Origin of the sequence: Klebsiella sp. HN106, from assembly GCF_051209435.1 — a bacterium.
Lineage (GTDB): Bacteria > Pseudomonadota > Gammaproteobacteria > Enterobacterales > Enterobacteriaceae > Klebsiella > Klebsiella oxytoca.
On record NZ_JBLURD010000001.1, the window covers coordinates 459,958 to 685,206 of the forward strand.

The 225,249-nt window shown below is 55.4% G+C and carries 225 protein-coding genes and 4 pseudogenes (2 of these 229 cut by a window edge); 115 read left to right on the forward strand and 114 right to left on the reverse strand.

Annotated elements, in window-relative coordinates; all coding sequences use genetic code 11:
- On the forward strand, positions 1-384 hold the 3' end of the coding sequence (locus ACSIPU_RS02090) for a leucyl aminopeptidase family protein (RefSeq protein ID WP_016807430.1). 1,074 nt of this gene lie to the left of the window's left edge; the window shows 384 of its 1,458 coding nt (coding positions 1,075-1,458); its start codon lies beyond the left edge, outside the window; its stop codon occupies positions 382-384.
- 289 nt (positions 385-673) lie between these two features.
- On the opposite strand, the gene ACSIPU_RS02095 is transcribed toward ACSIPU_RS02090, so the two are convergent.
- Complete coding sequence (locus ACSIPU_RS02095; RefSeq protein WP_142471991.1) at positions 674-1,873, reverse strand: MFS transporter; 1,200 nt, start codon at positions 1,871-1,873, stop codon at positions 674-676.
- Positions 1,874-1,981: 108 nt separating this feature from the next.
- Between ACSIPU_RS02095 and ACSIPU_RS02100 the strand changes: the two genes are divergently transcribed.
- Positions 1,982-2,938: an AraC family transcriptional regulator gene (locus ACSIPU_RS02100; protein WP_004113210.1), complete on the forward strand. Its 957-nt coding sequence runs from the start codon at positions 1,982-1,984 to the stop codon at positions 2,936-2,938.
- Here the strand turns inward: ACSIPU_RS02100 and ACSIPU_RS02105 are convergent.
- From ACSIPU_RS02105 to ACSIPU_RS02135, 7 genes and pseudogenes are all read right to left on the reverse strand, one after another.
- On the reverse strand, positions 2,935-3,723 hold the full coding sequence (locus ACSIPU_RS02105) for a pyrroline-5-carboxylate reductase family protein (protein WP_016807429.1): 789 nt from the start codon (positions 3,721-3,723) through the stop codon (positions 2,935-2,937). The genes ACSIPU_RS02100 and ACSIPU_RS02105 overlap by 4 nt on opposite strands.
- Positions 3,724-3,735: 12 nt before the next feature.
- Positions 3,736-4,165 (reverse strand): annotated as a pseudogene (locus ACSIPU_RS02110) (VOC family protein).
- The gene (locus ACSIPU_RS02115) at positions 4,153-4,692 is read right to left on the reverse strand and encodes an L-2-amino-thiazoline-4-carboxylic acid hydrolase (protein ID WP_016807427.1); all 540 of its coding nucleotides are present in this window, start codon (positions 4,690-4,692) and stop codon (positions 4,153-4,155) included. The pseudogene ACSIPU_RS02110 and the gene ACSIPU_RS02115 overlap by 13 nt, the downstream one beginning before the upstream one ends.
- A gap of 4 nt (positions 4,693-4,696) precedes the next feature.
- Positions 4,697-5,539 (reverse strand): transporter substrate-binding domain-containing protein, encoded by an 843-nt coding sequence (locus ACSIPU_RS02120; RefSeq protein ID WP_004102261.1) that lies wholly within the window; start codon positions 5,537-5,539, stop codon positions 4,697-4,699.
- Positions 5,529-6,281 carry an amino acid ABC transporter permease gene (locus ACSIPU_RS02125; RefSeq protein WP_004102262.1) on the reverse strand — a complete coding sequence of 251 codons (753 nt, stop codon included), beginning with the start codon at positions 6,279-6,281 and terminating at the stop codon, positions 5,529-5,531. Before ACSIPU_RS02125 ends, ACSIPU_RS02120 begins: the two co-directional genes overlap by 11 nt.
- A 9-nt stretch (positions 6,282-6,290) precedes the next feature.
- Entirely contained in the window at positions 6,291-6,989 is a 699-nt protein-coding gene (locus ACSIPU_RS02130) for an amino acid ABC transporter permease (RefSeq protein ID WP_004102263.1), read from the reverse strand.
- Between the two features lie 8 nt (positions 6,990-6,997).
- Positions 6,998-7,738 (reverse strand): amino acid ABC transporter ATP-binding protein, encoded by a 741-nt coding sequence (locus ACSIPU_RS02135; protein WP_004102264.1) that lies wholly within the window; start codon positions 7,736-7,738, stop codon positions 6,998-7,000.
- Between the two features lie 333 nt (positions 7,739-8,071).
- Here ACSIPU_RS02135 and ACSIPU_RS02140 point away from each other — a divergent pair, with 333 nt between their 5' ends.
- Together ACSIPU_RS02140 and ACSIPU_RS02145 are read left to right on the forward strand one after the other, a co-directional pair.
- Positions 8,072-8,281, forward strand: a complete 210-nt coding sequence (locus tag ACSIPU_RS02140; protein ID WP_004102265.1) for a YdgH/BhsA/McbA-like domain containing protein — start codon at positions 8,072-8,074, stop codon at positions 8,279-8,281.
- 71 nt (positions 8,282-8,352) lie between these two features.
- Complete coding sequence (locus ACSIPU_RS02145) at positions 8,353-8,541, forward strand: hypothetical protein (RefSeq protein ID WP_004102266.1); 189 nt, start codon at positions 8,353-8,355, stop codon at positions 8,539-8,541.
- A 41-nt stretch (positions 8,542-8,582) separates the two neighbouring features.
- On the opposite strand, the gene ACSIPU_RS02150 is transcribed toward ACSIPU_RS02145, so the two are convergent.
- Positions 8,583-8,858, reverse strand: a complete 276-nt coding sequence (locus tag ACSIPU_RS02150; protein ID WP_004102267.1) for a VF530 family protein — start codon at positions 8,856-8,858, stop codon at positions 8,583-8,585.
- A 271-nt stretch (positions 8,859-9,129) separates the two neighbouring features.
- On the opposite strand from ACSIPU_RS02150, the gene ACSIPU_RS02155 reads away from it, so the two are divergent.
- From ACSIPU_RS02155 to ACSIPU_RS02170, 4 genes are read left to right on the forward strand one after another with little or no spacing between them, the layout of a single operon-like run.
- A complete protein-coding gene (locus tag ACSIPU_RS02155; RefSeq protein ID WP_016807426.1) occupies positions 9,130-10,158 on the forward strand; it encodes an isopenicillin N synthase family dioxygenase in 1,029 nt (342 codons plus the stop codon).
- 29 nt (positions 10,159-10,187) lie between these two features.
- A complete protein-coding gene (locus ACSIPU_RS02160; RefSeq protein ID WP_004134110.1) occupies positions 10,188-10,994 on the forward strand; it encodes a MetQ/NlpA family ABC transporter substrate-binding protein in 807 nt (268 codons plus the stop codon).
- The gene (locus ACSIPU_RS02165; RefSeq protein WP_073971820.1) at positions 10,991-11,782 is read left to right on the forward strand and encodes a methionine ABC transporter ATP-binding protein; all 792 of its coding nucleotides are present in this window, start codon (positions 10,991-10,993) and stop codon (positions 11,780-11,782) included. The genes ACSIPU_RS02160 and ACSIPU_RS02165 overlap by 4 nt, the downstream gene beginning before the upstream one ends.
- On the forward strand, positions 11,779-12,438 hold the full coding sequence (locus ACSIPU_RS02170) for a methionine ABC transporter permease (RefSeq protein WP_163561152.1): 660 nt from the start codon (positions 11,779-11,781) through the stop codon (positions 12,436-12,438). The genes ACSIPU_RS02165 and ACSIPU_RS02170 overlap by 4 nt, the downstream gene beginning before the upstream one ends.
- Before the next feature lie 31 nt (positions 12,439-12,469).
- Here the strand turns inward: ACSIPU_RS02170 and ACSIPU_RS02175 are convergent, their stop codons facing one another.
- Positions 12,470-13,516: an NAD(P)H-dependent flavin oxidoreductase gene (locus ACSIPU_RS02175; protein ID WP_023321010.1), complete on the reverse strand. Its 1,047-nt coding sequence runs from the start codon at positions 13,514-13,516 to the stop codon at positions 12,470-12,472.
- Positions 13,517-13,607: 91 nt separating this feature from the next.
- Here ACSIPU_RS02175 and ACSIPU_RS02180 point away from each other — a divergent pair, with 91 nt between their 5' ends.
- Positions 13,608-14,444 carry a LysR family transcriptional regulator gene (locus ACSIPU_RS02180; protein ID WP_023321011.1) on the forward strand — a complete coding sequence of 279 codons (837 nt, stop codon included), beginning with the start codon at positions 13,608-13,610 and terminating at the stop codon, positions 14,442-14,444.
- Here the strand turns inward: ACSIPU_RS02180 and ACSIPU_RS02185 are convergent.
- The 7 genes from ACSIPU_RS02185 to ACSIPU_RS02215 form a co-directional block, all read right to left on the reverse strand.
- The gene (locus tag ACSIPU_RS02185; protein WP_023321012.1) at positions 14,427-15,614 is read right to left on the reverse strand and encodes a YbfB/YjiJ family MFS transporter; all 1,188 of its coding nucleotides are present in this window, start codon (positions 15,612-15,614) and stop codon (positions 14,427-14,429) included. The two genes, ACSIPU_RS02180 and ACSIPU_RS02185, sit on opposite strands and share 18 nt — an antisense overlap.
- A 208-nt stretch (positions 15,615-15,822) precedes the next feature.
- Positions 15,823-16,443, reverse strand: a complete 621-nt coding sequence (locus tag ACSIPU_RS02190) for a LysE family translocator (RefSeq protein ID WP_004113232.1) — start codon at positions 16,441-16,443, stop codon at positions 15,823-15,825.
- Positions 16,444-16,558: 115 nt separating this feature from the next.
- The gene (locus tag ACSIPU_RS02195; protein WP_004113233.1) at positions 16,559-17,080 is read right to left on the reverse strand and encodes a hypothetical protein; all 522 of its coding nucleotides are present in this window, start codon (positions 17,078-17,080) and stop codon (positions 16,559-16,561) included.
- Between the two features lie 22 nt (positions 17,081-17,102).
- Positions 17,103-18,155 carry a fimbrial protein gene (locus ACSIPU_RS02200; protein ID WP_023321013.1) on the reverse strand — a complete coding sequence of 351 codons (1,053 nt, stop codon included), beginning with the start codon at positions 18,153-18,155 and terminating at the stop codon, positions 17,103-17,105.
- 20 nt (positions 18,156-18,175) lie between these two features.
- On the reverse strand, positions 18,176-20,668 hold the full coding sequence (locus ACSIPU_RS02205) for a fimbria/pilus outer membrane usher protein (RefSeq protein WP_023321014.1): 2,493 nt from the start codon (positions 20,666-20,668) through the stop codon (positions 18,176-18,178).
- A 35-nt stretch (positions 20,669-20,703) separates the two neighbouring features.
- On the reverse strand, positions 20,704-21,417 hold the full coding sequence (locus tag ACSIPU_RS02210) for a fimbrial biogenesis chaperone (protein ID WP_023321015.1): 714 nt from the start codon (positions 21,415-21,417) through the stop codon (positions 20,704-20,706).
- Positions 21,418-21,472: 55 nt separating this feature from the next.
- The gene (locus tag ACSIPU_RS02215; protein ID WP_004102280.1) at positions 21,473-22,024 is read right to left on the reverse strand and encodes a fimbrial protein; all 552 of its coding nucleotides are present in this window, start codon (positions 22,022-22,024) and stop codon (positions 21,473-21,475) included.
- 714 nt (positions 22,025-22,738) lie between these two features.
- On the opposite strand from ACSIPU_RS02215, the gene ACSIPU_RS02220 reads away from it, so the two are divergent.
- Complete coding sequence (locus ACSIPU_RS02220) at positions 22,739-23,128, forward strand: VOC family protein (protein ID WP_004102281.1); 390 nt, start codon at positions 22,739-22,741, stop codon at positions 23,126-23,128.
- A gap of 3 nt (positions 23,129-23,131) precedes the next feature.
- Here the strand turns inward: ACSIPU_RS02220 and ACSIPU_RS02225 are convergent, their stop codons facing one another.
- Positions 23,132-23,350: a DUF7661 family protein gene (locus ACSIPU_RS02225; protein WP_049128603.1), complete on the reverse strand. Its 219-nt coding sequence runs from the start codon at positions 23,348-23,350 to the stop codon at positions 23,132-23,134.
- A gap of 57 nt (positions 23,351-23,407) precedes the next feature.
- Entirely contained in the window at positions 23,408-23,854 is a 447-nt protein-coding gene (locus ACSIPU_RS02230; protein WP_004102284.1) for a glyoxalase/bleomycin resistance/dioxygenase family protein, read from the reverse strand.
- A gap of 195 nt (positions 23,855-24,049) precedes the next feature.
- On the opposite strand from ACSIPU_RS02230, the gene ACSIPU_RS02235 reads away from it, so the two are divergent.
- Both ACSIPU_RS02235 and ACSIPU_RS02240 read left to right on the forward strand, forming a co-directional pair.
- On the forward strand, positions 24,050-25,240 hold the full coding sequence (locus ACSIPU_RS02235; protein ID WP_004102286.1) for an MFS transporter: 1,191 nt from the start codon (positions 24,050-24,052) through the stop codon (positions 25,238-25,240).
- A 193-nt stretch (positions 25,241-25,433) separates the two neighbouring features.
- Positions 25,434-25,724 carry a hypothetical protein gene (locus ACSIPU_RS02240; RefSeq protein ID WP_026055937.1) on the forward strand — a complete coding sequence of 97 codons (291 nt, stop codon included), beginning with the start codon at positions 25,434-25,436 and terminating at the stop codon, positions 25,722-25,724.
- A 35-nt stretch (positions 25,725-25,759) separates the two neighbouring features.
- Here the strand turns inward: ACSIPU_RS02240 and ACSIPU_RS02245 are convergent, their stop codons facing one another.
- The 6 genes from ACSIPU_RS02245 to ACSIPU_RS02270 form a co-directional block, all read right to left on the reverse strand.
- Positions 25,760-28,873 carry an efflux RND transporter permease subunit gene (locus tag ACSIPU_RS02245; protein ID WP_196557545.1) on the reverse strand — a complete coding sequence of 1,038 codons (3,114 nt, stop codon included), beginning with the start codon at positions 28,871-28,873 and terminating at the stop codon, positions 25,760-25,762.
- Positions 28,870-30,339 carry an efflux RND transporter periplasmic adaptor subunit gene (locus tag ACSIPU_RS02250; RefSeq protein WP_196557543.1) on the reverse strand — a complete coding sequence of 490 codons (1,470 nt, stop codon included), beginning with the start codon at positions 30,337-30,339 and terminating at the stop codon, positions 28,870-28,872. The genes ACSIPU_RS02245 and ACSIPU_RS02250 overlap by 4 nt, the downstream gene beginning before the upstream one ends.
- Positions 30,339-31,586, reverse strand: a complete 1,248-nt coding sequence (locus tag ACSIPU_RS02255) for a TolC family protein (protein WP_004102293.1) — start codon at positions 31,584-31,586, stop codon at positions 30,339-30,341. The genes ACSIPU_RS02250 and ACSIPU_RS02255 overlap by 1 nt, the downstream gene beginning before the upstream one ends.
- 13 nt (positions 31,587-31,599) lie before the next feature.
- Positions 31,600-31,968, reverse strand: a complete 369-nt coding sequence (locus tag ACSIPU_RS02260) for a copper-binding protein (RefSeq protein ID WP_023321019.1) — start codon at positions 31,966-31,968, stop codon at positions 31,600-31,602.
- Between the two features lie 73 nt (positions 31,969-32,041).
- Complete coding sequence (locus ACSIPU_RS02265) at positions 32,042-32,461, reverse strand: hypothetical protein (RefSeq protein ID WP_004102297.1); 420 nt, start codon at positions 32,459-32,461, stop codon at positions 32,042-32,044.
- 234 nt (positions 32,462-32,695) lie between these two features.
- Positions 32,696-33,502, reverse strand: a complete 807-nt coding sequence (locus ACSIPU_RS02270) for an MBL fold metallo-hydrolase (protein ID WP_016808762.1) — start codon at positions 33,500-33,502, stop codon at positions 32,696-32,698.
- A 183-nt stretch (positions 33,503-33,685) separates the two neighbouring features.
- Between ACSIPU_RS02270 and tam the strand changes: the two genes are divergently transcribed.
- The gene (gene tam, locus ACSIPU_RS02275) at positions 33,686-34,438 is read left to right on the forward strand and encodes a trans-aconitate 2-methyltransferase (RefSeq protein WP_004102301.1); all 753 of its coding nucleotides are present in this window, start codon (positions 33,686-33,688) and stop codon (positions 34,436-34,438) included.
- A 249-nt stretch (positions 34,439-34,687) separates the two neighbouring features.
- Here tam and ACSIPU_RS02280 read toward each other — a convergent pair whose 3' ends face one another.
- The 7 genes from ACSIPU_RS02280 to sad form a co-directional block, all read right to left on the reverse strand.
- Positions 34,688-35,128, reverse strand: coding sequence for a GNAT family N-acetyltransferase (locus tag ACSIPU_RS02280; RefSeq protein WP_004102305.1), 441 nt, complete (start codon positions 35,126-35,128; stop codon positions 34,688-34,690).
- 325 nt (positions 35,129-35,453) lie between these two features.
- Positions 35,454-36,905 (reverse strand): tagaturonate reductase, encoded by a 1,452-nt coding sequence (locus tag ACSIPU_RS02285; protein WP_004102307.1) that lies wholly within the window; start codon positions 36,903-36,905, stop codon positions 35,454-35,456.
- 292 nt (positions 36,906-37,197) lie between these two features.
- Entirely contained in the window at positions 37,198-37,725 is a 528-nt protein-coding gene (locus ACSIPU_RS02290; protein WP_004102310.1) for a GNAT family N-acetyltransferase, read from the reverse strand.
- 91 nt (positions 37,726-37,816) lie between these two features.
- On the reverse strand, positions 37,817-39,229 hold the full coding sequence (locus tag ACSIPU_RS02295; RefSeq protein WP_004102312.1) for a GGDEF domain-containing protein: 1,413 nt from the start codon (positions 39,227-39,229) through the stop codon (positions 37,817-37,819).
- A 107-nt stretch (positions 39,230-39,336) separates the two neighbouring features.
- Entirely contained in the window at positions 39,337-39,711 is a 375-nt protein-coding gene (locus ACSIPU_RS02300) for a DUF4186 domain-containing protein (protein WP_004102313.1), read from the reverse strand.
- Entirely contained in the window at positions 39,711-40,637 is a 927-nt protein-coding gene (gene glsB / locus ACSIPU_RS02305) for a glutaminase B (RefSeq protein WP_004102315.1), read from the reverse strand. The genes ACSIPU_RS02300 and glsB overlap by 1 nt, the downstream gene beginning before the upstream one ends.
- Positions 40,638-40,838: 201 nt before the next feature.
- Positions 40,839-42,224, reverse strand: coding sequence for a succinate-semialdehyde dehydrogenase (sad, locus tag ACSIPU_RS02310; protein WP_004102316.1), 1,386 nt, complete (start codon positions 42,222-42,224; stop codon positions 40,839-40,841).
- A 105-nt stretch (positions 42,225-42,329) separates the two neighbouring features.
- Between sad and ptrR the strand changes: the two genes are divergently transcribed.
- Positions 42,330-43,208: a putrescine utilization regulator PtrR gene (ptrR, locus tag ACSIPU_RS02315; protein WP_004102317.1), complete on the forward strand. Its 879-nt coding sequence runs from the start codon at positions 42,330-42,332 to the stop codon at positions 43,206-43,208.
- On the opposite strand, the gene ACSIPU_RS02320 is transcribed toward ptrR, so the two are convergent.
- Positions 43,162-43,644, reverse strand: a complete 483-nt coding sequence (locus ACSIPU_RS02320) for a GNAT family N-acetyltransferase (protein ID WP_004102318.1) — start codon at positions 43,642-43,644, stop codon at positions 43,162-43,164. The genes ptrR and ACSIPU_RS02320 overlap by 47 nt on opposite strands.
- 144 nt (positions 43,645-43,788) lie before the next feature.
- On the opposite strand from ACSIPU_RS02320, the gene ACSIPU_RS02325 reads away from it, so the two are divergent.
- Positions 43,789-44,733, forward strand: coding sequence for an L-lactate dehydrogenase (locus tag ACSIPU_RS02325; protein WP_004102319.1), 945 nt, complete (start codon positions 43,789-43,791; stop codon positions 44,731-44,733).
- A 13-nt stretch (positions 44,734-44,746) separates the two neighbouring features.
- Here ACSIPU_RS02325 and ACSIPU_RS02330 read toward each other — a convergent pair whose 3' ends face one another.
- Genes ACSIPU_RS02330 through dtnK form a run of 3 tightly spaced genes read right to left on the reverse strand, consistent with a single transcriptional unit; the run spans position 44,747 to position 47,727 of the window.
- The gene (locus ACSIPU_RS02330) at positions 44,747-45,508 is read right to left on the reverse strand and encodes a DeoR/GlpR family DNA-binding transcription regulator (protein ID WP_004102327.1); all 762 of its coding nucleotides are present in this window, start codon (positions 45,506-45,508) and stop codon (positions 44,747-44,749) included.
- 1 nt (position 45,509) lies between these two features.
- The gene (locus ACSIPU_RS02335) at positions 45,510-46,496 is read right to left on the reverse strand and encodes a D-threonate 4-phosphate dehydrogenase (protein WP_004102329.1); all 987 of its coding nucleotides are present in this window, start codon (positions 46,494-46,496) and stop codon (positions 45,510-45,512) included.
- Positions 46,489-47,727, reverse strand: coding sequence for a D-threonate kinase (gene dtnK, locus ACSIPU_RS02340; RefSeq protein ID WP_004102331.1), 1,239 nt, complete (start codon positions 47,725-47,727; stop codon positions 46,489-46,491). Before dtnK ends, ACSIPU_RS02335 begins: the two co-directional genes overlap by 8 nt.
- A 176-nt stretch (positions 47,728-47,903) precedes the next feature.
- On the opposite strand from dtnK, the gene ACSIPU_RS02345 reads away from it, so the two are divergent.
- The 6 genes from ACSIPU_RS02345 (at position 47,904) to ACSIPU_RS02370 (ending at position 53,795) form a co-directional block, all read left to right on the forward strand.
- Complete coding sequence (locus ACSIPU_RS02345) at positions 47,904-49,049, forward strand: iron-containing alcohol dehydrogenase (RefSeq protein ID WP_004102333.1); 1,146 nt, start codon at positions 47,904-47,906, stop codon at positions 49,047-49,049.
- 18 nt (positions 49,050-49,067) lie between these two features.
- Entirely contained in the window at positions 49,068-49,952 is an 885-nt protein-coding gene (locus tag ACSIPU_RS02350; protein ID WP_004102335.1) for a dihydrodipicolinate synthase family protein, read from the forward strand.
- Positions 49,953-50,064: 112 nt separating this feature from the next.
- Positions 50,065-50,826: a TerC family protein gene (locus tag ACSIPU_RS02355; RefSeq protein ID WP_004113287.1), complete on the forward strand. Its 762-nt coding sequence runs from the start codon at positions 50,065-50,067 to the stop codon at positions 50,824-50,826.
- Positions 50,827-50,855: 29 nt separating this feature from the next.
- On the forward strand, positions 50,856-52,028 hold the full coding sequence (locus ACSIPU_RS02360) for a sialidase family protein (RefSeq protein WP_004102339.1): 1,173 nt from the start codon (positions 50,856-50,858) through the stop codon (positions 52,026-52,028).
- Positions 52,025-52,495, forward strand: coding sequence for a YhcH/YjgK/YiaL family protein (locus tag ACSIPU_RS02365; RefSeq protein ID WP_004102341.1), 471 nt, complete (start codon positions 52,025-52,027; stop codon positions 52,493-52,495). The genes ACSIPU_RS02360 and ACSIPU_RS02365 overlap by 4 nt, the downstream gene beginning before the upstream one ends.
- Positions 52,496-52,514: 19 nt before the next feature.
- Positions 52,515-53,795, forward strand: a complete 1,281-nt coding sequence (locus tag ACSIPU_RS02370) for an SLC13 family permease (RefSeq protein ID WP_004113290.1) — start codon at positions 52,515-52,517, stop codon at positions 53,793-53,795.
- Positions 53,796-53,920: 125 nt separating this feature from the next.
- Here ACSIPU_RS02370 and ACSIPU_RS02375 read toward each other — a convergent pair whose 3' ends face one another.
- Together ACSIPU_RS02375 and ACSIPU_RS02380 are read right to left on the reverse strand one after the other, a co-directional pair.
- Positions 53,921-54,736: a PhzF family phenazine biosynthesis protein gene (locus ACSIPU_RS02375; RefSeq protein WP_024274231.1), complete on the reverse strand. Its 816-nt coding sequence runs from the start codon at positions 54,734-54,736 to the stop codon at positions 53,921-53,923.
- A gap of 9 nt (positions 54,737-54,745) precedes the next feature.
- A complete protein-coding gene (locus ACSIPU_RS02380) occupies positions 54,746-55,537 on the reverse strand; it encodes a PhzF family phenazine biosynthesis protein (RefSeq protein WP_004102346.1) in 792 nt (263 codons plus the stop codon).
- A 205-nt stretch (positions 55,538-55,742) separates the two neighbouring features.
- Here ACSIPU_RS02380 and ACSIPU_RS02385 point away from each other — a divergent pair, with 205 nt between their 5' ends.
- Positions 55,743-56,942, forward strand: coding sequence for a sugar transporter (locus ACSIPU_RS02385; RefSeq protein WP_023321061.1), 1,200 nt, complete (start codon positions 55,743-55,745; stop codon positions 56,940-56,942).
- A gap of 72 nt (positions 56,943-57,014) precedes the next feature.
- Here the strand turns inward: ACSIPU_RS02385 and ACSIPU_RS02390 are convergent, their stop codons facing one another.
- Positions 57,015-57,683: a MarC family NAAT transporter gene (locus ACSIPU_RS02390; RefSeq protein ID WP_004102348.1), complete on the reverse strand. Its 669-nt coding sequence runs from the start codon at positions 57,681-57,683 to the stop codon at positions 57,015-57,017.
- Positions 57,684-57,943: 260 nt separating this feature from the next.
- On the opposite strand from ACSIPU_RS02390, the gene marR reads away from it, so the two are divergent.
- The 3 genes from marR to marB are packed head-to-tail and all read left to right on the forward strand — an operon-like array spanning position 57,944 to position 59,026.
- Entirely contained in the window at positions 57,944-58,378 is a 435-nt protein-coding gene (gene marR / locus ACSIPU_RS02395; RefSeq protein WP_004102349.1) for a multiple antibiotic resistance transcriptional regulator MarR, read from the forward strand.
- Positions 58,379-58,395: 17 nt separating this feature from the next.
- On the forward strand, positions 58,396-58,776 hold the full coding sequence (gene marA, locus ACSIPU_RS02400) for an MDR efflux pump AcrAB transcriptional activator MarA (RefSeq protein WP_004102351.1): 381 nt from the start codon (positions 58,396-58,398) through the stop codon (positions 58,774-58,776).
- A 31-nt stretch (positions 58,777-58,807) separates the two neighbouring features.
- Complete coding sequence (marB, locus tag ACSIPU_RS02405; RefSeq protein ID WP_004102353.1) at positions 58,808-59,026, forward strand: multiple antibiotic resistance protein MarB; 219 nt, start codon at positions 58,808-58,810, stop codon at positions 59,024-59,026.
- A gap of 32 nt (positions 59,027-59,058) precedes the next feature.
- On the opposite strand, the gene eamA is transcribed toward marB, so the two are convergent.
- Complete coding sequence (eamA, locus tag ACSIPU_RS02410; RefSeq protein ID WP_024274232.1) at positions 59,059-59,958, reverse strand: O-acetylserine/cysteine exporter; 900 nt, start codon at positions 59,956-59,958, stop codon at positions 59,059-59,061.
- A gap of 193 nt (positions 59,959-60,151) precedes the next feature.
- On the opposite strand from eamA, the gene ydeE reads away from it, so the two are divergent.
- Together ydeE and ACSIPU_RS02420 are read left to right on the forward strand one after the other, a co-directional pair.
- Positions 60,152-61,345, forward strand: a complete 1,194-nt coding sequence (gene ydeE / locus ACSIPU_RS02415) for an efflux MFS transporter YdeE (protein WP_024274233.1) — start codon at positions 60,152-60,154, stop codon at positions 61,343-61,345.
- Positions 61,346-61,463: 118 nt separating this feature from the next.
- Positions 61,464-61,934, forward strand: coding sequence for a helix-turn-helix domain-containing protein (locus ACSIPU_RS02420; protein ID WP_023321063.1), 471 nt, complete (start codon positions 61,464-61,466; stop codon positions 61,932-61,934).
- A 139-nt stretch (positions 61,935-62,073) separates the two neighbouring features.
- Here ACSIPU_RS02420 and urtE read toward each other — a convergent pair whose 3' ends face one another.
- From urtE to ACSIPU_RS02455, 7 genes are all read right to left on the reverse strand, one after another.
- Positions 62,074-62,772, reverse strand: coding sequence for an urea ABC transporter ATP-binding subunit UrtE (gene urtE, locus ACSIPU_RS02425; RefSeq protein WP_004102361.1), 699 nt, complete (start codon positions 62,770-62,772; stop codon positions 62,074-62,076).
- Positions 62,773-62,781: 9 nt separating this feature from the next.
- Complete coding sequence (urtD, locus tag ACSIPU_RS02430) at positions 62,782-63,579, reverse strand: urea ABC transporter ATP-binding protein UrtD (RefSeq protein ID WP_024274234.1); 798 nt, start codon at positions 63,577-63,579, stop codon at positions 62,782-62,784.
- The gene (gene urtC / locus ACSIPU_RS02435) at positions 63,579-64,652 is read right to left on the reverse strand and encodes an urea ABC transporter permease subunit UrtC (protein WP_004102363.1); all 1,074 of its coding nucleotides are present in this window, start codon (positions 64,650-64,652) and stop codon (positions 63,579-63,581) included. Before urtC ends, urtD begins: the two co-directional genes overlap by 1 nt.
- Positions 64,652-66,226 (reverse strand): urea ABC transporter permease subunit UrtB, encoded by a 1,575-nt coding sequence (gene urtB / locus ACSIPU_RS02440; RefSeq protein WP_435321554.1) that lies wholly within the window; start codon positions 66,224-66,226, stop codon positions 64,652-64,654. Before urtB ends, urtC begins: the two co-directional genes overlap by 1 nt.
- A gap of 81 nt (positions 66,227-66,307) precedes the next feature.
- Positions 66,308-67,579, reverse strand: a complete 1,272-nt coding sequence (gene urtA / locus ACSIPU_RS02445) for an urea ABC transporter substrate-binding protein (protein WP_004102365.1) — start codon at positions 67,577-67,579, stop codon at positions 66,308-66,310.
- Positions 67,580-67,754: 175 nt separating this feature from the next.
- Positions 67,755-68,858 carry a cobalamin-independent methionine synthase II family protein gene (locus ACSIPU_RS02450; RefSeq protein WP_024274235.1) on the reverse strand — a complete coding sequence of 368 codons (1,104 nt, stop codon included), beginning with the start codon at positions 68,856-68,858 and terminating at the stop codon, positions 67,755-67,757.
- A 149-nt stretch (positions 68,859-69,007) separates the two neighbouring features.
- Positions 69,008-69,400: a rhodanese-like domain-containing protein gene (locus ACSIPU_RS02455; protein ID WP_004102369.1), complete on the reverse strand. Its 393-nt coding sequence runs from the start codon at positions 69,398-69,400 to the stop codon at positions 69,008-69,010.
- Positions 69,401-69,467: 67 nt separating this feature from the next.
- Here ACSIPU_RS02455 and ftrA point away from each other — a divergent pair, with 67 nt between their 5' ends.
- Positions 69,468-70,478, forward strand: a complete 1,011-nt coding sequence (gene ftrA, locus ACSIPU_RS02460; protein ID WP_017145801.1) for a transcriptional regulator FtrA — start codon at positions 69,468-69,470, stop codon at positions 70,476-70,478.
- 339 nt (positions 70,479-70,817) lie between these two features.
- Here the strand turns inward: ftrA and ACSIPU_RS02465 are convergent, their stop codons facing one another.
- Positions 70,818-70,943, reverse strand: coding sequence for a hypothetical protein (locus ACSIPU_RS02465; protein ID WP_004102372.1), 126 nt, complete (start codon positions 70,941-70,943; stop codon positions 70,818-70,820).
- Positions 70,944-71,185: 242 nt separating this feature from the next.
- Between ACSIPU_RS02465 and ACSIPU_RS02470 the strand changes: the two genes are divergently transcribed.
- The 3 genes from ACSIPU_RS02470 (at position 71,186) to ACSIPU_RS02480 (ending at position 72,491) form a co-directional block, all read left to right on the forward strand.
- Complete coding sequence (locus tag ACSIPU_RS02470) at positions 71,186-71,320, forward strand: hypothetical protein (RefSeq protein ID WP_254925826.1); 135 nt, start codon at positions 71,186-71,188, stop codon at positions 71,318-71,320.
- Positions 71,321-71,511: 191 nt separating this feature from the next.
- Complete coding sequence (gene mgtS, locus ACSIPU_RS02475) at positions 71,512-71,607, forward strand: protein MgtS (protein ID WP_004102377.1); 96 nt, start codon at positions 71,512-71,514, stop codon at positions 71,605-71,607.
- Between the two features lie 605 nt (positions 71,608-72,212).
- The gene (locus ACSIPU_RS02480) at positions 72,213-72,491 is read left to right on the forward strand and encodes a hypothetical protein (protein WP_024274236.1); all 279 of its coding nucleotides are present in this window, start codon (positions 72,213-72,215) and stop codon (positions 72,489-72,491) included.
- A gap of 235 nt (positions 72,492-72,726) precedes the next feature.
- Here the strand turns inward: ACSIPU_RS02480 and ACSIPU_RS02485 are convergent, their stop codons facing one another.
- The 5 genes from ACSIPU_RS02485 to ACSIPU_RS02505 form a co-directional block, all read right to left on the reverse strand.
- Entirely contained in the window at positions 72,727-73,758 is a 1,032-nt protein-coding gene (locus ACSIPU_RS02485; RefSeq protein WP_017145799.1) for a methionine synthase, read from the reverse strand.
- 27 nt (positions 73,759-73,785) lie between these two features.
- Entirely contained in the window at positions 73,786-74,763 is a 978-nt protein-coding gene (locus ACSIPU_RS02490; RefSeq protein ID WP_049095209.1) for a DUF1852 domain-containing protein, read from the reverse strand.
- 320 nt (positions 74,764-75,083) lie between these two features.
- Positions 75,084-76,313 (reverse strand): diguanylate phosphodiesterase, encoded by a 1,230-nt coding sequence (locus tag ACSIPU_RS02495; protein ID WP_032728323.1) that lies wholly within the window; start codon positions 76,311-76,313, stop codon positions 75,084-75,086.
- Positions 76,314-76,614: 301 nt separating this feature from the next.
- Positions 76,615-77,073, reverse strand: coding sequence for a GNAT family N-acetyltransferase (locus ACSIPU_RS02500; RefSeq protein WP_049095210.1), 459 nt, complete (start codon positions 77,071-77,073; stop codon positions 76,615-76,617).
- Between the two features lie 389 nt (positions 77,074-77,462).
- Positions 77,463-78,533 (reverse strand): LacI family DNA-binding transcriptional regulator, encoded by a 1,071-nt coding sequence (locus tag ACSIPU_RS02505; RefSeq protein ID WP_049095211.1) that lies wholly within the window; start codon positions 78,531-78,533, stop codon positions 77,463-77,465.
- A gap of 207 nt (positions 78,534-78,740) precedes the next feature.
- Here ACSIPU_RS02505 and ACSIPU_RS02510 point away from each other — a divergent pair, with 207 nt between their 5' ends.
- Positions 78,741-81,848, forward strand: coding sequence for a beta-galactosidase (locus tag ACSIPU_RS02510; RefSeq protein WP_049095212.1), 3,108 nt, complete (start codon positions 78,741-78,743; stop codon positions 81,846-81,848).
- A gap of 55 nt (positions 81,849-81,903) precedes the next feature.
- Positions 81,904-83,154 (forward strand): MFS transporter, encoded by a 1,251-nt coding sequence (locus tag ACSIPU_RS02515; protein ID WP_004113311.1) that lies wholly within the window; start codon positions 81,904-81,906, stop codon positions 83,152-83,154.
- 73 nt (positions 83,155-83,227) lie between these two features.
- Here ACSIPU_RS02515 and ACSIPU_RS02520 read toward each other — a convergent pair whose 3' ends face one another.
- The 3 genes from ACSIPU_RS02520 to ACSIPU_RS02530 form a co-directional block, all read right to left on the reverse strand.
- On the reverse strand, positions 83,228-84,316 hold the full coding sequence (locus ACSIPU_RS02520) for an AAA family ATPase (protein ID WP_024274239.1): 1,089 nt from the start codon (positions 84,314-84,316) through the stop codon (positions 83,228-83,230).
- Positions 84,317-84,418: 102 nt separating this feature from the next.
- Entirely contained in the window at positions 84,419-84,679 is a 261-nt protein-coding gene (locus ACSIPU_RS02525; protein WP_024274240.1) for a hypothetical protein, read from the reverse strand.
- Positions 84,680-84,707: 28 nt separating this feature from the next.
- Entirely contained in the window at positions 84,708-84,962 is a 255-nt protein-coding gene (locus tag ACSIPU_RS02530) for a hypothetical protein (protein WP_004102396.1), read from the reverse strand.
- A 275-nt stretch (positions 84,963-85,237) separates the two neighbouring features.
- On the opposite strand from ACSIPU_RS02530, the gene ACSIPU_RS02535 reads away from it, so the two are divergent.
- Positions 85,238-85,564 carry a hypothetical protein gene (locus ACSIPU_RS02535; RefSeq protein WP_004102397.1) on the forward strand — a complete coding sequence of 109 codons (327 nt, stop codon included), beginning with the start codon at positions 85,238-85,240 and terminating at the stop codon, positions 85,562-85,564.
- 108 nt (positions 85,565-85,672) lie between these two features.
- A complete protein-coding gene (locus tag ACSIPU_RS02540; protein WP_004102398.1) occupies positions 85,673-85,945 on the forward strand; it encodes a DUF883 family protein in 273 nt (90 codons plus the stop codon).
- A gap of 233 nt (positions 85,946-86,178) precedes the next feature.
- On the opposite strand, the gene ACSIPU_RS02545 is transcribed toward ACSIPU_RS02540, so the two are convergent.
- Positions 86,179-86,490 (reverse strand): hypothetical protein, encoded by a 312-nt coding sequence (locus ACSIPU_RS02545; RefSeq protein ID WP_004102400.1) that lies wholly within the window; start codon positions 86,488-86,490, stop codon positions 86,179-86,181.
- Between the two features lie 208 nt (positions 86,491-86,698).
- Between ACSIPU_RS02545 and ACSIPU_RS02550 the strand changes: the two genes are divergently transcribed.
- The gene (locus ACSIPU_RS02550; protein WP_004102402.1) at positions 86,699-87,238 is read left to right on the forward strand and encodes a DUF2058 domain-containing protein; all 540 of its coding nucleotides are present in this window, start codon (positions 86,699-86,701) and stop codon (positions 87,236-87,238) included.
- A 109-nt stretch (positions 87,239-87,347) separates the two neighbouring features.
- Positions 87,348-87,830, forward strand: a complete 483-nt coding sequence (locus tag ACSIPU_RS02555; RefSeq protein ID WP_004102404.1) for a cold-shock protein — start codon at positions 87,348-87,350, stop codon at positions 87,828-87,830.
- Between the two features lie 226 nt (positions 87,831-88,056).
- Here the strand turns inward: ACSIPU_RS02555 and ACSIPU_RS02560 are convergent, their stop codons facing one another.
- Both ACSIPU_RS02560 and ACSIPU_RS02565 read right to left on the reverse strand, forming a co-directional pair.
- Entirely contained in the window at positions 88,057-88,509 is a 453-nt protein-coding gene (locus tag ACSIPU_RS02560) for a hypothetical protein (protein ID WP_004102406.1), read from the reverse strand.
- Entirely contained in the window at positions 88,506-89,066 is a 561-nt protein-coding gene (locus tag ACSIPU_RS02565) for a UDP-N-acetylglucosamine acyltransferase (protein ID WP_004102408.1), read from the reverse strand. Before ACSIPU_RS02565 ends, ACSIPU_RS02560 begins: the two co-directional genes overlap by 4 nt.
- 405 nt (positions 89,067-89,471) lie before the next feature.
- Between ACSIPU_RS02565 and ACSIPU_RS02570 the strand changes: the two genes are divergently transcribed.
- On the forward strand, positions 89,472-90,143 hold the full coding sequence (locus ACSIPU_RS02570; RefSeq protein WP_004102410.1) for an SOS response-associated peptidase: 672 nt from the start codon (positions 89,472-89,474) through the stop codon (positions 90,141-90,143).
- Between the two features lie 176 nt (positions 90,144-90,319).
- Positions 90,320-90,931, forward strand: coding sequence for a hypothetical protein (locus tag ACSIPU_RS02575; protein WP_004102413.1), 612 nt, complete (start codon positions 90,320-90,322; stop codon positions 90,929-90,931).
- 94 nt (positions 90,932-91,025) lie between these two features.
- Here the strand turns inward: ACSIPU_RS02575 and ACSIPU_RS02580 are convergent, their stop codons facing one another.
- The 4 genes and pseudogenes from ACSIPU_RS02580 to ACSIPU_RS02595 form a co-directional block, all read right to left on the reverse strand.
- Positions 91,026-92,294, reverse strand: a complete 1,269-nt coding sequence (locus ACSIPU_RS02580) for a Y-family DNA polymerase (protein ID WP_016808795.1) — start codon at positions 92,292-92,294, stop codon at positions 91,026-91,028.
- A 1-nt stretch (position 92,295) separates the two neighbouring features.
- Entirely contained in the window at positions 92,296-92,715 is a 420-nt protein-coding gene (locus ACSIPU_RS02585; RefSeq protein ID WP_004102417.1) for a translesion error-prone DNA polymerase V autoproteolytic subunit, read from the reverse strand.
- 938 nt (positions 92,716-93,653) lie between these two features.
- A pseudogene (locus ACSIPU_RS02590) lies at positions 93,654-93,847 on the reverse strand (hypothetical protein); the annotation flags it as partial.
- Positions 93,848-94,019: 172 nt separating this feature from the next.
- A complete protein-coding gene (locus ACSIPU_RS02595) occupies positions 94,020-94,469 on the reverse strand; it encodes a DUF4354 family protein (protein WP_224226883.1) in 450 nt (149 codons plus the stop codon).
- A gap of 482 nt (positions 94,470-94,951) precedes the next feature.
- Between ACSIPU_RS02595 and ACSIPU_RS02600 the strand changes: the two genes are divergently transcribed.
- Positions 94,952-95,311: a hypothetical protein gene (locus ACSIPU_RS02600; RefSeq protein WP_004102425.1), complete on the forward strand. Its 360-nt coding sequence runs from the start codon at positions 94,952-94,954 to the stop codon at positions 95,309-95,311.
- Between the two features lie 355 nt (positions 95,312-95,666).
- Here the strand turns inward: ACSIPU_RS02600 and ACSIPU_RS02605 are convergent, their stop codons facing one another.
- The 4 genes and pseudogenes from ACSIPU_RS02605 to ACSIPU_RS02620 form a co-directional block, all read right to left on the reverse strand.
- Positions 95,667-96,020, reverse strand: coding sequence for a nuclear transport factor 2 family protein (locus ACSIPU_RS02605; protein WP_064370137.1), 354 nt, complete (start codon positions 96,018-96,020; stop codon positions 95,667-95,669).
- 419 nt (positions 96,021-96,439) lie between these two features.
- Positions 96,440-96,719: pseudogene (locus ACSIPU_RS02610) on the reverse strand (SAM-dependent methyltransferase); the annotation flags it as partial.
- A 362-nt stretch (positions 96,720-97,081) separates the two neighbouring features.
- A complete protein-coding gene (locus ACSIPU_RS02615; protein ID WP_004102429.1) occupies positions 97,082-97,717 on the reverse strand; it encodes a DUF421 domain-containing protein in 636 nt (211 codons plus the stop codon).
- Positions 97,718-97,726: 9 nt separating this feature from the next.
- Positions 97,727-98,173: a DUF3290 domain-containing protein gene (locus ACSIPU_RS02620; protein ID WP_004102431.1), complete on the reverse strand. Its 447-nt coding sequence runs from the start codon at positions 98,171-98,173 to the stop codon at positions 97,727-97,729.
- A gap of 462 nt (positions 98,174-98,635) precedes the next feature.
- On the opposite strand from ACSIPU_RS02620, the pseudogene ACSIPU_RS02625 reads away from it, so the two are divergent.
- Positions 98,636-98,827 (forward strand): annotated as a pseudogene (locus ACSIPU_RS02625) (colicin-like pore-forming protein); the annotation flags it as partial.
- Between the two features lie 274 nt (positions 98,828-99,101).
- Here ACSIPU_RS02625 and dcp read toward each other — a convergent pair.
- Entirely contained in the window at positions 99,102-101,144 is a 2,043-nt protein-coding gene (gene dcp, locus ACSIPU_RS02630) for a peptidyl-dipeptidase Dcp (protein WP_047719793.1), read from the reverse strand.
- 48 nt (positions 101,145-101,192) lie between these two features.
- Here dcp and ACSIPU_RS02635 point away from each other — a divergent pair, with 48 nt between their 5' ends.
- The 3 genes from ACSIPU_RS02635 to ACSIPU_RS02645 all read left to right on the forward strand — a co-directional run bounded on the left by ACSIPU_RS02635 (position 101,193) and on the right by ACSIPU_RS02645 (position 102,842).
- The gene (locus ACSIPU_RS02635) at positions 101,193-101,315 is read left to right on the forward strand and encodes a hypothetical protein (protein ID WP_257787382.1); all 123 of its coding nucleotides are present in this window, start codon (positions 101,193-101,195) and stop codon (positions 101,313-101,315) included.
- A gap of 1 nt (position 101,316) precedes the next feature.
- On the forward strand, positions 101,317-102,066 hold the full coding sequence (gene ydfG / locus ACSIPU_RS02640; RefSeq protein ID WP_047719792.1) for a bifunctional NADP-dependent 3-hydroxy acid dehydrogenase/3-hydroxypropionate dehydrogenase YdfG: 750 nt from the start codon (positions 101,317-101,319) through the stop codon (positions 102,064-102,066).
- An 89-nt stretch (positions 102,067-102,155) separates the two neighbouring features.
- Positions 102,156-102,842, forward strand: a complete 687-nt coding sequence (locus ACSIPU_RS02645) for a GntR family transcriptional regulator (protein ID WP_004102435.1) — start codon at positions 102,156-102,158, stop codon at positions 102,840-102,842.
- 51 nt (positions 102,843-102,893) lie between these two features.
- Here ACSIPU_RS02645 and ACSIPU_RS02650 read toward each other — a convergent pair whose 3' ends face one another.
- From ACSIPU_RS02650 to ACSIPU_RS02675, 6 genes are all read right to left on the reverse strand, one after another.
- A complete protein-coding gene (locus tag ACSIPU_RS02650) occupies positions 102,894-103,325 on the reverse strand; it encodes a universal stress protein (protein WP_004102436.1) in 432 nt (143 codons plus the stop codon).
- A 268-nt stretch (positions 103,326-103,593) separates the two neighbouring features.
- Positions 103,594-105,057, reverse strand: coding sequence for a mannitol dehydrogenase family protein (locus ACSIPU_RS02655; RefSeq protein ID WP_004102437.1), 1,464 nt, complete (start codon positions 105,055-105,057; stop codon positions 103,594-103,596).
- Between the two features lie 234 nt (positions 105,058-105,291).
- Positions 105,292-106,668: an MFS transporter gene (locus ACSIPU_RS02660; protein ID WP_004102438.1), complete on the reverse strand. Its 1,377-nt coding sequence runs from the start codon at positions 106,666-106,668 to the stop codon at positions 105,292-105,294.
- Between the two features lie 43 nt (positions 106,669-106,711).
- On the reverse strand, positions 106,712-107,731 hold the full coding sequence (locus ACSIPU_RS02665; protein ID WP_016808800.1) for a Zn-dependent oxidoreductase: 1,020 nt from the start codon (positions 107,729-107,731) through the stop codon (positions 106,712-106,714).
- A 15-nt stretch (positions 107,732-107,746) separates the two neighbouring features.
- The gene (rspA, locus tag ACSIPU_RS02670; protein WP_004113339.1) at positions 107,747-108,961 is read right to left on the reverse strand and encodes a starvation-sensing protein RspA; all 1,215 of its coding nucleotides are present in this window, start codon (positions 108,959-108,961) and stop codon (positions 107,747-107,749) included.
- Between the two features lie 210 nt (positions 108,962-109,171).
- Complete coding sequence (locus tag ACSIPU_RS02675; RefSeq protein ID WP_004102445.1) at positions 109,172-109,498, reverse strand: YnfA family protein; 327 nt, start codon at positions 109,496-109,498, stop codon at positions 109,172-109,174.
- A gap of 136 nt (positions 109,499-109,634) precedes the next feature.
- Between ACSIPU_RS02675 and ACSIPU_RS02680 the strand changes: the two genes are divergently transcribed.
- Positions 109,635-109,976 (forward strand): DUF1283 family protein, encoded by a 342-nt coding sequence (locus tag ACSIPU_RS02680; protein ID WP_004102447.1) that lies wholly within the window; start codon positions 109,635-109,637, stop codon positions 109,974-109,976.
- A 60-nt stretch (positions 109,977-110,036) separates the two neighbouring features.
- Positions 110,037-110,597 (forward strand): spermidine N1-acetyltransferase, encoded by a 561-nt coding sequence (gene speG, locus ACSIPU_RS02685; RefSeq protein WP_004102449.1) that lies wholly within the window; start codon positions 110,037-110,039, stop codon positions 110,595-110,597.
- On the opposite strand, the gene ACSIPU_RS02690 is transcribed toward speG, so the two are convergent.
- Complete coding sequence (locus tag ACSIPU_RS02690; protein WP_004102453.1) at positions 110,591-111,301, reverse strand: YnfC family lipoprotein; 711 nt, start codon at positions 111,299-111,301, stop codon at positions 110,591-110,593. The genes speG and ACSIPU_RS02690 overlap by 7 nt on opposite strands.
- Before the next feature lie 102 nt (positions 111,302-111,403).
- On the opposite strand from ACSIPU_RS02690, the gene ACSIPU_RS02695 reads away from it, so the two are divergent.
- The 6 genes from ACSIPU_RS02695 to clcB all read left to right on the forward strand — a co-directional run bounded on the left by ACSIPU_RS02695 (position 111,404) and on the right by clcB (position 117,811).
- Positions 111,404-111,655 carry a DUF1161 domain-containing protein gene (locus ACSIPU_RS02695; protein WP_004102460.1) on the forward strand — a complete coding sequence of 84 codons (252 nt, stop codon included), beginning with the start codon at positions 111,404-111,406 and terminating at the stop codon, positions 111,653-111,655.
- A gap of 148 nt (positions 111,656-111,803) precedes the next feature.
- On the forward strand, positions 111,804-114,239 hold the full coding sequence (gene ynfE / locus ACSIPU_RS02700; RefSeq protein WP_435321565.1) for a selenate/tellurate reductase subunit YnfE: 2,436 nt from the start codon (positions 111,804-111,806) through the stop codon (positions 114,237-114,239).
- 10 nt (positions 114,240-114,249) lie between these two features.
- Entirely contained in the window at positions 114,250-114,867 is a 618-nt protein-coding gene (locus ACSIPU_RS02705) for a DMSO/selenate family reductase complex B subunit (protein ID WP_004102463.1), read from the forward strand.
- Position 114,868: 1 nt separating this feature from the next.
- Entirely contained in the window at positions 114,869-115,726 is an 858-nt protein-coding gene (locus ACSIPU_RS02710; RefSeq protein WP_004113347.1) for a DmsC/YnfH family molybdoenzyme membrane anchor subunit, read from the forward strand.
- 39 nt (positions 115,727-115,765) lie between these two features.
- On the forward strand, positions 115,766-116,374 hold the full coding sequence (gene dmsD, locus ACSIPU_RS02715; protein ID WP_049095544.1) for a Tat proofreading chaperone DmsD: 609 nt from the start codon (positions 115,766-115,768) through the stop codon (positions 116,372-116,374).
- A 141-nt stretch (positions 116,375-116,515) separates the two neighbouring features.
- Positions 116,516-117,811: a voltage-gated ClC-type chloride channel ClcB gene (gene clcB, locus ACSIPU_RS02720; RefSeq protein WP_049101156.1), complete on the forward strand. Its 1,296-nt coding sequence runs from the start codon at positions 116,516-116,518 to the stop codon at positions 117,809-117,811.
- On the opposite strand, the gene bioD is transcribed toward clcB, so the two are convergent.
- The 3 genes from bioD to ACSIPU_RS02735 all read right to left on the reverse strand — a co-directional run bounded on the left by bioD (position 117,764) and on the right by ACSIPU_RS02735 (position 120,834).
- Positions 117,764-118,459: a dethiobiotin synthase gene (gene bioD / locus ACSIPU_RS02725; protein WP_004102470.1), complete on the reverse strand. Its 696-nt coding sequence runs from the start codon at positions 118,457-118,459 to the stop codon at positions 117,764-117,766. The genes clcB and bioD overlap by 48 nt on opposite strands.
- 127 nt (positions 118,460-118,586) lie before the next feature.
- Positions 118,587-119,807 (reverse strand): sugar metabolism global transcriptional regulator Mlc, encoded by a 1,221-nt coding sequence (gene mlc / locus ACSIPU_RS02730; RefSeq protein ID WP_004102473.1) that lies wholly within the window; start codon positions 119,805-119,807, stop codon positions 118,587-118,589.
- A 133-nt stretch (positions 119,808-119,940) separates the two neighbouring features.
- Positions 119,941-120,834 carry a LysR family transcriptional regulator gene (locus ACSIPU_RS02735; RefSeq protein ID WP_004102475.1) on the reverse strand — a complete coding sequence of 298 codons (894 nt, stop codon included), beginning with the start codon at positions 120,832-120,834 and terminating at the stop codon, positions 119,941-119,943.
- A 116-nt stretch (positions 120,835-120,950) separates the two neighbouring features.
- Between ACSIPU_RS02735 and ACSIPU_RS02740 the strand changes: the two genes are divergently transcribed.
- On the forward strand, positions 120,951-122,201 hold the full coding sequence (locus ACSIPU_RS02740) for an MFS transporter (RefSeq protein WP_004102477.1): 1,251 nt from the start codon (positions 120,951-120,953) through the stop codon (positions 122,199-122,201).
- Positions 122,202-122,236: 35 nt separating this feature from the next.
- On the opposite strand, the gene ACSIPU_RS02745 is transcribed toward ACSIPU_RS02740, so the two are convergent.
- Positions 122,237-122,329 carry a KPN_01571 family protein gene (locus ACSIPU_RS02745; RefSeq protein WP_004102479.1) on the reverse strand — a complete coding sequence of 31 codons (93 nt, stop codon included), beginning with the start codon at positions 122,327-122,329 and terminating at the stop codon, positions 122,237-122,239.
- 336 nt (positions 122,330-122,665) lie between these two features.
- Between ACSIPU_RS02745 and ACSIPU_RS02750 the strand changes: the two genes are divergently transcribed.
- Positions 122,666-124,153 carry a carboxypeptidase M32 gene (locus tag ACSIPU_RS02750; RefSeq protein WP_049593064.1) on the forward strand — a complete coding sequence of 496 codons (1,488 nt, stop codon included), beginning with the start codon at positions 122,666-122,668 and terminating at the stop codon, positions 124,151-124,153.
- A gap of 173 nt (positions 124,154-124,326) precedes the next feature.
- Positions 124,327-124,695 (forward strand): acid resistance repetitive basic protein Asr, encoded by a 369-nt coding sequence (gene asr, locus ACSIPU_RS02755; protein ID WP_023329776.1) that lies wholly within the window; start codon positions 124,327-124,329, stop codon positions 124,693-124,695.
- Positions 124,696-124,841: 146 nt separating this feature from the next.
- On the opposite strand, the gene ACSIPU_RS02760 is transcribed toward asr, so the two are convergent.
- Entirely contained in the window at positions 124,842-125,450 is a 609-nt protein-coding gene (locus tag ACSIPU_RS02760) for a LysE family translocator (protein WP_049593063.1), read from the reverse strand.
- Positions 125,451-125,567: 117 nt separating this feature from the next.
- Here ACSIPU_RS02760 and ACSIPU_RS02765 point away from each other — a divergent pair, with 117 nt between their 5' ends.
- A complete protein-coding gene (locus ACSIPU_RS02765; RefSeq protein WP_049593062.1) occupies positions 125,568-126,506 on the forward strand; it encodes a LysR substrate-binding domain-containing protein in 939 nt (312 codons plus the stop codon).
- A gap of 562 nt (positions 126,507-127,068) precedes the next feature.
- Positions 127,069-127,881, forward strand: coding sequence for a trypsin-like serine peptidase (locus ACSIPU_RS02770; protein WP_004102503.1), 813 nt, complete (start codon positions 127,069-127,071; stop codon positions 127,879-127,881).
- A 4-nt stretch (positions 127,882-127,885) separates the two neighbouring features.
- On the opposite strand, the gene ACSIPU_RS02775 is transcribed toward ACSIPU_RS02770, so the two are convergent.
- The 3 genes from ACSIPU_RS02775 to mdtJ all read right to left on the reverse strand — a co-directional run bounded on the left by ACSIPU_RS02775 (position 127,886) and on the right by mdtJ (position 130,827).
- Complete coding sequence (locus ACSIPU_RS02775; protein ID WP_049593061.1) at positions 127,886-130,042, reverse strand: putative bifunctional diguanylate cyclase/phosphodiesterase; 2,157 nt, start codon at positions 130,040-130,042, stop codon at positions 127,886-127,888.
- 106 nt (positions 130,043-130,148) lie between these two features.
- Positions 130,149-130,478, reverse strand: coding sequence for a multidrug/spermidine efflux SMR transporter subunit MdtI (gene mdtI / locus ACSIPU_RS02780; protein WP_004102507.1), 330 nt, complete (start codon positions 130,476-130,478; stop codon positions 130,149-130,151).
- On the reverse strand, positions 130,465-130,827 hold the full coding sequence (mdtJ, locus tag ACSIPU_RS02785) for a multidrug/spermidine efflux SMR transporter subunit MdtJ (protein WP_004102515.1): 363 nt from the start codon (positions 130,825-130,827) through the stop codon (positions 130,465-130,467). Before mdtJ ends, mdtI begins: the two co-directional genes overlap by 14 nt.
- A gap of 30 nt (positions 130,828-130,857) precedes the next feature.
- Here mdtJ and ACSIPU_RS02790 point away from each other — a divergent pair, with 30 nt between their 5' ends.
- From ACSIPU_RS02790 to mdcH, 10 genes are all read left to right on the forward strand, one after another.
- Positions 130,858-131,181 (forward strand): hypothetical protein, encoded by a 324-nt coding sequence (locus tag ACSIPU_RS02790; RefSeq protein ID WP_004102516.1) that lies wholly within the window; start codon positions 130,858-130,860, stop codon positions 131,179-131,181.
- Between the two features lie 171 nt (positions 131,182-131,352).
- Complete coding sequence (locus tag ACSIPU_RS02795) at positions 131,353-132,387, forward strand: AI-2E family transporter (protein ID WP_004102517.1); 1,035 nt, start codon at positions 131,353-131,355, stop codon at positions 132,385-132,387.
- A gap of 459 nt (positions 132,388-132,846) precedes the next feature.
- The gene (gene mdcA / locus ACSIPU_RS02800; RefSeq protein WP_004102518.1) at positions 132,847-134,502 is read left to right on the forward strand and encodes a malonate decarboxylase subunit alpha; all 1,656 of its coding nucleotides are present in this window, start codon (positions 132,847-132,849) and stop codon (positions 134,500-134,502) included.
- Entirely contained in the window at positions 134,502-135,344 is an 843-nt protein-coding gene (locus tag ACSIPU_RS02805; RefSeq protein WP_023321087.1) for a triphosphoribosyl-dephospho-CoA synthase, read from the forward strand. The genes mdcA and ACSIPU_RS02805 overlap by 1 nt, the downstream gene beginning before the upstream one ends.
- 17 nt (positions 135,345-135,361) lie before the next feature.
- Positions 135,362-135,661 carry a malonate decarboxylase acyl carrier protein gene (gene mdcC, locus ACSIPU_RS02810; RefSeq protein ID WP_004102520.1) on the forward strand — a complete coding sequence of 100 codons (300 nt, stop codon included), beginning with the start codon at positions 135,362-135,364 and terminating at the stop codon, positions 135,659-135,661.
- Positions 135,654-136,487, forward strand: coding sequence for a biotin-independent malonate decarboxylase subunit beta (locus tag ACSIPU_RS02815; RefSeq protein ID WP_004102522.1), 834 nt, complete (start codon positions 135,654-135,656; stop codon positions 136,485-136,487). The genes mdcC and ACSIPU_RS02815 overlap by 8 nt, the downstream gene beginning before the upstream one ends.
- Positions 136,487-137,287, forward strand: a complete 801-nt coding sequence (gene mdcE / locus ACSIPU_RS02820; protein ID WP_004102523.1) for a biotin-independent malonate decarboxylase subunit gamma — start codon at positions 136,487-136,489, stop codon at positions 137,285-137,287. The genes ACSIPU_RS02815 and mdcE overlap by 1 nt, the downstream gene beginning before the upstream one ends.
- A 128-nt stretch (positions 137,288-137,415) precedes the next feature.
- A complete protein-coding gene (locus ACSIPU_RS02825; RefSeq protein WP_004113372.1) occupies positions 137,416-138,375 on the forward strand; it encodes an AEC family transporter in 960 nt (319 codons plus the stop codon).
- Positions 138,376-138,377: 2 nt separating this feature from the next.
- Entirely contained in the window at positions 138,378-138,998 is a 621-nt protein-coding gene (locus tag ACSIPU_RS02830; RefSeq protein ID WP_023321089.1) for a malonate decarboxylase holo-ACP synthase, read from the forward strand.
- Positions 138,995-139,897, forward strand: a complete 903-nt coding sequence (mdcH, locus tag ACSIPU_RS02835; protein ID WP_064370116.1) for a malonate decarboxylase subunit epsilon — start codon at positions 138,995-138,997, stop codon at positions 139,895-139,897. The genes ACSIPU_RS02830 and mdcH overlap by 4 nt, the downstream gene beginning before the upstream one ends.
- On the opposite strand, the gene ACSIPU_RS02840 is transcribed toward mdcH, so the two are convergent.
- The 3 genes from ACSIPU_RS02840 to ACSIPU_RS02850 all read right to left on the reverse strand — a co-directional run bounded on the left by ACSIPU_RS02840 (position 139,887) and on the right by ACSIPU_RS02850 (position 143,887).
- Positions 139,887-140,813, reverse strand: a complete 927-nt coding sequence (locus tag ACSIPU_RS02840; RefSeq protein WP_004102531.1) for a LysR family transcriptional regulator — start codon at positions 140,811-140,813, stop codon at positions 139,887-139,889. The genes mdcH and ACSIPU_RS02840 overlap by 11 nt on opposite strands.
- A gap of 213 nt (positions 140,814-141,026) precedes the next feature.
- Positions 141,027-142,682 (reverse strand): malate dehydrogenase (quinone), encoded by a 1,656-nt coding sequence (gene mqo / locus ACSIPU_RS02845; RefSeq protein ID WP_016807963.1) that lies wholly within the window; start codon positions 142,680-142,682, stop codon positions 141,027-141,029.
- A 299-nt stretch (positions 142,683-142,981) separates the two neighbouring features.
- Positions 142,982-143,887 (reverse strand): N-acetylmuramic acid 6-phosphate etherase, encoded by a 906-nt coding sequence (locus ACSIPU_RS02850; RefSeq protein ID WP_196557528.1) that lies wholly within the window; start codon positions 143,885-143,887, stop codon positions 142,982-142,984.
- A gap of 377 nt (positions 143,888-144,264) precedes the next feature.
- On the opposite strand from ACSIPU_RS02850, the gene ACSIPU_RS02855 reads away from it, so the two are divergent.
- Together ACSIPU_RS02855 and dcuR are read left to right on the forward strand one after the other, a co-directional pair.
- The gene (locus tag ACSIPU_RS02855; protein WP_016807964.1) at positions 144,265-145,884 is read left to right on the forward strand and encodes a sensor histidine kinase; all 1,620 of its coding nucleotides are present in this window, start codon (positions 144,265-144,267) and stop codon (positions 145,882-145,884) included.
- Positions 145,881-146,600 carry a two-component system response regulator DcuR gene (dcuR, locus tag ACSIPU_RS02860; RefSeq protein WP_016807965.1) on the forward strand — a complete coding sequence of 240 codons (720 nt, stop codon included), beginning with the start codon at positions 145,881-145,883 and terminating at the stop codon, positions 146,598-146,600. The genes ACSIPU_RS02855 and dcuR overlap by 4 nt, the downstream gene beginning before the upstream one ends.
- Here dcuR and ACSIPU_RS02865 read toward each other — a convergent pair.
- The gene (locus ACSIPU_RS02865) at positions 146,581-147,531 is read right to left on the reverse strand and encodes an FAD:protein FMN transferase (protein ID WP_004102540.1); all 951 of its coding nucleotides are present in this window, start codon (positions 147,529-147,531) and stop codon (positions 146,581-146,583) included. The genes dcuR and ACSIPU_RS02865 overlap by 20 nt on opposite strands.
- 65 nt (positions 147,532-147,596) lie before the next feature.
- Positions 147,597-150,374, reverse strand: a complete 2,778-nt coding sequence (locus tag ACSIPU_RS02870) for a flavocytochrome c (protein ID WP_049591900.1) — start codon at positions 150,372-150,374, stop codon at positions 147,597-147,599.
- Positions 150,375-151,001: 627 nt separating this feature from the next.
- Between ACSIPU_RS02870 and ACSIPU_RS02875 the strand changes: the two genes are divergently transcribed.
- Complete coding sequence (locus ACSIPU_RS02875; RefSeq protein WP_004102542.1) at positions 151,002-152,507, forward strand: anion permease; 1,506 nt, start codon at positions 151,002-151,004, stop codon at positions 152,505-152,507.
- Between the two features lie 52 nt (positions 152,508-152,559).
- Positions 152,560-154,215 (forward strand): class I fumarate hydratase FumA, encoded by a 1,656-nt coding sequence (fumA, locus tag ACSIPU_RS02880; protein ID WP_435321572.1) that lies wholly within the window; start codon positions 152,560-152,562, stop codon positions 154,213-154,215.
- Positions 154,216-154,298: 83 nt separating this feature from the next.
- Here the strand turns inward: fumA (ACSIPU_RS02880) and pcaC are convergent, their stop codons facing one another.
- The 6 genes from pcaC to ACSIPU_RS02910 are packed head-to-tail and all read right to left on the reverse strand — an operon-like array spanning position 154,299 to position 159,360.
- Positions 154,299-154,682 (reverse strand): 4-carboxymuconolactone decarboxylase, encoded by a 384-nt coding sequence (gene pcaC / locus ACSIPU_RS02885; RefSeq protein WP_004102546.1) that lies wholly within the window; start codon positions 154,680-154,682, stop codon positions 154,299-154,301.
- Positions 154,672-155,442 carry a 3-oxoadipate enol-lactonase gene (pcaD, locus tag ACSIPU_RS02890; protein ID WP_004102547.1) on the reverse strand — a complete coding sequence of 257 codons (771 nt, stop codon included), beginning with the start codon at positions 155,440-155,442 and terminating at the stop codon, positions 154,672-154,674. Before pcaD ends, pcaC begins: the two co-directional genes overlap by 11 nt.
- Positions 155,432-156,784, reverse strand: a complete 1,353-nt coding sequence (locus tag ACSIPU_RS02895) for a 3-carboxy-cis,cis-muconate cycloisomerase (RefSeq protein ID WP_024274259.1) — start codon at positions 156,782-156,784, stop codon at positions 155,432-155,434. Before ACSIPU_RS02895 ends, pcaD begins: the two co-directional genes overlap by 11 nt.
- A 9-nt stretch (positions 156,785-156,793) precedes the next feature.
- Entirely contained in the window at positions 156,794-157,996 is a 1,203-nt protein-coding gene (pcaF, locus tag ACSIPU_RS02900) for a 3-oxoadipyl-CoA thiolase (RefSeq protein ID WP_004102552.1), read from the reverse strand.
- Positions 157,997-158,006: 10 nt separating this feature from the next.
- The gene (locus tag ACSIPU_RS02905; RefSeq protein ID WP_004102554.1) at positions 158,007-158,663 is read right to left on the reverse strand and encodes a 3-oxoacid CoA-transferase subunit B; all 657 of its coding nucleotides are present in this window, start codon (positions 158,661-158,663) and stop codon (positions 158,007-158,009) included.
- Positions 158,664-158,673: 10 nt separating this feature from the next.
- Positions 158,674-159,360: a 3-oxoacid CoA-transferase subunit A gene (locus tag ACSIPU_RS02910; RefSeq protein ID WP_196557526.1), complete on the reverse strand. Its 687-nt coding sequence runs from the start codon at positions 159,358-159,360 to the stop codon at positions 158,674-158,676.
- A 167-nt stretch (positions 159,361-159,527) separates the two neighbouring features.
- On the opposite strand from ACSIPU_RS02910, the gene ACSIPU_RS02915 reads away from it, so the two are divergent.
- Positions 159,528-160,334, forward strand: a complete 807-nt coding sequence (locus ACSIPU_RS02915; protein ID WP_004102558.1) for an IclR family transcriptional regulator domain-containing protein — start codon at positions 159,528-159,530, stop codon at positions 160,332-160,334.
- On the opposite strand, the gene smrA is transcribed toward ACSIPU_RS02915, so the two are convergent.
- Together smrA and ACSIPU_RS02925 are read right to left on the reverse strand one after the other, a co-directional pair.
- Positions 160,331-160,894 (reverse strand): DNA endonuclease SmrA, encoded by a 564-nt coding sequence (gene smrA / locus ACSIPU_RS02920; protein ID WP_024274261.1) that lies wholly within the window; start codon positions 160,892-160,894, stop codon positions 160,331-160,333. The two genes, ACSIPU_RS02915 and smrA, sit on opposite strands and share 4 nt — an antisense overlap.
- A gap of 102 nt (positions 160,895-160,996) precedes the next feature.
- On the reverse strand, positions 160,997-161,905 hold the full coding sequence (locus ACSIPU_RS02925; protein WP_196557525.1) for a LysR family transcriptional regulator: 909 nt from the start codon (positions 161,903-161,905) through the stop codon (positions 160,997-160,999).
- A 166-nt stretch (positions 161,906-162,071) separates the two neighbouring features.
- Here ACSIPU_RS02925 and ACSIPU_RS02930 point away from each other — a divergent pair, with 166 nt between their 5' ends.
- From ACSIPU_RS02930 to uspE, 6 genes are all read left to right on the forward strand, one after another.
- Positions 162,072-163,382, forward strand: a complete 1,311-nt coding sequence (locus tag ACSIPU_RS02930; protein WP_017145762.1) for a M20 family metallo-hydrolase — start codon at positions 162,072-162,074, stop codon at positions 163,380-163,382.
- On the forward strand, positions 163,382-164,827 hold the full coding sequence (locus ACSIPU_RS02935) for a M20 family metallopeptidase (RefSeq protein WP_004102564.1): 1,446 nt from the start codon (positions 163,382-163,384) through the stop codon (positions 164,825-164,827). Before ACSIPU_RS02930 ends, ACSIPU_RS02935 begins: the two co-directional genes overlap by 1 nt.
- A 112-nt stretch (positions 164,828-164,939) precedes the next feature.
- Positions 164,940-166,466, forward strand: a complete 1,527-nt coding sequence (abgT, locus tag ACSIPU_RS02940) for a p-aminobenzoyl-glutamate transporter (protein WP_016810122.1) — start codon at positions 164,940-164,942, stop codon at positions 166,464-166,466.
- 462 nt (positions 166,467-166,928) lie between these two features.
- The gene (ogt, locus tag ACSIPU_RS02945) at positions 166,929-167,444 is read left to right on the forward strand and encodes a methylated-DNA--[protein]-cysteine S-methyltransferase (RefSeq protein ID WP_004113396.1); all 516 of its coding nucleotides are present in this window, start codon (positions 166,929-166,931) and stop codon (positions 167,442-167,444) included.
- A 193-nt stretch (positions 167,445-167,637) separates the two neighbouring features.
- Positions 167,638-168,390, forward strand: a complete 753-nt coding sequence (fnr, locus tag ACSIPU_RS02950; protein WP_004102577.1) for a fumarate/nitrate reduction transcriptional regulator Fnr — start codon at positions 167,638-167,640, stop codon at positions 168,388-168,390.
- A 138-nt stretch (positions 168,391-168,528) separates the two neighbouring features.
- Positions 168,529-169,479 (forward strand): universal stress protein UspE, encoded by a 951-nt coding sequence (gene uspE, locus ACSIPU_RS02955; RefSeq protein WP_004102579.1) that lies wholly within the window; start codon positions 168,529-168,531, stop codon positions 169,477-169,479.
- 127 nt (positions 169,480-169,606) lie between these two features.
- On the opposite strand, the gene ACSIPU_RS02960 is transcribed toward uspE, so the two are convergent.
- From ACSIPU_RS02960 to pntA, 3 genes are all read right to left on the reverse strand, one after another.
- Positions 169,607-169,795: a YdiH family protein gene (locus tag ACSIPU_RS02960; protein ID WP_004102581.1), complete on the reverse strand. Its 189-nt coding sequence runs from the start codon at positions 169,793-169,795 to the stop codon at positions 169,607-169,609.
- A gap of 145 nt (positions 169,796-169,940) precedes the next feature.
- On the reverse strand, positions 169,941-171,329 hold the full coding sequence (pntB, locus tag ACSIPU_RS02965) for a Re/Si-specific NAD(P)(+) transhydrogenase subunit beta (protein WP_004102583.1): 1,389 nt from the start codon (positions 171,327-171,329) through the stop codon (positions 169,941-169,943).
- Between the two features lie 10 nt (positions 171,330-171,339).
- Positions 171,340-172,869 carry a Re/Si-specific NAD(P)(+) transhydrogenase subunit alpha gene (gene pntA, locus ACSIPU_RS02970; RefSeq protein WP_004102585.1) on the reverse strand — a complete coding sequence of 510 codons (1,530 nt, stop codon included), beginning with the start codon at positions 172,867-172,869 and terminating at the stop codon, positions 171,340-171,342.
- Between the two features lie 522 nt (positions 172,870-173,391).
- On the opposite strand from pntA, the gene ydgH reads away from it, so the two are divergent.
- From ydgH to folM, 3 genes are all read left to right on the forward strand, one after another.
- Positions 173,392-174,342 (forward strand): DUF1471 family protein YdgH, encoded by a 951-nt coding sequence (gene ydgH, locus ACSIPU_RS02975; protein ID WP_004102587.1) that lies wholly within the window; start codon positions 173,392-173,394, stop codon positions 174,340-174,342.
- Between the two features lie 179 nt (positions 174,343-174,521).
- Complete coding sequence (locus ACSIPU_RS02980; protein ID WP_016810120.1) at positions 174,522-175,904, forward strand: amino acid permease; 1,383 nt, start codon at positions 174,522-174,524, stop codon at positions 175,902-175,904.
- Positions 175,905-175,940: 36 nt separating this feature from the next.
- On the forward strand, positions 175,941-176,666 hold the full coding sequence (gene folM / locus ACSIPU_RS02985) for a dihydromonapterin reductase (RefSeq protein ID WP_016810119.1): 726 nt from the start codon (positions 175,941-175,943) through the stop codon (positions 176,664-176,666).
- On the opposite strand, the gene ACSIPU_RS02990 is transcribed toward folM, so the two are convergent.
- Positions 176,663-176,998: a GlpM family protein gene (locus ACSIPU_RS02990; RefSeq protein WP_004102593.1), complete on the reverse strand. Its 336-nt coding sequence runs from the start codon at positions 176,996-176,998 to the stop codon at positions 176,663-176,665. The two genes, folM and ACSIPU_RS02990, sit on opposite strands and share 4 nt — an antisense overlap.
- 1,031 nt (positions 176,999-178,029) lie before the next feature.
- On the opposite strand from ACSIPU_RS02990, the gene iraM reads away from it, so the two are divergent.
- From iraM to tus, 4 genes are all read left to right on the forward strand, one after another.
- Positions 178,030-178,377, forward strand: a complete 348-nt coding sequence (iraM, locus tag ACSIPU_RS02995) for an anti-adapter protein IraM (protein WP_004102595.1) — start codon at positions 178,030-178,032, stop codon at positions 178,375-178,377.
- A 310-nt stretch (positions 178,378-178,687) separates the two neighbouring features.
- Positions 178,688-179,407 carry a two-component system response regulator RstA gene (gene rstA, locus ACSIPU_RS03000; protein WP_004102597.1) on the forward strand — a complete coding sequence of 240 codons (720 nt, stop codon included), beginning with the start codon at positions 178,688-178,690 and terminating at the stop codon, positions 179,405-179,407.
- Positions 179,408-179,422: 15 nt separating this feature from the next.
- The gene (gene rstB / locus ACSIPU_RS03005; protein WP_004102599.1) at positions 179,423-180,724 is read left to right on the forward strand and encodes a two-component system sensor histidine kinase RstB; all 1,302 of its coding nucleotides are present in this window, start codon (positions 179,423-179,425) and stop codon (positions 180,722-180,724) included.
- A gap of 76 nt (positions 180,725-180,800) precedes the next feature.
- Positions 180,801-181,733, forward strand: a complete 933-nt coding sequence (tus, locus tag ACSIPU_RS03010; protein WP_004113404.1) for a DNA replication terminus site-binding protein — start codon at positions 180,801-180,803, stop codon at positions 181,731-181,733.
- Here the strand turns inward: tus and fumC are convergent.
- Together fumC and fumA (ACSIPU_RS03020) are read right to left on the reverse strand one after the other, a co-directional pair.
- Positions 181,723-183,123 (reverse strand): class II fumarate hydratase, encoded by a 1,401-nt coding sequence (gene fumC, locus ACSIPU_RS03015; RefSeq protein WP_004102603.1) that lies wholly within the window; start codon positions 183,121-183,123, stop codon positions 181,723-181,725. The two genes, tus and fumC, sit on opposite strands and share 11 nt — an antisense overlap.
- A 141-nt stretch (positions 183,124-183,264) precedes the next feature.
- Positions 183,265-184,911 (reverse strand): class I fumarate hydratase FumA, encoded by a 1,647-nt coding sequence (gene fumA / locus ACSIPU_RS03020; protein ID WP_196557524.1) that lies wholly within the window; start codon positions 184,909-184,911, stop codon positions 183,265-183,267.
- 197 nt (positions 184,912-185,108) lie between these two features.
- Here fumA (ACSIPU_RS03020) and manA point away from each other — a divergent pair, with 197 nt between their 5' ends.
- Together manA and ACSIPU_RS03030 are read left to right on the forward strand one after the other, a co-directional pair.
- Entirely contained in the window at positions 185,109-186,287 is a 1,179-nt protein-coding gene (gene manA / locus ACSIPU_RS03025; RefSeq protein WP_023321105.1) for a mannose-6-phosphate isomerase, read from the forward strand.
- A 98-nt stretch (positions 186,288-186,385) separates the two neighbouring features.
- Positions 186,386-187,933 carry a YdgA family protein gene (locus tag ACSIPU_RS03030; RefSeq protein WP_004102609.1) on the forward strand — a complete coding sequence of 516 codons (1,548 nt, stop codon included), beginning with the start codon at positions 186,386-186,388 and terminating at the stop codon, positions 187,931-187,933.
- A gap of 25 nt (positions 187,934-187,958) precedes the next feature.
- On the opposite strand, the gene ACSIPU_RS03035 is transcribed toward ACSIPU_RS03030, so the two are convergent.
- Positions 187,959-188,987, reverse strand: coding sequence for a Mal regulon transcriptional regulator MalI (locus ACSIPU_RS03035; protein WP_004102611.1), 1,029 nt, complete (start codon positions 188,985-188,987; stop codon positions 187,959-187,961).
- Positions 188,988-189,161: 174 nt separating this feature from the next.
- On the opposite strand from ACSIPU_RS03035, the gene malX reads away from it, so the two are divergent.
- The 5 genes from malX (at position 189,162) to yedF (ending at position 194,132) form a co-directional block, all read left to right on the forward strand.
- On the forward strand, positions 189,162-190,754 hold the full coding sequence (gene malX, locus ACSIPU_RS03040; RefSeq protein WP_016810114.1) for a maltose/glucose-specific PTS transporter subunit IIBC: 1,593 nt from the start codon (positions 189,162-189,164) through the stop codon (positions 190,752-190,754).
- A gap of 47 nt (positions 190,755-190,801) precedes the next feature.
- Complete coding sequence (locus ACSIPU_RS03045) at positions 190,802-191,974, forward strand: MalY/PatB family protein (RefSeq protein WP_196557523.1); 1,173 nt, start codon at positions 190,802-190,804, stop codon at positions 191,972-191,974.
- A 324-nt stretch (positions 191,975-192,298) separates the two neighbouring features.
- Positions 192,299-192,502: a putative selenium delivery protein YdfZ gene (ydfZ, locus tag ACSIPU_RS03050; protein ID WP_004102617.1), complete on the forward strand. Its 204-nt coding sequence runs from the start codon at positions 192,299-192,301 to the stop codon at positions 192,500-192,502.
- A 188-nt stretch (positions 192,503-192,690) separates the two neighbouring features.
- Positions 192,691-193,902, forward strand: a complete 1,212-nt coding sequence (gene yedE, locus ACSIPU_RS03055; RefSeq protein WP_004102618.1) for a selenium metabolism membrane protein YedE/FdhT — start codon at positions 192,691-192,693, stop codon at positions 193,900-193,902.
- Positions 193,899-194,132 (forward strand): sulfurtransferase-like selenium metabolism protein YedF, encoded by a 234-nt coding sequence (yedF, locus tag ACSIPU_RS03060; protein ID WP_004102619.1) that lies wholly within the window; start codon positions 193,899-193,901, stop codon positions 194,130-194,132. The genes yedE and yedF overlap by 4 nt, the downstream gene beginning before the upstream one ends.
- Before the next feature lie 82 nt (positions 194,133-194,214).
- On the opposite strand, the gene metQ is transcribed toward yedF, so the two are convergent.
- The gene (metQ, locus tag ACSIPU_RS03065; protein ID WP_004102620.1) at positions 194,215-195,030 is read right to left on the reverse strand and encodes a methionine ABC transporter substrate-binding lipoprotein MetQ; all 816 of its coding nucleotides are present in this window, start codon (positions 195,028-195,030) and stop codon (positions 194,215-194,217) included.
- 272 nt (positions 195,031-195,302) lie between these two features.
- Between metQ and add the strand changes: the two genes are divergently transcribed.
- A complete protein-coding gene (add, locus tag ACSIPU_RS03070; protein WP_004102621.1) occupies positions 195,303-196,304 on the forward strand; it encodes an adenosine deaminase in 1,002 nt (333 codons plus the stop codon).
- 62 nt (positions 196,305-196,366) lie between these two features.
- Here add and ACSIPU_RS03075 read toward each other — a convergent pair whose 3' ends face one another.
- The gene (locus ACSIPU_RS03075) at positions 196,367-197,407 is read right to left on the reverse strand and encodes an oxidoreductase (RefSeq protein ID WP_004113414.1); all 1,041 of its coding nucleotides are present in this window, start codon (positions 197,405-197,407) and stop codon (positions 196,367-196,369) included.
- 184 nt (positions 197,408-197,591) lie between these two features.
- Here ACSIPU_RS03075 and blr point away from each other — a divergent pair, with 184 nt between their 5' ends.
- From blr to gstA, 13 genes are all read left to right on the forward strand, one after another.
- Positions 197,592-197,741, forward strand: a complete 150-nt coding sequence (blr, locus tag ACSIPU_RS03080) for a division septum protein Blr (RefSeq protein WP_017145752.1) — start codon at positions 197,592-197,594, stop codon at positions 197,739-197,741.
- Between the two features lie 103 nt (positions 197,742-197,844).
- A complete protein-coding gene (locus ACSIPU_RS03085; protein ID WP_142447520.1) occupies positions 197,845-199,215 on the forward strand; it encodes a GH1 family beta-glucosidase in 1,371 nt (456 codons plus the stop codon).
- A gap of 220 nt (positions 199,216-199,435) precedes the next feature.
- The gene (gene ydgT, locus ACSIPU_RS03090) at positions 199,436-199,651 is read left to right on the forward strand and encodes a transcription modulator YdgT (RefSeq protein WP_004102628.1); all 216 of its coding nucleotides are present in this window, start codon (positions 199,436-199,438) and stop codon (positions 199,649-199,651) included.
- Positions 199,652-199,731: 80 nt separating this feature from the next.
- Positions 199,732-200,172 carry a DUF2569 domain-containing protein gene (locus tag ACSIPU_RS03095; protein WP_004102630.1) on the forward strand — a complete coding sequence of 147 codons (441 nt, stop codon included), beginning with the start codon at positions 199,732-199,734 and terminating at the stop codon, positions 200,170-200,172.
- A gap of 77 nt (positions 200,173-200,249) precedes the next feature.
- A complete protein-coding gene (rsxA, locus tag ACSIPU_RS03100) occupies positions 200,250-200,831 on the forward strand; it encodes an electron transport complex subunit RsxA (protein WP_004102633.1) in 582 nt (193 codons plus the stop codon).
- Positions 200,831-201,409: an electron transport complex subunit RsxB gene (rsxB, locus tag ACSIPU_RS03105; RefSeq protein WP_004102635.1), complete on the forward strand. Its 579-nt coding sequence runs from the start codon at positions 200,831-200,833 to the stop codon at positions 201,407-201,409. Before rsxA ends, rsxB begins: the two co-directional genes overlap by 1 nt.
- Positions 201,402-203,603, forward strand: coding sequence for an electron transport complex subunit RsxC (gene rsxC / locus ACSIPU_RS03110; RefSeq protein WP_142471961.1), 2,202 nt, complete (start codon positions 201,402-201,404; stop codon positions 203,601-203,603). Before rsxB ends, rsxC begins: the two co-directional genes overlap by 8 nt.
- Positions 203,604-204,656 (forward strand): electron transport complex subunit RsxD, encoded by a 1,053-nt coding sequence (gene rsxD, locus ACSIPU_RS03115; RefSeq protein WP_023321115.1) that lies wholly within the window; start codon positions 203,604-203,606, stop codon positions 204,654-204,656.
- A gap of 10 nt (positions 204,657-204,666) precedes the next feature.
- On the forward strand, positions 204,667-205,287 hold the full coding sequence (gene rsxG, locus ACSIPU_RS03120; RefSeq protein WP_024274266.1) for an electron transport complex subunit RsxG: 621 nt from the start codon (positions 204,667-204,669) through the stop codon (positions 205,285-205,287).
- Between the two features lie 3 nt (positions 205,288-205,290).
- The gene (locus ACSIPU_RS03125) at positions 205,291-205,989 is read left to right on the forward strand and encodes an electron transport complex subunit E (RefSeq protein ID WP_004113426.1); all 699 of its coding nucleotides are present in this window, start codon (positions 205,291-205,293) and stop codon (positions 205,987-205,989) included.
- A gap of 1 nt (position 205,990) precedes the next feature.
- Positions 205,991-206,626, forward strand: a complete 636-nt coding sequence (gene nth / locus ACSIPU_RS03130) for an endonuclease III (protein ID WP_004102645.1) — start codon at positions 205,991-205,993, stop codon at positions 206,624-206,626.
- Positions 206,627-207,222: 596 nt separating this feature from the next.
- Positions 207,223-208,728, forward strand: a complete 1,506-nt coding sequence (gene dtpA / locus ACSIPU_RS03135; RefSeq protein ID WP_024274267.1) for a dipeptide/tripeptide permease DtpA — start codon at positions 207,223-207,225, stop codon at positions 208,726-208,728.
- Positions 208,729-208,835: 107 nt separating this feature from the next.
- A complete protein-coding gene (gene gstA / locus ACSIPU_RS03140; RefSeq protein WP_023321116.1) occupies positions 208,836-209,441 on the forward strand; it encodes a glutathione transferase GstA in 606 nt (201 codons plus the stop codon).
- Positions 209,442-209,483: 42 nt separating this feature from the next.
- On the opposite strand, the gene pdxY is transcribed toward gstA, so the two are convergent.
- The 5 genes from pdxY to anmK all read right to left on the reverse strand — a co-directional run bounded on the left by pdxY (position 209,484) and on the right by anmK (position 214,382).
- Complete coding sequence (gene pdxY / locus ACSIPU_RS03145; RefSeq protein ID WP_023321117.1) at positions 209,484-210,344, reverse strand: pyridoxal kinase PdxY; 861 nt, start codon at positions 210,342-210,344, stop codon at positions 209,484-209,486.
- 61 nt (positions 210,345-210,405) lie between these two features.
- Positions 210,406-211,680 (reverse strand): tyrosine--tRNA ligase, encoded by a 1,275-nt coding sequence (tyrS, locus tag ACSIPU_RS03150; RefSeq protein ID WP_004102653.1) that lies wholly within the window; start codon positions 211,678-211,680, stop codon positions 210,406-210,408.
- Between the two features lie 447 nt (positions 211,681-212,127).
- A complete protein-coding gene (gene pdxH, locus ACSIPU_RS03155) occupies positions 212,128-212,784 on the reverse strand; it encodes a pyridoxamine 5'-phosphate oxidase (RefSeq protein WP_024274268.1) in 657 nt (218 codons plus the stop codon).
- 57 nt (positions 212,785-212,841) lie between these two features.
- The gene (gene mliC, locus ACSIPU_RS03160) at positions 212,842-213,165 is read right to left on the reverse strand and encodes a C-type lysozyme inhibitor (RefSeq protein WP_024274269.1); all 324 of its coding nucleotides are present in this window, start codon (positions 213,163-213,165) and stop codon (positions 212,842-212,844) included.
- A gap of 92 nt (positions 213,166-213,257) precedes the next feature.
- On the reverse strand, positions 213,258-214,382 hold the full coding sequence (gene anmK / locus ACSIPU_RS03165) for an anhydro-N-acetylmuramic acid kinase (protein WP_196557522.1): 1,125 nt from the start codon (positions 214,380-214,382) through the stop codon (positions 213,258-213,260).
- Positions 214,383-214,651: 269 nt separating this feature from the next.
- On the opposite strand from anmK, the gene slyB reads away from it, so the two are divergent.
- Together slyB and ACSIPU_RS03175 are read left to right on the forward strand one after the other, a co-directional pair.
- The gene (slyB, locus tag ACSIPU_RS03170) at positions 214,652-215,119 is read left to right on the forward strand and encodes an outer membrane lipoprotein SlyB (RefSeq protein ID WP_004102663.1); all 468 of its coding nucleotides are present in this window, start codon (positions 214,652-214,654) and stop codon (positions 215,117-215,119) included.
- Positions 215,120-215,348: 229 nt separating this feature from the next.
- Positions 215,349-216,701, forward strand: a complete 1,353-nt coding sequence (locus ACSIPU_RS03175) for a sensor domain-containing diguanylate cyclase (RefSeq protein WP_004102665.1) — start codon at positions 215,349-215,351, stop codon at positions 216,699-216,701.
- A gap of 41 nt (positions 216,702-216,742) precedes the next feature.
- On the opposite strand, the gene slyA is transcribed toward ACSIPU_RS03175, so the two are convergent.
- Positions 216,743-217,183, reverse strand: coding sequence for a transcriptional regulator SlyA (gene slyA, locus ACSIPU_RS03180; RefSeq protein WP_016810099.1), 441 nt, complete (start codon positions 217,181-217,183; stop codon positions 216,743-216,745).
- 171 nt (positions 217,184-217,354) lie between these two features.
- Between slyA and ACSIPU_RS03185 the strand changes: the two genes are divergently transcribed.
- Genes ACSIPU_RS03185 through ACSIPU_RS03195 form a run of 3 tightly spaced genes read left to right on the forward strand, consistent with a single transcriptional unit; the run spans position 217,355 to position 220,522 of the window.
- Complete coding sequence (locus ACSIPU_RS03185; protein ID WP_004102668.1) at positions 217,355-217,591, forward strand: DUF1656 domain-containing protein; 237 nt, start codon at positions 217,355-217,357, stop codon at positions 217,589-217,591.
- Positions 217,592-217,601: 10 nt separating this feature from the next.
- Positions 217,602-218,498: an efflux RND transporter periplasmic adaptor subunit gene (locus ACSIPU_RS03190; RefSeq protein ID WP_004113442.1), complete on the forward strand. Its 897-nt coding sequence runs from the start codon at positions 217,602-217,604 to the stop codon at positions 218,496-218,498.
- A complete protein-coding gene (locus tag ACSIPU_RS03195; protein WP_004102672.1) occupies positions 218,498-220,522 on the forward strand; it encodes an FUSC family protein in 2,025 nt (674 codons plus the stop codon). Before ACSIPU_RS03190 ends, ACSIPU_RS03195 begins: the two co-directional genes overlap by 1 nt.
- Here the strand turns inward: ACSIPU_RS03195 and sodC are convergent.
- The 3 genes from sodC to ACSIPU_RS03210 are packed head-to-tail and all read right to left on the reverse strand — an operon-like array spanning position 220,515 to position 222,301.
- Complete coding sequence (gene sodC, locus ACSIPU_RS03200; protein ID WP_004102674.1) at positions 220,515-221,036, reverse strand: superoxide dismutase [Cu-Zn] SodC; 522 nt, start codon at positions 221,034-221,036, stop codon at positions 220,515-220,517. The genes ACSIPU_RS03195 and sodC overlap by 8 nt on opposite strands.
- Before the next feature lie 59 nt (positions 221,037-221,095).
- The gene (locus tag ACSIPU_RS03205; RefSeq protein ID WP_024274270.1) at positions 221,096-221,992 is read right to left on the reverse strand and encodes an aldo/keto reductase; all 897 of its coding nucleotides are present in this window, start codon (positions 221,990-221,992) and stop codon (positions 221,096-221,098) included.
- Between the two features lie 48 nt (positions 221,993-222,040).
- Positions 222,041-222,301, reverse strand: a complete 261-nt coding sequence (locus ACSIPU_RS03210) for a DUF1289 domain-containing protein (RefSeq protein WP_153675721.1) — start codon at positions 222,299-222,301, stop codon at positions 222,041-222,043.
- A 121-nt stretch (positions 222,302-222,422) separates the two neighbouring features.
- Here ACSIPU_RS03210 and ACSIPU_RS03215 point away from each other — a divergent pair, with 121 nt between their 5' ends.
- From ACSIPU_RS03215 to rnt, 4 genes are all read left to right on the forward strand, one after another.
- Positions 222,423-223,022 (forward strand): TetR/AcrR family transcriptional regulator, encoded by a 600-nt coding sequence (locus ACSIPU_RS03215; RefSeq protein ID WP_024274271.1) that lies wholly within the window; start codon positions 222,423-222,425, stop codon positions 223,020-223,022.
- A 53-nt stretch (positions 223,023-223,075) separates the two neighbouring features.
- A complete protein-coding gene (locus ACSIPU_RS03220) occupies positions 223,076-224,173 on the forward strand; it encodes an alkene reductase (protein ID WP_047719778.1) in 1,098 nt (365 codons plus the stop codon).
- A gap of 79 nt (positions 224,174-224,252) precedes the next feature.
- The gene (gene gloA / locus ACSIPU_RS03225) at positions 224,253-224,660 is read left to right on the forward strand and encodes a lactoylglutathione lyase (RefSeq protein ID WP_004102689.1); all 408 of its coding nucleotides are present in this window, start codon (positions 224,253-224,255) and stop codon (positions 224,658-224,660) included.
- A gap of 106 nt (positions 224,661-224,766) precedes the next feature.
- Positions 224,767-225,249, forward strand: partial view of a ribonuclease T gene (rnt, locus tag ACSIPU_RS03230; protein WP_004102691.1) — the 5' portion only. It continues 162 nt past the right edge of the window; 483 of the gene's 645 nt are visible here — the first part of the coding sequence; its start codon is at positions 224,767-224,769; its stop codon lies beyond the right edge, outside the window.

Sequence of the window (225,249 nt, forward strand, 5' to 3'; positions counted from 1 at the left end):
ATTGCGACTCTCACCGGCGCGGTGGTCAAGGCGCTGGGCTATGATTTGAGCGGTTTGATGACCCAAAGCGACACGTTACGAGCGGCGTTGACCGAGGCGGGGTTAAAGAGCGGAGATGAGGTCTGGTCACTGCCGCTGGATAGCAGGCTGAAGAAACAGACCGCAAGCGCAATCGCCGACCTGTGCAACACGCCGGGCAATAACGCAGCGATCAGCGCTTCGGCTGCCTGGCTTTTGCAGCATTTCTGTCCGCCGGAGATCCCGTGGGCCCATCTGGACGTCAGCGGTACAGCGCTGTGGCGAGAAGGGGGTAAAAGCGTCGCTTCCGGTCGGCCTGTTCCGCTGCTGGTGCAGCATCTGCTCGACGATATCGGAGAGAGTTAACCCCTCCCCGGAGGCGATGCTGCGCATCTGTCCGGGCCACGCGTCCTCAGCAGTCAGCGATCCTGTAGCCTGGCTAAGCGCAGCGCGAGCCGGGAAGAAGCCGCAGCAATACCACGTCTCCGCGTATTCCCCGGGTTGCGGGTTACCAGCAGCCTGCGGGCCGGTAGCCCGGGCAGGCGCTTTGCGCCGCCCCCGGGAAAAGAGCGCAGAGTGGCAGAATTTCCCGGAGGCGATGCTGCGCATCTGCCCGGGCTGCAAAATCCGCAGGCTCCCTGGCCCGGGAAAGGCCCTACTCCTCGCTCGCCACCGGTTTTACTCTCACCGCAAACAGCACAATCACCATCGCGCTGACCAACAACAAACCGCTGCCAACAAAAACCCCGCTGGCGCCGTTAAGATCGAACACCGCCCCGCCGCCGGCGGCACCGGCGCTAATCGCCAGCTGGATAGAAGCCACCAGCAGACCCCCCGCGCTTTCCGCCTCATCCGGCACCGTGGTGGCAAGCCAGGTCGACCAGCCCACCGGCACCAGGCCAAAGGCGAAGCCCCACATTGCCACCAGCAGACCGTCCAGCAGCGCGAAGTGGCCGAACGTCACCATCATCAGCGCCAGCACGCTCATCGCCAGCGGTACCAGCGCCAGCGTCATGCGCAGGCTTCTGGCCAACAGATGTCCGGCAATCGACGTGCCGATAAAGTTCGCCACGCCAAAACCGAGCAGGATCAGGGAAACCCCTTCGACGCTGGCCTGCGCCACGGTTTCGAGGAACGGACGCAGATAGGTAAAGAAGGCGAAGTGGCCGCTAAAAATCAGGATTGTCGCCAGCATTCCGCCAACCATGCCCGGACGGCGCAGCACTTTGACCAGGGTGACAAAGCTGCCCGCGCTCTCCGGCCGCATGGAAGGCAGAACCCACAGCTGCCAGAGCAGCGCAACCACGCTCGGCAGCGCACAGATAAGAAATACGTTGCGCCAGCCGATCAGCGCGCCGAAATAGCTGCCCAGCGGCGCGGCAACCACCGTCGCTATGGAAACGGCGGAAAAGATAATCGCCAGCGCTTTCGGCACCATCGCCGCCGGAACCAGACGCATGGTGGTCGCGGTCGACATCGACCAGAAGCCGCCGATGGCGATCCCCAGCAGCAAGCGTCCCAGCAGCAAAAACTCCAGCGAACCGGCGAAGGCCACCATCATGCTGGAGATAATTTGCAAAACGGAGAAGAACATCAGCACCCAGCGGCGGTCAATATTTCGCGTCGCGGTGGTGATCAGCAGCCCGGTAACTAACGCTACCAGCGCCGTCGCGGTCACCGCCTGCCCCGCCATGCCTTCGCTAACGCCCAGGCTTGCCGCCATCGGCGTCAACAAACTGGCAGGAAGAAACTCGGCGACAATCAGGCCAAATACTCCCAGCGCCAGCGCATAGACGGCGCGCCACGCGGGCCTGGCGTTGGCCAGGCTCTCTTCAGCTGCAATGCAGGAACTCATAAACATCTCTCCAGAACAATTAACATTTCGTTAAGGTTAGGCGGTTCTGTTCGGACGATCTATGATACATACTCTGTGATTATTGATAATTCGTCCGGGAATGATGTTATGACTCAGCACGCCCTCGATCTCACCAGCGAACTTCTGCGCGGCATGCGCCTTTCCGGCGTCAACTACCGCCGCATCGAAACCTCGCGCCCTTTTGGCGTCGAATTCGGCTTCGTACCTGGTAAAGCGCAGTTCCACTTTATCAGCCGGGGACCGGTACTGCTGCGCATGGTCAGCGGCCAGCGCCTGATGCTGCAGAGCGGCGATGCGCTGTTTATTCCTAACGGCGATGGTCACGTGCTGCTCTCCGATGACCAGGCAACGGTGGTTAACGTGTCCAGACTGCCCAGCGAACCGGTTTGCGACTCGGTAAGCTGCGTCAAAAACGCCTGCGACGACGCGAAAAGCGACAGCGCCATTATCTTCAGCGCCTGTATGGACTTTGAGCTGGGCGGCATGCAGCCGTTAGTCAAAGCGATGCCCGAAGTGATGCGGGTCAGCAGCCTGCTGACCAGCCGTCCGGAGATCCCGCCGATGCTGGCAGCCATGGAACGCGAAAGCCTCACTCGACAGGCGGGCTACGCCGGTATTCTGGCGCGGCTGGCCGATGTGGTCGCCGCGCTGATTGTCCGCGGCTGGGTGGAGTGCGGCTGCGGCAACGCCACCGGCTGGGTACAGGTGCTGCGCGATCCTAAACTGGCTAAAGCCATTTACGTTATGCATCAGCAGCCGGGCATTAACTGGAAAGTCGAGGATCTGGCCCGCGAAGCGGGAATTTCGCGTTCGGTATTTGCTGAACGCTTCCTCTCCGCCACCGGCACCACGCCCGCCCGCTATCTTACCGAGCTGCGTATGCGCCTCGCGGTGCAGTACATTTCCCATGAGGGTCAGGCGCTGGAAAAAGTGGCCTTCAGGCTGGGGTACAGTTCTCATGCCGCCTTCAGCCGCGCCTTTAAACGCATTATCGGAAAGGCGCCGGGCGCGCTGCGCGATCTGTCGCGGGAAGAAGGATTTTAGCACTGTCCCAGTTCACGGGTGCGCCTGACCGCCGCCTGTACGCTGCGCTGAAGCCCCGCGGCAAAATCGCTGTTGTTCAGCTCATACAGACCGTGGATCCCGACACCCGCCGGGGAATTGTTGATATCCAGAAGCTGGCGCGGATGCTTCTGGCTTTGGCGCAGCATCTCGACCGCGCCGAGCAGGTTTTCCAGCACCACCTCCGTTGCCTGGGGTCGGGGCAGTCCCGCCAGTACGCCGGCATCGGTAAGGGACTCAATAAAGTAGTAAATATAGTTAGGTCCCGCGACGCCAAAGCCGGTAAAGATATCGATCAACCGCTCAGGCAGATACAGCACCTTGCCAAAGCCGCGCAGAAACGGCTCGATCTCAGCCGCGCTGGCGTGGGCGTTTAAGGTCACACCGCTATAGCCAAATCCGGTATCGGTCAGGGTATTGGGGATCGCCCTGGCAATCGGCGTTGCCGCACCAAACAGGGAGGCCAGCTTTTCCAGGGTCACCCCCGCGATCAGAGATACCACCGTTGTCGAGCCGTTTAGCTGCGCACGCACGCGGTTCGCCACCCCCGCCAGATCGTCCTGCGGACGGATCCCCAGCACCAGCAAAGAGGCCTCGTTTACACCACCGTCGCCCGACAGCCGATAACGGGCGCGCAGAGCCTCGACTCGCGTGCTGTCGATATCCTCGAGCGAGATCGCGTCCGCCCGCAGCGCACCGTGGCTTAATGACGCGCGAATAATCGCCTCCGCCATCTGTCCGGCGCCAATAAAATGGATCCTGGCCATGAGTATTACTCCTTATTCAAAAAGATATTCGCCGTTGCCAACGCGAAAGCGTCGGCCTTTGAGCGCCGGGTCGGCAACGCGAAACCCCAGTTCAGTCAGTTGATTCGCCGCGCCCTGGAGGAAAAGTAACTCTCGACCGCCCACCGCCAGCCCCTGCGAATGGAGCGCAGCGCCACCCGATACAGCGCTTCATTATCCGGCACCAATCGTGACGCATCCCGGGAGAGTAAAAACGTCTCCGCGGCGGAAAGTAGCTCTGTATCATCGGCAATCGTCAGAAATTCGATCCAGGTCAGACCGAAATAGCTCAACACATTTCAGGTCCCCAACCCGGGTGGCGCCCACCGGCCACCGCGTTGAGCTTTTGCCCGCATAACACCTGAACCGCCGCTTCCGGCTGATTAACAAACTGGACCGCGTGGTCCCACGTTAAGGTTGCCATTCGCCCTCCCGCTCCTCTGCCTGATAAAAACGCAGCCGACAGGCGGCATCGCCGCGAGCCAGCGCGGTCTGCACCTCTAAATGCAGCCCCGGAAACGCGTCGGTTAGCGCACGATCGCCTTCCATGCAGATATCGCACAGCGTCTCAATTTCGCTGGCGCCTCGCCCCTGCTGCCGCCAGCAGTTGACATAGGGACAGTAGTGAAACAGGACGATAAATTCGGCCCGGCTGGCGCTAACGGGCTCCATCTCATAAACCTGAGATTCCAGACCGCGGGAAAACAGCCCGGCAAACTCCTGCAAATCTTTTCGATCGCGCATTTGCGCGCGCAGCTTATGCCCGATATCGCGGCCATAGTGGCGTATTGCTTCACGGACAGAATCATCCGCGATATCGCGCTGTCGGCTTTCGTCCAACAGGTAACCGATCGTTGCCGCGCGTTTTTCAGTAATGGCGCGCAGCGCCAGGGTCACCTCATCGTTTAAGGTGGCGGCGTTATGCGCCGGTTCCGAGCTTATTTGCGTCATGCGCTTATTCCCAGTCGGTATTCACTTTCACGTCGCTGGCGCCCGGCAGGGCATATACATCTTCGGCGTACCATTTCCGCGAGAGGTCAGCGAGCGTGCCGTCCTTTTTCAGGGCAACCAGCTGCGCGTCAATCGCTTTGATTAGCTGCGGATCGGTATTTTTTTTATACAAATAGACGTTAGGAAACAGGCCGACGGAATCCGAAGCTTTCAGATTAAGATTTAGCGCCTTATTTAACGCCAGCAGCGCGCCAATAGGATAAATCGCCGCATCGTATTCCCCGGAGGCTACCGCTTTAAAGATATCGGCGGCAGACTGCTCGCCGTTGGGCTGCAGATTAATTTGTTGGCCTGGATGTTTTTTATTGTAGTTTTCAATCACCGTATAACGGGCGTCGGAGGTATGAATCGGCACCAGTTTTTTCTTACCGCTGGCGAGATCGCCAAGGTTATGAATATCGTTCTCATCGTTACGTACAATCAGGCGTAAATCGCTGATCCCGGTCGGCTCGCCGGAGTGGTCGTATTTTTCCGCCCGCTCTTTGGTGAGATAAAAGTGATCCGCCGCGAGGGTATAGGCGCCGGTCGATAGGCCGACGATCATCGCATCGCGAGAGACCGCATTAAAATGAAACGTATAGTCCGTTAACCGCTGGTCCAGCACCTTTAACAGGTCGCCATCGTAGCCTGTAATATTGTTGTTATCGTCAACAAAGCTAAAGGGAAAACCGTTAGCATTGACGACAACCTCAACCGTTTTCGCGTTTGGGCTTTTTTCAACCGCCTGCGCGGCGTCCATTCCCATTGCCAACACCAGCGCACTCACCAGTAAAATTTTATTTTTCAAAATACCTTCCCCAAAATGATAACCGTGGAACACTCTTTTCTGCGTTGCCTTGCCAGCGGACGCTCAGAAATCTTTCTGCCCTGCGCAATGCTCTGGCAATCGCCAGGCACAGCACGATATAAATCACCAGCACGACGCAGTAGGCTTCGACAAAATGAAACCCGCGCGCGGCGGCGATATTGGCTTTCGCCATCAGATCAACAACGGTGATGGTGTAAACCAGCGAAGTGTCTTTAATCAGATCGATCAGCACGCTGGTAAAGTTCGGCAGCGCGGATACCGCCGCCTGTGGAAAAATAATGCGTCGGAACTGCGTGAACCCGCTCAGCCCGATTGACCATGCAGCCTCGCGCTGCCCCTTATCAACCGCGTTCCATCCCGCGCGAAAGGTTTCGGCGAAATACGCGCTGAAGATCAGCGATAACGCGGTGACCGCCGCCGCCAGCGGCGAAAGTTTATAGCGGTACATCGTGTCCTGCGGGCCGCCGAACAGCCCGGCGGCAATCCACGGCCAGACGTAAAAAAAGAAATACAGCATCACCAGGACCGGGACCGAACGGCCAAAGGAGAGGAAAACCTTCGCCAGCCATTGAACGCCGGGTACCTGACGAATAATCGTCCACGCCAGCGCTGCGCCCAGCAAAGTGGAAAACAGTAAGGATAATAACGTTATCGTCAGGGTGACCGGCAGCGCGCTTAAAATAAACGTAAAATTGTCCCGAATGAACGCCAGGCTAAACATGTTAATTTATCACTCCAGCAGGAACTGATATTTCTTTTCAATACGAGTGGTAAAATAGAGAATAATACTATTTAGCACCCAGTAGACGATAATAACGCTAATAAATGCCGCGACTTGTTTAGCCCCGTAGCTATTTTGCGAAATCTTTTGTGCACGGCCAAAAACATCCACAATACCAATAATATTGACCAGCGAGGTCATTTTCACAAGATTAATTAAAAGATTGCCAAAGACGGGAATAGCAATAATAAGCCCCTGCGGGAAAATAATCCGTCGTATTCCCTGATGCCAGGGAATATTCAGGCTGATAATGGCCTCTTTCTGGCCGCTATCCACCGCGCGCCACGCTGAACGCATCATTTCTGCAAAGTAGGGACTGATGCTGACCGAGATAGACAGCACCGCAAAGGTGGTATCGCTAATCCACAGCGGCGGCAGCGCCAGCGCGGTCAAAATTAATTTGCCGCCGAAGAAAAACAGCAGGATCAGCAGCGCCAGAGGCGCGCCGCGCAGAATGTCGGTATACCCCTTTGCCGCCGCGCTGAGCGGCTTAAAGCGGCTAAACTGCAGCAGCACAATCAGCAGCGCGATCGTCAAACCAAGCAGCAGCGACGCCAGCGTTATGCCGAGAGTCACGGGTAAATTTTCCAGCAGTTTCGGCACTATTCCGGCGATATCCTGCCAGCTAAACAGCGGGTTATTGTTCATCATCAGCCTCAGGCATGATAGTGCAGTTGCGCAAGAAACGCCCGGGTTCGGCCCTGCTGCGCTGCGCCAAATATCTGTTCCGCCGGGCCCTGTTCAACGATTTCACCGTTTTCCATAAATACCACCCTGGAAGCGACCTGACGGGCGAACGCCATTTCGTGGGTCACGATGATCATCGTCTGTCCCGCGGCGGCAATGGTCTGAATAAGCTCCAGCACTTCACCGACTTTTTCCGGATCCAGCGCGGAGGTCGGCTCATCCAGCAGCAGAACGGCGGGGTTAATCGCCAGCGCCCGCGCAATACCGATACGCTGCTTTTGGCCGCCGGAGAGACTGTGCGGATAGTGGTCTTTTTTATGCAGTAACCCCACCTGCTTTAAGAGTCGTTCAGCAATAGCCAGCGCCTCCTGCCGCGGGCGCTTTTTAGCGTATATCAGGCCTTCGGTAATATTTTGCAGTGCGGTGAGATTATGAAAAAGATTCCACGATTGAAAAACCATAGCGGTTTTTGAGCGTAGTTTTTCAATCTCCTTTTTTCCCGCTTTTGCGCAATCCAGCGCCACGTCATCTATTCTTATTTGCCCGCTATCGGCAGGCTCTAAGAAATTAAGTGTACGTAATAGCGTGGTTTTCCCTGAGCCGCTGGGGCCAATAATGCAAATAATCTCGCCGGAATGAATGCTGAGGGATACCTCTTTTAGCACTCTTTCACCGGAGAAGCTTTTACTGATCTTATTGAGCGTTATCATAATGAGATATTCGTGAATAATGATTATTTGCCGCACACCGGCAATTATTGCTGTACAAAAACTATATTGCCGCCGTTCAGATGATAGCAAACAAGAAAATCATCTATCGAAAGTCAAAAAATAACTTTTTATATATTTGTTATGACAATGAGGCTGGATTGTAATCAAACTTTATTAGCAAAACAGGATAGCGTTAACCGATAATTTTTATTCAGATTTATTGAACAATGAGAACAAATTGTTTCGATTTTAATCATCTCGTCGCCGTCCTATCATTTATCACATCGGGGCAATAACGCTCCAACACTGACAAAACGCTTAAGGAATACGACCATGAAATCCATCAAAACTTTCGTTGCAGTTGCCGCACTCTCTATGATCTCTTTCGGTACTTTTGCGCAGAGCATTAGCGCCAGCGCTTCCACACTGGACCGCGCAGAAGCCAAAATTGCCGCTCAGGCCGCAGAGCAAGGCGCGTCTTACAAAATCACCAGCGCTCAATTCAATAACCGCGTGCATATGACCGCTGAGCTGACGAAATAAAATTTGAAACATTGCCGGGCCGCCGGAAAACACAGGCGACAGCGACAACACGATGAAATGAGGAACAAAATATGAAAAATATCGGCGTAGTCACCGCACTGCTGTTAGCCGCTACCCTTTCGTCCGGCGCGATGGCCGCAAAGAATAGCTTTGCGCGCCCGGAGGCAGGTTCAAATATCGATACGTCTGTGCAGCAGAATCATATTGATGTCAGCCATGCCTTTGATAAAGAGAGCCTGACCGCAGGCAATCTTCAGTAAAACACAGCACAGGGCGCGCGCGGAATTATCCGCTGCGCGCCTTACTTTTTCTGCCAGTGTGCCCACGGATTATCCGCCGGCGCTTCCGCTTTTGCCGTATCGGTATCGGACAGCGAATCGATATACAGCGCTTCCACTTCTTTGCGCGCCCACGGCGTACGGCGTAAAAACTTCAGACTCGATTTAATGCTCGGATCGCTTTTAAAGCAGTTAATGTTGATGCGTTTCGCCAGTTCGGCCCAGCCATATTGCGCGACCAGCGCGTTTAACAGCGCCTCCAGCGTGATGCCGTGCAGAGGATCGTTTGGATGCTGCATTGCGTCTTGTTACCTGATTTAAAAATTTTGCTCACCATACTGTCTCCCGACGCTATACGCAACCTGCCTTATCGCCCCTTATCCAGAATTCGCAAAAGCACAGAACCCTCCACGGTCATAAATTAGAAAAGAACGTTATTGGTTGAATATTTTCGCTTAAGGCAAGCTGGCCTCAACCACCCGACTGAGGAATCGATCATGCGCTGTTGTTGTCCCCGAACCCTGAACCTGAATCGACGAAAACACCTGAATACCGCCTTCGGAGAAGACAATGAACGCGACAACCTTACCGATACTGGATCTTGCCCGCTACGCGGACCCCGCTGAAAAAGCGGCGTTTCTCGCCGACCTGCGCCACGCCGCCCGCGATATCGGCTTCTTTTATCTGATCAACCACGGCGTTGATGAGTCGCTGCAGCAGGCTGTGCAGCAGCAATCCCGCGCCTTTTTTGCCCTGCCCGACGATCAAAAGCAGAGGGTGGCAATGATTCACTCTCCGCATTTTCGCGGCTACAACCGCGCCGCTTCTGAATTAACCCGCGGTCAACCCGACTGGCGCGAGCAGTTCGATATCGGCGCCGAGCGCCCGGCCCTGCAGCTTAGCGAACGCGCTCCGCGCTGGCAGCGTCTGCAGGGGCCGAATCTCTGGCCAGAGGCGTTGCCCTCGCTCAAACCCACATTACTGACCTGGCAACGGGAAATGACCCAGGTTGGGATCACCCTGCTGCGCGCCTTCGCCGAAGCGCTGCGCCTGCCGCAGGATGCCTTCGATGGCCTGTATGGTGATAAGCCCAATGAACATATCAAGCTGATCCGCTATCCCGGCCAGCAGGAGACCCAGAGCGCCCAGGGCGTTGGCGCGCATAAGGACTCCGGCTTTCTCAGCTTCCTGCTGCAGGATGAGCAGAAAGGATTGCAGGTCGAAGTCTCTCCTGACCGCTGGATTGACGCGACCCCGCTGGCGGGCAGCTTTGTGGTGAATATCGGCGAGCTGCTGGAGCTGGCGACCAACGGCTATCTGCGGGCAACGGTGCACCGGGTCGTTTCGCCGCCCGCCGACCAGCAGCGGCTGTCGATCGCTTTCTTCCTCGGTGCCCAGCTGGATGCCGTGGTCCCCGTCTACACCCTGCCCGATGAGCTGGCCCGCGAAGCCCTCGGACCGGATAGCGACCCGCAAAACCCGCTGCTGCGCGAGGTGGGCTGGAATTACCTGAAAGGGCGTCTGCGCTCGCATCCTGATGTCGCCGAGCGCTACTACCAGGATGTTTTTCGCGAACGCGCCGAGCAATTGATCGTTTAAACATAACAACAAACACAAGGAATAAGATGATGAAATATGCCGCATTTAAACTGGCAGGGGTTGCACTGTCTCTCTCTCTGGCCTGGACTTCCGCTCAGGCCGCCGCGCTGCGCGTCGCCGCCGACCCGGTGCCGCACGCCGAAATTCTTAATTATATTAAAAAAATCGATCCCAGCCTCGACCTGAAAATCGTCGAACTCACCAGCGGCGTAAACGCCAACGAGCTGTTGGCTAACGGCGACGTCGACGCCAACTACTTCCAGCACGTCCCCTATCTGAAAGATCAGGAAAAAGCGCTGGGCAAAACCTTCGCCGTCGCGGCGACCGTCCATATTGAGCCGCTGGGGATCTATTCGCGCAAGCATAAAGATTTTAAATCGCTGCCCGAGAACGCCACCGTGGCGGTACCGAATAACACCACTAACCTGAGCCGCGCGCTATTCCTGCTGCAAAATCAGGGTTTGATTAAGCTGGCGGCAAAATTCACCGACCCGGCGACCACCCTGGCAACGCCGAAAGATATCGTGGAAAACCCGAAGCACCTGAAAATCCTTGAGATTGAATCCCCGCAGATCCCGCGGTCGCTGGATGATGTTGATCTGGCGGTGATAAACGGCAACTACGCGCTGGAAGCCGGGCTGGTGCCGGCGAAAGACGCGCTGGGTCTGGAGAGCGCCACCAACAACCCGTACGCTAATATTCTGGTGACAACGCCGGCGCTGGCGAACGATCCGCGCATCAAGGCGCTGGCCAAAGACCTCACCTCGCCGCAGGTCGCTGAATTTATTCGTAAGCAGTATAACGGCTCGGTGATCCCGGTTGCCCCTCAGTCATGATTGAGATTGTCGGGCTGAGTAAAACCTATGCCGGAACAGGCCGACCGGCGCTAAACGATGTCTCTCTGCATGTGCCGGGCGGTGCCGTTTACGGCATCCTTGGCCGCAGCGGTGCGGGCAAAAGTACGCTGATACGCTGCCTGAATTTGCTGGAGCGGCCCACGGCGGGCCGCATTATTGTGAACGGGAATGATATTACCCGGATGGATAAAAGCGCGCTGCGCGAATACCGGCTGCGCACCGGCATGATCTTCCAGCACTTTAATTTACTTCACGCCCGCAGCGTCGCTGATAACGTCGCGGTGCCGCTGGAGATAGCCAAAGTGCCGAAAGCGGCCCGCCAGGCTCGCGTGGCGGAACTGCTGGAGCTGGTCGGGCTGTCGGATAAAGCCGCCGCCTTCCCGTCTCAGCTTTCCGGCGGGCAAAAGCAGCGCGTGGGGATCGCCCGCGCGCTGGCCGCACGGCCGGATGTGCTGCTGTGCGATGAGGCCACCAGCGCCCTTGACCCCGAGACCACGGCCTCGGTGCTCAACCTGCTGGCGGACATCAATCAGAAGCTGAACCTCACCATCGTGCTGATCACCCACGAGCTGGAAGTGGTGAAAACCCTCTGCGACCACGCGGCGCTGCTGGAGCACGGTGAGATTATTGAAAGCGGCAGAATTGCCGATTTGCTGGTGGCGCCATGGTCGCGGCTAAGGCAGTCGCTGCTGCACGACCCGCAGGCGGAGCGGGACTTCCTCGCTCGCCACGGTTTACACGGGAGGCCCTTATGCGGAGTAGCATGAGTTGGGAAGATCTCTGGCCGCTGTTGTTTCAGGGCACGCTGGATACCGTTTATATGGTTAGCCTGGCAGCGCTGTTTACCGTGCTGCTCGGGCTGCCAACCGGCGTGCTGCTGTTTATTTCACGGCGTCAGGGTCTGGCGCCAATGCCGAAGCTCAACGCCATCCTCGGCGCAATCATCAACTTTGGTCGTTCGCTGCCGTTTATCGTGCTGCTGATCGCGCTGATTCCGTTCACCCGGTTGATTATCGGCACCACCCTCGGCAGTACCGCCGCGGTGGTTCCGGTCACCATTGGCGCCTTTCCGTTCTTTGCGCGGCTGACTGAAAATGCGCTGGATGAAGTGGACTACGGGCGTATCGAGGCGATTTTATCGATGGGCGGCAATATCTGGCACGTCATCTTTAAATCGCTGCTGCCGGAAGCGCTGCCGACCCTGCTGGCAGGCATCACGCTGACCATCGTCATGCTGATCGGCTTCTCTTCGATGGCGGGCGTGATTGGCGGCGGCGGACTGGGCGATCTGGCTATCCGTTACGGCTATCAGCGCTTTAATAACGAGGTGATGGTCGGCACGGTGCTCATTCTGGTCGCGCTGGTACAGGGGGTGCAGATGGCCGGCGACCGTCTGGTTCGCGGCCTCGCCCACCGCCGTTAACGATGAGCGGATGGCCGCGCGCCATCCGCGATTAAAACCCGCTTTCGCTCACCAGCTTTCGTATCAGCTCCGCTGCCGGCAGCTCGCGAATCAGGCTAACGCCCTGTCCGGCCCAGTGGGCGCCGAATTGACGATTTCCCTGCGCTTTTGCCGCCGATGCCAGCGCTTTACCGGCATCATAAGCTACGGGATAAGCCGGAACGAGATGCGGATCGTTTATTTCACGCCAGCCGTTAACCAGACATCTTGCCGGACGTCCGGAGATCGCCGAGGTTAAAACCGTCAGCCCGTCAGGCGCGCCTTTGATGGCCTCACGATAGCCGGCATCCGTGGACGATTCCGGGCAGAGCAGAAACGCCGTTCCCAGCTGCGCGCCGTCTGCGCCCAGGTTCATTACGCAGTTGATTCCTGCGCCGTCCATGATGCCGCCTGCCGCAATAATCGGTAGATCAGTATGCCGTCTCATCGCCTGAATCAGGGTAAAGGTGCTCATCTGTCCGTCTGGCCCCAGGGGGTCAAAGATGCCGCGATGGCCGCCAGCCTCGTAGCCCTGGGCAACCACTATATCGACTCCCTGCGCCTCGGCCAGCAGCGCCTCTGCCACGCTGGTCGCACTCGCCAGGGTAACGATACCCTTATCCCGCAGTCGGCGAAGCGTTTCACGATCCGGCACGCCAAAATGGAAGCTCACCGCCGCCGGGGCAAGATCGAGCAGCAGCTCGGCCATTCGCGGCTGCTGATTAAAACTGAGGTAGATTTCCGCCAGCGTCTCCGGCGGATGGCTGGCGAAGCGGGCAAATTCCGGGCGCAGCCGAGCCAGCCACCCGGCTTCACGCTGCCGATCCCTTACCGCTGGTGCGTGGCAAAACAGGTTGACGTTAAACGGACGGCTGGTTAAGCGACGGGTCTGGTTAATCAGCGCCTCAGCCTGCTCTATGGTTGACGACCCCAGCCCCAGCGAGCCGAGCGCGCCGGCGCCGCTGACCGCTGCCACCAGTTCCGGCGTCGACACGCCAGCCATCGGCGCCTGAATAATGGGATAATCAATAGCAAGCTGCTGCGTCAGCCGGTTTTTCATGGTTTGCCCTGTTAAATTTGTGCATTCGGGCCATTAAAATCTCGTTTAGAGATGATAAGATCAACATTATTTTCAATTTAAGAATAAAAATATGAACCACACCACATTAGAGATTTTTAAAACGGTGGCGGAAGAGCGCAGCGTGACTCGCGCGGCAAAACTGTTGGGACGAGCGCAGTCCAATATCACCACCCGCATTCACCAGCTGGAAGAGGAGCTGGGCGTTGAGCTGTTTGCTCGCGGCAATAAAAGGATGCTTCTGTCCCCCGCCGGCGAGCATTTTTTGGGCTACGCGCTGAGAATCCTCAGCCTGGCCGAGGAGGCCAGACAGGCGCTGCACCCGGCGACGCCGGGCGGTAATCTGCGCATGGGGGCGATGGACGCCACCGCCGCAAGCCGCCTGCCGCAGCTGCTTCCCCGCTTTCATGCTCAGTGCCCGGAGGTCAAACTGACCCTTAAGACCCAGCCAACCCGGCAACTTGCTCAACAAGTCCTGGACGCCGAGCTCGATTGCGCGCTGGTGAGTCTGCCGCAGGGAGCGCCTCCGCCTGACGATCTGGAATTTGTCCCGATCTTTCAAGAACAGCTGGTGCTGGTGCTTCAGGCTCACTCGCAACCTTTTCGTTTTGCCGCCTTTGCGGAGGGTTGTACCTACCGGGCGATGGGGGAAGCGTTTCTGGCGCAATCAGAGGAGGCGGAGATCGAGATCCAGGATGTCGGCTCCTACCACGCGATGCTCGCCTGCGTTGCCTCCGGCGGCTATGCCGGCATCGTGCCGCAGAGCGTGCTTGAGACTCTGACGCTGCCCGAAGCCAGCCAGCTGCAACCGGTTGGCCAGGCGATCACCCAGCTTATCTGGCGCAAAGGCTACGCCTCCCCGGCCCTTGAGAAGATACGCCAACTCCTTGAATCAGCCTCCGACCTTTGAGGCTCGCCGCGCCCCCGCTGCCACCAGCGCAGCGGCAGCCAGCAGCGCTATAGCCGCCGCGCTGAGCGAAGGATTAAACGACCCGCTGCGGTCATACAGCGCCCCAGCAACCAGCGGGCCGACAATTTGCCCGATGCCGTAGGTTGCGGTCATAGCGGCAATCATATTGAACGAAACCAGATGATTCAGCCGCCGCCCCTGGGACAGCGCGATGGTCACGGTGCCCAAAAAGGTGCACCCCACCAGCAGCGCGCTCAATATGCAAAACGGCAACGTATGGCTCCACGCCGGAAGGATCACGCCAACGGCCTGTATCAGCAAATTAAGGGTAAACGCGCGGCGGTAGCCGAGCCTGAGGACCAGCCGATGCCAGAGAAAACAGGAGGGGACGGCGGCAAGACCGAAGATGGCCCAGATCTGCACCGGATCGATAGCGTTCAGCGAACCGCTGAGAAACAGCGGGAGATAGGTGGCGGTAATAATGTAGCCGAAGCCGGCCAGGCCATAAATCAGCAGCAGTTTCCATGCCTCGCGCACCGGCCCCTCGGCCTGCTCATGCTGTGCGGTTGCTGCGGGTTGATAAGCGATAAGGTAGTCTGCGGGGCTCAGCAATAGACGCAGCGCGAGGATAAAAAGCACGCCGGCGCTTAGCGCGCACATCAGCCAGATCTGCTGGCTGGAGAGCGCCAGCGCCTTCCCCAGGGAGATAAATTCCGCCGACAAAAATATGCCCATTCCGACGCCCGAAAAAAGCACCGGCGCACCGTTTGGGTGCTTCATATGCTGGAGCAGCCAGAGTGAGGCGGCAATCAGCGTCACCGCGCTTAATAATCCGGCAATACCGCGAACCGCGATAATCGCCAGCGGAGAAACTAAAACCGCCAGTAAAGCCAGGCACAGTAGCGTCAATAGCGCGGAAAGCAGGCTCAGCCATCTGGCGTCCGTGGGTCTGGCTTTCGCCAGCAGCAGCGCCCCCGCCAGATAACCGGCATAGTTTGCCGAAGCGGCGAGATTACCTTCGCGTAGCGTCAGTACCTGTTCATTAAGCATCAGCGGCAGGATCCCGGTATAGGCAAACCGGCCATAGCCCATACCGACGATCAGTACCACCGATCCGGCCAGCGCCAGCAGAAAGGCCTTCCACTCCGGCCTGAGTTGAAAAACGTTCACCCACTCCCCTCCATTATTATTCTCAAAAAAAGAATAAATTTTAATATTATTCTCTTTTCATTATGATTGCGGTTAACCCGACGCGCAAGCAACGCCACGCGACAGCGCGCGGCCTCCAGGAGAAGAAATTTACGGCAAAGGTCGGTGGATGCTTCGGTGAGCAACGAAATGTGGGTGCGAGAAGCTGGGCATCCCTGCCCGGCAAGATTTAGCGGTGGCTAAAAGCCAGCCTGGCAGCAAACAGCACAAAGAGGCCGCCGGTCGCGCGATCCATCCACCGAATGAACAGCGGCGTTTTTAATAGCCGAGCGGCAGAGCGGCTGGTCACAATCAGCGTTAATGACCAGATTGTGCCGATCGCCACATGAATGGCGACCAGCAGGAACGTCCAGGCGATGGGCGAGTGCCCTGCCGGAATAAACTGCGGCAGGAAAGAGACGTAAAAGATCCCCATTTTCGGATTGAGCACATTCCCCATCATCCCTTTTACAAACCAGTTACTTGCCGGGGCCGCCGCCCTGTCCTGATGAACCAAATGACGACGCGGCTTGAGAATTAACTGAATGCCCAGCCAGCATAAATAGACGGCCCCGCACCATTTGAGCAGGTCATACGCCAGTTCTGATGCAGCCAGCAGCGCCCCAAGACCGAAGGCGACCGCAGCTCCCCAGATAAAACATCCCGTATCAATACCCAACGCCGCCTGAAAGGCTTTTTTTCCGCCTTCAACGGTCGCGGTTCGTAAAATTAGCGCGGTATCCAGGCCTGGGGTAAGGGTGAGCAGCAGGGCAGCAAAAGAGTAAGCAAACAGGGAATCTGCAACGGACATTTTCTCTCTCCGAAAGCGAAGATTCTAGATAAAACATATTCCAGTGGCAAGCGAAGAATCCCCAATCCTGACGTGCAGTTTTTCAACCATGACGGTAGTCATAGATTAATTTTTGCTAATCCGCGCTTACGTTAAAAAAATGGGGTCGGCGCCTGCTCATATAGGTAATCCACCAGAGAAACCAACGCCGATTTGGAATACTCATCTTTTGCGTAAAAGTATAAACTTTTCGCCGCAGATTCTTTTCATTAATGTTAAGTTCATTTGCAGCCATTCGATAATTGCTTGTTTTACATAACATACTGAAAATTCTTCGCTCATCTTCTTTTAAATTATTAAGAAAGTAGCAAAATTCACACCTGTCTTGAGAGCGATACTCTCGATATAAATTAAGTTTCTTAATGATAGTTGCCAGAGAATCCTTAAGGCTAATATGGCGTTTGAGAAACATATTTTCCGCCGGAGGCGAGACGCCTACAACGATATATTTGCGGGTTAAATGGCAATAGCATTCTGACTGCAAATGCATCGCTGGCAGATAGATAAAAGATCTACCGCGATAATATTTATCAAGTTCTCGTTCCAAAGCTTTAAGGCCGTTCAGCGCCAGCGGACTCACTTCCCTTTCTTGCTGCATAATACTTTCCTGAAAAATGCTTTTATTTATACTGAACGGTATACAGAAGTTTACTGTTCGCCTGCCCGGCACTAACATTGCTATCAGTCTGGATATAACGAGCATAGAGCGGAATGTTAATCGTATTGGCTCCGGCTTTATTTTCCCCAGTCCATGCCAGAGAGGACCATGCCTGTTCCGACCGGGTACGGGATATCTGTACGCCAAGACCGGTGGCGCCACCGCTGTCCAGCGCCATGATGCCTCGCGAGCTGTCAACAAAACCATTAACGGACTCCAGAGATACGGAATAATAATTATCAGGTCTGGTGGTCGTAGTGATATTGCCCGTTATATAAGAATCCGCAACATTGTTGTAAGCATTGCGAAAAGTCGCATCACAGGTCAGTACAATACTGGCATCCACCCACGGCGTCGTTGAGTTACCGGTGAAATCGCCGGTGGTATATTCTCCCAACCAGATATCTTTATCCTGAGCACTACAGCTGGGTACAACATAACTTATAGTGCCTCTGAAAGCCATTTTAGTAATTTGCACCGCGCTGCTGTTGAATACACCGCTGCTGGATTCTGTTGCGTAGAAACTCACCACCGGCAGCGTCGAGGCATCTAAGACGCCGCTAATCGTAGAGTTATTTAACTTAATTAGGTTCATGTTAACTTCAGGCACCAGGACAATATCTGCGCCAGTTGAGCCTACCTCCATGCCGCTTGAATTACTACGAGTATAATATACCCCCAGGCCGTTAATATTAGTTTTATACACCGGCGAACCATTAACAAATACGCCGGTAGTACCGGAGGTATTTTCTATTTTATGGACCCAGTAAATCGTGCCCGTAGCGCAACGTACCGCTGCGGCATCAAAATATTTCCGCACACTCAATAAAACATTATTGTTATGTACATTAGGAGAGATCCGATTAATTGGCAACGAATACGTTTGCAGCGCAGCAGGTGCTGGCGTACTGGTTATAGTGCAGGCCGCTTGAGCATTGGGGGTGACAAAAAATAAGACGACCAGCCCCGAGAACACCCCAGCCGGGAGGCTATTTTTTTTGATAATTTTGCACATAATCACTTATTCCCTTTAGGCTATTCACAACGTAGAGAGAGCTGTTCCAGTGTCTCCGCTTGTCCGTTGCTCAGAACATAAGCCAGGCGGCAAGATTGTTCGCCAGCACGAACCGTTAACACCCCGCGGACCTGCTCGACCCGCGCGTAGATTTGCCCGCCCTGGCCTACATAACCCACCGTACGTCCCGAAGCGTCATGAACTTCCGTTCCGAAAGGCAGTGGATGGGCGGCACCTGTCACGGTAATTAATAGCGGATATCCCTGACGGGCCTGATAGCTGATCTTCACTACCGCGCCATCACGCGGGGCAACTCTTTGCGATGTGTTATCCAGCTCTACGCCCCGAGTTGTTCCTTTCGGGTCAAGATGGATATCGTTCAGCTGATACGGACTGAGATACGGCACCGCTGCATAGCCCCATTTGTCAACCTGGATACCGCTATAGCCATTGACGCCAGCGCCCTCAGCGCCTTTAGCCTCTACCAGTGCGAAAGTGTCTCCCTGAAAGGGGCTCAGCGTCAGACCGCCGCTGTGGCCTATCACGGTCCCGCTTACGCCGCCCGAAACGCTGCGGTAGTGTCGACCGCTGCCGAACGCCGCATTCAGCGAAGCGAAATTCGCCAGGTACTGCGCGCTCGCCGCCGCGCTGCTGCCGTTACCCTGACTGCTCGTCGTGCCAGACAGGCCGTAGCTGAAGCGGCTATCTTCGCCAAAAGAGCCATTTATACCGGTTCGCAGACTCTGCTCACCGTGACGAGTATGGTCATAGCTAAGGCGCCCCGTTACGGCCTGTCGGCTACTGCCTGGCGTGAAACTGAGATTCACGGAAAGCGTGTCCTGGGAACGTCCGTAGGCGCTCCAGCTGCGTCCGGCGTTAACCCCGTAGCTGAATCGGCCATAATTGTTGCTGTAGCCAAACTGATACTGCTTGTCTACACCTTTGGCGTTCCAGTAGTTCTGCACCGATGAACTCAGGTAAAACTGCCCCCACCCACCCGGCAATCCCTGGCTTGCCGTAAGCGTATAGCGGCTTTTATTACGCCGTATACTATCGGCATGGTTCCCCAGGGTAATCGCTTCACGCGTCTGCATGGCGGTCAAATAGTCCATATATCCGCTGGTCGAAAACCGGTAGGCGGCCAGGGAAAAATGACTGGCCGTTTCGGTGATATTTTTGCTATAGCTGAGCCGGTAGCTCTCGCCACTGCGTATTTCGTCATCCTGGCCCCGCTTACCCAATTCCGTACGAGCGAGGGTGGCATCTGCGCTCACTGCACCTATGGGGGTCGCAATGCCGATACCGCCCTGACCCGCCCGGTAACGCTCGCTGGCCTGCATTCCGCCGTAAACCGTTAGCCAGTTGGTCACGCCCTGCTGCCAGGTCATCTGCCAGAGTGAAGGGTCGGCGGGCAACGAACGATAGTTCAGTTCACCTATTGAGAGTTCATAACGGGACTGGCCCGGACGTAATAGCTGCGTAACGGAAGCGAATGGCACCTGAAAATGCTGTTTGCTGCCGTCAGCTTCGTAAACGGTGACGTCAAGATCCCCGCCATAGCCGGTAGGATAAAGATCATCAATGACAAACGCCCCCGGACTGACGGTTGTTTCATAAATCAGGTTACCGCTTTGGCGGACAGCAATCCGAGCGCTCGTACGGGCAATGCCGCGAATTTCCGGCGCGTAGCCGCGACGGGAGAGCGGCTCCATGCGCTCATCGCTCTCCAGCTTTAGTCCGCTTAGAGGCAGCGTGTCAAAAAGCTGCCCCGAGGTGTTGATCTGGCCGACAGAAATCCGGCCCTTTAAAGCAGGGAGATCCCGCTGAATATAGGTATTCTGTGTTTGATAATGGCCGCCAGCGTGATTATCCCGGCTCCAGTTGCCGTTATGGCGCAGGTACCAGCTACCAATGTTGATGCCGCCGTTGAGACTGGCATAAAGGCTGTCATGGTTATAGCCGTTGTTCTCACTGCTATATGCGCTAAGGTTGTAGCCCAATAGCGCGGCGGGAATACCGCTATCCCACAATGCGGGCGGTACCGCGTCGCGCGCGCTGCGCTGTTCCCAGACCTGCGGCACCTGAATATTGAGCGTTTGCGCATTACTGTCAGTCATTACCGTCGCCCCAGGAATCAGCGCCGTCAGGTCTGTACAGACATCAGCAGCGCTGGCCCAGGCGCTATCGGGCAGCATCTCGTGGCGAAGCGGAAGCTGCGTAATCAGCTCAGGCGTCAGGCAGGGCGTGGTACCATGTCCTTCTGCGACGTAACGGACATCCTGATTCACTATCGGCTTTTCGTTAAACCATATCCGCAGCCGATGCGTTCCCTCAGACAGGCTCGCGCCATGGCTAAAACGCGATAAATCCGGTGCTGGACCGGTGCCCAGTCTCAGGAATGAAGGATCAAAATGAATCTCAGCGTTTTCTTTAGCCCTGACGTTTAGCGCAAGGGCAGATAATACGGAAACGGACAGCAGCGCCGCTTTACCGGGGAGTGCGATTCCCTGCATGATGACTTCTCCAGGACAGACAGATAGCGAGTGGACTACTTAACGGTAAAATTCTGCGAACGAATGGCGCCGTAATCATCAATCCATTCAGCCTGTACCTGGCTTCCTCGTGAGGCCTTCACGTGGGGAAAAACACGATCGCTGAACGGGTCCACCATATCCACATCCGCAGTTTTTCCTGCCACGGTGAGGGTGGTGAGGGAAATAAAATAGGGCGTTGGATTGATGGCTTTCAGCCCCTGTTCCGTGGCGGCCCAGCTCAGCGCCTGAGGCGCTCTCGCTGCGCCCTCTTTCAGCGAAGCGGGACGCCAGAAGAATTTAATTCGTGAACGCACCGCCAGCTGCAGATAGTTTTCATTTTTGATCTCGCTACCGGGGCGCCCGGGGATTTCCAGCACGTTGAGCCAGTACAGGGATTCACGATCCTGCGGCAGCGCTGAGGTTGTCAGGCTGCTAATGCGCAAGGCCTGGGCCTTGCCAGAGTCAAGACGATTGATCGGCGGCGTCAGAATAAAGGGGGTGGTGATAGTATCAGGTGTAGCCTCACTATCGCCGGTATCCAGCCAGCTTTGCACCAATACCGGACGCTGCCCATTATTACTAACCTGAACGGTAATTTCTTTTTCATCGCCGGGATAGATAACCCGTGTACCATTAATTACCACGCCAGCCTGAACCGGAAAAGTACACAGCGCACTCATCAGACAACTCAGCGCAGCAGGCAAGAAAATAGTTTTCCTTACATCCATGTGATGTCTCCAGAAATTAATTGGGAAGAGAAAGTGTTCTCTCCCCGCAGAAGCATTACTTATAGATGAGGCTATAGGTCACCTGGGAAGCGACAGTACCGGCTACGACGGCGCCTTCAGCGTAATACTCAACATAGTACGGAAGTGAAGCAGTACCGGAAGATATATCAACATAACCAATAGCTGCGGAATCAAATTGTGCAGCATCGCCAACATTAATAACGCTATTGTTCTGACCATCGCGTAATTGTAGAGAAACATTCTCTGCACCGGACGTCTCTGTATTTATCAGACGTCCGGTCGCGTTATTTACTGTATTACCACCTTCAAAGAAGGCTTTCGCCTGAGTTAATGCACCGGTACAACCGCTCAATTCAAGACTGAAACGAGTTTTACCATTTGTTTTAGTCGCGCCATCAAGTGTATTCGCGCTGACGGTTGGCAGCACTACGGCCGCGTTTGCGCCTGCACCACCGATGTTGACATCACAGGTGGCACCGGTAATCAGGCCGCTGAAACTCACGGTACCGGTCTCAGCCGCCATAACGCTGCCAGACATTAATGCAGAAGAAATTGCAGCGGAAAGAATTACGCGTTTAATGTTCATAAATAAACTCCATTTATTAATAATGTGGGGTATTAATAGGGCAGCAAGCCCACACAACACTTTCAGGACATCTCCCGAGGAAATATAAAATATTTATATATCTCACCATGACCGACGGGGTAAATGTACGGTGTTAACTTACACGCCATACAAATTTCAAAAAAAGTTTAATTTCATCTTCTAATGAAATATCGCGGTAAATAATTTTTTTAGCGCAAATGAGATTAACTAATTATTTGTACTGCCGGTGAAATACGTGCAAAACGATACCTACATCGAAACCAACGATCAATACAAAATATTTAATTGCTATCGCTTATCAATAAATATTAAATCGATCGCTGAAACCGATCCATTCAGCAACAGCAGCGATATATCCATATGATTTACATGGATATGCTTTTTTTATTTTTTTCAAAAGCGCCCTTGCTTATCTTTCGAAATATCGCGTCGCATGAGAAAAATCCTAGAAAACGCCAGACCCTCGTTTAAGATGTGTTTAAGTTAAGGACAAAAAATGCCGCAATTATTTAATTAGCCACAATAATAATTAGCACACTTTTTATATTGGCTATCCTAATTGGCACCATAAGAGCCATCAAATGGCTGGCCGTCTGAGGGATGACGTTTATGCAAAAGAAAGCTCTCCACGACAAACGATCGGCGTAAAAACGGATACAGTCACCCGACCACCTTTTATTAATACAGGTTCTTATGACTTTTAACGCTATGCGCATCGCCCGGCCGGTCACCGACCTTTCTTTGAGCAGCAGCATGTACTGCACGGGCCTTGGGCTGGAGCAGATCGCGCAGTTTGCCGATCACGCTGGCTTCAGCGGTGTCATGATCGGACGCGGCGATCTCGGCTGGCATCTTGAGTTCACCCTCTGCCACCATCACCCGGTGAAGCCCTCCCCGAGCGAGGAAGATTTGCTGGTGCTCTATTATCCACACACCGCCGAATGGCAGGAACGGTGCGAGAGAATGCTGACCGCCGGCTTTACACCGGTCAGCGCGTTTAATCCGTACTGGAATGTGCACGGCAAAACCTTTGTCGACCGCGACGGTTACCGGGTGGTGCTGCAAAACAGAAGCTGGCGGTAGCCGCTACTCCATCAGCCGGACGTCAGGATGGCGCGGGCTTGCGGCTTCATGAAAAATATCGCCCAGCCAGCCGGGAATTTCCGCTTCCGTGAGGTTATCCGGGATGATGACCCCATGCAGCGGCGAATATTTCCGTTCGTTGAGATCGACTTGGAAGAGCAACCATCGCCCGTCCCGACGCTGGACGCCAATGTGGCGTCCGAATACGTCATAAATCAACATTCCATCACCCTGCTGGTCGCCGAAGTTGATGGGCGGCTAATACATTCCATTTGGCTTTCATGCTTTGCCCTCGCGCAGCCACGGGGTTACGGTAATCCCTGCCAGCAGCCCTTCCGGGCTCAGCAACCGCGTGACGGTCTGTCCCCAGGGCTCCACGCGATTATCCACCAGCAGACGATAGCCTCTGGCCTTCAGCGCGTCGGTGGCGGTATCGATATCGCGCACTTCAAACTCCACCCACGCCTGCGGCACCGGCAGATAGTCCGGCCAGAGATCCGAGTCAAAACAGGAGCGCGCCGCCTGAGCCAGCGGCCACAGCGCAAAATGTTTTACCCCATCGAGGGCATGCTGTTCGGTCAGCAAATACTCTTCATTGCCGGGCATCGGTTTGAGCGGCAGGCCCAGCGCCGCCACATAAAATTCCCTGCTGGCTGGCGTTGATTGGGTGATCGGTCCAAAGCCCGCGACAAAAAGAACATCCATACCGTCTAAATCGTATTCCATACCCTCTCCTGTCAATATCCATGATGCGTTAACAAATTTTATACTCTGCTGCGCACGACTTGCCCAGATTGCTCTTCTCTCATTACTATTTTTAGTGAGTTTGCCTGAATCATTGAAAAAGCGCATGGTCTGCTCGTCGCGCCCGACGACGCTGCGCTATGCTTAGTCTCCCTTTGGTTTCCAGTACTTAGCGTTATGGCCACATCCGTCAGCACCACCCAGCTTAATCTGCGTATTATTTCTATCGTTGTCTTTACCTGTATCTGCTATCTCTCCATCGGTTTGCCGCTCGCCGTGCTGCCCGGCTATATCCATTATCAGCTTGGCTATAGCACCTTTATCGCCGGCGTGGTTATCAGCCTCCAGTACATTTCAACCTTGCTCAGCCGCCCGCATGCGGGCCGCTATACCGATATCTGGGGGCCGAAAAAAGTCGTCAGCCTGGGGATTATTTGCTGTCTGCTCAGCGGGCTCTTCACCCTGCTCGCGGTCTTGCTGCAATCTGCGCCGCCGCTGGCGGTTGCCGCGCTGTTGGTGGGGCGAATTTTCCTCGGCGTCGGGGAAAGCTTCACTGCCACCGGCGCGACCCTGTGGGGGATCAAAACCGTGGGCGCGATCCACACGTCGCGCGTGATCTCCTGGAACGGCGTGGCAACCTACGTGGCGATGGCGGTTGGCGCCCCGCTGGGCGTCATGCTCAACGGCTATTTTGGCATCAGCGGATTTGCCGCCGTTGTGGTGCTGGCTGCGGCGGTTGGCCTGCTCTATGCCCGTACGCGCCAGGACGTCAGCGTGTCGGCGGGAATCCGGGCGCCGTTTCACGTGGTGGTACGCAAAATCTGGCCCTATGGGATGGGGCTGGCGCTGGGTACCGTCGGTTTTGGGGTTATCGCGACCTTTATTACCCTCTACTTTTCGGCTCATGGCTGGCAAGGCGCGGCGTTTACCCTGTCGCTATTCAGCATCGGTTTTATCTGCATTCGCCTGATTTTAGGTAACACCATTACCCGCTACGGCGGCGTGCCGGTATCGTTAATCTGTTTTGCGATCGAATGTCTCGGCCTGCTGATCATCTGGTATGCCTCCTCGGCATGGATAGCGGGTATTGGCGCCTTTCTCACCGGCTCGGGCTTTTCGCTGATCTTCCCGGCGCTTGGCGTGGAAGCGGTAAAACAGGTTGAAGAGCAGAATCAGGGCACCGCGCTGGGCACCTATTCGGCTTTTCTCGATCTGGCGCTAGGATTAACCGGGCCGCTAGCCGGCTGGGTGGCAGGCTACTACGAGCTGGAGACTATTTATTTGTTGGCCGCAGCGGTGGTCGCGCTGGCATTTATCCTGGTTTTGCGCATTTACCTGCAACAACGCGCTGCTCTGCCGCGAACCTGAGGAATACTCTTCGCGCGACCCCTGACGCAAATATGGGTAAAAAAATAATCAATATTTGACTGCAATTCGGCTTCCGTGCCACCATCGCCCCGGCGCCCGGCAAGCGGCGCGATGGTGGCACGGGTGAATATCAGAGACCGCATGTTTAAGGTCCATGCCCGGCCGCAACCTGATTCTGGCGGGAATAAAAGACATGCACCAAAGTTTTAATCAGCGCGTTCATTTCTATTACTGCATTCTGGTGGCGCTGAAAATACACGCAAAATCGAAGAAATCGGGCGGTATCCGCGGGAAAAATAATTTCCTGCTCAAGTGGCTACGCAAAGCGCAGGACAACAATATCTTCCACCCGGATATTACCAGTGAGATCGAATGGCTGCGGGGCAAAATCATTCAGGCCGGCTACGATACCGACCTCGAGCCGATGCTGGACTTTGTCTACGCCACCGCCAAACGCGCGTCCGATCTCAAAAACGCCGACTGATTCACGCCCGAGCCGCCTGGCCCGGGCGTTGCACTTCAGGGTTTGTTGTGGTGCGTCAGAAGATAGACCGCCGGGATCACCAGCATCGACAGCAGCGGCGCGGTGATCATCCCGCCGATCATCGGCGCGGCAATACGCTGCATCACTTCTGAACCTGTACCGCCACCCCACATAATCGGCAGCAGCCCGGCCATAATCGTCGCGACGGTCATTACTTTCGGGCGCACGCGCAGCACGGCTCCTTCATGTATCGCTTCGTTGAGCGTCCGGTCATTAAGCTCACCGCGCCGCTTCGCGAGCGCCTGGTTTAAATAGAGCACCATAATTACCCCGAACTCCGCGGCCACGCCGGCAAGCGCAATAAAGCCAACGGCGGCGGCCACCGACAGGTTATAGCCCAGCAGCCAGAGCAACCAGACGCCGCCGATCAGCGAAAACGGCAACGTGCCCATAATCAACAGCGCATCTTTAACGCGACCGAAGGTGACGTAAAGCAGGATAAAGATAATCATCAGAGTAAACGGCAGCACGATTTTGAGCTTCGCGGTAGCGCGTTCCAGATACTCGTACTGCCCGGACCACGTCAGCGAGATGCCATCCGGCAGCCTGACCTGTTTGCTGACCTCGCGCTGCATTTCATCAACCGCGGATTTCAGATCGCGCCCGCGAATATCGACGTAGATCCAGTCCGACAGACGGGCGTTTTCGCTTTTTAGCATCGGCGGGCCATCGGTGATAGCAATATCCGCCAGCTCGGCGAGCGTCACCTGCGCCCCGCTGCTGGTTACCACCGGCAGATCGCGCAGCTTCTGCAGCGAGTCGCGCATTTCGCGCGGATAGCGCACGTTTATCGGATAGCGTTCACGCCCCTCGATAGTCTCGCCAATGTTATCGCCGCCCACCACGCTGGCGACGACCGATTGCAGCTCCTTCACCGACACGCCGTAGCGGGCGGCTTTCAGACGATCGATAGCGATATCGATATAGCGACCGCCGTCAAGGCGCTCCGCCAGCGCCGAGGTCACACCCTGGACATGACGCACGATGCGCTCAATCTCCTCAGCGCTTTTTTCGATCTCCGCCAGATTGTTGCCGTTCACTTTGATGCCGACCGGGCTTTTAATGCCGGTCGCCAGCATATCCAGGCGATTGCGAATCGGCGGTACCCAGACGTTGGCGATGCCCGGCACTTTTACCGCACTGTCCAGTTCGCCGATCAGCTTATCCATGGTCATACCGGGCCGCCATTCGCTTTTCGGCTTGAACTGAATGGTGGTTTCCAGCATGGTCAGCGGCGCCGGATCGGTGGCGCTCTCCGCCCGACCGGCCTTGCCGAACACGCTTTGTACTTCAGGAATCGTCTTGATCAGACGGTCGGTCTGCTGCAGCAGGCGGGCGGCTTCGCGGCTGGAGATCCCCGGCAGCGTGGATGGCATATACAGCAGGTCGCCCTCGTCGATTTGCGGCAGGAATTCGCTGCCGAGCTGCGCCAGCGGCCATAGCGTGGCGACCAGCAGCAGGCCCGCCGCCGCCAGCGTTGCCTTCGGCCACTGCAAGACCTTATCCAGCAGCGGCTCATAGGCGCGTATCAGCCAGCGGTTGAGCGGATTAGCGGCCTCATCAGGGATTTTGCCGCGAATAAAGTAGCCCATCAGCACCGGAACCAGGGTGATCCCAAGCCCGGCGGCCACCGCCATCGACCAGGTTTTGGTGAAAGCCAACGGCGAGAACATCTTGCCCTCCTGCGCCTCGAGGGTGAATACCGGAATAAACGACAGGGTAATGATCAGCAGGCTGCAAAACAGCGCGGGCCCCACCTCCGATGCCGCATGTAGGGCAATTTGCCAGTAGTCGGCGGAAGACGGCTGGCGCTCAGGATGCTCATACCGCCACTGCTCCAGCACCTTATGCATATTTTCAATCATTACGATTGCCGCATCGACCATGGCTCCGATGGCGATCGCAATTCCGCCAAGCGACATCATATTGGCGCTGACGCCCTGATAGTGCATCACGATAAATGCGCCGAGGATCCCCAGCGGCAGCGTGATCATCGCCACCAGCGCGCTGCGGAAATGGAACAGAAACAGCGAGCAGACCACCGCCACAACGATAAACTCTTCGATAAGCTTGTGGGTCAGGGTTTCGACTGAATTTTTAATCAGCTGCGAACGGTCATAAACCGGCACTATTTCTACCCCTGCGGGCAGGCTTTTTTGCACCTCAGCCAGTTTCGCCTTCACCGCATTAATGGTGGTCAGGGCATTTTTGCCCGAACGCATAATGATGATTCCCCCGGCCACTTCGCCTTCACCGTTGAGCTCGGCGACGCCGCGCCGGATCGCCGGCCCCCGGCGCACGCTGGCAACGTCGGACAGCAGCACCGGCACACCGTCACGCGCAGCGATAACGACCTGCTTAAAGTCGTCGATGGACTTCAGATAGCCGGTGGTGCGCACCATATATTCAGCTTCACCCAGTTCCAGTACCGAGCCGCCGCCCTCCTGGTTGGCGCTCTGAATCGCGCTGATAACCTGTTCGTGGGTAACGTTCAGGGCCCGCAGGCGGTCAGGATTAAGGATCACCTGATACTCTTTGACCATTCCGCCGACGCTGGCGACCTCCGATACGTCCGGCACGGTTTTCAGTTCATATTTCAGGATCCAGTCCTGAATCGCTCGCAAATCCCCGAGGCTATGCTGACCGCTTTTATCGGTAAGCACATATTCAAACACCCAGCCAACGCCGGTAGCATCCGGCCCCAGCGAAGCTTTCGCTTCCGGCGGCAGGCTGCTCTGGATCTGGCTCAGGTACTCCAGCACGCGGGAGCGCGCCCAGTACGGATCGGTGCCATCATCAAACAGTACGTAAACGTAAGCATCGCCGAACATGGAAAAACCGCGCACGGTTTTCGCCCCCGGCACCGACAGCATGGTGGTGGTCAGCGAATAGGTCACCTGATCTTCGACAATTTGCGGCGCTTTTCCCGGATAGCTTACGCGAATAATCACCTGGGTATCGGAGAGATCCGGTAGCGCATCCAGCGGCGCCTGCTGTATCGACCAGACGCCCCAGGCGGCCATAATCAGCGACGCCAGCAGTACCAGCAGACGGTTGCGTAACGACCAGCGGATAACGGCGGCAATCATGGCTGCTCCTTAGCGCCGTTCATCGGCATCATCGAGGTGACTCGCGCTCCATCGTCGGTCAGGACGAAGCTAAACATAACCGACTCGCCGGGGCGCATCTGTCCCTGCTGCTGCGGCGTAATGGCAAAATCCATGATCATCCCCGGCCACTTCAGCGCCGGCACCGGCTGGTGAGCGATGGTCACCGCCCCATCGGTTACAGCTTTGATGACCCCCTGCGTGGTATAGCTTTTTTCCTGCGGATCCTCCCCGGCCATTTGCGGCAGCGCGCTGCGCAGGCTCGCTTCGGAGTCAATCAGGAACTGTCCGGAGGTGACCACCTTCTGGCCCTCTTTGAGGCCGGATTTTATCTCGACCAGACCATTTTGCGTGCGCCCGACGATCGCTTCGACCGGACGGAAATGCCCCTCGCCATCGGCAATTAACACCCGATTGCTGCTACCCGTGGCAATCAATGCCTCTTCAGGGATGGTCAGAACGGCGCGCGCCTGATGCGCCTCGGCCAGCTGAACGTTCAGGTACATACCGGGTTTGAGCTGATGCTGCGGATTGTTCAAAACTACCCGGGCCTTTAACGTGCGGGTGGTCGCTTCCAGATCGGGAAGTAGCTCGCGCACGGAGCCCTGAAAAACGCTCCCGGGCCAACTGCCGGTGGTCGCCGTCACCCGGCTACCCACGCGCAGCAGGCTGGCCTGGCTTTGCGGATAATCAATCACGACCCATACCGGGTCGAGACGGGCCAGCTCGAACAGCGGCTGGGCTGGGGTGACCTGCGCGCCGGTGCGCACATCCAGCTTGCTGACATAACCATCGTGCGGCGCGCGTACCGTCATCCGGGTTTGCGGTTTCCCGCTGCGCTCAACGCTGCGGATAATCGCTTCCGGCATAAACTGCAGCTGCAGACGATCGCGAGCGGCGGCGGTCAGCCCGCTGTCGCCCAGCCGCCTCACCGCCAGATACTCCTGCTGCGCCGCCGCCCACTGCGGGATCCACAGTTCGGCCAGCGCCTCGTTCTTTTTCACAAACTGCTGAGAGGCGTTAACGTAGAGTTTCTCAATCAAGCCGTTGGCCAGCGCCGGCACCGTCTCGACGCCGCGTTCGTCCACGGCGACGGTAGCAAAAGCGTTAAGCTCCGGCGCCAGTGGCTGACGGGAAACGCTCGCCGTGCGTACGCCAAGATTTTGCTGCTGGCGGGTGCTAATCTTCACCCCTCCCGCATCATCGTCAGCCTCTTCATCGGCATAACGCGGAACCAGGTCCATATCCATAAACGGCGATTTGCCCGGTTTATCAAAACGGGTACCGGGGGTCATCGGGTCGTACCAGTAGAGCACTTTGCGTCCCGCAGCCGTTTCGGTTCCGCCCGGAGTGACAGTCGAGGCGTTCCGCGATCCCAGCCAGTATCCGCCCGCGGCGGCAAGAGCGACGGCCAGCGCCACAAGGGTAATAGCAGTTTTCAGCTTCATTATTTAACATCCTGTGGAATAAGGTAGCGAACGGCGGCCCACGCGTCAGCGAGCGCTTTCTCGGCGTTGTTGCTGGCGATTTCCCCGTTCAGCAGGTCGCGACGGGCGGCGAGCAGTTCAGGCAGCGCGGAGCTGCCGCCCCGATACTGGGCATTGACGAGACTCACCTTCTTGCGCAGCAGCGGCAGGACCTCGCTTTGCTGGCGATCGTAAATGGCTTTCGCGGCGTTATACTGCGCGATCAGCTGATACTGCTGCGCCTGATGCTCGCGCATCAATAAGGTCAACCGATCGTTGGCTTCATAGGTTCGGGAGACATCCGCAGCGTGGTCTTTATCCTGACGTTTACCCTGAAAAACCGGCAAATCGACGGTAAACATAACGCCGACCATGTCGTCATAGTCATCTCCGCGTCTGGCGTAATAGACCTCAACGCCCACGTCGGGGATCGCCGCCACTTCTGACTGCCCGGATTTTGCTTTAGCCAGGTCAGCCTCACGCGCGGCCTGAATCACTTCTGGATGAAGTTTTATCCCCTCAATTAAGGTCGCTTCATCGGCAGGCAGGCGCTCAATGCGCGGCAGCGGGCCGGAAATAACGCGGATATCCTTACCGGTTAGCTGCATCAGACGCGCCTGAGCGATCTGCACATCGCGCCGGGCGTTATCTTGCTCATTTTTCATAGCATTGAGCGCCAGTTCGACGTCGAGCACGCTGCCGGGGGTAGCGCTGGCGCTGCTGACGGCCGCCTTATGGACGCCAATTTGCCGGGAGGTTTCGCTAATCAGCGCCTGTACCGAGCGCAGCGACTTCTGCGCTACCGCCAGCGCCAGCCACGCCTGAGCGGTTTCCCGCTGTAGCCTGGCGCGGATAACATCGGCATTGGCGGCGGTTCGCCGCGCGTCGGCGGTTATCGAGTCGGCTTTGCGCTCGCGCTTGGTGCTGCTAACGTAGTCCTGCATTACGCCAATCCGCTGCATGGTCATGCCCTCGCGGGTCAGGCGGCTGGCGTTACTTCCCCCCAACGGGACGTTTTCAAGACCAAACTTAAGCTTCGGATCGGGAAGCTCCATGGCGGAATCCGCCATATTCTTCAAAGCGTTAACCTGATGATCGTTGGCGGAGAGCTCGGCAGAGTAGCTTTCCGCCGCTGACAGGGCCTCAGAGAGCGTCGTCGCCCAGCCGCTGGTGGACGTCAGCGACAGCAAGAGCGGCAGCCCGCAGGCCGCCTTAGTTAAGATGTGCATAATGACTCCGGAATTATTGCGCGGTAATCGAAACGAGCGCGTAGCCGGAGTCGGTCTGGCGGAAGGTGAAATCGACCTGCTGTCCCACCGGCAGCTTTTTATCTTGATGTCCATCGAGCGCAAAGCTCATCGTCATCGCCGGCCAGTTCAGCCCGGGAACCGGAGAATGGGCAATCACCACTGCATCGTCGCGCCAGGCTTTAATCACCCCGCTTGCCGAATAAAGCGCGGCGGTATTCTCGGGCTTATTCATCCCCGGCATTTCCGCCATCGCGGACATATTATGCTGATGCATCGCGCCATCTTCCGCGCTGGCGGAATATGCGGTGAAAGAAAAGGTCAGAACGCTGGTAAAAAGCAGAAAAATAGAGGTCGAACGCATAATTAATACTCCGAAAAAAACATAAAGTCGCCCGCAGAACGGGCAGTTCTGATGGATGTTTTTTAACGGAGCGTTATTCTCTGAAACGGCAGAAACGTATTTCAGCCGGCGGACCGGTGACGGGCGGCGTGTGCCAGTCCATACGTTCAGCGCAAATCTCCTGCTGCGGCGAAACCACCAGCAGGGTGGTTTCGGCGGGCAATGCATTCAGCTGTAGAGAGGTGGAGGTATTAGGTTGCGCAGTGTCGGGGTCGCAGTGTTTCTCACAGATGACTTTCTGCCCGACGTTATCCATGCCGGACATGGTCATCATGCCATCAACGATGTGATGAATTTGCACCTGCGGCGTGACCGGCTGCTGCTGGCCGCCGTGGTGCGCCGCGACGGCAAGCTGTAGATTAAGTAGCAACCAACAGGCAATAACAAGCCCGGCGCGGATGCGAAGCCGGCGTCGGGTGGCTTGTTTGAATAATGCCTGTAGTGACTGAATCATAGTAATATTCGCAATAGGACGACCGCTGAATTAAAGCACACCCGCCCAAAGAATTAAACGCTATTACATAATTAAAACCGCGAGTTAAATAGAATGAAGTTTCTCGATAAATATTTACACGTCATCGCAAAATTAACGTTTGACCTTCCCCCAGGGGGAAGGTGTATAGCGCGGCGTCGATGTATTTAATAAATAGCCAAAGTGTTATTTATATGTAATCAGCAGCCGTACACGTCATCCCTGATCCAGTACTAACGTATCGCCGGTCGCCGGGGCACTATCCGCCGATAACCACCAGCGTCCCCACGAACCGGTACAATGGCAGGCCATCACTTTCTCCACCTTCTGCTGGTGCAAAAATTGCTTTATCTGGCGTATTCTCCACGGCGGCGCGCGGCGCAGATGAAGTCCGCCGATGATGGCGTATATCTGCTGGACGCCGGTAACCTTCTGACAGTGGCGAAGGGTATTGATCAAGCCGCGATGTCCGCAGCCGCAAATAATGATTAAGCCTCGCGTCGAGCGGTAAATCAGTACGCCCTCATCGGCAATATAATCCTCCGCTGGGGATAGCCCCGCCAGCACGCCATAAGCTCGCGGCCTGGCAACCGCGATCTCACCTGACCACATCAGCCGCTCGCTGATAGCCAACGGCTGGCGACTGTATTCCATGCGGTGGCGGGAATAGTCGATCTCTCGCGACAGCTTTTTGACCTTTACGCGATGCCCGCCGATCGATAACGCCGAATAGCGCGTTTGCCCGACCTGCGGATGGCAAATAATACGGCTATTGTCCGGCAGCCACGGCACGCCGCCGCAGTGGTCATAATGACCGTGAGAAAGTACCGTGGCGGTCAGGTTAGATAAAGAAACCCCCATGCGCTGCGCATTATGCAAAAAGCTGCCGTCAGGGCCGGTATCAAACAGAACCCGGCAGGTTTCATCCTCAACAACAAGGCTTAGCCCAGGTTTCACCTGCAACAGTTTATCCTTGTCCTTACCAAGCCGGTTCTCAAGTAACATCTTAATGATTAAAGCCATTTCATACCCATTGACCAGAGAATTGCGCGCATACTCTAGCCTGTTGTCTACAGGAGTACCGTGACCCGCCCGGCACATGTAGAAGTGACAACGTCACAATATGACTCAGCCGAACTTGCTGCTTTGCCAGATGCACATTGCCGTCTATGCTGTTGGACGAGTTTCTCGCAACCGGAGCGTACTATGGCAGACTGGAATCCCTCACTCTATTTGCAATTTGGCGCTGAGCGAACGCGGCCTGCCGCCGAGCTTCTTGCGCGCATTGCCCATCATCCCGTGACGCTGGCCGTTGATTTAGGCTGCGGGCCAGGCAACAGCACCGCTCTGCTGCAAGATGCCTGGCCGGACGCGACGATTATCGGCATTGATAATTCCCCGGCAATGCTGGAAGAGGCCTCACAAAGGTTGCCGAACTGTGGGTTCGTTGATGCGGATATTGCCGCTTATCGCCCGGAGCGTCCGGCGGATCTGATATACGCCAATGCTTCGCTGCAATGGCTCCCGGATCATCAGCGGCTGTTCCCTTTTCTGGTGAGCAATCTTGCAGAAAACGGCGTACTGGCGGTGCAGATGCCCGTTAACTGGCAGGAGCCGTCCCATACCCTGATGCGTCAGGTTGCAGAAGAGCTTGGGCACCCGGCCAGCGGACGGCATCCGCTGCCAGAGGTACAGGAGTATTATGATATGCTCACTGCCTGCGGCTGCGAGGTGGATATCTGGCGCACCACCTACTATCACCCGCTGGCATCGCATCAGGCCATTATCGAATGGCTGCAGTCAACGGGCCTGAGACCATTTTTACAGCCACTTGATGAGCCACAGCGCGAAGCGTTTCTCAAGCGCTATCTGGAAGAGTTGAAGCGGCACTATCCGTTACAGTGTAACGGAAAGGTATTGTTATTATTTCCGCGCCTGTTTATCGTCGCGCGCCGTTAGCCCGGCGGCTGAAAGTAAAGGAATAAAGGGAGTCAGAACGAGAATACTACGGCGTCAGGAGCAGGCGCCGTAGGGTCTGATTTACCAGGCAAGGTGATGAACCAGGGAGAGATCCCACGCGGTGGCCAACAGCGAAAGAAACATGATTAAATTCACCACCGTTTCTATGCGTTTTTCCATATTTGTTTCTCCTGAGCCGTTTCCCCTGTTTTACAGGGAAAAGCTTAACAACTTCTTAATCTCAGATTGTCAGAGCGTCACGCGGTAACGAACATAGTCATCGGCTGGCGTGAATTCATCATACAGACGCCGTGCCGGATTGTCGGTGCGAGTGTGCCAGTACAGGCGCGACCACCCTTTCTCTTTTCCTTCCGTTTGCAGCGCCTGTATTAAGGTTCTGGCGATGCCTTGCCCGCGCATCTGCGGGGCGACAAACAGATCTTCCAGATAGCAAATGGGCGTCTTAACCCATGTTCCTTCGTGGAGGATACAAATCGCAAAGCCCACCACATTGCCATCCACCACCGCGAAACGACCCAGCATCGGCGAAGCGGCATCGAGCATCCGCTGCCAGGTGTATTCTGTGACCTCCGTTGGCTGCGGGCTACCGTAGAAACGGGTATAACCCTGCCAAAGCGATAACCACTGTGCTTTATCCTGCCGATCGGGTTCGCGAATCTCAATGACCATGGGCCGACTCCTCGTTTTGATAAGGCATTATTTTCCGGTGCAATAATTAGTTCAAGCGCCCGGCACACAATTCATCTTTTTCTCTTAATTGCCCCACCTTTGTTGCCGGACCCATTTTGCACGATCTGCCAGACCTGCGTGAAAGAAAAAACTAAAAGTATGTTGTAACTAATTAAGATTCAAAAATAACCCGGCGGTGGCCGGGTTGAAATTAATGCTAATTCTGCTCAGGCGTTGCGCCCGGATGACGAGCGGACGGCGGCTGGCAGCTTATCTGGCCGATAATCCGTCCTTATCTGCTCGTCGGGCGGCGCCCTGCGCTATATCAGCACAGCGGCTGAACGGCGGCGCGCATGCCGTCGCGCAGAATCGCATCCAGATCCTGCGTCACCTGCTCGACCAGGCCTGAAACTTTGCTCAGGTCCTGCTCCCAGTGGGATTCAACGGACAGTACGGCTTTTACCAGCTCGCCGGTGGTGATTTGCGCATCCCGATGCTGGGCCCATAGCGCCTTGTAGCGCTCCATCCATTCAGCATCATCCTGAACCGGATAGCTCTCACCGTTACGTTCGCCGCGATAAAACGCGATCAGCGCTGCCAGTGCGAAGGTCAGGCGCGACGGGAGCTTGCCCTCTTTCTTCTGCGCCGCCAACAGCTGCGGCAGAATGCGGGTGCGGTATTTGGTCATGCCATTAAGCGCGATAGACAACAGCTGATGCTTAATATACGGGTTGCGGAAACGGCCAGTGACCGCACTGGCGAAAGACTCCAGCTCATCGCGCGGCAGGTCGAGAACAGGAATGATCTCCTGGTAAATCGCTTTCTCAACGAAAGCGCAGATTTCCTTATCGTTCATCGCCTCGCCCACGGTATCGAGACCCGCCTGGAAGGCGACCGGCACCAGCGCGGTGTGCGCGCCGTTAAGAATCGCCACTTTACGCTCTTTATACGGCTTAATATCGTCCACGATCAGGACGTTAAGCGGCAGCTTATCCAGACGCAGCTCTGCGGCCAGGGACTTCGGCCCCTGAATAACAAACAGGTAGAAATGTTCAGCGGTATCGAGGAAACCGTCTTTATACCCCAGCTGTTCTTCAATCTGCGCGGCTTCATCACGCGGATAGCCGGTCACGATACGGTCTACGAGCGTAGAACAGAAGGCGTTCGCCTCATCCAGCCAGGTGATAAACGCTTCCGGCAGCGCCCACTCCTGGGCATAGCGCAGCACCAGTTCACGCAGCGCCTCGCCGTTGTAATCAATCAGCTCGCAGGGAATGATCACCCAACCTTTATCCGCCGCGCCGGAGAAGTGGCTGTAGCGTTCAAACAGCAGGCGAGTCAATTTTGCCGGATAGCTTACCGCTGGCGCATCGTCAAAGCGGTCGCCGGCGTGGTAGCTGATCCCGGCCTCAGTGGTATTGGAAAACACAAAGCGCATATCCGGATTATGCGCCAGACGCAGCAGCTCCTCATAATCGGCATAGGCGCTGATTTCACGATTTACCGATCGAATCAGACGCGCATCGCTCACCGCTTCGCCCTTCTCATTCAGGCCGCGAACAATCGTGGTATAGAGGCCGTCCTGGATGCTGAGAGACGGCGGGAATGCGCTCTCAATCGGACGCACGATCACCACGCCGGAATTCAGGTCGGTATGCTCGTTCAGCAGATCGATCTGCCAGTCGATAAACGCGCGCAGGAAGTTGCCTTCGCCAAACTGAATGATACGTTCAGGGTACTGCGCGCCCGGGAAATCGCGACGGTTTAGTGTTTTCACAATGGGTTCCCTCATAGAGTAGTCATACAACCTGAGTAATTGGTCCAATAAGTTATCAGGTTTTTAGCCAGGTGAAACCCCGTTTTGATCAAAGCTGTATGCAATATCAAATTTGTCGCCGAAATATTTCTCTCTGCACGACAAAACGGTGAACCGTTTGTACAGCGCTTAGTCGGGCAATAGTCGGAGCGAGGACGTGGCCGGGTAACGCGGCGAGGGAGACAAGCCCCGGCGGCTTATCAACTCAGCTGCCGGGGCGTGTGAATGAGGCAGGTTGCAGTATATGATGAGATTACAAAAGTTTATAGAACAGCGATGTCGCCGTCAGATCGCCGTCCGGCATCAGCGCATAGCGAGGAATTTCCCCGGCCTTTTCCCAACCGCATTGCACGTAAAAATTCTCGGCTCCGCTGCCGGTCGCCGTATCCAGCACCAGAACGCTCTTGCCCTGCTCGCGCGCGATCGCTTCCAGCCTGGCCATCAGCGCATTCGCCAGACCCAGGCGACGCGCATTTTGGTGAACCAGAAGTTTAGCGACGTCGGCGCGGTGCGGTTGGTTTTCCGGCTGGTCGATAATGAGCTGCACCGTACCAACGAGCCGCTGCTGCTCATCCGCCGCGGCGATGACGACCCGCTCCCCGGCTGCCACGCTCTGCGCCATTCGCAGCCAGAACGCCGTCGCGGTTTCAGGGGCGAAAGGCAGCATAAAGCTCACCGAGGCCCCGCCGTTGACGCAGCTGACGAGGATATCGGTTAATTCAGGAAGATGTTCGAGAATATCGTCACGCGACAGCGTGCGCAGAGAAAAGGATGTGGTCATCGGTAACTCCTTGAAATTGACCACATCACTATATTTTTTAACTTATATTTAACACAAGTGAATCTATCATCGTATTTTCTTATCGTAGGATTCAGGCCATCTTTTGCGTGAAAATACGATTGCGCCCGGCATTTTTCGCCTGAATCATATAATCGTCGGCAGCCATCAGCAGCTGGTTGAACAGATCCGGAATTCTGGCGGCGCCAAGCGGCTGGCTCTCGAGCCCCATGCTGATGGTCAGCTGGATTTTGCTCTGACCCCAGGTGAAGGTTTGCGTTTCAATACCCTGGCGAATTTTTTCTGCCAGCAGCTGCGCTTCCTGACCGGATGAGGTCAGCGCTGCGACGGCAAACTCTTCCCCGCCGATACGCGCGACCATGCCCTCTTCTCCCACCAGCTGCCGCACCTGCTGCGCAAACTGGGCCAGCATACAGTCGCCGCATTCATGTCCCCAGCGATCGTTGACCTGCTTGAAGCCGTCGATATCCAGCACCATCACCGTTAGCAGCGTATTTTCCGCGATCGGCTGGCGCTTCAGCGCTTCGCTTAACCCAGAGCGGGAATAGACCCGAGTCTGGAAGTCAAAGTCGGCACGCAGGGCCAGCTGTTTGACCAGATTGTTAATCGCCTCAACGCTGGAAGCGACGATAACGGGGCTTATCAGCATCGCAGCGATCCCCAGACGCGTCGAAAACAGCTGCCACGGCTGCATCCGGCTATCGGGCGAAAGGTGGATAAGCGAGTTCGCCACCAGCAGAATTTCGCTAATGCCGGTAATAAAGGTCAGCAGACAGGTCAGCGGCAGCGGGTAGCGAATAGCGCACCAGATCAGCGCCGGTAACGGGAAGGTGATGCTCCCGGCGCCGCCAACCGCTACGCCGAGCACAATCGACAGCACCAGCGCAATCGCCGGCAGCAGCTGGCGCAGGCGAAAACGCCCGAACGCCGAAGGGAGCGTGAGGGTCAAGATAAACGGCAGGATCAGCACGGCGGTTGAGAACTGTTCGCTAAACCAGTCCGCCAGCTGCGGGATAAACGTTGCGCGCTCGACATCTACCGACCCCAGCGCGCCCACGGCGGCGCAGAGCAGCGCCGCCAGCAGGCAGTAGCAAAACAGGCTAAGCGCGTTAATCGGTCCCGGCATCGAGTCCGTCCGGCGCTTGTCCCATAAAATGAGCTGCGCCAGAGTGACAATAAAAACGAGATTGGAGAAGTTGATCAGGAAGGAGGCGAAGCCCATCCCCCAGCGCGAGGTTAAACCGTCATATACCAGCATGGCGGCAAAACAGATGGCGTAAAAATAACTGCGATTTAGCCAGATATAACGCGCAAAAATCCCCGCCATTACCGCATTCAGCGGCCAGAAAAACGACAGTTCTTGTACCAGACGCAGCATCGCGCCAAAGAAATGCAGGAGTAGCGTTAAAGTGAACAACACCAGCGCATCACGCACGGGTTGTTCCTCACGAAACAGCGTGAATGACCGAATCGACAGTGGAGACATTCATGATTATCCGTCTAATTGTTTCAGGCAATTATTATGTTAATAATTAGTTAGCGGTTCATCATATCATGAGAATAATTATCAGGCATATACCGACGCCCGATGAATTATGCTCTGCCGCGGTCCGGCGAGTTCATCTGGATCACCAGCCAGTGGTGAATCACCTGCACCACGTAGCGCTGTTCCGCCTCGCTGAGGCCCCGCCCCCGAGGGATAGCGTGCCACTTTTCCAGGCAGCCGCGACAGCAGGTCGCGGTGGCGTGCTGGGCGATGAATACCGGGTGTCCGCGCATCGGAGTCTGTTTGCCATCGTTAGGAATTTGCGCCGGAGCCAGGCGCCTGGCGATAAAATCAGCCGCGTGCTGGTCGATAACTTCCGCCCCCTTATCATAGCAATACTGCCGTTCCTTTACGCCGAGGCGAAAGCGGGAGCGAAAAGTGGAGCGCTGCAGGCGGGCGAACAGATTTTCTATGGGCACCATCAAAATACCGACCTCCCCAGTTTTTGCGTCAGTTTTTCCAGTAAAGCGATCCCGGCCAGCGAGTTCCCGGCGTCATCGAGCTCGGGGCTCCAGACCGCAATCGCCATCTCCTGCGGAACGATGGCCACAATCCCGCCGCCGACGCCGGATTTCGCCGGTAAACCGACGCGCCAGGCAAACTCACCGGCGTTCTGGTACATGCCGCTGGTCATCATCAAAGCGTTGACCTGCCGCGACTGAATGGGGGCGATAACCGGCGTCGCAAGATGCGGGGCGATACCCCGGTCGGCAAGGAACAGAAAGGTACGCGCCAGCTCTACGCAGCTCATCTCCAGCGAACAGTAGTGAAAATAGTTTTGCAGTACCGTGGCAACATCGTTGTGAAAGTTGCCGAAGGATTTCATTAGCCAGGCAATGGCGGCATTACGCGCCGAATGATCGAACTCCGAGCGGGCGACCACCGGATCGTAGGCAATATCGCTCACCCCGCTCAGGCGCCGCACGATTTCCAGCATCCGCTGACGGGGCGCGCTAAGACGGCTTTGCAGCATATCGCAGACCACCAGCGCCCCGGCGTTAATAAACGGGTTACGCGGTTTGCCTTGCTCAATTTCCAGCTGCAACAGCGAATTAAAAGGCTGGCCGGAGGGATCTTTACCCACCCGCTGCCAGATCTCCTCTTCCTGATAGTGGTTCATCGCCACCACCAGACTGAGGACTTTGGAGATAGATTGAATCGAGAAACGCTCGTGGGCGTCACCGGCGCTGCAGTGCTGACCGTCCACCGTACAGATTGCCACGCCGAGCTTATCGCCGCTGACCCTGGCCAGGGCAGGAATATAGTCCGCCACTTTACCGCGGCCAATCAGCGGCCTGACTTCAGCCAGAATGGCATCGAGCATTGCGTTATTAATTACCGTCGCCACGCGCGGCTCCTTGCCAACATCAAAATTCGGGCGGTAATTATAGGCGCACCTGGCGCGAAGAAACAGCCTCTTTGTTGCTCCTGCATCGCCAGGGTGAAGGGTCGCTCGTCAGCGGGGCCGTCAGGGCGACCAAACCGGCAAATCGCACGAATCGGTAGCCCGGGTCAGGCGTTAGCCGCAACCCGGGGATTTTTCCGCAGTCTAGCGGCGATCTCTCCAGACGGTCTGTACGTTGCAGAATTCATGCAGACCAAAATGGGAGAGCTCGCGGCCAAATCCGCTTTTCTTCACGCCGCCGAACGCCACGCGGGCATCGCTGGCGCAGTAGCCGTTAATAAACACGCCGCCACACTCCAGCTCATCGGCAAAGCGTTGGGCCTGTGCTTCGCTGGTGGTATATACCGTTGCAGAAAGGCCAAACTCGCTATCGTTCGCCAGCGCCAGCGCGTGGTCGGCATCGCGAGCTTCGGTAATTGTCGCCACCGGGCCAAACAGCTCCTGGCGGAAGCCGGTCATCTCAGCGGTGACGTTGCCCAGCACCGTCGGCGCATAGTAGTTGCCCGCGCCGGCGATTTTTTCCGCGCCCAGCAGCAGGGTCGCTCCTTCTTTTAAGGTCGCGCGCACCTGCTCATGCAGCTCATCGCGCAGATCGAAACGCGCCATCGGCCCGATGTAGTTCTGTTCATCGCGCGGATCGCCCATTTTGAGCGCGGTGACGGCGGCGACAAATTTCTGCGTAAAGGCCTCGGCAATGCCCGCCTCGACGATAAAACGCTTCGCCGCGGCGCAGACCTGCCCGGTGTTCTGGTAGCGGCCGATCACCGCCGCTTTCACCGCCTCGTCGAGGTCGGCATCGTTGAGCACGATAAACGGATCCGAACCGCCCAGCTCCAGGACGCATTTTTTCAACGCCGCGCCGGCCTGCGCGCCAATCGCCTTCCCGGCCCGCACGCTGCCGGTAACGGTCACCGCGGCGATACGCGAATCGTTGATCATCTGCGAAACGCTATCGTTGGTGGCATTCACCCAGCCAAACACCCCGGCCGGAACGCCGGCTGCGGCAAAGATTTCACCGATCATCGCCGCGCTTCCCAGTACGTTTGGCGCATGCTTAAGTAGATAGCTGTTGCCCGCCAGCAGAATCGGTACCGCGCCGCGCAGCACCTGCCACACCGGGAAATTCCACGGCATGATGGCGAGGATAGCGCCCATCGGCCGGTACTCAATGACCGCTTTATTATCTTCAACCAGCGTCGCTTCGGTTTTGAGCATCGCCGGTCCGTGCTCGGCATACCAGTCGCAGAGATTTGCCGATTTCGCGACTTCCCCGCGCGCCTGAGCGATCGGTTTTCCCATCTCCAGGCTAATCATTTGCGCCAGCGCTTCGCCGCGCGCGCGCATCGCGTTACCGACATGACGCAGCGCTGCCGCGCGTTCCGCAACGCTAACGTTGCGCCACTGACGATAAGCTTGTTCCGCAAGGGCAACGGCCGAATCGACTTCTTGCTCGCTCGCCCAGGGCAGAGACGATATGATTTCACCTGTGGTCGGGTTCACGGAAACCGCATGAGTGGCAGATACATTCATCGTTAATCTCTCAGTGTTGATTGCGAAGTGACCTTATTCTGGCTTACCCTACCCTTCATTAAAAATGAATAATATTAAGCAACCTATTCACAAAAGAAGAATGCTATGGACCTGACCCAGCTTGAAATGTTTAACGCCGTCGCCAGCACCGGCAGCATTACCCAGGCCGCGCAGAAGGTGCATCGCGTGCCGTCGAACCTGACCACGCGCATTCGCCAGCTGGAGGCGGATCTCGGCGTAGAGCTGTTTATTCGCGAAAACCAGCGTCTGCGCCTGTCGCCCGCCGGGCATAGCTTTTTACGCTATAGCCAGCAGATCCTCGCCCTGGTAGATGAGGCGAGAATGGTGGTCGCCGGAGATGAACCTCAGGGGCTGTTTTCCCTCGGCTCGCTGGAAAGTACCGCCGCCGTGCGCATTTCACCAACCCTGGCGCACTTTAATCAACGTTACCCCAAAATTCATCTGGCCCTCTCCACCGGCCCTTCCGGCACCATGATCGACGGCGTCCTGGAGGGAAACCTGAGCGCGGCGTTTGTTGACGGCCCGCTGGTGCATCCAGGGCTTGAGGGGTTACCGGTATTTCCCGAAGAGATGATGATCGTCGCGCCCTTTGGCCACCCGCCCATTGCGCGCGCCAGTGAAGTGAATGGCGCCAGCGTCTATGCGTTTCGCGCCAACTGCTCCTACCGCCGCCATTTTGAAAGCTGGTTTCATGCCGATCGCGCCACGCCGGGACGCATCCATGAAATGGAGTCCTACCACGGGATGCTGGCCTGCGTCATTGCCGGCGCCGGTCTGGCGCTGATCCCACGCAGTATGCTGGAGAGCATGCCGGGCCATCAGCAGGTTTCCGCCTGGCCGCTGGCGGAAGAGTGGCGCTGGCTGACCACCTGGCTGGTCTGGCGGCGGGGGGCGAAAACCCGTCAGCTCGACGCGTTTATAGCGCTGCTGAACGAAGATCGGCAAGCAGCATCTTCTCCATAAAGATGCTTAACGGATCCGGCTGATACGGCGCAAAGGCGCTACGGGTCTGGTAGCCATTGCGCGTATATAACGCAACGGCGGCGTGCTGATGGATGCCCGTTTCCAGGCGCACGGTATGGCATTCGCGATTTATCGCCTCTTCCTCCAGCGCGGCCAGCAGTCGTTCTCCCAGCTGCTGCCCGCGATGGGCCGGGTGAATAAACACCCTTTTCATCTCGCCAACCCCCTCTTCGCCGAGCACGATCGCCCCGCAGCCGACGGCCTGGCGCTGCGTATCGCGAATAAGAAGCGCAATAACCGACTCCGCCGGTAGCGCGCTCAGGTCGATCAAATGGTTGCTCTCAGCCGGGTAGAGCGTCTGCTGATACGCGTCCAGTTCGGCAATTAAGGCCATCAGATCCGGGTGGTTTTGCGGGGTTGGGGTGATTGTGTACATAAAGAAGCTCCTTTTTGACCATACTGTAGCGCGGAGCGTCTCGCAGGCGGCCATAGCATTAACTTATCGCTTCACACCTCGCTTGCGCTTCCCCCTAAAGTGGCAGTAATTTTGCGTCATGACGACATTTATCAGGAACAAACCATGAATACCAAAGCGCGCAAGGTCATGATTATCGGGGCAGGCAACGTCGGCGCCTCTGCGGCCTATGCCCTGTTGAATCAGAATATTTGCGAGGAGTTAATCCTCGTGGACCTGAATAAAGCCCGCGCCGAAGCGCACGCCCAGGACCTGAGCGATGCGGCGGCCTACATGCCGGGGATGATGACGATTTCCTCGCGGGAAGCCAGCGACTGCGCCGATGTTGATATTGCGGTGCTCACCGTTTCCGGCGGCGCGCTCAAACCGGGCCAGACTCGACTGGACGAACTGACCAACACGGCGACAATTGTAAAAAGCCTCATTCCGCAAATGATGAGCGGCGGTTTCAACGGTATTTTTTTGATTGCCACCAACCCCTGCGACATCATCACCTGGCAGGTATGGCGGCTTTCAGGTCTGCCGCGCAGCCAGGTGCTGGGTACCGGCGTCTGGCTGGATACCACGCGCCTGCGCAGAGTGCTGGCTCAGGAGCTGGATATCGGCGCGCAGAGCATCGACGCCTTTATTCTCGGCGAGCATGGCGACACCCAGTTTCCGGTCTGGTCGCACTCAGCGGTTTACGGCGCCGCCATCGGCGATGTGTACCAAAAGCATACTGGTCAAATTCTCGACCGGGAGCGGATTGCGGAAAAGGTGCGCAGGCTGGGATTTGAAATTTACGCCGGTAAAGGCTGCACCGAATACGGCGTCGCCGGGACTATCGCCGAAATCTGCCGCCATATTTTCACCGGCAGCCATCGTGCGCTGGCGGTATCGTGCATTCTGGATGGCGAATACGGCATTACCGGCGCGGCGGCAGGCGTACCCGCGGTGCTTACCCAAAGCGGCGTACAGCAGATCATTGAGCTGCAGCTGGCCGATGATGAAGCAGAGAAGTTCCGCCGCTCTGTGGAAGTGATTAAAGCCAATATCGCCCGCCTACCGTAACCCGCTTTCCCGGCTAGTCGGCAATGATCAGCCGGGGATGGATATGCCCCAGCAGTTCACGCGTCTCTTCCGGCAGATGATTATCGGTGATGATGTCGGTGAGCGAGTCGAGATGGGTGATGTTAAACAGCGACCAGGCGCCGTATTTTGAGCTGTCCGCCAGCAGAATGCGCCGCCGGGCGTTCGCGATTAAATCCCGCTTCAGCGCCGCTTTCTCTTCCGTTGGCGAGGTTACGCCCTTCTCCAGATCCCAGCCGTTGCAGCTGACGAACGCCAGATCGGGCCAGATATTTTGCAGCAGACGGCGTCCGTGATCGCCGATGCAGGACTGGCTGCTGTCGTCGATGCGTCCGCCGATGATGGTAACTTCAATTTGCTTAAATTCCGAGAGAAACAGGGCGATATGCAGATCGCTGGTGATCACCCGCAGCGGCAAGTGGGTTATCTGCCGGGCAAGTTCGATCATCGTGGTTCCGGCATCGAGGACGATGGCGTCCCCGGCCTTGACTAACGCCGCCGCCGCGCTGGCGATGGCGTATTTTTCCTGCAGACTGCGCTGGGACTTCTCCTGGGTGGTGGGCTGTGAAGGAATAAACCGGTTGAGCGTGACGCCGCCGTGGGTACGGCTGATGACCCCTTCCTGATCGAGCTTAATCAGGTCGCGGCGAATTGTCGCCGGCGAGGCGTGAGTCGCCGCCACCAGCTGGTCCACTGTCACCAGATTATGGCTCTTCAGAAAATCCATAATCTGCTCTAACCGGTTATATCCCTTCATGTTATTCCTGTGCGATTTGCATGGCGAGCTCAATAGAGGTTGCCATGCTGTCAGACTTAGCTTTACCTGTCCAGGCAATATCAAACGCCGTGCCGTGGTCTGCGGAAGTGCGGATAAACGGCAGTCCGGCGGTAATATTTACCCCATCATAAAATCCAAGTAATTTTAGCGGAATATGCCCCTGATCGTGATACATCGCGACCACCATATCAAACAGACCTTCGTGACACTGCATAAATACCGTGTCCGGCGGGCATGGCCCGGTCACGTTGAGCCCTCTGGCCTTCATCGCTTCAACGGCCGGACCCACGATACGAATCTCTTCATCGCCAAACAGACCGTTTTCCCCGGCGTGAGGGTTCACTCCGGCAACGGCAATGCGCGGATTAGTGAAACCCACCCGGCGCAGGAAGCTATCGGCGATGCCGATCACCGTTTCAACTCGCGGCTGGTTCAGATTATCAAGGAATTTTCGCAGCGCCACGTGGGTAGAGATATGGATCACTTTGAGCTTATCGGTATATAACACCATCGCAAAATCTTTGGTTTGCGTCAGATGGGCGAGCATTTCGGTATGTCCCGGGAAGTTGTGCCCGGCCAGATGCAGCGCTTCTTTATTGAGCGGCGCGGTAGCGATCGCAAACACCTCACCCGCCATCGCCAGCGCGGTCGCTCGCTTGATGCAGCGGTAAGCTAAATCCCCCGCCTGCGCCTGCACTTCCCCCGCGCGTAGTCCTTGCGGATCGGCCAGCGGTTCGTCGATAACGTTAATCGTGCCCGCGCTGAACTGCGCCTGTTCCGGACGATCAATGATACGCAGCTCGGCGGGCGGGGTTATCCCCATCGCCAGGATCCGCCGCAGCGTCTGCGCGCAGCCCACCACCACGACCGGCGCGCCGTTGAGTTTCCCCTCAACCAGCGATTTGATAATAATTTCCGGGCCAATGCCTGCCGGGTCTCCCATCGTTACCGCAATGATGTTAGTCACTCATTTTCTCCTCAATAAAATTCACAACCTCCAGCAGGGTGGTTTCCGTTCCGAATCCGCCTGCCTTGGTCATTACCGGCCGCTGCCAGCTACTACCCAGAAAATTGCCGAACGGCACGCATTGCGCCACCCGGCCTGTAATATGAAATCCGCTGGCGCCCAGCGCCTGCGCCACGGCGATCGCCACGTCGCCGCCGGATAAATAGAGCGCTCCCGGCTGGCTCTGCGCGATGGCCAGCGCGCTGACCCGCGCCAGGTATGCGCAGATGCGTTCGCCAAGGGCGGTGCGATCGACCCCATGCCGACGACACAAGGCTTCAACCGCCTTTCGCGCCTCGCTATCGGGTCGGGTGGTGATAACGCAATGATTATTTTCGCTCAATACCGCCACGATACGCCGGGCATCAAGGGCGGCATCGCCGTCAAAGGCCATAGCCACATCAATGTCGACCCGCCGGACGCGCGGATGCTCATTAAGGCGGGCAACCTGCTGTTGCGCGATTTCGCTCATTGAACCGACCACCGCCAGCAGCGGGCCGTGCGGCATAGTCGCCAGCCGACGCGCCAGGGCGTCGCATAGCCCCGCAGACCCCACCAGCAGCACCCGCTGCTCGCACAGAGCGACCGTGGCGATAATGGCATCCAACTGCTGGTTTTCTTCGGCATCGACGATCAGCACCCGCGGCGTCTCAACCGTTTGTTCCAGCTCTGCCGCCAGCCCGGCGACCGTTGTCCCGCGGCACAGCAAATCGCTTTGTTGAGCGACCACGGCGGCGATATCCGCGCTGCTGACCGGCGTTTTCGGGTCGGTCGCGAACTCGGTTTCATTCACCGGCGAGCCGTGCACATAGCACACACCCCGGCGCGTCAACCGGCCAGCCGCCGGAAAAGCCGGCGCCAGAACCGCTACGGCGCAGTTCAGCGCGCGCATCGTTGCTTCCAGCTCGGCGCCGAGATTGCCGCGCAGCGTGGAGTCGATTTTTTTCACCGTCCAGCGCGGCTGAAAACGCGGCAACACCGCCTGTAAAAGATGCGTGATGCGCCGTGCCGCCTCTGCGGCGGGCTGCGCGCGGCTGTCGCTATTGAGGATCAGCGCCTGCGCCTCTCCCTGGTAGCTGGCGCTAAACGCCACTTCCGCCCGCATCCCCGTCTCCGCCAGGCTGACTCCCGCGTCATTTGCGCCGGTAAAGTCATCCGCCAGAACCAGCACCTTGTTATCGCCGCTGCCCATCATGTTCCCTTTTCAAGCTGTTCGAAATTGATAATGATTATATTCAATCACAATTGATTAAATGTGAGCAAGCTCAAGTTATTAAATCTCGCTATAAATTATAACTTCATCCCACAATGTGAGTGACCCGAACAATAGATGATTAAGTTTAATCATCCATAAGACAGGAGAAAGAAGTGGCAACCATTAACAGCACCCTGATTAGCGGCGCGGGCGCGTTTACCGCCCTGCTACCGCTGCTGACCGGCAAACAGCGCATTTTGCTGGTCACCGATGCCAACGTTGGCAAACTCGATGCCGCACGGCAGATCCGTACGCTTCTGGAAGACGAAGGGCGTCAGGTTCAGATCGTTGATTCCGTACCCGCAGAGCCAAGCCAGCATGATATGACGCAAATTCTGCGCCTCGTCAGCGCTAACCAGCCGGAGCTAATTGTCGGGATTGGCGGCGGTAGCGTTCTGGATGTGGCCAAGCTGCTCTCGGTTCTGCTGCATCCCGACTCGCCGGGGCTTGAGGCGCTGCTGGCCGGCGAAAAGCCGCAGCAAAAGGTGACCTCGTTATTAATTCCCGCCACTGCCGGCACCGGTTCCGAAGCCACGCCGAACGCGATCCTGGCAATCCCGGAACAGAATACGAAGGTGGGGATTATCTCCCCGGTTCTGCTGCCGGATTATGTTGCCCTGCTGCCGGAATTAACCACCAGCATGCCCGCGCATATCGCCTCCTCTACCGGCATTGACGCGCTGTGTCATCTTATTGAGTGCTTTACTTCGACCGTTGCCAATCCGGTTAGCGATAACGCGGCGCTGATTGGCCTGCGCAAGCTGGTGCGCAACATCGAGCTATCGGTGAGTGAGCCGCACAATCTGGCGGCGAAGCTGGAGATGCTATGGGCCTCTTATTATGGCGGTGTGGCTATTAACCATGCGGGCACTCATCTGGTTCATGCCCTTTCCTATCCGTTAGGCGGCAAATATCACCTGCCGCACGGCGTGGCTAACGCCATTTTGCTGGCGCCTTGTATGAAGGTGGTGCGCCCACACGCGGTGGCGAAATTTGCCCAGGTCTGGGATCTGCTCCCTGAAACCGACCTGACGCTTAGCGAAGAAGAGAAATCCCATGCGCTGGTCGCCTGGCTCGCCGCGCTGGTGAAACGCCTGCAGCTGCCCGATAACCTTGCCGCGCTGGGCGTACCGCCAGAGAGCATCAGCGAACTGAGCGAAGCGGCGCTGAACGTCAAGCGTTTACTGAATAATGCGCCATGCAGCGTTAACCAGGATCAGGTTGAAGCGGTTTACCGCACCCTGTTCCCCGCACAATAACACCAGGGAAGAGATGAAATGAGCAATTCAATTACCGGCGTTCTGACCGCCATCGTCACGCCTTTTACCGCAGAGGGAGCCGTGAATATCCCGGCGCTAAGGCAGCAGGTACAGCGCCAGCTCGCCGCGGGCAACGCTATTTTTTGCGGCGGTACCAACGGCGAATTCTTTGTGCTGAATGAAGCGGAAAAAATCGCCGTCGCTAAAGCCTGCGTGGATGAAGTTGCCGGTCGGGCGCCGGTGGTGGCGCATATTGGCGAAGTGTCGACTCGCGAAACGATCCGCCTGGGTCAACAGATCGAACAACTGGGCGTTGACGCGGTCTCCGTGATTACCCCCTGGTTTGTGCCGCTAAAGCAGGATGAGCTGATCGCCCACTATACCGCCATTGCTGACGCCCTGAGCGTACCGGTATTTCTCTACAACATCCCGGCGCGCACCGGCAACACCATTGAACCGCAAACCGCGCGCGCGCTGGCGCAGCATCCGAACATTATCGGCGTCAAAGACAGCGCCGGCAGCTACGAAAGCCTGAAGGGTTTCCTCGATGCGGTCCGGGATATCGCCGATTTTGACGTGCTGAACGGCCCTGATTCGCTGATACACCAGGGTTTTGTTGATGGCTGCTCCGCCTGTATTTCCGGGCTGGCGAACGTCGCGCCAAAAGAGATCAACGCCATCTGGGCAAATTTTAAAGCGGGCAATGTTGAGGGCTCCCGCCAGGCTCAGGAGAGCGTCACCGGTCTGCGCACCGATCTTTATAAAGTTGCGTTCTCGCCGGCGGCGGTAAAAAAAGCGCTGCAGCTGATGGGCCACGATGTTGGCGACAGTCGCTACGCGGTGAGCTTCACCTCGGCGCAGTGCGCGGAAATTAATCACATTATTGCCAAATATATTTCCTGACGATAGCGGAAATAGTTAATTAAATTTCCGGCACTGGTGTAAACAAAAAATCAGTGCCGGGAATATTTAATATTTTGTATATAACGTCTTACGTAACGTAAGGGATGTTTCAATGTTTATATGGATGCTTGACCCTGAAATATGGTTGACGCTGGTAACGCTCACCTTTCTGGAGATTATTCTCGGGGTCGATAATATTATCTTTCTCTCGCTGGTAGTAGCCAAACTGCCACCGCATCAACAAAATGTTGCGCGTAAGTTGGGATTAAGCGGCGCAATGGTTATGCGCGTGCTATTGCTGGTATCTATTGCCTGGCTGGCGCATATAACGGTGCCGCTGTTTACTATTGCGCATTTTGTCGTATCGGTGCGCACCATCATTTTATTTGTCGGTGGTTGTTTCCTTATTTACAAGTCACTGCAGGAGATACGCGGTGAACTGCAGCTGGAAGAAGAGTCGCACGGCGGCGGCCAGCGTCAGCTTTCGCTGGCGGGCGCGGTTGTCCAGATTATGCTGCTGGATATTGTCTTTAGCCTGGATTCAGTTATTACCGCAGTCGGTTTGTCGCAACATATTTTCATTATGATTACGGCAGTCATTATTGCTGTTGGCATTATGATGTTCGCGGCAAAGACCATTGGCGATTTTGTCAATAACACGCCAACGATGAAAATGCTCGCTTTAACCTTTTTGTTGCTGGTGGGGATATTATTGGTCGCGGATAGTCTGGAGATACACATTGCAAAAGGTTATCTCTATTTTGCCATTTTCTTTTCGCTGGCGGTGGAAACGCTCAATATTATTCGTAATAAAAAAATCATTAAGGCTTCGCAGCCCGCAGAAGCTTACGACTCATTACAGCTAAACAAATAAAACCCTACTGAAAATAACGGAGTATGAATATGTCTGTAACCGCAATTCGTGACGGAATCATTAATCAGCATGAACAGGACGCGCGGCTCGAAACCGCGATGTTACCGTCATCCTGCCCGCAAAACCATGCGGCAAACCTGCTGCCGCTGCCGGACGGCTCCCTGATGTGCGTCTGGTTCGGCGGTACCCAGGAAGGCGTTGCCGACATCTCCGTTTGGGGATCGCGTCTGCTGCCCGGGAGCCGCCAGTGGAGCGATGCGGTCAAATTGTCTGATGACGCCAGCCGTTCCGAGCAAAACCCGGTGCTGTTTCTGGCGCCGGATAACGTGCTATGGCTGCTGTGGACCGCGCAGATCTCCGGCAACCAGGATACCGCCATCGTGCGCTATCGCCAGTCAACGGATCTGGGTCAAACCTGGGGCGAGATTGCCACCCTGCTCGATAAGCCCGGCACCTTTATTCGCCAGCCGATCACCGTCCTCGACAACGGCAACTGGCTGCTGCCGGTCTTCTACTGCCGCACTCAACCGGGTGAAAAATGGGTTGGCAACGACGATATCAGCGCCGTCAAAATCTCCTCCGATTGCGGCAAAACCTGGCGCGACGTCGAAGTCCCGCAAAGCCTGGGCTGCGTACATATGAACATCACCGCGCTGCCGGGCGGCACGCTGGTTGCGCTGTTCCGCAGCCGTTGGGCCGACAATATCTACTACAGTCAGTCCGTCGATAACGGCGAAAGCTGGTCAGTGCCGGAACCGACTGAACTGCCCAATAACAACTCATCTATTCAGGTGACTACCCTCGCCAGCGGCGAACTGGCGCTGGTCTTTAACCACATGAGCGCCGCCGGCGCGCGGGAACGCCGGGCATCGCTTTACGACGAAATCGACGATGGCGATAACAGCCGTAAAGAGCCGGAAGTGACCAGCGGGCGTTCGGCCTTCTGGGGAGCGCCGCGCGCGCCGATGACCGTAGCCATCTCCGCCGACGGCGGTAAAACCTGGCCATGGCAGCGCAACCTCGATGAAGGCGACGGCTACTGCATGACCAATAACTCGCTGGATAAGCGCAATCGCGAGTTCTCCTACCCGAGTATCAAACAAGGGGCGGACGGCACGCTGCACATTGCCTACACCTGGTTCCGCCAGGCGATTAAATACGTGCACGTTTCGCCCGAGTGGGTGAAGGAGTCCGCACGATGATCGTCGGCAACCTTAACGCCCTGCCGCTGGCAGGGCTTCCCCCGGCGCTGCGGCAGATCCTCTCCCTTCCGCAAGCCACGCTAGCGGCGCTGAGCGGCAGGCCGGACGGCCGCTGGCAGCCGGAAAACTGTCGCTGGTATTGCAATATCGGCGAAGCGCATACCCAGCCGACCGCCCAGCGGCACACCGAATATCACCATCAGTGGGCCGATATTCAGGTGATGCTGGCGGGCTGCGAGGTGATTAACGCCGGAATGCTCTGCGTCGCGCAGGATAGCGATGAAGAGCGCAAACCGGATCTGTTTATCGCCCGCGATAGCCCGTTGCCGGTATCCATCACCCTGTATCCCGGTGATTTTGCGATATTTCTGCCCGGCGAACCCCATCAGGCGCTGTGCGCGGTAGACGTGCCGTCAACGGTACGCAAAGCCGTATTTAAAGTGCCGAGCGACATGCTGGAAGGGTAAATAAGAAGGAGAAATAACAATGACAATGGAAATGATTCTGGCGCTGGGCATTCTGGTGCTAATGATAGTTCTTATTATGTCAGACAAAATGGCGTTTGGCGCACCGCCGCTGCTCGCCTGTCTGCTATTGGTTGTGACAGGGCTCTCCAACGTTCAGCAGGCCTTTGCCGGGTTTGTTAACTCAAGCGTCATTATGATCGCCGGCTTTATGGTGGTGATGGCGGCGCTGCAGAAAACGCGGCTGATCGGTAACGTAAAATCGGCGATGGTTAATCTGGTAAATAAAGGCAGCTATAAAAGCTACGCGCTGCTACTGGTGATTGTCATGATTGGCGCCAGCCTGGCGGGTACCGGTTCAACCGGCTACTACGTGCTGATTCTGTCACTGGTTTCGACCATCCCCTACAGCAAGAAGCTGCCGACCTCAAAGCTGATGATGCCGCTGGGATTCGCCACCAATCATCCTCTGTTCCCGGTTAACGTCGCGCTGCTGTTTGGCGTCACCGCCACGGTACTGCAAACCGCCGGTTTCAACGAGGAGATTTCAATGGTGAAATTTGCTCTGGTCAATCTGGTGATGTCGCTGGCCTTTTTGGCCTGGTGCCTGGTTGCGTATCGCTTTTTACCCGATCACCCGATCGCCGATGCCTCCGAGGAAGCGATGGCGGTACGCGAAGAGGAAGCCGTGGTGCTGCCCGCGTGGAAAGAGTATTGCACCGTTGGCGCCTTTGCGTTCAGCGTCGTGGGTATGATGCTGATGAATCAGTTAGGCAATATCGCCTATGTCGTACCGGGTCTCGCCGCCGCCTTCGTGATGATGATTAACGTTGTCGACTTCAAAGAGGTTCGCGATCATATGGGCGCGCCGGTTATCCTGATGATGGCTGGGGTGATCGGCGTTGCCGATGCGCTGGCAGGCACGGGCTTCACGGCAATGGTCGGCGATGCGGTGGCGGGCGTGCTCGGCGCAAACGTATCGCCCTTCGTGTTTATTTTTATCTTTGCGCTACTGACCAGCACCTGCTCAACCTTTACCGGGTCGAACATGGGCTCGGTGTATATCTTCGCGCCGATCGCGATCGCCGCCTGTACCAGCCTCGGCCTCAACCCTACCGCAGCCGCGATTGCGGTGGTCATTTCTGGCTGGAACGGTGGCTATATGCCGATTGACGGTATGCCGGCAATGATTCTGGGAATGGGGAAATATAAATTACCGGAATTCTGGATATTCTCGGTGCCGATGTACTTAATACGGATTCTGGCACTGTGCGTCGGCGCGATTGTGATATTCCCGATGTAGTTTTCTCTTCAATCTGTTCTGGTCTGACCCGATAGTGGCTCTGGTTTTTCGTGGAGTACGCAGGAGACGTTTGCCCAACACGCGGGGATGGATAAGGGATCGGCAGGTTTATTGCCGATCCCTTTTTATTTTTCGTACTCGCCTGACGTTATTTCACGTAGCGTGATTACGCCATTTAAATAGGTTACCGCCTGGCCGCTCATTAATACCCGCTCGCCCTTTAGCTCGCAGCGAATATCACCGCCGCGCGCGGAAACCTGCCGCGCCAGCATCCGGGTTTTGCCCAGCTTCGCACGCCAGTAGGGGATCAACATGGTATGCGCAGAACCGGTTACCGGATCTTCCCACACCGCTTCTCCCGGGGAGAAAAAGCGGCTGACGAAGTCATATTCGCCGCTGCCTGCGGCGGTAACGGTAACTTTATGCTCACCCGGGATCATCGCGGTAATATTCGGCCGCAGGGCTTCTAGCAGGTCGCGAGAGGCCAGCTCGATAAGCCATGCGCGTCCCTTACGCGCGTGCAGATAGCTATCAATACCCAGCGCGGAGAGCATCGCGGCGGGCGGCTCACCCTCCTGCGTTTCTCCCGCCGGGAAATCCAGCGTCAGCCACTCGCCTTCACGGCTCACGGTCAGGCGACCGGAAGCGGTCGCGAAGTGAATGACCGCGTCAGGATAATCCAGGTGATGAAATATCACGTGCGCGCTGGCAAGCGTAGCGTGGCCGCAGAGATTGACCTCGTTGCGGGTGGTAAACCAGCGAAGCGCAAAACCATCGCTTTCTGGCACCACGAACGCGGTTTCCGACTGGTTGTGCTGCTGCGCCATGTTGAGCAGCAGCGCATCCGGCAGCCACTCTTTAAGCAGGCATACCGCCGCCGGATTGCCGGCAAAAGGCTGGTCGCTGAAAGCCGCCACCAGATAAAAAGGGATTTCCTTCACCCGGCCTCCTTAACGCAGCGTAATCGTGCCGATTAAATAGGTCGTCGCCTGACCGCCGATCAGAACCCGCTCGCCCCGCCACTGGCAGCGCAGATCGCCGCCGCGGGCCGAAACCTGCCGCGCCTGCATCTCCGTTTTGCCGAGCTTTTCGCCCCAGTAGGGAATCAGCATGCTGTGGGTCGAACCGGTCACCGGATCTTCCGCCACCGCCTCGCCCGGGCAGAAGAAACGACTGACAAAGTCATACTCTTCATCCGCCGCGCTGATACAGATCATTTTACCGAGGCGCTGGAGTCTCTGCATATCCGGGCGCACGGCTTCCACCTGCTGGCGGTTGGCCAGAATCACCAGATAATCGCGCGCCACGCGTATCTCCTGCGCTTCGCGCAGTCCGAGCCCGGCCAGCAGTTCCGCAGGCGGCTGCTCAACGGCGGTCGTCGCCCAGGCCGGGAAATCCAGGGTCAGCCAGTCGCCGCTGCGCGTGACGCGAAGCTCGCCAACAAAACGGGTGCTAAAGACAATCGTTGATGACGGGTGATCGAAATATTCAAAAATCACGTGCGATGCCGCCAGCGTCGCATGGCCGCAAAGGTTGATCTCATCCAGCGTGGTAAACCAGCGCAGCTCGTATCCTTCATCGGTGCGGACGAAAAACGCCGTCTCCGACTGATTATGCTGTTGCGCCATTTTCAGCAACGTTTCGTCCGGCAGCCATTCGGTGAGCGGGCAAACCGCCGCTGCGTTGCCGCCAAAGCTATGGTCGCTGAACGCATCGACCAGATAAAAATTAATTTCCTGCATCGTTCGGTCCCTTCATCTTCTTTACTTATCGATAACATGACATAAACGGGATAATTGCACACCTTTTATAAGAAAATTAATCCGTTAGGTTCAGGTATTTCCTTCAAACAAAAATGAGACTCAGATCACAAAATGGTTGTGTTTTAGGCAGCGATCGTTTTAAGATCGTGCCACTTCTTTCCTCTTTGTAACCAGCCCTGAACTTATGATGACAAATACGGTTTCACGCAAGGTCGCGTGGCTGCGCGTAGTCACGCTTGCGATTGCGGCATTTATTTTTAATACCACCGAATTTGCGCCCGTTGGCCTGCTGTCGGACATTGCTGACAGCTTCGGCATGGAAACGGCGCAGGTGGGGATTATGCTGACGATCTACGCCTGGGTCGTCGCGCTGATGTCGCTGCCCTTTATGCTGTTGACCAGCAAGATGGAGCGCCGTCGTCTGCTGGTTGGCCTGTTTATTCTGTTTATCGCCAGCCACGTGCTGTCGTTCCTGGCATGGAACTTTAACGTGCTGGTGATCAGCCGTATCGGTATCGCTTTTGCCCACGCGGTATTCTGGTCGATTACTTCAGCGCTGGCGATTCGTATGGCGCCAGCCGGTAAACGGGCGCAGGCGCTGAGCCTGATTGCTACCGGTACCGCGTTGGCGATGGTTTTCGGTATCCCGATCGGCCGTATCGTCGGGCAGTACTTTGGCTGGCGCACCACCTTCCTGGTTATTGGCCTGGGAGCGCTGATCACCATGGTATGCCTGATCAAGCTGCTGCCCAGGCTGCCGAGCGAGCATTCAGGTTCGCTGAAAAGCCTACCGGTGCTGTTCCGCCGCCCTGCGCTGCTGAGTATTTATTTACTGACGGTGATTGTGGTGACCGCGCACTATACCGCCTATAGCTATATTGAACCGTTCGTTCAGACGGTCGCCGGCCTGAGCGGCAACTTCGCGACCGTGCTGCTGCTGACGCTGGGCGGCGCGGGTATCGTCGGCAGCATTCTGTTTGGTAAGCTCGGCAACCTGCATGCTTCCGGATTAATCAATGCGGCGATTGGCCTGCTGCTGGCGTGTCTGCTACTGCTGCTGCCCGCCTCGCACAACGCTAACCACCTGATGCTGCTGAGCGTCTTCTGGGGCGTGGCGATCATGATTATCGGGCTTGGTATGCAGGTTAAAGTGCTGGCGCTGGCGCCGGATGCAACCGACGTGGCGATGTCGCTGTTTTCGGGGATCTTTAATATCGGCATCGGCGCTGGCGCGCTGGTGGGCAGTCAGGTCAGTACCCATCTGTCGATGGCGTCGATTGGCTATGTCGGCGCGATCCCGGCCGTCGTCGCGTTAATGTGGGCGGTGATGATTTTCCGCCGCTGGCCGATCTCGCTGGACGACCATCAGCCGCATCACTCCTGATCGTTCGACTAAAAAAAGCCTGCCGGTTGCAAAACGGCAGGCTTTTTTATTTTTCCTGTCGATGCAAAGTCGTCAGGCGTGATAGGTCGAAATAATCTCCAACACGCCGTTGATGATGAATTGCACGCCCATACAGACCAGCAGGAAGCCCATCAGGCGGGAAATCGCCTCGATACCGCCCTTCCCGACCAGACGCATAATCGCTCCGGAGCTGCGCAGGCAGCCCCACAGAATAATGCCGACTAGCGCAAAAGTAATCGGCGGCGCCGCCAGCACAACCCACTCCGGGAAGTTTGCGCCGTGCTTCACCGTCGACGCCGAGCTGATAATCATCGCGATCGTCCCCGGCCCTGCGGTGCTCGGCATCGCCAGGGGAACGAAGGCAATATTGGCCGTCGGTTCATCTTCGAGCTCTTCCGATTTGAGCTTAGCTTCCATCGAATCATGGGCCTTTTGCTGCGGAAACAGCATCCGGAAGCCGATAAAGGCGACAATCAGCCCCCCGGCGATACGCAGTCCGGGAATCGATATGCCAAAGGTGTTCATCACCACCTGCCCGGCGTACCACGCGACCATCAGGATAGCGAACACGTAGACCGAGGCCATCAGCGACTGCCGGTTACGCTCGGCGTTATTCATGTTTCCGGCCAGGCCAAGGAACAGCGCCACGGTAGTCAGCGGGTTTGCCAGCGGTAGGATCACAACCAGTCCCAGGCCTATCGCTTTAAAAAGATCCATCATAGTGAGTTAAAGTCCTGTAAATATTGGATTATCAAAAAATGACGCGCGCCGAGTATAGCGTCGGTTGTCAGAGTAGCGCGAGTTCCCGGCAGAATGTATCCATCATGCAATAAATCATAAGACAACCGCGCCAAATAGAGTGACCTGCATCACAACTATCCGTTTTAGCAAATCGTGGCATCGGCTTATTCATCAGGTTGACTTATATTTGCCTAGGCAATAATATCTCCCGCAACTAAGTCATTGCCTGGGCAACCATCGTGAAAAGTACAAGCGACCTGTTTAACGAAATGATCCCCCTCGGACGCTTGATCCAGATGGTTAACCAGAAAAAAGATCGCCTGCTCAACGACTACCTCTCACCGATGGATATTACGTCCACCCAGTTTCGGGTGCTCTGTTCCATTCGTTGCGAAGTGTGTATTACCCCCGTTGAGCTGAAAACCGTCCTTTCCGTCGATCCGGGCGCCATGACGCGCATGCTTGACCGCCTGGTCTGTAAAGGCTGGATTGAACGGTTACCCAACCCGACTGACAAGCGTGGCGTACTGGTGCAGCTAACGCCAGACGGCGCAGCCCTTTGTGAGCAGTGTCATCAGGTTGTGGGTCAGAAATTGCACCAGGAACTAACAAAAAATCTGTCGACGGATGAAGTGGCCACTCTTGAGTGCCTGCTCAAAAAAGTTCTGTCGTAATAAGAAGAGGTAAGATGATGTCCAGACGCAATAACGACGCCATCACTATCCATAGTATTTTGTCGTGGATCGAGGATAACCTGGAATCGCCCCTGTCGCTGGAGAAGGTTTCAGAGCGCTCAGGTTACTCCAAGTGGCACCTGCAAAGAATGTTCAAGAAAGAGACCGGTCACTCGCTGGGACAATATATCCGCAGCCGTAAGCTGACCGAGATTGCGCAGAAGCTGAAGCAGAGCAACGAGCCTATCTTATACCTGGCCGAGCGCTATGGCTTTGAGTCGCAGCAAACGCTGACGCGGACTTTCAAAAACTATTTCGATGTTCCGCCGCACCAGTATCGTATTACTAACGTGCCGGGCGAGTCGCGCTACCTGCTCCCGTTGAACAACTGTTGTTAACCGCCTGCAAAAAAGACGTATTGAGGAAATCATGAAACTATTCGCTTCCGCCGCCATCGTGCTATTGGCGCTGGTCTCCAGCCAGAGTTATGCGGAGCAGACCACCACTCCGGTTCGCCACAACAACCGGGATGCGATGATTATTCCTTCCGAGCATAATGATTCGCCTTTTGATTTCAATCACATGGCTTCGGGCAGTGATAAATCAGATGAACTGGGCGTACCCTATTACAACCAGCAAGGCCTGTAAAATCCCTTTAGCCCCGTCACCGGGGCTTTTTTTTATCCTCTCGCCATTCCAGGACGCACGATCCGCAGGCCGAAAACGTTGATATACAGCCCGGCCATAATGAGCACGGCCCCCAGCAGTTGCAGGCTATTCAGCGTTTCGCCGAGCAGCAAGGCGGCGCTGGCCATTCCCACCACCGGCACCAGCAGCGACAGCGGCGCTACGCGCCAGGTCTCATAGCGACCGAGCAGCGAACCCCAGATCCCATAGCCGACAATCGTCGCAACAAACGCCAGATACAGTAGCGACAGAATCGTTACCCCATCGATATGCAACAGGCTTGCCGCCATGATCTGCGGACCATCGAGAAGCCAGGAGGCCAGCATAAAAGGCAGCACCGGGATCAGCGCGCTCCACACGACTAAAGACATAATCGGCGGCCGGCTCGCATGGGACATGATTTTTTTATTGAAGATGTTGCCGCAGGCCCAGCTCAGCGCCGCCGCCAGGGTCAGCAAAAAGCCCACCAGCGGAACATGCTGTCCGCCGAGGCTGGCCTCGACCAGCACCAGGACGCCGAAAATCGCCAGTGCGATACCTGCCAGCTGTTTCGCCTGCAAACGCTCGCCGAAGATAAACGCGCCAAGAATAATGGTAAAAAAGGCCTGCGCCTGCAGCACCAGCGAGGCCAGCCCGGCAGGCATACCGAGGCTAATCGCGCAGAACAGAAACGCAAACTGGCCAAAGCTAATAGTCAGACCGTAGCCCAGCAGCAGAGTGAGCGGAATTTTTGGCCGCGCGACGAAGAGCAGCGCCGGGAAAGCCACCAGCAAAAAACGCAGCCCGGCAAGCATCAGCGGCGGCATATTATGCAGCCCCAGCTTAATCACCACGAAATTCAGCCCCCATACCACCACCACCAGTAATGCCAGCAGCCCGTCTTTTCGCGTCATACCCTGCCTCGGTTGTTATTGGATTTTTTGTGAACAAAATCAAACTACAGAATAATTCGTCCGCCGCCTAGATCATTATTTTCGGTAGGTCGCTGGCGTGCTTTTCATCACCGATGGGAACTATACAAGCGTCGGTTAGCATGCTATTTGTGATCGGGACAACAAAAATAACATCACTTCAGGCAAGGAAAAAATGATACCGACACTCAGGCGCTCAACGGCGGCGCTGCTGGCTTCGTCGTTGCTGTTAACGATTGGCCGCGGCGCAACGTTACCTTTTATGACGATCTACCTCACCCGGCAGTACCAGCTGGAAGTGGATAAAATCGGCTATGCGCTGTCGAGCGCGCTGATCGTCGGGGTACTGTTCAGCATGGGGTTTGGCATTCTCGCCGATAAGTTCGATAAAAAGCGCTATATGACTCTCGCCGTGCTGGCGTTTATTGGCGGTTTCATCGCTATTCCGCTGGTCAATAGCGTCGCGCTGGTAGTGTTTTTCTTCGCGCTGATTAACTGCGCCTACTCGGTATTCTCCACCGTCCTGAAAGCGTGGTTCGCCGACGTGCTGTCGCCGGAAAAGAAGGCGCAGATTTTTTCTCTTAACTACACCTTTCTTAATATTGGCTGGACCGTTGGACCGCCGATCGGCACTCTGCTGGTGATGTACAGCATTAACCTGCCGTTCTGGCTGGCAGCGGGCTGCGCCGCGCTGCCGCTGGTGTTTATTCAGCTGTTTGTCCAGCGCACCAGCGCCGCGATTGCTGAGGATAATGCGGTCCAGTGGTCGCCTTCGGTGCTGCTGCGCGATCGTGCGCTACTGTGGTTTACGCTCTCCGGCCTGCTGGCGTCATTCGTCGGCGGCTCTTTCGCTTCCTGTATTTCCCAGTATGTGCTGGTGGTAGCGGACAGCGATTTTGCTGAAAAAGTGGTTGCCGTGGTACTGCCGGTCAACGCCGCCGTCGTGGTGGCGCTGCAGTACGCGGTCGGCCGTCGCCTCACCGCGCGTAATATTCGCCCGCTGATGACCTTTGGTACGGTCTGTTTTGTACTCGGACTGGGCGGTTTTGTTATTTCCGATAATAGCCTGCTGCTGTGGGGCCTCTCTGCCGCCGTCTTTACGCTCGGTGAAGTGATCTACGCGCCGGGTGAATATATGCTGATCGATAACATTGCTCCGCCGGGCATGAAGGCCAGCTACTTTTCCGCCCAGTCGCTGGGCTGGCTGGGAGCGGCTTTTAACCCGATGCTGACCGGGACAATTCTGACCCATCTGCCGCACTGGTCGCTGTTTGCAATATTGATGTTCGCTATTATTGCCGCCTGGCTGATGATTTTCCGTGGGATGAACGTACGCCCGTGGAACGGTAGTGCGGTCGCCCGCGCCTGAGCCCAGGCGCCGTGCGGCTGTCAGGTTGCTGTCGCCCCCCTGTCGGGTTTCGATCGTGGTTGCCGACAGCCTGCTCAATAATACTCCATCTCAGGTTTTTCACCCGGAGAGAGTCACGATGAACAGTAGCAATCAGGTTAAACAATTACGTTTACAGCGCGCCTGGTCCCAGGAGCAGCTCGCCGAGCTGGCGGGCGTGAGCGTGCGGACCATTCAGCGCATTGAGAACGGTGACCGCCCCGGTCTGGAGACCCTTAGCGCGCTTGCGGCAGTCTTTGAAGTTAACGTCGCCGAGATTAGCGGCGATTCGCCGGAAGGCCATGACGAATCGCTGGATTTACGCATTGAGGAAGCCAAAGCGCGTGTCGAACGCGAAAGCCGTTTTTACCGTTCACTGACCGTGGCGGTCGTGGTTTGCATCCTGCTGGCGGTGCTGAACTGGCTGACCGGCGCGGACAGCTACTGGTCCGCATGGGTGGCGATCATCTGGGGGGCGCTGCTGGCGGTAAAAGGATTACGCCTGTTTGTGTTTGGCGAATGGATCAAAAACTGGCGTCAGGCGCGGCTGCAGCGGCTGCTGCGAAAGTAACCTACTGAGCGATGGTGCGCGCTTCTCCCGGGGGCGGCGCAAAGCGCCTTGCCCGGGCTACGGGCCAGCAGACGGCTGTATACCTGTAGCCCGGCTAAGCGCAGCGCGAGCCGGGGAGAGATTTCCATCCGGGAAAGGCCTATATGGTAACCATCCCGCGGACGCCTTCGGCTTCCATATCGCTGCCGCTGCCCTGTTGGATAATCGCCCCGCGCGACATCACCAGGTAGCGGTCCGCCAGCCCGGCGGCGAAATCGTAGAACTGCTCGACCAGCAGGATCGCCATATCACCGCGATTCGCCAGCTGGCGGATAACTTCGCCAATCTCCTTGATGACCGACGGCTGAATACCTTCCGTCGGTTCGTCAAGAATCAGCAGCTGCGGGCGGCTGGCCAGCGCGCGGCCAATGGCCAGCTGCTGCTGTTGCCCGCCGGAAAGATCGCCCCCGCGCCGCTGCTTCATGCTTTTCAGCACCGGAAACAGCTGATAAATCTCTTCCGGCACCGCGCGCGCGTCGCGGGCGGGAAAGCGGGACAGCCCCATCAGCAGATTCTCCTCAACCGTCAGGCGTGGAAAAATCTCCCGCCCTTGGGGCACGTAGGCGATCCCCGACTGCACCCGCTGGTGCGGTTTACGGTGGGTGATATTCTTCTCCTGCCACAGCACCTCGCCGCTGCGCGCCGGGATCAGCCCCATCAGGCACTTCAGCAAAGTGGTTTTCCCCACCCCGTTGCGTCCGAGCAGGCAGGTGACCTCCCCCTGACGCGCGGCAAAATCGACGCCGCGCAGAATATGGCTGCCGCCATAATATTGATGTAGTTGATTAACCTGTAGCATCCGCGCTCCTTAGCGTCCGAGATAAACTTCAATTACCTGTTCGTTGGCCTGCACCTCGCGCAGCGATCCTTCCGCCAGCACCTGTCCCTGATGCAGCACCGTCACCCGGTCGGCGATGGTCTCGACAAAGCCCATATCATGCTCAACCACCATCAGCGAATGCTGACCGGCAAGGGTGCGGAACAGCTCGGCCGTATACTCCGTTTCTGCATCGGTCATCCCGGCTGCGGGCTCGTCCAGCAGCAGCAGATGCGGCTCCTGCACCAGCAGCATGCCGATCTCAAGAAACTGCTTTTGCCCGTGCGACAGCAGCCCCGCCGGCCGATGGCGTTCGCCCTCCAGGCGCAGCAGGCGCAGGGTTTCGCTGATTCGGTCGGCCTGCTCGCTGTTCAGGCGCGCCCGCAGGCTGGCCCACACCGATTTATCACCTTTCATTGCCAGTTCGAGATTCTCTGCCACCGTCAGCGCCTCAAAGACCGTCGGTTTCTGGAACTTGCGTCCGATCCCCTGCCGGGCGATGGCGATGGGATCGAGGGTCGTTAAGTCCACCGACTGATCGTAAAGCGCCCTGCCGCTCTGCGGCCGGGTTTTGCCGGTGATGACGTCCATCAGGGTGGTTTTACCGGCGCCGTTCGGCCCAATCACGCAGCGCAGTTCGCCGACGCCAATCTGCAGCGACAGGTCGGTCAGCGCCTGAAAACCGTCAAAGCTGACGTTAATCTTTTCCAGCTGCAGCACCGGATCGGTCTGCTCACGAAAACGGTCCGTCGGCAGCTGGCGGGTAAAGAGCTCTTCATCCGGTTGCATCAGCGATCTCCTTTACGCAGCAGGCCGATAACGCCACGCGGTAAAAACAACGTCACGATAATAAAAATCAGCCCCAGAAACAGCTGCCAGTACTCCGGCATCGCCATGGTAAAGTAGCTCTTCGCGCCGTTGACCAGCCCTGCGCCAAGCACCGGGCCGATTAGGGTTCCACGACCGCCCAGCGCCACCCAGATGGCCGCTTCGATAGAGTTGGTTGGCGACATTTCGCTGGGGTTGATGATCCCGACCTGCGGCACGTACAGCGCCCCTGCCAGGCCGCACAGCACGGCAGAAAGCGTCCAGACCAGCAGCTTAAATCCGCGCGGGTCGTAGCCGCAGAACATCAGGCGGTTTTCAGCATCGCGCACCGCCGTCAGCACGCGGCCAAATTTGCTTTGCGCCAGCAAATAGCCAATCCACAGAGTGAGCAACAGCAGCAGCACCGTCGCCATAAACAGCGCCGCCCGGGTACCAATGGCGGTGACGGGGAAACCGAGCAGCGTGGTAAAGCCGGTAAAGCCGTTATTACCGCCAAAGCCGGTTTCGTTGCGGAAAAAAAGCAGCATTCCGGCGTAGGTCAACGCCTGGGTCATGATCGAAAAATAGACGCCTTTGATTTTCGAGCGAAAGGCAAACCAGCCAAACACCAGCGCCAGCAGACCGGGCACCAGCACCACCAGCAGCATCGCCCAGGCAAAATGCTGGGTGCCCCACCAGAACCACGGCAGCTCGCTCCACGATAAAAACGACATAAAGGCCGGTAGTCCGTCGCCCGCCGCCTGGCGCATAAGATACATGCCCATGGCGTAGCCGCCGAGGGCAAAAAAGATCCCATGGCCAAGCGAGAGCATCCCGGCATAGCCCCAGACTAAATCCAGCGCGACAGCGACAATAGCGTAGCAGAGGATCTTACCGGTCAGCGTCAGCAGCCAGGCGGAAACCGCCAGCGGATGCGTAGCAGGCAGCAGCGCCAGAAACGGCATACTCAGCAGGCCCAACAGCAGCAGAATGCCGATCCACCGCAGCGGGCGCGGCGCTTTGCGCGCCAGCGTTAAGGTAACAGGTTGGCTCATCAGTCAATAACCCTCCCTTTGAGGGCGAACAGTCCCTGAGGACGTTTCTGGATAAACAGGATAATCAGTACCAGTATCAGGATTTTGCCCAGCACGGCCCCCATTTGCGGCTCAAGGATTTTGTTAAAGATGCCAAGACCAAGCGCCGCCGCCACGCTGCCGGCCAGTTGACCGACGCCGCCGAGCACCACCACGAGGAAGGAGTCGATAATGTAGCCCTGGCCCAGCTCTGGCCCGACGTTGCCGAGCTGCGATAGCGCAACGCCGCCCAGTCCGGCAATACCGGAGCCGAGACCAAATGCCAGCATATCGACCCGGCCGGTAGGGACGCCGCAGCAGGCCGCCATCGCGCGGTTCTGCGTCACCGCCCGCACGTTCATCCCGAGGCGGGTTTTGTTCAGCGTCAACCAGGTGAAGAGCAGCACCAGCAGCACAAAGGCCAGTACCGCCAGACGGTTCCACGGCAGGATAAGATTCGGCAGAACCTGCACGCCGCCGGAAAGCCACGCCGGATTGGCGACCTCGACGTTCTGCGCACCAAACAGCATCCGCACCAGCTGGATCAGCATCAGGCTGATCCCCCAGGTGGCCAGCAGCGTCTCCAGCGGGCGACCGTAGAGATGACGGATCACGGTGCGCTCCAGCGCCATGCCGATCCCGCCGGCAATCAGAAACGCCACCGGCAGCGCAATCAGCGGATAGAAGGCCAGCCACTGCGGGGCCAGCTGCGCCAGCGCCTGCTGAACCAGCCAGCAGCTGTAGGCGCCAATCATCAGCATTTCGCCGTGGGCCATGTTGATGACCCCCAGCAGTCCGTAGGTGATCGCCAGGCCGAGCGCGGCGAGCAGCAGGACAGAGCCGAGGGAGAGGCCCATAAACGCCTGTCCGAGCAGATCGCCCAGCAGCAGGCGGTGCTGGATTTTGCTCAGGCTCTCCTGCGCCGCCGCGCGGATCGCCGGGTCTGGCTCATGCCGGGCGTCGGTATAAGGCGTCAGCAGCGCCTGGGTTTCCGGGTCGCCTGAGTGACCGAGCCGTTCAATGGCCGCCAGCCTTTGCGCAGGCTGCGGACTGGTTAGCTGCAGACGAGCAAGCGCAATTTCCAGCAGCGATTTGACCGCGCCGTCGGTTTCCGCCGTCAGGCGCTGCTGTAACAGGCCCGCCATTTCTGGCGTCGCTTCGCGCTGGAGGGTTTTTGCCGCAGAGGCCCTTTCCGTGACGTTGTCACTGACCAGCTGATGCGTGGCCAGCGCCCCTGCCGCGAGGTTACGCAGACGATTGGTCAGGCGTACCGGTTTTATTGTTCCTTCGGGAGCCGCAACCGCACCCAGCGTCAGTAGCTTATCACCCTGCTTGCTGAACGCATGACCGCGACTGTCCGATTGTAATGTCTCGCTTTTCAGCGCCCTTAGCAGCGGTAAACGCGGCGCTGCAGGCGCGACGGCCCACTGCTCAAGCAGCAGCGCCTGTTGGCTGCGGGTGGCTGCCACGAAATCGTCGGCGTCGGCTGCCTGCGCCCGCCACGGCATCAATACCAGCAGCAGCGCAAAATAACTCATAAGGCGCAATGGGTTCATGGTGGTCCTCCTTACCCGGGAAATCGGGCCGTGCCCGAACGACAGAATCCGTCACCCCGGCTTAGCGCCGGGGTTCAACGTTTAGTTACTGGCGCTTTTTACCGGGTGATCCGGTTTTTTATCGTTCCCGGCAATCCACGGGCTCCACGGCTGGGCGCGAACGGGCGCTTCAGTCTGCCAGACCACGTTAAACTGGCCGTTGCTTTCGATTTCGCCGATCATGACCGGTTTATGCAGGTGATGGTTGGTCGCATCCATCGTCAGGGTGAAGCCCGACGGCGCTTTAAAGGTCTGACCGGCCATGGCTTCCCGAACTTTATCGACATCGGTGGTCCCCGCTTTGGTTACCGCCTGGGCCCACATATGCAGACCGACCCAGGTTGCTTCCATCGGATCGTTGGTGACCACACTATCCGCGTTCGGCAGCTTATGCGCTTTGGCCCAGGCGCGATAATCGGCGACAAACTGTTTGTTGGTAGGGTTATCCACGGATTCGAAGTAGTTCCACGCCGCGAGATTGCCCACCAGCGGTTTGGTATCAATCCCGCGCAGCTCCTCTTCACCCACCGAGAAGGCCACTACCGGAACATCGGTCGCTTTTAGCCCCTGGTTAGCCAGCTCTTTATAGAACGGAACGTTGGAATCACCGTTGATCGTGGAAACCACCGCCGTTTTACCGCCGGCGGAAAACTTCTTAATGTTGGCGACGATGGTCTGGTAATCGCTATAGCCGAACGGGGTATAGACCTCTTCGATGTCTTTATCCTGAATGCCTTTGGCGTGCAGGAACGCGCGGAGAATTTTGTTGGTGGTGCGCGGATAAACGTAGTCGGTACCCAGCAGGAAGAAGCGCTTCGCCCCGCCGCCGTCTTCGCTCAGCAGATATTCCACCGCCGGGATAGCCTGCTGATTTGGCGCTGCGCCGGTGTAGAAGACGTTCGGCGACATCTCCTCGCCTTCATACTGTACCGGGTAGAAAAGCAGGCCGTTCAGCTCTTCAAATACCGGCAGAACCGATTTGCGCGACACCGAGGTCCAGCAGCCGAACACCGCCGCGACCTTATCCTGCGTAAGCAGCTGACGCGCCTTTTCCGCAAACAGCGGCCAGTTTGAGGCCGGGTCAACGACCACCGGCTCCAGCTTTTTACCCAGCACGCCCCCTTTGGCGTTAATGTCGTCGATCGCCATCAGGGCGACCTCTTTAAGCGGGGTTTCGGAAATCGCCATCGTCCCTGAGAGCGAATGCATAATCCCGACTTTGATGGTGTCGGCGGCGTATACCTGCAAGGAGAAGCCCATGCTGATAACAGAGGCGGAGAGAGCAAAAGCTTTTAATAGTGTTCGACGCTGCATGTGTGTCACTCCTGAATAGCGCAAAAACAAAAATGAATTAACGACTAACCGGAAGTGATAAGGCAAAAACAATGCCAGCTTTTGCAGGGGCGTGAAAGCGTGATGAACCAGACGGGAAAAGCGAAGCGACGGGCAGCGTTGCCTTAAAATAGTGCAACGCTGCGCTATAAAAGCGTTACCAGACCTGAGCGGCGATACCGGTGACCAGACGGACCTTGTCCCACTGCTGGGCTTCCGTCAGCGAGTTCCCCTCTTCGGTAGAGGCAAAACCGCATTGCGGGCTAAGGCAAATTTGCTCCAGCGGGACGTACTGCGCCGCCTCCCGCAAACGCGCCTTCACGCCTTCCGGGTTTTCCAGCTCGCCATTTTTAGTGGTGATCAGGCCCAGCACCACCTGCTGATGGCCAGGGCGGATAAAGCGCAGCGGCGCGAAGTCGCCGGAACGGTCGTTATCGTACTCCAGGAAGAAGGCATCGATGTTCACTCCACCGAACAGCACTTCGGCAACCGGCTCGTACCCGCCCTCGGATATCCAGGTTGAACGGAAGTTACCGCGGCATACGTGCAGACCAACGGTCAGATCCTGCGGTTTTCCCTCGAGGGCCTGATTCAGCACGCGGGCATAGATGCGCGCCAGCTCATCGGGATCTTCGCCGCGATCGCGTATCTGCTGGCGCTGTTCATCGGAGCACAGATAGGCCCAGACGGTGTCATCAAGCTGTAAATAGCGGCAGCCCGCATCGTAGAAGGCGCGGATGGCATCGCGCCAGGTGGTCGCCAGATCGTCGAAATAGTCAGCGAGGTCCGGATAAACCGTCGCGTCAATATCTTTGCGCCCGCCGCGGAAGTGTAAAACGCTTGGGCTGGGGATGGTCATTTTCGGCTGCGCGCTGCCGCTGATGCTCTTCAGATAGCGAAAATCCTCCAGCATCGGGTGATCGCCAAAGGCCAGTTTACCGGTGACGCGTACCCCGTGCGCTTTGGTTTGTACCCCGTTGAACTGGATACCCTTTTCGGAATCGTAGCGTTCGACGCCCTGCAAACCGTCAAAGAAATCAAAGTGCCACCACGCGCGGCGGAACTCACCGTCGGTCACCACGTGCAGCCCACACTCGCACTGCTGCTGCACCAGATGACGAATAGCTTCATTTTCTATCTGCCGTAGCTGCTGCGCGTCAATAGCGCCTGCAGCCAGCTGTTGGCGAGCCTGTTTGATGGCGTCCGGACGTAAAAAACTGCCGACGATATCTGCGCGGAACGGGGCCTGATGACGTTGCATGGTGTCTCCTTAGCGGCGGGCAAGGTTAATTGCCCGCCGTGATAGTTCATTATTTGAATATTTAGACTTCTGGATGTCTATATGTCCAGATACTGTCATGCAGACGATTCATCGGCAAACGAGAATAATTCATGGCACATGAAATAAATTCATTTTGCGAAAGGTAGCCCTTCATCTTCCCAGCCTGTCAGGCCGCCGAGCATCATTTTTACCGGACGTCCCAGCAGCGCCAGCTTCATGGCGGCAACATCTGCTCCGTTGCAATGCGGCCCGGCGCAGTAAACCACAAACAGCGTATCCTCAGGCCACTGCGCCATTCGGGTTGCATCAATTTGTCGGTGCGGTAAATGCAGGGCCCCCGGCAGATGACGACGGGCAAAGGTTTCCTCACTGCCGACGACATGTAGCAGAACAAAATCCACGTCTTCTTCGCGCATCGCGCTGTAGACATCGGCGCAGTCAGTTTCGAGGCTTAGCTTATGACGAAACCAGGCGGCGGCATCGGTAGAGCTGGCGGGGGTAATCGCGGTTACAACACTCATGGCATCTTCTCCTTGTCTGTGGTACCACTACTTTAATTAACCGCCTGCACGACATCTGCCGATAACCATGACTGAAAACGCTGAAATCATGACAACCCCATCCGTGACGTTGTCACGCCACCGGGTGGTTGCCCTCGCCTACGATGGCCTGTGTACCTTTGAATTTGGCGTCGCGGTAGAGATCTTCGGCCTGCCGCGTCCGGAAATGGGCGAGCGCTGGTATCGTTTCGCCGTGGCCGCGGTGGATGAAGGCGAGCTGCGGGCAACCGGCGGGATACGTCTGATGACCGACGGCGGCATGTCGTTGTTAAGCGAAGCGGACACGATCGTAGTGCCCGGCTGGCGCAGTATCGATTCCCCTGTGCCGCCTGACCTGTGCCAGGCATTGGTTGCCGCCTATGCGCGGGGCTGCCGGATAATTTCGATCTGCTCCGGGGTGTTCGTTCTGGCCGCTGCCGGGTTGCTTAACGGCCGCCAGGCGACCACCCACTGGCGCTACACCGATCAGCTGCGGGCGCGTTTTCCGCTGATTGAAGTCATTGATGACGTGCTGTACGTCGGCGCTGAGGGCGTGATGACCTCCGCAGGCAGCGCCGCAGGAATCGATTTATGTCTGCATCTGGTGCGCGAGGACTTCGGTATTGATGCGGCGAATATTGTCGCGCGGCGTTTAGTGGTGTCCCCCCATCGCGACGGCGGACAGGCGCAGCAGATTGTTCGGCCGGTAGCCAAAGCGCGAGAAAGCCAGCGACTCGGACTATTATTCGATTTTCTGCACCAGAATCTCGCCGCCAACCATACCGTGGCATCGCTGGCGGAAAGAGCCGGTATGGGCTCACGGACCTTTTTACGCCGTTTTGAAGACGCTACCGGTAAAACCCCTGCCCGCTGGCTGCTTGATGAGCGACTGCTGCGCGCGACCCAGCATTTAACCCACAGCCGCCTGAGCGTTGAGCAGATTGCCGAGCTTTGCGGTTTCGCGAATGCCAGCACCCTGCGCCATCACTTCCGCCAGCAGTATGCGCTTAGCCCGTTGCAGTATCGAAAGACAATGCAGAGTGAAACAAACCGAGCGTAATTTATCAGCGATATTGTCGCTCGGAGGAATGTGGTAAGTGATTGTTTTGCTGGCTCTGTTACTTCACGTGTCATCTTAGATACGCGCATATCGCTAGTGCGAGACACTGGGCCGTCAATTCATATTCTATGGCCAGTGAACGATAAGCCTGGCCGGAAAAATCGTGCCGGCATATTGATACCGGCCGAAAGCGACTACGCGGTTATTCATTCAAAGGCAATGTGAAAACCACCGCAATTGTCGTCGTCTTTTATCGATATAAATCAGTCTGCGGAGATGAGCTTAAAAGAAATAAACCGCCCGAAATATAAGGCGGTTTTTTGAATATCCAGACAGCCGTTATTTAATGACATCCGGGTCTTCAGGGACTACCGGATCGTTTACGTCCGGACTTTCAGGTAAATCTTCGTCAGGTAAAGGGTCAGTACCCGGTAGCGGTTCAGTAATATCTGGGCGTTCTACCATAATGCCTCCTAAACAACGTGTGAAAGGGCTATTTGCTTTTGTTCGGTTTCTGGCTGCCTTTATCATCTTCAGGCATTTTTTTCGGCTGTTTTGGCTGGTCTTTTTCTGAATTTACAGTTGAAGATTTCATAGGAAACTCCATTATCATATGTAGCGTTGTGCTACTCGTTAACTATAGTGCAGAATGAATTATAGCTAAGGAGTTATTGAGTAAATCGCTATTCAATGAGGTAATTTTTAATATGAGTATTGATATCGTTAAAGATTATTTAAAAAGTATTTTTTTACCGCTTGTGCTTGTTAATTACCAATTTCCTGCTGCTCTGTGTGGTTTCGCCAATGGCTGTATCCTGCGCCATCAATTCCGCCAGCAGTAGATGCTTAGCCCGTTGCAGCATCAAAAGAGTATACAGCCTGACCGATATGCGGCTTTTTGGTCCGTGAAATAGTCACTATCGGCAATTTGTTAAGCATTTGTTTAGATTGCGCAAGTTAAGATATGTTCAACAACCGTAAACCTGTTCAATGAGGACAATTTAGCGCATAGCAAAACTAATGGAGGTTAATCATGCTGGGAAATATGCATGTATTTATGGCAGTTCTGGGAACCATTCTGTTCTTTGGATTTCTTGCCGCGTATCTAAGCCACAAATGGGATGACTGATGAACGACGATAATCCCCACCCGTAAACGCCCCCTGCTGCTGATGCACCAGGGGGCGTTTTTGTTAGCGTGATTTTTCTTGGTAAAGCTATTTAACCTCTGGCCCGTGCCATTCAAGTTTATTTCTCATTTCCTCCGGAACCAAAGAGAACAGAGAAGAAATTCTCTTCAATTGATGCTCGTATAAGAAACTTTTCTTTTCACTACAGTCCTCATAGTACCAGCGAGCATTTTTATTTAAAAAGCAAATATCTAAATCATTAAAATCATCATACTTCAACAGTAAGTAAAATTCATGTATAAGCTGAGATTCATAATATACAGACCTATCCCTTGCTTTAAAAAAAGCACCATGAGTGGACACGCTTCTTATTTGCAACAAACTCCCTTGAAGGATATCTAAGTATATGTCTTTTTTCCCATAACATGATAGCGGGGGCTACAACCTTACCAACGCCCCAACCTGCAACCCACATTGCTGCATCAGCCAGAGCCTCCTTAACCCATAACTTTAATCCGAGGTATCAGATTCAAATATCGCTGACCGCAGACAGGCTCGTGATGAGCCATGTTATACTTGTTGATTACTGCCAAGGAGGGAGAAATATGCGTATCAATACCAAAATGAGGTTGGCAGCACTGTTATACCTTATGGCGGCCTACGCTGTTGCCCTGCCGGCACTGGCGCTGTTCACGGACCTGGTGATAAACGGCGGGATTATTGATATGTGGCAAGGCTCGTATTCATTTTTGAACCTTCTTGATCTGCGTAAAATTCTTTATCTGCAGTTTGCCGGGCTGGGCGCTATCCTGGGTTTTGTCTACTGGCTATTTTTCTTTAGAAAATACCGTCATCACGATCCGCTGGATAAATATTTTAAGTAGCGCCGGGCGCTACTTATTGATTTATCCTGCAGGTTCATCGCTCAGCAGTTAATCACTACGTCAGAAATATCGCATTGCCGCTATTCCCTGCGCTGAATATCGGATAGTCAGCAGCGGCAATGCTTACCTGCCCTTTCGGCTCGATGGCGGTTTGACAGCGAACGGTTAATTCAGGGCCAGACAGGCGTCAGTGATTAACGCGCAGATTATACCGCCGCGCGCATAGATCCGGGTGCTATTTACCCTGAAGTTCCCTGCGGATAATTTCCGCCCCGGCGCTTAACGCATTGAGCTTGCCGGTTGCGACCCGCCGCGATAGCGGCGCCATACCGCAGTTGGTTGAAGGATAAAGCTTATCGGCATCAACAAACTGCAGCGCCTTACGTAAGGTTGCGGCGACCTCCTCCGGCGTTTCGATCGCATTGGTCGCCACGTCGATAGCGCCCACCATCACTTTTTTACCGCGAATCAGTTCAAGCAGATCCATGGGAACATGCGAGTTATGGCATTCCAGCGAAATGATATCGATACTGGAGGTTTGCAGTTGAGGAAACGCTTCTTCATACTGTCTCCACTCCGTCCCCAGCGTCTTTTTCCAGTCGGTATTGGCTTTGATGCCATATCCATAGCAGATATGCACCGCGGTTTCGCATTTGAGTCCTTCAACGGCTCTTTCTAATGCCGCGATCCCCCAGTCATTGACCTCGTCAAAGAATACGTTAAAGGCGGGCTCGTCAAACTGAATAATATCAACGCCGGCGGCCTCCAACTCTTTGGCTTCCTGATTGAGTATTTTCGCAAATTCCCAGGCGAGTTTTTCGCGGCTCTTATAGTGATCGTCATAGAGCGTATCAATCATAGTCATCGGCCCGGGGAGCGCCCATTTGATCGGCTGTTTGGTAAGCTGACGTAAAAAACGCGCATCTTCAACAAAAACGGGCTTTTGCCGCTCGACGGCCCCCACGACGGTCGGGACGCTTGCATCATAGCGATTACGGATTTTGACAACTTCGCGCTTTGCGAAATCCACGCCGCTGAGGTGCTCAATAAACGTGGTGACAAAGTGCTGGCGCGTTTGTTCGCCATCGCTGACGATATCAATACCGGCGCGTAGCTGATCGAATAAGGACAAACTCAGCGCGTCTTTTTTCCCGTCGATTAATTCCTGGCTTTCGAGTTTCCATGCAGACCATAGTTTCTCAGGCTCTGCAAGCCAGGAAGGTTTCGGTAAGCTGCCGGCCGTTGAAGTAGGAAGTAATTTTTTCATTATAAATAGCCTTATATCTGCGATGGATTAAAGAGCGGAATAAGCAGACCACTGCTCAAGAATATTTTTATACGGTTTGATAAAGTGCTCTTCAGTAAACTTCCCCTGCTCTATAGCCAGCTGGCTACGCTCTTCCCGGTCATAAACTATTTTGGTTAACGAATGATCCTGATGATTCAGATCGGGCTGATAGCACAGGCCTGCTGCGGAGTTAGCGTTGTAGATCTCAGGCCGGTATATCTTCTGGAACGTCTCCATCGTGCTGATGGTACTCATCAGCTCAAGGCTGCTGTAATCGCTCAGTAAATCTCCGGTAAAATAAAATGCCAAAGGCGCTACGCTGTTTTTCGGCATAAAATAGCGGACCTGCAGGCCCATTTTTGCAAAATACTGCTCGGTCAAAGACGAGGCGTTTGGCCGATACTCAAGGCCTAATACCGGATGGCGGTTTCCGGTCTGCTGATAGGTGTCTTTACTGGACACGCTGAGGCAGATCACCGGCGGCTTTTTGAAATTGGCTTTATATTCGGCGGAGTGAACGAAATGCTTAAAGATATTCCCGTGCAAGTTGCCAAAATCATCTGGGATGCTAAAGCCAGAACGTTGTTTATTATAGTCCGGTAGCAATACGCTGAAGTCATAGTCGCGAACATATGAGGAGAAATTATTGCCAACGATGCCTTCAATACGCTCACCCGTTCTTTTATCAATAATTGTGGTTTGCAATATCTCAATCGCCGGAAAGGTGGTTCCAGTCTCTTCAATAACCATTTCCACGGAAATAATATTCAACGCAACAGAGTAACGATCGCTTTTGGGATTATCCCAATGCGCCAGCGTATTGAACCGATTGTCTATCATGACTAAGGTGTTGCGCAAATTCTCCTGCCGATTTTTGCCACGAGCCAGATTAGCAAAGTTGGTCGTAATACGCGTACTTTCCGAGGGGTTATAGTTTTCATCAAACAGCGTGCTTTTGATGGTAAACGTAAAATCTTTATTCATGGCGATCTGGCATCCTGGTTTTGCAATGAAAAGTGATTATCGGACGAATTCCCGGCGTTAACGGATTTGCTCGCCAGCACTCTTCATGTTGCCAATAAGTTAATATTACCTAATTTATGCCAGAGCCCCGCAAGGAGGGAAAGCGACTTAATTTCATTGCAACATGAGCCATTTTCATGATCTGGCTCACAGCCTGGTTCAGCATCGCTGTAGGCGGGGATTGAGAGGATTCGCGGCGGGCGCAGGCGCTCAGATGGCCGCTACCGGGCCGCATAAATCGAAGCGCGGCGATCGGAAGGCCGCGCGAAGATAACACGTTTTTACGCCTGTACGAGGCTATCCGCTGTGTTCACCGGCCAGCGTATCTCTCCTACGCCGTTCAGTTCGGGCAGGGCAAACAAGAACCCCTGAAAACGCTTGATACCCGCGGATTCAAGCCAGCACCACTCTTCGATACGTTCAATCCCTTCCGCCACCACCGCAATTTCCAGCTCATGACAGCAGTTGATGATAGAACGGACGACGGCCTGCTTAGGGCCGCTCAGGTGGATATTGGTAATAATCTCACGATCGATTTTGACTTTGTCAGGCTGGATTTTGGTTAACAACGACAGTCCGGCATAACCGGCACCAAAATCATCAATAGCCAGCCCCATTCCGGAGACGCGCAGTTTTTTAATCGCACTACTAAACTGGCTGAAACCGGAGATCATTTCGTCTTCAGTCACTTCTACGATAACCTGTTCAGGCATCAACCCATACTTTTTAATTTCCTGCAGCAGGAATTCCACGGCATCGGGAACCACCACCAAAGACATCGGCAGAATATTAATGGATATTTTATGATCGCCGATGTCTATTTCTTTTGCCAGCGCGAAAGCCACCGATTTAGATTTGAGGTCAATTTCATAACGTTTATCATGGTCGATTGAAGCAAAAAAGCTCGCCGGACTCCCACCATCTTTATTACGAATAAGCGCTTCCAGTGAAGTGATATGACCGGCCAGGGGCTCAATAATGGGCTGAAATGCAAACTGGCAGCATTGAGTATCAACTGGGGAGCGTTCAGGTGTATGAAAAGGCGATCTTTGTGGGATAACTGACCATTTTTCAGGCTGGAAATACTGGGAAACCGGGAGAGCTCTTTTTTGCGTTATAAACGTATGAATAAATTTATAAACGCGCTCTTCCGTCAGAAGATAGCTCTTCAACTTGCTTAGCTGGCGAACGGTTTTCAGCACGGCATCGGCTTCTAGCGTATCCAGATCAAAGTACATCATACCGACGTTTTCGAAGCGCCTGCGCGGGGCGTAATCTCGCATCAGCTCGACGACACCAAAGTGTCGGCTGTCGTGTTTAATCTTGCTGAAGAGCTGCTCCAGAATACTTTCGTCACCTTCAAGCACTTGAAGGATAACATTATCTTTAAAAAGAAGAATGCCTGAAACGCCATGAGACATGTTATTAACATTCGCTTTTTCAACCAGCAAAGAGAGATTAATTTCATGAGTTAAAGGTATCTGACTTCTGTAAATCAGGGTTGTCAGCATAATCCCATCCAGATTTTTGCCAGGAGAAAAGAGACTGTGTAACACACTTTCACTTTTAAACACAGCTTATTTATAATATTTTGCATCCATCCACAAATCCAACTGGAGACTTATCCTTAATGTAAAAAATACACGCCCCCACCGCTAATAAAAACCTCTTAAAGCCAAAAATAAATTTACAATATCCGATGAGGACCCTGGTAGATTCAGAAATATAAAAAATGCATCCAGACTATTTATTTTCTGTTTATCAGGCCGCACCGGCAATGGCATGAAAAATATAAAGAGCAAGATGAAGCGGCTAAAGCTGGCTAGTGTCGCTGTCCTGGCAAATATATCCCTGCTCGCGCATGCGCAGTAGACTCTCGGCGCTGGCGCAGACCATACCCGTAGTCAGCATTTCAAAACCAAAACGGCGGTAGAAGCCGACTTTATCCACCACCGAATAGATAAAGGTTTTGCCAAACGGCCGCAGCCGCTCGCTGGCCGCCTGCATCAGCAACTTCCCGTATCCCTTCCCCTGGCAGTTCGGGGCCACCGCAACATCCGCAAGATAGCTGCACCAGGTCAGATCGCTAATCGCGCGGGCAACGGCGACCAGCTGACCCTTTTCATAGCCAAACCAGCAAAAAGTACTATGACGAAACGCCCGTTCAACCAATGCAATATCGCGCTGATTAAGTCCCGCATCGGCAATGATCTCCGCAACCCTGCGCCAGTCAACAGACTCCAGGTGCTCTTTCTCTTTTAATACCATCATGATATTGCCCTTCACTCGCCAGCCCTGGCTTTCAGCATAGCTGAACGACGCTGAAAAAAGAGAGGCCGGCCCGCCAGGCCAATAGCATATTATGCTGTGGTAAAAACTATGGCCTTGGGAAATCTTCTGATACCCTGCGGAAAAACCAGCGCATTTATGCTTGCAGCAGGCGATTAACCCGCCTGATAGCAGAATTAAATAAAATCAGAACGTTTTCCGTCGGCAAAAAATGGGCAAAAAAAACCGCCATGTGACTGGCGGTGAATGAATGCTTGCATGGATAGATTGTATTTTGCATTTTTACGTGCAGAGCACGAGCAGCTCTGTCTACGTCTCTAATCGGTACGCTACCACAGGCTACTTCAATGAAAGCTAAACGGCGGTGGCGCTCATAGCTTTTCCACCAGCGCCTTAAGTTGACTAATCAGCTCATCTTTTTCCCCCTCCCCGTTCCCCGTAACGGGCCAGGTGGACTGGCGGATAATCAGGCGGGTGGGCAGCAGTTCGCGAATTTTCAGCTGTGGGGCAGCCATAAGCTTGATCAGCAGCTCGACCGCCCTTTTCCCCAGCACGTTGAAATCCTGGGCGACGGTGGTCAGCGGCGGCTGGAAGTAGAGGCTGTCCGCCGTGTCATCATAACCGGTCACCGAGATGGCCTGGCTGCCGGTACGATAAAGCTGCGCCAGCGCGCTCAGCACCCCGAGCGCCATTTGATCGTTAGCGACCACGATCGCGCTAATGCGCGGATGCTGATGCAGCAGCTCGAACGTTTTACTCCAGCCGCTGGCGGCACTCCAGTCGCCAAATACCGTTACCGCATTACTGACGCCCAGGCGGTGCAGCGTCTCGCGCCAGCTGCTGAGCCGCATTCGCGCGGAGATCGAGCTCTCCGGCCCGGCAAGCAGTCCGAACTCGCGGTGTCCGGCGTCCCACAAATGCCGCACGCAGGCGCCACATCCATCACGATGATCGAAACGCACGCCGCAAACGTCGGCCTCCGGCGAAACATCGAGAAACATGCAGGCTATATCTGGATTCTCCGCCACCAGACGCTCCGCAAGACTACTTTCCAGCGGCAGGCTGATAATCGCTCCGCGAATATGCTGGGCGCGAAACTCATTGAGTCGCGCCTGCAGAGACGCGTAATCGACCTGCACCGGCATCGCAATTGAGACCTCAAGCTGATGCAAACCAGCATAGCTTTTCACCGCCGCGGCGATTTGCGAAGGCGCGTGCAGCGTCAGCGAGGCGGTAATCAGCCCAATCGACGGCGCGGATTTACCCGCCAGCAGCTGCGCGGAGCGGTTTGGTACATAGCGCAGCGTCTGCATCGCGCGGATCACTTTTTCGCGGGTTCGTTCGGACACCACCCCAGGATTATTCAGCACCCGGGAGACCGTTTGCTGAGAAACGCCGGCCTCGCGGGCCACATCGTCAAGCGTTGCCAGGCGACGCTGCATAGTGCACTCCTTCTGAATCAAAACCTCAATGTCGTCCGCTAACATTTTATGTTTAAAAGACGACAAAAATCAGCTGTTTTCCCAGCTTTTCGTGATCGCCGGTGGGTTTCATTTTCGCCAATATTGCGGCCATAGCGAAAATAACTGATAACAAAATCATATTGTCTAGCGAACGACATTTTTATCACTTATCCCTCAGGAATGCGTATGCAACAACACCACTCTATTTCCGCCGCAGCAGCCACGTTCCATCAGATTCTCGCCCGCGAGGACTGGCAGAACCAGACCATTACCCATCTCAACCGTTTACCGGCCCACCCGACTTTCGCCAGCTGGCGCGATACCGACGCCGCGCGGAAAAACCAGCCCTCGGCGTTCCGCCGCCGGCTTGACGGCCAGTGGCAATTCTCCTGGGCCCGCAGCCCGTTTGACGTGGATGCCCGCTGGCTGGAAGACGATCTGCCGGACAGCCGCAGTACGCCGGTACCCTCAAACTGGCAAATGCAGGGCTACGATGCGCCCATCTATACCAACGTTCGCTACCCTATCGACACCACCCCGCCGCGCGTTCCGCAAGAGAACCCGACCGGTTGCTACTCATTGACCTTTCGCGTTGATGAGAGCTGGCGGGCCGACGGCCAGACGCAGATTATCTTCGATGGCGTCAACTCCGCGTTTCATCTGTGGTGCAACGGCGAATGGGTCGGTTATTCGCAGGATAGTCGCCTGCCAGCGGCCTTCGATCTCTCCCCCTATCTTCAGCCGGGCGATAACCGTATCTGCGTGATGGTGATGCGCTGGAGCGCGGGAACCTGGCTTGAGGATCAGGATATGTGGCGCATGAGCGGTATCTTCCGCTCGGTCTGGCTGCTGAATAAACCGACGTTGCACCTCTGCGACGTCCAGCTTACGCCGCAGCTGGATGCCCTCTACCGCGATGCCGAACTGCTGGTGAACTTAAGCGTCGCCTCACCGGTCGCGCTGCTGGAGGAGCTGACGGTGAAAGTCGAACTGTGGGATGACGATCGCCTGGTCGCCAGCCACCAGCAGTCGCCCGGTTCGCCGATTATCGATGAGCGCGGAAACTATGCGGAGCGCGCGGCCATTCGTCTGCCGGTAGAACGTCCGGCGCTATGGAGCGCGGAAACGCCAGACTGCTATCGGGCGGTCGTGTCGCTGTGGCGCGGCGATGAACCGATTGAGGCCGAAGCCTGGGATATCGGTTTCCGCCGCGTTGAAATCAAAAACGGCCTGCTGCTGTTGAACGGCAAACCGCTGCTGATCCGCGGCGTCAACCGTCACGAGCATCACCACCAGCGCGGACAGGTCGTTACCGAAGAGGATATGGTGCAGGACATTCTGTTGATGAAGCAGAACAACTTTAACGCCGTACGCTGCTCGCATTATCCAAACACCCCACGCTGGTACGAGCTGTGCAACCGCTACGGCCTGTACGTCGTTGATGAGGCCAATATAGAAACCCACGGCATGGTGCCGATGAATCGAATATCCGACGATCCGGCCTGGCTACCGGCCTTCAGCGCCCGCGTCAGTCGAATGCTGCAAAGCAACCGCAACCATCCGTCCATTATTATCTGGTCACTGGGGAATGAGTCCGGCGGCGGCGGTAACCATGAAGCGATGTATCACTGGCTGAAGCGCAACGATCCCTCCCGCCCGGTACAGTACGAAGGCGGCGGCGCCGACAGCACCACCACCGATATTATCTGCCCGATGTACGCCCGCGTTGACCGCGACCAGCCGATTCCGACGGTGCCGAAATGGGGAATCAAAAAGTGGATCAGTCTGCCTGGAGAACAACGCCCGCTGATCCTCTGCGAATACGCCCATGCGATGGGTAACAGCCTCGGCAACTTTGCTGATTACTGGCAGGCATTTCGCGACTATCCTCGCCTGCAGGGCGGGTTTATCTGGGACTGGGCGGATCAGGCCATCAGTAAAACCTTCGACGACGGCAGCGTTGGCTGGGCCTACGGCGGTGATTTTGGCGACAAACCGAACGATCGCCAGTTCTGCATGAACGGTCTGGTGTTCCCCGACCGCCGCGCGCATCCTTCCTTAATCGAGGCCAAACATGCGCAGCAGTACTTCCAGTTTGCGCTGCTCGCGCAATCCCCGCTGCGTATCCGCCTCAGCAGCGAATATCTGTTCCGCGCCACCGATAACGAAGAGCTGCGCTGGCAGGTTCAGGCCGCGGGTGAAACTTTTGCTGAGGGTAGCGTGAAGCTGGCGCTTTGCCCGGAGGGCCAGAGTGAGCTGACGTTGTGCGATGCGCTGACGCTGCCCGCCGGCGCGGAAGAGGTGTGGTTGACGCTGGAGGTAGTCCAGCCCCAGGCCACCGTCTGGTCCGACGCCGGGCATCGCGTTGCGTGGCAGCAGTTCCCGCTCGCCGCGCCGCTGGCGCTACGCGGCCCTCGGTCTGCCGGTATCGCGCCAGCGCTGGAGAGCAGCGACGCGGCCTGGATTGTCCGCAGCGGCTCGCAGCAATGGACCATCGATCGGCAAAGCGGTCTGTTAACCCACTGGCAGGTGGACGGCGTGGAACAGCTGCTGACCCCGCTGCGCGACCAGTTTGTGCGCGCACCGCTGGATAACGACATTGGCGTCAGCGAAGTGGAGCGTATTGACCCTAACGCCTGGGTAGAGCGCTGGAAAAGCGCCGGACTTTACGAGCTCAGCGCCCGCTGCGTCCAGTGCGACGCTCAGCGCCTGGCCCATGAAGTGGTTATCGATAGCCGCTGGCACTATCTGCGCGGCGACGAAGCGGTGATTGTCAGCCACTGGCGGATGACATTTGATAGCGAAGGCAAGCTGCATCTGGCGGTCGATGGCGAACGTGCCGGCCCCCTGCCGCCGCTGCCGCGCATCGGGCTGAATTTCCAGGTTCCGGACCAGCACCAACCGGTATCCTGGCTCGGCTACGGTCCGCATGAGAACTATCCGGACCGCCGCACCAGCGCCTGCTTCTCCCGCTGGCAGCTGCCGCTGGAGGAGATGACCACGCCGTACATTTTCCCGACGGAAAACGGCCTGCGCTGCGACAGCAAAACGCTGGACTGGGGGCGCTGGCACGTGGGAGGCAACTTCCACTTCTCCGTACAGCCCTATGGCACCACGCAGTTAATGGAGACCGATCACTGGCACTGGATGAAGCCGGAAAACGGCGTCTGGATCACCCTCGACGCTCAGCACATGGGCATCGGCGGCGATGACTCCTGGACGCCCAGCGTACTACAGCAATGGCTGCTGCTTGAGACACAATGGCAATATCAGTTAACGATTCACTTCCAATAATAATCGGGGGCGCAAGCCCCCAACCTTACAGGCATAATAATATGGAATATTCACAATGAAACTCTCTGAACTGGCGCCACGAGAACGGCATAATTTTATATATTTCATGCTGTTCTTTTTCTTCTACTATTTCATCATGTCAGCCTATTTTCCCTTTTTCCCGGTGTGGCTGGCGGAAGTTAACCATTTAACCAAAACCGAGACGGGGATCGTCTTCTCCTCTATTTCGCTATTCGCGATAATCTTCCAGCCGGTTTTTGGCCTGATTTCGGATAAGCTCGGTCTGCGCAAGCATCTGCTGTGGACGATTACGATTTTGTTAATCCTGTTTGCGCCCTTTTTTATTTTCGTCTTTTCGCCGCTGCTGCAGATGAATATCATCGCGGGCGCGCTGGTGGGCGGGATTTATCTGGGGATCGTCTTTTCCAGCGGCTCCGGGGCGGTAGAAGCCTATATTGAACGCGTCAGCCGCGCCAACCGTTTTGAATACGGTAAAGTCCGCGTCTCCGGCTGCGTCGGCTGGGCGCTGTGCGCGTCAATCACCGGCATTTTATTTAGTATCGACCCGAACATTACGTTCTGGATCGCCTCCGGTTTCGCTCTGATCCTCGGCGTACTGCTGTGGGTATCAAAGCCGGAGAGTAGCAACAGCGCCGAGGTTATCGATGCCCTGGGCGCCAACCGTCAGGCTTTCTCCATGCGCACCGCCGCAGAGCTTTTGCGGATGCCGCGCTTCTGGGGCTTTATTATTTATGTCGTTGGCGTCGCCAGCGTCTATGACGTTTTTGACCAGCAGTTCGCCAACTTCTTTAAGGGCTTTTTCTCCAGCCCCCAGCGCGGCACTGAAGTATTCGGCTTCGTCACCACCGGTGGGGAATTACTTAACGCGCTAATCATGTTCTGCGCCCCGGCGATTATTAACCGGATTGGCGCTAAAAACGCCCTGCTAATTGCCGGGATGATTATGTCAGTACGCATTTTAGGATCGTCTTTCGCTAACTCGGCGGTGGAAGTGATCATTTTAAAAATGCTGCATATGTTCGAGATCCCGTTCCTGCTGGTCGGCACCTTTAAATATATCTCTTCGGCATTTAACCCGAAGCTCTCGGCGACCCTGTTCCTGATCGGTTTCAATTTATCAAAACAGCTGTCAGGCGTTGTGCTCTCGGCGTGGGTAGGACGGATGTATGATACCGTCGGCTTCCATCAGGCCTATCTGATCCTGGGCTGTATTACCCTGAGCTTTACCCTCATCTCGCTGTTCACCCTGAAAGGCAGCAAAACCCTGCTCCCGGCCGCGGCATAACATCAGGCCGCCGGAAACCCTCCGGCGGCGCTTCGGCAATACACCGTTACTACACCGAATAAGTCAGTTGCCGCTAGCTGGCGATCCGCGTTTCCCCATCGCTATTTTCCAGCCCGTAAATCCGGGCTTCCGCCATGGATGAAACCAGCTCAGCCAGCTCCGCGGAGTGGCTGGTTAGCCAGATTTGGCTATAGCGGGAGGCTTCGACAATCAGCCGGGCCAGCGCGGGGAACATTTGACGATGCAGGCTGTTTTCCGGCTCGTTAATAGCCAGAAATGCCGGCGGACGCGGGCTCAGCAGCGCCACCGCCAGGCACAGGAAACGCAGCGTGCCATCGGACATTTCCGCCGCCAGTAAAGGTCGCCAGACGCCATTGCGGCGCATCTTTATCGAGAAACGCGAATTCTCATTTTCACAGTAAAATGTACACTCCGGGAACGCTTCGCCGAGGATCTCATGCAGCAGCTCTTCGGCGCCGATTTCCACGATGGTCTGAAAAGCGGCGGCAAGGTTGTGCCCATCGCTGTCCAGCACCGGCGAGCGGTAACCTACCGTCGGATGACGCAACGGCGAGAGTCTGCCTATATTGAATTCGTGATAAAAGCGCCAGTGGCGCATGGTTTCCCTGACCCTGGAGACTTCAGGAAAGCGGTGCGGCTCGCCCAGTTGGCCAAAAATCGATTCATTCTCATAAATCGCGTCGGTAAAAGTGCTTTTTTCACCATTGACGTCAACCAGGAACGCCGCCTGGTTTTTGCGTTCCAGCACGCGCGATGAAGGGCGTCGGGAAAATCCTGCCAGCCAGATAGACTCCTCTTTAACGATGGGATCCAGCTGGAACTGAGTCGGATACGGCAGTTTTTCCGGGAAACCTACCTGCAGCTGGTAGTCAAACTCATCGGTCAGGCAGGCAATCTGCAGCCGCCGCGGAAAGCGATCGTTCGGCGCGCTCGGCCCGGACCACATAATGTTCTCCAGGCCGCCTTCATCGCTGATATAACCGGAGAACTTTCCATCGGCGCAGGCGGTTAACAGATGGATGGCTTTATAAATGTTGGATTTGCCGCAGCCGTTGGGGCCAAAGACGATATTCAGCGCGCCGAGTTCCAGCTCAATATCCCTGACCGATCTGAAATTTTTTATCCGGATATGGTTAATCATAAATTCCCGAAACTGATAGAAGCGTTTCGCTCTACTGTATCGGAGGCAAAAGGAAAACGAAATATGAGGAGACCGGACGACAAGCGATCGCCCGGAACCTGCTTAGCCGAAGAGTTTTTTCATGCCGCGAGTTAGCGCGACTCTTTTGAGTTTTTCCGTATCCTCATGGCTCTCGTTGAAAACGCCGAAAAAATAGCGTTCATCATCAATGGTCTGCGATACGATTCTGTAGCTCAGCGGCTGACCGGATTTCGCGCCATACTGCGCAGGCGTCACGGAAATCTCCGTCGCGTTATCGGCAACGCTGACCATCAGGCCGTCGCCTTTCCCTCCAACCAGCATCACCTTAATTAACGGGTGCACCATGTCTCTCCCGGGTTGAGGTCAATGATTAATTTTCGATGGCCGCTGGCTGACAGTTGGCCGCTGCGCCGCCCTGGCCGGACGAGCCTTTCGGGGAAGCCGGACGCGCGCCCTCTTTACCAACAACGGGCGGTAACGGCACGCCTTCTTTGTCCACCGCAGGCGGCGCCTTCTGGCAGGTCGCCGTTTTCGTCACATCTGCGCCCCAGGCGGGCATTTGCAGACTCAGGAGCGCCACGGGAGCAAGCAGTAACGTATTCTTCAGTACTTTCTTATAGTTCATACCGGCCTTGAGTCAAAAATGTATTTCTCATGCTGAGCTAAGCGCTGATTATTAGTAGTAAAAGCTGACAAATGATGAAGGAAAAAAGAGGAATTGTGAACATCAATAGTTCTTATTTATGAATTGCGACGTTTCCAGCCCCAGCGCCCGAGGGATCTTATATCTAAGAATTATCTCAATCAATTGAAATAACAGGAATACCACCAATTCTGGCGAAGTTTTTTACAGGAGCACCGCTCTATACTGAAAACGAAAATAACCATCAGGATTATACAATGACAAAACTCCCTCTGATACTTCTTCTGGCTGGCGCGGGGCTATTACAGGGCTGCTCGGCGTTCGATAAACATCACGGCGTTAACTGGGGCGAAGGTACCTGCCCGACTCCCGCGCCAGAAGCGATTAGCAAATCGAAGCAGCTGATTATTGAGGATGGTAAAACCCTCAAATGCCAGATTCGTCCTTATGTCAGCAATATGGCCTGTCAGGGGATCACCGATAAAACTCATGCCGATGGCGTCGTTTGCCAGAACGGATTAGGGCAATCAATTTTGTTTACCTTCGACGATAAAGGCGTACTGCAAAAACACGGTAGCGTGTAAGCGCTCACGCTAGGGAAAATTCCTGGAGTGACGCTCGCCGCGGCCCGAACATTGGTACTTCGCCTGTTAGCCACTAGACTTAAATAAGTCAAACGAAAGGAGAGTCTCATGTCATCACAAGAGTATGAAAACGACGCGCAGAATCTGGCCGATAAAGTGGGCAATAAAGTCAATGAATTTGCCGGGGAAGCCCAGCAGCAGTTTGGTGATGCGGTAGATTCGCCGAAACATCAGCTAAAAGGCGCGGCCCGTAAATACGCCGCTCAGGCTTCGGATGCCGTTTCAGAGGTCTCCGAGCGCGTCAGGGAAAATCCGTTAACCGGACTGCTGGCCGCCGGCGCTATCGGCCTGGTCATTGGTCTGTTGGCAGGACGGAAGTAATTCTCCAGCCTGCGGGCCTGAAAACTGATGGCAAGCCGGTTTTACACCTTTCCCCTATTCCAGCCCGCCAATAGCTGAGAAACACCGGAGTGTTATCAGGTTACGCACTCTTCACCGGCCCGGTAAAGCGCTTGCCGCTACCGGGCTATTTCTCCCCTATGCGGTTTGTCAGCCATCAGAAGCGTTGAGAGCCTGAACGTGGGGTATTGCTGCAAGAAATCCTTAAAGCGCCCTTAAATTCCCACCACCGCAGCCACCTCAAACTGGAAAACGTACGGATCGGACAGCAGCTGGAATTGCTCATCATCGGCATAGGTGACGGCGACATGGTACTCTTCACCGGCAAAAGCGATGATAGCATCCAGATCGTTCCAGTAGGTCGCCAGAAAGAAGTGTTCCCACTCCCCCTGCGTTTCCCGCCTGACGAAGGCGCCCGCGTTGCCGGCAATGCTCCGCGAATGCTGCACTCCGGTTGCCTGCAAATGCCCCGCAAACGCATCGCCAAACGCAACGGGAACACAACCATGCCAGGTTCTGACAATCATCGACAGACTCCATATAAAATCAATAAAAATGAATTTATAGCAAATAAAATCGCCACTGTGTGATTTTTTATTCATTTCACACTATTGCGTCGACGCCCTTTTTTGCTGCCGTTTCTGCTTCTATCCCCAGGCCCAACCCTGCACGCTGACACATCCGCTAAAATTACAGGTATAATCCCACAAATTATTCAGCCGATTCAGAAACGAGATGACAAAACTCACCTTACAAGAGCAGATGCTAAAAGCCGGCTTAGTGACCAGCAAAAAGATGGCCAAGGTTCAAAGAACGGCGAAAAAGTCACGCGTTCAGGCGCGCGAGGCCAGAGAGGCGGTGGAAGAGAATAAGAAAGCGCAGCTGGAGCGGGATAAACAGCTTAGCGAGCAGCAAAAGCAGGCAGCGTTATCGAAAGAATATAAAGCGCAGGTCAAACAGCTCATCGAGATGAATAAAATCGATATTTCTAAAGGCAATATTGATTTTAATTTCACGGATAACAATTTCATTAAAAAAATCACCGTGGATAAACTGACCCAGGCACAGCTGATAAGCGGTCGCCTCGCCATTGCGCGCCTGGCGGGTGATAGCGACGGCGAGAGCAAATACGCGATTATCCCGGCAAGCGTAGCCGATAAGATCGCCCAGCGCGACGCCAGCAGCATTGTCTTAAACAGCGCGCTCAGCGCGGAAGAGCAGGATGAAGACGATCCGTATGCTGATTTTAAAGTACCTGATGATTTGATGTGGTAAATCGCGTTAGCCCGCTCAGGCAAAAGATTTAGACGTAGTCTGCGCGGGCAATGTGCTTTACACTGCGCGCGGCAAAAAATTGAGTAGATAAACGATTAACCAGGCGGTAATGGCGATGAACGGAACGATCACAACGTGGTTTAAAGATAAAGGTTTTGGATTTATCAAAGATGAAAACGGCGATAATCGCTACTTTCATGTGATTAAGGTTGCCAACCCTGAGCTGATTAAAAAGGATGCGGCGGTCACTTTCGAACCCACAACCAATAACAAGGGTTTGTCAGCGTACGCCGTGAAGGTCCTCCCGGAAAGCAAATATATCTATATCGCAGGCGAGCGGATTAAGCTCACGTCGATAAAATCTTACCTGGTTTATAACGAGGAGGAGCCTGCCGACACCCGCATTGATAAAGAGAACGCGGTCCTCTCCGTGGGCCTGCTGATGGGAAATATCAGGCCAAAATCAGCCGCTAAGCCCGGGGAAATGCGCTCGGTCAAAAAGCTGGCCATCACCACCTTCCAGGGCACCACGCTCATCTTCACGGAAGATGAGATAGACATCGACGCCACGGTGAAACTGCTTAAGGTGTAAGATCCTTCGGTGAAGAAAGCCGGGGCAGAGCTCACTTTCTGCCGCCCGCCTGCCCATGCAGCCTGACGTTTCCCGAACTGGTGTTGTGCAGCCGGGTACCGGGACAGTGGCGCAGGTTTGGCTCTTCTGTAAGCCGCAAAAAACAGCCGCAACGCGCAGGTTGCGGCTACCTTCAATACGCTTAACTGGCAGCTATCAGGCTCTACGCCCGGCGTTCATTGCTGTATCAATGCCGAGGATCGGCAATGATACGTGAAGGACTGCCGTATAGTACGAGTATCTTATTACCTTCGACAAACAAGGGGGTATTACCTTGTACAACGGTCATCAGATTACCGTTTTCCGTTTCGATAACATATTCCATCCCCGTCTGTTTTGTCGCAGAAGCTTCAAGCGCTGCGCCGGTTAGCCCCCCGACAACCGCCCCGCCAATAGCGCCGACAATATTCGCGCGAGTGCCTCCTCCAATTGCAGACCCTGCAGCCGCTCCCGCGGCCGTACCCGCAGCACCGCCCAAAGCGGATGTGCCACGAATATCGACCGGTCGCGCGCTAATGATAGTGCCGGCAATAGAGCGATTCACCATGCCTACCGAACCCACGGAATAGCTATTCGGGGAAATATCCTGCGCACACCCCCCTAACAACGTGAGCATCGTGATTAAAGCGACCCGTCTCATTTATCTACCTTCGAAGGGAACATCGGGCGGGAGAGTTCAATGCTTTCTAACGCTTGTAAGAACTGCGTAATATTGTTTTGTACCGCGCGGTTTATTGATTCACGGGCGCGAACAACGCCCACGAAGGCATAGGATGCAGGCACAGTTCCAGTAGATTCGATATCTTGCGTATAAATAATATCGCCATTAGAGCGGTTAATTACCTCATAACGCGCAACGGCTTTCGTTGTCATGGCCATGCCAAAGCTCGGAACGTCAATCGCTAAGACTTTCACGTTAAGGCTCACCGTATTAGCAGAGTTATCTTTAAAGATCGCCATTCTATCGAGCGCCTCTTGTAACGAGTCTCGCCAAATGGGGGTAATGGTTTCCATCCCCGCGACGATATCGCCTTTCTGCTCATCGGGACGCGCAAGCGAAACCGTGAGTGATTTTAGCTGTGCATCAATTTTCTTCTGGCTAACGCCAACGCCAGGTGTAGAAAAATTCAGAGGTGGAACGCTGGCACATCCTGTTAAAGACCCAATAACAACAGCAATTAAGAGTAGTTTTTTCATTATTTATCCCCGTTAGTTGTAAGGTCATCCTAACGTAATAAATAATCCAGATATATTGATTTTAATCAGTTAGTTAAATAATAGGATAAACATTATCTCTGGCGTGGACGTTAAATGGATTTTGCCATCGCTTTTTGGGCTCTCGGCTACGCTCACAACATTTATCACTGCAATCAGATAAAAGCGCGCAGGATACTGAAAGATAGACACTAATTTATTCAGAACTTTCTCAGGTTTTAATTTTTTAAAGGGATTGAGTAGCGGATATTTGCGCCATAAACCGGGCCCTGCTCAACGAACTTCGAGAGGGCCAGGTCCGCCGCGATTGCGGCCACGGCGCCGTTGAAAATAGAGGAGAAGCATACTGACCTATACTTAAAATCTGATATCCGATTAGAGGTAGCTATGTGCGGACGTTTTGCTCAATCACAAACCAGGGAAGAATATCTGACCTATCTGGCTGAAGAAGCCGAGCGCGACATTGCTTATGATCCGCAGCCTATAGGACGCTATAACGTGGCGCCCGGTACCAAAGTTCTGTTGCTCAGCGAACGTAACGAACGGCTGCACCTCGATCCGGTACACTGGGGCTATGCCCCCGGGTGGTGGGACAAACCCGCGCTTATTAACGCTCGTGCCGAAACCGCGGCCACCAGCAGAATGTTTAAACCGCTATGGCAGCATGGCCGGGCGATTTGCTTTGCCGACGGTTGGTTCGAGTGGAAGCGTGAAGGCGATAAAAAACAACCCTACTTCATCCATCGTAAAGACGGTAAGCCTCTATTCATGGCGGCGATCGGCAGCGTACCTTTCGAACGCGGCGATGAAGCGGAAGGGTTTCTTATCGTCACGTCCGCCGCCGATCGAGGCCTTGTCGATATTCACGACCGCCGCCCGTTAGTGCTGGAGCCTGAAGCTGCCAGGAAATGGATGCGCCAGGATGTCGGTGGGAAAGAAGCGGAAGAGATTATTGCCGACGGGGCGGTTTCCGCAGACCATTTCGCCTGCCACCCGGTATCGCGAGCGGTAGGTAATGTGAAAAACCAGGGACCGGAATTGATACAAGCACTCAGCTAAGCACAATCTGCATATACCTCTTACAGGCGCGATCGTTCCATGTTCGTAAAATATATCACCCAGAATAAGCTAATCCGCATTATGTGTTAAAGAAAGGTTATTATACAGCACAAAGTGAACAGAATTTACATTAACGTCACCTATCATATTCGCCATAATCAAAATTGGTGATGTTAATGACTGTACTTAAAAGCTTTTTCTTCTTCCTTGGCGCGGCTTGTACCTGCGCATTTGTGGTACTTTGCCTGTGGGTCGATATACATTATTGGGATTATAATATTTCGGAATTATCACTCACTGAAATTGTTCAGGAGTTGGTGTTAGCTACCATTGTTGTTATTCATTTTCTGCTGGCGAAGCAGTATAAATCCATGCGCTACTGCAATATTCTTATTGGCGGCTTTTTCCTTGCCATGCTAATTCGTGAGCTGGACGCCCTTTTTGATCTTATTTCTCACGGGAGTTGGGTGTGGTTTGCGCTGATTGCCGCTCTGGCAGCCTTAATTAATCCACTTATTCATTATCGTCAGACCATGGAACAGCTTACACAATATACCCGTACGCCCGGGTACGGCATGTTAATCAGCGGGCTGCTGGCTATTCTGGTCTTCTCCCGACTCTTCGGTATGCAAGGTTTATGGCAGGCCATACTCGATGACGGTTACGTTCGGGTTGTAAAAAATGTCGTTGAGGAAGGCAGCGAATCATTCGGTTATATGCTTTGTCTCACCGCCTCTATTGGTTATTACTGCAATTTTCGCGGAACCCTGGGGCAGGAATCAACCTGAACCCTGCGCTGATATTGGCGTGTTATCCGAGCTGCGAGCTCAACCAGGCAACTTGCTAAGAAAGGAATGGTATAGAGTTGCGGCGTTCTCCCTATCACCTGACCTGAAGCAAATCGCTGTATCTCGTGGTGTAACGCGGCGAAAGCATCTCTCTTTTCATTTGCCATGCGGTCTGAATACCCTGCCCGGCAAAATAAAGGGTGCCTCTTCCCTCTTGCGAGTTGAGATGATCGAGCACTTCCATAAGCTTGCCGCTGTTATGCCGCGGGGCGTTGTCATCAAACAGGTTTAACTGCGCGACGCCCTGGCTAAAAAAGTCGCCGAGCATGACGCCAGCTTTCTGATAGCGGTGGCCATCGCGCCAGATTTTATCCAGGCACTTTACCGCCGCATGGATAATGTCGCGGGAATCCTGCGTGGGGATGAGAAGCATCACCTGGGCGCTGTTGCCATAGTAAGGCTCATTCAGTGCAAAGGGGGAAGTCTTCACGAACGTCGAAATAAAGCGGCAGTACTGATGCTCACCGCGCAGCTTTTCAGCCGCGCGGGCGGCATAGCTGCAGATCGCCTGACGCACCTGCTCATACTCGGTGACGCGTTCGCCGAAAGATCGGCTGCAGACGATCTCCTGCTTTGCCGGCGGGAATTCTTCCAGCTCAAGGCAGGGCTCGCCGCGAAGTTCTCTTACCGTTCGCTCCAGTACGACATTAAAGTGTTTTCGGATAACCCATGCGCTCTGCTCTGAGAGATCCAGAGCCGTTTTGATGCCCATCGTATTCAGTTTCTTACTGATGCGTCTGCCAACGCCCCAGACATCCTCCACGGGAACCAGGGCCAACAGCCGGCGCTGACGCTCAACGTTCGACAAATCAACCACGCCGCCCGTCTGCCTTTGCCATTTTTTAGCCGCATGATTGGCGAGCTTAGCCAGGGTTTTCGTTTGGGCAATGCCAACGCCAACGGTCAGATGCGTACGCTTAAGAACCGTAGCGCGGATCTCTTTACCAAACTCCGTCAGGTCACGGCAGTTTCGCACCCCCGTTAGATCGCAAAAAGCCTCATCAATGCTGTAAATCTCTACCCGCGGCAACATCTCCTCAAGCGTTGTCATCACGCGGTTGGACATATCCGCGTAAAGCTCGTAATTGCTGCTGAAGCAAACTACGCCAGCCCGTCTGAAAAGATCCTTTTGTTTGAAAAACGGTTCTCCCATCGTTATCCCGGCGGCTTTAGCTTCTGCGCTGCGCGCAATCACACAGCCATCGTTATTGGAAAGGACAACCACCGGCCGCCCTTTTAAATCGGGTCTGAACACCGTCTCACAGCTGGCATAAAATGAGTTCACGTCACACAGGGCGAACATCTCAGCCAGCCGCTTTGATGATATACGTCACCACACCGAATACATCCAGCGTGTCCTCGCTACCCACGACGATGGGGGTATAAGCGATATTCATCGGATTGAGCTGAACCCGTGGATGAAGCTGCAGCTTCTTAACGGTGAACTCCCCGTCCACCGCGGCAATCACGATATCGCCATGGACTGCAGTTCTTGAGCTATCCACGACCAGAAGATCCCCCTCACCAATGCCCGCATCCTTCATGCTATCGCCCGCAGCTTTGACAAAATACGTCGCTGAGGGGTGATTGACTAACAGTTCGTTCAGGTCGATTCGTTGTTCAACATAATCCTGAGCGGGGCTCGGAAAACCACATTGAACGAGACAACTGTATAGCGGAAGTGAAAGGACTTCTCGCAGCTCTGCAGGGGTGTAAAAAATCATTGTAAGTATCCGCTCACATAAATACTGTTTATACATACAGTATATTTAACCCGGCGACATATCAATATAGGTTCCGTCTATCAATTTACCTCACTGTCGTAACATATTGATGTAACGAGTAAGGTAAGTCCTAAAATGTTCCCGGCGATAAACTGTTTGTTGGTTTTGCCAGCAGTGCGACGATAAAATTTTGTCGCTATGGTTCTGCCTTCATAGCAAATTGCTCACCTGCAGCTCTTGCATACGGTTCGCAGGTGAGCAAACTGATCCCGCAGGGAAAATGACTTTTCCGCAGTTTGTACCGTGCATTTCTTGATATATCGGCGAACCGTTGCATAATTAAGATAATGCGCATCGCGCCCTTCTTCACGGGATATGCCAGTAGCAGCGCTATTCAACAGGAACCGCTTCTGCAGCTCACCCCCAGTCTGACCAGGCCATCGACACCTTCAGTAATAGCGTTTTTGAATGTTATTCAACAGCTTCATTCTATGAAGGCAGAAACACGTTTTCTCAAAAAAATCTTGAAATGAGGATTTAAGCCCATGAAATATGTATAGTTACAATGACATAGAAATAATTAAAGCCAACCTTGAGTGGATTGTTAATCAAACGACTGCGAATTCCCGGAGCCCCTCAGTTTCCGATCGCAAAACGCTCAACAGCCTTCAGGAGCTCATACAGAGCTATGAAGGGCTACTTGAGTTAATCATCCAGTATGGAATTGCTGTAGTAGATAAGGAAATCATCGAAGGGCTGTCCCTTACGGAGAAGTTTATTGCTAAGGTTAAATCGAATGCGCATGCATTTTAGCCCCCCCAACAGAATCTCCAGGCCAATATTGATGCGTTTAAGGGTTGATGCTGGAGAAGAAAAAGAACAGAAAACCGGGCTCTGGCACCCGGTTCTCGATGAATCGACAAAGCGCTCGACGAACCTCAGCCCGCGGTTTTCCGGCACCACTCAATATCCGGATCCTGCCCGCGTCGCTGGCGATAACGCTCAGCTAAATCAGATCAGTCCTGTTGCCGCGAGACAGCACCGCCTCGCGCAAGCGCTGGCCGTTTTCTCGCGTTAAACCGCCCTGCTCAACGAATCACCGGCAGCCCTGGTCCACTATCTGCTTAATCCAGTCGGTTAACCCGGAAGCCCGCCGCATGCTTATACTTTGCTGACGAGGAAAAGAAAGGATAAAAAAGGGAGAGCAATCTGTTTTGCTTTAATTATTTATATTAAAGAAAAACAGGCCGCTAAAGGTAAATCCCCTGACCTGTTTATCCGACATTAATAATCCTAAAAAAGAGTTATTTACACTGGGAACCTAAACCAAGTTTGACATAAGGTAATGACAGCATATCGGGTTCAGTACTGGAAAAGTAAATGACGCCAGTGCGGGACTCTCCTGGCTTATATGGGGATAAAAGTTCTAACTGTATCCCATGCCCCATTAAGGTTTTCCCCATATTATCATCGAGGTAAAAACACATTTTATTATCTTTACCAGGAACCAAAGGTTCACTGGAGTTGTTGTTAACCGTAACCTGATATGATAGCAAATGCTCAGCTTTCCCCGTCACGCTGTTCCATACACTTCCGGCCCCCTCTTTCTGCGCATAGACAGTGACGTCTGGGGACTTAACGGCGGAAATCGCCTGACCGGCGGCCATTAAAGATAGAAACAGACTAAAAATTTTAATTTTCCTGGAGAACATTATAATCCCTAACGCTAAAAACTTAAGAACAGGTACTAACATGACAACACAGCAAGGTTAAGTCACACTCATGCTATTTACAATACATTTATCGCTTATTTCATCCCTTTAGCTTAAATCTTATAAAAACTCACATTTTGATGTGGGCGCACATCACACAGAACATTTAAATAAGAAAAGAGGGACGTTTGATATTTTATTATAAAGCATGAGATGACTGCCTGCTTTTGTAACAAAATGTATTAGCCATTGAATTACTGAACTCACCAGTTAAATTATAAGCATGGAAATCAGTATCTGACTAAGTAAAAATCATCATTGATTGTGACCTGCCCCATATATTTTTATTCAATGGATGATAAACATAACAAATATAAGAATTGACAACCACGGATGTTATTTAAATTTGCTTTTTTAAATAACACAATTACAACAATTGATAATATCAAGATACTAAAGGTAAACATTTGCATAGTTATTTTTTGCGGCTTACCCTAAAGCCTCATATCAGGAGTTTATTCCCAATGAAGATATCATTATTAGCATTTATATTTATCACCCTGACCGGCTGTGTGGACCCCGGCCTTGTCGGGATACATCCAGAATTACGCACGAGTTATTTTAATGGTTATAAAAATGAAGTCGCGTCATGCTTACAATCCGCAGCGGTGAACAACGACTTATTGATGCAACAGGATGACTCGCTGCCAGACGGTTCCTATAGATATAACATTCTGGACGCAGGAGGAAACACCGTAGCATGGGTCGATATAGCAGATTTTAGCGGAAAGCAAAGCACCGTAAGTTTTTATTATGCCCGCCATAACAAGGATATGTATGAAGCTATTTCATCAATAATTGCACAGTGTAAAAGGGTGTCTTAAGGATAAAGATTGATTTTGGGGAAGAAAAATCTGCCTCGACAATCCCCCACGCATGACCATTCCCGCCGGGCGTTTTGATGTCCCTACGGTTACCGTCGGCAACGGATCCGTTACTTGCTGCCCGGTAGCTCCGGTTCGGAATTTGGTCAGTTATCGTTGGGGCACCATAGTCGCAGGCGCGCAGCTCGCGATAATCAATGCTATATCCCAGCCAGCAATCTCGTTCCACTTAAAATTAGGCTATGTTTTAATACAGAGTTGATATTATAACAATTTATAAAGGGAAGTTATTACACTTCCCTTAACGAAAATTTTAAGAAATTTGCAAACTATTCACATAGGGTAAATATTTATTTTATTCAATAGGTAAATTGCGCAATTTCAAGAAAGATAGCTTATCCCAGTAGCCTCTTTGAAATAAAATTTTATTATTTACTATTTGAAAAAAACCGCAACCTCTCAAACCGAATGGGTCACGCCACTCTAAAATTGCCCATTGCCCATCTTCGAAAATGTTTTCAACGATACAAACCATTTGTGCGTAAGAAAAATCTTGTTCAAACATTTTCTTTATAGCCTCTTTCCCAACAACTGGCTCATTGGCAACCTGATGGTTTATTGCATTATCATCATATAATTCTGAGATGGTTTCTATATCTGCATTATTAAATGCGTCAACCCATTGGCAAAGTACTTCTTTTGGCTTCATATACTTTAACTCCTCGGTATGTGATAATTTTTATTTTAATTTGCAATATAAAAAAATCTAATTTCATTAATGCATACTACTTTTACAATTAATTTCAAGACAATGTATACATTAAACGCATACAGGTTCTCGAGCTTTAAAATCCATTGCTCTTGCAAAAGCACGGAATATATTGCATTGAACTACTTGATCTATTTTTGAACCTAATACGAGCATTTCTTTTAGATATCAAAGCAACGGCTCTTGTTGAGATACTGATGGTTTTTAACTATCTGAAATCAAAGATTTAACATTTGCCATAATATGGCCTCTGAATCTTTAAATATACTATTATTATGGTATATCACCAAAAACTATCAACTTCAACATTTATTTAAAACCAGGCCAAAAATTAAAACACCATGAGGATTCAGTACTCAAAATGCCTCTCTAACGCCAGCGCGTAGATCATCTCCCCAGTTGTCCCAATCCAGCTTTCCATATTTTTTTACCGTGCCATCCGTTTGGTCCGACACGTTCAAGATGTGGGGGATCAAAAACCACCACAGAAAACGATGAGGCTTCAAAAGGTAACCTGCGAAAATCGGCGATAATATCGGGGATTATAACCAACTGTCGGCCATCACAAAGGGCATGCCGCTCGGCATGGATATCGCTGAATATGCCGCGCTCGTCATGTTCAGGGAGGCACAACAACATGGCCCTTTGTGTTCAAAACCCCATGCTGATGGCGATAGTCACCATACAAAGACGCGGCGATCTCACCAAAATGAAGTTCTCTGATAAGCGGGGAAGATAATTGCAAATGGCGCTCTGTCAGCAAACCATTTCACCTGGCGCCCTGTTCGCACGGTTAGTAACATGAAAAAAATGGCCAGAACTGATGATGCTACCAATAGCCTATAGCTTTGAAAACGTCCGCTATACGTCAGAAGCGGATGTTGATGCTAAAGACCTGAGATAGAGGTACACCAGAAATGGCAGCCTCCTGATACTTACCCCTCTACAAAAAATCACCAATATCAGTTGGATGCTGATAACAAGGGCATTAGTTTTGGGTTTTATTTTTCATATCCGTATAAATTGATTCTACCTGATAAATACTCACCTAAATACACTTCACTGATTTTATTGAAGCCTTGCTTTATAACTTCGTTTTCTAACCAGTCACTATTCTTGTTAAGGATTTCGAGCAGATCATGGTTGGCCAAACCATCCACTATGATTGGATAACGTATATTTTCATCACCATTTTGTATAATGGTTAACTGACCATTTTGTTCAAGTATCACTCGTTTAAGCTGTTCTATTTCATAAATACCACTTGCTCTTAATTTGAACATCAAATCATTAGCTGAAACACCATTGCGTAAACATTCCTTAACATTGACACTTCCATTATGAACCAAAGTAATAGGCTTTCCATCAAGAATTCTTTTTACTAACCGATTATTTTCTTTTAAAAACTTAAGAACAAAAACCAGAAAAGTCCATATAATTAATACCAGAACAAATTGTAGTACTGTTATTGATTCATTGTAAATTACGCCACCAATAATCCCCCCCAGCACATAGTTCTGAACCTGATCCATTGCGGATGAAGGGGCCAGATTTCCCTTTCCCATGAGATTTATTTGAACAATTAAGCACAGTATTCCCAGTCCCAACTTTATTATGATAGGTGTATAAATTATCATTTCTATTCCTCAGTTTTTCACGATTTCAACATCTGGGGTTACTAACGAAACCTCTACCAGGCTGTATGTTTTTTGATCCAGACTTAAGTTGACACGATAATAAAAATCATTAATTTTAACGATAATGCCATCCGAAAGTTGTACTGAACTGGAGAATATAGAATTAACACTCACTTTTTTTTCTTGTGACAACAATCTAATAAAGTTGACCATTTGTGATGACCTGGAGTGTATATTTTGGCTATCGGTATAATCTGCATACTGAACACCAGAAATGAAGAGTAAAAATAAGAACGCAATGATCGTTAAGTCACGGTATTTAGTTTGTAAACGATGGCGCATATACAGGCTAAAAACAACGATCAGGATAAATAATGTACTAAATATAATAATGTATTTTAAATAATCATTGATATTAGACTGCATTTGTAGATAATCGATGCCATAAAATCTCATAAATTTATAATCCCTAAACCTTCAATACCCCATTTTCGTTATAGTAACGCATAGCATCTTTCAGCCATGATGTTACTTAACAACCAGTAATTATCAGCCATCAGCTGCAATTTGTCATTATCTTTTAAGCCGTAAGTGGAGCATCGATGGATTAAGTATCTGCATATGGGGGATGTTGGCTCATGGAGCATTCTTATTTGGAATGAACAACTTAATCAAAGGTTCAAGCGCGCAGCCGAAGGGTCTTCAAAATTGACCATCCATTTTGCAAAGATGTTCACAAATAAGTCTGGGACTCCCTGCTGAAAACCTTGTGCCGGAAATGAACATTTTGAGGCTATTGATGTAAGTATCCCGCATAATCGTGCCATTCACATTTAGAGATCCTCCGTCATAATCAGTCGGCCAACTAGTTTGCCGACCTGTACCTTGAGAACCGGGCGCTGAGTTGAGACTGATAACTGGCACCCTTTCTTTGTTAAAGTGCAGACAATCGCTATCGATTTAGCCGCCACGCATCTCGCAGCATTAGCTTTTGCCGCCGTTTTGTCTGATCCGGTAGGAGTGCTGGGATGTGGCTTAATTATGGCTGGAATTGGTGCTATCGTTAACGATACCATCGTAGAAGAAGCTAACAAAATTATCGCTATTTAACACCAATTTTGTTTTGTAACCAATACAAAGCTATTATTATTTTATAATGGCTTCCTTCGATTGCAGAACTCTGCAAGCGATGCCAAAGGAATCGCAGATAAGAAATCAAATATATAATACAAAGTCAATTTATTGGTTTCAGTGGCATCAAATGGGGCATGCCTCATGATATTTTGGGGAAAAGTTTTGGCGGGATTTTGGGGAAGAAAAATAGACAAAAAACCGGGCTCTGCTGAACTGCGCCCGGTCTTCTTCTACTCGTCAAAACGCGCGACTAACTCAGCCCGCGGTTTTCCAGCATCGGCTCAATCTGCGGATCGTGTCCGCGCCACTGGCGATAAAGTTCTGCTAAATCAGTACTATTGCCGCGAGACAAAATCGCTTCGCGGAAGCGCTGGCCGTTTTCACGAGTTAAACCACCCTGCTCAACGAACCACTGGTAGCCGTCATCCGCCAGCATCTGCGTCCACAGATAGGCGTAATAACCCGCGGCGTAGCCGCCGCCGAAAATATGCGAAAAGTAGCTGCTACGATAGCGTGGCGGCACGGCGGGAAGATCCATTTTCTCCGCATGCAGGGCTGCGGCTTCAAAAGTATCAACGTCATCGGGTAGCTTATCCACGGCTACGCTGTGCCAGTGCATATCCAGCAGCGCCGCCGCGAGCAGCTCACTCATATCGTAGCCTTTATTAAACTTCGCCGCGCGGAACATGCTGTCGCGAAGCGCTGCCGGCATGGCCTCGCCGGTTTGGTAATGCCGCGCATAGTGGGCAAACACCTGCGGCTCGCTGGCCCAATGTTCATAAATCTGCGAAGGAAACTCAACAAAATCGCGTGGCGTATTGGTTCCCGACAGGCTGGCGTACTTCTGGCTGGCAAACAGCCCGTGCAGCGTATGGCCAAACTCGTGAAATAAAGTGATAACTTCATCCCAGGAAAGCAACGCGCTGTGCCCGGCTTTCGGTTTCTGATAGTTACAGACGTTGTAGATAACCGGATGCTGCGCACGCAGGGTGGATTGTTCGACAAATACGCCCATCCACGCCCCGCCGCTTTTGCTATCCCGCGAGAAATAGTCGCCATAAAAAAGTGCGATACCCTCGCCGCTAGCGTCGATGATTTCCCAGACCCGCACGTCAGGGTGATAAACCGGGATATCGAATCGTTCCACAAAGCGAATGCCAAACAGCTGTGTCGCTGCCCAGAATACGCCATCACGCAGAACGCGCTCGAGAGCAAAATAGGGCTTAAGCTGTGCTTCATCGATAGCAAATTTCGCCCGGCGCACCTGTTCTGCGTAATAGAGCCAGTCCCACGCTGCCGCGCGGAAGTCGCCGCCTTCCTGATCGATAACCTGCTGAATATCCGCCAGCTCCTGTTCGGCTCGCGCCCGCGCCGCCGGAGCGATTCGCCGCATAAAGGCAAACGCCTCTGCCGGGGCGCCCGCCATCTGATCGGCCATCGACCAGCTGGCAAAGTCATCTGCGCCCAGCAGTTGCGCTTTGCGCGCGCGGATTGCCGTCAACCGCAGCACCAGCTCGCGTGTGTCATTCGCATCGCCCTTCTGATTTCGCGTCCAGCCAGCTGCAAAAAGATTTTCTCGCGTTTGCCGATCCTGCAACGAAAGCAGCGCAGGCTGCTGGGTGGTATTGAGCAGAGAAAGCAGCCAGCGTCCGCTTAACCCTTTCTCCTGCGCGGCTTCTGCCGCTGCGCTTATCTCATCATCGCTGAGACCTGTGAGCTGATGAACATAATCCACCGCCAGGCCACCCGATTTTACCGCCGCCAGCAGGCGCTGTTGGAACTGGCTTTGCAGCGCCGCCGCTTCGGTATTCAGCGCGCGCAGCGCCGCTTTTTGCTCTTCCGCAAGCGTGGCTCCCGCAAGGGTAAAGCGTTGCCAGGTTACCTCAAGGAGACGTCTGGACTCGGCGTCAAGGGAGAGCGATTCTCGCCGCTCCCACACCAGCTTCACCCGCTGAAAAAGAGCATCGTTGAGCCAGATATCGTTAGCCAGTTCAGCCAGCTCGGCGGAAAACTGCTCATCGAGTGCCTGAATGGTCGGGTTAGTCTCCGCGCCTGCCATCGCAAAAAAGACGTTGGTTACCCGCGCCAGCAGCTGACCGCTCTGCTCCAGGGCCTCCAGGGTATTGGCAAAATCAGCCGGCTGCGGGTTATTAACGATAGCGGCAATTTCTTCACGCTGGCGACGAACGCCTTCGTCGAAGGCGGGTCGGTAATGGCTGACGTCAATCAGATCGAAACGCGGCGCCTGATAAGGCAGCAGGCTAACGCTGAAAAAAGGATTGTTCTCCGACATCTTCATCTCCTGAAAACGATTATCCTGTAAGATTAGGCAACTCATTGATTGACCGCAATCAATACTCTGTTTATCGCCGCGATCGACAACGTCTGGCTGATGATTTCCATTACCCGTCGCCGGGATCGCGTGCTATGGTATGAAGACACAAAAAGCGTTGAGGAACAGTAAGATGATTATCCTGGTTACCGGAGCAACCGCGGGTTTTGGTGAAAGTATTACTCGCCGTTTTATCGCTAACGGTCACAAAGTGATTGCCACCGGGCGTCGCGAAGAACGCCTGAAAACTCTTAAGGATGAGCTGGGCGAGAATCTTTATACCGCCCAGCTGGACGTACGCAATCGCGCAGCCATCGAAGAGATGATTGCCGGGCTGCCGGATGACTGGCAGGCGATTGATGTTCTCGTCAATAATGCCGGGCTTGCGCTGGGTCTTGAACCCGCGCACAAAGCCAGCATTGAAGACTGGGAAGACATGATTGACACCAATAACAAAGGGCTGGTTTATATGACCCGCGCCGTTCTGCCGGGAATGGTTGAACGTAATCGCGGCCATATCATTAACATCGGCTCGGTCGCCGGCGCGTGGCCATATGCAGGCGGTAACGTCTACGGCGCGACCAAGGCGTTTGTGCGCCAGTTCAGCCTGAACCTGCGTACAGACCTGCACGGTACGGCCCTGCGCGTGACCGATATTGAACCGGGCCTGGTTGGCGGAACCGAATTCTCTAACGTGCGCTTTAAAGGTGACGACGCGAAGGCGGGTAAAGCCTACGAGAATACCGAAGCCCTGACGCCGGAAGACGTCACCGAAGCGGTCTGGTGGGTCGCGAACCTGCCAAAACACGTCAACATCAACACCCTGGAAATGATGCCGGTCAGCCAAAGTTTTGCCGGACTGAACGTTCACCGTCAGGGCTAAGCTCCGTGACCCGGCCTGCAGGCCGGGTCTGGGCTGGACGGTAAAAATCCCGTAAAATAGCGCAACTACCTTATAAAAAGTAACCATCAATGGCCGCAGAAGCTCAACTGAATCCGACACAGCCCGTAAATCAGCAAATTTATCGTATCCTTCGTCGGGATATCGTCCATTGTCTGATTCCGCCCGGGACCCCGCTTTCGGAGAAAGAAGTCTCCGTGCGCTTTGACGTTTCTCGCCAGCCGGTGCGCGAAGCCTTTATAAAACTGGCTGAAAATGGCCTGATCCAGATCCGTCCGCAGCGCGGCAGCTACGTAAATAAGATCTCTCTCTCGCAGGTACGCAACGGTTGTTTTGTCCGCCAGGCTATCGAATGCGCCGTGGTGCGACGCGCTGCCGGAATGGTGAATGATGAGCAGCTCTACCAGCTTGAGCAAAATCTTAATCAGCAGCGCACGGCGGTTGAGCGCCAGCAGTTAACCGATTTTTTCCAGCTGGATGATGAGTTTCATCAGAAGCTTTCGCAAATTGCCGACTGCCAGCTCGCCTGGGATACCGTTGAAAACATTAAAGCCACCATTGACCGGGTGCGCTACATGAGCCTCGATCACGTCACTCCTCCCGATATGATGCTGCGCCAGCATTATGATATTTTCCAGCCGCTGGTGGCCCGCAACCCGGATGCGGTTGAAAAGGCGATGAGCCTGCATCTGCAAGAAATTAGCGAATCCGTGCTGCTGGTACGTCAGGAAAATAGCGACTGGTTTAGCGAAGAGTAAAATGCGTAGCGGCAGAACGTTTCTCTGCCGCCAGAAACAAAATGATCGGTATTATCTGACAACCAAAACCGGTATTTTGGCGTGGCGTAAAATCGACTCGGCGTTAGAGCCCAACAGATGGGTTGATATTCCCGGTTTACGGGAACCAATAACGATAACATCAAATTCTTCATTACTGCTCACCGCCAGGATTTCATCACGTACGTTGCCAAACACCACTCTGGAGTGAATTCGCCCGGCGGGAATCGAGAACAGACGGGATATCGTCTTCATTTTTTTCTCCGACTCCTCGCGCATATAGGCTTCAAACTTACGTATATCAGCCGCAAAGCCGCGCAATATTGAGCTACTGCTGTTCGGCAGAACGTTGAGCAGCGTTATTTCACCTTCATCCGCTGAGGCCAAAAACTCGGCATGACGCACCGCCTTATCACTTAAATCCATTTCAAAAACGTCTACTGGCAACAAAATTTTTTTGTACATAGACCGTTCTCCTTTTTTCTGAGGAAACTTAGTAAGTTAACTCATCATGCCATAGTTACTTCAGCAGGTGAATGATAAATCACCCAAATAAATACTTTAGAGATTAAAATAAACGCCAATTATTTATACTTAACTGTTGTTAGATAAAGTTATGTATATTCAACGATCTGGATCAAGATTTATTATTTAAACAGCCCTCCCTGAACATAAAAATAGTGTTCAGAAATGGTATGTAACAGTAATGCCGCCATCATCGGCGGCACCATGTTTAGTTCTCCTGAGCCCAGGCGGCAACGGTCGCTTTGGCTCCGTGTTTTTTCAGCGACAGATAAGCGCGCGTGACTTCATTAACAAACCGGGGCTCCTGGCTCAGGTCCTGGCCGAAAATAGCCTCAATGCCCATCAGCGCTTTAACCCGCTCTTCTCCGTCCGCGCTATTTTGGACAGTCTGCTGGATGATCGGCAATAGCGGATCGGAAATTTCAATTTCCTGCCCCCGGTCGTCCACCCCGCTGACGTAGCGCATCCAGCCGGCAACGCCCATCGCCAGCAGCGTAAAGTCGCTGCCATGAGCCAGGTGCCAGCGAATCGAATCCAGCATCCGCTGCGGTAGCTTCTGACTGCCGTCCATGGCTATCTGCCAGGTACGGTGCTGCAGCGCCGGGTTGCTATAGCGATCGATCAACAGGCCGGCATAGCGTGCCAGATCAACGCCCTGCACGCTTAGCGTCGGCGCCTGCTCAGTCATCATCAGCGCATGCGCGGCGCGGCGATAGTTGTCGTCCAGCATGCAGTCATTAATATGCTGGTAGCCGGCCAGATAGCCCAGCCAGGCAAGGAAAGAGTGGCTGCCGTTTAGCATACGCAGCTTCATCTCTTCAAACGGCAGCACATCAGAGACCAGTTCGGCGCCGGCTTTCTCCCATTCTGGACGACCGGCGACAAAGTTATCTTCGATGACCCACTGGCGAAACGGCTCACAGGCGACGCCCGCCGGGTCACGAACGCCGGTAAGCTGCTCAATTTTCTCTAATGTATCGGCCGTTACCGCCGGAACGATGCGGTCCACCATAGTGGAGGGAAAAGTGACATTACGCGCAATCCACTCGGCTAACTCAGCATCGACAGCGTTAGCATAGGCGCAGACGACATTACGCATTACGTGACCGTTTTCCGGCATATTATCGCAGGACATGACGCTGAACGGCGGCAGTCCTGCTGCTTTGCGCCGCGCCAGCGCTTCAACCACCACGCCCGGCGCAGATTTCGGTTGATGAGGATGTTGTAAATCGGCAGCAATTAACGGATGGTCCAGCTGCAGCTGGCCGCTGGCCGGAGAGTGGCAGTAGCCCTTTTCAGTAATGGTCAGTGACACAATCGCGACCTGGGGCTCGCACATTTTCGCCAGGACGCTTTCCAGGCCATCCACCTGGGCATGTATCGCCTGCTTAACCACGCCAACAACGCGAGCGGTCCAGGCATCGGCCGACATTTCCGCGACGGTATAAAGTAAATCCTGCTGCTGCAGGTCGGCAATCTGCTGTTCGCCGCCGATCAGGTTTACCTCAATATAACCCCAGTCGCTGTCGTGCTCCGTCGCCAGAATATCTGTATATACGGCCTGATGCGCGCGATGAAATGCGCCAAAGCCCAGATGGACAATGCGCGGAACGAGACGGTTACGATCGTAGGATGGCAGCGTGGCATGCGCTGTTAAAAGCATATTTTCCATGGTGGCTCTCATATTTATGATTTCTGGATCCCCACATGAAGTGAGAATAGGCTGTTGATATAAACCCTCTCATGCAACCGGTATGATATCCTTGACCTTTATCAACTACCATACAAGACAGAGTGGGTTATTTACCGTACTATTTCACGCACTAAAAGCGTGAAAAATGCCGGGCTAAAGGCCCGGCAGATTGTTATTTTTGGCTATCATCATTCGGTGCGGAATGTATGCTGCTTAAATATATTGTCCGTTGCCCACCGCTTTATTCTGCGGTGCGCAATCCGCTGCATCATTCAGCAAGCTCAGATCGCGATCGCGAACTTCAGGCATCAGGATGGCAGAAATTAAGCCGATGATTGAGTAGCACACCAGCATAACAACAATGGGCATCCATGAACCGGTCATATTACAGAAGATACCGGCCAGAACAGGACCAAAGCCAACCGCGACTAAACCACCCGCCTCTTTAGAGATTGCCATGCGGGTAAAGCGGTTACGTGAGCCGAATATTTCAGCCATCGTAATATTTTCCAGCGCAAACAGGCCTAATACAGCGACGTTATGAATAACGATTAATGACGCCATAATGGTGCTCGCGCTGTAGCTTTTATCAACAATAATCGACAGCATCGGCCAGGCCAGAATAATGGCTGAAATATTGATGATAATATAAGGGATGCGGCGCCCTACTTTATCTGACAGCCAGCCCAGGAATGGAATGGTGATAAAACCAATCACGGAGCTGATCATTAGCGCATCGGTGGGGATACCTTTATCAAACATTAAGGTTTGAACCAGATAGCCCGCCAGGAATGTTTGCAACAGCCCTGAATTTCCGGCCTGCCCAAAGCGCAGCCCCGTGGCCAGCCAGAAAGACTTACTTTTCAGCATTGCGCTGAAGGAGCCTTCCTGAGCGGCCACTCCATTTTGCAGACTGCCTTCTTCACTCACCTTTTCAAATACCGGGCTTTCTTTCAGATTGAGGCGCAGCCAGATGGCAAAGATCATCACCACTACGCTTGCGAGGAACGGCACACGCCATCCCCACGCGACGAGCTGTTCGCGATCCAGCACGAAGAACATCACCGCCCAGATAGCCGTAGCGCTTAAGGTACCGCAGTTGGTTCCCATCGCTACCAGCGAAGAGATAATTCCGCGCTTACCTTTCGGCGCATATTCCGCCAGCATGGTGCCCGCACCGGATATTTCAGCGCCCGCGCCCAGTCCCTGAATAATGCGTAATGTGACCAGCAATACCGGCGCTAAAATCCCCACCTGCGCATAGGTTGGCAGCACGCCAATGAGCGTAGTGCAAATACCCATCATCGTGATGGTAATAAACAGGACTTTCTTACGCCCAATACGGTCGCCCATTTTACCGAAAATAAAGGCGCCGACGATGCGCGCAATATAGCCTGCGCCGTAGGTGCCCATCGCCAGAATAAGCGCCATAGCGGCAGATTGCTCCGGGAAAAATATCTCGTGGAAAACCAGCGCTGCGCCCAGGGAATAGAGCTGGAAATCCATAAACTCCAGCGCAGTACCTAACCAACCAGATACGGCTGCACGAATGAGATCGGAAGTGGTTCTCTCATTTTTAACGGTAGTCATAATGATTATCTCTAATTGTAGGGTACAAAGTCCGCACCTGTTATTATTGCCCGAAGGTTAATAAAACCTTGCAGCAACGTTTTCTGTCATTTTCAAAAAGCTCAAGAGCGTCAACAACGTGTTGATACGCAAATTCGTGGGTAATCAACTCCTGCGGATCAATTAACCCTTGTTTTAACCAATCAATGACCACGGGGAATTTATTGGCGTTAAGCCGCGATGAGAAAATCGACAGTTCTTTCCCCGTAATTCCTTGCTGCGCCACCTGCGAAGGCTCAGTCGAGAAGCCCATCAAGACAATTCTCGCCGCCGGCGAGGCCAGGGTAACCGCCTCTTGTAAAATAGAGGGATGGCAGGCCGCATCAATGATCAGCGTCGGAAGGATCCCCTGAGCCTTCAGCGTGTCAGCCAGAGGCTCATTGCTGTTGTTAATTACCCAATCCGCTCCGTTACGCTCGGCCATCTGCAGGCGTTCATCGATGCGGTCGACAACGATAACCTGCTTAACGCGGTACACCCGCTTCAGCACCTGTATGGTCGTCAGGCCCATAGGACCCGCGCCGTATACCAGCGCAATATCCTGGTCGGTCGGCGAAACGTGCCCGGTAACGTTGGCCGCAATAGTGAAAGGCTCAATCATCACCGCATCCTTGTCGGAAACGTTGTCAGGCACCCGCCAGGCATTTTTCGCCGGCACCACCGCGTATTCGCTAAACCCCCCGTCCCGATGCACGCCAAGCACCACTAACGAAGTGCAGACGTTCGGCTTGCCCACGGAACAGGGGTAGCAATGACCGCAGCTAATGACCGGATCAACGCTCACGCGCTGGCCGATGGCTTTGTCGGTAACGCCCTCGCCAATGGCGTCGATAACGCCAAAAAATTCATGGCCTATCACCCGCGGGTATTTGGCAAACGGATTATGTCCACGGTAAATATGGCTATCGGAACCGCATATTCCCGCCAGTTTCACCTTAACCCGTACTTCTCCTGCGGCAGGTTGCGGGAGCGGACGCTCTTCAATCACCAGTTCATTCGGCTGACGAATTACGATACTTTTCATTTGTTATTTCCTTCGTTACCAGTTCCACAACGTGCCGTCTTCCAGACGTGCGACAGGCAGATAAGCCGGTTCATAGGGGTATTTCGCGGCCAGTTTTTCATCAAATTCGATACCGAGTCCTGGTTTTTCCCCCGGGTGCATATAGCCGTTATCAAATGTCCAGCTATGCGGGAAAACTTCCAGCATCTGCTCGGAGTAGCCCATATATTCCTGTACGCCGAAATTCGGTACCCACAGGTCGAAATGCAGCGCGGCGGCCATGCAGACCGGAGAGAGATCGGACGGCCCGTGCGAGCCGGTGCGCACCTGATAAAGCGAGGCGAAATCGGCAATCCGGCGCATTCCTGTAATCCCGCCTGCGTGAGTGATGGTGGTACGGATATAGTCAATCAGCTGCTCTTCAATCAGCTGTTTACAGTCCCAGATGCTGTTGAACACTTCTCCAACGGCAATCGGCGTGACGGTATGCTGACGAATTAAACGGAAGCACTCCTGGTTTTCTGCCGGGGTCGGGTCTTCCATCCAGAACAGGCGGTACTCTTCAATGCTTTTGCCAAAACGCGCCGCTTCGATCGGCGTCAGGCGATGGTGCATGTCGTGCAGCAGATGCTCGTCAAAACCGAACTTTTCGCGCACGGCGGCAAACAGGCGTGGAGTGAAATCGAGATACTTTTCGGTGGACCATAGCTGTTCTTCCGGCCACTGGCCTTTCGTTGCCGGTTCGTAGGCCTGGCCTTTACCTTTCGCCATACCGTAAGTGGTTTTCATTCCCGGCACGCCGCACTGCACGCGAATCGCTTTAAACCCCATCTCTTTATGGCGCGCGTAGTCGTCCAGCACTTCGTCAATAGAGTGGCCGGTGGTATGGCAATAAACCATGACCCCTTCCCGCGAAGCCCCGCCCAGCAGCTGATACAGCGGCATACCCGCAGCCTTCGCTTTGATATCCCACAGCGCCATATCGATAGCGGAAATCGCCGACATCGTGACCGGGCCGCGACGCCAGTAGGCGCCCTTGTAGAAAAACTGCCAGATATCTTCTATGCGGTGCGCATCGCGGCCAATCAGCTGCGGGCAGAGGTGATCCCGCAGATACGATGCAACGGACAGCTCGCGGCCGTTTAGCGTCGCGTCACCTAAACCGACGATACCATCATCAGTGGTGATCTTAAGGGTGACGAAGTTGCGTCCCGGGCAGGTGACGAAAACTTCAGCGGCAACGATCTTCATTTCTTCTTCCTTACTTCTATGCGGTTAGTGAACAAAATTAAAACATCAGACCTACTACCATACAAGTATAACGATCGAAAAAGACGCGACAGATCACATTATCTCAGCGCGGTCAGGGAGGGTATAAACGGAGAAGGAATGGGCTAATGCACAAGACAAAGAGGCCGGGATAGCGGTATTTACCCCGGCTTTTTTAACAGAAAAGAAGGGCTAAGCGCGTCCCCAGCCGGCCACAATAATCAGCATGCCGCACAGCGCAACCAGCGCCCCGGCCCAATCATAATGGCTCAGTTTGACGCCATCGACGAAACGCAACCATAGCAGAGCGGTGCAAACATATACCCCGCCATAAGCGGCGTACACCCGCCCACTTGCCTCCGGGTGCAGCGTCAACAGCCAGACAAAAAGCGCCAACGCCAGGCCGGTCGGAATCAGTAGCCAGGGCGTCGCCCCACGTTTTAACCATAGCCACGGTAAATAGCAGCCAATGATTTCACACAGCGCGGTGGCAAAGAAAAGCAGCGTGGTTTTTACCATTTAAAACGTCGTAAGTTGAGCAAGCGTTAACTCATTCTACGCAATAATGGCCGTCGTTAACTCTATTTTGTCGGGTATGCCGTCGAAAGGAGATGTAGTAAACTCACACCACGGGGATCACTTAAAGGAAATCGTGATGAACACAACACTGAACAAACGCTGGTGTCTGACCGCCCTGCTGGCGCTGAGCGCGATGGTCTTTACCGCATCGTCGTTCGCCAAAACGGACAAGCTGGTCATTGAGTCCGGCGACAGCGCCCAGAGCCGCCAGCAGGCCGCGATGGAAAAAGAGCAGTGGAACGACACCCGCTCTTTACGCCAGAAGGTCAACAAGCGCGCCGAAAAAGAGTGGGACAAAGCCGACGTGGCTTTTGATGCCCAGGACAACTGCCAGAAGAGCGCGAACGTCAACGCGTACTGGGAACCTAACACCCTGCGCTGCCTTGACCGCCGCACTGGCCGCACTATTACTCCGTAATGTATGGCGCCTGCGGGCGCCATAATCAGTAAAACTTCGCTATAACACACAGGTATTCCCATGACTGACGCTTATCACGTCAAACTCCGCCCGCTTGAGCGCGAAGACCTCCGCTTTGTCCACCAGCTCGACAACAACGCCAGCGTTATGCGCTACTGGTTTGAAGAGCCCTATGAAGCCTTTGTTGAACTTTCCGACCTGTACGACAAGCACATTCACGATCAGAGCGAACGCCGCTTTGTTATTGAATGCGACGGCGAAAAGGCCGGACTGGTTGAGCTGGTTGAAATCAACCACGTGCACCGTCGCGCTGAGTTTCAGATCATCATCTCCCCTGATTATCAGGGCAAAGGACTGGCCACCCGCGCCGCGAAGCTCGCCATGGATTACGGCTTTATGGTGCTCAACTTATATAAGCTCTACCTTATCGTCGATAAAGAAAATGAAAAAGCGATCCACATCTACCGCAAGCTCGGATTTATGGTGGAAGGTGAACTGATCCACGAATTCTTTATTAACGGTGAATATCGCAATACCATCCGTATGTGCCTGTTCCAACACCAGTATCTGGCCGAGCATAAACCACAGGGCCAGACGCTGCTGAAACCGACGGCTCAGTAATAGTCAATGGTGCTTTTGATGGTGTAGTGGCGGATCAGCGCAGGCTGTACGCTGTCGTCGACAACCTTAAGCTCACAGCTTACCGGGTTGTCGTGGTCGTCGTAATCGCAGGTCTGACTTACGTTGCCCAGCGTGCGGTCATTAAAGATGCTCACTGCGGTGTAGTCCATCTTTTTGCGCGGATCGGACGACGGCGTTGAGCTTACCGTAAAACGCTCGCCTTTAGCGGTGGTCGTTTTACCCAGCGGATAGCCTTCGCTATCATAGCGGTAGGTCGCGGTGCTCTCCTTGCCGCGAGCGGTCACAACAAATCCGTTATCATCGGTTTCCCACGACACGCCCGCCGAAGGCATTTCCGCCAGCTGGCATTTTCCTTGCAAACGCAGGCGTTTTTCCTGGCTTTGCGCATCCAGATAGTAGTTCGCGTCCAGCACCAGCGCCGCGCCGGTTTTGTTCTCCAGGTCTTCAAATGCCAGCAGGTCAAAGCACCCTTCGCTGGATAAACGCCCTTTAACCCACTTCACCACTTCATCATGTTCGTCATACAGCGTCTGGCTAAACTCTTTAACCGGCCCACGCAGCGGATCGAACTCAAATTCGTTAGAAAAACTCGCCATTTCGGGAGTGAAGGCCTGAGGTGCTCCCTTTTCATCGCAGGCGCTAAGCGCTCCGACAGCCAGTAACAGCAAAAACCGTTTTTTCACGCGCGATTCCTTTTGTGCATAGTACAATCATATTAGCAAATACAATTGTTTACACCACTTCTGCTATGCTTAATTCTGGATAACGTCAATAAGGAGTTTATGATGAAACTATCCCCCTGGCTCTGTGCGGCCCTGCTTCTGGGTTCGACAGCTGCTTTCGCGGCGCCGGATTCCTGCGAGCGGGTAAAAAGCGATATTCAGCAGAAAATCATCAACAACGGCGTCCCGGAATCGGGCTTTAGCCTGGCGATCGTCCCGAACGACCAGCCCGATCGGCCCGGCGAGCAGGTGGTCGGCCACTGCGCCAACGATACCTTTAAGATCATCTACACCCGCGACAGCGGCGCGCAGTAACCTCACCGCATGACTGGAGAAGTCTTATCCCTTGGTTGACCGGGGATAAGATCTCTCTACTCCGTTTTAAGTAAGATCCCTCACTCTCCACGCCGACATTAAGCAGGCGTTGGCATTACGCCATTATAACAAAATCATGGAGTGAGCAATGTCTAACCAGGAACATACCGACGGCCTTACCCGCCGAACGCTAATCAAATCAACCGCCCTTGGTTCGCTGGCCCTCGCCGCCAGCGGTTTATCGCTGCCTTTCAGCCTGCGCAATGCCGCCGCCGCTGTGCAAGACGCTACGCGCGGTGAAGAACGGATTGTCTGGGGGGCCCGCTCGGTCAACTGCGGCAGCCGCTGCGCGCTGCGTTCACACGTGCGTGACGATGAAGTCGTCTGGGTCGAAACCGACAATACCGGCGCGGATATTTATGGCGATCACCAGGTGCGCGCGTGCCTGCGCGGCCGTTCCATTCGCCGGCGCATTAATCATCCCGATCGCCTTAATTATCCCATGAAGCGCGTCGGTAAACGCGGCGAAGGCAAGTTTGTCCGCATTAGCTGGGAAGAGGCGCTGGATACGATTGCCAGCAATCTCAAACGCATCGTCAAAGATTATGGCAACGAAGCCGTTTATATTAACTACTCTTCGGGGATTGTCGGCGGCAACATGACGCGTTCGTCACCCACCGCCTCACCGGTAATGCGCCTGATGAACTGCTACGGCGGCTCATTGAATCAGTACGGAACCTACAGTACAGCGCAAATTGCCTGCGCCATGCCCTACACCTACGGCAGCAATGATGGCAACAGCACCTCCGATATTGAAAACAGCAAGCTGGTGGTGATGTTCGGTAATAACCCGGCAGAAACCCGCATGAGCGGTGGCGGCATCACTTATTATTTAGAACAGGCGCGCGAGCGCTCTAACGCGCGAATGATCGTTATCGACCCGCGCTATACCGATACCGCCGCCGGGCGGGAAGATGAGTGGATCCCGATTCGCCCCGGCACCGACGCCGCGCTGGTGGCCGGCATCGCCTGGGTGCTGATTAATGAAAATCTGGTCGATCAGCCATTCCTCGATAAATACTGCGTCGGTTACGATGAGAAAACGCTGCCGGCAGATGCCCCGGCGAACGGGCATTACAAAGCGTATATTCTCGGCGAGGGTGACGACGGCACGGCGAAAACCCCACAATGGGCATCGCGGATCACCGGCATTCCCGCCGACCGCATCATCAAGCTGGCCCGGGAAATCGGCAGCACGAAACCGGCTTATATTTGCCAGGGATGGGGACCGCAGCGCCAGGCTAACGGTGAACTGTCGGCCCGAGCGATCGCCATGCTGCCGATACTGACCGGCAACGTCGGCATTAACGGCGGCAACAGCGGCGCCCGCGAATCCACCTATACCATCACTATTGAACGCCTGCCGGTGCTGACCAATCCGGTGAAAACCGCCATCTCCTGCTTTAGCTGGACTGACGCCATCGTTCGCGGCCCGGAAATGACCGCCACCCGCGACGGCGTACGCGGCAAAGAGAAGCTGGATGTGCCAATTAAATTCCTCTGGAACTATGCCGGCAACACCATCATCAACCAGCACTCGGATATCAATAAAACCCACGAGATCCTGCAGGATGAAAGCAAATGCGAGATGATCGTGGTTATCGAAAACTTTATGACTTCATCGGCCAAATATGCCGATATTCTGCTGCCGGACCTGATGACCGTCGAGCAGGAAGATATTATTCCCAACGATTACGCCGGCAATATGGGTTATCTCATTTTCATTCAGCCGGTCACCTCCGCCAAATTTGAGCGCAAACCTATCTACTGGATCCTTAGCGAAGTGGCAAAACGGCTTGGCGAGGATGTCCACCAGAAGTTTACCGAAGGCCGTACCCAGGAGCAGTGGCTGCAGCATTTATACGCGAAAATGCTGGCGAAAGACCCGGCGCTCCCGAGCTATGACGAACTGAAAAAGATGGGGATTTATAAACGTAAAGACCCCAACGGCCACTTTGTCGCCTATCGCGACTTCCGTAAAGACCCGGCCACCAATCCGTTAAAAACCCCGTCGGGTAAAATCGAGATTTACTCCAGCCGTCTGGCGGAGATCGCCGCAAACTGGCAGCTCGAAAAGGACGAAACCATTAGCCCGCTGCCGATCTACGCCTCAACCTTTGAAGGCTGGGATGATCCTTTACGCGAGAAGTTCCCGCTGCAAATGTTCGGCTTCCACTACAAGGCGCGCACCCACTCAAGCTACGGCAATGTGGATATACTGCAGGCAGCCTGCCGTCAGGAGGTGTGGCTAAATCCTCTGGACGCCGAAAAACGCGGGATCAAGAACGGCGATATGGTGCGCGTATTCAACGCCCGCGGCGAACTGCGGATCCCGGCCAAGGTGACCCCGCGCATCATGCCCGGCGTGTCGGCGATGGGCCAGGGGGCCTGGCATGATGCCAATATGAATGGCGATCGTATCGATCGCGGCTCCTGTATTAATACGCTGACGACGCACCGCCCTTCGCCGCTGGCTAAGGGCAACCCGCAGCACACCAATCTGGTCGAAATCGAGAAGGTTTAAGGAGTAAACCATGAGCGCTCAGTATGGATTTTTTATCGACTCCGCCCGCTGCACGGGCTGTAAGACCTGCGAGCTGGCCTGTAAGGATTATAAAAACTTAACGCCTGATGTCAGCTTTCGCCGCATCTACGAATACGCGGGCGGCGACTGGCAGGAAGATAACGGCGTGTGGCAGCAAAACGTCTTCGCCTATTACCTGTCAATCGCCTGCAACCACTGCGCAGATCCGGCCTGCACGAAAGTATGCCCCAGCGGCGCCATGCACAAGCGCGATGACGGTTTCGTGGTAGTGAACGAAGAGGTATGCATCGGCTGTCGCTACTGCCATATGGCCTGCCCTTACGGTGCGCCGCAGTACAACGCGGCAAAAGGCCATATGACTAAATGCGACGGCTGCTATGACCGGGTCGCCGAAGGTAAAAAACCGATATGCGTCGAGTCCTGCCCGCTGAGGGCTCTCGACTTTGGCCCCATCGAAGAACTCCGCGAAAAACACGGTCAGCTGGCCGCCGTCGCTCCGCTGCCGTCTGCGCACTTCACCAGGCCGAGTATCGTGATCAAACCGAACGCCAATGCGCGTCCGTGCGGCGATACCACCGGCTATCTGGCCAACCCGAAGGAGGTATAAAATGGGAAACGGATGGCATGAATGGCCGCTGGTGCTGTTTACGGTGCTGGGGCAAAGCGTCGCAGGGGCGATTATCGTCAGCGGGCTGGGCTGGCTTTCGCTGAATAACAACTCCGAAGCCCGGCAGCGCCTGGTGCGGGGCATGTTTTTTATCTGGCTGATAATGGGGATTGGTTTTCTCGCGTCAATCATCCACCTCGGCTCGCCGCTGCGGGCATTTAACGCCCTTAACCGGGTGGGATCATCGGCGTTAAGCAATGAAATTGCCAGCGGCGCGCTGTTTTTCGCCGTCGGGGGTTTCTGGTGGCTGGTGACGATTCTCGGGAAAATGCCGCGGGTTCTGGCGAAAGCCTGGCTCCTGCTGACTATGCTGCTCGGCTGCCTGTTCGTCCTTGAGATGACCATGGTGTACCAGATTGATACCGTGCCGACCTGGTATAATGCCTACACCACCGCCGCATTCTTCCTGACAATGGTGCTGTGCGGGCCGCTTTTCGCCGCCCTGCTGCTGCGCGTAGCCAACGTGCCGTTTAACGGCAGAGTTTTCGCTTCGATGAGCGTGCTCGCGCTGCTGGCAAGCCTGGCGGTCGTCATATTGCAGAACAGCGAGCTGGCGGAGATCCACAGCTCCGTACAGCAGGCCAGCGCACTGCTGCCTTATTATGGCTGGCTGCAAATCCTGCGGTTAGTTCTTTTGGCGCTGGGTCTCGGCTGCTGGATCTGCCCGCTGGCAAGACGCCAGAATCCGCGCATCGCCAGCTTGCTGCTCGGACTGGCACTGGTGATGCTCGGCGAGTTTATCGGCCGCGGCCTGTTTTATGGTCTCCATATGACCGTGGGTACGGCAATTGCCGGTTAATAAACGGGTGCTGCGGCACCCTCTGCTGTAAGGAATGGTATGATGCAATCGCAAGACCGCGACGCTGTCGCACTCAGCGCCCGCACGCTGGGCGCTCTGTTCTCTTTTGCGCCGGACAGCGAGCAGGCTGCTCCGCTGGTTGCGGCCCTGCGCGACGGCAGCTGGCGAAGTCAGTGGCCCTACGCGGTGACGGACGGCCTGGCGGCGCTGTTCGCTCGCGAGGACGATGAACCGCTGCCGGAAGCCTGGCAGCGGCTGTTTATCGGTCCGTGGGCGCTGCCTGCGCCGCCGTGGGGCTCCGTCTGGCTGGATAAAGAAAGCGTGTTGTTTGGCGACTCAACGCTGGCGCTTCGTGAATGGATGCGGGTAACCGGCATCGCGCTGTCCGAACAACGTTCGGAGCCGGAAGACCACTTTGGCACCCTGCTACTGCTGGCAGCCTGGCTGTGCGAATCTGCTCAGGATGAGGCCTTTAACCAGCTTCTGGCCTGGCATCTCCTCCCGTGGTCCGGCCGCTTTCTGAGCGTATTTGTGGCCGAGGCGAATCAGCCTTTTTATCAGGCTCTTGGCCAGCTGGCGCAAGAGACGCTGGCGCAATGGCAGGCGCGGCTGCCCTGTGCGGTGGCCGAGAAACCGCTCTACCGTTAACTCCCTCAGCTGATGCCCGCCAGCCGGGCATCACCTGCAAGTGACAATGTCACCTTTCCGCTTCATTCGCACTTATCGCTTTTGCTTATATCTTTATATCCAGAGAAAATAAGCCATCTGTTTCGCTAATCGTATTCGCTAATGCATCGTCTTCACGCTTATCCTGATGTCCAGGTTATGTTTCGCCGTCTGGTCATTGCCATGCTGGTCGGCGTCTTCGCCGCCCTCGCGGTTGCCCTGTTCCGCCATGCAATGGCGGGACTGGAAAGCCTGTTTCTGAGCAATGACAGCGGAAGTCTGGTGAACGCCGCTGAGTCTATGCCCGGATGGCGTCGGCTGTTAACGCCAATGCTGGGCGGCCTTGCCGCAGGCGCCCTGCTATGGTTCTGGCAGCGCCGCAGTGTTGAACGTCCGCACGCGCCAACCGACTACATGGAAGCTCTCGAGACCGGCGACGGCGGGTTTGATACCCCGGCCAGCCTGGTAAAATCGCTGGCCTCTCTGCTGGTGGTCACCACCGGCAGCGCTATTGGCCGGGAAGGGGCGATGATCCTGCTGGCCGCGCTGGCCGCCTCGCTGTTCGCCCGCCGGTTTACGCCAAAAGATGAGTGGAAGCTGTGGGTCGCCTGCGGCGCCGCCGCCGGGATGGCCAGCGCATACCATGCGCCGCTTGCCGGCAGCCTGTTTATCGCCGAGATCTTATTCGGCACTCTGATGCTGGCGTCGCTTGGTCCGGTCGTCATTGCTGCGGTAACCGCCCTGCTGCTCACCAATCTGCTGAACGGAAGTTCGGCGCCGCTCTACCACGTTGAGTTTCACGCCACCCTGCGCGCGACCCACTATGGGTTAATGCTGGCAACGGGTTTGCTGGCCGGGCTTTGCGGGCCGCTGTTTATCTGGCTGATGAGCTATAGCCATCAGTGCTTTGTCCGGCTGCGTCTGTCGCCCCCCTGGCAGTTGGCGCTGGGCGGGCTTATCGTCGGCCTGCTCTCGCTTCTCGCGCCGGCCGTCTGGGGAAATGGCTACAGTGTCGTACAAAGCTATCTGCTTTCGCCGCCGCTCTTCAGCGCTATCATTCTTGTCTTTGTCTGCAAGCTGCTCGCCGTGCTGGCCAGCAGCGGTTCCGGCGCGCCGGGGGGGGTGTTTACGCCAACGCTGTTTGTTGGCCTAGGGATCGGCATGCTGTTCGCCAGCCTGACGGGACTGTGGCTACCTGATTACCAGGAGATCGCGATAATGATAGGCTTAACCGGCATGGCGGCGTTTCTGGCGGCGACAACCCATGCGCCGATTATGTCCACGCTGATGATTTGCGAAATGACCGGACAGTACGTTTTACTGCCCGGTTTATTGATTGCCAGCGTACTGGCATCGGTGCTGTCGCGGACGTTACGCCGGGATTCTATCTACCGCCATCATCTCGCCGAGCATCGATAAGTCGATATACTGGCTCAGTTCGCGCTGTTCCGCGCGCGGCAAGTAAGGCAATTCACCGATGAGCGGCGCTGGCAGTTTTTTGCTCAGCACATCGATAATTTCAGCATAATGCGCCAGGCCCGGATTAATACGATTGGCAACCCAGCCAATCAGCGGCAGGCCGTCGTTAGCGATAGCCTGTGCGGTCAGCAAGGCATGGTTGATGCAGCCTTCCTGAATCCCCACCACCATCAGCACCGGCAGCTGTTCCTGTACCACCCACTCCGACAGCGGACGCAGATCGTTCATCAGGCTGCGCCAGCCTCCGGTACCTTCGACTACCACATGCTCAACCTGCGCGCTCATGCGCTGCAGGCCGTCCGACAACAGACCGTAGTTGATTGGGCAACTATGCGCCACGCTGCTTTCATCTTCGCTTAACGCGATGGGATTGACAGCATCATACGGTAACACCAGCGATGACACGCTCTGTAAAACCAGCGCATCTTTGTTCCGCAGTCCGTCCGGCGTCTCTTTACTGCCCTTCGCCACAGGCTTGTACCCGGCTACGCTTTTGCCGCTGGCAGCGAGTGCCTGCAACAGCGCACGGGAAACGACTGTCTTGCCGACAGAAGTGTCAGTACCTGTTATGAAGAAACGCTTAAACATCACTAACCCCACAGTTATGTTGATGAAATATACGGGAGAGAAATAATCAACTGTGGAAAAAGTCTACGCGATGCCATCGAGGGCGGGCTTGAGATAGCGCAATTTTTGGTGTGAATATGAAAAAATGTTAACCCTGTAACAGTCGTATGAGCAACGATCCGTTATAGAGGGCATCCTTTACCAGAGCCGCACCAGCCATCGTTCCCCGGTTAGAAAACTGCGTGCTTTCAACGGCAATATGTCGGCTATAGGCCGGTAACGATTGTTGTCGAATGCAATCAGATATTGCCGGAAATAAAATATCAGCGGCGAGGTTGAAAGGTGAACCGATAAGGATTTTCTGCGGGTTAAAGAGGTTAACCATAATCGCCAGAATCCGCCCAACGTGGTTCCCGACGCCGCTGATAATGTCGCGGGCAAGTAAATCCCCCTGCAGCGCGGCCTCACATAGCCACTCGACGCTGAGCGGCTGCTGATGCAGCATTGAGCTCATCGACTTGGCCATGCGGATCTGCGCCAGTTCCAGCACGCTCTCGACGCTGGCAATGGTTTCCAGACAGCCATGGTTGCCGCAATAGCAGCGTTTCCCATACGGGTCGACCTGAGTGTGGCCGATTTCAACCAGACTGCTGCTGCCCGCGTGCAGCAGACGACCGTCGGTGATCACCCCCGCCCCCACGTTGTGATCGATAACCACCTGAATCACATCGCGCGCCCCCCTGGAGGCGCCAAACAGCGATTCGGCCATGGTCCAGGCGCTGATGTCGTGCTGAATATAGACCGATACGCCGGTATGATTGGCTAAAATCTCGCCCAGCGGCATATCCTTAACGTCTTCATAAAATGGCATCCGGTGAATAATACCGTGCTCGGTGTCGATAATTCCCGGCATAGTGACGGCAATGGCGGTTAAACGCTCCAGCTTCTTTTGGTGACGAATAAAGAACTGGTCTACGTGATCGAGGAGCCGCGTCGCAAAGGGCTGGACGTGTTGTAATGCCAGCTCCAGCTGCTCTTCCACCACCAGCGCGCTGCTCAGATCGCGAAGCGCGAGGTGGATTTCGCCGCGGCTGATGCGGATTGAGAGGTAGTGCCAGGCTTCGGTTTCCACCATCAACCCTACGGCGGGCCTTCCACGGCTTCCAGGCTCCTGGATTTCCGTTTCCTGAACCAGATGCGCTTCCAGCATTTCGCGGACGATTTTAGTGATACTGGCAGGCGCGAGCTGCGCGAAGCGCGAGAGGTCGATGCGCGACACCGGGCCAAGCTGATCAATCAGGCGATAAACTGCGCCCGCGTTGGTCTGCTTTATTTGATCGATATGGCCTGGCTGACTGTCCGCTACCACCGTTGACTCCCTTTATTTTCGCGCTTCGAAATAAACTGAGGGCTATGGTGAAGCACTTCAACGGTACTCGTCAAATTTTTACTTAGCCTTGTGATTTACCGCACATTTTTAGCCCTGATTTGTCTTAAATGCATCACCTGGCGCTGGCCAGCAGCGATTCGCGAAAACGGCGCGCCGCCTGACCCTGCTCACGATGCTTAGACCATACCAGCCACATTTCCGAGACCGCATCCTGCTCTTCGATGGGCAACCAGCACATTTCCGACAGCTGAACCCGCCGGAATGAGGCCGGTAAAATCGACACGCCAAGCCCGGCGGCAACCAGGCCGATAATGGTCATGGCTTCCCCCACCTCCTGGGTGATGACCGGCGTCAGGTCGTAGCGGCGCATTAACCCCAGAATATCGTCATACAGTCCGGTACCAACATGAGGATCAAAAAAGACGAACGGCTCCCGCGCCAGCTCCCGCAGGCTAACGCCAGGCTGGCTCGCCAGCGGATGGTCCCGGGGCACCATCGCCAGCAGCGGTTCACGCAGCACTCTTTCCCAGACCAGCGTTTCCGGCAGTTGGGTGTTACGCATCAGCCCCAGGTCCAGCGCCCCTTCGTTTAGCGGCACAATCTGCTCGCGAGTGTTGGTTTCCCGCGTCTGAATATGCACATCCGGATAGCGATGGCGGAAGGTCGACAACGTGTCCGATACCGCCTTAATAAAGGGAGCCGACGAAGTAAAGCCAATGCGTAGTTCACCAGTCTCGCCGTGGTGAAGACGAGCGGCCCGCGCGGCGGCATCTTCCACCTGCGAGAGGATCTGCCGACTATCGGCGAGAAACTGCTTGCCGGCATCCGTCAGGCTAACGCTGCGGTTGGTACGAGCAAACAGACGTGCGCCAATTTGCTGCTCAAGGATTTGAATCTGCTGGCTAAGCGGCGGTTGAGATATGTTCAACCGCGCCGCCGCATGACCAAAATGGAGTTCTTCCGCCACCGCAATAAAGTAGCGCAGATGACGCAGCTCAATATTCATATTTAAAACGTCTTATTTGAGATTATTAATATATTAGACAGAATATTTACATTTTCATACCCTTAATAAGTGCCCTGCAAGGTCATTTAACTCTGTATATCAGCAAGGATTTTTCCGTGAGCCGTACAACTACCGCTGACGCCGTCCCGGCAAGCGACGTCAGCGACACCATCGCTCCTCAGCCAAACCAGTTTATCAAACGCGGCACTCCGCAATTTATTCGCGTTACGCTTGCGCTCTTCTCTGCCGGACTGGCGACTTTCGCGCTGCTTTATTGTGTTCAGCCGATCCTGCCCGTGCTCTCCACTGAATTCGGCGTCTCACCAGCCAGCAGCAGTATCTCGTTGTCCATCTCCACCGCCATGCTGGCGGTCGGCCTGCTGTTTACCGGCCCGCTCTCTGACGCGATTGGCCGCAAACAGGTAATGGTGACGGCGCTGGTGCTGGCTTCCTGCTGCTCCCTGCTGTCGACGATGATGTCCAGCTGGCACGGGATCCTGATTATGCGCGCCCTGATTGGTCTGTCGCTGAGCGGCGTGGCGGCGGTCGGCATGACCTACCTGAGCGAAGAGATCCATCCCAGCGTGGTGGCGTTCTCGATGGGGCTGTATATCAGCGGTAACTCCATCGGCGGCATGAGCGGTCGTCTGCTGACCGGTGTATTCACCGATTTCTTCGGCTGGCGGATTGCGCTGGCGGTCATTAGCGGCTTCGCCCTTGCCGCAGCACTGATGTTCTGGCGCATCCTGCCGGAATCGCGCCACTTCCGTCCGACCTCGCTGCGACCAAAAACGCTGCTGATCAACTTTCGTCTGCACTGGCGCGATCGCGGGCTGCCCCTGCTGTTCCTCGAAGGTTTTTTGTTAATGGGGTCTTTCGTCACTCTGTTTAACTATATTGGCTATCGCCTGATGCTCTCGCCGTGGTCATTAAGCCAGGCGGTCGTAGGCCTGCTTTCGGTGGCCTATTTAACCGGAACATGGAGCTCGCCAAAAGCCGGTGCGATGACCGTGCGCTATGGCCGCGGCCCGGTGATGTTGTTTTCCACGGCGGTTATGCTCGGCGGGCTGTTGATGACGTTATTCTCATCGCTGTGGCTGATTTTCATCGGCATGCTGCTGTTCTCTGCGGGATTTTTCGCAGCCCACTCGGTCGCCAGTAGTTGGATCGGCCCACGAGCCCGCCGCGCGCGTGGCCAGGCCTCGTCGCTCTATTTATTCAGCTACTATCTGGGATCCAGCATGGCGGGGACATTAGGCGGCGTGTTCTGGCATAACTACGGCTGGAACGGCGTTGGCGGGTTTATTGCGCTGATGCTGCTGGCTGCGCTGCTTACCGGCGCCTGTTTGCACAAGCGCCTGAAGTAACGCGGGCTTGCGTGGTCTGAAGCGGGCCACGCAGTTCACCACATTCCCAGTACCGACGACATGCCCATCAGTTCTCTGACGGCGTCCATAGAAAGCAGTGCGATAAACAGCCAGGTAAACGGATTCATAATCCACCTCACATCAGCGGCCTGTCTATGTTTATATTTTAGCCGACCACAGAGAAAGAAACTGCTATTTTGCGCACATCCGGATTATTTCGAGCCAAACATAAAATACGCAATCGATTAATCATGACATTATGCTGATGAACCGTCCGGGCAATCACTTACCCGTCTGTACCACCTTACTCCATTGGGGTAGCTGTGGTCAGATGGTCAATTCCAGCGCTGCCTGACGTCCAGGTCAGCATCACCCCGGTTTTTCATTGTGGGAAAGGTAAAGGAATTGTGATGGAATACTCCTCATTCTCACCTATGCAAACACAGCCAACAGGATCCGACAATATGGAAAAAAGATCGCCGTATCAGTCACTTGTAAAGACCTTTCAGCGCCTTTCCCGCTTTTCGCATCTCTCCGCCATCGCCGGCTGGGACATGTTCACCATGATGCCGCCCGGCGGCAGCGCGGCACGCGGCGAAGCGCTGGCTGAGCTTGGCGTTTTGCAACATCAGATTCTGACCGATAAAAAAGTGGGCGAATGGCTGCGCAATGCGCTTCAGGAAGAGCTGAACGATGTTGAGCAGGCAAACCTGCGCGAGATGACCCGCCAGTACGAGCAGGCGGCGCTGCTGCCGGAAAGCCTGGTGGAAGCGAAATCACTGGTGGGTAGCCGCTGCGAGCACGCCTGGCGCAGCCAGCGTCCGGCGAACGACTGGCAGGGTTTTGCTGATAACCTGCGGGAAGTGGTCAAGCTGAGCCGCGAAGAGGCGCAGATTCGCGCCGCGGCAAAAGGCTGCTCCCGCTATGACGCGCTGCTGGATATTTTTGAACCGGATATGACCAGTACGCGTCTTGATGTGCTGTTCGCTGACCTCAAGTCATGGCTTCCCACGCTGCTGGAGAAAGTGGTTGAAAAGCAGGCGCAAACGCCACTTCTCGAACCTCAAGGGCCGTTTCCGATTGCTGACCAGCGCGAACTGGGGCTGGAAGCGATGCGTGTACTGGGCTTTGATTTTGATGGCGGACGGCTGGATATCAGCGCCCACCCTTTCTGCGGCGGCGTGCCCCAGGACGTGCGTATCACCACGCGCTACAACGAGAACGATCTGCTCAGCGCGCTGTTTGGCGTGATTCATGAAACCGGTCACGCACGCTACGAACAAAATCTGCCGCGTAACTGGATCGATCAGCCCATCGCTCTCGCCCGCTCTACCGCAATCCACGAGTCGCAAAGCCTGTTTTTCGAAATGCAGCTCGGCCGCAGCGAAGCCTTTCTTCAACGCCTGCTGCCAACGGTACGCCGGTACTTTGGCGAGCAGCCGGCCTTTAGCCGCGACAACTTTATCGCCTGGAATCAACGCGTCAAACCGGGCTTTATCCGCGTCGACGCCGACGAGGTGAGCTATCCGGCGCACGTCATTCTGCGCTACGAAATTGAACGTGCGTTGATTGATGGCGATATCGAGGTTGATGATATTCCGGCGCTGTGGGATGAAAAAATGCAGCACTGGCTGGGACTGTCTACTACCGGCAACTATCGGGACGGCTGTATGCAGGATATCCACTGGACCGATGGCGGTTTTGGCTACTTCCCGTCCTACACGCTGGGCGCTATGTACGCCGCTCAGCTGATGGCTTCCGCCAGACGGGCGCTACCGCAGCTAGAAAGCGATATCGCCAACGGTAACTTTACCGCCCTCTTCGATTGGCTGCGGCAGAATATCTGGCAGCACGGCAGCCGTTTCACCACCTCGCAGCTGATACAGCATGCGACCGGGGAAGACCTTAACAGCGACTTTTTCCGCCAGCACCTCACCTCGCGGTATCTGTAAGCTACGGGCGTCGGGCCGCTCCCGGCGCCCAATTATCCCCGGTGAGAGCAGGTTGTACATACGGTTACACGCCGATACCAAACACTCACGGAAACCTCGATAAGACAAGCATATAGTTCTTTCAACGGCCCCGCAGTGGGGTTGAAACAAGAAACCTTTTCGAGGATATCAGAATGAAAAAAGTATTAGCTCTGGTCGTTGCCGCTGCTATGGGTCTGTCTTCTGTCGCTTTCGCTGCCGATGCCGCCACCACCGCCACTCCGGCTCCGGCTGCTGCAACTCACAGCACCACCGCTAAAGCGACCCATCACAAGAAACACCATAAAGCCGCTGTTAAACCGGCTGCAGAGCAGAAAGCGCAGGCGGCTAAAAAGCACAAGAAAGCAGAAGCTAAACCGGCTGCCACCCAGAAGGCTCAGGCCGCCAAAAAACACAAAAAGGCCGCCGCTAAACCGGTAGCTCAGAAAGCCCAGGCTGCGAAAAAGCACCACAAAACCACCAGGCACCATACCGCTAAAGCTGCTGCCCAACCGGCTGCTTAATCTCCCGGGTGAGATTGATTGATATAATACCGGCGCTGGCTTCAGCGCCGTTTTTTTCCGGAGAGCACTATGCTGCGGCGCTACCGTTTTGAGCTCATCCTGATCCTGCTGATTATCTGCGCGCTGGTCGCCAGCCGTTTTTTCCTCTACTGAAGACTTAGCTGCCAGAGGTTGTAGCCCAGGCCGTAAAGCGCCAGAATTAGCAGGAAAAACGCCGACACCGTTGTTAATCGCTGGGCGTAACGCGCCGTTAACCAACGACGAACCGCCAGAATATAGAGCGTAAGCACGCCTAAGTCGATCATCGCCCATACCGCCGTCAGGAGCCCCAGGCTAAAACCGAAGCTGTCGGTTACAGGAATAAACTGCGGAAAAAACGCGGCAAAAAACAGGATATCTTTGGGATTGCTTAACGCGGTCGCAAATCCTGCCATCACCCCACTACGCTTTTTCGATGCATCCTGCGTCACCGGCTCTGCACGCAACATCCCCAGCGCAAGTCGAATAATAAACAGCGATCCGATCGTCGCCATCAGCGTTAGCGCGCGTGGATCAAGCGCCACTATGCCGTTCAGCATCGCAGCAGCAGCGGCCAGCAGCACTAAAGAAGCCAGATTCCCGCCAATCATCGTGCGCACCGCACTGGCAAAGCCTTCCCGCGCCGCCGCGCCGGTCACTAACACCACCACCGGCCCCGGGGTGGCAATAAGCGCCAGTACCGTCAAAGAGTAGGCCGTCAGCAAAGAGATATTCATGATTTAAACTCACCATTTCCCAATTAAAACCCTATCTTCCTCTCTGATTTCAGAGTTGAAAAACGACTTATAGTGAGTTTGAATGTGAGTTTTACTCAATATTGAAAATCTGTGCCAATGTCTATGCCGCCGCTCTACGCACTGCGCGCTTTTGAAACCGCCGCTCGGCTTGGTTCGTTTAGTCAGGCCGCCGCGGCGCTGCACGTCACGACCGGCGCCGTCAGTCGCCACGTCAGCACCCTGGAGTCATGGTTTGCATGCCGGCTTTTTGTTCGCCATGGCCCAAAGGTCACGCTTACCGATGCCGGCTATCAGCTGGCGAAGGCGCTGAATGAGAGTTTTTCATCGATAGACCGGGCCTGCCAGACCCTGCGTCGTCAGGCAGGCAAGCTACGGCTGAAGGCGCCGTCAACGCTTACGATGCGCTGGCTATTGGACGTCCTGCAACAGTTTCGCCAGCAGCACCAGCGACCGGAAGTGGAAATGAGCAGCCTGTGGATGGATCGCGACAGCGTCGATTTTACTCAGGAGCCATTCGACTGCGCAATCCTCCTGGGAGATGGCAATTTTGGCAATAATAACTGCTGCAGCCTGCTTTTTGCCGAATGGTTAATCCCGCTTTGCGCACCGGGGATGATGCAGCAGGCCAGGCAAGATTTAGCGGCCTGCACGCTGATACATCCGTCCACCGATCGCCGTGACTGGCGGCGCTGGCTCGAGCATTATGAGCGACCTGCGCCGGATATTGCTCAGGGCATCGTCTTTGATACCCTTGAGCAAGGCACCATGGCGGCGATGAGCGGGCACGGCGTCAGCATTGGCGATCTGCTGCTTAATCTACCCGCGATACGCGCCGGGCTGCTGGCCTTACCCTTCCCGACGGCGGTAACTACCGGCGAAGGCTACTATTTTGTCTGGCCGAAAAACCCTCTCAGCCCACAGCCCATCGCTTTACTGCATCACTTTTTAAATCAGCATATCCCCGGCCCGCTCCCCGATAATATTCTCCGCCGGGGAGAGGAGCCCGAATTAGAGAACGTGAACCGCGGCAACTAATAGATAGCCCGTAGCGCCCCAGATCATCGCGGATACGACCGAAACATAAACTAATGCGCGAATACCTTGTTTAGACATAAATCCTCCCGTACATCGGGTGTTAGACATTGCAGATATCATCGCCGGGATAACATCTCTGTTTGCTCAACAAGCGGGTAGCAATAACAACGTTTACGGTGAGAAAATGTTTCGCTTTGAAAGTAAGTAAGAAACAGGTAAAGAAGTGCGTTTTTCCTGTGAAGAAATTGCATATTTTACCCAATAGCGGCTTTTTTTTTCTGAATGGACTTAAGAATAAGCTGAAGCGGAAATCAGGTTATGTTCCCTCATCTGATGTACGTTCGGATACACGATTTATGTTGCTTCCGCCGCCCTTTTCTGCGGAAATAGCGCCGCGGCCAAACAGCGTTAACATCTTGAAATAACACCATTGATCCGTCATGAAGGCGCGTTTTTGGCTGGATTAGCCCGCCGTCTGGCTTAATTAAAATTGTTCTTAACTTTCATAAACTTAAATCTGCTGCTACTTTCAATAGACATAATTATCTCCCCAGAGAGTGATATGCGTAGAGACGTACTGTTATTACTGTGTTCGATCTGTCTTTTCCCTGCGCTGGTGCAGGCCGATGATGATGGCATGAGTGCGAAAGATATTAAGACGCTGTTTTTTGGTCATGACGACCGTAAACCCGTCAGCAATCCCACAGACGATCCCTGGGATGCTATCGGGCAGCTGGAAACCGCCAGCGGTAATCTCTGTACCGCCACGCTGATTTCCCCCAATCTGGCGCTCACCGCCGGGCACTGTCTGCTTACGCCACCTAAAGGTAAGCCAGACAAACCCGTCGCTCTGCGTTTTATCTCGCGTAAAGGCGGCTGGGTGTACGAAATTCACGGTATCGAAGGTCGGGTAGATCCTTCACTGGGCAAACGGCTTAAGGCAGACGGCGATGGCTGGATAGTTCCCAGCGCCGCGGCGCCGTGGGATTTTGGCCTTATCGTGCTGCGCTACGCCCCTTCCGGCATTACGCCGGTGCCGATTTTTAGCGGCAGCAAAGCCGATCTGACCGCCGCGCTAAAAACCGCCGAACGAAAAGTGACTCAGTCTGGCTATCCGGAAGATCATCTGGATAATCTCTACACCCATCAGGATTGCGTGGTCACCGGCTGGGCGCAGGCATCGGTGCTCTCCCATCAGTGCGATACGCTGCCGGGCGATAGCGGCTCGCCGCTGCTGCTGAAAACTGATGATGGCTGGCAGGTGATTGCGGTTCAAAGCTCGGCGCCTGGACCAAAAGATCGCTGGCGAGCGGATAACCGCGCCATCTCGGTGACCGGTTTTCGCGATAAGCTGGAAGCCCTGGCCGCCCAGTAAGCGGTCAGCCCTGCTGCTGGCGCAGTTGCAGTAACGACGTGACGGGCATCGGTTCGCTAAAATAGTAGCCCTGCAATCTGTCGCATCCCGCCCGCCGCAGCAGCGCCAGCTGTTTTTGATTCTCTACGCCTTCCGCCACCACCGTGATGTCCAGCGCCCCGGCAATTCTCACGGTACCGCGCACCAGCTCTGCGGCCTGGGTATCAACATCCACCAATCCGGCCAGCGATTTATCGATCTTGAGGCTGTCGAAGCTGAAGCTGCGTAAGTAGCCGATGCTGGAGTAGCCGGTACCAAAATCGTCGAGCGCTACCGCGATACCCAGCGATTTTAAATTTTTAATCGCCGTTCTCGCGCGGTCGGGATTCTCCAGAACATAGCTCTCGGTAACCTCAAGCTGAAGGCGACGGGCCGGAAAATGGCAGCGTCCCAGCACCTGGACCACCCGCGACTCGAACTCCGGATCGCGGAACTGCGCCGGGGAGATATTTACCGACAGAAGCAGATCGCCTAACGGCTGCAGATCGCTGCAGGCGCGATGCAGGACAAATTGACCGAGGGCGTATATCAGGCCGCTGCTTTCGGCGATACCGATAAACGCATCCGGCGGCAGCGCCCCCTGCGGGCGTCGCGGCCAGCGCAGCAGCGCTTCTACCCCTTCCATCACCAGCGTATCAGCGTTGACGATCGGCTGATACCAGACATCGAACTCTTCGTTCTCCAGTCCCTGACGAATGCCATTCTCGATATTGAGCTGATACTGCCGCGCGTCGCTGAGCGCGTCGTCATACCAGGTGGTACGCCCTTTGCCAGTCTTTTTAGAGTGGTACATAGCAATATCGGCGCGACGAAAAAGCTCCGTGCTGGAGCAGCTTGCCGGCACGCCGCTGGCAATACCGATACTGGCGCTGATATAGATTTTGCGTCCGCTCAGGATAATCGGTGCGTTTAACAGTTCCAGCACCGCGCGGGCAAAGACCGAAGCCTGATTGGCCGCCTCTGCGCCGCTTATCGTCATTGCGAACTCGTCGCCCCCCATCCGCGCCAGCATCCCTTCCGGGGGAACCCGCTCCCGCAGCGCCTTCGCAATATGCAGGATCAGCGCATCGCCGACGTCGTGACCGTAGTTATCATTAACGTCCTTAAAGCCGTCGAGATCGATAAACACCACGCTTTGCGTCTGATAGCGCGAATTTTCACAAACCTGATTAAGCCGTTCGATCAGCGCCCGCCGGTTAGGCAGGCGGCTCAGCCAGTCGGTCATGGCGGTATGACGCGCCACGCTTTCGCCACGCGCCAGTTTGTACAGCCCGAGGCAGCTGAACAGGATAAACAGCAGGATCAGCCCTGCCGCCACCGCTGCAATCAGCCGAATGCTGTTCGATGCCGCCCGCGACGCTTCGGCGCCGGGCAGGCCGGGCTGCCAGCTCAGGTAGCCCACGGTTTCCCCGGCCTGGGTACGTAGCGGAATGCTATATTCGCCGCCGGTCTGGGTGACGTGCAGATTGCGAATCTGGAACGTATCGCCTAGACGTTCAAGCATTTGCGGGTTGATATGGCGGGTAATCACCAGATAGCGGCGGGTATCATCAAACACCTGCAGGCGTCCGACCGTCGGACGGATCAGGCCGATGCCGATAAAAGCAATACCGGCGCGGGTGCCGGTAATGCCAGCCCAGGCGCTTTTACCGCTGCGCAGCGCGGCGGCATGCTGCGAAATAAGCGCGTGGAAGCCGCTGCCGAGAAACTGCGTATCCTGCCCGGGGAAGGGCTGGCTGCGAAACGATCCCCACAGTACGCGGTAGTGCTGATCGAGTACGAAAGTACCGTCATAGAGATTGTTAATCTTGAAACCAGAACCCCAGGAATTATAGAGCCACTGCGGATCGAGCCTTCCGGCATAGGTCTGACTCACGGCATCATCCCAGACGGAATTATCCAGAACCAGCGACAGCACGCGGTTAACCGACGTCTGCACCGCGCCATTAACCGATAAAACGGAGCGATGCTTATCAATTTCGTTCGCTTTCTGGCCAATCAGATGCTGGGAGAGATAGAGCAGAAAAACCACCGACACGATGAGGCCGATCCCGGCGAAAAAGATCATGATGGAAAGCGTTCTGGCGGAGGGAATATTGCGCCAACCTGGCAAGTGAATCATGTTCTGCCCTCATCACGGCCGGTGGCTAAATTGCCCGAACAGGCTCATTTTTTAAGCGTAATACAGAGAGCAGATTTTGCCGCCCGCATTCGCAGGCGGCATCATATCAGGCGAGTTTAATTAACACCATGCCGGCCACCAGCAGGATCACCCCGATCCAGCCTTTATGGTTCAAACGCTGGCCAAACAGCACCCAGCCGGCGGCAATGGTCGCCGCGATACCGAAACCGCCCCACAACGCATAGGCTACCGACAGGTCAATCCCCTTGACCGCCTGCGAGAGCGCGCTAAAGGCGCCAAGCACCGCAGCCAGCGACATCACGCCATAGAATTTACGGCGAAAGCCGTCGGAAAACTTAAGAAAAACGTTGGCGATAATTTCCAGCGCAATCGCCAGCGCCAGCCAGGCGGCGTGGACCCACTCAAACTGTTGCATGCGCTTTCTCCTTGCCTGGTTTTACCGCTTTCTGCGTCCCGGATTTGATCAAGACAATCCCGGCGACCAGGGTGACCAGCCCGGCGATTTTTATCATCGACAGCGTCTCATCAAACAACAGGACGCTAAAAATGGTGATCAGTAAAATCCCAATCCCTTCCCACAGGGCGTAGGCTACGCCGAGGGCGATTTTTTTCACCGCGAACGCGAGAAAAATATAGGAAAGCGCGATCATAACCAGCATTAAAATAAAACCAGTATGCCCGCCGCTTACGCTTGCCCATTTCATCGACAAAGTGCCAGTAATTTCAGCAACGATAGCTAAAGCTAATAAAATCCAATAAAACATGATTCCTTCTCCTGCTTGAGAATATAATCCATGACGGCTTACTGCGAAGTAAACCGGAAAAATTCTGACGTTAATTTAGCCGTGCGCAGCGCGCCAGCTCAGGCAGAGAGAAGAAAACTAAAGCGCCGAGCGCCAGTGCTGCTCGCCGAGGAAGCGGGAGTTGAAGAGGGATACTGCAGGGTGATAAGAAATATACATCCTGAACTGATTGTCCATAAAATTACAATTATCCGCGGTATTGCTTCTCATCATTTGCGGATGAAAATTGTCCTCTGTAGTTATACACACGCAGATTTGTACCATAACGCCACATTTAACTCAAAGTCTTTGCAGTTCTTTACCTCGGATATTTGATTTGGATTAGCTTTTTACTGGGGTGTTCGCCATTATGATAGCGTTTCGTCAATTATTTATTCATGGGTCGCGCTTTTCATTTTAACCAACGCGACGCGTTGAGACGCTGTCTTTGCCAGCGTCTACAATAAACGCATATTAGACCCCATTTTTTCTCTCGCAGGGAGCGGTATGGCCAAACCCATCATTACGCTTAACGGCTTAAAAATTGTCATCATGCTTGGCATGATGGTGATCATCCTGACTGGTATTCGCTTCGCGGCGGATATTATCGTTCCTTTTATTCTGGCGATCTTTCTGGCGGTAGTGATTAACCCGCTGGTTCAGCTCATGGTGCGCTGTCGGGTGCCGCGGGTACTGGCTATTTCGCTGCTGGTCGGCGTCATTGTCCTGCTGGCCGTGGTGCTACTGGCCTCGCTGGGCACCTCGCTTAACGAACTGGCGCGCACGCTGCCGCAGTACCGCAATTATCTTTATGAACCGATGCAGACTATCGCGCCATGGCTGCAGCGCTTCGGCTTTACCGTCTCGGTGGTAGAGCTTAATAAGTACATTGACCCTAACGCGGTGATGACGCTGGTGACCAGTCTGCTTACCCAGCTTTCAAACGCCATGTCCTCTATCTTCCTGCTGCTGCTGACGGTGGTATTTATGCTGCTGGAGGTCCCGCAGCTTCCGGCAAAGCTGCAGCAGCTGATGTCGCGGCCGGTGGAAGGCATGGGCGCGATTCAACGGGCGCTGGATAGCGTCTCCCACTACCTTGTATTAAAAACCGCCATCAGCCTGGTGACCGGACTGGTGGTCTGGGGAATGCTGGTGCTGCTGGACGTTCGTTTTGCCTTTATGTGGGGGCTGCTGGCTTTTGCTCTCAACTATATTCCGAATATTGGCTCGGTCCTCGCGGCGATCCCGCCGATTTTACAGGTGCTGGTCTTCGGCGGTCTGTACGAAGCGCTGGTGGTCCTGGCGGGCTATCTGGTGATTAACCTGGTGTTCGGCAACATCCTTGAACCACGCATTATGGGCCGCGGGCTGGGGTTATCGACGCTGGTGGTCTTCCTGTCGTTGATTTTCTGGGGCTGGCTGCTGGGTCCGGTAGGGATGCTGCTTTCGGTACCGCTGACGATCATTGTCAAAATCGCCCTCGAACAGACGGTGGCCGGGCAGAGTATTGCCTTTCTGCTGAGTGATTTGAGTAAAAACTAACGACATTGCACGCGCTTTTCCCGGAGGCGATGCTGCGCATCTGTCCGGGCTACCGGCCCGCAGACGGCTGTGAACCTGTAGCCCGGGCAGGCGCTTTGCGCCGCCCCGGGGGGACTGACTGCGGAGTGGCAAAACTTCCCGGAGGCGATGCTGGCGCATCTGTCGGGCTACCAGCCTGCAGACGGCTGTGAACCTGTAGCCCGGCTAAACGCAGTGTGAGCCGGGGAGAAGCTGCGCCACCGGAAAATTCCCCCACTCTTCACTTTTATCTCTACGTCGCCTCCTCGTAGACCAATCATTCACTATCATTATTGATCGCCATCACATCTCTGCTCCACCAATCATTACTCTTACGCTAACGATTCTCCATCGGCCTTAATTGATGCCCGCCACGTCGCGACGCACACTTACTCCCACACCAGGACAATCAAAACGATTCGTCGAATCAGGAGGTTAATAATGAGTGCCGAACAAACGACGGGACGCGTCTGGAACCGTCGCCGTACGGAAAAACAGCGGCGACTGGCCGAGGCCAGGGTCTCAGGCAAAGTGATCCCCACCGACCAGCTGGTTGCGGCCCTTGAGCAGCTGCTGGCCCCCGGCGACCGCGTGGTGCTGGAAGGTAACAACCAGAAACAGGCTGATTTCCTCTCGCGGATGCTGGCGGAAGTTAACCCGCAAAAAATTCACGACCTGCATATGATTATGCCGAGCGTCGGGCGCAGCGAGCACCTGGACCTCTTCGAAAAAGGTATCGCCCGCAAGCTCGATTTCTCCTTCTCCGGTACCCAGAGCCTGCGTATTTCGCAGCTGCTGGAAGATGGCCTGCTGGAAATCGGCGCTATCCACACCTATATCGAGCTTTATTCCCGTCTTTATGTAGACCTGTCGCCGAACGTCGCGCTGATAGCCGGTTATAAAGCCGACCGCAAGGGCAACCTGTACACCGGGCCGAGCACCGAAGACACTCCGGCGCTGGTAGAAGCCGCCGCGTTTCATGACGGCATCGTTATTGCCCAGGTTAACGAACTGGTGGATGACGAATGCGATCTGCCGCGCGTGGATATCCCCGGTTCGTGGATTGACTACGTAGTCGTCGCGGATAAACCGTTCTTTATCGAGCCGCTTTTTACCCGCGATCCGCGCCTGATTAAACAGGAACATATCCTGATGGCGATGATGGCGATTAAAGGCATCTACGCCGAGCATCAGGTGCAATCCCTGAACCACGGGATCGGCTTTAACACCGCCGCCATCGAACTGCTGCTGCCGACCTACGGCGAACAGCTCGGTCTGAAAGGTAAGATCTGTAAACACTGGACGCTGAACCCGCACCCGACGCTGATTCCGGCGATTGAAAGCGGCTGGGTAGAGAGCGTCCACTGCTTCGGCGGCGAGCTGGGGATGGAAGAGTACATTCGCGCGCGTCCGGATATCTTCTTTACCGGCGCCGACGGCTCCATGCGCTCCAACCGCGCCTTCTGCCAGCTGGCGGGACAGTATGCGGTAGATATGTTTATCGGTTCGACCCTTCAGGTTGACGGCTACGCTAACTCCTCCACGGTGACCCGCGGCCGCCTCTCCGGCTTCGGCGGCGCGCCGAATATGGGCCATGATCCGCACGGTCGCCGCCACGCCACGCCGGCATGGCTCAACATGATTACCGAACCGGACCCGATGCAGCGCGGTAAAAAGCTGGTGGTACAGATGGTGGAAACGTTCCAGGCGGGCGTGAAACCGACCTTCGTGGAAAAACTTGACGCCGTTGAAGTCGCCAAAACCTCCGGGATGCCGCTGGCGCCGGTAATGATTTACGGCGATGACGTTACCCATGTACTGACCGAAGAAGGCATCGCCTATCTCTATCGGGCGGAAAGCCTTGAAGAGCGCCGGGCTATGGTAGCCGCCGTGGCCGGGATCACCGATATCGGTCTCGGCGTTGATGCCAAACGCGTGGCCGCACTGCGCCAAAGCGGCAAAGTCGTGTATCCGGAGGATATCGGTATCCGCCGCAGCGATGCCACCCGCTCCCTGCTTGCCGCCGGTAGCGTGGCCGATCTGGTTGAGTGGTCCGACGGTCTGTACAACCCACCGGCAAAATTCCGGAGCTGGTAATGAAAAAACTCTCTCCCCAGTTTGCTGAAACCCGGGCCCGCTGGCTGGCCCATACCGCCAGCGCCTGCCTCGTTGACGAGGCGCGACTCAGCCCTAAACCGGGCCTGGTCGATAGCCGCGGCAACGGCGCGCATCAGGATCTGAGCCTGGCGCTGATGGAGCGTTCAGCCCGCAGCCTGCAGCCAACGTTTCATGCGCTGGCCCAGCAGAGCTGGCTGCGGCCGGCGGACGTTGCCCTGCGTGAAACCGTTGGCCGGCTGGGCCGCGAAGGCGAAGCGCAGATGATGCAGGCGACTGCCGGGGTCAATACCCATCGCGGCGCTATCTGGGCGCTGGGCCTGCTGGTCAGCGCGACGGCGATGCTGGGAGGAGAGGGTCATGCACAGAGGATTGCGGAAACCGCCGCCGCCCTCGCCCGTCTGCCGGATGCCTGCGCGCCGAAGACTTTCAGTAAAGGCCTGCGCGCCAGCCGCCGCTGGCAGGTTCCGGGCGCGCGGGAAGAAGCGCAGCGCGCTTTTCCGCACGTCACTACCCTTGGCCTGCCGCAGCTATTGCGCAGCCGGGCCGAGGGAGCCAGTGAAGAGCAGGCCCGGCTTGATGCGCTGATGGCGATTATGACTTCGCTTAGCGATACCTGCGTGCTCTCCCGCGCCGGAATGGCGGGCCTTGAAGCGATGCGGCAAGGCGCTGGCGAGGTGCTGGCAGCGGGAGGATGTGCGACAGCCAGGGGACGCGCCGCGTTGGCGCGTCTTGATGCGCAGATGCTGGCGCAGAACGCCTCGCCGGGTGGCGCGGCGGATCTTCTTGCCGCCACCCTGTTTCTCGACCGGGTTTCCGCTTAACGCATTCAGAGGATGTTATGGAACAGATTAAATTGTCATTCCCTGCCAACCGCGCCCTCAGCGGCAAAGCGCTGGCAGGCGTTGTAGGCTCCGGCGATATGGAAGTGCTCTATACCGCCGGACAGAGCGATACGCTTAACGTAGAAATCACCACCTCCGTGGACAACAGCCAGGCGCGCTGGAACGCGCTATTCGAACGGCTGAGCCTGATTAACGGCCTGCCGGGCGGACAGCTGATCATCCACGACTTCGGCGCCACGCCCGGCGTCGCGCGGATCCGTATTGAACAGGTTTTTGAGGAGGTGGCTCATGCGTAACGATCGCAGCTTTATTGAACTCCGCGCTCGTGAACGCGCCCGCACCCTGCTGGATGACGGCAGCTATCGCGAACTGCTGGATCCTTTCGACGGCATTATGTCGCCGTGGCTCGGCGCGCAGGGCATCGTCCCGCAATCCGACGACGGTATGGTTGTTGCAAAAGGGACCATCAATGGCCAGCCGGCGGTGGTGATTGCCATTGAAGGTACCTTCCAGGGCGGCAGCATGGGTGAGGTCTCCGGCGCGAAAATGGCCGCCGCCCTTGAGCTGGCGGCGGAAGATAACCGCAACGGTATTCCCACTCAGGCCGTGCTGTGTCTGGAAACCGGCGGCGTGCGCCTGCAGGAAGCCAACCTGGGCCTTGCTGCCATCGCCGATATTCATGCCGCAATAGTCGACCTGCGCCGCTATACCCCGGTGGTCGGCATCGTTGCCGGCACCGTCGGCTGCTTCGGCGGAATGTCCATCGCCGCGGCGCTGTGTAGCTACCTGATTGTCACCCGTGAAGCGCGTCTGGGCCTCAACGGGCCGCAGGTTATCGAGCAGGAAGCGGGGATTGAAGAGTATGACTCCCGCGACCGTCCGTTTATCTGGAGCATGACCGGCGGCGAAATTCGCTACGCCAGCGGCCTGGTCGATGCCCTGGTAGGCGATGGTATCAACGCGGTGAAAAGCGCGATGAACGAGGCGATCGCCAAAGGCGTGCCCGCGCAGCATCGCAGCGACAAATATGAAGATTTCCTGACCCGTTTGACCCGATTCGATACCCGCCAGCAGGCGGACACCGCGCAGATCAAACAGCTATTCGCCCGGGAGGTGAAATAATGAGCCAGTTCACTAATCGCGCCGCGCTGTGGCTAAATCAGCTGGCGCCGAATGCCCCGCTAATGACCGGTCTGTGCCCATCGGTGCAGGTTGCCGACGCCGATTTTAACGGTGAAAGCGCCCGTTTTATCGCCGTGGTACCGGATGCTAATAACCATTACCCACGCGCCGCTCAGGGTGAAGTTGGCCTGCTCGAAGGCTGGACGCTGGCAAAAGTGGTCAACGAAACCCTCGACGCCGATGCCGATAAAACGGTGAAGCGCCCGATTATCGCGGTTATCGATGTCCCCAGCCAGGCCTATGGCCGTCGCGAAGAAGCATTTGGTATTCATCAGGCGCTGGCTGGCGCCGCAGGCGCATACGCGAAGGCGCGTCTTGCCGGGCATCCGGTGATTGGCCTGATCGTCGGCAAAGCGATGTCCGGGGCGTTTCTCGCCCACGGCTACCAGGCTAATCGACTGATCGCGTTTAACGACGCCGGGGTACTGGTGCATGCGATGGGTAAAGAGTCGGCCGCGCGGATCACCCTGCGTACCGTTGAAGCGCTGGAGAAACTGGCGGCAACCATTCCGCCTATGGCTTATGACGTCAGCAACTACGCGACGCTCGGCCTGCTCTCCGCTCTGCTGGATATCAGTAATCCTGACGCACCGGACGCCCGCGATCTGACGCTGGTCACCGACACCCTGCGCGACGCCATCGCTGACGCCCGCCGGGATGCCTCACTGAAGTGCCGCCTTGGCGCGGAGAACCGCCGTAGTTCCCAACTAGTACGCGATCGCATGCGCGCCAGCTGGTAGTCAGTCCCTAAGTAGAAGAAAACCTGCCGGAAGCGGCCACCCGGGGCGCCATCGAGCGCTCCGGGAAGGAACCGCTTTTAGAAATTATAACAATCGCGCCAGTACTCTTTTTCATTTACAGGTGATATATGACTTATGTGATTATTCATGCCCTCGCGCCGATTTTTGTCATCATGCTGCTGGGCTTCTGGGCCGGCAAGGCCAAAATGGTCGATAACAAAAACGTCTCTTTACTCAATATTTTCGTGATGGATTTTGCCCTCCCCGCGACGCTGTTTAGCGCCACGGTGCAAACCCCATGGAACGGTATCGTCGCGCAATCGCCGCTGGTACTGGTACTCACCGGGGCCATGTGGATTACCTATGCGGCCATCTACTTCCTCGCTACCCGCGTATTCAAGCGCTCGCCGCAGGATGCCGCCGTGTTGACCCTGACCGTAGCGCTGCCTAACTACGCCGCTCTTGGTCTGCCGATTCTGGGCAGCGTGCTCGGCGAAGGCGCATCGACCTCCCTCTCCGTCGCCGTTTCCATCGCCTGCGGATCGGTACTGATGACGCCGTTCTGTCTGCTGATTCTGGAGCGTGAAAAAGCGCTCGCCGCCGGCGAGAACAGCGGTTCGACGCTGGCGATGCTGCCGGTACTGATGTGGCGTTCAGTGAAAAAACCGATAGTCTGGGGGCCTCTGCTGGGGGTTGTCCTTTCGGCGATCGGTCTCAAAATGCCGGATCTGCTGCTGGCCTCTATTAAACCGCTGGGCCTGGCGGCGACCGCCGCGGCGCTGTTCCTGACCGGTGTCATTCTGTCGGCGCGTAAGCTGCAGCTCAATGCGCTGATTGCCACTTCCACTCTCGTCAAACTGCTGGTTCAGCCGTTTATCGCCTGGGGTCTGGTGATGCTGCTGGGGCTACACGGTTCTATCGCCATTACCGCCATTCTGATGATTGCGCTGGCGGCCGGTTTCTTCGGCGTGGTCTTCGGCAACCGCTTTGGCGTACAGTCGCCGGATGCGGAAGCGGTGCTGCTGTTAAGCTCGGTTCTGTGTATCCTGTCGCTGCCGCTGTTTATCACTTTAACTTCAGGGATCTAACGATGCTATCAACGCCGCGTCCTCACGATTTAGTCTGGTTGAATAGTGCCGCCGCGCTGGAGGCGATCGAGGAACATTGGGTCGCTCAGCACTGGCGCACCAGCCTGCCGGTGGTGGTACGACGCGACGTTGACATCAGCGCCCGCATTCCGGTAGGCGTGCGGGGCATGAAGCGCGAACAGCGCGCTGCGGGGTGGGTACGGAGGGAGAATATCGTCCGAACCATTACCCCGGAAACGCTCGCCGATCGCCTGCTGCTTCTGCGTTCGCCGTTTGTCTCTCAGCCGCCGGTACAGGCGGCGATATCACTGACCTTGCACGACTGGCCGTGGCGCTGGGGCATTACCGGCAGTACCGGCTATGCGCTGGCCACCGAAATTCCCGTGCTTCACGCCGCCAGCGATCTCGATCTGCTGATCCGCGCGCCGCAGCCGCTCGACCGCGAAGCGCTGCTCGCCTGGCAGTCCCGCGTCGCCCGTCTGCCCTGCCGGGCGGATACCCAGGTCGAAACGCCCGCAGGGGCATTCGCGTTAAACGAGTGGCTGCGAGATGGCCGCGCCCTGCTGAAAACGTCCCGCGGCGCGCGCCTGACCGCTACGCCATGGAACAGGGAGGAAGCATGAAAATTCTCTTTACCTTTCCCGGTCAGGGAAACCAGCGGCCGGATATGCTCGCCGCCCTTCCCGACCGCCAGAACATCCTTGCCGAGGCGCGTACCGTGCTCGGCGATGAAGTAGACCATTTAGATACCGCCGCTGCGTTAAAACATACCCGTGCAGTGCAGCTGTGCTTGCTGATCGCAGGCGCAGCCTGGGCGCGGGAGCTACAGCGTCAAGGTGTGAAGCCGGACATGGTTAGCGGCCTGTCGATAGGGGCTTTCCCGGCGGCGGTCATTGCCGGCGCGCTGGATTTCACCGACGCCCTGCGGCTGGTGGCGCTGCGCGGCGATTTAATGGAGCAGGCTTATCCCCACGGCTACGGGCTTACCGCGATTATGGGCCTGACGCTCAACCGCGTGGAAAAGCTGATTGCCGATAGCGACCTCTATATTGCCAACCTTAACGCTGAAACGCAGATTGTCATTGCCGGACGCGACGATGAGATGGCCCGCGTGGCTCAGCTGGCGCTGGCGGCTGGCGCCAGTAAAGCTCAGCGGCTGGCGGTTAGCGTCCCTTCCCACTGCGCGCTGCTGAATGAACCGGCGGCTAAGCTGGCAAAAGCCTTCGCTGACGTCACGCTGCAACGACCGTGCTGTGCGTATCTGAGCGGCTCCACGGCGCGCGTTTTATGGGACCCATTAAAAATCGCCGACGATCTGGCGCTGAATATGGCGCGAACCGTGCGCTGGCAGGAAGCGATGATCGCCGCTGATGAACGGGACGCGCGGCTGGCAATCGAGATGCCGCCCGGCGGGGTGCTAACCTGCCTCACCCGCCAGGCGGGCTGGCGGGGAGAGAGCATTTCGCTGGAGCGCAGCGGTATCGACGTCGCCCGTCACCTGGCAAACCGGCTTAATGGCTAAGGCTGCGGGCGTACATCCGCCCTTCCGCCGCCAGCGCCAGCAGGTCGGCGTCGCGCTCGCGATGGTGTGAGTAGACAATGGAGATCAGCTGGCGCATCTGATAGGGCTCCGCCAGCTTCAACAGCTGAACGTCATTTTCATACACCTTTTTCATTCGTCCCGGCAGTAGCGCAAAGCCCACGCCCGCCTGCACCAGGCTAATCATCGAAAAAATATCGTTAACCCGGGTGACGATTTCAGGTTGAAATCCCGCCACCTGAAAAGCGTCCTGAAATCCGGCATAGGTGGCAAACCCTTCCGCCAGAGAAACGAATTTACGCCGCGCATAGTCGCGCAGCTCGGCGGGCGTTGAGGTGTCCAGTTGTTCCGTCGCCGGGGCGGCAAGAAAGATATCATCCTCAAACAGCGGGACCACATCAAAAGCTGAATTGTTGAATTCACCTTCGTTGGTGGCGATCAGGATCGCATCGAGCGCGTCATCTTCCAGCATATCCAGCAGCATCTGATTGGAACCCATGGTGAGATCCAGTTCCAGTTCCGGCCGCCGCAGCTTCATGCCCATAATAATGCGCGGTACGGTTTCAAGGGTCAGAGAGTAAAGCGTGCCGATTCGCAGCCGCCCTTGTCCGACACCCGCTACTTTACGCGTAGCTTCCAGTCCGCGGGTCATCAGGCTGATCACGTCCTGGCAGTACTCCAGCAGCGTCCACGCCGCCGGGAGGGGCAGCAGGTTGCGCCCTTTGTGAATAAACAGCGGGCAGCCAACGCCCTCTTCCAGCGTATGCAGCGCCCGGTGGACGCTAACGCCGCTCAGCTGCATTGATTCTGCGGTTCGGGCAATATTGCCCTTTGCCATAAACATCATAAATACCGACAGCTTGCGGAAGGTGATGTCCTGATTAATATCGTCTTTCATTGCCCCGGGCTCCGCTTTTCGGTCTTCATTCGCATTTTCTTTTGTGATTTCAAGACAGTATAACCGCAATTCACAATTGAAGGATTAGCCGGAAGGGGGATATCGCCGGGGGAAGAGATTTTAGCAATTTAGCGTTTTCGCCGGGGCAGCGAAGAGAGGCCAGTAGGCCCGGTGAGGCGTCAGCCGCCACCGGGCAATGTCAACGACGTGGGCTTACAGCGCCATATCGTGCTGCGGCGATGTTTCCGCCTTCGGCTCTGCCGGTTTGGCGGTCATTACCGGAGCGGAGACGTTCATTTCAATCACCGGCGGTTTGGTGAGCTGTAGCGCCGCTGCGGTATCATCCCACACCTGCTGGGTCAGCGCGACGTTGCCGTTCAGCTTCTGGCCATAGCTCGGTACGATATCGCGAATGCGGCTCTGCCATTCCGGGGAATTAAACTGCGCCGGGAACATCTGCTTGATCACGTTCAGGGCAATCGGCGCGGCGGTGGAAGCCCCCGGCGAAGCGCCCAGCAGCGCGGAGATGGTTTTCTGTTCATCCACCACCACTTCGGTACCCAACTTCAGTACGCCGCCCTTCTCGGCATCTTTTTTGATGATCTGCACGCGCTGGCCAGCCTGAATCAGCTTCCAGTCCTCTCTGCGCGCGCCAGGATAGTACTCTTTCAGCGCGGCAAAGCGGTCATCGTCGCTGAGCATCACCTGGCTGATGAGGTATTTCACCAGGTCAAAGTTATCCAGACCGACATGAGTCATCGGCAGCACGTTACTGGTAGTCGTGGTGCTCAGCAGGTCGAGGAAGGAACCGTTTTTCAGGAACTTAGTTGAGAAGGTCGCAAACGGCCCAAACAGCACCACGCGCTTGCCGTCGAGGAAGCGGGCATCCAGGTGCGGCACCGACATCGGCGGCGCGCCAACCGAAGCCTGACCGTAAACTTTTTGACGATGCTCGTTGGTTACCGCCGGGTTTTCGGTCATCAGGAAGGAGCCGCCCACCGGGAAACCGGCGTAGTTATCCGCCTCCGGAATACCGGTTTTTTGCAGTAATTTCAGAGCACCGCCGCCGGCGCCGATAAATACGTATTTCGCATCGATCGCCCGCTCTTCGCCGCTATTTACGTTTTTGATTGTCACGTGCCAGGAATTATCAGCATTGCGTTTAAAGGCGGTCACTTCAGAAGACGTTTGCAGGGTGAAGTTGTTATTTTTCTTCAGACTACCGATCAGCTGGCGGGTTATTTCCCCATAGTTTACGTCGGTACCCACCGGTGTCCAGGTCGCCGCCACGCGCTGCTGCGGATCGCGACCTTCCATGACCAGCGGCGCCCACTGTTTTATTTGTTGGTGATCGGTGGAGAATTTCATCCCCTGAAATAAGGTTGTTTGCTGCAGCGCGGCATAGCGCTTTTGCAGATAATCCACGTTATCGCCCCAGACAAAACTCATATGTGGGGTGGAGTTAATAAAGGAGTGCGGATCGTGCAAAATGCCGCGTTTGACCTGCGCCGTCCAGAACTGGCGGGAGATCATAAATTGTTCGTTAATATCCAGCGCTTTGCTGACGTCAATGGTGCCATCCGGGCGTTCCGGCGTATAGTTCAGCTCCATATTCGCGGAGTGCCCGGTACCGGCATTGTTCCAGCCGTTAGAGGACTCCAGGGCGACGCCATCCAGCTTCTCAACCATGACCTGATTCCAGTCCGGCTGTAACTCATGCAGCCAGGTTCCCAGCGACGCGCTCATGATACCGCCGCCAATCAGCAGGAAATCGGTTTTTTTCGAGGTATCGTCATTTGCGAAGGTCGCCGAGCTGACGAACATCGCTAATGCGGTCATAGATATAATCGTATTTTTAATTGCAGGCATAATAGAAATATCACATAGCACAAGTGTAATAAGAGCCTGCATATTAACGCACTTTTACTTTATTTTAAAATGTCATTTACACATTCGCACGCATAGCTAATTATTGTCAACCTGGTTTTTTAACTTAAAAAAGTAAAATATTGCCCAAAGCAATAAATATGCATCGGATGGTTTATTTACAACCCGCAAAATTAAATCAGAGTAAACGGATGGTTAGTGAGGAATAATATTGCCGTACCGGAGGAATGATATTGCCTTCATCGGCGCGTATTGCGGAAATACGCGCCGCCAGGTTAAGTTCAGGCCACCGGCTGCGCTGCCCGTAGCGCAATCCGCAGACTGTCGTTATGCTCTGCCAGCAGCTCGCGCGCCTGCCAGGCATCCAGCCCGCTGAGAAGCATCAAGATTGCCGTCCGGCAGTGCTGATTGCAGCTGGCCAGCGCGGCTTTGGCCTCACTGCGCGAGCACGCCGTCGCCGCCATTACGATGGCAATCTGCCGCTCGGCCCAGCGCGGCGTGCTGGCCTGCAGATCGACGCGCAGGTTTTCGTACACTCGCCCGCCACGAATAGCCAGCCCGGTGGTCAGCATATTGAGGATCTGTCGCTGCGCAATTTGCGCCTTCGGATTGCCAAAGCCAGCCACCGCTTCCGGCCCGGTTTGCGGGGCGATAATAATATCCGCCAGCTGGGCGGCTTCGCTATTGGCCTGCTGCGTCAGAACCGCAATTGGCGCGCCCAGCGACCAGGCATGGCGCATCGCTCCCCAGACCCACGGCGTCTTGCCGCTTACCGTCAGCGCCAGCAGCATATCCTGGTTGCTGAACTGTAACGCCTGTAGTTCAAAGGCGCCAAGATCGTAATCATTCGCCGCGGTTTCCATCTCCTGCAGCTCAGCGGCAGGGCCGCCGGCGATAAGTCCGACCAGCGAATGTTTCCCCTCCGGCGTAAACTCACTTACCGTCTGCACGGCGGCACGACCTGACGCCCCGGCACCGATAATCACCAGTCGCCCTCCCCGACTCAGCGTCGCCGTGGCGTTATCAATCAGGCGCGCGATCTCCGGCAAACATGCTTCGACCGCTTCGGCAATCTGCCGATCGTCCTTATTCAGCAGCGTCAGCATATCGAGGGTGGCAAGACTCTCTATATGGATAGTTTCAGGGTGGCGTCGTTCCATCATTGAAGCGGTTGGCTTACTGCTCATAAAAACCTCCGTTTAGAACCGAAAGAACCTTCGGGGGCGAAAGCGCTGGCCTGCGGCAAACCCTTTCATTGACCATGGCTATTAATTGCAGTGTAAAGCTTTCATGACGCGCTTTACCGCCACGGGAGTCACAGTTTTGCCCCCCTGAAGCCATTCAGCCATCGACTGGTCGCTATTCAGGCAATGGTCCGTTGAGCGCAATGATTTTTAACCAGGTAAATATCCGGCACGCTTCGCCCGCAGGAAACATCCGGAATAAACCCCAACGCGATCTTCAACGCTGGCGTATCAGAGTTATTTGGCTTTTATTACACGGCTTTATGAAAGCCATGCATTCAGCGATAATACCTATCTAACCGTTTTATCCTGGGGTCGGTATGAATGAATTAGCGCAGCAGGCAGCGCCCGCGCGTAAACGCCCGATGAGTATGAAGCTGAGCACCGCCGTGACCTTAATGATTGGCAGCGTCATCGGTTCCGTATTGATTCTGGTCTACGCCCTGTGGTTTATGCAGATAAGCGGCGCAACCCGCGATGGCGTCAAGGATACGGCGCTGGCGGTGGCGCGGACGCTGGCCGACTCCCCGGAAGTTAAGCGGGGTCTGACGCTGCCGCCTGAACGCGGAATCATTCAGCCGCTGGCTCTGGCCGTCAGCAAACGCAATGGCCTGCTGTTTGCCGTCGTGACCGATATGGACGGGATTCGCTACTCGCATCCTGATGGCCAGATTATCGGCAAACCCTTTATCGGCGATGACATCCTGCCTACGCTGAAGGGCAAAGAGAATGTAGCCGTCAATCACGGCGTGCTGGCCCCCGCGCTGCGGGTATTCACCCCGGTCTTTGACGATAGCCGCCGGCAAATCGGCGTGGTGGCGATTGGTATTTCGCTGAGCAAAGTCGATACGCAGATCGCCGACAGCCGCTGGGATGTGCTCCTCACCGTGCTGTTCAGCGCGCTGGTTTGCGCCGTCGGTACCTGGAGCCTGGTTCGCGGCCTGAAGCGCGTTCTGCTGGGCCTCGAGCCGCAGGAGATCTCAACGCAGTTCCAGCAACGCCAGGCGATGCTGCATTCATTAAAAGAGGGGGTGGTGGCGGTAGATGCCGACGGCAAGGTGACGCTGATTAACCCCGCCGCGCGCGACGTTCTGTTTAGCGGCCCTGGACGCGATATCGCGCAAACGCCGCTGCTGGCTGATTTGCAGGAAGTTTTACATACCGGCGAGCCGATCTACGATCGGGAGCTCGGCTGTAATGGTCTGCTGCTGATCAGTAATACGGTGCCGGTCCGCAGTCAGGATGAGGTGGTCGGCGCGATTAGTACCTTCCGCGACAAGACCGAAGTCAGCCAGCTGCTGCAGCGGCTTGACGGGATGGTGAACTATGTCGACGCCCTGCGCACCACCTCACATGAGTTTATGAACAAGCTGCACGTAATTCTCGGCCTGTTGAATATGAAAAGCTACGATAAGCTTGAAGAGTACGTGCTGCAGACCGCCCACACCTATCAGGCGGATATCGGCGAAATCCAGCATCGGATCAAATCGCCAGTGGTGGCCGGCTTTTTGATCGGCAAAATACAGCGCGCCAAGGAGCGAGGTTTTACCCTCACCCTTGCCGAAGAGAGCCTGGTGCCGGACTGCCCGAATGAAAAACAGGTCACCGTGCTGGTCACGGTGCTGGGCAACTTAATCGAGAACGCGCTGGATGCTATGAGCGGCCAGGCCGAAGGCGAAGTCGGCCTGCTGCTGCATTATCAGAACGGCTGGCTGAGCGGCGAAGTCAGCGATGATGGCCCCGGCATCCCGGCAGACTTTATCGAGGATATTTTTAATAAAGGCTTCTCCACCAAAGGCGAAAATCGCGGCGTCGGGCTGTTTCTCGCCAGCCAGCAGCTTCGTGAACTGGGCGGGTCGCTGGCCGTAGAATCCGAGCCCGGTGTGTTTACCCAATTTTTTGTTCACCTCCCCTGGGACAGTAAAAGGAAAAGTGCGTGATAAATGTGTTAATTGTTGACGATGATGCCATGGTTGCTGAACTGAACCGCCTGTACGTGGGACGAGTCAGCGGCTTCCGCTGTAGCGGCACCGCGTCTACGTTGAGTAAAGCCAGGGAGATGATTAACGACAAGGATCTGGAGATAGACCTGGTGCTGCTGGATGTCTATATGCAGCAGGATAGCGGCCTGGATCTGCTGCCCGCTATCCGCGCCTCGGGACGGGCCATCGACGTGATTATGATCACCTCAGCCGCTGACGCCGCGACGGTTCAGGCTTCTATGCGCTACGGCGTGGTGGACTATCTGATCAAACCCTTCCAGTTTCCGCGTTTTGAAGAGGCCCTGACTGCCTGGCGCGAAAAACGTAAGCTGATGACCGGTCAACCCTATTACGAACAAGCGGACGTTGACCGGCTGCTGCACGGCAATGTGCCGGATGCCGCGGATGCCCGTAAATTGCCGAAAGGCTTAACCCCCCAGACGCTGCGCACCCTCTGTCAGTGGATTGATGCCCACCCGGACGTGGAGTTTTCCACCGACGAACTGGCGGCGGCGGTGAACATATCTCGGGTCTCGTGCCGTAAATACCTGATTTGGCTGGCGCAAATTAACATTCTCTATACCAGCATTCATTATGGCGCCACCGGACGTCCGGTGTATCGCTATCACCTGATAGCCGAGCAATACAATCTGCTTAAGCAGTACAGTCACTAAGCCGGTAGCCGTCATCCAGCAGCTGAAAGCGGAACCGGCGCTGTGAAGAGAGGATAACGTCGCGGTTTTTGGTAACGAAAATCGCTTCGATATCCTCACGCTGGCGCAGGGCCGCGCAGCCTTTCTCCACGCCAAGGCCATAAATCAGGGTCGTCCAGATATCGCCGTCCAGCGAGTCGGCGGAAATAATGGTTACGCTTTCCAGCTCATTATCCAGCGGATAACCGCTGCGCGGATCGAGTATATGGTGCCAGCGTTTGCCATCCTGCTCGAAATAGCGTTCGTAAATGCCCGAGGTCACCACCGACTGCCCCGCCACCGCAATGCTGCCGATCAGCGCATCCGCCGCTGAGTACGGCTTTTTCAGCCCGATAGACCACTCACCGAGCGTGTGGACGTTGCCGCCGAGATTAATCAGCGCGGCGTTTATGCCTTGCTGCTGCAAATAGTCGCGCACCCGATCGGCGATATAGCCTTTGGCAATGGCCCCAAGATCGATCTCCATCCCCGTCCGCGCAAGGTAGACGCTACTGGCGGCATCATCGAGGATCACATCCTGCGGACGCGTTAGCGCCAGTCGGGCGGCAATATCGGGTGCCGCGGGCACGCTGCGGCCCTGAAAGCCGATGCGCCACAGCTTCACCAGCGGGCCAATCGCCAGGTTAAACGCGCTGTCGCGCACCATGCTGGCGGCTTTGGCGCATTTGATCAGCGCGTAGACCGGACGGCTTACCGTCACCGGATGCCGCCCGGCGGCCTGGTTGATATCCATCACCTGGGAGTGCGCGCGGTTAACGGTGAAAAGATCTTCGTAGCCCTTAATCAGCTGAAAAACGCGTGAAGCGAGCGGTTCATCGTGAACATAGAGCTTGAGGAGAATGGGCGAACCCATCAGCACGGCGGAGTAGCTGTAGACGCGGTTGTCGGACATATCATACTCCTGAGAGATAAGAAGCCGGGCCGTCTATTTGCCAGCCCGGCAGGTGTCGCTGACGCTTAACCTCTGGCGCGTTTCGCCGCCTGATGGCCCGCGAGGGTACCGAAGATAATGATATCGGCCACTGCGTTACCGCCGATGCGGTTACCGCCGTGGATGCCGCCAACCACTTCACCTGCGGCAAAAGCGCCCGCAATCGGCTGTTGACCGGCGTTCAATACCGCGGTTTCCGTATTGATGGTCACGCCACCCATCGTGTGGTGAACCCCCGGGGCGATGCGAATCGCATGGTACGGGCCTTCATTAATCGGCGCGCGCAGCGCGGTAGTGCGGCCAAAATCATCGTCATGCTGTTTTTCAACAAAGCCATTATAGCGTTCCAGCGTATTGAGGAAGGCATGGTAATCCATCCCCAGTTTCTCCGCCAGCTGGCGCGGCGAGCTGGCGCTGGTGACGAAACCTTTAGCAATGTACTCGTCGGCGGCTTTGTTTTTCGCCCGGACGTGCTCGTCAAAGATGATATAAGCGAAGTGCTCCGGCAGCGCGATAATCGCGGCGGAAACCTTATCGCGGGTCTCCATTTCGTTGAAGAAGCGGTTGCCCTGCTGGTTCACCAGAATCGCCCCGCCGCCGCGGATCGACTCGGAAATCAGATACGAGGTTTGCTGCTCGACGGTCGGGTGAATCTGGATTTCGCCCATATCCACCGTCCCGGCCCCGATGCGTTCAAGCAGCGCGATACCGCCGCCGGTCGCCCCTCGATGGTTGGTGGTCACGAAGCCGGCCAAATCCGGGCGGTATTTCACCACCATCGCGCTGTTGGCGCTGAAGCCGCCGGTAGCCACGACAATGCTCTTCGTCTGTACCACAACGGTTTCTTGTTCATCGTTAAGCAGGCGTACGCCGCTCACCTCATCGTCGGTCATCAGGATCTCTTCAACCGACGTATCCAGCAGGACATCGATCCCGCGTTTAGTGATATTACGCACCAGGCCGCTGATCAGGTAGCCGCCGACCGCCGACCCGTCGCGCGGACGGTGGGTGCGGTCGATGCTCATTCCGCCGGTAGTGGTGATATCGTTAAGCATAATGCCGCGACGCGCCAGCCACTCAATGGCTTCCGGCGCATTTTCCACGAAGCGGCGCAGCAGCTGCGGGTCGTTTTTGTTCTTACCGCCTTTCAGCGTTTCCTGGTAAAACAGCTCTTTGCTATCTTCAATACCTTTCACGCGCTGGAAGCGGGTCTCTGCGGCGTTCATCCCGGCTGAAGCTTTAATCGTGTTGCCGCCAATGGTCGGCATTTTTTCAACGATCAGCACGCTCGCGCCTTCATCGTGCGCCTGAATCGCCGCCGCCAGCCCGGCTCCGCCGCTGCCGACCACCACCACATCGTAGCTTTTCGGCGCCGCTTCGCCCGCGCCCTCTTCGGCGGCCAGCGCTTTACTGGACTTCAGCATCGCTTTGGACACCGCTTTTTTCACCGCTTCGCTCTGGCTGGTTGCGCCGGAAATCGCATCCACGTGCGGGGTATTAGCGCTGAGAATACGTTCGCGGATCTCTTCAAAGCTGGTGGTGAACTCGACGGTCTGCACCGGGCTTGCCGCCAGCTCGATATCGGCGATGCGGTCGTTTTCAAGGCTGACGTTGATAACCAGCTCGTTGGCGTCGTCCTGAACCGTTTCGACGAACATCCCCGGTTTGAATTTGGCGTCGCCCATGCTCATATCGCGGATCATTGCCTCCACCAGCGAGAAGCGCCACAGCGGTTCCGGGATGTTCAGAGCTTCACGCTGGGTGCTGTCAATAAACAATTCCAGCTCTTCGCCGGCGGCAATGCGCGCCGCCCAGTCAGGGTAAGCAATGCAGGCACGTCCCACCGCCATCAGATCATAGCCATGATCCAGCCCCTGCTCCGCATCGGCTGCGTTAACGACCCCGCCCACGCCCATCACCGGCACCTGAGCCAGGGTTTCAGAGCGCATGGCGCAATATTTTTCAATTAGCGGCGTGGGATCGGTGGTATCGACAATCGACGGGCGCAGCGTTGCGCCAACGGAGAAGTGGAGATAATCCACGCCGCGGGCGGCCAGCTTTTCCAGCAGATACAGGGTGTCATCAAAACGGATGCCCGGGACTTCCATCTCTTCCGGGGAGAAACGATAGCCGATGATAAAGGCATCGTCGGCGTACTGGCGGGCCATTTTATGAGTGATATCCAGCACTGCCAGCGGGAATTTCGCTCGATTGTCGCGGCTGCCGCCCCACTCGTCGTCGCGCTGGTTAGAGTTTGGCGAATAAAATTGCTGGATCAGATAGGTATTCGCGCCGTGAATTTCTACGCCATCGAACCCGGCCAGAATGGCGCGGCGCACGCCGTCGCCAAACTTCGCGATCATGCCTTCAACTTCATCACCGCTCAGCGCGCGCGGCGTCGCAGCGCCATCGCGCGGCGCGGCAATGGCGCTGGGCGCGACCGGCTGGCGTCCGCCGATAAGCTGCGGATCGACCATCCGGCCGCCGTGGTAAATCTGCAGAATCGCTTTTGAGCCTTCCGCTTTGATAGCGGCGGCGATTTTCGCCAGTCCGGCTATTTTTTCATCGTTATCGATGCCGATAGCGCCCGGGAACGCCAGGCCGTAATCATCGATAAAGCAGCATTCAACAATGATGGTGCCGATACTGCCGGCGCGAGCGCGATAGTACTCCACCAGTTCGCTGGTTACGGTTCCGTCAAAATAACCGGTACAGGTTGTCATCGGCGCCATTAACAGGCGGTTTTTAAGCTCGGTACCGTTCGGTAAAGTAAAAGGACGCAAAATTCGTGGATAACTGGTCATAATGACGCTCCAGATTATAAATATTAAAAATTGAGAATCAGGCGACGGAATTGTTTTTGCTTGTATTTAGTAATCCCTTAAGTCATGCCCATAATATAGCGCTTTTTTTAGTTACCAAAGATATTACGTTAGTTAAAAAACTATTTAATACCAGCAATAACACCAATACCTCCTTTGTATTATTAATTAAAAATAAATTATTCACAAAAACAGGACTAATCATAACAATCAGGAAACCATTGTTAACATGAGCCCCCACCAGGAAACCAATAAATAGACATATATTTCAACAAGATAAATTTTAATTACTTTATCGAGCTCAATTTATATTTAACATCTATCTATATTTCATACAAATAAACACCTCACTAAACAGGGTTATTAGAGATAATAAAAATTTGCTCAACAACCCGCTTTTTTTGATCTCAATCAATTGCAATACCGCATGAAAGCGCAATATATAAATAACCAATCTTTTTAATTTAGCGCCCAACAAAAAGCGTTAAATAATGGTCATCGGCATAACCAGAATCGACGATTAATAATTAAAGTAAGTTTTGCAACTAAAGAAATCGAAAGGTTGGTCGGTGACAAAACCCAATTTTTAACTACTTGCAGATACTCATTATGAAAGAGAAAAAGACAACCATACCGCCTGCCGGTGCAGCCCCCCAGGCTGCTTATAAACGTCTACTGATGATGGCGATGCCCATTATCGTTGCCGTCCTGCTGTTGTTCATCCCGGTGCCCGAGGGCCTGCCCCCTTACGCCTGGCACTACTTTGCCATTTTCGTCGGCGTCATCGTCGGTCTAATCTTTGAACCGCTGCCCGGCGCGGTCATCGGTATTACCGGCGTGGTGGTGATTGCCCTGTGCAGCCAGTGGCTGCTGTTCAGTCCTGAACAGCTCGCCGCACCCGGCTTTAAGCTTGCCGGCGCCTCCTTTAAATGGGCGGTGAGCGGTTTCGGTAACTCCACCGTGTGGCTGATCTTCGGCGCCTTTATGTTTGCCGCAGGCTACGATAAGACCCAGTTTGGCCGCCGTCTGGCGCTCATTCTGGTGAAATATCTTGGCCGCCGTAGCCTGACGCTGGGCTACGCCATCACCTTCGCCGATCTGCTACTGGCGCCGTTCACCCCCTCCAACACCGCGCGCAGCGGGGGGACCATCTACCCGATTATCGCTAACCTGCCGCCGCTTTATGGCTCAAAACCCAATGACCCAAGCGCGCGCCGCATCGGCTCCTACCTGATGTGGGTGGCGATCACCGCCGCCTGTATCACCAGCTCGATGTTTCTCTCAGCTCTGGCGCCGAACCTGCTGGCTCTGGCGCTGGTGAAAAGCATTGTTGGAATCAATATCTCCTGGGGCACCTGGTTTATCGCTTTCCTGCCGCTGGGTATCCTGCTGATTCTGGCAATGCCGCTGCTGGCCTACTGGTTCTATCCGCCAGAAGTCAAAGTCAACGATGAAGTGCCGCTGTGGGCCGCCCGCGAGCTGGAAAAACTTGGCCGCCTGTCGCGCAATGAAATCCTGCTGCTGGTCTTCGTCTGCTTCGCGCTGATGATGTGGATCTTCGCCGCCGAGTGGATTGAACCGGCGCTGGCCGCCCTGCTGGTTATCGTACTGATGCTATGGACCGGCGTACTCTCATGGAACGATATCACCAGTAATAAAGCGGCATGGAATACCTTCGCCTGGTTTGCGACCCTGGTGGCGCTGGCCGACGGTCTCTCTTCCACCGGCTTTATCGCCTGGCTGGGTAAAGAAGGCGGCGCGCTAATGAGCGGCATCTCTCCGGGCGTGGCTACCGTTATCCTCCTGCTGGCGTTCTATCTGCTGCACTATCTGTTTGCCAGTACCACCGCCCACACCACCGCGCTGCTGCCGGCGATGCTGACTATCGCCTCCACCATCCCGGGTATGAACATGCAGGTCTTCGTGCTGCTGATGGTGACCTCGCTCGGCGTGATGGGGATTATTACCCCCTACGGTACCGGCCCCAGCCCGATTTACTACGGCAGCGGCTATCTGCCGACCAAAGACTACTGGCGTCTTGGTACGATTTTCGGCGCCATCTTCCTGGCTGCCCTGCTGCTGATTGGCTATCCGTGGATGTCCATGATGTTCTGATTCATAACCGTCGGGGCCAACTCCGGCGGTTTTACTCTTAGGGAGCAAAGCAATGTCGACTAAACCTTTTGTCTATCAGGAAACCTTTCCGTTAGCGCAAGATAAGACTGAATACTATCTGCTGAGCAAGGATCACGTTTCCGTGACCGAGTTCGAAGGCCAGGAGATCCTCAAAATCGATCCTCAGGCCCTCACTCTGCTGGCGCAGCAGGCCTTCCACGATGCGGCATTTATGCTGCGGGTGGATCATCAGAAACAGGTCGCGCAAATCCTTCTCGACCCTGAAGCCAGCGACAACGATAAATACGTGGCGCTGCAGTTTCTGCGCAATTCTGAAATCGCGGCGAAAGGCGTGCTGCCCACCTGCCAGGATACCGGTACGGCGATTATTATGGGCAAGAAAGGCCAGCGCGTATGGACCGGCGGCGGCGATGAGGCGGCCCTCACCCGCGGCGTCTATAACACCTATACCGAAGACAACCTGCGCTATTCGCAGAACGCCGCGCTGGATATGTATAAAGAGGTCAACACCGGCACCAATCTTCCGGCGCAGATTGATCTCTATAGCGTTGACGGCGACGAATATAAATTCCTCTGTATGGCCAAAGGCGGCGGCTCGGCCAACAAAACCTATCTGTATCAGGAAACCAAGGCGTTAATCACCCCAGCGAAGCTGAAAAACTATCTCGTCGAGAAAATGCGCACGCTCGGCACGGCCGCCTGTCCACCGTACCATATTGCCTTTGTGATTGGCGGCACCTCGGCAGAGGCCACGCTGAAAACCGTTAAGCTGGCCTCAACGAAGTATTACGACGGCCTGCCGACCGAAGGCAACGAGCACGGCCAGGCCTTCCGCGATATTCAGCTGGAAAATGAGCTGCAGCTCGCAGCTCAAAACCTCGGCCTCGGTGCGCAGTTCGGCGGTAAATATTTCGCTCACGATATTCGCGTCATCCGCCTGCCGCGCCACGGCGCGTCGTGCCCGGTGGGCATGGGCGTCTCCTGTTCAGCGGATCGCAATATCAAAGCCAAAATCAACCGCCACGGTATCTGGATTGAGAAACTGGAGAGCAATCCGGGCCAGTATATTCCTGAACACCTGCGCCAGCAGGGTGAAGGCAGGGTCGTCAGCATTAACCTTAATCAGCCGATGAGCGAAATTCTGGCCCAGCTTTCCGCCCACCCGGTTTCAACGCGCCTGACGCTCAACGGCACCATTATCGTGGCCCGCGATATCGCCCACGCGAAGCTGAAAGAGCTTATCGATAACGGTGAAGAATTGCCGCAGTACGTCAAGGATCATCCGATTTACTACGCGGGCCCGGCGAAAACTCCGGAAGGCTATGCGTCAGGCTCCGTTGGCCCGACTACCGCTGGCCGTATGGATTCCTACGTTGATCTGCTGCAATCCCACGGCGCAAGCATGGTCATGCTGGCCAAAGGCAACCGCAGCCAGCAGGTGACCGACGCCTGCCGCAAGCACGGCGGTTTTTACCTCGGCAGCATCGGCGGCCCGGCTGCGGTACTGGCGCAGCAGAGTATTAAGAGCCTGGAGTGCGTGGCCTGGCCGGAACTGGGTATGGAAGCCATCTGGAAAATCGAAGTGGAAAACTTCCCGGCATTTATTCTGGTGGATGACAAAGGCAACGATTTCTTCCAGCAGATCCAGAATAAGCAGTGCGCGGGCTGTTCACAGCAAAGAGGGTGATATTACCCGCCCCTGGCGGCGGGTCACTGTCGAAGGCCGTCGCGTGACGGCCTGAGATGAGCGACAAACCTGCCGGGTGGCGGCTAAACAGCATTCATCTCATCAAACACCTGCTGCGCCAGATGCATCGTCGCGTTGGCTGCGGGCAGGCCGCAGTAAAGCGCGGAGTGCATAATTAACTCTTTTAACTCATCGCGGGTAACACCGTTATTAAACGCCGCCCGCAGATGCATTTTCAGCTCAGCCTCGCGATTCAGGGCAATCAGCATGGCGATGGTAATCATACTGCGGGTATGGTGATCGAGCCCCGGTCGGGTCCAGGTTTCTCCCCAGGCGTAGCGGGTAATGAAGTCCTGGAACTCTTCATTCAGCGGCGTCAGCTTTTGCAGCGTCTTATCGACATGCGTATCGCCAAGCACCTTGCGACGAACTGTCATTCCCTGCTGATAACGCTGTTTATCGTCCATGCTGTTGTTCCCCCTCAATAAAGCCCAGCAGCGCCGAGCTGAACGCCCGCGGCGCTTCGATATTCGATAAATGCGATGCCGCCAGCACCACTACCTCAGAGGTCGCGATCTGCTGATGCAGAAAGTTCGCATCGGCCACTGTAGTGACAGGGTCACTTTCACCGGCAACGATCAGCACCGGAACGGCAATCTGCCCGACCTCAGCGCGCAGATCGGCGGCGGCCAGCGCTTCACAGCAGACCGCATAGCCTTCCGCATCGATATGGGTCAACTGGTGACAGAGCGCTGCCACCACTTCCGGCGTCTTCTGACGAAACGCGTGGGTAAACCAGCGATCCGCCGCGCCTGCGGCCACCACTTCCATACCTTCCTGACGCACCGCGCGGGCGCGCGACAGCCAGCTTGCCTGGTCACCAATACGCGCGGCGGTGTTGGCGACGACCAGCCCGTAAAAACGTTCCGGAGCAAAGCGTCCCAGCCACAGACCGGTCAGACCGCCCATGGAAATTCCGCAAAACCAGGCTTTGGCAATATTAAGATGATCGAGCAGCGCAACCACATCTTCGCCGAGCTGCGCCAGCGTCACTTTACCATTTTTACGCGTGGCGCCATGACCGTGGGTATCGTAGCGCAGCACGCGAAAATGCTGCGTCAACGCCTCGATCTGCGGCTGCCACATCGCCCGGGTGGTGCCCAGCGAGTTAGAGAGAACGATGACCGGCGCGTCTTGCGGCCCGTCAATCTGATAATCAACATTCAAGACGTTGCTCCTTATATCGCGCCACAACCTGGCGCACGAAGAGTGCTGAGCTGCCGGTCGCCGTTGCCGGGTCCAGCAGTTGGGTTAAGCGGCTGGCGGAAAGATGCTCGCTGACCAGCGGATCGTTTTCCAGCACGCTCAGCAATGAGCGAGACGTATCCAGCGCCTGACGACACAGCGCTTCAACCCGGTGATGGGCCTCGGCTTTACCGATAAATTCCGCCAGCGCCAGGGTAACGGCCTCAGCCATAATCAGGCCGTGGGTCATCTCAAGGTCGGCGCGCATCTTGTGCGCGAAGACCTGCATGTCGCTGACCAGCGCCTCGCTCTGCGCCAGCGCGCCGCCGACGAGGGTGATGAGCTCCGGCAGCGTTTCCCATTCCGCCTGCCAGCCGCCCAACGCCCGCTCATGCTGCTGGATCTGGCCAGCATACAGCGTCGCCACCAGGCCCGGCGTTCGCTGAGCGGCGGTCAAAATAGCGGCGCAGGAGATCGGGTTACGTTTGTGCGGCATGGTTGACGAACCGCCGCGCCCTTCGGCAACCGGTTCACCCACCTCTGCCACTTCGGTTTGCATCAGTAGAGAAAAATCATTCGCGAATTTACCCAGCGTACCGCAGACGCCTGCGTACCATGCCCCGACTTCCAGCAGCCGGTCGCGCTGGCTGTGCCAGGGCGCGTCCGGAAGCTGCAGGTCGAGCGCTTTCGCCAGCGCGACGGCGATCGGCGGCGCCTGCGTTTTTAGGGAATCCAGGGTGCCCGCTGCGCCGCCAAACTGCAGCGCCAGCACCCTTGCCCGCATCTCTCGCAGACGCACCTGCCAGCGCAGCAGCGCATCCAGCGTCCCGGCAAGCTTGAGGCCGAAAGTGACCGGCAGCGCATGCTGCATCCATGTACGGCCAGGCATCACCGTATCCTGATGGCGCTCCGCCTGACGAGCTAAGGCGTCGAGCAGACGCTGTAACAGAGATTCCGTTTCCGCCAGCGCGCCGCGCAGCTGTAGAATAAAACCGGTATCGATAGCATCCTGGCTGGTGGCCCCCCAGTGTACGTAGCGCGCTGCCGCCTCATTCCGCTCTTTGACCCGAGCGGTCAGCTGTTTGACCAGCGGGATCGCCAGATTCCCGGCGCTGGCGGCGGCCTGCCCCAGCGCGGAAAAGTCGATTTTTTCGTGCCGGCAGCTCTCGATGATGGGATTGAGCGCCGTCTGCGGCACGAGGCCGCATTCGACCTCGGCGCGAACCAGAGCGGCCTCAAAGTCCAGCATCCCCTGCACCCGCTGTACATCGCTGAACCAGTCTGTCAGCGGGCTGGTACGCAGCATCGGGGTCAACAAACTCATTATGGCTCCTTAAACGCGTTCAATTATCAGCGCGATCCCCTGACCAACGCCGATACACATAGTGCATAGCGCATAGCGCCCGCCGGTACGACGCAGTTGATACGCTGCGGTCATTGCCAGACGACCGCCGGAGGCGCCCAGCGGATGACCGAGGGCAATCGCGCCGCCGTTAGGATTGACGTGCGCCGCATCGTCGGGCAAACCCAGATCGCGCGTGACCGCCAGCGCCTGAGCGGCAAAGGCTTCATTCAGTTCAATGACGTCCATCTGCCCAAGCGTTAACCCGGTTTGCGCCAGCACTTTACGCACCGCCGGCGCCGGACCAAATCCCATAATTCGCGGCGCAACGCCTGCCGTCGCGACGCCCACTACGCGCGCCAGCGGCTGTAAATCATTGGCGGTCAGCGCCTGCTCGCTGGCTAACAGCAGCGCACAGGCGCCGTCGTTAACTCCGGAGGCGTTGCCTGCCGTCACCGTACCGTCGGCGCGCACCACGCCGCGCAGCCTGGCCAGCGCCTCCGCCGTGGTGCTGCGCGGGTGCTCGTCGCGGCTAAAGAGTAGCGGTTCACCCTTACGCTGCGGCACCGAGACGGCGATCAGCTCGTCGGCAAATCGCCCCGCTTCCTGCGCCGCCGCCGTGCGCAGCTGGCTGCGCAGCGCAAACGCATCCTGATCGGCACGAGAAATGGCGAAATCACCGGCCACGTTTTCCGCCGTTTCCGGCATCGAATCCACGCCGTACAGCGCTTTCATCTGCGGGTTGATAAAGCGCCAGCCGATGGTGGTATCTTCCATCTGCATCGTGCGGCTAAAGGCGCTTTCGGCCTTGCCCATCACAAACGGCGCCCGCGACATGCTCTCCACGCCGCCGGCGACCATCAGCTGAGTTTCGCCGCTTTTAATCGCGCGCGCTGCGATGCCGATCGCATCGAGGCTGGAACCGCACAGGCGATTGACGGTACTGCCCGGCACGCTTTCCGGCAAGCCAGCCAGCAGCAGCGCCATCCGCGCGACGTTGCGGTTATCTTCACCCGCCTGGTTAGCGCAGCCATAAATCACATCATCAATGCGCGCCGGATCGAGGCCCGGGTTGCGCTCCAGCAGCGCCTTGAGCGGCAGTGCCGCCAGATCGTCGGCGCGTACGGTGGCAAGAGTACCGCCAAAGCGACCAAACGGCGTACGCACCGCATCACAGATAAATGCCTGATTCATCATAGGTTCCTTACGCGCTTTCCGCCAGTTGTGCAAAAGTCAGCGTCACCGGAGTGATGCGCTGCAGTTCCTCAAAAGAGAGGCCGTTAAAGATTTCCCGTACCACCGGGCCGCTTTCGCTGATATCGATGACCGCCAGATCGGTATAGATGCGGCTTACGCAGCCGACGCCGGTCAGCGGATAGGTGCAGTGCTCTACCAGCTTGCATTCACCGTCGCGGGTCAGATGATCCATCATCACGAAGACCTGACGAGCGCCAATGGCCAGATCCATCGCCCCGCCAACGGCAGGTATCGCGTCGGGCGCGCCGGTACTCCAGTTCGCCAGATCGCCGCTGGCGGAGACCTGGTAAGCGCCGAGTACGCAGATATCGAGATGACCGCCGCGCATCATGGCGAAGGAGTCGCCGTGATGGAAATAGCAGCCCCCCTCAAGCAAAGTCACATACTCTTTTCCGGCGTTAATCAGCTCCGGGTCCTCTTCCCCCGGTAGCGGTTTCGGCCCCATCCCCAGCAGGCCATTTTCGCTGTGCAGAAAGATTTCTTTATCAGCGGGAAGATAGTTAGCAATGCGGGTAGGCAAGCCGATCCCCAGATTGACATAAGCGCCTTCAGGTATATCGCGAGCCACGCGCTGGGCCATCTCATCGCGAGTCAGTTTTTGCATAACGGGGTCCTCAGGCGCTTTTAGCGGCAATCAGGTTTTCCAGGGAGAAGACGCGCTGAACAAAAATGCCCGGGGTAATGATGCTCTCCGGGTCAAGGCTACCGAGGGGCACCAGCTGCGAGACTTCCACGATAGTGGTTTTCGCGGCGGTCGCCATAATCGGGCCGAAGTTGCGCGCCGCCTTGCGGTATACCAGGTTTCCCCAGCGATCGCCTTGATGGGCTTTGATCAACGCAAAGTCGGCCTTGATAGGATATTCGAGCACATAGTGACGCCCCTCTATCTCGCGAGTCTCTTTCCCTTCCGCCAGCGGTGTACCGTAGCCGGTTGGAGTGAAAACCGCGCCGAGGCCCGCCCCTGCCGCCTGAATACGCGCCGCGAGGTTCCCCTGCGGTACCAGCTCCAGCTCGACTTTGCCGCGGCGATAGAGGTCATCGAAAATCTGCGAGTCAACCTGCCGAGGGAACGAGCAGATCATTTTGCGCACCCGCCCGGCTTTCAGCAGCGCCGCCAGTCCCACTTCGCCATTGCCCGCATTGTTGTTGATAATGGTTAAATCGCGGGCCCCCTGTTCTATCAAGGCATCTATCAGGTACGTTGGCTGGCCGGCGGGGCCAAAACCGCCAATCATAATCGTCGCCCCGTCGTGGATCCCGGCGATGGCATCACTTAGCGTCGACACGCTTTTATCAATCATCAGGTCGCTCCCGTATGTGCGGTAATCGCACTTTTATTCGTTGTTCGCACAAAATGTGACCCGCTTAACGATGCTGGTCAAGGGCGATAATCGAAATATGGTGCGATAATCGAACATCGTGTATGTTTAGCGAAAGAATGTGATCGACGGCAAATTGGGAGAGGAAAATGGAGAAACATCCAGACGATTTATTGACCGGCGATAGCGAGCCGTTTAAGGGCGATCCCAACTTCATGGCCTCGCTGGCGCGCGGGCTGGAAGTGATCCAGGCGTTCACTCCGCAGCGCCCGCTGCTCTCTATTTCGCAAATCAGTCAAAAAACCGGCATTCCGCGCGCGGCGGTACGTCGCTGTCTGTATACGCTAAGCAAGCTGGGGTTTGTGTACGCCGAAGATGGTAAAAATTTCCAGCTGCGGCCGAAAATTCTGGCGCTGGGCCACGCCTGGCTGGCCTCCACGCCGCTCGCGCGCTCGGCGCAGCCGGTACTCAAGCATTTAAGCGAAATGCTCAATGAATCCTGCTCTATCGCCACCCTCGACGGCGACGATATTCTTTATATCGCCCGCGCCTCCAGCTCGCGAATTATGACCATCGACCTGGACATCGGCAGCCGCCTGCCGGCATGGGCAACGTCAATGGGGCGCGTGCTCCTGAGCTATCAGCCGGAAGAGAAGCTGAACGATATGCTGGGTCGGGTTACGATGATTCGCTACACCCCGCAAACCGTTGATTCGGTCGCCAGGCTGCGCGCTGAGCTCAAACGCGTACGTCAGCAGGGTTATGCGCTCAACGATCAGGAGCTGGAGATGGGGCTGCGCTCGCTGGCGGTACCGCTGTTTAATCCCCAGGGCCAGATTCAGGCGGCGCTGAACGTCGGGGTGCACGCCGGACAGGTTTCCGCCCAGGAGATGCTCGAACGCGTATTACCCGAGCTCCAGAAGGCAGCCCGGGAATTAACGCTGCTGATGCGCTAGCGGCTGCGCTTGGCGTGGCGCTCCCGGTTCTCCAGCTTAGCCTCGGGCGATTTTCGTAGCGCCACGTAGCAGGCGCCGCTGCCGCCGTGGTGCGGTAGCGCCGCGCAGAACGCCTGGACTTCCGGTAGCTCCACCAGCCAGCGCGACAGGTAGCTACGGATAATATTGGCGTGCGCGTTGTCGTCGCGCCCTTTGCCATGAACGATCAGCAGATTCCGCAGCCCCTCTTTTTGCGCCTGAACCACAAAAGCAAATAACATCTGTCGGCACTTTTCCACCGGCTGACGCAGCAGATTAAGGCTCGCCTGCTGGCCATATTTGCCGCGCCGGAGCTTCTCCAGCACGCCGCTTTGCAGCCCTTCGCGTTTAAACTCCAGCGCGGTGGCCAGCGGCACGATATCGAGATAACCGGTGGTCAAAAAGTTATCCAGCTGCAGGGTGTCAACCCGCTGTACGGCGCGGGTTTTCCGCTCGGGATGCCAGTGAACATCGTTGTTGCGTTTCAGAGGCTGAACGTCCTCCATGGCGCCAAGAAATAGGGATTTGTCGTCAAGGTTCATGCGCGTTCCTCCAGCTACTACCGGGAGGGTACTATAGCCGCCTCACGACGCCTCCTCAACGCGTTTAGCCATTTATGCTGGCAAATCGGAGGCCCGAGGCGATTAGGGAAACAGTTGACGACTTTGGCGACGAAACAGGGTGATTAATGATGCCGTCAAAGGCGTTTGCCGCATATCGCGGCGCTGAATCAGATAGTAGGTGGCTTTGGGTAATGCTTCGCAGATGGGGATCATCACCAGCTTATCCGCCATCATCGGGTCGTTACCCAGTTCTACCGGCAGAATGCTGAGAAAATCGCTTTTCACCACCAGACTGATGCACGAAGAGAAAGTCTCGCAAACGATATCCACTTTCGGCACCAGTCCGGCCTGGTTAAACATTTCCTGTAACTGTTTGAAATAGCTGCCACGCGGCGTCGGCATCGTCCAGTGATGTTCGAGCAACGCCTTGAGTGAAGTCGCTTTTGCCGCCGGGTGACCGGCGCGGGCGAATACCGCAAAGGGTTTCTCAAATAGCTTCTCAAAACTGAATTCATGATCGTACGGACCGGGATAGTAAGTATTGATAGTGAAGTCCAGCTCACCCTGCCGCAGTTCATTAATCATCGCCAGCAGCTGACCTTCCATAATCCGCACCTTCACCAGCGGATGCTGCTGATGAAAACGGCAAATGACCGAAGGCATCAGCGATCGCGCTACGCTGGCGCCAAGGCCGATATTAATCTGCCCGGCCTTTTCTCCCTGGCGCTGCAGCAACTCATCCTGCGCCGCCCGTAGCTCTTCCAGAATCAGGCTCGCATGTTGATAAAAGCTTTCGCCGTTTTCAGTCAGCGCCACCCCTTGGCTACGGCGCACAAACAGCTGTGCGGAGAGCCCTTCTTCCAGCTCTTTAATCGCTTTAGTTAACGCCGGCTGCGAAATCGCCAACGCCCGACTGGCGCCGCGAATACTGCCTTCACGCGCGACCTCAACAAAGGCGCGAATCTGATGAAATTTAATCTGAAATGACATATCGCAAGTGATAACCAATGTTTATCAGACAGAAGAAAATGACATCTACTGTAATCGATCATGCTGTGGCAGGTTAAGGGTGAGTATGCATGAAAGGGCATAGCGATAAGCAAACGCTATCACTTCGTGAACACTATCACAGTTTTTGATTATGACAGGAAAGGTTATGCCGCAACTTAATGAATTCATCCGCCAGCTGGCGCCAAAAATGATCGAATGGCGTCGCGATTTTCACCTGCATGCGGAATCCGGCTGGCTGGAGTTCCGCACCGCCAGCAAGGTGGCGGAGATATTAGACGCTCTGGGTTATCAGCTGGCGCTGGGGCGCGACGTTATCGATGCCGATAGCCGTATGGGTCTGCCTGATGAAGAGACGCTGGCGCAGGCGTTCCAGCGCGCTCGCGCCCAGGGTGCGCCGGAGCGCTGGCTACCAGCGTTTGAAGGCGGCTTCGCCGGGGTGGTAGCGACGCTCGACACCGGGCGGCCCGGGCCGACTTTGGCGTTTCGCGTCGATATGGATGCGCTCGATCTCAACGAGCAGCACGACGATAATCATCGTCCGCATCGCGATCGTTTTGCCTCCTGCAACGAAGGCATGATGCATGCCTGCGGCCACGACGGTCATACCGCAATCGGCCTGGGGCTGGCGCACGTGCTCAAGGAATATGCCGCGCAGCTCAACGGGACGATTAAGCTGATTTTCCAGCCGGCAGAAGAAGGTACCCGCGGCGCTCGCGCCATGGTGGCGGCGGGCGTACTTGATGACGTGGACTACTTCACCGCCATTCATATCGGTACCGGCGTCCCTGCCGGCACCGTCGTTTGCGGCGGCGATAACTTTATGGCCACCACCAAATTCGATGTGCAGTTCAGCGGCGTCGCCGCCCACGCTGGCGGTAAACCTGAAGATGGACGTAATGCGCTGCTGGCTGCGGCTCAAGCCGCCCTAGCCCTGCATGCCATCGCGCCACATAGCGCCGGGGCATCAAGGGTTAACGTCGGCGTCATGCAGGCCGGTACCGGGCGTAACGTAGTTCCCTCCTCCGCGCTATTAAAAGTCGAAACCCGGGGCGAAACCGACGCTATTAACCAGTACGTATTTGAGCGGGCTAAGCAGGCTATCGCCGGCGCGGCGACGATGTATGCAGCCAGCTACCAGCTGCACCTGATGGGCGCGGCCACCTCCAGCGCCCCGTCGCCGGCGTGGGTGGACTATCTGCGTCAACAGACAGCGCAGGTCCCCGGCGTTAAGCAGGCCGTCGATCGTATCGCTGCCCCGGCGGGTTCCGAAGATGCCACCCTGATGATGGCCCGGGTCCAGGAGCGCGGCGGTCTCGCCTCATACATGATATTCGGCACGGAACTGAGCGCTGGCCACCACAACGAAAAATTTGATTTCGACGAAAGCGTAATGACCCAGGCCGTCGCCACGTTAGCGCGCATCGCCCTGAACTTTCCCTGGCAGCGAGGTGTGTAATGGAACAGGTTTATCAATTTGTCGATGACATTATTGAGGGGCGGCGCAACGATTTTTGCGCCATTGCCGATGATATCTGGGATCATCCGGAAACCCGCTTTCAGGAGTTCTGGTCCGCCGCGCGTTTGGCCGATGCGCTGGAAGCGGAAGGTTTTCAATTGACCCGCAATGCGGGCGGGATCCCCAACGCCTTTATCGCCAGCTTTGGTGAAGGCCAACCGGTAATTGCCCTGCTCGGCGAATTTGACGCCCTGGCGGGGCTCAGCCAGCAGGCTTACTGCGCAGCGCCCGCATCTCCAACGCCGGGGGAAAACGGCCACGGGTGCGGGCATAACCTGCTTGGTACGGCGGCTTTCGCCGCGGCGGTCGCCGCCAGGAACTGGCTGCTGCAACAAGGCGGCGTCGGCACGCTTCGTTTCTACGGATGTCCCGGCGAGGAAGGCGGTTCCGGGAAGACCTTTATGGTCCGCGAGGGGTTATTCGATGACATCGACGCCGCCCTGACCTGGCACCCGGAAGCCTGGGCCGGGATGTTCAGCACCAGTACCCTTGCCAACATTCAGGCGGCATGGCGGTTTACCGGCACCGCGGCGCACGCGGCAAACTCTCCGCATCTTGGCCGCAGCGCGCTGGATGCCGTGACGCTGATGACCACCGGCAGCAACTTCCTTAACGAGCATATTATCGAAAAGGCGCGGGTGCACTACGCCATCACCGATACCGGCGGCGTCTCTCCTAACGTTGTTCAGGCGCAGGCGGAAGTGCTGTATCTCATTCGCGCCCCGGAAATGGCCGACGCACAGCAAATCTTCGCCCGGATCGAAAAAATCGCCCAGGGCGCCGCGCTGATGACCGAGACCAGCGTCAGCTGTCGCTTCGAAAAAGCCTGTTCCAGCTATCTCCCCAACCGCACCCTGGAAGCGGCGATGTATCAGGCGGTATGCCATTACGGCACGCCGCACTGGAGCGAGGAAGAGCGCGCTTTCGCCGCCGAAATTCGCGCGACCTTAAGCGCTAACGATATTCATAACAGCCTGAAAAACATTGCCGATACCAGCGGAGACGAGGGGAAAGCATTCGCCCGCCGCCACCGCGAGACGATCCTTATCGATGAAGTGGCGCCGTGGGCGGCTACCGATAACATCCTTGCGGGCTCTACCGACGTCGGCGACGTAAGCTGGAAAGCTCCCGTAGCCCAATGCTTCAGCCCCTGCTTTGCCGTCGGGACGCCGCTGCATACCTGGCAACTGGTGAGCCAGGGCAGAACCTCCATCGCTCACAAAGGAATGCTTCTGGCGGGGAAAATACTGGCTGCAACGGCCATTCGTTTGTTCAGCGACAGGTCGCTACTGACTACCAGTCAGCAGGAACTGGCACAGGTTTTAGCCGAAAGGCCCTACCGGTGTCCGATCCCGCAGGACGTTAAGCCTTCGATTTTAAAATAATAAAAGACCTCCGGATGGAGTACAGCAACGCGTTAAGCGCAAAAAAAACAACTGCTGACACGCCCTGGGGTTAAGAGACAAACAACACAACAACGACAACTGAGGAACGCCCATGAGTATGTCATCCATACCGTCGCCTTCCCCCACCGGTAAGCTCTATGGCTGGGTTGAAAAAATTGGTAATAAGGTCCCGCATCCGTTTTTACTGTTTATCTATCTGATCGTAGTATTAATGGCCGCCACCGCCATCCTGTCGGCGCTGAACGTCAGCGTCCAGAACCCCACCGACGGCTCGCGAGTGGTGGTGAAAAATCTGCTCAGCATTGAAGGATTACATTGGTTTTTGCCGAACGTGATTAAAAACTTCAGCGGTTTCGCGCCGCTGGGAGCCATTCTGGCTCTGGTTCTGGGGGCTGGATTTGCTGAACGAGTGGGCCTGCTGCCTTCGCTGATGGCAAAAATGTCATCACACGTTAGCGCCCGTTACGCCAGCTATATGGTGCTGTTTATCGCCTTCTTTAGCCATATCTCTTCCGATGCCGCGCTGGTGATTATGCCGCCGTTAGGCGCCCTGATGTTCCTCGCCGTCGGCCGCCACCCGGTTGCCGGGCTGCTGGCGGCAATCGCCGGGGTCGGCTGCGGCTTCACGGCCAACCTGCTCATCGTCACCACCGATGTTCTGCTCTCAGGAATCAGTACCGAAGCGGCCAAAACCCTTGACGCCTCGCTGCACGTCAGCGTGATCGATAACTGGTACTTTATGGCAACTTCGGTGATCGTTCTCACTCTGGTCGGTGGATTGATTACCGATAAGCTGGTCGAGCCGCGCTTAGGTCAATGGCAAGGCAAAAGCGATGAAACGCTGCAATCGTTAACGCCAGAACAGCGCTTCGGCCTGCGCGTGGCCGGTATTGCCGCGCTGTTATTCATGGCGGTTATCGCGCTGATGGTCGTGCCGGAAAACGGTATTTTGCGTGACCCCGTTAAGCATACCGTGATGCCTTCGCCATTTATAAAAGGGATCGTCCCGCTCATCATCTTTTTCTTCTTCGTCGTCTCACTGGCTTACGGCATTGCCACCGGCAAAATTCGCCGCCAGGCCGATCTGCCTCCGCTGATGATTGAACCCATGAAAGAGATGGCAGGTTTTATCGTGATGGTCTTCCCGCTGGCCCAGTTCGTCGCCATGTTTAACTGGAGCAATATGGGAAAATTTATGGCCGTCGGTTTAACGGACCTGCTGGAGAGCGCGGGAATGAGCGGCGTGCCGGCGTTCGTCGGCCTGGCGCTGCTATCCGCCTTTTTGTGTATGTTCATCGCCAGCGGTTCGGCAATCTGGTCGATTCTGGCGCCGATTTTCGTGCCGATGTTTATGCTGCTGGGCTTTCATCCGGCTTTCGCGCAGATTCTGTTTCGTATTGCCGACTCATCGGTGCTGCCGCTGGCGCCGGTATCGCCGTTTGTGCCGCTATTTCTCGGCTTCTTACAGCGCTACCGGCCCGAGGCTAAACTGGGAACCTACTACTCGCTGGTCTTGCCTTATCCACTCATTTTCCTTGTCGTCTGGCTACTGTTGCTGGTGGTCTGGTATCTCGCGGGACTCCCTATCGGACCGGGTATTTATCCGCGGTTGCCTTAACGTCGCCAAAGGCCAGGGAAGGCCGCCAAACGTTAGCGCCAGGTCGTGCGGTTACGGATAACTTTATACAGGCCCTCAATCGCCAAAGAGATCAGATGAATTGCTAAGCCGCTGATAATCACTACTACAACGCCAGTCATCATATATTGCATATCACCACCTTTGTTGAAAAAACAGCGAAGAAACGCCAGGAAATATGGCCTCAAAGAATGCCAGTCAATTCATAAAGAGTACCGGCGCCTGCCGGTAAATAGCCCTCTCTGTACAGGAAAATTCGCCGCCGGATAACATCGCATTGCCCGCGCGCCAGTTAGTGAATACCGCAATAAACATCGCTTTACTCACATCATAATTAATAGTCCATGTTGACCCTCTCTGTTGACCTTTTCGGGGTATAGTTTGCCAACCTCGCCTCATGCTATGGTGATGACCTGTCAAACTAACCTCGATGAAGGATTACCGATGCTGACGCTGCTACAAGATAAAATTGACACCCCGCTGGGGCCGCTCTGGGTGATTTGCGATGAGCAATTCAACCTGCGGGCCGTTGAGTGGGATCAGCATCGCGATCGCATGGAGCAACTGCTGGATGTTCATTATCGGCATGAAGGTTACCAACGGGTAGATTCCCGCAATCCCGGTAACCTGAGCAGTAAGCTCAGTGATTATTTCGCGGGCGATCTCGCCATTATTGATACGCTTCCTACCGCTACCGCAGGCACCCCTTTTCAACGGGAAGTCTGGAAAACGCTGCGCACTATCCCCTGCGGTCAGGTCATGCATTACGGTCAACTGGCGGAGGCGCTGGGTCGACCGGGCGCAGCGCGCGCCGTGGGCGCTGCTAATGGTTCAAATCCGGTCAGCATAGTGGTGCCCTGCCATCGGGTGATCGGACGCAACGGAACCATGACCGGCTATGCCGGAGGCGTGCAGCGAAAAGAGTGGTTATTGCGCCATGAGGGGTATCTGCTTCTTTGACCGTAAGTGCCTTTTTGGAAGCTTCCGGTAACTTTACAATCCAAATTAGCCAGATAACCTATTAATAATCAAATGGATAACTAACAAAATGGATTTACCCTCTTAATATTACGTGTTTCAGAGGTTCGAGGCTTACCTGCTCACCAAAAAGATGTTAAAATTGACCAATATCAATTAAAGCCTGAGCAGACTTATGATCCCGGAAAAGCGAATTATACGACGCATTCAGTCTGGCGGTTGTGCAATCCATTGCCAGGATTGCAGCATTAGCCAGCTTTGCATCCCTTTTACTCTGAACGAGCATGAGCTTGATCAGCTTGATAACATTATCGAGCGGAAAAAGCCTATCCAGAAAGGACAGACCTTGTTCAAAGCCGGTGATGAGCTGAAATCGCTGTATGCAATTCGTTCTGGCACCATTAAAAGCTACACCATTACCGAACAGGGTGATGAGCAGATCACCGGTTTCCATCTGGCGGGCGATCTGGTCGGCTTTGACGCTATCGGCACCGGCCACCACCCGAGCTTTGCCCAGGCGCTGGAAACCTCAATGGTCTGCGAAATTCCGTTCGAAACGCTCGACGACCTATCCGGCAAGATGCCGAATCTGCGTCAGCAGATGATGCGTCTGATGAGCGGTGAGATCAAAGGCGATCAGGATATGATCCTGCTGCTTTCTAAAAAGAACGCAGAAGAGCGCCTGGCGGCCTTCATCTACAACCTGTCCCGCCGTTTTGCACAGCGTGGTTTCTCCCCGCGTGAGTTCCGCCTCACCATGACGCGCGGCGATATCGGCAACTATCTGGGCCTGACGGTTGAAACCATCAGCCGCCTGCTGGGTCGTTTCCAGAAAAGCGGTATGCTGGCGGTTAAAGGAAAATACATCACCATCGAAAACAGCGACCTGCTGGCGCAGCTTGCTGGTCAGGCCCGCAACGTCGCCTGATAGTTCCTTCCTATCCGGCCAGATCGCGAATTTTTTTCTCATTTGTTGATCTGGCCAGGCTTATCCCCTGTTTCATTTCATCCATATAGGTTATCTTTTTAATTACAGACTGTAGTTACAGTTGTAAGGAGACCCTGTATGGCGAAGTATCAGAACATGCTGGTAGTAATCGACCCCAATCAGGACGACCAGCCTGCATTGCGGCGTGCGGTGTATCTGCACCAACGGATTGGTGGACGCATCAAAGCCTTTTTGCCGATCTATGATTTTTCCTATGAAATGACCACCCTGCTCTCCCCGGACGAGCGTACCGCTATGCGCCAGGGCGTAATCGGGCAGCGTACCGCCTGGATTCGCGAGCAGGCCAAATTTTATATTGAGTCCGGCGTACCCATTGACATCAAAGTGGTGTGGCATAACCGCCCCTTCGAAGCCATTATTCAGGAAATCATAAGCGAGAAGCATGATTTGGTTCTGAAGATGGCGCACCAGCACGACAAGCTGGAAGCGGTGATTTTCACGCCTACGGACTGGCATCTGCTGCGCAAATGTCCGTGCCCGGTCTGGATGGTTAAAGATCAGCCGTGGCCGGAAGGCGGCAAAGCGCTGGTGGCGGTTAATCTCGCCAGTGAAGAGAACTACCACAACGCGCTCAATGAAAAGCTGGTAAGAGAAACCATTGAGCTGGCGGAACAGGTTAACCATACTGAGGTCCATCTGGTGGGCGCCTATCCGGTTACGCCTATCAATATTGCCATTGAGCTACCGGATTTTGACCCCAGCGTCTACAACGACGCCATACGCGGCCAGCACCTGTTGGCCATGAAAGCGCTGCGGCAGAAATTCGGCATCGATGAAAACCGTACTCATGTTGAAAAAGGGTTACCTGAAGAGGTCATTCCAGACCTGTCGGAGCATCTCCAGGCGGGGATCGTGGTGCTGGGTACGATTGGCCGTACCGGGCTTTCAGCGGCCTTCCTCGGCAATACCGCTGAACAGGTTATCGACCACCTGCGCTGCGATCTGCTGGCGCTGAAACCGGATCAGTATCAGACGCCGGTTGAGCTTGATGACGAAGAAGACGATTAACCAGCGCCGTTTATCGCTGTCATAACAATCATCCCCTGCCCGCGCGGGGGATTTTTTTGCCATGTCGATAGCAAAAATAAAGGGCCTCATGGCCCTTATTTCAACAGCTATATCGGTAACGAAAACGTTAGTGGATACCTAAACGCCAGGCGTGATCGATCTCTTCTTTAAGCTCCATGGATGAGAGCGCCATCAAATCAGCAAACTCAAGTTCCAGTAGTTTCAGCTTTTTCAGATACTGCGCGGGGGTTAGTGCAGCGGGGTCACGACGCAGAAATTCGATAGCCAGTTGCGTGGGGGTTAACTCGGTATCCATAATATCCTCAGTTTGGGTGAAAAACAGGCGTATTATATCACTCTGAACTGATGATTTTATGAGCAAATCATGGCTTCGCTGGCTATATAAAAAAGCCGTCTCAGAAGAGACGGCTTAAGAAGCACAGGTTTTAAAAGACCTGACTCTACAGCGCTTTCAGAATCGCATCAACGCTGGCTTTGGCATCGCCAAACAGCATGTGGGTGTTCTCTTTGAAGAACAGCGGGTTCTGTACGCCAGCATAGCCGGTGTTCATTGAACGCTTGAATACAATCACGTTCTGCGCTTTCCACACTTCCAGTACCGGCATACCGGCGATTGGGCTGCCCGGATCGTCCTGCGCCGCCGGGTTAACGGTATCGTTAGCGCCGATAACCAGCACGGTGTCAGTGTCGGAGAAATCATCGTTGATCTCGTCCATTTCCAGCACGATGTCATACGGGACTTTCGCTTCCGCCAGCAGGACGTTCATATGGCCCGGCAGACGTCCGGCGACCGGATGAATACCAAACCGGACTTTGATTCCGCGCGCGCGCAGTCGTTCGGTGATTTCCGCTACCGGATACTGGGCCTGCGCAACCGCCATGCCGTAGCCCGGAGTGATAATGACCGACTGGGAACTTTTCAGCATCTCAGCGGTTTCTTCAGCGCTGATTTCGCGATGCTCGCCCACTTCTTCATCTCCTGTGGACGCCGTACCGTCAGAACCAAAACCACCGGCAATAACGCTGAAGAACGAACGGTTCATCGCCTTACACATGATATAAGACAGAATCGCACCGGAAGAACCCACCAGCGCACCGGTGACAATCAGCAGGTCGTTGCTGAGCATAAAGCCCGCCGCCGCCGCCGCCCAACCGGAGTAGGAGTTCAGCATTGACACCACCACCGGCATATCCGCGCCGCCAATGGAGGCCACAAGGTGCCAGCCAAAGGCCAGCGCGATGACGGTCATCACCAGCAGGCACAGCACCTGCATGCCAATGCTGTCGGTACGCACGAAGACGATCAGCAGCAGGAAGGATACGACCAGCGCCGCCAGGTTCAGCTTGTGGCGGTTCGGCAGCATCAGCGGCTTAGAGGACATCTTGCCGCACAGCTTGCCAAAGGCAACCACGGAACCCGTAAAGGTGACCGCACCGATGAAGATGCCGAGAAACACTTCGGTCAGATGAATATTGACCAGAATCTGTTCCATACCGGTTTCGTGCTGCAGATAGCTGTTAAAGCCAACCAGCACCGCCGCCAGGCCAACGAAGCTGTGCAGAATCGCCACCAGCTCCGGCATCTCGGTCATTTCGACTTTCTTCGCCAGACGAATACCGATAGCGCCGCCGATGACCATCGCCAGCAAGATCCACGCGACGTTGCTGCTGTCCGGCCCCAGAATGGTCGCCACCAGCGCAATCGCCATCCCGGCAATACCGTAGTAGTTGCCCTGCTGGGAGGTTTCGTGTTTGGAAAGCCCCGCCAGGCTAAAAATAAACAGAATCGCGGCAACAATGTATGCAGCTGTAACTAATCCACCAGACATTTGTTACCCCTTATCCTTTGCGGAACATTTTCAGCATGCGCTGAGTGACGGTGAAACCACCAAAAATATTAATGCTGGCGATCAGCACCGCGATAAAGCTCAGAAAGCTGACCCAGCCGCCGTGGCCTATCTGCAATAATGCCCCGACGACGATAATGCCGGAGATGGCGTTGGTGACCGACATCAGCGGCGTATGCAGCGCATGGGAGACGTTCCAGACTACGTAATAACCGACCACGCAGGAGAGCGCGAAGACGGTAAAGTGGCCGAGAAACTCTTTCGGCGCGACGCTTGCCAGCCAGCCGAACAGAATAATCGCCAGCGCCATCAGCGCATACTTGCGCAGCGGCGAGCTCGGTTTCTCCTCTGTTTTTGGCGCTTCAACCTTTTTCGCTGCCGCCTGCGGCTGAGCAGAAACCTGAATGGGCGGAGCGGGCCAGGTGATTTCACCCTCGCGAACCACGGTAACGCCGCGGATAACGACATCATCAAAATCGATAACGACATTGCCGTCTTTCTCTTTACACAGCAGTTTAAGCAGGTTAACCAGGTTAGTGCCGTACAGCTGCGACGACTGCGTCGGCAGACGTCCCGGCAGATCGGTATAACCGATGATCTTCACGCCGTTAGCGGTGGTGACCACTTCGCCCGGTACGGTGTATTCGCAGTTGCCGCCGTTTTGTGATGCCAGATCCACCACTACGCTGCCCGGTTTCATGGAGTCAACCATTTCGCGGGTGATCAGCTTCGGCGCCGGTTTGCCCGGAATCAGGGCGGTGGTGACAATAATATCAACATCTTTGGCCTGCGCGGCAAAGAGCGCCATCTCGGCTTTGATAAAGGCTTCGGACATGACTTTGGCATAACCGTCGCCGCTGCCCGCCTCCTCTTTAAAATCCAGCTCAAGGAACTCGGCGCCCATACTCTGCACCTGCTCTTTGACTTCCGGGCGGGTATCGAACGCGCGGACAATCGCGCCCAGGCTGTTCGCCGCGCCGATGGCCGCGAGCCCGGCAACCCCTGCGCCGATGACCATTACCTTCGCAGGAGGAACCTTACCTGCTGCGGTAATCTGCCCGGTAAAGAAGCGACCAAACTCATGGGCGGCCTCAACAATCGCGCGGTAGCCGGCGATGTTGGCCATCGAACTTAACGCATCCAGTGACTGCGCGCGCGAAATACGCGGCACCGAATCCATCGCCATCACGTTAATATTCCGCGCCGCCAGTTTTTCCATCAGCTGCGGATTTTGCGCGGGCCAGATGAAGCTGATCAGCGTCGTGCCCGGATTCAGCAGCAGAATTTCATCGTCATCAGGGGCGTTAACTTTCAGAATGACGTCAGACTGCCACACGTCATTACCGCTCACGATCTCCGCTCCAGCCTGAACGAAGGCTTCGTCGTCGAAACTGGCCAGTTTACCGGCGCCGCTTTCTACCGCGACGCTGAACCCGAGTTTCAGCAGCTGCTCCACCGTTTTCGGCGTTGCGGCGGCCCGGGTTTCCAGGGCGAGTCTCTCTCTTGGTACACCAATACGCATAGTTTTCCCTTCCATCGGTTTTTGATGATGGTTTACTTTTCTTACAAACGACCGTTGCGAAGGCGGATGAACGCGCCTGGCAACATATGTCTGAAAAAATGAAACAGTAACAAACTTTTTATAACCTACTGAAAATACCGATTGTGATCTACAGCGATAAAACAGAAATTTTGATTTTATTGGTAAAACGCACGGCTAACCGTGTCAGGCAGCAATATTTACCTCATTTTCATGCCAGCACCTGATAATTCGCCTGGATGAGGGGTTAATTCACCATTTATCGCCATCCGGATCATAGTATTAACATTACGTTAACTTATGAAAGTGATATTGATTATCGATTTTGCTGGTCAAGCGGCTGTTTTTTCAACATATCGAAAAATGTTATATTTCTGCACTATACGTTTAGAGCGACAACTGAAAATTGACGCAGACAGTCACTCACGATAAATGCAATAATCAAACGTTTTCAGTCAACAACAACACCAGTACATGGTTTGCGCAAGGCAAAGGATTATTTTTATGAAGCTTAAGAACTCACTCCTGGCGTCTGCTCTTCTGGCTACAACCGCGTTGTCTGCCCACGCAGCGACCGAGCTGACCCCGGAGCAGGCGGCGGCGCTGAAGCCCTACGATCGCGTAGTGGTCACCGGTCGTTTTAACGCCATTGGCGACGCCGTGCAGGCAGTTTCCCGTAAAGCGGACAAAGAAGGCGCAGCTTCCTTTTATGTTGTCGACACGTCTGATTTTGGCAGCGGCGGCAACCTGCGCGTAACGGCCGATTTTTATAAAGAAAACGCCCCGCAGGCCGACGCGCCTAAAAATCGCATTATCAACGGCGTGATGGAATTACCGAAAGACCAGGCCGTTGAGCTGGAACCGTTCGATACCGTTACCGTGCAAGGTTTCTACCGCAGCCAGCCGGAAGTCAACGACGCCATCACTAAAGCGGCTAAGGCCAAGGGCGCCGCCTCTTTCTTTATCGTGCGCCAGGTTGATGCTAACCAGGGCGGCAACCAGCGTATCACCGCTTATATCTACAAAGCGGATGCCAAAAAGCGCGTTCTGCAAAGCCCGGATGCGATCCCGGCCGATTCAGAAGCCGGACGCGCCGCGCTGGCAGAAGGCGGAGAAGCGGCTAAGAAAGTGGAAATTCCGGGCGTTGCGACGACCGCAGCGGTCGGTTCCGGCACTGGCGTAGGCCGTTTCTTTGAAACGCAATCCTCTAAAGGTGGACGTTACACCGTCACGCTCCCGGACGGCACCAAAGTTGAGGAAGTGAACAAAATTACCGCCGCGCAGATGGTTCCTTATGACAGCATCAAGTTCACCGGTAATTTCGGTAACATGACGGAAATCTCCTACCAGACGGCTAAGCGCGCCGCGAAGAAAGGCGCGAAGTACTATCACATCACACGCCAGTGGCAGGAGCGCGGTGGCAACATCACTATCAGCGCCGACCTGTATAAATAACGGCGTCTGAACTGAACAAAAAGGCGGCGATCTGTCGCCTTTTCTTTTTTTTTCATTTATCTCCATTGCATGCATACAAAACACTCCGTAAAATCCCGCGCCTTAGCGTAATCCTCCATTTTTATGCGATTCCGCCAAATAAATATTCTTAGATTGATGATTGTCACCTCGGGAACGCCATGGAAAAGAAACTGGGCCTTAGCGCCCTGACCGCGCTGGTACTCAGCTCGATGCTGGGCGCGGGTGTATTCAGTCTGCCGCAAAACATGGCGGCCGTCGCCAGTCCTTCCGCGCTGCTGATTGGCTGGGGCATTACCGGCGTGGGGATCCTGTTCCTCGCCTTCGCTATGCTGCTGCTTACCCGCATCCGCCCCGACCTCGATGGCGGCATATTTACCTACGCCCGCGAAGGCTTCGGTGAACTGATTGGTTTCTGCTCCGCCTGGGGCTACTGGCTGTGCGCGGTTATCGCGAATGTTTCCTATCTGGTTATCGTGTTCTCGGCGCTAAGCTTTTTTACCGATACTCCCGAGCTGCGCCTGTTCGGCGATGGCAACACCTGGCAAGCTATCGTCGGCGCATCCGCGCTGCTATGGATTGTCCATTTCCTGGTGCTACGCGGCGTACAAACGGCGGCGGGTATCAATCTCGCCGCGACGCTTGCCAAGCTGCTGCCGCTCGGCGCGTTTGTCGCGCTGGCCGCCTTTGCGTTTCGCATGGAGACCTTCCGGATTGATTTTAGCGGTCTGGCGCTGGGCGTGCCGGTATGGGAGCAGGTGAAAAACACCATGCTGATCACCCTGTGGGTATTCATCGGCGTGGAAGGCGCGGTCGTGGTTTCCGCTCGCGCGCGTAATAAACGGGATGTCGGACGCGCAACGCTGTTGGCGGTACTCTCCGCGCTGGCGGTCTACCTGCTGGTGACGCTTCTCTCTTTAGGCGTCGTACCGCGGAGCGAGCTGGCGGAAATACGCAATCCGTCAATGGCCGGGCTGATGGTGCAAATGATGGGCCCGTGGGGCGAGATCGTGATCGCTGCCGGGCTGATTATCTCCGTCTGCGGCGCTTACCTGAGCTGGACGATAATGGCGGCGGAAGTCCCCTATCTGGCTGCAACCCATAAAGCCTTTCCGCGTCTGTTCGCGCGCACCAACAAAAACAATGCGCCGTCGTCTTCGCTGTGGCTCACCAATATTAGCGTGCAGGCTTCACTGGTATTGATTTGGCTGACCGGCTCGGATTACAACACGCTGCTGACGATCGCCTCCGAGATGATTCTGGTCCCTTATTTTCTGGTCGGCGCATTTCTGCTGAAGATTGCCCGGCGCCCGCTGCACAAGGCGGTAGGCGTCGGAGCCTGCATTTATGGCTTATGGTTATTATATGCGTCCGGCCCTGTGCATTTATTGTTGTCAGTGATACTTTACGCTCCGGGTCTTCTGGTGTTCCTGTATGCCCGTCGTACACACCAGCACGATCGCCCGCTTAAACGCCGTGACCTGGCATTAATTGGTTTTTTGCTGGTTGCCGCCGTACCGGCAACGTGGATGTTGGTAGGGTAAGCGGTTACCCTGCCGCTGAACTCATAGGAGATACCCATGGCTGACATCCAGCCTCGCCCGATCCTGATTACCGGTGGAGGCCGTCGCATCGGTCTCGCCCTGGCTCGCCATTTTCTGGCCCGGCAGCAGCCCGTTATGATCAGCTACCGCACATGGTATCCGGCCATCGACGAACTGCGTAATGCGGGTGCCGTTTGTCTGCACGCGGATTTCAGCACTGACGACAGCATTCTGGCGTTCGCCGAAGAAGTAAAAGCGCAGGCCGCCGCCGGCCTGCGCGCCGTCATTCATAACGCCAGCGGCTGGATGGCTGAAAAACCGGGGATCCCGTTAACCACGGTGCTCGCCAGCATGATGCAAATTCACGTCAACGCCCCTTACCTGCTCAACCATGCGCTGGAGAGCCTGCTACGCGGCCACGGACAGGCCGCCAGCGATATTATTCACATTACCGACTACGTCGTGGAGCGCGGCAGCGACAAGCATATTGCCTATGCGGCCAGCAAGGCGGCAATGGATAATATGAGCCGCTCGTTCGCTCGTAAGCTGGCGCCGGAAATCAAAGTTAATGCCATCGCCCCATCGCTGATTTTATTTAATGAAGGTGATGATGCGGAGTACCGCAAACAGGCCCTCGACAAATCGCTGATGAAAATCGCGCCGGGTGAAAAAGAGATCGTTGATCTGATCGAGTATCTCTTCGGCAGTCACTACGTTACCGGGCGCTCGTTTGCCGTCGACGGCGGACGACATCTGCGCTAGTGAAAACGGCTCCAGCCGATAATCAACAGCCACGCGCACAGGCTCCAGCACACCACCGCGCCTGCCAGAGCAAACGGCAGGCGCATGATGCCGGTGAAATACCATAGCGAAAGCAAATAGATAAAGTACGGAATGATCGACCACATTCCGAATACGATGGTGGTTCGCAGCGCCTCGATCCCCCGCTCGCTGGCAACGATATAGTGCGCAATCAGGGCGAAAGTGGGAAAGAGCGGAATCAAGCCGGCGATATAGTAATTCTTCGTTTTAGAAAGTACGCCGATCAAGACGACGACCAGCGCGCCGAGCAGCGCTTTTATCAACAGCCCCATTCCTTTGCCTTAACATTTAAACAACAAGAACCTGCAGCATAACCTAAGTCCCGCTGTTGATAAATGTGCAAACGCAGACACCATGGCGCAGAATCCGCCAGCGCCCTGAATCCCATCATCACAATGGCCTCGCCTATCATTCTGATGCCTTATGAACAGTTATTAATGCTTGCCGTAGTGACAATTTACCAGGCAACAGAGTCTGCTATTTCCGGCTAATTTTACGCCTGCTAACCCCATGAGCTTAAATAAATTATTTTATCAAACGAGGCGTAAAGGATTAGTCGATTTTTCGTTCATTATAGCGGATTAAGATTTATCGCAAGCATTATTTCTCATCCATTTAGCGTATTTCTTTTTTGCAGCCTCCGCAGGCAAAGCCCCCTTCCTGAACGCCGGCCTTCCGTTTTTACGGGCCTACAAAAGAAATAAATATCAATTATATCGTGCGTTAAATAGAGCTATTATCTGGAACTAAATGATACACATCAATACCTACTAAATATGGTAGAAACCATTTATTGACATGGATGGTTTTTCATCTTAATCGCTTGCTTTTGCGTTATTCTACTTGCGCATAACCTTAAATAGCGCACGTAGCCTTTTTTGAGAAAAAGAGCACAATAAGGCATAATTTATTGACTCAGATCAATATAAAACCGATTTCATATAAAAGCATACTTTGCCATTAATCAAAGCAACCGCAGTGAATAAGATCGTAATTAACTGATTTTACGATCTTTCGATCTAAACATAATATCCATTGCAGAATATAATTCTGTTCATAACATGCATTTCAGTTTATTAGTTCACTCCTGCCGAGTTTTTCGAATCTTTTACTTGTTGCTATTATCTTTACTAGTATTAGACACTCATATAACCGCAATCATTTTATATTAGCCTGAATAAGAACCAGCTAAAGGAATCTTCATGTTCGGACCTGCGTTATACACAATCCAAAAGCCTCTGAAACTCATTAAACTATATTTATCAACGCGAAAATGCTCGTGAATTACTGGAGAGCGTCTAGCATGGAGTGGAATATTGAAAATAGTCTTGTATGTCCTTTAACTGGAACAGGATTTTCAGTTGCGGCCAGTGCCAGAAATCTGAAATTAATTATATGGTATAATGGAGATTATTTTTTGAACATCGGTTCGGTTATTAACATCACGCAAGATGACGTCTTCATAAACGGTGAGCCCGGCGACTTACAGGTTATTCATGCTTTTCCCTATAGCGAAAAGCTATGGTCAACGCTGACAAAGTTTATCCAGTGCCCCGGCAATCAAAATCCAACGCTGCTAATTTGCAACCGAAGAAGCATCTGCAAATTCGTCCTCTGCCCCTACGGCGCCAGGCAAAAGAGCATGGAATAAGGCAGCTTCGATCTCACCTTAATTTAGCAGCATCTATTTTGTACGGGCAGAAGCTCTTCAGCCAGTCCTGCCCGCATCCAGCACGATGCGCTAAACGCGCGGCAAAGCATAAATCTGATCAATCATTGCGCGAATTCAGCCATCATAGCGAATTTCATCGCTAACTCATAGCTCATATTGATGCCCGAATAGTTTACAATGACAACAGTGAATTAACGGGCTACGCCCTGATGATGCCTTAAGCGTGGCACTGACCGCGCCTAAGGGCAACAGATTCAATCAGCCAGAGATGAGTGTAAGCATACACGCTATGAATAAAATTGTTTTCGTTGAGGATGATGCCGAAGTAGGCGCGCTGATTGCGGCCTATCTCGGGAAACATGATATGGACGTCGTGGTTGAGCCTCGCGGTGACCGTGCCGAAGAGGTTATCGCGCGCGAAAAGCCCGATCTGGTGCTGCTGGATATCATGCTGCCTGGTAAAGATGGGATGACGTTGTGCCGGGATTTACGCGGCCAGTGGCAAGGGCCCATCGTGCTGCTTACGTCACTGGATAGCGATATGAACCATATCCTGTCGCTCGAAATGGGCGCCAGCGATTATATTCTGAAAACAACGCCACCCGCAGTGCTGTTAGCCCGACTGCGTCTGCATTTGCGCCAGCATGTCCCCCCCCAGGACAGTAGCGGCGTCCCCTCCTCGCTGACGCCGCATAAAGCGATCGCTTTTGGTTCGCTGAGTATCGATCCGGTCAATCGTCAGGTTATGCTCAGCGGGGAAAACGTCGCGTTGTCCACCGCGGATTTCGATCTGTTATGGGAGCTGGCGACCCACGCAGGACAAATTATGGATCGGGATGCGCTATTAAAAAACCTGCGCGGCGTAAGCTACGATGGTATGGACCGCAGCGTCGACGTCGCCATTTCGCGTTTGCGCAAAAAGCTTCTCGACAACGCGACTGAGCCTTATCGCATCAAAACGGTACGCAATAAAGGCTATTTATTCGCCCCGCACGCGTGGGACAATTAATTTACGGATCTGGCTATGAAAAAGCTGTTTGTGCAGTTTTACCTCCTGCTGTTCGTCTGTTTTCTGGTAATGACGATGATGGTCGGCCTGGTGTACAAATTTACCGCCGAGCGAGCAGGCCGCCAGTCGCTGGATGATTTGATGAAGAGCTCGCTGTATCTGATGCGCAGCGAGCTGCGCGAGATCCCGCCGCGCGACTGGAGCAAAACGCTCAAAGAGCTGGACCTTAATCTTTCATTCGATCTGCATATCGAGCCTATCAGCAAATTCAAGCTCTCGGAAAACTCGATGCAGCATCTGCGCGCTGGCGATATCGTAGCCCTGGACGATCAGTACACCTTTATTCAGCGTATCCCTCGTAGCCACTACGTGCTCTCCGTCGGCCCGGTACCGTATCTCTATTTTTTGCATGAGATGCGCCTGCTGGATCTGGCTCTGATGGCCTTCATCGCTATTTCGCTGGCCTTTCCCGTATTCATCTGGATGCGCCCCCACTGGCAGGATATGCTGCGTATCGAAACCGCCGCTCAGCGCTTCGGCGACGGGCATCTTAGCGAGCGGATCCACTTCGATAGCATGTCCAGCTTCGAACGGCTGGGCGTGGCGTTTAATCAGATGGCCGATAATATCAACGCGCTTATCGCCAGCAAAAAACAGCTGATCGACGGTATTGCCCATGAACTGCGCACCCCGCTGGTGCGTCTGCGCTACCGCCTGGAGATGAGCGAGAACCTTACAGAAGCCGAATCACAGGCGTTAAATCGCGATATCGGCCAGCTGGAGGCCCTGATTGAAGAGCTGCTGACCTATGCGCGCCTCGATCGCCCGCAGAATGAACTGAAGCTGACGACCCCCAATTTCCCGGCGTGGCTCGGCGATCGCGTAGAAGATATTCAGGCGGTGAATCCCCAGCGCGACGTTGCGCTAAGCGAAGTCGTGGACGGAAATTACGGCGCGCTGGACATGCGCTTAATGGAACGGGTGCTGGATAACCTCGTGAACAACGCCCTGCGCTACAGTAACCAGCGTATTCAGGTCAGCCTGACGCTGCAGGGTTCGCGCGCAACGCTGCGCGTCGAAGATGATGGTCCAGGTATCGCGCCCGCTGAGCGGGAGAAAGTGTTCGAGCCGTTTGTTCGTCTCGACCCCAGCCGCGATCGCGCCACCGGCGGCTGCGGTCTTGGTTTGGCTATCGTCCACAGTATTGCCCAGGCAATGGCTGGCGAAGTCCATTGCCAGGCAAGCGGGCTCGGTGGCGCCTGTTTTTGTTTTAGCTGGCCGGTTTATCATCAGCTGCCGAATTTTACCTCGGCCTGATGAGCCCTTGCGCAGGAGCTGAGGTCTGCTATAGTTTAAAAAAACATAAAGTATGTTGTAACTAAGGTGGAGAAATATGGCCAGCTATGACCTCGTTGAACGTCTGAACGACACCTTTCGCCAGCTCGAGCGTGAACTGCAGGCGCTTAAACAGGCCCTGAGCCAGTGCCGTCTGCTGGCTGCGCGCGTCTTTGAGCTGCCGCCGGTCAGCAAAGATGCCGAACACCAGCCGCTGGAGAACATCAACGTGGTTCAGCACACCGGTAAACCCGCGCTGGAGATGGCGCTCAAACACTATAGCCACCTGTTTATCCAGCAGCAGTCGGAAACCCGCAGCAGTAAGGCTGCCGTGCGTTTGCCCGGCGCGATCTGCCTGCGAACTGAGGCCAGCGAGCAGGCAGAACTATTACGCAAGATCGCCCATATCAACGTTCTTAAAGCGACCTTCGAGAAGATTATCACCGTCGATTCCGGTCTTCCCGCTACCGCACGATTTGAGTGGGTCCATCGCCACCTGCCGGGACTGATCACGCTGAGCGCCTATCGCACGCTCACCCCGTTAATTGACCCGAGCACTATCCGCTTCGGCTGGGCCAATAAGCATGTGATTAAAAATCTCACCCGCGACCAGGTTCTCATGCAACTGGAAAAAAGTCTTCAGTCGCCCCGCGCGGTTCCGCCCTGGACGCGCGAACAGTGGCAAAGCAAGCTGGAGCGAGAGTACCAGGATATTGCCGCCCTGCCGCAGCGGGCGAAGCTGAAGATAAAGAGGCCGGTAAAGGTTCAGCCTATCGCCAGGGTGTGGTATAGCGGGCAGCAAAAGCAGGTGCAATACGCCTGTCCAGGGCCGATGATCGCGCTGATATCCGGCACGCAGGGCGTTAGCGTGCCGGACCTCGGAGAGCTTCTGAACTATGACGCCGGGAACGTGCAGTATCGTTATAAACCGCAGGCGCAATCGCTCAGGCTAATGATTCCGCGACTGCACCTGTGGCTGGCTAGCGAATAGCCATACTGCCTACCATCTCTTCAGGGCGCACCCAGCGGTCAAATTCCTCTTCCGTCAGGTAGCCGAGCGCCAACGCGGAGGCCTTGAGCGTTAACCCCTCTTTATGCGCCTTTTTGGCAATTTCCGCCGCTTTGTCGTAGCCAATATGAGTATTCAAGGCGGTAACCAGCATCAGCGACTCATTGAGCAACTGGCTGATGCGCTCGCGGTTAGGTTCAATGCCTGACGCGCAGTGCTCATTAAAGCTCGCCATCCCATCAGCCAGCAGCCGCACCGATTGCAGGAAATTGTGGATCACCATCGGGCGGTAAACGTTGAGCTCAAAGTTGCCCGAAGCGCCGCCGATGTTTACCGCGACATCGTTACCCATCACCTGACAGCAGACCATAGTGAGGGCCTCGCACTGGGTCGGGTTAACCTTGCCCGGCATAATCGACGACCCCGGTTCATTTTCCGGGATCGCAATTTCGCCGATGCCGCAGCGCGGACCGGAGGCCAGCCAGCGCACATCGTTGGCGATTTTCATCAGCGAAGCGGCCAGCCCTTTCAGCGCGCCGTGGGCATGCACCAGCGCATCAACGGTCGCCAGCGCTTCAAACTTGTTCGGCGCGGTCACAAACGGTTGGCCGCTCAGGGCCGCCAGCTCGGCGGCGACGCGTACCGCGTATTCCGGATGGGTATTAAGCCCGGTTCCCACCGCCGTGCCGCCCAGCGCCAGTTCCGCCAGATGGGGCAAGCTATGGTCAATATGCCGGAGGTTATGCTCGAGCATGGCGACCCATCCTGAGATCTCCTGGCCGAGCGTCAGCGGCGTCGCATCCTGCAGGTGGGTGCGGCCGATTTTGACAATATCGTTGAAGGCCAGGGATTTATCATTAAGCGTTTGCTTCAGAATGTTGAGCTGCGGGATCAGCTTTACCCGAAGCGCAATCATCGCCGCTACGTGCATCGCCGTCGGGAAAACGTCGTTAGAGCTCTGGCTCTTGTTAACATCATCGTTAGGATGCACCTTACGCTCCATCCCGCGTACCCCGCCCAGCAGTTCACTCGCACGATTAGCCAGCACCTCATTCATATTCATGTTGCTTTGCGTACCGGAGCCGGTTTGCCAGATTGCCAGCGGAAACTCGTCCGGATGCTTGCCTGCCAGCACTTCATCCGCAGCCTGAATAATCACCTGCGCTTTTTCTGCGCTCAGAAGACCGAGATCGTTATTCACCTTTGCCGCCGCACGCTTGGTCAGCGCCAGCGCATGAATAAGCTCGACCGGCATTTTTTCCGTCGAGATGCGGAAATGTTCCAGCGAGCGCTGAGTCTGCGCGCCCCAAAGCCTATCGGCAGGCACATCGATTGCGCCCATAGAGTCTTTTTCACTGCGATGCGTTGTCATTACTTTCTCCTTGGATTCAAAGTGCGTAATAGCGACAAAGCTCACCTGCTTAAAGCGTAAAGTATGGGTCAGATTTATAAGTTATTTTGGTGGTTCGTGCCGCTAAGCGGCATAAAAAACCGCCCCGAAGGGCGGCTGAGCTTATTTCACGCAGCGGGCGCACTGCGAACTCTGGATCTGCTGGAAGAAGTCATTGCCCTTATCATCCACGAGGATAAACGCCGGGAAGTCTTCAACTTCAATTTTCCAGATAGCCTCCATCCCCAGCTCCGGCCAGGCCACGCACTCCAGACTACGGATGCTCTGCTGCGCCAGTACCGCCGCCGGACCGCCGATGCTGCCGAGGTAGAAACCGCCGTGCTTGTGACAGGCGTCGGTCACCTGCTGGCTGCGGTTACCTTTGGCTAACATGATTTTACTCGCTCCATGCGCCTGCAGCAGATCGACGTAGGAGTCCATACGGCCTGCGGTGGTCGGGCCAAGAGAACCGGAAGCGTAGCCGTCAGGGGTTTTCGCCGGGCCCGCGTAGTAGATCGGGTGGTCCTTGACGTACTGCGGCAATTCCACGCCATTATCGATGAGCTCTTTCAGCCTGGCGTGGGCGATATCGCGCGCCACGATAATCGTACCGCTCAGCGACAGGCGGGTCGACACCGGATACTGCGACAGCAGCGCCAGAATATCGCTCATCGGCTGGTTCAGATTGACCTTAACCGCTTCTCCCTCGCCGGCCTGACGCAGATGCTCGGGAATATACTTGCCCGGATTGCTCTCCAGTTTCTCAATCCAGATCCCCTCGCGGTTGATCTTCGCTTTGATGTTGCGATCCGCGGAGCAGGAAACGCCCATGCCCACCGGACAGGAGGCGCCGTGGCGCGGCAGGCGGATGACGCGAATATCGTGGGCGAAGTATTTACCGCCGAACTGCGCACCGAGGCCAAGGTTCTGCGCTTCCAGCAACAGCTCGTTTTCGAGCTGAATATCGCGGAAGGCCTGGCCGTGCTCGTTGCCCTCGGTCGGCAGACCATCGTAATACTTCGTTGAGGCCAGCTTAACGGTTTTCAGAGTAGACTCCGCCGACGTGCCGCCAATCACAAAAGCAATATGGTACGGCGGGCAGGCCGCGGTCCCCAGCGTGCGCATCTTCTCGACGAGGTAATTTTTCAGCTTCGCCGGAGTAATTAACGCCTTGGTTTCCTGATACAGATAGGTTTTGTTGGCCGAGCCGCCGCCTTTGGCGATGCAGAGGAATTTGTACTCCTCGCCGTCGGTAGCGTAGAGGTCGATTTGCGCAGGCAGGTTAGTGCCGGTGTTGACCTCTTTATACATATCCAGCGGCGCGTTCTGCGAATAGCGCAGGTTATCCTGGATATAGGTGTTGTACACGCCCTGCGCCAGCGCGGCTTCATCGCCGCCGCCGGTCCACACGCGCTGACCTTTCTTGCCGGTGATAATTGCGGTACCGGTGTCCTGGCAGGTCGGCAGTACGCCTTTGGCGGCAATATCCGAGTTGCGCAAGAACTGTAGCGCCACGTATTTATCGTTGTCGCTGGCTTCCGGGTCGTTGAGAATATCGGCGACCTGCTGCTGGTGCGCCGGGCGAAGCATAAAGGAGGCGTCGTGGAAAGCGTGCTGTGCCAGTAAAGTTAGCGCCTGAGGTTCAACTTTCAGAACTTCCTGGCCGGCGAATTCGGCGACGGAGACGTAATCACTGCTGAGGAGGTAATACTCGGTATCGTCCTTTTTCAGTGGAAAAGGATCCTGATATACAAAGGGTTTATTCGACATTGTACTCTCACTTACTGCTTGGCTGATTATATTTCAGGCAGACACTCCATTTGCCCGTAGAAAAGCGAGTCGATCGATTCTACACAATTTTTTAACAAAAACTGAGACAAGGACGACTTTTTCTTCGCACCGGTTGCTTCTCGGGCGTTTGCTGGTTTAATAGTGCCATTACTATCAAGTGGAAACAGGGATTGAGAATGCAAAAACTCATCAACTCAGTGCAAAATTACGCCTGGGGAAGTCATACCGCCTTAACCGAACTTTATGGCATTGCTAACCCAAACAACCTGCCGATGGCGGAGCTGTGGATGGGCGCGCATCCGAAGAGCAGCTCGCAAATTCTCGATGACGCCGGAACGCCGCGTTCTCTGCGCGATGCAATCGACAGCGATAAAACGACCCTGCTTGGCGCCAAAGTTGCCGAGCGTTTTGGTGAACTGCCGTTCCTGTTTAAAGTGCTGTGCGCCGCCCAGCCGCTCTCTATTCAGGTTCACCCGAACAAACGGGCCTCGGAAATCGGGTTTGCCAAAGAGAATGCCGCCGGGATCCCGCTTGATGCCGCCGAACGTAACTATAAAGATCCGAACCACAAGCCGGAGCTGGTTTTCGCGTTAACGCCGTTCCTTGCCATGAACGCCTTCCGCGAGTTTTCCGAAATCGTGAAGCTGCTGCAGCCGGTAGCTGAAGCGCATCCGGCAATAGCGCAGTTCCTGGCGCAGCCTGACGCCGCCCATCTGAGCCAGCTGTTTGCCAGCCTGCTGAACATGAAAGGCGACGAAAAAGCGCACGCCCTGAGCGTACTGCAGAGAGCGCTGGACAGCGAGCAGGGAGAACCGTGGCAGACTATCCGCCTGATCGCCGAGTTCTATCCGGACGATAGCGGCCTTTTCTCTCCGCTACTGCTCAACGTGGTCAAGCTGAATCCCGGCGAGGCGATGTTCCTGTTTGCGGAAACGCCGCACGCCTACCTGCAGGGCGTGGCGCTGGAGGTGATGGCCAACTCCGATAACGTCCTGCGCGCGGGATTGACGCCGAAGTACATTGATATTCCGGAGCTGGTGGCAAACGTCAAATTTGAACCCAAACCCGCTGGCGAACTCCTGACCCAGCCGGTCATTCACGGCGCGGAGCTGGACTTCCCCATCCCGGTTGACGATTTTGCTTTCTCACTGCACGACCTTTCAGCGCAGGCATCAACCATCGCCCAGGATAGCGCGGCGATCCTGTTCTGCGTCGAGGGTGAAGCAACGATCGTGAAAGGCGAACAGCGTCTGACGCTGAAGCCGGGCGAGTCGGCTTTCGTGGCGCACAACGAATCACCGGTACAGGTCAGCGGCAGCGGTCGCGTGGCGCGCGTGTTTAATAAGCTCCAGTAAGTTACTGAACTTTTTAGCCACAGTTGCTAGACTTTCACTCATCATGACAACACAACCAGGCGGCCCAATCCGCCTGGTTTCATTTATGGACAAATGCTATGAAAAAATCGCTGGTCGCAGCAGGAATTATCATCGCGCTGGGCGTCGTCTGGACGGGCGGCGCCTGGTACACAGGGAAGCAGCTGGAAAGCCGCATTGCCGATATGGTGCAGCAGGCGAATGCTCAGCTGCAAAGCAGCGCGCCGCAGGCTGGCGTAGAGCTCACCTATCAGGACTATCAGCGCGGTCTGTTCAGCAGCCGTTTACAACTGGTCCTGAAACCCATCGCCGGCAAAGCGCCCCGCTGGCTGGCCGCCGGACAGTCGCTGGTGTTTGACGAAGTTGTCGATCACGGCCCCTTCCCGCTGGCTTCACTGAAATCCTTTAACCTCGCCCCGGCGATGGCATCCGTCAAAACCACCTTAGTGAACAACGAGGCCAGCAAGTCGCTGTTTGACATTGCAAAAGGCGAAACGCCGTTTACTATCGATACCCGCATCGCCTACAGCGGCGACAACCAGTCCGCTATCGTGCTGAAACCGCTTGATTACGCGAAAGACGACGAGAAAGTCACTTTTAGCGGCGGCCAGTTCCAGCTTAACGCCGATCGAGAGGGAAAAACCCTCAGCCTGAGCGGCGAAGCGGGCAGCGGGCAAATTAACGCGGTCAACGAATACAATCAGAAGGTACAGCTCACCTTTAATAATCTGAAAACCGACGGTTCCACCGAAATGGCCAGCTTCAACGAGCGTATTGGCAAGCAGGCCATCTCGCTGGAAAAACTGGCGATTGGCGTTGAAGGAAAAGAGCTGGCGCTGTTTGAAGGGATGAAAATCGACGGCAACTCTTCGCTGACCGCAGACGGCAAAGGGATTAACAGCCAGCTGGACTACACCGTCAACAGCCTGAAGCTGCAAAATCAGGATATCGGTAGCGGCAGGCTGACCCTGAAGCTGGACAATATTGATGGTGAAGCTTTCCATCAGTTCAGCCAGAAGTACAATGCCGACGCCCAGGCGCTGATGGCGGACCCTCAGCTGGCGCAGAATCCTGAGCTGTACCAGCAGGCGCTAACGCAAACCTTCTTTAGCTCACTGCCGATGATGCTGAAAGGCAGCCCGTCCCTGACCATTTCTCCGCTGAGCTGGCGCAACGCGAAGGGCGAAACCACCCTGAATCTATCGATTCTGCTCAAAGATCCGTCGCTGACTACCACTCCGCCGCAGACGCTGGCCGAGGAAGTGGATCGTAGCGTCAAATCTCTCGACGGCAAGCTGGTGATCCCGGTCGATATGGCGACGGCGTTTATGACTCAGATTGCCGGGCTGGAAGGCTATCAGCCCGCCGACGCCGCTAAGCTTGCAGAGCAGCAGGTGAAAGGCCTGGCGGCGATGGGACAGATGTTCCGTATTACCACTATGGAAGATAACGCCATCACCTCCAGCCTGCAGTATGCTGACGGCCAGGTGACGCTGAACGGGCAGAAAATGCCGCTGGATGAGTTTGCCGGGATGTTCGGTTTAGCGCTTCCCCCTGTCCCGGCGCCCGCTGAGCCGCAGGAGACGCTGCCGCAAGAAGTGGTACCGCCAGTCGCGCCGCAGCAATAAATGACATATAGCCCCTCACCAGGGGCTATTTACGCGTAATCAGCCGAGGAGAGATGATCTGGTTTCGCGCCGCTCCCTGCCCCTCTTCCATACGCCGTAAAATACATTCCGCCAGGCTTTGCCCCATCTCCCGGGCGGGAGTCGTAACCCAGGTCAGCGGCAGATCATCCAGCGCCTCCTCGGGTAATTCCGCAAATGCCGCCAGCGCGACCCGCTGTTCGAAATAGCTTTCAACGCCATCCTCTCCGCTCTGTCGCCCGGCGCGCATCAGGCCAAACCACGCCCCGGTCGCGATCACGCTGTTATAACAGAGCACGGCGCTAATGGTCGGGTTTTGCCGCAGCAGGGCCGTCATCGCCTCCGCCGCCTGCTTCTGGCTTGAGCCGCACTCCACCACCCACTCGCTATGAAACGGCAGGCCATATTTCAGCAGGGTGGCGCAGTAGCCGCCAACCCGTTCGGCGCGCGTCAGGGATGAACTTTGCCCTCCCAGCCAGGCAATGCGCTGATGACCGCGGCGGATCAGGTGCTCGGTGACAATTTGCGCCGCCTGCATATTATCCGGGCGGATCAGGTCCACATCGTCGAGATAGCTGGCGCGGGAGGCGAAGACCAGCGGCATTCCGGCTTCCGCCGCGCGATCGCGCAGTTCGCCCCCCCGATCGATGGCGCCGGCAATCACTACGCCATCGACCCCCTGTGAAACCAGGGTATCAAAACGCTGGAGCATTTTTTCTCCGCTGTGCCCGCCCTGGGTGAGGAAGACCATTCTGCCCTGCGACTCAAGCGCATCGGTCAATCCGGCGGTCATCTCCGCGTAGAAAGGCTTCGACAAGTCGCTGACGATCAGGCCAATCACCCCGCTCTGGCCGCCGCGCAGGGACGCCGCCTGGCGGTTACGCACAAAGCCCAGCTGTTCAATGGCGTGATTGACGCGCTCGCCGGTTGCCGACGAAATACGCCCCTTGCCGCTCAGTACCAGCGAGACGGTACTGACGGATACCCCCGCCGCCTGCGCGACATCATTAATGGTAATTTTTTTCGCGATAGCCATAACTGCAGGCCGACTCCCTTTGGCTGTCGATAAAACGTTTTATCAGGATGCCCTCTTTATAAACTTTATTATCGCTGGAATATGTGATTTTTATCGCACTAAAGTTTGGTAAAACGTTTTATCTTTTCGTGGCGTTGCATCCTACCGATAACTTTTAGAACCAGGATTCATGTTATGACGGCGAAAACAGCAAACAAAATTACCTTGTGGGAGTTTTTCCAGCAGCTCGGGAAAACCTTCATGTTACCCGTAGCATTACTCTCCTTTTGCGGGATCATGCTGGGGATCGGCAGCTCTCTGAGCAGCCATGATGTCCTGACGCTTCTGCCGTGGCTGGACGTGCCGCTGCTGCAGGCCGTTTTCGTCTGGATGGGCAAAGTCGGCTCCTTTGCCTTCAGCTTTCTGCCGGTGATGTTTTGTATCGCCATTCCACTGGGTCTGGCGCGAGAAAACAAAGGCGTCGCCGCGTTTGCCGGTTTTGTCGGCTACGCGGTAATGAACCTGGCGGTAAACTTCTGGCTGACGGCCAAAGGTATTCTGCCGACCACCGATGCCGCCATCCTCAAAGCCAATAACATCCAGAACATTATCGGTATTCAATCGATCGACACCGGGATCCTCGGCGCGGTGATCGCCGGGATCATCGTCTGGATGCTGCACGAACGTTTCCATAACATCCGCCTGCCCGACGCGCTGGCCTTTTTTGGCGGTACCCGCTTTGTGCCCATTATTACGACCGTGGTTCTCGGCCTGGTCGGTCTGGTGATCCCGATAATATGGCCCGTTTTCGCCATGGGGATTAACGCACTCGGTCAGGTCATCAATAGCGCAGGTGATTTCGGACCGATGATCTTCGGTACCGGTGAACGCCTGCTGCTGCCTTTTGGCCTGCACCATATTCTGGTGGCGCTGATCCGCTTTACCGAAGCGGGCGGCACCCTGGACGTTTGCGGGCATAGCGTCAGCGGCGCGCTGACGATTTTCCAGGCCCAGCTAAGCTGCCCGACCAGCCACGGCTTCGCCGAGAGCGCGACCCGCTTCCTGTCACAGGGTAAAATGCCGGCATTCCTCGGCGGCCTGCCGGGCGCAGCGCTGGCGATGTATCACTGCGCGCGTCCGGAAAATCGCCATAAGATTAAAGGCCTGCTGATTTCCGGCGTTATCGCCTGCGTGGTAGGCGGCACCACCGAACCGCTGGAATTCCTGTTCCTGTTCGTCGCGCCGGTTCTCTACGTTATCCATGCGTTACTGACCGGCCTGGGCTTTACCGTAATGGCGATCCTCGGCGTGACAATCGGCAACACCGACGGCAACGTTATCGACTTTGTGGTATTCGGCATTCTGCACGGTCTGTCCACCAGGTGGTACATGGTACCGGTGGTTGCGGCCATCTGGTTTGCGGTTTACTACGGTATCTTCCGTTTCGCGATCTCCCGCTTTAACCTGAAAACGCCGGGACGCGATATTGAAACAACGAGCGCATTTGAGAAGGCTGTCACCGGCGTGACCGGCAAATCAGGGTATAACGTTCCGGCGATTCTGGCCGCGCTCGGCGGCGCGGAAAATATCGTTTCGCTCGATAACTGCATTACCCGCCTGCGTCTGTCGGTTAACGATATGAGCAAAGTCGACAGCGCCGCGCTGAAAGCGAATCGCGCCATCGGCGTGGTTCAGCTCAACCAGCATAACCTGCAGGTAGTGATTGGCCCGCAGGTGCAGTCGGTAAAAGATGAAATGGCTGTCCTGATGAATACCGTCGAGGCATAAGCTCCGCCCCCGCCTTGCGGCAGGGGGCCAGGATGAAGGAAGTTGCGATGTTTGATTTTTCAAAGCAGATCGACCGTCACGGTACCTGGTGCACGCAGTGGGATTACGTCGCCGACCGTTTTGGCGTAGCCGACCTGCTGCCCTTTACGATCTCCGACATGGATTTCGCCACCGCCCCCTGTATTCTTGATGCCGTCAGCAAACGTCTGGGGCACGGTGTTTTTGGCTACAGCAGGTGGAAAAATGATGAATTCCTCGGCGCGGTGAGCCACTGGTTCGCCAGCCGTTTTCATAGCCAAATCAACCGCGAAGCGATTGTTTACGGGCCATCGGTGATCTATATGGTCGCGGAGATGATTCGTCAGTGGTCGGCAGTGGGCGACGGCATCGTGGTACACACTCCGGCCTACGATGCCTTTTATAAAACCATTGAAGGCAACCAGCGGCGCGTCGCGGCCGTGCCGCTCTCTCTCGACAACCATCACTGGCGCTGCGATATGGCGGCCCTGGAGCGGGTACTGGCTCAGCCGCGTAATACCATTCTGCTGCTGTGCAGCCCGCACAACCCCACCGGCAAGGTCTGGACCCGTGAAGAGCTGGAAACCATGGCGCAGCTGTGTGAGAAGCATGGGGTAAAAGTGATTAGCGACGAGATCCATATGGACATGGTCTGGGACGGGCAGCAGCACATCCCGTGGTGCGACGTGGCCCGCAGCCCCTGGGCGCTCTTCACCTCCGGCTCGAAAAGCTTCAACATTCCGGCATTCACCGGCGCATACGGGTTGATTGACGATCCCGCCGTGCGCGAAAGCTATCTGCACGCGCTGAAGAGCCGCGATGGCCTCTCATCACCTTCCGTGCCGGCGCTGGTCGCCCATATTGCCGCCTATCGCGAGGGAGCGCCCTGGCTGGATGCCCTGCGCGGTTATTTGCAGGAAAATATGCGCTTCATCGCTGGCGAACTGAATCAGGCGTTTCCGGAGCTAGGCTGGCAGCCACCGCAGGCGACTTACCTGGCGTGGATTGACCTGCGCCCGCTGGCCGTTGAGGATCGCGCTCTGCAAAAAGCACTTATCGAGGAGCAGAAGGTCGCCATTATGCCCGGCTACACTTACGGCGAAGAGGGTAAGGGCTTTGTCCGTCTCAACGCCGGTTGCCCACGCGAGAAGCTGGAAAAAGGCGTGCAGGGATTAATCGCCGCCCTGCGTTCGCTGCGCTAATTATTTTCCCTTCAATAATCAGGTAGCGGGCTCCCCGCTACCGCTGGCGTTTATTTCACCGGCGCTTTGCGCGGTACAAACATTAAGCGCGAATAAAATCATAGTTCTCTCTGTGCCACGCCGATGAGATTCACCTGACCGCGGAAAAAATAACCTCTGGCTTATTAACCGTCTCAATCCCGCTCCCCTGCCTGCCCCCGACCTAAGAGTCTCCGGGCATAATGAGACCAAATTTTGACGAGACGCAAAAAAATTCGCGCCGCAAAGGTGTATTTAATTGCCGCTTTTCATTCCCGTCAAAGTATTAATCAGGAGGACGAAATTATGAAAACTTACGATCGTAACCGTAATGCTATCTCTACCGGCAGCATGGTTATGGTAGCCGATAGCGGCGCGACGGGCGTCATTAAGGCCATCCACGCTGAAGGTAAAACGGCGGAGCAGATCCGTCGTGCTGATTGCGTGGAAATAGACGGACACGAAGGGTTATTTAGCCCGCTGAACCTGATTCGTCTGGGCTTTAACTGAATTCGCGTACCGTCATTAACAGCAGGCCGCGAATAAGCGGTCGTGAAAGGCCACCAGCGCGTGGCCTTTTATATTCTCTTTATCGGTCAATTTGATCCTGTCGAGCGTTTTCAGGAACTAAACAGCGTAGTATCGCCCCTCTTCAACCCGTTACGGGTAATATACCTTCTGAGTTCAGAGGCATCTTCATGACATGGCAACAATTCAAACAGACGTGGCTGATTAAATTCTGGTCACCCGTTCCCGCCGTTATCGCCGCGGGGATTCTCTCAACCTACTACTTCGGCATTACCGGCACTTTTTGGGCCGTCACCGGCGAATTTACCCGCTGGGGCGGACAATTGCTGCAACTTATCGGCGTGCACAGCGAAGAGTGGGGGTACTACAAACTCATTCATCTTGAGGGCACCCCGCTCACTCGCATCGACGGCATGATGATCATCGGCATGTTCGGCGGCTGTTTCGCCGCTGCGCTGTGGGCGAATAACGTGAAGCTGCGTTTTCCTCGCAGCCGGGTGCGTATTCTGCAGGCCGTCGCCGGAGGCATCATTGCCGGCTTCGGCGCCCGTCTGGCGATGGGCTGTAACCTGGCCGCCTTCTTCACCGGTATCCCGCAGTTTTCTCTGCACGCCTGGTTCTTTGCCATCGCGACGGCTATCGGCACCTGGTTCGGCGCGCGTTTTACCTTGCTGCCCATCTTCCGTATTCCGGTTAAGATGCAAAAAGTGTCGCAGGCGTCGCCGCTGACGCAAAAACCTGACCAGGCGCGACGCCGGTTCCGTCTCGGGATGGTGGTCTTTTTTGCCATGATCGCCTGGGGTCTGCTCACCGCAGCTAACCAGCCGAAGCTCGGCCTGGCGCTGCTGTTTGGCGTCGGGTTTGGCCTGCTTATCGAACGCGCGCAGATCTGCTTTACCTCTGCCTTTCGCGATATGTGGATCACCGGACGCACCAATATGGCGAAGGCGATCATTTTCGGTATGGCGGCCAGCGCCATCGGGATCTTCAGCTACGTGCAGCTTGGCATGGAACCAAAAATTATGTGGGCCGGCCCCAACGCGGTCATCGGCGGTCTGCTGTTCGGCTTTGGAATCGTCCTGGCGGGCGGCTGCGAAACCGGCTGGATGTACCGCGCGGTGGAAGGCCAGGTGCACTTCTGGTGGGTTGGGCTGGGCAACGTGATAGGTTCAACGATCCTGGCATACTACTGGGACGGACTCTCCCCGGCGCTGGCCACAAGCTGGGATAAAATCAACCTGCTGGCGACATTCGGGCCTTTCGGCGGCCTGCTGGTGACCTATCTCCTGCTGCTGATCGCGCTGGGTTTGGTTATTGGCTGGGAAAAACGCTTTTTCCGCCGCAAATCTCTCGCCACCTCGACGGTTAAGGAAAGCGCATGAAAACTCTGGTCCCGGACTATCGCCTGGATATGGTTGGCGAACCCTGCCCCTATCCTGCCATCGCCACGCTTGAAGCGATGCCCTCGCTGAAGAAAGGCGAAATTCTTGAAGTGGTCAGCGACTGCCCGCAGTCGATTAACAATATCCCGCTGGATGCCAAAAATCACGGCTATACCGTGCTCGATATTCAGCAAGATGGGCCAACCATCCGCTATTTGATTCAAAAATAGCCATCAAAAAGCCGGTAGCACGCTACCGGCCGTTATATGCGCTTGCCCGTCGGCGGCTGACGCCATACCGGGTATGAAACGATTACCAGCCCTTAACCGCATCGCCTTTATAAAGCTGTTCTGCCGCCGCGGCCACCTCATCGCTCTGGTAGGCCTTCACCAGATTTTTTACCTTTTCGCTATCTTTGTTTTCGATGCGGCTGGCAAAGATATTGACGTAGGGCGAATCTTTGCTTTCCACAAACAGGCCGTTGCGCGACGGTGACAGGCCCACCTGGCTTGAGAAAGTGGTATTAATTATCGCCATAGTTATCTGCTGGTCGTCCAGCGCGCGGGTAAGCTGCGGCGCCTCAATCTCGACGATTTTTAAGTTTTTCGGGTTATTAATGATATCAAGCGAAGTGGGCAGCAGACCGGTGCCCTCCTTCAATGTAATCAGCCCCTGCTTTTGCAGTAGCAGCAGCGAGCGTCCGAGGTTAGTTGGATCGTTGGGAACGGCCACCTGCGCGCCATCGGGCAGTTGGTCGACCGAACTGATTTTCTTCGAATAGGCGGCAATCGGATAAACGAACGTCGTGCCAACCTGAACCAGCTTATAGCCGCGCTCCTGAATTTGTTTATCCAGATAAGGCTTATGCTGGAAAGCATTAGCATCAAGATCGCCGTTGTTCAGCGCTTCGTTGGGCAGGACGAAATCATTAAACGTCACCACTTCGACGTCGAGATTGTACTTCTCTTTTGCCACTTTTTGCGCCACCGCCCAGACCTCCTGGTCAACGCCTGCGCTAATGCCCACTTTGATGTGGTTAGGGTCCTGCTCGCCAGGTTTGCAGGCTGCCAGCAACAGCGAGCTTGCGACAACCAGCGGTACTGCAATTTTTTTTAACGTAAAGATCATATTCCCAGGGTCCTTTTTAAAATAGCCTGCCATTCATTGCAGGAAAACCAGCGCCAGAGACTATAGAAAATCACACGGGCGAAATTAAATACTGATTCACTATGATTAATAGCGTTTTGCTATGAGCGAATGCGACATGCGGCTCAGAGAGAGGGGAATCTTTCCTCACCACTCCCTTTTTCATTGATTTATTCGGTATTTTTCTCCTCTTTTAACCATTTATCGTTCTGATGTACAATGACGCGCACTTTAACTAAAAAAAGAGTGCGACCATGATTGATTTAACTTTGCCATTAACCGACATCCATCGCCATCTTGACGGTAATATCCGGGCCCAAACTATTCTCGATCTTGGCCGCCAGTATAACCTCGCACTTCCGGCAAATACGCTCGAAACATTACGTCCTCATGTACAGGTCACCAGCAATGAGCCCGACCTGGTCAGCTTCCTCTCTAAGCTGGATTGGGGTGTAAAAATGCTCGCTTCTCTGGATGCCTGCCGCCGCGTTGCCTATGAAAACCTTGAAGATGCCGCGCGCAACGGACTGCATTACGTCGAACTGCGTTTCTCTCCGCGCTATATGGCGATGACCCACCAGCTGCCGGTAGCGGGCGTCGTCGAAGCGGTGATCGCTGGGGTAAAAGAAGGCAGCCGCGACTTTAACGTTGAAGCCCGTCTGATCGGTATTCTGAGCCGCACCTTCGGCGAAGCGGCGTGCGAGGAAGAGCTCGAAGCCCTGCTCGCCCACCGCGACGGCATTACCGCCCTCGACCTCGCCGGCGATGAACTTGGCTTCCCAGGGAATCTGTTTATGGAGCACTTCCGCCGCGCGCGCGATGCGGGCTGGCGGATCACGGTCCATGCAGGCGAAGCCGCCGGTCCGGAAAGCATCTGGCAGGCCATTCGCGAGCTGGGAGCCGAACGCATCGGCCACGGCGTGAAGGCGGTGCAGGACCCGGCGCTGATGGACTATCTCGCCGCGCAGCGCATCGGCATTGAGTCCTGTCTGACCTCCAATATCCAGACCAGCACCGTGCCGTCGCTGGCCCGGCATCCGCTGAAAACTTTCCTCGCGCACGGCGTGTTGGCCTGCATTAATACCGACGACCCCGCCGTCCAGGGCGTCGATATTATCCACGAATATACGGTTGCCGCCCCGGCTGCCGGCCTGAGCCGCGAGCAGATTCGCCAGGCGCAGATCAACGGCCTGGAACTCGCCTTTTTAAGCGCCGGGGAAAAAGCAGCGCTGATGCAGCGCGTTCAGCAGGCTTGATCGACTCCCCCGTGATAAACGGGGGTCATTCAACGCCGGGCGGTTGTTGTCGCGGGGATGACCTAATTCAGACACAGCGTCGTTCGATGTCTGGCCGACTCGAGGCCAAACTCAATCAGCTCCATAATCTGAATCGCCTGGCTTGCCGGAACCGGATTAGTGCCGCTTCCGTTAAGTGCATCGCGAATAGCGGCATAATAGGCCGGATAGTTACCCGGCAGCGTTAGCCACGACTCCTCGGTTATGTCCTCGCCCTCCGCTCGCGTCAGCACCCCGTCGCGCATATCGTATCCCCAGTCTTCCTGCGGCAGGCGTTCGCCGCTTTTCAGCCGCTCCTCCTGCGGGTCGAGACCGTATTTCACATAGCTTCCTCGCGAACCGTGGATAATAAAGCGCGCCGTTTCCGCCGCAGCGACCAGAGTTCCGTGCAGCACGACACGACGCTGCGGCCAGGCTAAAACCGCATGAAAATAGTCGGTGGACTGGGAGCCCGGACGTAACTGCGCCAGATCAACCTGCATGCTAACCGGCAGGCCGAAGAGATTTACCACCTGGTCCAGCAGATGCGGGGCAAGATCGTACCAGATGCCGCTCCCCGGTCCGCCTTGTTCACGCCAGCGATTACGCACCTGCGGTCGATAGCGATCGAAATGAGACTCAAAGTATCCTACTTCCCCCAGTAGCCCTTCGTTGATCAGCGCTTTTACCGTCAGAAAATCGCTGTCCCAGCGGCGGTTATGGAATACCGACAGCAGCCGCCCGCCGCTTTTTGCCAGCGCTTCAAGCTCACGCGCCTGTGACAGTGTCACGGTAAAGGGTTTATCGACGACTACGTGCTTGCCCGCCTCCAGCGCGGCCTTGGCCAGCGGAAAATGGGTGTCGTTTGGGGTCGGGATCACCACCAAATCGATATTGGGGTCGTTCAAAATCCGCTCTGGCCCGCTAACCACCGGCAATGCAGGCCAATCGGCATGCACTTTATTTTCATCGCTGCTGGCCACGGCGGCCAGCGTCATCCCTGGCGTACCGCTGATTAACGGCGCATGAAAGGTCTTGCTCGCGTAGCCATAACCGATTAATCCTACCCGGATAGCATCACTCATATTTTACCCCCTTAACGAGAATAACGGTGTCCCAGTTACGCTGCGGATAAGACCTCTGTTAACGCATGTTGCCCGCGTTATCGCGCAGCATTACGTCATTTGCGCAACTAAGTTCATGTAACACTTGCGTTACTTCAATCCTCTAGTACCATTTCCTTCTGGTTTCACAATTTGCTACAGAGTTATGGAAAACGTTTTTAACCGTATTGTAGAACTTATTGGCTGGATTGTTTTGGGCGTCTCAGCCCTGCTTTTAGTTATCGCTCATCATATTGATAACTACCAGTCCCCACCTACCGTTGATACTGTTCAGGCGAAGCCGCTGGCGAAATAAACAGTGACCCGCTTCGCAACTATGCAACCGGTTTCTGAAACCGGTTGCATAGCGGTACAGGGTTTTATTACACTCTCCTTATCAATCGATAAGGAGTTTCTTCATGTCCGGATTTCCGCAGCATTTTTTATGGGGAGCCGCTACCGCAGCCTGGCAGGTTGAGGGCGGACACGATGCCGACGGCAAAGGCCCTTCTATCTGGGATATCTACTCCCATCTCCCAGGCACCACTTTTCAGGGCACCACCGGCGATATCGCCGTAGACCATTACCATCGCTTTCGCGAAGATGTTGCGCTGATGGCGGAAATGGGTCTGCAAAGCTATCGCTTCTCAATTTCATGGCCGCGTCTGCTGCCCGAAGGCCGCGGCGAGGTTAACGAGGCTGGGGTTCAGTTCTACAGTGATCTGATTGATGAGCTGCTGGCGCATAATATTGAACCGATGATCACCCTGTATCACTGGGATCTTCCGCAGGCGCTGCAGGAGGAAGGCGGCTGGGAAGCGCGCAGTACGGCGGAAGCGTTCGCTGAGTACGCCCGCCTCTGCTATCAGCGCTTCGGCTCGCGGGTCAAATTGTGGGCGACCTTCAACGAGACTATCGTCTTTATCGGGCATGGGTATATTAACGGCATCCACCCGCCAGCGGTGCGCGACCCTGCGCGCGCGATTCAGGCCTGCCACCACGTCTTTATCGCCCATGCGCTGGCCGTGAAAGCGTTTCGTGAAATGGCAGTCGAGGGGCAGATAGGTTTTGTCAACGTACTGCAGCCGCATACCCCTTTAACCAACAGCGAGGAGGATATGCGCGCGACGGCGATGGCGGATGCTATTCACACCCACTGGCTTTACGATCCGGTGCTAAAAGGTCAATACCCTGAAGAGCTCCTGCAACAAACCCAGGCGCTGTGGGGCGTTCCGGCTTTTGCCGCAGGCGACGATGCGCTGCTGCGTGAAAACCGCTGTGATTTTATCGGCCTGAACTACTACCGCCGCGAAACCGTCTCAGCGCAGCCCCCGGAGGTTCCGACCGGCGGCGAACCCGGCGTCGACGGGCTGTTCTATTTTGTACGCAACCCGCAAAGTACCTATACCGAATGGGGCTGGGAAATTTGGCCTCAGGGTTTAACCGACGGGATCATGATGATTAAAGCGCGCTACGGTGACATACCGATTTACATCACCGAAAACGGACTCGGGGCCATTGACCCGATCATCGATGGCGAAATCGTCGACGACCCGCGTATTGACTATCTGAATAGCCACATAACTGCGCTGGAAAAAGCGCTGGAACTGGGCGCTGACGTGCGCGGCTATTATCCCTGGTCCTTTATTGATCTATTAAGCTGGCTCAACGGTTATAAAAAACAGTACGGCTTTGTTTATGTCGATCATCAGAACAATCTGGCGCGTAAACGTAAAAAGAGCTTTTTCTGGTACCAAAACGTTATTGCCAGCCGAGGCGAACAGCGTTAATCTTCTCTCCCAGGCGCCATCCGGCGCCTGATTCAGTTCTGGAATACTCTTAAATTCCTCTTTACCAGGCCAGAAACATCATCTGTTCTTGTTCCGGGTATTTACAACCGAAATAATTCCATACAGTTTACTGAAAAAAAGGAACGGCCGGTTGAGAACAGGTTTACACAGAATGGGTATATTCAACTTAAATTATTCTGATTATAAAATGGATACGCAAATGACCGTTCAGGACTACTTATTAAAATTTCGTAAAATCAGCACGCTGGAAAGTCTGGAAAAACTTTTTGATCACCTTAACTATTCCCTGACCGATAACGAAGAGATCGTCAACATGTATCGCGCCGCAGACCATCGTCGGGCGGAGCTGGTTTCTGGCGGCAAATTGTTCAACATTGGCGAGGTGCCCAAGTCCGTCTGGCGCTACGTGCAATAAAGACTGTCATCATTCACGCCAGTTGCTTATACTTCCGGCCCTGCTTTTATTGATAACTGGCGTTAAATTCGGGAGTAATAATGTCCTCTGACTCTGTGGAACGTATTGGCGGATGGCTTCTGGCGCCGCTGGCATGGCTCCTGGTGGCCCTGCTTAGCGCCTCATTGTCGCTGCTGTTTTTTGCTGATGCTCTGATGTCTTCCCAGACTTATACCCTGCTGCGCAATATGAGTACTGAACATCTCGCCTTGTGGATTGCTTCGCTGGCCTTCGCGATCGCCATGTGGTACTACACGCTGTGGTTGACCATTGCCTTTTTCAAGCGGCGGAAAGGGGTGCCAAAGCATTACATTATCTGGCTGCTGATTACGCTTCTGCTGGCGGTAAAAGCATTTGCCTTTTCCCCAATATCAGACGCTCTGGCGCTGCGCCAGCTGCTGTTTCCCCTTCTCGCTGCGGCGCTGCTGGCTCCCTATTTCAAGCGTTCTGAACGGGTTAAGCGGACCTTTGTGAATCCGTAATAACCACACAGTTAACCTGTTGTCGCCGGTATCGATTTATTCGATAATAGACGGCTTTTTCTATTTCAGGTCGAATAATGGCTGATTATTTACTGCTCTTTGTTGGCACCGTTCTTGTTAACAACTTCGTGCTGGTGAAGTTTCTGGGACTTTGCCCGTTTATGGGGGTTTCCAAAAAGCTGGAAGCCGCTATGGGAATGGGGCTCGCCACCACCTTTGTGATGACGCTGGCCTCAATTTGCGCCTGGCTGATTGATACCTGGATCCTTATTCCGCTGGACCTGGTCTATTTACGGACCCTGGCCTTTATCCTGGTTATCGCCGTAGTGGTGCAATTTACCGAAATGGTGGTGCGTAAAACCAGTCCGGCGTTGTATCGCCTGTTGGGCATCTTCCTGCCGCTGATCACCACCAACTGCGCGGTGCTCGGCGTTGCGCTGCTCAACATTAACCTCGGGCATAATTTCCTGCAGTCTGCGCTGTACGGCTTTGCTGCCGCCGTCGGCTTTTCGCTGGTGATGGTGCTTTTCGCCTCCATCCGCGAGCGTCTGGTGGTTGCCGATGTGCCGGCGCCGTTTCGCGGTAATGCCATTGCGCTGGTCACTGCCGGTTTAATGTCCCTCGCCTTTATGGGCTTTAGTGGTTTGGTGAAGTTGTAATGAATGCTGTCTGGATAGCCGTGGTTGCCATTAGCCTGCTGGGGCTGATTTTCGGCTTAATTCTGGGGTACGCTTCGCGCCGTTTTGAGGTGGAAGATGACCCGGTGGTGGAAAAAATTGACGCCCTGCTACCGCAGAGCCAGTGCGGTCAGTGCGGTTACCCCGGCTGTCGTCCCTACGCGGAAGCCGTAGGCACTCAGGGTGAGAAAATTAACTGCTGCGCGCCCGGCGGCGAAGCGGTGATGCTCAAAATCGCTGAGCTGTTGAACGTCGACCCGCAGCCTACGGACGGCGATGCGCAAGAAGCCGTACCTGCGCGAATGCTGGCGGTGATCGACGAAGCGAACTGCATCGGCTGCACAAAATGCATTCAGGCCTGTCCTGTGGATGCCATCGTCGGCGCCACCCGTGCGATGCATACGGTGATGAGCGACCTCTGCACCGGCTGTAATCTTTGCGTCGCGCCTTGTCCGACGCAATGTATTGAACTGCGCCCGGTGGCGGCGACGACAGAAACCTGGAAATGGGATCTTCAAACCATCCCGGTACGCATTATTCCCGTGGAACAACATGTTTAAGTTATTTTCCGCATTTCGCAAAGACAAAGTCTGGGACTTCAACGGCGGCATTCATCCGCCGGAAATGAAAACCCAGTCTAACGGTACCCCGCTGCGTCAGGTTTCCCTGCCGCAGCGTTTTGTCATCCCGCTGAAACAACACATCGGCGCGGAAGGTGAGCTCTGCGTCCAGCCGGGCGATCGCGTCCTGCGCGGCCAGCCGCTAACCCGCGGCTGGGGCAGAATGCTGCCGGTGCACGCGCCAACGTCCGGCATCGTGGCGGCGATTGCCCCCCACTCGACCGCCCACCCTTCCGCGCTGGCGGAAATGAGCGTCATTATTGATGCCGATGGCGAAGACCGCTGGATTGAGCGCGATGGCTGGAACGATTACCAGAATAAATCCCGCGAAGAGCTGATTGAGCGCATTCACCAGTTTGGCGTAGCCGGGCTTGGCGGCGCCGGTTTCCCCACCGGCACTAAGCTGCGCGGGGGCGGCGACAGAATCGAAACATTAATCATCAATGCGGCGGAGTGTGAGCCCTATATCACCGCTGACGATCGCCTGATGCAGGATTGCGCGGCGCAAATCGTTGAGGGAATTCGCATCCTTGCCCATATTCTGCAACCTGCACAGGTGCTGATCGGCATCGAGGATAATAAACCGCAGGCGATTTCGATGCTCCGCGCGGTACTCGCCGACACGCACGGTATTTCGCTGCGCGTAATCCCGACGAAATACCCCTCAGGCGGTGCAAAACAGCTGACGCAAATCCTCACCGGTAAACAGGTGCCCCACGGTGGGCGCTCCTCTGATATCGGCGTATTGATGCAAAACGTCGGTACCGCCTATGCGGTGAAACGTGCGGTGATAGACGGCGAGCCGCTGACGGAGCGCGTAGTCACCTTAACCGGTGAAGCGGTCACGCGTCCGGGCAACGTCTGGGCGCGCCTGGGTACGCCGGTCAGCCATCTGTTAAAAGATGCCGGTTTCTGCCCAGGCGCCGATCCGATGGTGATTATGGGCGGCCCGCTGATGGGCTTCACCCTGCCCTGGCTCGACGTGCCGGTGGTCAAAATCACCAACTGTCTGCTGGCGCCTTCGGCGAGCGAAATGGGCGAACCGGAAGAGGAAAAAGGCTGTATCCGCTGTAGCGCCTGCGCGGACGCCTGCCCGGCCGATCTTTTGCCGCAGCAGTTATACTGGTTCAGCAAAGGGCAGCAGCACGACAAAGCCACCAGCCATAACCTCGCCGATTGTATCGAGTGCGGTGCCTGCGCCTGGGTTTGTCCAAGCAATATCCCGCTGGTGCAGTACTTCCGCCAGGAGAAAGCCGAGATATACGCCATTGCGCAAGAAGAGAAACGCGCAGCGGAAGCGAAAGTCCGCTTTGAGGCGCGTCAGGCTCGCCTGGAACGGGATAAAGCCGCAAGGCTGGAACGTCATAAGCAGGCAGCCGTACAGCCAGCAGCGAAAGATCAGGATGCGATTAACGCCGCCCTTGCCCGCGTACGTGAAAAGCAGCGCAACGCGGCACAGCCGATTATCGTGCTCTCCGGCGAGAAACCGAATAATAGCGAAGCCATCGCCGCTCGCGAAGCCCGTAAGGCCGAGGCGCGGGCGCGCAGGGCTGAGCAGCTGGTAGTCCCGGCTGAACCTGCCCCGGACGCAGAGCAACCTGCTACCGTTGACCCGCGCAAGGCCGCCGTCGAGGCCGCGATCGCCCGCGCCAAAGCGCGCAAAGCGGGCCAGCAGGCAGCCCCGGCTGAACCTGCCCCCGCCGCAGAGCAACCTGCTACCGTTGACCCGCGCAAGGCCGCCGTCGAGGCCGCGATCGCCCGCGCCAAAGCGCGCAAAGCGGGCCTGCAGGCAGCCCCGGCTGAACCTGCCCCCGCCGCAGAACAGCCTGCTACCGTTGACCCACGCAAGGCCGCCGTCGAGACCGCGATCGCCCGGGCCAAAGCGCGCAAAGCGGGCCAGCAGGCGGCCCCGGCTGAACCTGCCCCCGCCGCAGAACAGCCTGCTACCGTTGACCCGCGCAAGGCCGCCGTCGAGGCCGCGATTGCCCGGGCCAAAGCGCGTAAAGCAGAACAACAGCAACAAGCAGTTCCCCCGTCGGCAGCCAATGATGACGGCCGCAAAGCGGCAGTCGCTGAAGCAATCGCCCGCGTTCAGGCCCGGAAAGCGTCCCGGCAGGCAGTTAACGAGGATTAAATGGTTTTCAGAATCGCAAGTTCCCCCTACACTCACAATCAGCGCCAGACTTCGCGGATTATGCTGCTGGTGCTGCTCGCCGCCGTACCCGGTATTGTGGTTCAGACCTGGTTTTTCGGCTGGGGTACCGTACTGCAAATTATCCTCGCCGCCGTCACGGCGTGGGGAGCCGAAGCGGCCATTCTTAAACTGCGCAAACAAAATATCCCGGCGATTCTTGCCGATAACTCAGCGCTGCTGACCGGCCTGCTGCTGGCGATCAGTATTCCGCCTTTTGCGCCGTGGTGGATGGTCGTGCTGGGCACTGCGTTTGCGGTGATTATCGCCAAACAGCTGTACGGTGGACTGGGTCACAATCCTTTTAACCCGGCAATGATTGGCTACGTGGTGCTGCTGATCTCTTTCCCGGTGCAGATGACCTCCTGGCTCCCGCCCCATGAGATAGCCGCCAATGTACCCGGTTTTAGCGACGCGCTGACGATGATTTTCACTGGTCATACGGCTACCGGCGGGGACATGAACAGCCTGCGAATCGGCATTGACGGCATCAGTCAGGCAACGCCGCTGGATACCTTCAAAACCTCGCTCCATGCCGGTCATGCGGTGCAAGAGATCCTCCAGTATCCTGTCTACGGCGGCGCACTGGCCGGTCTCGGCTGGCAGTGGGTTAACGTGGCTTATCTGGCGGGCGGCCTGTTCCTGCTATGGCAAAAAGCCATTCGCTGGCATATTCCGTTGAGCTTCCTGCTGAGCCTTGCCGTTTGCGCCACCCTGGGATGGCTATTCTCACCAGAAAGCCTCGCCTCACCGCAAATTCATCTGCTCTCCGGCGCCACCATGCTGGGCGCCTTCTTTATCCTGACGGACCCGGTGACCGCTTCCACCACCAATCGCGGTCGCCTGATCTTCGGCGCGCTGGCGGGGTTACTGGTGTGGCTAATTCGCAGCTTTGGCGGCTACCCGGATGGCGTCGCCTTTGCCGTTCTGCTGGCTAATATTACCGTTCCCTTGATCGATTATTACACGCGCCCGCGCGCGTACGGCCACCGCTGAGGACCCGAACATGTTACAAAGCATGCGTAAACACGGCATCACGCTGGCCCTCTTTGCTGCGGGTTCGACCGGGCTGACGGCCGCCATTAACGAACTGACTAAAAGCACTATTGAAGACCAGGCCGCCCAGCAGCAAAAAGCCTTATTCGACCAGGTTATGCCGGCCAATTTATATAATAACGACTTGCTGAAAAGCTGTTATCGGGTAACCGCGCCGGAGCTGGGAAAAGGCGAGCATAAGGTCTGGATTGCTCAGAATGGCGATAAAGCGGTTGCAGCGGTGATGGAAGCTACCGCGCCGGACGGCTATTCAGGAGCCATTCAGCTACTGGTTGCCGCCGACTTTAAAGGTACCGTGCTGGGTACCCGCGTCACCGAGCATCATGAGACGCCGGGCCTGGGCGATAAGATCGAGCTTAGAATTTCTGACTGGATCACCCTCTTTGCCGATAAAGTGATTCATGGGCAAAACGATAGCCACTGGGCCGTGAAAAAAGATGGCGGCGATTTCGATCAGTTTACCGGGGCTACCATTACTCCGCGCGCGGTGGTCAATGCCGTCAAGCGCGCGGGCCTGTATGCGCAAACTCTGCCCGCGCAGATTTCTGCTATCACTCCCTGTGGAGACTAGACCATGAGCGAAGTAAAAGACGTTATTGTTCAGGGGCTGTGGAAAAACAACTCCGCGCTGGTTCAGCTGCTGGGGATGTGTCCTCTGCTCGCCGTAACCTCTACCGCCACCAACGCTCTTGGGCTTGGGCTGGCGACGACGCTGGTTCTTACCCTGACTAACCTGACCATTTCCAGCCTGCGTCGCTGGACGCCGGCGGAAATCCGTATTCCGATTTACGTTATGATCATCGCTTCGGTGGTGAGCGTCGTCCAGATGCTGATCAACGCTTATGCGTTCGGCCTTTATCAGTCTCTGGGGATTTTTATCCCGCTTATCGTCACCAACTGCATTGTGGTCGGGCGCGCTGAGGCCTTTGCCGCGAAAAAAGGCCCGGCGCTATCGGCGCTGGATGGTTTTTCCATCGGCATGGGGGCGACCTGCGCGATGTTTGTCCTCGGCTCGATGCGGGAAATTCTCGGCAACGGTACCCTGTTTGATGGTGCCGATAGCCTGCTCGGCAGTTGGGCAAAGGTTCTGCGTATAGAAGTATTTCATACCGATACGCCGTTCCTGCTGGCAATGCTGCCGCCGGGCGCATTTATTGGCCTCGGCATGATGTTGGCGGTAAAATACCTCATTGATGAACGTAGCAAACAGCGCAAAGCCAAAGCGGCGCAGGCCGGGATCGTTGCGCCCTCTGATGTGACGGGAAAAGCATAGGATGAACAAGAGTAAACGCCTGGAGATCCTCACCAGGCTCAGGGATAACGACCCGCACCCCACTACGGAGCTGAATTTTAACTCGCCGTTTGAATTATTGATCGCCGTGCTGCTCTCGGCGCAGGCTACCGACGTTAGCGTCAATAAAGCTACGGCGAAACTCTACCCGGTCGCCAACACGCCGGCGGCGATGCTGGCGCTGGGCGTAGAGGGCGTCAAGTCGTACATTAAGACCATCGGCCTGTTCAACAGTAAAGCAGAAAACGTCATTAAGACCTGCCGGATCCTGCTTGAGCAGCATAACGGCGAAGTACCGGAAGACAGAGCCGCGCTTGAGGCGCTTCCCGGCGTCGGGCGCAAAACCGCTAACGTCGTGTTGAACACCGCCTTCGGCTGGCCGACAATCGCCGTCGATACGCACATTTTCCGCGTTTGCAACCGGACACAATTTGCGCCTGGTAAAAACGTTGAACAGGTGGAAGAGAAGCTGTTAAAGGTGGTTCCGGCGGAATTCAAAGTGGACTGCCATCACTGGTTGATTCTGCACGGCCGTTATACCTGTATCGCCCGTAAACCGCGCTGCGGTTCCTGCCTGATTGAAGATCTTTGCGAGTTTAAAGAGAAGGTCTACTCCTGACCCTACCAGAGCCATAACCTTCATAAGTCATGGCTCTGGTGCATACCCCATTTTTCCGATGTTCACGCCATCGATTTAGCCTTCTTATGGCTTATTATTCCGCTATATAACCATCGATCAGCTTATTCATTTTTTTCAGAGGCAAAATTTCTATACATTTGTGATCCAGATCACTGAGTCAATTTCTTGTTGCTTTGTTGTTAACTTATTAATACGCAAACCTGCTGATTTAAATACCCCTAACTTAAATACCAACACAATAACCCATCATTTTTTAGGATTTTGGGCTATATCACTGGATGCAAGCGCAAACAGCAGAACATATGGCCTTTATGCGAAAACTTTCCGATTATGACAGATAAAAACGCTGCCATTAACGAAACGCTGAAATTTAACTCTGCATAACATTTATATGTCCGGTGTATTATAACGCTCAGGATATGTGTAACAGATTATTGCAAAGCTATTGCCTGATGGCACAGGATAGTGAACATTACCTGCCGTTTTCCCTCCAGAATAACTATAAAGGCGGCGGTCTGCGAAGATTGCGCCCCGAGCACCCCCCGTTAATATGGGATGTAAAAAAAGAGGTATTTGTGTCTACTGCAAACAATAAACCAACGGAGAGCGTGAGTTTAAACGCTTTCAAACAACCACGATCGTTCTATCTCATCTTCTCTATTGAGCTATGGGAACGTTTTGGTTTCTACGGCCTGCAAGGGATTATGGCCGTTTACCTGGTTAAACAGCTGGGTATGTCAGAAGCGGATTCTATCACTCTGTTCTCCTCCTTTAGCGCCCTGGTATACGGTCTGGTGGCGATTGGCGGCTGGCTGGGCGACAAGGTGCTCGGCACCAAGCGCGTCATTATGCTCGGCGCCATCGTTCTGGCTATCGGCTACGGCCTGGTCGCGTGGTCCGGACACGATGCGGGCATCGTGTATATGGGGATGGCAACGATTGCCGTGGGTAATGGCCTGTTTAAGGCTAACCCCTCTTCCCTGCTCTCGACCTGCTATGAAAAGAACGATCCGCGTCTGGACGGTGCATTTACCATGTACTATATGTCCGTCAATATCGGCTCCTTCTTCTCTATGCTGGCGACACCGTGGCTGGCGGCAAAATTCGGCTGGAGCGTCGCTTTCGCTCTGAGCTTTGTAGGCCTGGTGATCACCATCGTCAACTTCGCTTTCTGCCAGCGCTGGGTTAAGCAGTACGGTTCCAAACCTGACTTCGCACCGGTGCACGTGGGCAAACTGCTGGCCACTATCGTTGGCGTGGTCGTTCTGGTCGCGATTGCAACCTGGCTGCTGCACAACCAGGGCATTGCACGTATGGCGCTGGGCGTGGTTGCTCTGGGCATCATCGTTATCTTTGCTAAAGAGGCCTTTGCGATGCACGGCGCGCCGCGTCGCAAAATGATCGTTGCGTTTATTCTGATGCTGCAGGCAATCATCTTCTTTGTGCTGTATAGCCAGATGCCGACCTCCCTCAACTTCTTTGCTATTCGCAACGTTGAACACTCTCTGCTGGGTATCGCTTTTGAACCTGAACAGTATCAGGCGCTGAACCCGTTCTGGATCATTATCGGTAGCCCGATTCTTGCCGCCATTTACAACAAGATGGGCGACACCCTGCCAATGCCGATGAAGTTCGCTATTGGTATGGTCCTGTGCTCCGGCGCCTTCCTCGTGCTGCCGCTGGGCGCGAAGTTCGCCAGCGATGCGGGTATCGTCAACGTCAGCTGGCTGGTGATTAGCTACGGTCTGCAAAGTATCGGTGAACTGATGATCTCCGGCCTGGGCCTGGCGATGGTTGCGCAGCTGGTTCCGCAGCGCCTGATGGGCTTCATCATGGGCAGCTGGTTCCTGACAACCGCTGGCGCTAACCTGATCGGCGGCTACGTTGCGAACATGATGGCAGTACCGGACAACGTCACTGACCCGCTGATGTCGCTGGAAGTTTACGGCCGCGTGTTCCTGCATATCGGTGTCGCAACCGGCGTTATCGCTATCCTGATGCTGCTGACGGCGCCGAAGCTGAACCGCATGACCCAGGACGATGATAAAACGGCAAAAGCCAGCGATACCGCCACGGCTTAAGCTCCCTGGGAAAACCGATAAATTAAACCGCTAACGCTCTGTTAGCGGTTTTTTTTTGCCCCTGGGCGGACTAACATACAGAAAACCGCAGCCACGAGGAGTCACCGATGAAACTGTTCTATAAATCCGGCGCTTGTTCTCTAGCCTCGCATATCGCGCTACGCGAAAGCGGGCTGGACTTTACCCTGCAGGGCGTTGATGTGATGAAAAAACGCCTTGAAAACGGGGAGGATTATTTGCTGGTTAACCCCAAGGGTCAGGTACCGGCGCTGCTGCTGGACGATGACGTGCTGCTGACGGAAGGCGTGGCCATTATGCAGTATATCGCCGATCGCGTACCGGACCGCCAGCTGCTGGCGCCGGTAGGAAGCATCGCCCGCTACCAGACCCTGGAGTGGCTAAACTACGTGGCGACGGAACTGCATAAAGGCTTTACACCGCTGTTTCGCCCGGATACGCCGGAAGATTTCAAACCTATCGCCCGCGCGCAGCTGGATAAGAAAATGCAGTACGTGAACGAATGTCTGCAGGATAAAGAGTGGATTAACGGGCATCGTTTCACCATTGCGGATGGCTACCTGTTCACCGTACTGCGCTGGGCCTACGCCGTGAAGCTGAATATGGAAGGTTATAGCAATATCGCGGCCTGGATGAAACACGTTGCCGCGCGCCCGGCCGTAGCCGCTGCTCTTGAGGCTGAAGGGCTGAAGTAAAACCGATGCTTGCCCGACATGTCGGGCAAGTTCATACCCGCCTTAAAGCTGGGTGGCGCTAAAGTAGTGCTCCGGCTGCGCAATACGATCCTGAGCCGCCACAACCTGAAGCTCATATTCCTGCATGTTTTTAGTCGCCAGCATGATTTCATAAACCGCGCCGGTCACATGCTCCAGCGCATCGCGCAGAGTGGCGCCCTGCAGCAGTTTGACCAGCAGCAACCCGCTGGTAACGTCACCGACGCCTACCGGCTGGCGCATGCCAAAATCCACCAGCGGACGGCTGATATGCCAGGCTTCCTGCGCGGTAACCAGCAGCATCTCAAAACGATCCATACTCAGTCCGGCACGCGAGAGATGCTTCACCAGCACCACCTCCGGCCCCTGAGCAATCAGCTCGCGCGCGGCCAAAACCGCCTCGTTAACGTTTGCCACCGGATGCCCGCAGAGGATCTCCAGCTCAATCAGATTTGGCGCAATAATATCGCTTGCCGGCAGCGCGTAGCGCACGTGAAACTCCGCTACGCCCGGCGCCACGATGCAGCCCTTTTCCGGATGACCCATTACCGGGTCGCAGAAATATTTCGCAGCCGGATTGGCGGCTTTAACCTGACGCACAATGCCAAGAATATGTTCGCCCTGTTCAGCCGATCCCAGATAGCCGCTTAGCACGGCGTCACAGCGCTGCAGTTGGTTAATATCGGCAATCCCCTGAACAATCTCCGTCAAATGCGCTGGCGGCATCACGCAGCCGGTCCATTTACCGTATTGGGTATGATTGGAGAATTGTACGGTATTAAGCGGCCAGACGTTGGCGCCAAGGCGGCGCATCGGAAATTCAGCGGCGCTGTTGCCCGCATGGCCAAACACAACGTGGGACTGGATGGCGAGGATGTTCTTCATCTTAATTACCTGAGAGCAAAAAATAAGGGGCGCGGTTTCCCACGCCCCTGCCTTTACGCAATTACTTCCAGCAGACCAGACAGTAATTTTTCTTACCGCGGCGCAGTAAGGTGTAGCGACCAAAGAGACGGTCGGCGTCGACAAATACGTATTCCGGGTCGGACTGTTTTTCGCCGTTGATGGTCACCGCATTGGATGCGATGGTTTTACGCGCCTGACCGCGGGACGGCTGCAGTTCAGAATCCACCAGCGCCTGCATCAGATCGGCGCCTTTATCCATTTCGATCATCGGCACGCCATCCTGCGCCAGCTGTTCGAAATCGGCTTCGCTCAAATCGCTCAGGTTGCCGTTGAACAGGCTCTCGGTAATGCGTTTTGCCGCCACCAGACCTTCTTCACCGTGCACCAGACGGGTCACCTGCTCGGCCAGCACGTACTGGGCGCGCGGCGCTTTACCGCTGTTTTTGTCTTCCTCCTCCAGGGCATTGATTTCAGCTATGTCCATAAAGGTGAAGAACTTAAGGAAGCGATAAACATCGGCATCCGCGGTGTTGATCCAGAACTGGTAGAACTTATACGGACTGGTTTTCTTCGGATCGAGCCACACTGCGCCGCCTTCGGTTTTACCGAATTTCGTGCCGTCGGCTTTGGTGATCAGCGGGACGGTGAGGCCAAAGACCTGATTCTGGTGCAGACGGCGGGTCAGGTCGATACCGGAAGTAATGTTACCCCACTGGTCAGAACCGCCGATTTGCAGCGCCACGCCGTGCAGCTTGTTCAGGCAAGCAAAGTCGTAGCCTTGCAGCAGGTTGTAGGAGAACTCGGTAAAAGAGATGCCCTGGTCGTCGCGATTCAGACGCTGCTTCACCGCTTCTTTGTTGATCATCTGATTTACGGAGAAGTGCTTGCCGATATCACGCAGGAAGGTGAGCACGTTCATGCTGCCAAACCAGTCGTAGTTATTCGCGGCGATGGCAGAGTTATCACCGCAATCAAAGTCGAGGAAAGGCGCGACCTGTTTGCGAATTTTATCTACCCACTCCTGCACGGTATCTTCAGTGTTCAGTTTACGCTCAGCGGCTTTAAAGCTCGGGTCGCCAATGAGACCCGTCGCGCCGCCAACCAGCGCAACAGGCTTATGGCCCGCCTGCTGAAAGCGTTTCAGGCATAACAATGGAACAAGATGCCCCAAGTGCAAGCTGTCGGCGGTTGGGTCGAAGCCGCAATAGAGCGCGATCGGGCCTTGCGCCAGTCGCTCTGCTAACGCTTCCTCGTCCGTCACCTGGGCTACCAGCCCCCGCTCCTGCAATTGTTTAATCAAGTTACTGCTTGCCATCAAATTCTCCATCTATAAACGACTGCACCTCTGCCGGTACACGACTTTTCGCCAGACGCGAAAAAAAACATCTATACCCTAAATAATTCGAGTTGCAGGAAGGCGGCAAGTGAACGACAAATTCGTCAGGAACGAATTTGAACAACCGAAGATGACCTTCGGTCAGGGACATGGATGTCCCTGATTCATCCCGATGAGCTTACTGTAGTAAGTGATTCGGGTGAGTGAACGCAGCCAACGCACATGCAACTTGAAGTATGACGGGTATACGCAAAATTGTTCAAGCTGCATCGCGGCGGCAAGCATATGAAAGCTCAGGGAACTTACACAGGTAAGCGACAGAGCGGGCAGGCGCAGCGGATAAAGATGCAGCTTGAAAAATGAAGCGTATAGAATAAAGCGCCAGGCCACGATGCACCAGCGCTTAAGACAACATTTTTGCGTCCTTTATGGCGCCAGTCGGTCGATCTGCCAGCCGCTGTTTTGACGCTGATAGAGAAAACGATCGTGCAGACGATGCTCTCCGCCCTGCCAGAACTCCATCTGTTCAATACTGACGCGGAATCCGCCCCAGAAGCTCGGCAGCGGAACTTCGCCCTGCTGGAACTTTTGCTTCAGCTCGAGGAACTTACTTTCGAGGATGCCGCGAGCCGAAATACGGCTGGACTGCTGCGATACCCAGGCGCCAATCTGACTGTCGCGCGGGCGGCTGTGGAAATATTTGACTACTTCCAGCGTCGACAGGCGTTCCGCTTTACCGATAACCATGACCTGGCGCTCCAGCATATGCCATGGAAACAGCAGGCTGATGCGGGGATTTTTTTCAATCTGGTGGGCTTTGCGGCTGCCGAGGTTGGTATAAAACACCAGGCCTTTCTCATCGTAGTGCTTGAGCAACACGATGCGCTGGTAAGGCTGCGAGTTTTCATCAACGGTCGCGACAACCATCGCCGTCGGGTCAGCGAGCTTCGCATCACAGGCCTGGCGCAGCCAGCGTTCAAATAATGCCAGGGGTTCGGCAGGAAGGTCGTGGCGACGCAGGCCACCACGGGTATATTCACGGCGCAGATGCGCAATTTGCTGCAATTCGTCGTTATCAGACATGGCAATTGAGAAAGTCATCAATGGGTGGCGTTATTGTGCGCCCCCATGACTGAAATCTCAACGTTTGGCGGTTTGCAGCTGACAGTTTTCCAGCACAATACGGTCGCGTTTATAAACGGTGGCGCTATCGCCTTTAGACCAGAAGACGTATACGCCATCGGTATAGCGCGCGCCGGAGGCGGAGAGACCCTGCTGTAAATTTAACTGCTGGTTGTCGTAAATGAAGCTGACCTGCTGGCGAGTATTATTGAGATGGACGGTTAACGGTTTTTGCTCGCACTGGTACTCGAGGGTATCCGTGTTCATCCGCTCAACAAACTGGTTGTAGTAGCTACAGCCTGCGAGCATAAAAGGTACAGCAAGAATAAGTATTTTTTTCATCAGTATGCCTTCGACTTTCCCGGTCCGGGAAGGCATAACGCCCTCCCTCAACGTTGGCCAGTTTACGAAGAAACCGGCGCGGGTGATTTCAGTTAACTCTGATTTTGTTGCGGATTGGCCGGGAAAATCGCGCCCAGTACGGTTGCCTGCGACGCGCCGGTCACGGAAGGGAGATTGCCGGGTAAGCCGGCGAGGGTACGCCACGCCAGCCACGCGAAAGCCAGCGCTTCCATATCATCACCGCTAATGCCCGCCTCATCGGTCGTCGACACTTCGGTTCCCGGCAACAGCGCCGCCAGACGCGCCATCAGTAGCGGGTTACGCGCACCGCCGCCGCATACCAGTAGACGCTCGCAGCCTCCGCTTAGCAGCACCTGTTCGCTGATGCTGACGGCAGTCAGTTCGGCCAGGGTCGCCTGAACATCCTGGGCACGAAGCCCCGGATAACGCGCCAGATGCTGCGTGAGCCAGCCGTAGTTAAAGTATTCGCGCCCGGTACTCTTCGGCGCCGGCAGGGCAAACCAGGGATCGCTGAGCATATCCTGCAGCAGCGGCAGCACAATTTTCCCCTCGCTGGCCCACTGCGCGTCTTTATCATAGGGTTTGCCGCACTGGCGCCAGACCCACGCGTCCATCAGCATGTTGCCTGGCCCCGTGTCGTATCCACGTACCGGCTGCCCCGGCGCCAGTAAAGAGAGATTGGCAATACCGCCGATATTGAGAATCATGCGGCGCTCTACCGGATGCGCCAGCAGCGCATGATGGAAAGCAGGAACCAGCGGCGCCCCCTGCCCCCCGAGCGCCATATCGCGGCGGCGAAAGTCTCCGACCACGGTTACGCCGGTGCGCGCGGCAATCTGATTATTGTCGCCTATCTGCCTAGTGTGCGGCGCATCACCCGTTGGCTCATGCCAGACCGTTTGCCCATGGCAGCCGATGGCGATGATATCTGCTGCCTGTAGCTTTTCCTGAGCCATTAGCGCCAGAACCGCATCGGCAAACAGCCGCCCCAGCCGCGTATCCAGCCGCCCTAGCTGCGAAAGCGTGAGCGGCTGCCCCTGACAGATAGCCAGAATCTGTTCTTTAATCGCAATGGGGATGGGATACGTCAGGCTGGCCTGCTGGGCGACCAGATCTTCATTAATTGCTGCAAGCACAACATCCACACCATCAAGGCTGGTGCCGGACATGACGCCGATAAAGCGGCCTGATTTCATACGCTTTCCTTCATTCCATGACTCTCGTATATCCCCACACTCCACCATAAACGAGGGGGCAATGCTATGCTGCTATAATACTTTTTAACAATACAAGCAGCGCGATGGTACTTAGCGTAAAGAACTTATGTTTAGTTTAGGTTGAGACGACTCTGATTATTATTTTTTGTATAGTCACGGTATCTGCTATGCCAGCAGACGCTTAAATGCCATATAATTGGCTACAAGGAAGTTCAACAGAACGCTTCTTGTGAACAGGAGATTCATAAATGATTTTACGTGTTTTGGCTGTCTCGATGATTGGTTTTACGCTTGCAGGTTGCGTCAGCAACAGCGGCCTGTCCGGCGATGTTTACTCCGCATCCGAAGCCAAACAGGTCCAAAGTGTGACCTACGGCACCATTGTGCATACCCGCGCGGTTCAGATTCAGGGCGGAGATGAAAGCAATGCTATCGGCGCCATTGGCGGCGCGGTGCTCGGTGGTTTCCTGGGTAACACCATCGGCGGCGGCACGGGTCGCTCTCTGGCAACCGCAGCTGGCGCTGTCGCGGGCGGCGTAGCCGGTCAGGGCGTCCAGGGCGCAATGAACAAAACCCAGGGCGTTGAGCTGGAAATTCGCAAAGATGATGGCAACACCATCATGGTGGTGCAGAAACAAGGCAGCACGCCGTTCTCCGTCGGACAACGCGTGGCTATCGCCGGCAGCGGCAGCCAGGTTACCGTATCCCCGCGCTAAATCTTTTCCCTGCGGCCCTTGCGGGCCGCTCATTTATATAAAATATGTATCATTTATCATAATAAATAAACACTGCAAATATATTTATATTTTTCCGCCTCCCATCCACAACTTGCGCCTGCTCAATATTCTCCCCTCCGCTATCAAGTAATCTGCATCCTGTATTACGCAAAACATTTACGACAGTGACGTCGTTTTACCTTTGCCCTTTTATTCAGGGATGTTGACTATGTTTATTAATCTCAAACGCTTGCCTGACAGGCTATTTCTTTACGCTGTCGTATGCGGTTTTTCTATTGCTACGATTAATTTCGTTACCGGCTCATTAATTCATCGTATCTCTACAACTTCATCAATGCTGTTTCCCGTATTGACTATCTCACTGATGGGTTTCCATATTATGATTGCCTGTTTTATGGGCATGAAATATCTGTGCGATAAAAAGCAGCTGTACCTGGCGCCAATAGCCTTCGCTTTTGCCTGTTCGGCCCTGTTGATGCTCGGGACCATAGGCAGCTACCCGGACTGGCTGGTATGCGCCCAGGGTCGCGTCATCAACCAGAATGACGCGCTGATTTTTTATTTTTTCCGCAACGTCATGATGGTCGTTTTATTTATAACTTCGATCGTTTTATATCGGCTTCGCCACCGTACCACTCATTCAGGAAAAATTCACGGTCTGGTACTGCTGGGTTGTTTTATTTTGATCGCCGCAACGCTCATATTATCGTGGGTTCATTCCAGCAACTCACCATTACTGAGCATTGAATTCATTGATAATCTGACCTATACCTTTACGCCGCTATGGCATAACCGGGTTGGCTGGGTATTAATTGGCACATGGTCATTTACGCTGATTTTACTTATTAGCCTGACCCGGCTACGCAATATATTCTGGTACAGCGGCGCCTTTTTTTGTACCGCCTATATATTTACGCTGCTGGTTCTGCTCTCCACGGTCAACGGTAACGCTCATTCCTGGAACCAGGCGCGGCTCTTTGAAACGCTGAGCACTCTGTTTTTGATTTTAGTTCTGCTTGTGGATGTTTTTATCCTCTACCGGGAGTCAAACGAAAGGTACGTTCGCTCGTACCAGAATTCTATTCGCGATCCCCTGACCCGGCTGTATAACCGCAGCTATTTCTACGACACGCTGAATCAACGATTAACAAAAGTCTCTGCATCACAGCCGCTATCGGTCATTGTCTGCGATCTTGACCGCTTTAAGCGCATCAACGACACGTACGGCCACGTGCAGGGAGATAAGGTCATTCAGTTTGCTGCCAGCGTGCTGCAGAATAACGTGCGCCAGGAGGACATTGCCGCGCGTATCGGCGGGGAAGAGTTTGCCCTGCTGCTGGTCAATATCGGCGCCAACGAAGCGCTGGCCATTGCCGAACGCATCCGCCTGTCCGTCAGTGAACAGCATGAAGGGTTACCGGAAAGAATGACCATCAGTATGGGGGTTTTCACCACTCAGGATGCGCATGTTGCGGCGGAGGAGTGCGTCAAGCGCGCTGATACCGCCATGTACGAAGCGAAAAACACCGGGCGTAATCGCGTAGTCGTCTGGCAGGCGTAAATAAAAAAGAGGCCTTGAGAAGATTCAAGGCCTCGTTAAGGTCAATCTTTTGCCTGGAGATCGAGGATGTTGTGTTCAAGTTTACGAATCAAATTGAGCAGCGTTTCCACCTCTTCTTTAGAAACACCGGCCAGAATCTCATCACGCGTTTTGCCGATAACCTCTTCCATTTCGTTGATCAGGGGTTCGGCTTTTTCGGTAAGCTTGATACGTTTTGCCCGCCGATCGTTTGCACAGGTCTGGCGAGAAATAAGCCCCTTTTCCTCCAGCTGGTCGAGCGTGCGAACCAGCGAAGGCTGCTCAATACCAATGGCTTTCGCCAGCTGAATCTGCGACTGTTCAGGCGGCAGCTGGTGAATGTTATGCAGCGTGACCCAGTGCGTCTGCGTTAACTCCAGAGGTTTCAGGCGATGGTCGATTAGCGCGCGCCAGACGCGTACCAAACGTGCCAGATCAGAACCAAGTGGCGATTCCAATTTCATCTCCTTATAATTAGCTTGCTAAGTTATTATACTGATTTTAGAATAGTGTGCAGCATTTAAATTACCAAAACAAATGAATTACCTGATTCACTAAAATCAGAACAATGATTTACAATGTGAATAATCGCATAACCTGAACATTCATCCTGAAACGGCAAAGGATTTTTGCTTGTGAAACTGAGTCTTAACACTACCGGATTGCCGCTCCAGGACCTGGTGTTCGGCGCTTCGGTCTATTTTCCTCCTGTCTTTAAAGCCGTTCTGCTGGGCTTCTTTATCTGGTTGGTCGTTCATCGTCAGCTGCGGGACTGGATGTACGCAGGTGAAATCTGGCACCCCCTGCTCATGGATCTCTCCTTCTTTGCGCTCTCCGTTTGTCTGGCGCTGGTTTTACTGACTATCTGGTAATGTTCATTACATGAAGAAACTAAAATATTTATCCACGCTGCTGGTCGCCGCGCTGGCCATTATTGCCGCCTGGCTGGTCTGGAATTACTACACGCAGTCCCCGTGGACCCGCGACGGGAAAGTCCGGGCCGAGCAGGTAGGCGTCACGCCGCAGGTGTCCGGGAGCATCCTGCAGCTCAACGTACGCGATAACCAGCTGGTTAAGGCCGGTGAAGTGCTGTTCAGAATTGATGATACGCCTTATAAAATTGCGCTGCTCAACGCCCAGGCCCAGCTCGACAAGGCTCGAGCTGAAGTTGCCCGCGCGCAGGCTGAACAGAAAAAAGCCGCCAGCGATGCCGCTCGCCGACGCCATCTCTCCGAGAATTTCATCTCCGCAGAAGATTTAGAAAACGCTAATACTGCGCTTAATACCGCTAATACTAACCTGGCAGCGGCTAAGGCCGTCGTGGGAGCCGCCCTGGCCACCCTCGATCATGCCCAATGGCAGCTCGCGCAGACCGAAATTAAGGCTCCGGTTGACGGCTGGGTAACGAACCTTTCGACCCGCATTGGCGACTACGCAACCGTAGGCCATCCGCTTTTTGCCCTCGTCGACAGCCACTCCTTTTACGTGATCGGTTATTTTGAAGAAACGAAACTGCGTAATATCCGTCCCGGCGATAGCGCGCAGATCGTCCTCTATAGCAGCAAACAAAAGTTACAGGGTCACGTAGGCAGTATCGGACGCGCTATTGTCGATCAGAGCGTAGAGAGCGGAAGTGGTCTGGTAGCGAATATTAAACCGAATATTCCCTGGGTACGCCTTGCCCAGCGCGTGCCGGTGCGCATTGAGTTTGACCATCTGCCGCCGGATATCACGTTGGTCTCCGGTACCACCTGCACCGTTGCCATTGGCGCGCAGTAATGAAGCTACAGGCCCTGACGTGGCGCTCTCTTCCCTGGATTAAGGCCAGCCGTCCGCAGTGGCGCTATGCCCTGCGTAACGGGATTGCCATGTGCCTGGCGTTGAGCGTCGCCTACTGGCTGAATCTTGACGAACCCTACTGGGCGATGACTTCCGCCGCGGTAGTCAGCTTTCCCACCGTCGGCGGCGTGATCAGCAAAAGCTTTGGCCGTATTGCCGGCAGCCTGCTCGGCGCCTGCGCGGCGCTGCTGCTGGCCGGCCATACGCTCAACGATCCGTGGCTATTTCTTTTTAGTATATCGGCGTGGATAGCTCTCTGTACCTGGGCCTGCGCGATGTTCACCAATAACGTCGCCTATGCATTCCAGCTTGCGGGCTACACCTGCGCGATTATCGCTTTCCCGGTTATCAATATTACCGATGCTAACGAACTGTGGACTATCGCCCAGTCGCGCGTCTGCGAGGTTATCGTCGGTATATTGTGCGGCGGGCTAATGATGATGATTTTACCGAGTACCTCCGACGGCACCACGCTACTGAGCGCGCTAAAAAATATGCATGCCCGCCTGCTGGAACACGCCAGTCTGCTGTGGGTCCCGGAAACAACCGATGCTATCCGCGCCGCGCACGAGAGCGTGATTGGGCAAATCCTGACCATGAATCTGCTGCGCATTCAGGCCTTCTGGAGCCATTATCGCTTTCGCCGGCAAAATCCGCTGCTCAACTACCTGCTACATCAGCAGCTACGAATGACCAGCGTCATTTCGAGCCTGCGGCGGATGCTGCTTAACTGGCCCGCCGCGCCCGCTCGTACTCGCGAGATTCTGGAGTCTTTGCTCAGCGAGTTAGCGCTTTCAAACGCCGATGCTTACAGCGTTGCCCGCATTATCGCGCCGCTTGCGCCGCCCGCCGATGCCGACTACCGACACATCGCCTTCTGGAAGCGCCTGCGCTATTTTTGTCGCCTGTATCTGGAGAGCAGCCGCTGGCTCAAGCGCATCGAAAACGCCACCGCGATCACCGAATTCAACGTACCTTCCGCACCCGCGCTGGCCCGCCATACCGATCAGGCCGAAGCTCTCTGGAACGGAGTTCGCGCTTTTTGCGCGCTGGTGATGGTCGGCGCATGGGGTATAAGCACCCAGTGGCAGGCCTGCGCTGCAGCGCTTACTCTGGCGGCTATCTGCTGCGTGCTCTATTCGGTTTCACCCTCACCGTTTAAATCATTAACGCTTTTAATGCGTACCCTGATCCTGCTTTCGCTCTTTAGCTTTGTCGTGAAATTTGGCCTGATGGTGCAGATAACCGATTTATGGCAGTTTTTGCTATTTCTGTTTCCCCTGCTGACCACCATGCAGTTGCTCAAACAGCAGATGCCAAAGCTCGCCGGACTGTGGGGGCAGTTGATCGTTTTTATGGGCTCATTTATTTCGGTCACCAACCCGCCGGTGTACGACTACGCTTCGTTTCTTAATGATAATCTGGGAAAAATCATTGGGGTAGGACTTGCCTGGCTGGCTTTCGCCATTATCAGTCCAGGTTCAGACGCGCGTAAAAGCCGTCGGCACATCCGTGCGTTACGGCGTCACTTTGTCGACCAGTTGAGTCGTCGTCCGCAGCATAGTGAACATGAATTTGAGTCGCTGGTTTATCATCACATTAGCCAGCTTAGCAACAGTCAGGATGCGCTGGCGCGCCGCTGGCTGCTGCGCTGGGGCGTCGTGTTACTCAATTGTTCCCACGTGGTGTGGCAACTACGCGACTGGGAAACGCGCTCCGACCCGCTCTCGCAGGTGCGCGATCTGTGCATTAGCCTGCTGCGTGACGTGATGAGCGAGCGCGGCGTTCAGCAGCGCCCTCTCGCTTCAACGCTGCAGGAACTGCAGCGCATCTGCGACGCGCTTAATCGCCACCACCAGCCCGCCGCCAGAGAGCTGGCGGCGGTTATCTGGCGACTCTGGTGCGCCCTGTCTCAGCTGGAACAGGCGCCGATCGCAGGAACGTTGACGGAAAGGACTACTTGATGACGCCGCAGGCGAAGCGCTCGCCGCCACCGCCGAGAGGCTGCGGGCTGTCGGACATATTATCGCCCCCCACGTGAATCATCAGCGCCTTGCCTTTCACTTCATCGAGGGTTTTTAAACGTGGCGCGACCACCGGCTGGGTGGCTTTTCCGTCGTTATTAACCACCAGGAACGGCAGATCGCCGAGATGACCGGCGCCGTCAGGACCTTCATGCTTTCCGGTGTTTTGCGGATCGTAATGTCCGCCGGCTGCGCCAGCGGCGACGGCTTTACCTTCTTTGATGGCCGGCTGGCAGCTACCGTTGGCGTGAATATGGAAGCCGTGCTCGCCGGGAGGCAGCGCTTTCAGGTCCGGAGTAAACTCGAGACCTTTCGCGGTTTCACTAATTTTCACGCTACCGATGGCCTGACCAACGCTCTGGCTGGTCACAAGATTGATATCGACGCTTTCGCTGGCCGCCTGCGCGCCCGCACAGGCGGCCAGGGTAAGTATGGCGAGAATACATCGTTGCATAACACCTCCTCAATGGCTCTATCACTATTCAGTGTAGGCCATTGCTGAGGTGTCGGTGTTTACGGAACGTCGTAGCCTAAGGCCGCTTTGCGAATGCGGAACCACTGCTGACGGCTCATATTTAGCTTTTCAGCGACAACCGCCGAGCGCACGCGCTCAATTTTTCCTGAACCGATAATTGGCAGCGGCTGCGACGGCAGACGCAGGATCCAGGCGTACACCACCTGCTCAATGCTTTCCGCATTGAGCTCCTGAGCGACGCGGGCCAGCTCATCGCGCAGCGGCTGGAAGCTTTCGTCGTTAAACAAACGACCGCCGCCGAGGCAGGACCAGGCCATCGGTCGGATACGCAGCTGCTGAAGCTGATCGAGCGTACCGTCAAGCAGCAGCGGCTGGTGAACCGGGGAAATTTCCACCTGATTAGTCGCCAGGGTAAACGGCAGGCGCGACTGCAGCAGGGTAAACTGGGCGGGGGTAAAGTTCGACACGCCGAAGTGGCGAACCTTGCCGCTATGATGTAAAGCCAGGAAGGCCTCAGCCACTTCGTCAGCATCCATCAGCGGGTCCGGGCGATGAATCAGCAGCAGGTCCAGATGGTCGGTCGCCAGATTACGCAGCGACTGCTCCGCGCTCAGCACAATATGGTCGCGGTCGGTAATATAGTGGCCGATGGTATTTTCTGCCCGCGCTTTCGTGGCAATTCCGCATTTGGTGACGATCTCCATCCGGTTGCGCAGATGGGGCGCCAGCTTTAGCGCTTCGCCAAACGCCGCCTCACAGCGATAGTCGCCGTAAATGTCGGCATGATCGATGGTGGTGATGCCTAGCTCCAGGTGTTGCTCCACAAAGCCCACCAGCGCCTGAGCGGACATCTTCCAGTCCATCAGACGCCAGTAGCCCATCACGAAACGAGAGAATTCCGGCCCCTGGGGAGCCATAGCAATACGCTGAACCATAACAGCTTCCTCAATAAAAAAGTGTCCTGAGTATACGCAATTTTTTGCTTAAAACAGTGAGGGTTGCTGCGGTTCTTCCGCACTATCCTGCTTAGCTGCGCGTAATTTACGCAGCAGCCGCTGGCGACACAGACGCAGAACATCCTGCTTTTGCGCATCGCTCATTTTCTGCCAGTTGAAACGCTCATCGCGGCTACGCATGCACCCCCGGCAGTAGCCGCGTTCATCAGACTGACAAATCCCCCGGCAGGGACTCTGTACCGGGAAGAACTCCAGTTGTTCAGCCACTTCGCCTCTCCAGCCGCTCATCTCTGTCTTTATTGAAGACGTTTCATCCGCCGTACGCAAATTTTGTTCGTCGCCCTCTGCGCCAGGCAGCATTTTTAATTATGGCTTGCATTAGACCAATCGGTCTATTACAGTGAGCGCCATGAACAAACACAGTGAATGCAATACCCGCGAACATATCCTGGCCACCGGCGAGCAGCTTTGTATGCATCGGGGTTTTACCGGTATGGGGCTGAGTGAACTGCTAAAAACAGCGGAAGTGCCGAAAGGTTCTTTCTATCACTATTTTCGCTCTAAAGAAGCCTTTGGCGTAGCGCTGCTCGACCATCACTACGCCGGATATCTTCAGCGCCTGGTTGAGCATTTTGCCCACGGCGAGGGAAACTATCGCGACCGCCTTTTGGCCTATTATCAGCATGCGCTGACCCAGTTTTGCCAGCAGGGCATCATTAGCGGCTGCCTGACGGTGAAGCTGTCGGCAGAGGTCTGCGATCTGTCGGAAGATATGCGCACCGCGATGGATAAAGGGGCCAGTCAGATCATTACCCTGCTGGCCGATGCGCTGGAGCAAGGCCGTCAGGAAGGTAGCCTCACGTTTGACGGTGACGCATTAACGCTCTCGCAGGTGCTTTACTCTCTGTGGCTGGGGGCGAATCTGCAGGCCAAGATTACGCACAGCGCAACGCCGCTGGAAAGCGCCCTGGCCCACGCTAAAAAAATTATTGCTGCGCCTGCCCTATAACAGGCGTTTTTATTTAACCCGTTTCAAGACGACCGGTCTACTCAGGAGTCATTATGTCAGAATCAAAGTTGTTTACCCCGTTGAAAGTAGGTGCGGTAACCGTGCCGAATCGCGTGTTTATGGCTCCGCTAACGCGTCTGCGCAGTATTGAGCCGGGGGATATTCCCACCCCGCTGATGGGCGAATACTACCGCCAGCGCGCCAGCTCCGGCCTGATTATTTCCGAAGCGACCCAGATTTCCGCTCAGGCTAAAGGCTACGCGGGTGCGCCAGGGCTGCACAGTCCGGAACAGATTGCCGCATGGAAAAAGATCACCGCCGGCGTCCACGCTGAAAACGGGCGTATTGCCGTCCAGCTGTGGCATACCGGGCGTATTTCGCACAGCAGCATCCAGCCCGGCGGCGCCGCCCCGGTTGCGCCATCGGCCATCAGCGCGGGCACCCGGACTTCGCTGCGCGACGAAAACGGCCATGCCATTCGCGTTGACACCTCAATGCCGCGCGCGCTCGAAACCCACGAGATCCCAGGGATCGTTGATGATTTCCGTCAGGCGGTAGGTAACGCCCGCGATGCCGGATTCGATCTTGTCGAACTGCACTCCGCCCACGGTTACCTGCTGCACCAGTTCCTTTCCCCTTCTGCCAACCATCGTACTGACCAGTACGGCGGCAGCGTGGAAAATCGCGCTCGCCTGGTGCTGGAAGTGGTTGATGCGGTGAGTGAAGAGTGGAGCGCCGACCGTATCGGTATTCGCGTCTCGCCCATCGGCAGTTTCCAGAACGTCGATAATGGCCCGAATGAAGAAGCCGATGCGCTCTATCTGATCGAAGAGCTGGCGAAACGCGGTATTGCCTACCTGCACATGTCCGAACCGGACTGGGCTGGCGGCCAACCGTACAGCGATGAGTTCCGCCAGAAAGTGCGCGACCGTTTCCCGGGCGCTATTATCGGCGCGGGCGCCTACACGGTTGAAAAGGCCAACGATCTGATCGGTAAAGGGCTGATCGATGCCGTGGCCTTTGGTCGCGACTACATTGCTAACCCGGACCTGGTGGCGCGCCTGCAGAAAAAAGCCGCTCTGAACCCACAGCGTCCGGAAAGCTTCTACGGCGGCGGCGCGGAAGGTTATACCGATTACCCTACCCTGTAATCCCTCCATTGATAGCGGCGGGTTATCGCCGCTATACTCAACGCTCTGATGTATCAAAATAAACTGCATAGGGGACATTATGCGCTTACTTCACACCATGCTGCGCGTTGGCGACCTGCAACGTTCTATTGAGTTTTACACCAATGTGCTGGGCATGAAACTGCTGCGCACCAGCGAAAACACTGAATATAAATACTCGCTGGCATTCGTGGGTTACGGCGAAGAAAGCGATACCGCCGTGATTGAGCTGACCTACAATTGGGGCGTGGATAAGTACGATCTCGGTAACGCGTATGGTCATATTGCGCTGAGCGTTGAAAACGCGGCGGAAGCCTGCGAACGTATTCGTCAGAACGGCGGCAATGTGACCCGTGAAGCCGGCCCGGTTAAAGGCGGTACGACGGTCATCGCCTTCGTCGAAGATCCGGATGGTTATAAAATCGAGCTGATTGAAGAGAAAGACGCCGGAAAAGGCCTCGGCAACTAATCTGCTGCGGGCGCCCGCGGTGCCCGCTGTTTTATCCCCTTCCTGCTGCAAGCCGCGGCAAAATTTGCCATAATGCGCGCTACTTTTTTCCAGCTAAGAGAATCTGATGTCCGAGAACGCTCAACTGAATGGTCTGTGCGACCGTTTTCGCGGTTTTTATCCAGTGGTAATTGATGTTGAGACCGCCGGATTTAATGCCAAAACCGACGCCCTGCTGGAGATCGCCGCTATTACGCTGAAAATGGACGAAGAAGGCTGGCTCATGCCGGACGAAACGCTGCATTTTCATGTTGAACCTTTTGAGGGCGCTAACCTGCAGCCCGAAGCTCTGGCTTTTAACGGTATTAACCCCAACGATCCCGAGCGCGGCGCGGTGAGCGAATACGATGCGCTGCACGCGATTTTTAAAATGATCCGCAAGGGCATGAAAGAGAGCGACTGCAGCCGCGCTATTATGGTCGCGCATAACGCCACCTTCGACCATAGCTTTACCATGGCGGCGGCAGAACGTGCGGGGCTGAAACGTAATCCATTCCATCCGTTCGTCACCTTCGATACCGCGGCCCTGAGCGGTCTTGCGCTTGGCCAA

Excerpts from the sequence above, each read along its gene's own strand:
- ACSIPU_RS02095 (WP_142471991.1), bottom strand. The coding sequence starts at position 1,873 with ATGAGTTCCTGCATTGCAGCTGAAGAGAGCCTGGCCAACGCCAGGCCC.
- ACSIPU_RS02100 (WP_004113210.1), top strand. The coding sequence starts at position 1,982 with ATGACTCAGCACGCCCTCGATCTCACCAGCGAACTTCTGCGCGGCATG.
- ACSIPU_RS02105 (WP_016807429.1), bottom strand. The coding sequence starts at position 3,723 with ATGGCCAGGATCCATTTTATTGGCGCCGGACAGATGGCGGAGGCGATT.
- ACSIPU_RS02115 (WP_016807427.1), bottom strand. The coding sequence starts at position 4,692 with ATGACGCAAATAAGCTCGGAACCGGCGCATAACGCCGCCACCTTAAAC.
- ACSIPU_RS02125 (WP_004102262.1), bottom strand. The coding sequence starts at position 6,281 with ATGTTTAGCCTGGCGTTCATTCGGGACAATTTTACGTTTATTTTAAGC.
- ACSIPU_RS02130 (WP_004102263.1), bottom strand. The coding sequence starts at position 6,989 with ATGAACAATAACCCGCTGTTTAGCTGGCAGGATATCGCCGGAATAGTG.
- ACSIPU_RS02135 (WP_004102264.1), bottom strand. The coding sequence starts at position 7,738 with ATGATAACGCTCAATAAGATCAGTAAAAGCTTCTCCGGTGAAAGAGTG.
- ACSIPU_RS02140 (WP_004102265.1), top strand. The coding sequence starts at position 8,072 with ATGAAATCCATCAAAACTTTCGTTGCAGTTGCCGCACTCTCTATGATC.
- ACSIPU_RS02145 (WP_004102266.1), top strand. The coding sequence starts at position 8,353 with ATGAAAAATATCGGCGTAGTCACCGCACTGCTGTTAGCCGCTACCCTT.
- ACSIPU_RS02150 (WP_004102267.1), bottom strand. The coding sequence starts at position 8,858 with ATGCAGCATCCAAACGATCCTCTGCACGGCATCACGCTGGAGGCGCTG.
- ACSIPU_RS02155 (WP_016807426.1), top strand. The coding sequence starts at position 9,130 with ATGAACGCGACAACCTTACCGATACTGGATCTTGCCCGCTACGCGGAC.
- ACSIPU_RS02160 (WP_004134110.1), top strand. The coding sequence starts at position 10,188 with ATGAAATATGCCGCATTTAAACTGGCAGGGGTTGCACTGTCTCTCTCT.
- ACSIPU_RS02165 (WP_073971820.1), top strand. The coding sequence starts at position 10,991 with ATGATTGAGATTGTCGGGCTGAGTAAAACCTATGCCGGAACAGGCCGA.
- ACSIPU_RS02170 (WP_163561152.1), top strand. The coding sequence starts at position 11,779 with ATGAGTTGGGAAGATCTCTGGCCGCTGTTGTTTCAGGGCACGCTGGAT.
- ACSIPU_RS02175 (WP_023321010.1), bottom strand. The coding sequence starts at position 13,516 with ATGAAAAACCGGCTGACGCAGCAGCTTGCTATTGATTATCCCATTATT.
- ACSIPU_RS02180 (WP_023321011.1), top strand. The coding sequence starts at position 13,608 with ATGAACCACACCACATTAGAGATTTTTAAAACGGTGGCGGAAGAGCGC.
- ACSIPU_RS02190 (WP_004113232.1), bottom strand. The coding sequence starts at position 16,443 with ATGTCCGTTGCAGATTCCCTGTTTGCTTACTCTTTTGCTGCCCTGCTG.
- ACSIPU_RS02195 (WP_004113233.1), bottom strand. The coding sequence starts at position 17,080 with ATGCAGCAAGAAAGGGAAGTGAGTCCGCTGGCGCTGAACGGCCTTAAA.
- ACSIPU_RS02200 (WP_023321013.1), bottom strand. The coding sequence starts at position 18,155 with ATGTGCAAAATTATCAAAAAAAATAGCCTCCCGGCTGGGGTGTTCTCG.
- ACSIPU_RS02205 (WP_023321014.1), bottom strand. The coding sequence starts at position 20,668 with ATGCAGGGAATCGCACTCCCCGGTAAAGCGGCGCTGCTGTCCGTTTCC.
- ACSIPU_RS02210 (WP_023321015.1), bottom strand. The coding sequence starts at position 21,417 with ATGGATGTAAGGAAAACTATTTTCTTGCCTGCTGCGCTGAGTTGTCTG.
- ACSIPU_RS02215 (WP_004102280.1), bottom strand. The coding sequence starts at position 22,024 with ATGAACATTAAACGCGTAATTCTTTCCGCTGCAATTTCTTCTGCATTA.
- ACSIPU_RS02220 (WP_004102281.1), top strand. The coding sequence starts at position 22,739 with ATGACTTTTAACGCTATGCGCATCGCCCGGCCGGTCACCGACCTTTCT.
- ACSIPU_RS02225 (WP_049128603.1), bottom strand. The coding sequence starts at position 23,350 with ATGTTGATTTATGACGTATTCGGACGCCACATTGGCGTCCAGCGTCGG.
- ACSIPU_RS02230 (WP_004102284.1), bottom strand. The coding sequence starts at position 23,854 with ATGGAATACGATTTAGACGGTATGGATGTTCTTTTTGTCGCGGGCTTT.
- ACSIPU_RS02235 (WP_004102286.1), top strand. The coding sequence starts at position 24,050 with ATGGCCACATCCGTCAGCACCACCCAGCTTAATCTGCGTATTATTTCT.
- ACSIPU_RS02240 (WP_026055937.1), top strand. The coding sequence starts at position 25,434 with ATGCACCAAAGTTTTAATCAGCGCGTTCATTTCTATTACTGCATTCTG.
- ACSIPU_RS02245 (WP_196557545.1), bottom strand. The coding sequence starts at position 28,873 with ATGATTGCCGCCGTTATCCGCTGGTCGTTACGCAACCGTCTGCTGGTA.
- ACSIPU_RS02250 (WP_196557543.1), bottom strand. The coding sequence starts at position 30,339 with ATGAAGCTGAAAACTGCTATTACCCTTGTGGCGCTGGCCGTCGCTCTT.
- ACSIPU_RS02255 (WP_004102293.1), bottom strand. The coding sequence starts at position 31,586 with ATGCACATCTTAACTAAGGCGGCCTGCGGGCTGCCGCTCTTGCTGTCG.
- ACSIPU_RS02260 (WP_023321019.1), bottom strand. The coding sequence starts at position 31,968 with ATGCGTTCGACCTCTATTTTTCTGCTTTTTACCAGCGTTCTGACCTTT.
- ACSIPU_RS02265 (WP_004102297.1), bottom strand. The coding sequence starts at position 32,461 with ATGATTCAGTCACTACAGGCATTATTCAAACAAGCCACCCGACGCCGG.
- ACSIPU_RS02270 (WP_016808762.1), bottom strand. The coding sequence starts at position 33,502 with ATGGCTTTAATCATTAAGATGTTACTTGAGAACCGGCTTGGTAAGGAC.
- tam (WP_004102301.1), top strand. The coding sequence starts at position 33,686 with ATGGCAGACTGGAATCCCTCACTCTATTTGCAATTTGGCGCTGAGCGA.
- ACSIPU_RS02280 (WP_004102305.1), bottom strand. The coding sequence starts at position 35,128 with ATGGTCATTGAGATTCGCGAACCCGATCGGCAGGATAAAGCACAGTGG.
- ACSIPU_RS02290 (WP_004102310.1), bottom strand. The coding sequence starts at position 37,725 with ATGACCACATCCTTTTCTCTGCGCACGCTGTCGCGTGACGATATTCTC.
- ACSIPU_RS02295 (WP_004102312.1), bottom strand. The coding sequence starts at position 39,229 with ATGTCTCCACTGTCGATTCGGTCATTCACGCTGTTTCGTGAGGAACAA.
- ACSIPU_RS02300 (WP_004102313.1), bottom strand. The coding sequence starts at position 39,711 with ATGGTGCCCATAGAAAATCTGTTCGCCCGCCTGCAGCGCTCCACTTTT.
- sad (WP_004102316.1), bottom strand. The coding sequence starts at position 42,224 with ATGAATGTATCTGCCACTCATGCGGTTTCCGTGAACCCGACCACAGGT.
- ptrR (WP_004102317.1), top strand. The coding sequence starts at position 42,330 with ATGGACCTGACCCAGCTTGAAATGTTTAACGCCGTCGCCAGCACCGGC.
- ACSIPU_RS02320 (WP_004102318.1), bottom strand. The coding sequence starts at position 43,644 with ATGTACACAATCACCCCAACCCCGCAAAACCACCCGGATCTGATGGCC.
- ACSIPU_RS02325 (WP_004102319.1), top strand. The coding sequence starts at position 43,789 with ATGAATACCAAAGCGCGCAAGGTCATGATTATCGGGGCAGGCAACGTC.
- ACSIPU_RS02330 (WP_004102327.1), bottom strand. The coding sequence starts at position 45,508 with ATGAAGGGATATAACCGGTTAGAGCAGATTATGGATTTTCTGAAGAGC.
- dtnK (WP_004102331.1), bottom strand. The coding sequence starts at position 47,727 with ATGGGCAGCGGCGATAACAAGGTGCTGGTTCTGGCGGATGACTTTACC.
- ACSIPU_RS02350 (WP_004102335.1), top strand. The coding sequence starts at position 49,068 with ATGAGCAATTCAATTACCGGCGTTCTGACCGCCATCGTCACGCCTTTT.
- ACSIPU_RS02355 (WP_004113287.1), top strand. The coding sequence starts at position 50,065 with ATGTTTATATGGATGCTTGACCCTGAAATATGGTTGACGCTGGTAACG.
- ACSIPU_RS02360 (WP_004102339.1), top strand. The coding sequence starts at position 50,856 with ATGTCTGTAACCGCAATTCGTGACGGAATCATTAATCAGCATGAACAG.
- ACSIPU_RS02365 (WP_004102341.1), top strand. The coding sequence starts at position 52,025 with ATGATCGTCGGCAACCTTAACGCCCTGCCGCTGGCAGGGCTTCCCCCG.
- ACSIPU_RS02370 (WP_004113290.1), top strand. The coding sequence starts at position 52,515 with ATGACAATGGAAATGATTCTGGCGCTGGGCATTCTGGTGCTAATGATA.
- ACSIPU_RS02380 (WP_004102346.1), bottom strand. The coding sequence starts at position 55,537 with ATGCAGGAAATTAATTTTTATCTGGTCGATGCGTTCAGCGACCATAGC.
- ACSIPU_RS02385 (WP_023321061.1), top strand. The coding sequence starts at position 55,743 with ATGATGACAAATACGGTTTCACGCAAGGTCGCGTGGCTGCGCGTAGTC.
- ACSIPU_RS02390 (WP_004102348.1), bottom strand. The coding sequence starts at position 57,683 with ATGATGGATCTTTTTAAAGCGATAGGCCTGGGACTGGTTGTGATCCTA.
- marA (WP_004102351.1), top strand. The coding sequence starts at position 58,396 with ATGTCCAGACGCAATAACGACGCCATCACTATCCATAGTATTTTGTCG.
- marB (WP_004102353.1), top strand. The coding sequence starts at position 58,808 with ATGAAACTATTCGCTTCCGCCGCCATCGTGCTATTGGCGCTGGTCTCC.
- eamA (WP_024274232.1), bottom strand. The coding sequence starts at position 59,958 with ATGACGCGAAAAGACGGGCTGCTGGCATTACTGGTGGTGGTGGTATGG.
- ydeE (WP_024274233.1), top strand. The coding sequence starts at position 60,152 with ATGATACCGACACTCAGGCGCTCAACGGCGGCGCTGCTGGCTTCGTCG.
- ACSIPU_RS02420 (WP_023321063.1), top strand. The coding sequence starts at position 61,464 with ATGAACAGTAGCAATCAGGTTAAACAATTACGTTTACAGCGCGCCTGG.
- urtE (WP_004102361.1), bottom strand. The coding sequence starts at position 62,772 with ATGCTACAGGTTAATCAACTACATCAATATTATGGCGGCAGCCATATT.
- urtD (WP_024274234.1), bottom strand. The coding sequence starts at position 63,579 with ATGCAACCGGATGAAGAGCTCTTTACCCGCCAGCTGCCGACGGACCGT.
- urtC (WP_004102363.1), bottom strand. The coding sequence starts at position 64,652 with ATGAGCCAACCTGTTACCTTAACGCTGGCGCGCAAAGCGCCGCGCCCG.
- urtB (WP_435321554.1), bottom strand. The coding sequence starts at position 66,226 with ATGAACCCATTGCGCCTTATGAGTTATTTTGCGCTGCTGCTGGTATTG.
- urtA (WP_004102365.1), bottom strand. The coding sequence starts at position 67,579 with ATGCAGCGTCGAACACTATTAAAAGCTTTTGCTCTCTCCGCCTCTGTT.
- ACSIPU_RS02450 (WP_024274235.1), bottom strand. The coding sequence starts at position 68,858 with ATGCAACGTCATCAGGCCCCGTTCCGCGCAGATATCGTCGGCAGTTTT.
- ACSIPU_RS02455 (WP_004102369.1), bottom strand. The coding sequence starts at position 69,400 with ATGAGTGTTGTAACCGCGATTACCCCCGCCAGCTCTACCGATGCCGCC.
- ftrA (WP_017145801.1), top strand. The coding sequence starts at position 69,468 with ATGACTGAAAACGCTGAAATCATGACAACCCCATCCGTGACGTTGTCA.
- ACSIPU_RS02465 (WP_004102372.1), bottom strand. The coding sequence starts at position 70,943 with ATGGTAGAACGCCCAGATATTACTGAACCGCTACCGGGTACTGACCCT.
- ACSIPU_RS02470 (WP_254925826.1), top strand. The coding sequence starts at position 71,186 with ATGAGTATTGATATCGTTAAAGATTATTTAAAAAGTATTTTTTTACCG.
- mgtS (WP_004102377.1), top strand. The coding sequence starts at position 71,512 with ATGCTGGGAAATATGCATGTATTTATGGCAGTTCTGGGAACCATTCTG.
- ACSIPU_RS02480 (WP_024274236.1), top strand. The coding sequence starts at position 72,213 with ATGCGTATCAATACCAAAATGAGGTTGGCAGCACTGTTATACCTTATG.
- ACSIPU_RS02485 (WP_017145799.1), bottom strand. The coding sequence starts at position 73,758 with ATGAAAAAATTACTTCCTACTTCAACGGCCGGCAGCTTACCGAAACCT.
- ACSIPU_RS02490 (WP_049095209.1), bottom strand. The coding sequence starts at position 74,763 with ATGAATAAAGATTTTACGTTTACCATCAAAAGCACGCTGTTTGATGAA.
- ACSIPU_RS02495 (WP_032728323.1), bottom strand. The coding sequence starts at position 76,313 with ATGCTGACAACCCTGATTTACAGAAGTCAGATACCTTTAACTCATGAA.
- ACSIPU_RS02500 (WP_049095210.1), bottom strand. The coding sequence starts at position 77,073 with ATGATGGTATTAAAAGAGAAAGAGCACCTGGAGTCTGTTGACTGGCGC.
- ACSIPU_RS02505 (WP_049095211.1), bottom strand. The coding sequence starts at position 78,533 with ATGCAGCGTCGCCTGGCAACGCTTGACGATGTGGCCCGCGAGGCCGGC.
- ACSIPU_RS02510 (WP_049095212.1), top strand. The coding sequence starts at position 78,741 with ATGCAACAACACCACTCTATTTCCGCCGCAGCAGCCACGTTCCATCAG.
- ACSIPU_RS02515 (WP_004113311.1), top strand. The coding sequence starts at position 81,904 with ATGAAACTCTCTGAACTGGCGCCACGAGAACGGCATAATTTTATATAT.
- ACSIPU_RS02520 (WP_024274239.1), bottom strand. The coding sequence starts at position 84,316 with ATGATTAACCATATCCGGATAAAAAATTTCAGATCGGTCAGGGATATT.
- ACSIPU_RS02530 (WP_004102396.1), bottom strand. The coding sequence starts at position 84,962 with ATGAACTATAAGAAAGTACTGAAGAATACGTTACTGCTTGCTCCCGTG.
- ACSIPU_RS02535 (WP_004102397.1), top strand. The coding sequence starts at position 85,238 with ATGACAAAACTCCCTCTGATACTTCTTCTGGCTGGCGCGGGGCTATTA.
- ACSIPU_RS02540 (WP_004102398.1), top strand. The coding sequence starts at position 85,673 with ATGTCATCACAAGAGTATGAAAACGACGCGCAGAATCTGGCCGATAAA.
- ACSIPU_RS02545 (WP_004102400.1), bottom strand. The coding sequence starts at position 86,490 with ATGATTGTCAGAACCTGGCATGGTTGTGTTCCCGTTGCGTTTGGCGAT.
- ACSIPU_RS02550 (WP_004102402.1), top strand. The coding sequence starts at position 86,699 with ATGACAAAACTCACCTTACAAGAGCAGATGCTAAAAGCCGGCTTAGTG.
- ACSIPU_RS02555 (WP_004102404.1), top strand. The coding sequence starts at position 87,348 with ATGGCGATGAACGGAACGATCACAACGTGGTTTAAAGATAAAGGTTTT.
- ACSIPU_RS02560 (WP_004102406.1), bottom strand. The coding sequence starts at position 88,509 with ATGAGACGGGTCGCTTTAATCACGATGCTCACGTTGTTAGGGGGGTGT.
- ACSIPU_RS02565 (WP_004102408.1), bottom strand. The coding sequence starts at position 89,066 with ATGAAAAAACTACTCTTAATTGCTGTTGTTATTGGGTCTTTAACAGGA.
- ACSIPU_RS02570 (WP_004102410.1), top strand. The coding sequence starts at position 89,472 with ATGTGCGGACGTTTTGCTCAATCACAAACCAGGGAAGAATATCTGACC.
- ACSIPU_RS02575 (WP_004102413.1), top strand. The coding sequence starts at position 90,320 with ATGACTGTACTTAAAAGCTTTTTCTTCTTCCTTGGCGCGGCTTGTACC.
- ACSIPU_RS02580 (WP_016808795.1), bottom strand. The coding sequence starts at position 92,294 with ATGTTCGCCCTGTGTGACGTGAACTCATTTTATGCCAGCTGTGAGACG.
- ACSIPU_RS02585 (WP_004102417.1), bottom strand. The coding sequence starts at position 92,715 with ATGATTTTTTACACCCCTGCAGAGCTGCGAGAAGTCCTTTCACTTCCG.
- ACSIPU_RS02595 (WP_224226883.1), bottom strand. The coding sequence starts at position 94,469 with ATGTTAGTACCTGTTCTTAAGTTTTTAGCGTTAGGGATTATAATGTTC.
- ACSIPU_RS02600 (WP_004102425.1), top strand. The coding sequence starts at position 94,952 with ATGAAGATATCATTATTAGCATTTATATTTATCACCCTGACCGGCTGT.
- ACSIPU_RS02605 (WP_064370137.1), bottom strand. The coding sequence starts at position 96,020 with ATGAAGCCAAAAGAAGTACTTTGCCAATGGGTTGACGCATTTAATAAT.
- ACSIPU_RS02615 (WP_004102429.1), bottom strand. The coding sequence starts at position 97,717 with ATGATAATTTATACACCTATCATAATAAAGTTGGGACTGGGAATACTG.
- ACSIPU_RS02620 (WP_004102431.1), bottom strand. The coding sequence starts at position 98,173 with ATGAGATTTTATGGCATCGATTATCTACAAATGCAGTCTAATATCAAT.
- dcp (WP_047719793.1), bottom strand. The coding sequence starts at position 101,144 with ATGTCGGAGAACAATCCTTTTTTCAGCGTTAGCCTGCTGCCTTATCAG.
- ydfG (WP_047719792.1), top strand. The coding sequence starts at position 101,317 with ATGATTATCCTGGTTACCGGAGCAACCGCGGGTTTTGGTGAAAGTATT.
- ACSIPU_RS02645 (WP_004102435.1), top strand. The coding sequence starts at position 102,156 with ATGGCCGCAGAAGCTCAACTGAATCCGACACAGCCCGTAAATCAGCAA.
- ACSIPU_RS02650 (WP_004102436.1), bottom strand. The coding sequence starts at position 103,325 with ATGTACAAAAAAATTTTGTTGCCAGTAGACGTTTTTGAAATGGATTTA.
- ACSIPU_RS02655 (WP_004102437.1), bottom strand. The coding sequence starts at position 105,057 with ATGGAAAATATGCTTTTAACAGCGCATGCCACGCTGCCATCCTACGAT.
- ACSIPU_RS02660 (WP_004102438.1), bottom strand. The coding sequence starts at position 106,668 with ATGACTACCGTTAAAAATGAGAGAACCACTTCCGATCTCATTCGTGCA.
- ACSIPU_RS02665 (WP_016808800.1), bottom strand. The coding sequence starts at position 107,731 with ATGAAAAGTATCGTAATTCGTCAGCCGAATGAACTGGTGATTGAAGAG.
- rspA (WP_004113339.1), bottom strand. The coding sequence starts at position 108,961 with ATGAAGATCGTTGCCGCTGAAGTTTTCGTCACCTGCCCGGGACGCAAC.
- ACSIPU_RS02675 (WP_004102445.1), bottom strand. The coding sequence starts at position 109,498 with ATGGTAAAAACCACGCTGCTTTTCTTTGCCACCGCGCTGTGTGAAATC.
- ACSIPU_RS02680 (WP_004102447.1), top strand. The coding sequence starts at position 109,635 with ATGAACACAACACTGAACAAACGCTGGTGTCTGACCGCCCTGCTGGCG.
- speG (WP_004102449.1), top strand. The coding sequence starts at position 110,037 with ATGACTGACGCTTATCACGTCAAACTCCGCCCGCTTGAGCGCGAAGAC.
- ACSIPU_RS02695 (WP_004102460.1), top strand. The coding sequence starts at position 111,404 with ATGAAACTATCCCCCTGGCTCTGTGCGGCCCTGCTTCTGGGTTCGACA.
- ynfE (WP_435321565.1), top strand. The coding sequence starts at position 111,804 with ATGTCTAACCAGGAACATACCGACGGCCTTACCCGCCGAACGCTAATC.
- ACSIPU_RS02705 (WP_004102463.1), top strand. The coding sequence starts at position 114,250 with ATGAGCGCTCAGTATGGATTTTTTATCGACTCCGCCCGCTGCACGGGC.
- ACSIPU_RS02710 (WP_004113347.1), top strand. The coding sequence starts at position 114,869 with ATGGGAAACGGATGGCATGAATGGCCGCTGGTGCTGTTTACGGTGCTG.
- dmsD (WP_049095544.1), top strand. The coding sequence starts at position 115,766 with ATGATGCAATCGCAAGACCGCGACGCTGTCGCACTCAGCGCCCGCACG.
- clcB (WP_049101156.1), top strand. The coding sequence starts at position 116,516 with ATGCATCGTCTTCACGCTTATCCTGATGTCCAGGTTATGTTTCGCCGT.
- bioD (WP_004102470.1), bottom strand. The coding sequence starts at position 118,459 with ATGTTTAAGCGTTTCTTCATAACAGGTACTGACACTTCTGTCGGCAAG.
- ACSIPU_RS02735 (WP_004102475.1), bottom strand. The coding sequence starts at position 120,834 with ATGAATATTGAGCTGCGTCATCTGCGCTACTTTATTGCGGTGGCGGAA.
- ACSIPU_RS02745 (WP_004102479.1), bottom strand. The coding sequence starts at position 122,329 with ATGAATCCGTTTACCTGGCTGTTTATCGCACTGCTTTCTATGGACGCC.
- ACSIPU_RS02750 (WP_049593064.1), top strand. The coding sequence starts at position 122,666 with ATGGAAAAAAGATCGCCGTATCAGTCACTTGTAAAGACCTTTCAGCGC.
- asr (WP_023329776.1), top strand. The coding sequence starts at position 124,327 with ATGAAAAAAGTATTAGCTCTGGTCGTTGCCGCTGCTATGGGTCTGTCT.
- ACSIPU_RS02760 (WP_049593063.1), bottom strand. The coding sequence starts at position 125,450 with ATGAATATCTCTTTGCTGACGGCCTACTCTTTGACGGTACTGGCGCTT.
- ACSIPU_RS02765 (WP_049593062.1), top strand. The coding sequence starts at position 125,568 with ATGTCTATGCCGCCGCTCTACGCACTGCGCGCTTTTGAAACCGCCGCT.
- ACSIPU_RS02770 (WP_004102503.1), top strand. The coding sequence starts at position 127,069 with ATGCGTAGAGACGTACTGTTATTACTGTGTTCGATCTGTCTTTTCCCT.
- ACSIPU_RS02775 (WP_049593061.1), bottom strand. The coding sequence starts at position 130,042 with ATGATTCACTTGCCAGGTTGGCGCAATATTCCCTCCGCCAGAACGCTT.
- mdtI (WP_004102507.1), bottom strand. The coding sequence starts at position 130,478 with ATGCAACAGTTTGAGTGGGTCCACGCCGCCTGGCTGGCGCTGGCGATT.
- mdtJ (WP_004102515.1), bottom strand. The coding sequence starts at position 130,827 with ATGTTTTATTGGATTTTATTAGCTTTAGCTATCGTTGCTGAAATTACT.
- ACSIPU_RS02790 (WP_004102516.1), top strand. The coding sequence starts at position 130,858 with ATGACGGCTTACTGCGAAGTAAACCGGAAAAATTCTGACGTTAATTTA.
- ACSIPU_RS02795 (WP_004102517.1), top strand. The coding sequence starts at position 131,353 with ATGGCCAAACCCATCATTACGCTTAACGGCTTAAAAATTGTCATCATG.
- mdcA (WP_004102518.1), top strand. The coding sequence starts at position 132,847 with ATGAGTGCCGAACAAACGACGGGACGCGTCTGGAACCGTCGCCGTACG.
- ACSIPU_RS02805 (WP_023321087.1), top strand. The coding sequence starts at position 134,502 with ATGAAAAAACTCTCTCCCCAGTTTGCTGAAACCCGGGCCCGCTGGCTG.
- mdcC (WP_004102520.1), top strand. The coding sequence starts at position 135,362 with ATGGAACAGATTAAATTGTCATTCCCTGCCAACCGCGCCCTCAGCGGC.
- ACSIPU_RS02815 (WP_004102522.1), top strand. The coding sequence starts at position 135,654 with ATGCGTAACGATCGCAGCTTTATTGAACTCCGCGCTCGTGAACGCGCC.
- mdcE (WP_004102523.1), top strand. The coding sequence starts at position 136,487 with ATGAGCCAGTTCACTAATCGCGCCGCGCTGTGGCTAAATCAGCTGGCG.
- ACSIPU_RS02825 (WP_004113372.1), top strand. The coding sequence starts at position 137,416 with ATGACTTATGTGATTATTCATGCCCTCGCGCCGATTTTTGTCATCATG.
- ACSIPU_RS02830 (WP_023321089.1), top strand. The coding sequence starts at position 138,378 with ATGCTATCAACGCCGCGTCCTCACGATTTAGTCTGGTTGAATAGTGCC.
- mdcH (WP_064370116.1), top strand. The coding sequence starts at position 138,995 with ATGAAAATTCTCTTTACCTTTCCCGGTCAGGGAAACCAGCGGCCGGAT.
- ACSIPU_RS02840 (WP_004102531.1), bottom strand. The coding sequence starts at position 140,813 with ATGAAAGACGATATTAATCAGGACATCACCTTCCGCAAGCTGTCGGTA.
- mqo (WP_016807963.1), bottom strand. The coding sequence starts at position 142,682 with ATGCCTGCAATTAAAAATACGATTATATCTATGACCGCATTAGCGATG.
- ACSIPU_RS02850 (WP_196557528.1), bottom strand. The coding sequence starts at position 143,887 with ATGAGCAGTAAGCCAACCGCTTCAATGATGGAACGACGCCACCCTGAA.
- ACSIPU_RS02855 (WP_016807964.1), top strand. The coding sequence starts at position 144,265 with ATGAATGAATTAGCGCAGCAGGCAGCGCCCGCGCGTAAACGCCCGATG.
- ACSIPU_RS02865 (WP_004102540.1), bottom strand. The coding sequence starts at position 147,531 with ATGTCCGACAACCGCGTCTACAGCTACTCCGCCGTGCTGATGGGTTCG.
- ACSIPU_RS02870 (WP_049591900.1), bottom strand. The coding sequence starts at position 150,374 with ATGACCAGTTATCCACGAATTTTGCGTCCTTTTACTTTACCGAACGGT.
- ACSIPU_RS02875 (WP_004102542.1), top strand. The coding sequence starts at position 151,002 with ATGAAAGAGAAAAAGACAACCATACCGCCTGCCGGTGCAGCCCCCCAG.
- fumA (WP_435321572.1), top strand. The coding sequence starts at position 152,560 with ATGTCGACTAAACCTTTTGTCTATCAGGAAACCTTTCCGTTAGCGCAA.
- pcaC (WP_004102546.1), bottom strand. The coding sequence starts at position 154,682 with ATGGACGATAAACAGCGTTATCAGCAGGGAATGACAGTTCGTCGCAAG.
- ACSIPU_RS02895 (WP_024274259.1), bottom strand. The coding sequence starts at position 156,784 with ATGAGTTTGTTGACCCCGATGCTGCGTACCAGCCCGCTGACAGACTGG.
- pcaF (WP_004102552.1), bottom strand. The coding sequence starts at position 157,996 with ATGAATCAGGCATTTATCTGTGATGCGGTGCGTACGCCGTTTGGTCGC.
- ACSIPU_RS02905 (WP_004102554.1), bottom strand. The coding sequence starts at position 158,663 with ATGCAAAAACTGACTCGCGATGAGATGGCCCAGCGCGTGGCTCGCGAT.
- ACSIPU_RS02910 (WP_196557526.1), bottom strand. The coding sequence starts at position 159,360 with ATGATTGATAAAAGCGTGTCGACGCTAAGTGATGCCATCGCCGGGATC.
- ACSIPU_RS02915 (WP_004102558.1), top strand. The coding sequence starts at position 159,528 with ATGGAGAAACATCCAGACGATTTATTGACCGGCGATAGCGAGCCGTTT.
- smrA (WP_024274261.1), bottom strand. The coding sequence starts at position 160,894 with ATGAACCTTGACGACAAATCCCTATTTCTTGGCGCCATGGAGGACGTT.
- ACSIPU_RS02925 (WP_196557525.1), bottom strand. The coding sequence starts at position 161,905 with ATGTCATTTCAGATTAAATTTCATCAGATTCGCGCCTTTGTTGAGGTC.
- ACSIPU_RS02930 (WP_017145762.1), top strand. The coding sequence starts at position 162,072 with ATGCCGCAACTTAATGAATTCATCCGCCAGCTGGCGCCAAAAATGATC.
- ACSIPU_RS02935 (WP_004102564.1), top strand. The coding sequence starts at position 163,382 with ATGGAACAGGTTTATCAATTTGTCGATGACATTATTGAGGGGCGGCGC.
- abgT (WP_016810122.1), top strand. The coding sequence starts at position 164,940 with ATGAGTATGTCATCCATACCGTCGCCTTCCCCCACCGGTAAGCTCTAT.
- ogt (WP_004113396.1), top strand. The coding sequence starts at position 166,929 with ATGCTGACGCTGCTACAAGATAAAATTGACACCCCGCTGGGGCCGCTC.
- fnr (WP_004102577.1), top strand. The coding sequence starts at position 167,638 with ATGATCCCGGAAAAGCGAATTATACGACGCATTCAGTCTGGCGGTTGT.
- uspE (WP_004102579.1), top strand. The coding sequence starts at position 168,529 with ATGGCGAAGTATCAGAACATGCTGGTAGTAATCGACCCCAATCAGGAC.
- ACSIPU_RS02960 (WP_004102581.1), bottom strand. The coding sequence starts at position 169,795 with ATGGATACCGAGTTAACCCCCACGCAACTGGCTATCGAATTTCTGCGT.
- pntB (WP_004102583.1), bottom strand. The coding sequence starts at position 171,329 with ATGTCTGGTGGATTAGTTACAGCTGCATACATTGTTGCCGCGATTCTG.
- pntA (WP_004102585.1), bottom strand. The coding sequence starts at position 172,869 with ATGCGTATTGGTGTACCAAGAGAGAGACTCGCCCTGGAAACCCGGGCC.
- ydgH (WP_004102587.1), top strand. The coding sequence starts at position 173,392 with ATGAAGCTTAAGAACTCACTCCTGGCGTCTGCTCTTCTGGCTACAACC.
- ACSIPU_RS02980 (WP_016810120.1), top strand. The coding sequence starts at position 174,522 with ATGGAAAAGAAACTGGGCCTTAGCGCCCTGACCGCGCTGGTACTCAGC.
- folM (WP_016810119.1), top strand. The coding sequence starts at position 175,941 with ATGGCTGACATCCAGCCTCGCCCGATCCTGATTACCGGTGGAGGCCGT.
- ACSIPU_RS02990 (WP_004102593.1), bottom strand. The coding sequence starts at position 176,998 with ATGGGGCTGTTGATAAAAGCGCTGCTCGGCGCGCTGGTCGTCGTCTTG.
- iraM (WP_004102595.1), top strand. The coding sequence starts at position 178,030 with ATGGAGTGGAATATTGAAAATAGTCTTGTATGTCCTTTAACTGGAACA.
- rstA (WP_004102597.1), top strand. The coding sequence starts at position 178,688 with ATGAATAAAATTGTTTTCGTTGAGGATGATGCCGAAGTAGGCGCGCTG.
- rstB (WP_004102599.1), top strand. The coding sequence starts at position 179,423 with ATGAAAAAGCTGTTTGTGCAGTTTTACCTCCTGCTGTTCGTCTGTTTT.
- tus (WP_004113404.1), top strand. The coding sequence starts at position 180,801 with ATGGCCAGCTATGACCTCGTTGAACGTCTGAACGACACCTTTCGCCAG.
- fumC (WP_004102603.1), bottom strand. The coding sequence starts at position 183,123 with ATGACAACGCATCGCAGTGAAAAAGACTCTATGGGCGCAATCGATGTG.
- fumA (WP_196557524.1), bottom strand. The coding sequence starts at position 184,911 with ATGTCGAATAAACCCTTTGTATATCAGGATCCTTTTCCACTGAAAAAG.
- manA (WP_023321105.1), top strand. The coding sequence starts at position 185,109 with ATGCAAAAACTCATCAACTCAGTGCAAAATTACGCCTGGGGAAGTCAT.
- ACSIPU_RS03030 (WP_004102609.1), top strand. The coding sequence starts at position 186,386 with ATGAAAAAATCGCTGGTCGCAGCAGGAATTATCATCGCGCTGGGCGTC.
- ACSIPU_RS03035 (WP_004102611.1), bottom strand. The coding sequence starts at position 188,987 with ATGGCTATCGCGAAAAAAATTACCATTAATGATGTCGCGCAGGCGGCG.
- malX (WP_016810114.1), top strand. The coding sequence starts at position 189,162 with ATGACGGCGAAAACAGCAAACAAAATTACCTTGTGGGAGTTTTTCCAG.
- ACSIPU_RS03045 (WP_196557523.1), top strand. The coding sequence starts at position 190,802 with ATGTTTGATTTTTCAAAGCAGATCGACCGTCACGGTACCTGGTGCACG.
- ydfZ (WP_004102617.1), top strand. The coding sequence starts at position 192,299 with ATGAAAACTTACGATCGTAACCGTAATGCTATCTCTACCGGCAGCATG.
- yedE (WP_004102618.1), top strand. The coding sequence starts at position 192,691 with ATGACATGGCAACAATTCAAACAGACGTGGCTGATTAAATTCTGGTCA.
- yedF (WP_004102619.1), top strand. The coding sequence starts at position 193,899 with ATGAAAACTCTGGTCCCGGACTATCGCCTGGATATGGTTGGCGAACCC.
- metQ (WP_004102620.1), bottom strand. The coding sequence starts at position 195,030 with ATGATCTTTACGTTAAAAAAAATTGCAGTACCGCTGGTTGTCGCAAGC.
- add (WP_004102621.1), top strand. The coding sequence starts at position 195,303 with ATGATTGATTTAACTTTGCCATTAACCGACATCCATCGCCATCTTGAC.
- ACSIPU_RS03075 (WP_004113414.1), bottom strand. The coding sequence starts at position 197,407 with ATGAGTGATGCTATCCGGGTAGGATTAATCGGTTATGGCTACGCGAGC.
- blr (WP_017145752.1), top strand. The coding sequence starts at position 197,592 with ATGGAAAACGTTTTTAACCGTATTGTAGAACTTATTGGCTGGATTGTT.
- ACSIPU_RS03085 (WP_142447520.1), top strand. The coding sequence starts at position 197,845 with ATGTCCGGATTTCCGCAGCATTTTTTATGGGGAGCCGCTACCGCAGCC.
- ydgT (WP_004102628.1), top strand. The coding sequence starts at position 199,436 with ATGACCGTTCAGGACTACTTATTAAAATTTCGTAAAATCAGCACGCTG.
- ACSIPU_RS03095 (WP_004102630.1), top strand. The coding sequence starts at position 199,732 with ATGTCCTCTGACTCTGTGGAACGTATTGGCGGATGGCTTCTGGCGCCG.
- rsxA (WP_004102633.1), top strand. The coding sequence starts at position 200,250 with ATGGCTGATTATTTACTGCTCTTTGTTGGCACCGTTCTTGTTAACAAC.
- rsxB (WP_004102635.1), top strand. The coding sequence starts at position 200,831 with ATGAATGCTGTCTGGATAGCCGTGGTTGCCATTAGCCTGCTGGGGCTG.
- rsxC (WP_142471961.1), top strand. The coding sequence starts at position 201,402 with ATGTTTAAGTTATTTTCCGCATTTCGCAAAGACAAAGTCTGGGACTTC.
- rsxD (WP_023321115.1), top strand. The coding sequence starts at position 203,604 with ATGGTTTTCAGAATCGCAAGTTCCCCCTACACTCACAATCAGCGCCAG.
- rsxG (WP_024274266.1), top strand. The coding sequence starts at position 204,667 with ATGTTACAAAGCATGCGTAAACACGGCATCACGCTGGCCCTCTTTGCT.
- ACSIPU_RS03125 (WP_004113426.1), top strand. The coding sequence starts at position 205,291 with ATGAGCGAAGTAAAAGACGTTATTGTTCAGGGGCTGTGGAAAAACAAC.
- nth (WP_004102645.1), top strand. The coding sequence starts at position 205,991 with ATGAACAAGAGTAAACGCCTGGAGATCCTCACCAGGCTCAGGGATAAC.
- gstA (WP_023321116.1), top strand. The coding sequence starts at position 208,836 with ATGAAACTGTTCTATAAATCCGGCGCTTGTTCTCTAGCCTCGCATATC.
- pdxY (WP_023321117.1), bottom strand. The coding sequence starts at position 210,344 with ATGAAGAACATCCTCGCCATCCAGTCCCACGTTGTGTTTGGCCATGCG.
- tyrS (WP_004102653.1), bottom strand. The coding sequence starts at position 211,680 with ATGGCAAGCAGTAACTTGATTAAACAATTGCAGGAGCGGGGGCTGGTA.
- pdxH (WP_024274268.1), bottom strand. The coding sequence starts at position 212,784 with ATGTCTGATAACGACGAATTGCAGCAAATTGCGCATCTGCGCCGTGAA.
- mliC (WP_024274269.1), bottom strand. The coding sequence starts at position 213,165 with ATGAAAAAAATACTTATTCTTGCTGTACCTTTTATGCTCGCAGGCTGT.
- anmK (WP_196557522.1), bottom strand. The coding sequence starts at position 214,382 with ATGAAATCAGGCCGCTTTATCGGCGTCATGTCCGGCACCAGCCTTGAT.
- slyB (WP_004102663.1), top strand. The coding sequence starts at position 214,652 with ATGATTTTACGTGTTTTGGCTGTCTCGATGATTGGTTTTACGCTTGCA.
- ACSIPU_RS03175 (WP_004102665.1), top strand. The coding sequence starts at position 215,349 with ATGTTTATTAATCTCAAACGCTTGCCTGACAGGCTATTTCTTTACGCT.
- slyA (WP_016810099.1), bottom strand. The coding sequence starts at position 217,183 with ATGAAATTGGAATCGCCACTTGGTTCTGATCTGGCACGTTTGGTACGC.
- ACSIPU_RS03190 (WP_004113442.1), top strand. The coding sequence starts at position 217,602 with ATGAAGAAACTAAAATATTTATCCACGCTGCTGGTCGCCGCGCTGGCC.
- ACSIPU_RS03195 (WP_004102672.1), top strand. The coding sequence starts at position 218,498 with ATGAAGCTACAGGCCCTGACGTGGCGCTCTCTTCCCTGGATTAAGGCC.
- sodC (WP_004102674.1), bottom strand. The coding sequence starts at position 221,036 with ATGCAACGATGTATTCTCGCCATACTTACCCTGGCCGCCTGTGCGGGC.
- ACSIPU_RS03205 (WP_024274270.1), bottom strand. The coding sequence starts at position 221,992 with ATGGTTCAGCGTATTGCTATGGCTCCCCAGGGGCCGGAATTCTCTCGT.
- ACSIPU_RS03210 (WP_153675721.1), bottom strand. The coding sequence starts at position 222,301 with ATGAGCGGCTGGAGAGGCGAAGTGGCTGAACAACTGGAGTTCTTCCCG.
- ACSIPU_RS03215 (WP_024274271.1), top strand. The coding sequence starts at position 222,423 with ATGAACAAACACAGTGAATGCAATACCCGCGAACATATCCTGGCCACC.
- ACSIPU_RS03220 (WP_047719778.1), top strand. The coding sequence starts at position 223,076 with ATGTCAGAATCAAAGTTGTTTACCCCGTTGAAAGTAGGTGCGGTAACC.
- gloA (WP_004102689.1), top strand. The coding sequence starts at position 224,253 with ATGCGCTTACTTCACACCATGCTGCGCGTTGGCGACCTGCAACGTTCT.